This is a genomic window from Pollutimonas bauzanensis (assembly GCF_900129885.1).
GTDB lineage: Bacteria > Pseudomonadota > Gammaproteobacteria > Burkholderiales > Burkholderiaceae_B > Pollutimonas > Pollutimonas bauzanensis.
In genome coordinates this window covers 169156-394413 of the sequence record NZ_FQXE01000004.1, presented here as the reverse complement: position 1 = coordinate 394413, position 225258 = coordinate 169156, and the positions used below count along the sequence as shown (strand labels likewise).

The window sequence follows — 225258 nt, the reverse complement described above, 5'->3', positions numbered from 1 at the left end:
CGGCCCGACTTTCGAATGCAGGCGGAAAACCAGGTCGCGCGCAGGAAGCTCATGCCTCTTCTGCCGGAAGGCCTCGCGTATGACGCGCTTGATGGCATTGCGGGTGACGGACTTCGCGGCGTAGCGCTTGGCGATGACAAGGCCGAGCCTGGCGCGGGCCGGGTCCGGGCCCGCGGGGGCGTCGCGCGGCGTGGTCACAACGAACAACGCCCCTCTGGCAAGACGTTTGCCCTTGAGGGCAGACATATATTCCGAGGGGCGGTGCAGGCGGGCCGCAGCAGGAAATGTGGCGCGCATAAAGCTTGCGCCAGCCGTAGCTATCGGCTGGGCGCAAAAGCTTTTGGGCTTATACGGCCAGGCGCTTGCGGCCTTTGGCACGGCGCGCATTGATAACGGCACGGCCGCCACGCGTTTTCATGCGGACGCGAAAACCGTGGGTACGCTTGCGACGGGTGACGGAAGGTTGGAAAGTGCGTTTCATTGGAGATCCAAAATAAAAGAGCTACCAGAAACCCGTACAGAAATCCTCTGTAGTATCGGCCCCGGCGTTAGAAATTCTTGTAAAGCCCACCATTTCATCAAATTTTTATAGTTTAGTCAAACGGTTAGCATAAATACTAGGGATAGTTCTTGACCTGGCTTGTGGATAACTATCCCATCAACAGGGTAGAATCGAGGTTTACTGAAGTGGTGGACATGAAAGATTTCTGGCAGACTTGCATCCAGCGTTTGGAGCAGGACCTACCTCCGCAGCAAATAAGTGCCTGGATACGCCCATTGGTTCCCCTTGCGTTCGACGAGGCGCAGGCGGTGCTGCGGGTTTCCGCGCCTAATCGTTTCAAGCTGGATTGGGTGCGCAAGAATTTTTCGCACCAGATCGAAACGCTCGCGACTGAATGGTACGAACGCCCGGTGCAAGTTGCTTTCGAGTTGGCGGGTTCTGTGGCCTCGACACCTGCTGCGCGCAGCGGCCCGGCGGCGCGCCTGGGCGCGGGGCCCGACGCGTCCTCCTCCCCGCCTGCCGCGGCGGCGCCGGCTGCGCCCGCGCCGGCCAGTTCCACCGCCAACGCCGCGGCGGCCGAACTCGCGCACGACCGTTCGCGCCTGAACACCGATCTCACCTTCGACAACTTCGTCACCGGCAAGGCCAACCAGCTGGCGCGCGCCGCGGCCCTGCAAGTGGCCGAGAATCCCGGGGTATCCTACAACCCGCTGTTTTTGTACGGCGGCGTGGGCCTGGGCAAGACCCACCTGATCCACGCCATAGGCAATGCCCTGCTGGCCAACGGCAAGGGCACGCGCGTGCGCTATGTGCACGCCGACCAATACGTGTCCGATGTGGTCAAGGCGTATCAGCGCAAGGCCTTCGACGAATTCAAGCGCTACTACCATTCGCTCGATCTGTTGCTGATAGACGACATACAATTTTTCGCGGGCAAGAACCGCACCCAGGAAGAATTCTTCTACGCCTTCGAGGCCATGGTCGCGCAGCGCAAGCAAATCATCATCACGTCCGATACCTATCCCAAGGAATTGGCCAATATCGACAGCCGGCTCATATCCCGTTTCGATTCCGGCCTGACCGTCGCCATCGAGCCGCCCGAGCTCGAAATGCGCGTGGCCATTCTGTTGCGCAAGGCCGAAACCGAAGGCGTGACCATGCCCGAAGAAGTCGCTTTCTTCATCGCCAAGCATTTGCGCAGCAATGTGCGCGAACTGGAAGGCGCGCTGCGCAAAGTGTCCGCCTACGCGCGCTTCCATGGCCGCGAAGTCCTTACGGTCGATGTCTGCAAAGACGCCCTCAAGGATCTGCTGTCGGTCTCGAACGGCCAGATAACGGTCGAGAACATACAAAAGACGGTGGCCGACTTCTACAAGATCAAAGTGGCCGATATGTATTCCAAGCGCCGTCCCGCCAATATCGCCATGCCGCGGCAGGTGGCCATGTATCTTGCCAAAGAGCTTACCCAAAAGAGTCTGCCCGAGATTGGCGATTTATTCGGCGGGCGCGACCACACTACCGTGCTTCACGCGGTGCGAAAAATCGCCGACGCGAGGTCTAAGCAGACCGAGCTCAACCATGCTCTTCACGTACTAGAACAAACCTTAAAAGGATAACCATGCAACTCGTACAAGCGACTCGTGATGCATTGCTCAAACCGTTATCGACGGTAGCCGGAATTGTCGAACGAAGGAACACACTGCCTATCCTGGCAAACATTCTTCTACGCAAAGAAGGCAAGAGCGTCGCATTCATTGCCACTGACCTCGAGGTTCAAATCACCACGCATGCCGAGTTCGGTATCGGTGACGAAAACGAGTCGACTACGGTTGCAGCGCGCAAGCTGCTGGACATCCTGCGCGCTCTGCCCGATACCGGCGACGTCAAGCTGGGCCTGGCCAGCGCCAAGCTGTCGGTGCAAAGCGGCAAAAGCCGTTTCGCCCTGCAAACCATGGGCGCCAGCGAATATCCCACTTTGGCGCAGCCCGAGCAATGGGACATTTCTTTCTCGCTGCCGCAGAAAACCCTCAAGCATCTGTTCAACATGGTGCACTTCGCCATGGCGCAGCAGGACATCCGCTACTACCTGAATGGCCTGTTGTTCGTCTTCGAGCCCGGCTTCGTGCGCGCCGTGGCCACCGACGGCCATCGCCTGGCGCATAGCGGCACCGTGGTGGAAGGCATCTCCGCCAAGCATGACGTCATCGTGCCGCGCAAGACGGTGCTGGAAATGCAGCGCCTGCTGGGCGATACCGACGAGCCCGTGGCCATCGATGTGGCCACCGGCCAGATCCGCTTCCGCTTCGGCGATGTCGAACTCGTGTCCAAGCTGGTCGAGGGCAAGTTCCCCGACTTCACCCGTGTGATCCCCAACAATTACACGCGCCATTTTTCGATCAACCGCGAGATCCTGCAGGGCAGCCTGCAGCGCGCGGCTATCCTTACCACCGACAAATTGAAAGGCGTGCGCCTGCAGCTGTCGAACAACCAATTGAAGATTTCCTCCACCAACGCCGAGCAGGAAGAGGCGCAGGAAGAGCTCGATATCGACTACAGCCACGAACCGCTGGATGTGGGCTTCAACGTCAGCTATCTGCTGGACGTCCTGGCCAACGTCAAAACCGAAACCATTCAATGGTCGGTCCAGCCCGACGTCAATGCATCGGCGCTGATCACGTCACCCGACGACGATCAGTTCAAGTATGTCGTCATGCCCATGCGTATTTGAATTCCCTGGATTTGCGTCGCAGGAAGTGTTCCGGGCGAGCCGGCCCGGGGCATTTCAACAGCCGCAAGGCTTATATAAGGTTTTTATAAACTATGTCAGATCAAACCACGAATGCCGCCGTTGCCGGATACGGCGCCGACTCGATCAAAATGCTCAAGGGCCTGGAAGCAGTTCGCAAGCGCCCCGGCATGTATATTGGCGATACCTCCGACGGAACCGGGCTTCATCACATGGTTTTCGAGGTCGTCGATAACGCCATCGATGAAGCGCTGGCGGGCCATTGCGACGACATCGTCGTTACCATCCACGCCGACAACAGCATTTCGGTCAGCGACAACGGCCGCGGCATTCCCACCGACATCCACAAGGACGACGAATTCCACCGCAGCGCGGCCGAGATCGTCATGACCGAGCTGCATGCGGGCGGCAAATTCGACCATAATTCCTACAAGGTCTCGGGCGGCCTGCATGGCGTGGGCGTGTCCTGCGTCAATGCGCTGTCCGAATGGCTGCGCTTGAGCATTGCGCGCAACGGCGAACTGTTCGAAATGGAATTCCACCGCGGGGCGCGGGTCGAGCCGCTCAAGCTTACCGGCCCGACCGAGCTTCGGGGCACGCGGGTGCAGTTCCTGGCCGATTCGGAAATCTTCGAGAACATCGAATACCACTACGAGATTCTCGCCAAGCGCCTGCGCGAGCTGTCCTTCCTGAACAACGGCGTGAAGATACGCCTGATCGACGAACGCAATGGCAAAGAAGAGAATTTCGCGTTCCTGGGCGGCGTCAGGGGTTTTGTCGAGTACATCAACCGCAGCAAGACCGTGCTGCATGCCAATGTGTTCTCGGTAAGCACCGAGTCCACCATAGGCGAAACGACCGTGGGCGTCGACGTCGCCATGCAATGGAACGACAGCTACACGGAAACCGTCCTGTGCTTCACCAACAACATTCCCCAGCGCGATGGCGGCTCCCATCTGACGGGTCTGCGCGCAGCCATGACGCGGGTGCTGAACAAGTACATCGCGGACAACGAAATGGCCAAGAAGGCCAAGGTCGACACCACGGGTGACGACATGCGCGAAGGCCTGGCATGCGTGCTGTCGGTGAAGGTCCCCGAGCCCAAGTTCAGCAGCCAGACCAAGGACAAGCTGGTATCCAGCGAAGTGCGCCCCGCCGTGGAAGAGGCCGTGGCGCGCACGCTGGAAAGCTGGCTGCTGGAAAACCCGGCCGACGCCAAGGCCTTGTGCAACAAGATCATCGACGCGGCCCGGGCGCGCGATGCGGCCCGCAAGGCCCGCGAGATGACGCGCCGCAAAAGCGTGCTGGAAGGCGCCGGCCTGCCGGGCAAGCTGGCCGACTGCCAGGAAAAAGACCCCGCGCTGTGCGAAATCTACATCGTGGAGGGCGACTCCGCGGGCGGCTCGGCCAAGCAAGGGCGCGACCGCAAGTTCCAGGCCATTCTGCCTCTGCGCGGCAAAGTGCTCAACGTGGAAAAAGCCCGCTTCGACCGCCTGATCACCAGCGAGCAGATCACCACGCTGATCACCGCCCTGGGCACCAGCATCGGGCCCGATTTCAACATCGACAAGCTGCGCTACCACCGCATCATCATCATGACCGACGCCGACGTCGATGGCGCGCACATACGCACCCTGCTGCTGACCCTGCTGTACCGGCAGATGCCCGAGCTGGTCGACCGCGGCCACATCTATATCGCCCAGCCGCCGCTCTACAAGGTCAAGGTCGGCCGCGAAGAGCGCTACCTGAAGGACGACGCGGAAGAAGCGCAGTTCATGCTGCAGGTCGCCTTGAAAGACGCGGTGCTGATCCCCAGGGATGGCGCCACGCCCATTACCGGCGACGCGCTGGCCGAACTCGCGCGCCAATACATCATGGCCGATGGCGTCATCAACCGCCTGACGCGCCACATCGACATGCCGTCCTTGTCGGCCATGGCCGAAGGCGTGGAAATCAACCTGGACGATGCCGAACAGGCCGCGGCTTCCGCCCAGCGCCTGCAGCAAGCCATCGATGATCCATCCGTTCCCAATGGCGTCAAGGTTACCGTCGATGAGAACGAAGAAGGCGATTCCTGGCGCCTTATCGTGCATCGCATGCACCACGGCAATGTGCGCGTCAGCGTGTTCGATCGCACCTTCGTGCGCGGGGCCGATTACGCCACCTTGTCCAAGGCCGCCAAGACTTTCCTGGGGCTGATGGGCGTCGGCGCATTGGTGGCGCGCGGCGAAGGCGACAAGCGCCGCGAAAAGTATATTTCGGATTTCCGCGAAGCCATGCAGTGGCTGCGCGGCGAAGCCGACCGCAGCATCAGCAAGCAGCGCTACAAGGGCCTGGGCGAAATGAACCCCAGCCAGCTGTGGGAAACCACCATGGACCCCAAGGTGCGCCGCTTGCTGCGCGTGCAGGTCGAAGACGCCATCGCGGCCGATGAAGTCTTCACCACGCTGATGGGCGACAACGTCGAGCCGCGCCGGGCGTTCATCGAGGAGCATGCGCTGCAGGCTGCGAACATCGACGTTTGATGTTGCAGGATCCCATGGGAGCTTGAGTTTTTCCCATGTGATTTAGATGTTACGGAAGGGGCTGCCGCGAGGTGGCCTCTTTTTCTTGGCCGAGTGGATTGCCTCGACAAGTCCGCCGGCACGGCATCGTTGCCCGGGCTCATCTATCGCCGGATATCATTTGGTTTGTTGTTGTTGTTGTTGTTGTTGTTGTTGTTGTTGTTGCGACATTTTTGGACTGTCCACTGTCGCGTGGCCACGCCGATTTTCTGGCGTTAACGTCACCGGGGCCGCCAAGCGCTATTGAATGTAGATGGTGCTATAGCCTGACCTGAATAGTCAGATTTAGGGGCGCTCATGCATAGCTGGCAAATACAGGAAGCAAAGGCGCGGATGTCCGAAATCATCAAGCGTGCGCAGGAGCAGCCGCAAGACATTACTCTGCACGGCAAGTCTGTTGCTGTGGTTATTTCGCGCGCGGAATTCGATCGCCTCTCTCGGGCGGAAGGCTCTCTTGTGGATTTCATGCGTCGTTCGCCGCTGTACGATGTCGACGACATGGAGCTAGAGCGGGATAAGAGTCTCACTCGCGAGGTCGCGCTTTGAGCTATCTCGTCGACACCAATGTACTCTCGGAGCTGCGGCGCAAAATGCCGGACCCGGGCGTGCTTCAGCGGTTCGAAGATAGGCCTGCCTCAACGCTCTTTTTGAGCGTCTGGACGCTAGGCGAGATCCGCAAAGGGGCCGAAGCCATTTCGCAGGTGGATCGACGCCAGGTGCTGGTGGATTGGCTGGAGACTGAGCTCACCGCCTTTTTTACAGGACGCATCCTGGCTGTGGATGTCGCAGTGGCCGATCGATGGAGCCGCTTGGTGGCTGGGGCGGGCCGGCCATTGCCTGCAATACACAGCATGCTGGCGGCAACCGCTCTCGAACACGACCTGATCCTCGTCGCCCGCAATACCAAAGACTTCGAGAGCCTGGGCGTTTCGCCCATCAACCCCTGGAATACCGGCTTGGGCTGATTGGAAGCCTCCCGCGATATGCCAGGCGCGCCAGGTCGTTTCACCAATCCAGTTCCCTGGCGTTGCGCTTTTTCAGACTATTTTTCAGACTAGTGTTTTGTGCTGCGGTAAATTCAGTCCTTGCCATTAATGAATAAATGCTCAAAAATCAGCGAATCATTTTTATCAATTATTAGAATCGACAACGTCAAAGAAGGACCGCCAATGAGGAACATTTCCATCCTGCCGGCAGCCCTTGCCTTCGTTCTCGCGGGCTGCGCCTCGGTCCCATCGGGGGCCGGGCCGGCGCCAGCGCGCACGGAAGTCTGCAAGGCAAGCAATGAGCAGGAAATTTCAGCCTTGTTTGACCGGTGGAATCGCTCGCTGCAAACCGGCGACCCGCACAAAGTCGTCGCCAATTACGCCGAGCGCTCCATCCTTCTTCCCACGGTGTCGAACCAGCCCCGGCTGACCGCGGCCGAGAAGGAGGACTATTTCCACCACTTCCTGGAAGGCAGGCCGACAGGCAGGATAGACTCAAGAACAATAGAGATCGGCTGCAACACGGCGGTCGACTCCGGGCTCTATACATTCACTTTCGGCACTACCGGCGCTCAAGTCAAGGCGCGCTACACATACACCTACAAATGGGCCGGGACGCAGTGGCTGATCACAAGCCACCATTCTTCCGCAATGCCAGAGAAGAACTGAGGCGCCGAACGGCGCGCAGCGGCGACCTTTATGCGATGACGCCGATGAATCCCATGCGGGATGGCGCGTCGACAAAGAGGTCTTGAACGCTCGCACACGTCCGGACTACGAAACTGGCCGCCTCAGGGCTTCAGGACTTGATACGGCAGCCATGTCGCAATCGATGGCACCAGAATCACCAGCAGCAAGGCAAACAGCAGTACGCCCAGGAAAGGCCAGACTGCTCGCACTCCCTCCGAGAAAGGGATCTTTGCAATGCTGGAGGTAATGAACAAGAGGAGCGCGACGGGCGGGGTCAAGCCTCCGATCTGGGTGATCATCACCATGATGATGCCAAGCTGAAGCTGGTCAATATGAAAGGCCGTGCCGACATAGACGATGGTCGGCACCATGACGACCACGACGGCCAGGCCGTCGAGCATCATGGTAAGAAACAGCATGATCGCCGTGAGCAGAAGCAGCATGAGCAGGCGGCTTTCGGTAATGCCTTTCAGCGCGCCCAATACTTCGTCGTTGAAATTCAGGTAGCTGAGCAGCCAGCCCAGCACGCCGGCCATGGCCAGTACTCCCGCCACCATCGCGGTCGTTATCGCCGCATCCACGAGCACCCCGGGCAAGTCGCGCCATCGCAAGATGCGATACCAGATCATGCTGACCGCCAGGCTGTAGACGCAGGCGACGACGCCGGCCTCCGTGGCGGTAAAGACGCCGCCGAGAATCCCGCCCATGATGACCACGGGCGCAAGCAAGGCGGGCCATACCTTTATGGTGGCGTTGAGGATCTGCCTGAGGCTGGCCCGCGGCAGGGTATGCCGCAACTCGGGGTAGGCGGGCAGATAGGACATGCCGTAAATAAGCGCCATGAGCAGGACAGCGATCATGAGGCCCGGAAAAACGCCGGCCACGAACAGGCCGCCGATGGATACCCCGGTGATCGAACCGTAGATTATCATCGTCATGCTGGGCGGAATGATGGGGCCTATGGTCGAGGCCGCCGCAACGACCGCGGCGGCATAGCCCGGCCGGTATCCGTTTTCTTTCATCGGCGGAATGACTACCGAACCGACGGCGGCGGCCTCGGCTGAAGACGAACCCGATATATTGGCCATGGCCGTGCATGACAGCACAGCCGTGTGCCCGAGGCTGCCGCGGATATGGCCGACAATGGTTTGGGAAAACTGGATCAGGCCGGCGCTCAGGCCGCCGCGGGTCATGATGGCGCCCGCCAGAATGAAGTAGGGCAAGGCCAGCAGGCTGAACGAATCCAGCATGGCGAACGCTTTCTGCGGCATCAGCGCCGGGACCAGGCCGGGAATGACCATGACGCCCGTCAGGCTGACCGACGCAATTGCCAGCAGGATAGGCACGCCGAGAAAAACCAGCGCCAGCATCCCGGCGAAAATGATGATCAGAGTCATGAAGGCTCTCCGGATTTAATCCTGGACATCCAGCGCGCCACGACGCTCAGGACAAGATACGCGCCGCCCACCAGCATGCCGCAGTAAACCCATGACATGCTTATGCCCAGGCCGGGACTTTGCTGATACTGAGTCACCTGCATGATGCGCCAGGTCAGCAACACCAGGGCGATACCCAGCAGCACCCATAAAACGTCCGAGAACAATTCCAGGAAGCGCTGCAGCGGCGCCGGGAACAGCCCGACCAGCGAATCTACGCGAAGATGCGCCATCCGGTTGTAAGCCAGTGGAATGGCAATGAACACCAGCCAGATGAATGTGTATTTCTGAAGCTCTTCGCTCCAGCTCAGCGAGACGTTGAAGAAAAACCGGTTGAAAACCTGTAGCGACCCAACCAGGACCATGGCGGCAAAAAGCATCGTCACCAGGATCTGCGCAAGCCCATTGATATAACGCATGGGGCGTCCTTTACATATGAAGTAGGGTCAGAGATCCCGGATTTGCTTCAGCAGGTCTTGCGCGCCGCGATCGGCGGCGAATTTATCCTGCGATGCGACCGCCCGTTCACGGAACACCGATGTATCGATTTCGGTGATGTCCATTCCTTTGGCCCGCAGGAAATCAAAAGCCTCCTTTTCGCGCAGGGGGGCCAGCGAACGGTTGACATCGCTGGCGAGTCGGCCCGCTTCCAGCACGACGGCCTTTTCTTTATCGCTGAGCTTGTTCCACTCGCTCATGGAGCAGGCCAGCACCACGGGGCCGAGGAAGTGGCGCGTCAGCGCAATATGCTTGGCGACTTCATAGAATTTTTGCGTGACCACAATGGCCGAGCCATGCTCGAAGCCGTCGAGCACGCCGGTCTGCATGGAGGTATAGACTTCGCCGAACGACATTGGCGTGGCGTTCGCACCCATGGCGTTAAGGGCGTCGATATAGACCGGGCTTTGTATCGTCCGGATCTTCAAGCCCTTGAGGTCCTCCGGCGTCTTTATCGACTTGTTGGCGGTGACGACGTTGCGCGCGCCCCAGTTGGTCATCCACGCGACTGTCTTGAAGCCGACTTTTTCGAGATCGGCGGCCAGTTCCTGGCCGACCTTGCCGTCAAGGGCGGCGCTCATGTGATCGTAATCGCGCCACAAGAAGGGCAAATCGATAACGCCCACTCGTTTCGAGAAGTTGTTGAGGATGGCCGTGCCGGTAACGGCGCAGGAAGCGCCCGCGCCCAGCTGCATGGCCTCGTACACGGCGCGTTCTTCGCCCAACGCATTATTTGGATAGATGCGCACGGTAAGCGTGTCGGAATTCTCTTTGACGTAATTGCTGAATACCCAGGCGGCCATATGCAGTTCGGATGACATCACCCCTTGCGCCGAATGGGAAACCTTGATTTCACGTTTGGTTTGCGCTTGTACCGGGAGGGCCGTGGAAAAAACCGCGGCCGACATGAGCGCGGCCAGTAGCGTTTTTCTGTTCAGATGGATTTTCATGATAGTTGTCCCAGGTTATTGTTTATCGTTTTAGTAAATCGATTTATTCGTACCGTAGCATGGTTTTTTTGGCGGAACAATCTCTAATATATTAGTATTTACCCTGGCGTTCATTGTTGTGCCATGCAGTACGTGATACCGTTAAAATAACGGTATAGTAAATCGGTATACTAAAAACGGCGTATGCATGACAACGGCTAAACAAGGGTTTTTTCGATGACGACTATTCAAGATGTCGCAAGATTGGCCGGTGTTTCAGTAAGCTCGGTTTCGAACGTGCTGAACGGACGATCCGACCGAATGCGCCAAGACACGTTCGCCCGCATAGAAGGGGCCATACGCAAACTCGACTACCGGCCGAGCCAGGCGGCGCGCCAATTGAAAACGGGGCGCACCCCCATCCTGGGCCTGCTCGTCCCCACCGCCGCCAACCCCTCTTTCGGCCAGCTCGCGGTGGCCATGGAAAACTTCGCTCAAGAGCGCTATGGCTACCGGGTGCTGTTATGCAATACCTATCGCGACAAGCAGCTCGAATCGCGCATGCTGGATGACTTGATCGACTTCGGGGTGGGCGCCGTGGTCGTCGTGTCGTCGTTGAGCGACGAGCGCCATATTGAAGCGGCAATCGAACGCGGCCTGGCTGTCGTGAGCTTCGACCTCGGCGTCGAGCCGGATGCGCAAATCCGCAATGACCATGTGCTGGCCGACAATCGGCTGGCGGGCCGCCTGGCCGCCATGCATCTGATCGAACACGGCCACAAGCGCCTGGCCTTCCTCGTGCCGCGCGGGCAGACCATGAGCCGCCGCCACAAGGTGGAAGGGTTTCTGGCTGCCGCGGAGGAAGCCGGCTCCGGGGTATCGGCCGAAATAATAGAAAGCGACACCCTATCGAAATTCGGCGACACCGAACTATGCTCGCTGGGCTTTGAATCGGCGGAAAAAATCCTGCAAATGAAGCGCCGGCCCACCGGTGTCGCAACGGTCAACGACATGACCGCTATCGGCCTGATGGCGGGCATACGGCGCCATGGCCTGTCCGTGCCGGAGGATATTTCCGTCGTCGGGATGGACGACCTGGTCATGTCCGCATATGTCTGGCCGCCGCTTACCTCGGTCTCCATGCCTGTCACCGAGATGGCGCAGAAAATGGTCGATCGCGCCATTCAGCACATCAACACTCCGGGCCTGCGGCCCGAGCAGATCACTTTTGCGCCCCATCTGGTGAGCCGGCAGTCGGTCGGCGCTCCACCCGGCGCGCGCAAGCCGGCTCAACGCAATCACGCAAAACAAAGCTAATGGCCTCGATATTCCTTACGCATAGCCAACAATCCTGCGCGAATTATTATGGCGCAAGGGCGCTCGAGCGGCTCGAGGCGCTGGGGGACGTCATCCGCAACGAAAGCGCCGCGGAGTTGAGTGAACAGGAACTGATCGCGGCCGCCCGCGATTGCGACATCATCGTCAGCTTCCGCGTGCCCGCCATCACGGCGGCTGTCTTCGAGCAATTGCCCAGGCTCGCCGCGGTTTGCCGGGTGGCGGTCGACGTGCGCAATATCGATATTGACGCGGCGAGCCGCCACGGCGTTCTGGTCACCCGGGCGTCCGCCGGATTCGGCGCCTCGGTGGCCGAGTGGGTGATCGGCGCCATGATAGACCTGAGCCGCAACATCAGCGTCACCGCCGCCGCCTACTGGGCCGGAAGGCCCGCGCCGGTGCGCATGGGCGGGGAGCTGCGGGGCTCGACCCTGGGCGTCATCGGCTATGGGACCATCGGGCAGTACCTGTGCCGGCTGGGCCGGGCTTTCGGCATGACGATACAGGTCTGCGATCCCTATGCGGAAATACATGAAGGCGGCATTGTGCAAGTGTCGTTCGAAGACCTGCTCGCGACTTCCGATCATGTTGTCTGCCTGGCTCCGGCCACCCCGGAAACGGCAAAGCTGATAAACGGGCGGGCGTTAAAGAAAATGAAGCCTTCGGCGTTCTTTATCAACGCCTCGCGCGGCGAACTGGTCGATGAGGACGACTTATTGCGGGCGCTGGATGAAGAAACCATAGCCGGCTGCGCCCTCGATGTCGGCAGCGACGGCGATCAAAAGCCATCGCCCATGGTGGCCCGCCACCACCGGGTCATCGCCAGCCCCCATATCGCGGGGCTGACCCCGCAAGCCGTCGAGCATCAAGCGATGGATTCCGTCGCCCAGGTGCAGGCGATCCTGACGGGGCAAATGCCCGCCGGCGCCATTAATGCCCAGCATGCGCGGCGACTGGCTCTGCTATGGGCCGAAACCCGCAAGGCCGGGTCCCCCGCATCGAGGGCGCCATGACTCATGTGCTTCATTCCATGCCGGCCGATGCATGCGACTGCCACATCCATGTCTACGACCTCGAACGCTATCCGATTACGCAGGCTACGCCGGTTTCTCCGCCGTCGGCGCCATGGAGCAGCCACTTGCGGCAACGGCGGGCGCTGGGCATGGCGCGCAGCATCATCGTGCAGGCCATGGGCTACGGCTTCGACAATCGATGCGCGATGGAGGCCCTGGCCGCATCCGAAGGCTCGGCCAGGGCCGTCATTGCAATGCGCCCCGGCACCTCCGAGCGGGAACTTGCGCGGCTGGATGCCGCCGGCGTCGCCGGTGTGCGTTTCATGATGGTGCCCGGCAGCGGCAATATCATGACCTGGGACATGCTGGCCGCCATCGCCGGACGCATCGCTGGCTCGGGCTGGCATATCAACCTGCAGCTCGATGGGCGGGACCTGCCCGAATATGAATCTTTGTTGCTGGCGCAACCTTGCCCGATTGTCATCGACCATGTGGGCAAGTTCCTGGAGCCCGTGCCCGCGTCCCACCCCGGGTTCGAAAGCCTGTGCCGCCTGCTTGACACAGGGCGGTTCTGGGTCAAGCTTTCGGCGGTGTACGAAACATCGAAGGTCGGCGCGCCGCATTATGAGGATGTCGGCGCCTTGGCCACGGCTCTGGCTCATTCCTATCCCGAGCGGTGCCTGTGGGCCAGCAACTGGCCGCATCCGGGCCAGATGACGCGGCCGGACGACGCCGGCCTGCTCCATCTGCTGGATCGCTGGGCGCCCTCCACCGCGGTGCGGAACCGGATCCTGAGCGCCAATCCCGCCGCGCTTTACCGTTACCCTTAGGCGGCGCTGGAGCACCGCCCTCTGGCCATAGCAATTTACCGATTACCGGCCTATACTCGGCAAAAGTGCTGAATACCCGCAAGGTGATACTCGCGGTCCCTGATGTGGTGAATTTCCATCTTTCATTCCTTCTGGAGAGCCCCATGGTCAACATGAGCCGGCGTCAATTCTTCAAGGTGACAGGTGCAACGCTGGCGAGTTCCAGCCTGGCTTTGCTGGGAGCCTCGCCCGCTCCAGCCATGGCCGAAGTCAGGCAGTTCAAGCTGGCGCGCATGACTGAAACCCGCAATACCTGTCCTTACTGTTCCGTGGCCTGTGGCGTCCTGATGTACGGTCTGGGGGACGGCGCCAAGAACGCCAAAACCAGCATTGTGCATATCGAGGGCGATTCCGACCACCCCGTCAATCGCGGCACCTTGTGCCCCAAGGGGGCGGCGCTGATCGACTTCATCCACAGCCCCAGCCGCCTGAAATTCCCCGAGTACCGGGCGCCCGGCTCGGACAAATGGCAGCGAATTTCGTGGGACGATGCGCTGGGCCGCATCGCCAGGCTCATGAAGGATGACCGCGATGCCAATTTCGTGGAAAAGACGCCGGACGGCAAGGTGGTCAACCGCTGGCTGACGACCAGCATGCTGGCGGCGTCGGCAAGCAGCAATGAAGTCGGCTATGTGACCCATAAAGTCATCCGCAGCCTGGGGATTCTTGGTTTCGATAACCAGGCGCGTGTCTGACACGGCCCGACGGTGGCAGGTCTTGCCCCGACGTTCGGCCGTGGAGCGATGACGAACCATTGGGTCGACATCAAGAACGCGGACATCATACTGATCATGGGCGGCAACGCCGCCGAGGCCCACCCTTGCGGGTTCAAATGGGTAACGGAAGCCAAGGCGCACAACAAGGCCAAGCTTATCGTCGTGGACCCGCGCTTTACGCGTTCGGCTTCCGTGGCGGACTTCTATGCGCCCATACGCACGGGAACGGACATCATCTTCCTGGGCGGCGTGATCAGGTATCTGCTCGACAAGGACAAGATTCAGCACGAGTACGTGCGCAACTACACTGATTTTCCGTTCATCGTCCGCGAGGACTTCACCTTCGACTCCGGCCTGTATTCGGGCTACGACACGCCCAGCCGCAGCTACGACAAGGCATCGTGGGACTACGAGCGCGGCGACGACGGCTATGCCAGGATAGACCCCACGCTGCAGCATCCGCGCACGGTGTATCAGTTGCTCAAGAAGCATTATTCGCGCTATACGCCTGAAATGGTCGAGCGCGTCTGCGGCACGCCCCAGGCCGCGTTCCTGAAAGTGTGCGAGCTCCTGGCCTCGACATCGACCCCGGACCGCGCCGGAACCATTATGTATGCGCTAGGCTGGACGCAGCACTCGATTGGCTCGCAGATCATCCGCACCGGCGCCATGGTCCAGCTGCTGCTGGGCAATATCGGCGTCTCCGGCGGCGGCATGAACGCGCTGCGCGGGCATTCCAACATCCAGGGCCTGACCGATCTCGGCCTGATGTCCGATCTGTTGCCGGGCTACCTGACCCTGCCCCGCGAAGGGGAGCAGGATTTCAATCAGTACATTGAGTCCCGCGTCCAGAAGCCGCTGCGCCCGAATCAGCTCAGCTACTGGCAGAACTACAAGAAATTCCACGTCAGCCTGATGAAGGCGTGGTGGGGGGACGCGGCGCAGGCCGACAACAACTGGGCCTACGACTACCTGCCCAAGCTGGACAAGCTCTACGATATGCTGCAGGTATTCGAGCTGATGAGCCAGGGCAAGATGAATGGCTACATTGCCCAGGGCTTCAACCCCCTGGCGGCCGCGCCTTACAAAAGCAAGCTGCTCGACGGGTTCTCCAAGCTCAAGTTCCTGGTCATCATGGACCCGCTGGTTACCGAAACATCCGAGTTCTGGCGCAATGTCGGCGAGCACAACGACGTGGACGCCGCCCAGATCCAGACGGAAGTCTTCCGCCTGCCCACCTCGTGTTTCGCGGAAGAGGACGGCGCCCTGGTCAATTCGGGCCGCTGGCTGCAATGGCACTGGAAGGGGGCGGAGCCGCCGGGAGAAGCCAAGACCGACATCGAAATCATGGCGCTGCTGTTCACGCGCCTGCGCGCGCTGTACCGGGCGGAGGGCGGCAAGTTTGCCGACCCCGTCCTGAAGCTCTGGTGGCCGTACGCCAACCCCGAGAACCCGACGCCCGAAGAACTGGCCAAGGAATATTCCGGGCGCGCCCTGGCCGACCTGGCCGACCCCAAGGATGCGTCCAAGGTGACGCGCAAGGCGGGCGAGCAATTGGCGGGCTTTGCGGAACTGCGCGACGACGGCTCCACCATCAGCGGCTGCTGGATCTACGCCGGCGCGTGGTCGACGCAGGGCAATCTGATGGCGCGCCGCGACAACAGCGACCCCACCGGGGTGGGCCAGACCTTGAACTGGGCCTGGTCGTGGCCGGCGAATCGGCGGGTGCTGTACAACCGCGCATCCTGTGGCCTGGATGGCAAGCCGTTCAACCCGCGCCGCAGCCTGGTGTCCTGGAACGGCAAGGCGTGGGTCGGGGCCGATGTTCCGGATTACAAGCTGGACGAGAATCCGGCCGGCGGCATGGGGCCGTTCATCATGAATCCGGAGGGCGTGGCCCGTTTCTTCGCGCGCAAGAGCATGGCGGAAGGGCCATTCCCCGAGCACTACGAGCCATTCGAGACGCCGCTCGGATACAACCCCTTGCATCCCAAGGAATCGCGCGCCACCAGCAATCCCGCGGCCCGGGTGTTCGCAGGCGATCTGGCGGCCATGGGCAAGGCGGCCGATTTCCCGCATGTGGCCACGACTTACCGGCTGACCGAGCACTTCCATTATTGGACCAAGCATGTATTGCTCAATTCCATTCTGCAGCCCGAACAGTTCGTCGAAATCGGCGAAGACCTCGCCCGGGACCTGGGCATCGCCAATGGCTCCATGGTGAAGGTGTCGTCCAACCGCGGCTACATCAAGGCGGTGGCGCTGGTGACCAAGCGCCTGAAGGCGCTCGCCATCGAGGGCAAGCCCGTGCACCAGGTGGGCATTCCCATCCATTGGGGCTTTGTCGGCGTGGCCAAGCCGGGCTTCCTGACCAATACGCTGACGCCGTCCGTGGGCGATGGGAATACGCAGACACCGGAATTCAAATCCTTCCTGGTCCAGGTAGAAAAGGCATAGGAGCTAGCCATGGCACTGCAATCTCTGGATATCAAACGGCGCTCCGCCACCACGACTCCATCGCCCAGCGTGCGGGAGCCCTCGACCGGCGGCGTCGCGAAACTGATAGACACGACCATATGCATAGGCTGCAAGGCCTGCCAGGTGGCATGCATGGAATGGAACGACTTGCGCGACGAGGTCGGCGTCAATGTGGGGGTGTATGACAATCCGGCCGACCTGACGGAACACTCCTGGACGGTCATGCGGTTCGCCGAATATGAAAACCCGCAGGGCAATCTCGAATGGCTGATCCGCAAGGATGGCTGCATGCATTGCGAGGACCCGGGTTGCCTGAAGGCCTGTCCGGCGCCGGGCGCCATCGTCCAGTACACCAATGGCATCGTCGATTTTCACGAAGAAAACTGCATAGGCTGCGGCTATTGCATTACCGGCTGTCCCTTCGATGTGCCGCGCATTTCCAAGAAGGACCACAAGGTCTATAAATGCACGCTCTGTTCGGACCGGGTTGCGGTCGGGCTGGAGCCGGCCTGTGTCAAGACCTGTCCGACCGGCGCCATCGTCTTTGGCACCAAGGAGGACATGAAGCAGCATGCCGAGGACCGCATCGTGGACCTGAAATCGCGCGGGTTCGACCAGGCGGGCCTGTACGACCCGGCGGGGGTTGGCGGCACGCATGTCATGTATGTGCTGCATCATGCCGACCAGCCCGGGCTGTACAGCAATCTGCCCAAGGATCCCGTCATCAGCCCCATGGTTCATTTCTGGAAGGGCGTCGCCAAGCCGCTGGGGGTCGCGGCCATGGCCCTGGCCGCGCTGACGGGCTTCTTCCACTATATCCGTACCGGCCCCAATGAAACCACCGAGGAAGACGAGCGCCAGGCCGAGGAGGCTGATCATGAATAATTCATCGGATCGCAGGCTCATCCTGCGCTATACGGCGAGCCAGCGCATCAATCACTGGCTCATCGCCCTTACGTTCATACTATTGGCGCTGTCGGGGCTGGCCTTGTTCCACCCGGCTTTCTATTGGATGGCGCAGTTGTTCGGCGGCGGGACCTGGACGCGCATTCTGCATCCATTCGTGGGCGTGTTCATGGTCATTTGCTTTGCGGTGTTCGCGGCGCGCATGTGGCGCAACAATCTGCCGGCCAGGCAGGACGCGCAGTGGTTCAGGCAGATACGCGACGTCTTGAGCGGCCGCGATGAAAAACTGCCCGAAGTCGGCCGCTACAACGCCGGCCAGAAGGCGCTGTATTTCGCCATGATCCTGTGTCTCGCCGTTCTGCTGGTTAGCGGCGTGGTAATATGGCGCGCGTATTTCTCTTCCTATTTCTCCATCGGGACGATACGCCTGGCGTCCTTGCTGCATGCGCTCTTTGCATTTCTGATGATTTGCGCGATCATAGTGCACATCTATGCGGGAATCTGGGTCAAGGGTTCGGTGCGCGCCATGACGCGCGGCACGGTGACGCCAGGCTGGGCATGGAAGCATCATCGCGCCTGGTTCCGCCAGCTGCGCGGCAAGCGGGAGCCGATAGTCAAATAGTTTTTCCAGGAGAAGGCATTGCAGCGTATCCTTTCGCGCGGTGAGATCGAAACCTTGGACCACACCGCCATTCCGCGTTTCAGGATGCCTGAACGTGCCTCGGTATTCGCCGACAGGGCCGCCCGCTTGCGGCAGCTGGCTCAAGGCAGCGCCATTTCCGGCTATCTGTCGCTGATGGCGCAGCTGGCGGACGCGCAGCAGGTGGCGCTGGCGGGCTTTTCAGCGCCGCCGGCGCCCGAGGCGCGCATTTCGCTGGCGCAGTCCCACGGCCTGCCGCCCTTGCAGGCGGCAGGCTGGCAGCGCGACCCGTCCTGGCGCGGCGTCCTGCGCGGGCTGCTCGACCATATGGCCGCGGCCCCGGGCGCGCCGGCGCAGGCGGTCGAAGTCTGCGCCGCCTTGAAAGCGCGGCTGGAAGACCATCCCGCATCGCTGGAAACCATGGCGGACGCCTTGCTGGCCGGGCGCGATGACGAGGTCGACGGCGCCATGGCGCCCTTCGTCATGGCCGCCCTGCAGGTGTACTGGACGGATCTTTCCAGCCGTTTCGATGCCAGGCAATTGCCGGTGGTCGCCCCTTTCGGGGTGTGCCCGGTCTGTGGCAGCCTGCCGGTGGCCAGCGTCGTGCGCGTGGGCGGGCAGCAGGACGGCTGCCGCTACCTGTGCTGTCCGCTGTGCGCCACTGAATGGCATCTGGTGCGCGTGGTCTGTTCGCATTGCGAGCAGACCAAGGACATCGCCTACCATTCGATAGAAGGCGGTCCCGACGCCATCAAGGCGGAGTCTTGCGGCCACTGCCATGTCTATCGCAAGATCTTCTACCAGGAAAAGGACTTGTACGTGGAGCCGGTGGCCGATGACCTGGCCAGCCTCGCCCTGGATGTCCTGATGGGCGAGGAAGGCTATTCGCGGGCCAGCGGCAATCCCATGCTGTGGCAAGCTGCCGGGAACTGACTGATGGCGTCTTCCAGACAGCGGGGCGCGGCGCCGGCAACCGCGGCCGACATTCCGTCGCTGGACCGGGTGCTCAATGCGGCATCCTTTCAGCCTTTGCTGCGGGCCTATGGGCGCAGCCAGGTGACCGGCGCGTTGCGCGCGCATCTGGAGGGCCTGCGCGCGCAGGCGCTGGATGGCGCCCTGGCGCTCGAAGCCATAGGCTGCGACGTCCTGGCGCAGGCCCTGGAGGGGCAGATGGCCGCCGCGGCCAGGCCGCGCTTGCGTCCGGTCTATAACCTGACGGGCACGGTGCTGCACACCAACCTGGGCCGCGCCCTGCTGCCCGACGCGGCCGTGCAGGCCGTCGCGCAGGCGCTGACCTCCCCCGCCAACCTGGAATTCGACCTGCAGACCGGTGGCCGCGGCGATCGCGACGACCTTGTCGAGGGCCTGCTTTGCGAGCTCACGGGGGCCGAGGCGGCCACCGTGGTCAACAACAATGCGGCGGCCGTGCTGCTCATGCTCAACACGCTGGGCAATCGGCGCGAAGTGGTGGTGTCGCGCGGGGAACTGGTCGAGATCGGCGGCGCTTTCCGCATTCCGGACATCATGCAGCGCGCCGGAGCGCGCCTGGTCGAGGTGGGCACCACCAATCGCACGCACGCGGCCGACTACGAGAACGCGGTGGGCCCGCGCACCGCCATGCTGATGAAAGTGCATTGCAGCAATTATGCCGTGACGGGTTTTTCCAAAAGCGTGGAGATCGCCGACGTCGCGGCCATCGCCCGGCGCCATGGCCTGCCGGCGACGGTGGACCTGGGCAGCGGCACCTTGCTGGATCTGACGCGCTGGGGCCTGCCGCGGGAAGCGACCGTGCGGGATACGCTGCAGGGCGGCGCCGACGTGGTGACCTTCAGCGGCGACAAACTCCTGGGAGGCCCCCAGGCCGGCTTGCTGGTGGGGCGCGCCGATCTGATCCGGCAAATCAAGCGCAATCCGCTGAAGCGCGCGCTGCGCGTGGGCAAGCTGACGCTGGCGGCGCTGGAGCCGGTGCTGGCCTTGTACCGGGCCCCGGAATTCCTGGCGGACCGCCTGACCACCCTGCGCCTGCTGACCCGGGCGCAAGGCGCGATCCGATCGCAGGCGCTGCGTTTGCAGCCGGTGCTGCAGAGGGCGCTCGGGACAGCATGGCAGGTAAAAGATGCCCCCCTGTTCAGCCAGATCGGCAGCGGGGCCCTGCCCGTGGACCTCCTGCCCAGCCATGGCTTGGCCATGCGCTACGCCGGCAAGGGCCGGCCGGGGCGCCATCTGGCCGGCCTGGAGGCGCTCTTGCGCGGCTTGCCGCGCCCCGTCATCGGGCGTATCGCGGACGATACCCTGCTGCTGGACCTGCGCTGCCTGGAAGAGGGCGATGAGCCGGCATTCGCCGCCCAGCTGGCGGAGCCGCTCGCATGATCGTCGGCACCGCCGGCCATGTCGACCACGGCAAGACGACCCTGATCGGCGCCCTGACGGGTGTGGACACCGACAGGCTAAAGGAAGAAAAGGCGCGCGGCATTTCCATCGAGCTGGGCTATGCCTACACGCCCCTGGCGAACGGAGACATCCTGGGCTTCATCGATGTCCCGGGGCATGAGCGTCTTGTGCACACCATGGTGGCCGGCGCCAGCGGCATCGATTTCGGCCTGCTGATCGTCGCCGCCGATGACGGGGTGATGCCGCAAACGCGCGAGCACCTGGCCATTCTGGACTTGCTGGGCGTGCGCATGGGAGCGGTGGCTGTCACCAAGGCCGACCGGGCCGATGCGGCCAGGCTGCAGCAATTGCGGCACGATATCGCAGGGCTGGTGGGGGATTCCTTTTTGCGCGATGCGCCGGTATTCGCGGTGAATGCGGCCGCGGACGATGCGCCGGGGGTGGCGGCGCTGCGAACCTATCTGCATGATTGCGCGCAGGCCATGCCGGCGCGCCCGCCGGACGGCCTGTTCCGCCTGGCGGTGGACCGGGTGTTCACTTTGCAGGGCCATGGCACGGTGGTGACGGGGACCGTCCACGGGGGCCGGGTACGCGCCGATGACGATGCGGCCGGCCTGCGGCTCATGCCGGCGGGCAGGCCGGTGCGCGTGCGCAGCATTCATGCGCAGAACCGGCCCAGCGCCGCCGGCTGCGCGGGCCAGCGCTGCGCCCTGAACCTCGGCGGCGTGGACAAGGCGGCGGTGGCGCGCGGCGACTGGATCGCGGATGCGCGGTGTTTCGCGCCATCGCGCAATATCGATGCGCAACTGCGGCTTCTGGCTTCGGCCGACGCCCCGGTGCGCGCATGGTCGCCCCTGCATGTGCATCTGGGCGCCGCGCATTATCTGGCGCACGTGGTGCCGCTGGCGCCCGAGACCCTGGCGCCCGGACTATCGGGCAAGGTGCAGCTGGTATTCGATGAAGACATATGCGCCATGCCTGGCGACCGCTACATTGTCCGCAATGCCCAGGCCAGGTTGACGGTGGGCGGCGGCGTGGTGCTGGACCCGAATGCGCCGGATCGCAGGCGCCGCGCCCCGCGGCGCCTGGCCTGGCTGGATGCGGTTTTCGCCATGCTGGCCGGTTCGGGCGTCTCGACCCTGCTGGCGCAAGCGCCGCAAGGCCTGGACGAAGGCATGCTGATGCGTCTCATGGGCGTCGATACACGCGGGTTCGAGGCGCCGCCCGAGGCGCAGTGGATAGGCAGCCCTCATGCGCAGGCGCCTCGCACCCTGATTCTGCGCAGCGACTGGGCCGCGCTGGCCGACCGGGCCGAGCAGGCGCTGGAGGCGTTTCACCAGGCCGCGCCGGACGAGCCAGGCCTGGAATCGGCGCGCCTGCGGCGCAAGGCCGTTCCCGGAATGCCGGATGGGCTGTGGCAGGCTTTGCGCGACGATCTGCTTGAGCAGGGGCGCGTGTTGCGCAACGGCCCCTGGCTATATCGCCCCGGCCATACGACCATGCTGTCCGATGCCGACGAGCGGCTCGCCGCGCGCTTGCTGCCGCTGATAAACGACGGCGGGTTTGATCCGCCCTGGGCGCGCGACCTGGCGCGCACGCAGAACGAACCCGAAGACCTCACGCGGCAATTGTTGCGCAAACTCGTGCGCCGCGGCGAACTGTTCCAGATCGTGCGCGACCTTTTCTACCATCGCGAGCAGGTCGCGCGCATGGCGCGGCTGATCCACTCGAAAAGCCCGCAAGAGGGCGTCAGCGCCGCCGAGTTCCGGGATGCGACCAGCCTTGGCCGCAAGCGGGCCATCCAGATACTGGAATTTTTCGACCGTATCGGTTATACCCGACGTGTACGGGACCGGCACGTGCTGCGCGACGGAAACGCAATATTCACGGGTCCGCCGGGTTGATATGCCGGCAAGGTCTCCAATGGAAGGTATTCGTGCCCGGTGGCACGGCCGGGCTTCAAACCCGGTTGGGGGCGTCAGACGCTCCCAGGTAGGTTCGACTCCTGCTGCTTTCCGCCACATCATGCTCTTCGCGCAGTCCGGGCTTGTATATACTTTGTATCAGGCGCGCAGCAGGGCCAGCACGGGCTGCTCGATGGCCGGTTTGGTCCAGTCCAGGGCGCCCAGATGCCAATAGCGCAGCGCGCCCGCCTTGTCGACTAGATAATTGGCCGGCATGCCGGCCACGCTCCATGCTTGCACAGCGCTGCCGTTACGGTCGGACAGCACCGTGCCGTCCACGGACCAGCGCTGCAGGAAAGTATCGATCTTGCGGCGCGATTCGGCATTGTTGACGGCCAGCAGTTGCAAGCCTTCGCCGCGATGGCGATGCGCAAGCGCCGACATCGCCGGGATCTCTTCGCGGCAGGGCTCGCACCAGCTGGCCCAGAAATTCACGATCACCACCTGCCCATGGAATTCCCGCAGTGTGCGCACGCGCCCGGCAAGGTCGGGCAGGGCCAGCGCGGGCGTGGCGCCGCGCCAGTCCGCCCAGCCGGGCCCGGTGGCGGCTTTCAGCGACGCTGCGGCAGACGGCTGGCCGCCAGCCGGCCCGGCCCGGGCCGGCACGGCCGCCGCCAGGCCCGCCTGGAGCAGCAGGCGCCGGACGGAATTCATGCCGCCAGCTGGCGCGCCGTGAGGCGGTAGCGGAAAGAATCGGGGTCCAGGCTGTCCAGGCGGCCGTCGCTGGTTTCGCCATTGGGGTACATCAGGAAAGGCACGGGGCCGTGCTGCGCGCCCGGCAGCGCCACATCGTGCCCATGGTTGTAGGCCACCCAGTTCATTTCCCAGGCGCCGAACAGCATTACCCGCGCGGCGCGCACCTTGGGGTGGGTAATGGGCAGATCGCCGGGGCTTTCTTCCAGCATGACCTTGCGCACATCGGCCGGGTCCACCGGCACCCAGCCGTAGCCCGAGGCGTAGAACTCGGCGCGGCAGTGCTGCGCGCGCGTCACGTCGCCCGATTTGCCCAGGCTTTTGTAGCCCAATTGCGAGTCGGCCACGCGCAGGCCGTAGGCATCGCGCGCGGGGATGCCCGAGGCGCGCGCCAGCGCCACGAATAAGGAATTGATATCGGCGCATTTGCCGTTGAGGTCGTTGGCGGTGAGCATATAGCGCACGTCGCCGATGCCGCAGCCGCGCGTGGCGGCGGTCCTACAGGTGTTCACGACCACCCAGTCGTAGATGGCGCGGGCCTTGGCCAGGTCGCCTTGCTTGCCGCGGGTGATGAGGTCCGCGGTCTGCTTGACGATGCCGTCGGTAGGCAGCAGCGACGTGGGCTGAAGATAGCGCCGCAGCGATTCGCGGCTTTCTGTCTGGGCATCGGCGGAAGGCGGCCCCAGCAGGTCGACGCGCCGGTTGCGCGTCTGGAAGCGGCTGCTCACCGTGAGCGTGCGCGGCGATCGGGCGTCGGGCCATTGCGCGGCCAGCATCTGCACATCGTAGCCGGCGGCCTGCGTCAGCTGCGCGCTGCCATCGCCGCCCGTCTGCCAAGTGGTTTGCGCGGCGCGCTGGTAGGGCGTGTCCTGGGCATAGGGCACCGGCACCCAGATACGCGTATGGGCGCCCGGGTCGAGCACCTGGATTTCAGCGGTCAGTTCGAAGCTGCGCCAGCCGGAAGTGACTGGCGGTGCGGCCGCGCGGGCCGGCATGCCGGCAAAGCCCGAGGCGTACACGACCCCGGCGCTGGACGACAAACGGAGGAAGGTTCGGCGATCCATGGCAACTCCTACATACGGTAAAGCAGGTTGGAATGGCGGCCCAGAGCCAGGAGCCGCTGGTCTGGGCATCGTAGCACCAGACCGGTGCCGCCGCCATGCCTCTTTTTAGCGGTGCGCTATTCAAATTAACAAATAGATATATGTTCGTTTGAGTTGCGCCGCGGCGCTCATAGAATGATCGGCAGCTAATCATTTTGGAGTGAATATGAAACTGTATCGATTGCTCGCCGCCATTCTCGCCACGGCCACCGCATTGGCCGCGACGGCGGCTTGGGCTGACCGGCTCGACGACATCAAGAAAAGCGGCGTCCTGCGGGTTGCGGCCTTCGACGGCAATCCACCCTTCGGCTTTATCGATCCCGAAACGAAAAAGCAGACCGGGCACGATATCGACCTGGCCCGCGCCTACGCCAAACAACTGGGCGTGGAACTCAAGCTCATTCCGACGAATCCCGCCAACCGGATTCCGCTGTTGACCTCGGGGAAAGCCGACGTCGTGTTTGCCAGTTTCACGATCACCGACGAACGCGCCAAGGTCGTGGATTTCACCACTCCCTACTTCCTGGTCGGCCAGGTCTTCCTGGCCAAAAAGGGCGTCTTGTCCAGCCTCGACAAATTGAAGGGACTGCGCGTCGGCACTGAAAAAGGCACGACCATGGAAGCCAACCTGCGCAAGAACTATCCGGATGCCCGCGTGGTGCTCTACGATGATTCCCCGCTGGCCCTGGCCGCCCTGCGCAACGGCAATGTGCAAGCCATCACCAACGACGGCGTGAAACTGACGGCGCAGTGGAATACGCTGCCCGAGGCCGAGCGGGCCGACTACGAAATCCCGAATTTCACCGTTTCCAAGGAATACCTGGGGGCGGCCGTTCCCAAAGGCGAGAAAGCGCTCCTGGACTCCCTGAACTCCTGGTTGCTGGCCAGCGAAGCCGACGGCCTGGCGTTGAATACCTATAACAAATGGTTCGGGCCCGATTCGCGCGCTCCCCTGCCGCGCCTGCTGAAGATCGGCGATCCCGTCGTTCCCTGATAAATAAAACAGGTCCGGATTTTGCCCGCCCTCAGTGAAACGCTGCTGCAGCCCAAATACCTGGGCTGGCTGTTCGATGGCTGGATGATGACTCTTTGGGCGGCATTCCTGGTCGTCGCGCTCTCCACTGTCCTTGGCTTCCTGCTTGCGGCGATGCGCAGCAGCACGGCGGGTCCATGGAGGTCGGCAGGGTCGCTTTATGTCTCCATTTTCAGGAACATTCCCTTGCTGGTGCAATTGTTCTTCTGGTATTTCGGCGCGCCGCGCCTGCTGCCGGCCGAACTGCGCACATGGATATTCAACAATGCCGAAATCTCGATCGGCTGGCTCAGTATTCCATGGCCCAGCTTCGAATTTCTGTCGGCCATCACCGGCATGGTGTTCTATTCGACCGCTTATGTCGGCGAGGAAATCCGCGCCGGCATCCAGGGAGTGCCCAAAGGCCAGTACGCCGCGGCAGCCGCCCTGGGCTTTGCGCCCGCGGGGGCGATGCGCTGGGTGGTCCTGCCGCAGGCGCTGCGATTGGCGCTGCCGTCCCTGGTGGGACAATACATGAACATACTCAAGAATACTTCGCTGGCCATGGCGATAGGCATGACCGAGCTTTCTTACGCCGCCAGGCAGGTCGAGGCGGAAACATTCCGGACTTTCCAGGCTTTCGGCGTCGCCACGCTTTTGTATGTGCTATCCATTGCCGTATTGGAAGTGGCGGGCAAGCGGCTGCATAGGCGCTATATGCTTGCCTACGGGCAGCGCTAGGGGCGGCGGAATAATGGATTTCCACGTGGTGCTCGACAACCTGCCTTACCTGCTGTACGGCGCCTATCCTGACGGTCCCCTGGGCGGCGCAGCCTTGACCGCGCTGCTCAGCCTGGGCTCGGGCATCGCGTCGGCGGCGCTGGGGGTGGCGCTGGGCGTAGCCTTGGCCATGAGCCGGGGCCGCCTGCATGCGGCGCTGGCCATGGTCGTCGGCTTCTTCCGTTCGATCCCGGTGCTGATGCTGATCTTCTGGACTTATTTCCTGCTGCCCACGGCCCTGGGCATCGATGTCCCCGGGGTGCTTTCGGTCATGAGCGCCTTGTCGCTGATCGGAGGCGCCTATCTGGCGCATGGCGTCTACGCGGGCATCGCCGGCCTGGGCGCCGGCCAAATGGCCGCCGCCCTTTCCCTGGGATTGCGCCCCTGGCAGGCGCTGCGCCTGGTCGTCCTGCCGCAAGCCTTGCGCATCATGCTGCCGTCTTTTGTGAACCAGTGGGTCACCTTGATCAAGGACAGTTCACTGGCTTATATCGTCGGCGTCGCCGACCTGTCTTTCGTCGCGGCTCAAGTCAATGCCCGCGTCATCATTTACCCGGCGGAAATCTTTCTGTTCGTCGGCCTGATCTACTGGCTGCTGTGCATGTCGCTGCAAACCGCCGCGCAGTATTTCGCCAGGCGCGCCAGTGTCCACCTGGGCCGGCCGTCCACCCCACTTGCCATGGCTCCCGCCTGAGACCAAATAATGAATAAATCCGCAGCATTCGATTTCATCGTGGTGGGGGGAGGCATAGTCGGCACCTCCATCGCTTATCATCTGGCGCGGCACAAGTCCGCGACGGTGTTGCTGATCGAGCGCGACCAGATAGCCGCCGGCTGCACGGCGCGCTCCAGCGCCATCATCCGCAGCCATTATTCCATTCCAGCCAATTCGGCGCTGGCCTGGCGGACCATCGGCATCTTGTCCGGCTTTCAGGAATACCTGCAGGATGGCGAGGCCGAGTCCGGCTTCCAGGGCAAGGGCTATATCATTCTGGGGGGAGCGCGCGATGCGCAAGCCATGCGGCATAATGTTTCGATGCAGCAAGGTCTGGGGGTGGACACGCGCACTATCCCGCTCGACGAGGTCGCGCGCCTCCATCCTTATTTGCGCCTCGACGACGTGGAGGTGGCGGCTTACGAGCCGCGCTCCGGATGGGCGGATCCGTATTTGACGACACGCAGCTTTTATCGGGCGGGCAAGCGGCTGGGCATGGTCTCGCGCCTGAACAGCCCGGTGTCCCGCCTGCTGGCCCGCGGGCGGCGCATTGAGGGCGTCGAAGTCGACGGCGAGAAGATCTTCGCCGGGCATGTCGTCACCGCCTTGAATGTCTGGTCGAACGACATTCTGCGCTCCATCGATGTGCGCCTGCCCCTGGCTGCCGAAAAGCACAGGCTGGCCAGCTATCGCATCGAAGAGGACTATCCGTCCGACCTGCCGGTAGTGAAGGACTTGCTGTCCGACAACAAAATGTATTTCCGGCCCGCGACGGGGAACATCGTCCTGACGGGTGGCGGCGAAGCCGGGGATGTCGTCGCCGATCCGGACGCCTATGACGAGGGCGTCGGGCTGGACTATATCGCCGAGCAAGGCGGCCGGCTGGCGCACCGCCTGCCGCAATTCGCGCAAGCCATGCATGTGCACGACTGGAGCGGCCTTTACGACGTAAGCCCCGATTGGAACCCCATCATAGGCGCGGTCGAGGGCTATGCGGGCCTGACCGTCGCTTGCGGATTTTCCGGCCATGGCTTCAAGCTGGCGCCGGCGCTGGGCGAGGCGCTCGCCGCCGGACTCCTGGGCGAGCCCGCGGCCCGCGGCCTGGAGTGCTATGCGCCTTCGCGCTTTCAGGCAGGCCAATTGCTGCAGGGCGCTTACGGCGTGGGTTCCATCTCCTGAGGCCGCCTGCCGGCCATGGATCAAGCCGGCTTCAATGGGCGGTCGAGCGCATCCTGGACTTTGGGCGGCACTTTGCGTATGACTTCTTCCAGGTGCGCCCGCAGCGCTTCGGAGGCCCCCCGGATGTTCCCGTCCTCGAGCAGCTCGAGGATCAGCAAATGCTCCGCGGATTGCTCATAGAAACGCCGCCTGTCGACCATGGAGCGATAAATCAGTAAGCGCCTGAGCCGGTTGATGCGGCGCAGCGCATCCAGGAAAAACGGGTTGCCCGAAGCCTCGGCCAGGGACTCATGGAATGCCACGCCGCGTTCATAGAGCACATCCGCCGGCAAGGTATCCGCCGCGCCGGCCACGATATCTTCGTGCGCGATACGCAGCTTCCTGATGGTTTCGCCGCGAAGATGGAAGCCCGGTTCCAGCAATGCCGCCGGTTCGATAAGCAGCCGGAAGCGATAGCTTTGTTCCAGTGTCTGGGGTGTCCTCAGTATTTGGGAAAATGTCCATCCATAGCCGGCGCGGGGCTCGATCCAGCCTTCGGCGGCGATCCGGTTGAGCAGGCTGGATAAATCGGCCGCCGTCAGGTCGTAGCGCTGCTTCAGGAACGATTCGGTGACGGACTCCTCCAGCTTGCCGCTCAGCCGGTCCTCGGCGATCTTGAAGTAAATCGCGTTCAAGTCCCGTCCGGCGGGCGGGTCCCTGTCGACCGGGATATCGGCGATGCGCGCAGACAGGTAGTAGCCGCGATTCTCGGCGTGAACCACCACACCTCTCTGCGCCAGCTGCGACAGCACTTCGCTTGCGGTCCAGCGCGACACGGCAAACTGATCGGCCAATGCCTGCGCGGTGATATGGCTGCCAGGCGGCACCGCCCGCTCGAGCAGAGTGCGATGCACCCGCAGCACCAGTTCGGGCACGATGCCGCGCCGCGCGCGCCCATGAGGAATTTGAAAGTTCAAAGCATTAGATAGGCAAGGTTGGAAAGCTGTCCGTCGGAAGCATCGTAGCACGCTCAAAATCGGCTTTTTAGGCTATCCAGGTAAACACCGAGAGGAAATATATTGCAGAATTAGATTTAAATCTGCAATATAGGCGGGCCCACACTCTCAGACCAGCAAAATCATCAAATCAAATGAGGAGCCAACACATGAAGTCATTTTGCAGCCGGTTCGCCCTGGCGTTCATCGGCCTGACGCTTTCGGCCTGCGCTGTCGCGCAGTCCTACCCGACCCGCGCCATCCGGCTCATTGTTCCATTCGCTCCCGGCGGCGGTTCGGATGCCATTGCGCGCATGCTGGCCGACAAAATGGGGCCCGAGCTGGGCCAGTCGGTCGTCGTCGAAAACAAGCCGGGCGCTTCCAGCATAATCGGCGTCGATGCCACCGCCAAAGCCCCCGCCGACGGCTATACCCTTGTGATGGCCAACAGTTCCATCACAAGCAATCCGTGGCTCTATAAGCTTCCCTACGACCTTCAAGCCGACCTGGCCGCCGTCACCATGATCGCGAAGGCGCCGCAATTGCTGGTGGCCAACCCCAAGGCGCCGTTCAAGACGGTGGGGGAACTCGTCAGCTATGCGAAGGCCAACCCCGGCATGGCCACCATAGGCACAGCGGGAGCCGGGCAGATATCGCACCTCGCGGCGGAAGTGCTGCAGCATGCCGGCGGCATCGAGGCCCTGCTCATTCACTACAAGGGCACGGGAAATTCGCTCAATGACCTGCTTGGCGGACAGATCATGCTGTCCTTCGGGACCGCTCCAGGCCTGATTCCCCATGTCAAAAGCGGGAAGCTCGTCGCCCTCGGCAGCTCGGGGCCGGAGCGCCTCGCCTCCCTGCCGTCGGTTCCCACCGTGGCTGAAACCATCCCTGGCTTCGAGCTGATGAACTGGTTCGGCATTTTCGCGCCGGCGGGCACGCCGGCAGCCGTCGTGGAAAAGCTCCATGCGGTGGTTCGCCACGCCATTGCCGACCCCAAGGTCCAGGCGCGCCTGAGCGAAGAGGGCTTCACACCTGTCGGCAACAGTCCCGCCGAGTTCGACCAGATCGTCCGGCATGACCTGAACTACTGGAAGGACGTCATCCAGAAATACAACATCAAGATTGAATAAGGACAAACCATGCAGCATCCGTCCCACGATACAAAGACCGGGGCAACGCACATCAGCCCCGAACGACTGCGCCTGTTCGTCACCGCCGTGTACCAGCATGCGGGCGTGCCCGAGGAAGAAGCGATTTTTGCCGCCGATACGCTCGTGCAGGCCGACCTTTGGGGCCACCAGTCGCATGGCTGCCTGCGGCTGGCCTGGTATCTGGCCCGGCTGATGTCGGGCGCGGCAAAGCCGGCCAGCCAGCCCGCGACGATAATCGACGCCGGGGCCGTGGCCGTCATCGATGGCCAGGACGGCCTTGGCCCCACGGTTGCCAGGCATGCGACCGAGCAGGCCATCGCTCGCGCCAAACAGCATGGAGTCGGCGCGGTCGCCGTCCGCAATTCCAACCATTTCGGGACTTGCATGTACTACACCGGCATGGGCGCCCGGGAGGGCTGCGTAACGCTGCTGACCACCAATGGGGGACCCAATATGGCTCCCTGGGGCGGGCGCAAGAAAATGATAGGCACGAACCCCTGGTCGGTCGCGGCGCCGGCCGGCCGGCATGCGCCCATGATCATGGACGTCGCCAATTCCGGCGTCGCGCGCGGCAAGATTTTCCTGGCCCAGCAGCGCCATGAAGCCATACCCTCGAACTGGGCGCTGGACGCCCAGGGGCATCCGACGACAGACCCCAGGGCCGCGCTGGAAGGGCTTATCCTTCCCATGGCTGGCCATAAAGGCTATGCCATAGGGGTCATAGTGGACATGCTTTCCGGAGTCCTGACGGGTAGCGCGTTTCTCGACGACGTCCATGGCCCTTACGACCCGGTCAATCGCAGCGGCGCCGGCCATTTTTTCATCGCGCTGAACATCGAGGCCTTCCAGCCTCTGTCGCAATTCAACGCCAGGATGGAAGAATATATCCGGCGCTTGAAAGAGACGCCCCGGGCCGATGGCGTCGATGAAATCTTCTATCCTGGCGAAATCGAGGCGAGGAATGGCGAGCGTCACGCCGCGCAAGGCCTGCAGCTGCCCGGGGACACGCTCGCGGCGCTGCTGGCCATCGCGCGCCAGACCGGCCTGGAACATCTCTATCCGGGAAGTTTTTCCTGAACGGATGTCCGCATTGCGCTAGCATGTCATACCCGGTCATCAACAAGTCATTTCCATGAAATCGATAGAAATCACCAAGCAGGTCGTCTGCGCGAACCATCTCCCGTTCGTGCTGTTCGGCGGCATCAATGTTCTCGAATCCGAAGACCTGGCCATGCGGGCTTGCGCGGAATACAAGCGCGTCACCCAGGCGCTGGATATTCCCTACGTGTTCAAGGCGTCGTTCGACAAGGCGAACCGATCGTCGATCCACTCCTATCGCGGCCCGGGCCTGGACGAAGGTCTCAGGATCCTCCAGAAGGTCAAGGCGGCTTTCGATGTGCCGGTCATAACGGACGTCCACGAGCCCTGGCAGGCGGCGGCGGTGGCCGAAGTCGCCGATGTGCTGCAATTGCCGGCGTTCCTGGCGCGCCAAACGGACCTCGTCGTCGCCCTGGCGCGCACCAAGCGCGTCATCAATATCAAGAAGCCCCAATTCCTCAGTCCTGGCCAGATGCTCAATATCGTCGAAAAATTCGGCCAGGCGGACAATGAGCGGGTGTTGCTGTGCGAACGGGGCACGTGCTTCGGCTATGACAACCTGGTGGTCGATATGCTGGGATTCGATGTCATGAAGAAGGTGTGCGGCGACCGGCCGATAGTCTTCGATGTCACCCATGCCTTGCAGCAGCGCGATCCTCTGGGCCAGGCGTCGGGCGGGCGCAGGAGCCAGATCGTCGACCTCGCGCGAGCCGGCATGGCGGTCGGCCTGGGCGGCCTGTTCCTGGAAGCCCACCCCGATCCCGCCAACGCCAGATGCGACGGACCCAGCGCTTTGCCGCTGGACAAACTGGAACCGTTCCTGGCGCAGCTGAAGGCGCTGGACAGCCTGGTCAAGTCCTATGCGCCGCTGGATATATCCTGACCGGCATGCGCCGGCCGGGCGCCGTCACGGCAGGATCTGTTCGATGATCTGATAAATGCCAAGTATCGCCAGGCTGGTCAGGAAACAATACCGGAAGACGCGGGGCGAAAGCGCCCGCCGCAGCAGCTGGCCGGCATACATGCCGGCCAGGGCGGGCGCCAGCATGACGACCGAGGCGCCGGCCGTCGCGGCCGAATAGCTGTCGTTGATCCACAGCCCGGCGGCCAGCGCCACCGTGGAGACGGTGAACGAAATTCCCATGGCCTGGATCAGGTCGTCCCTGTCCAGGGCCAGCGCCTGCAAATAGGGCACCGCCGGCACCACGAACACGCCGGTGGCCGCCGTGACCATACCGGTCAGCGCTCCCGCCAGGGGACCCAGCCATTTTTCCTTGCCGGGCGCGAGCGCCGGCGGCGCGCCGAACAGCCCCCATGCGGCATAGGCGACCAGCGATGCGCCGAGCGACACTGTGGCCCATGCCCCGGCGGGCGCGCCCAGCGCCAGGGCGCCCGCCAGGGTGCCAGCGACGATGCCGGCCTGCATGCCGCCTATACGCCTGAGCAGGGGCGCCAGCCGGCGCAGCGGCCGCGCCTGCCACAGGTTGGTGATGAGCGAAGGAACCAGCAGCAGGGCGGCGGCTTGCGCCGGCGTCATGAGCAATGCCAGCAGCGCCATGGAAATGGTCGGCAGGCCCAGGCCCACGACACCCTTGACCAGGCCGGCGAGCGCGAAGACGGCGGCGACGAGGGCGAACAGGCCGGTCGCGATGTCGGCCGGCATGTCAGCGCAACCCCCTGGCGGGGCCAATCAGGCGGCGCCGCCGCGGTCCCGTTTCCTGGCGCGGCGCCGGCCTCTCTTCGCGCGGCGGATGATGGCGTATCTGCATATTCAGTTCTCCGGAAAAACCTGGTTTCGAGCCATGGAAAGCCTTATTCTGCGGCGCGGCGGCCGCCAGGGGAATCAGGATCTTTCTAAGCCTTCCTCAGGCTCAGCCTGAGGAAGGCCATGCTATGATTTTTCCCATGCGCTTCGACCTGACCGACCTACGCTTGTTCTTGAATGTCCAGGAAGCGGGCACGATCACCGCCGGCGCCCAGCGCTCGCACATGACGCTGGCATCGGCGAGCGAGCGCATCAAGGGCATGGAAGAAGCCCTGGGCGTCGCCCTGCTGGTCCGCGACCGGCGCGGGGTCCAGGCGACGCCGGCCGGCCGGACCCTGGCGCATCATGCGCGCGTGGTCCTGCAGCAGATGGACAGGATGCGCGGCGAGCTCGACGGCTACGGCAAGGGGCTCCAGGGCCATGTCCGGCTGCTTTGCAATACTTCCGCGATGAGCGAATACCTGCCGGAAATCCTCGGCGCATTTTTGACGCGCCATCCCCGGATATCGATAGATCTGGAAGAGCGGCTGAGCTATGAAATTGCCGACGCGCTGCGCGCCGGCATGGCCGACATAGGCGTGGTGGCCGACTCCGCCGACCTTCAGGGGCTGGAAACGTATGCCTTTCGCCGCGATCCCTTGGCCCTCATCGTCGCCAAGGGCCACGAGCTGGCGCAGCTATCGTCGGCAAGCCTGGCGCAGGTTGCCGATCACGATTTCGTGGGCCTGGTCGAAGGCAGCGCGCTGCAGGAACATGTGACTCACCATGCGCGCCGGGCGGGCAAGCAGCTCAGCTACCGGGTGCGCCTGCGCAGCATCGACGCGGTCTGCAGAATGGTCGGCCAGGGGATAGGCATAGGCGTCGTTCCGAAAACGGCGGCCGCGCGCTGCGCCCGGTCGGCCGGGATCAAGCGGCTTGCGCTGACCGATGCGTGGGCGTCCAGGAACCTGATGCTGTGCGTGCGCAGCGCCGACGAACTGCCGGTCTATGTGAAGCAGATGCTGCGGCATCTGCTGGAGCCCGCTTTGGATTCGGCCCTTTAGCTTGATTTGTCGCCGGGTTCGTGCCCTCGCTCGCCGAATGAGGTATTGCCGCAATGCGGGCATTTCGGGATTTTATGGCCGGCAGCAAGATGCGTGCCGAGCGCGCGCCTTACTGCCGCGGCATCGCGGCGGCGCAAACCCTGTCGCGGCCTGAACGCTTGGCCTGGTACAGCGCCGTGTCGGCCAGGTCCAGCAGGCTGTCCAGCGTAATGGCGTCGTCGGCCAATGTGACCACGCCGATCGACACGGTAAAGCTCACCTTCGCGCCCGATTTCAGCGTCACCGCGCCGGCGGCTATCGCCGCCCGCAAACGCTGCGCCACGCCAAGGGCCGTCTGCATCTCTGTTTCAGGCAGCATGATGGCGAATTCTTCGCCGCCCATGCGCCCGACAATATCGACGTCGCGCAGCATATCCAGAAGAATGGCGCTGAACGCCTGCAGCACGATATCGCCCGCCTGGTGTCCATGGGTATCGTTGATCTTCTTGAAGTGGTCGATGTCGAGCGCCAGCATGGACAGCGGCCGCTGGTAACGCTGGGCCCGGGCGAGTTCGGCAGTGCCCATGTCCATGAAATGTCGGCGGTTGGCCAGGCCCGTCAGATGGTCTTGCTGGGCCTGCTCTTCCAGCCTGGTCATCAGTTGCATGTGCTGGGTAACGTCGCGTCCGATGCTGATGATGCCGGCGATTTCGCCCCGGCTGTCGGCAAGCGCCTGCCCTGTCCAGTGCAGATAGCGTATGCCATCGACGGTATTCTCCCGCAGGCTGGCGGTGGCCGTGTAGGGCGCACTGAACAGTTGCTCGAAGAATTCGTGGGCCAGGTGCCGGTCCTGCGCCACGACATTGTGCCAATAATATTTTCCGCGCAGCCTGTCCAGGTCCACGCCGTAGAGCCTGGAAAAAGCGGGGTTGATATACGTATAGAGGCCATCGGCGTTCAGCTTGACGACCGCATCCTTGGTGTTCTCCACAATAAGCCGGTAGTTTTCTTCACTGATGCGCAATGCGGCATTGGTGACGGCTTCCTTGCGGTCGAATTCGCGCTTGCGGCGCTGGTAGGCATGCAAGCCAAGAAGGGTCGCCAGGGAAAGCAGCGCATAGAGTCCGCTTTGCAGCAGCGCGGCCCGCTTCCAGGAATGGAAAACCGCGTCCAGATGGCGGCCGACGGCGATGACCAGCGGCTTGTCCATCTTCAGGGCGGCGGGCTGTATGGTGTACTGGGCGACCATCTGGATGTCGGCGCCTGTCAGGTCTTTCCCTGTGAGCACGGTAATCGGCCTGCCGCTATCCCGATGGCGGCTGAAGAAGGACCCGGCCCGCGCCAGATCGATGCCGGCCAGCTCTTTGCGCTCCGGCACGCTCAGGAACATTCGTCCGTCGGCATGGGCGGCGGCGTCCCACATGTCGGGCGCGTAGAGCACCGATGCCATCAGGGTCCGGAAATAGTCGCTGTCCAGGGTGGCATAGACTACCCCCCGGAATTCGCCATCCGGCCCCAGGGCGGCCCGCGTCATGCTGATGGCATCCGGGCCCAGGGCGCTTTGATATGGCGCCGAGATGTATAGGGTCTGGCGGTCCGGGCGCTGCTTGCTTGCCTGGAAGTATTCGCGATGGCTGAAGTCGCCGCCCAGATTGCCCATGTGGTTCGATGCGAGCAGCGTTCCGTCGGCGTCGATGATGCCGATGGAGCGGATGCCCGGCATGGCGTTGGCGATGGCCCTTATGTACTTTATATGGGTTTGCCGGTCGTATGAGTCTTTCCAGACCGACAGGTCGCCAAGCAGGCCTTCGAGCGCGCGGTTGGCGGTGGCCAATTGCAGTTCCATGTTCTGCGCAATGATGCGCGCCTGCGTGGAAAGCCTGTCGCGCTCGCGCTCGGTCGTGCGGCCATGCTCCAGGTAGAGGTTGACGCCCATGGCGCCCCCGAGCGTGGCCAGCGCAAGACCGAGCGCGAACCATTGCGCCAGGGCACGGTTCGTTGCCCTTCTGCCAGCGCGAAGACCTAGGGGTGGGACGTCAATGACCATTTATCGCATGGTACCGCCAATGCCTGCGTTGCGCGGCGCTTGCCGCCGCGATCGGGCCGGCCCTGTCATTTCTTGACCTTTGTGGCTGCGGCGGCCCGCCGGCCAGCGGCCGGCGCCAAGGCCTCAGGCTTGCGCTTGCCTTTCCTTGGCCGCCAGCGCAGGGTATCGATGGCAATCGGTGGTGTGGTCCATGATGCAGCCTACCGCTTGCAGGTAGGAGTAGCAGATGGTCGGACCGACGAAATTGAAGCCGGCCTTTTTCAGCGCGCGGCTCATGAGCTCCGCTTCCGGCGCGACCGCCGGGACCTCGGTGTAATGCCGGTAGCGGTTGACCTTGGGCCGGCCGCCGACAAAGGACCAGATCAAGGCCGCCGGATCGTCCAGCCGCAGCCATGCCTGGGCATTCTGCCTGGCGGATTTCAGCTTCAGGCGGTTGCGGATGATGCCGCTGTCCTGCATGAGCGCGTCGATGTAGTCATCGCTCATGGCCGCGAGTTTTGCGGGATCGAAATTGAACAGGACTTCCCGGTAGCGCGGGCGCTTCTTGAGTACGGTGATCCACGACAAGCCGGCCTGAAAGCCCTCCAGGAGCAGCATTTCGAACAGATGCTGCGGATCGCGCGAGGGCACGCCCCATTCGGTATCGTGGTAGGCGATGTAGACCGGGTCGTCCGAGCACCAGCCGCAGCGCTTGACAGGGGCGCCCCGCACTTCAGCCGCCGCAACCGCCGCAGCAGTTTCCGTCTTCGCCATGAGCCGGCTTGGCCACGCTGTAGCCGGCATCCGTGATTGCCACATGCAGGCGCTGGGTGGACACCAGGTCTTCGTCATAAGAGACGGTCGCCTTGCTGTCGGCCAGCGATACGCTGGCGTCGTTGACGCCGTTGACCGCCTTGAGCGCCTGGGTCAATTTGCTGGCGCAGTGCTGGTCTTTCATGCCGGCGAGTTTGAGCATACCTATTTGCATCGCTTTTTCCTTGTGACTGGAGGCGGGCGAAAGCCTGGCGCCTTTCCATTAAAGATGCATATTAAATAGATCTTTAGCTTCGCGCAAGCGACCACCATTTTTCCACGCAGGGTCGGCCGGCTTGCCGCTCTACGTATTTCCGTATTTTCGGGGGCACCGGGTCGCCATTGGCGCATAGCCGGTTCAGCATTACCGAGAAATCGACGTCGGCGATCGACCAGGCGCCGAAAAGGTTGCTGCCCTGTTCGTCGATAAGAGCGTCGGCCGCGCGCAGAAGCTTGTCCGCCGCCTGCCGGGCCGGCTCCGACAAGGGCTTGGGGTTCCTGGCGCCGTAGATGACGACGGTGGACCGTTCTTCGCGCAGGATGCCCATGTCGCTGCGCACCCAGGCCTGGATCTGCCGGGCGCGCGCCCTTAGCCGCAGGTCGTTGGGGAAGACGGAGGCGAAATCGGGAGGGGGAAAGGCTTCTTCCAGATATTCGATGATCGCCGATGATTCCGACAGGGAAAAATCCCCGATGGTCAGGGTGGGAACGCGCGAGGTCAGCGATAGCCGGCTATAGGGCTGCGCCAGGTTTTCACCGGTGGCGAGGTCCACGGTCTTGAGTTCGAAGGGCAGGCCTTTTTCGTACAGTGTGGCGTAGACCGACAGGACATAAGGGCTGGAGTGCTGGCGGTTGGTGTACAGAATCAGGCTCTGGTTCATGGCTTTCCTGTGGGTAGGGGTAGGAGGGCATGCCCCGGCGGGGCGCCCTGGCCGAACCGATATAGTTTAGATATAAAAACGCCCTGGCGATAGTGGGCCGGCCCGGAATAGTCCGGAATAATCGCCGGAGCCCGCGGGCCGCGATGCGTCCGCCGCGACGCATCGCGCGGCCTAGCCGAACCGTTGCTGGGGATCGGCCTGCGCCGCGCTGCCGGGCAGGCTCAAGCTGTGCCCGACGACTTCGCCCAGGACGATCACGGCCGGGCTGCCCAGGCGATGGGCCTCGATATCGCGGGCCAGGTGCTGCAGGGTGGTGGCGATGTGCCGCTGCGAGGCGCAGGAAACATTCTGGACCACCGCTACCGGCAAGGCGGCGGGGAAGCCGGCGGCCATCAGCTCGGCGGCGAGCTTGTCGGCGCGGCTCATGCCCATGTAGCAGACTATCGTCAGGCCGCTGCGCGCCAGCGCGCGCCAATCGGGGCTGGCGCCATCGACCGTATGGGCCGTTACCAGGCTGACGCCGCGCGACACCCCGCGGTGCGTAAGGGGCAGGCCCAACGCGCCGCCGACGGCCAGGCCGGCGGTGATCCCGCTGACGCTTTCGACCTGGATGCCGCGGCTATTGAGCCAGGCCATTTCTTCCCCGCCGCGGCCGAAGATGAAGGGGTCGCCGCCTTTGAGCCGCGCGACGGTATGGCCGGCCCTCGCGTACCGGGCCATCAGCCGCAGGATGAATTCCTGCGGCGTGGAAGCGCAGCCGCCGCGCTTGCCGACTTTGACGATGCGGGTGCGCGCCGGGGCCATCTCCAGGATGCCCGGGCCGACCAGGTCGTCGACCAGCCATATGGTGCATTCCCCGAGCACTCGCGCCGCTTTGAGCGTCAAGAGTTCGGCATCGCCCGGTCCGGCGCCTATCAGCCATACCTTGCCCGCCGGCCGGGGCGCGCGTGTTGACGTGGCAGGATTCATGCTGGTAGCTCCATGGTGTTGCGGCGCTGGATCATGCGCTTGATTTGCGGCACGCAGGATCCGCAGGCGGTGCCGCATTTCAGCGTGGCCTTGAGCTGCTCCAACTGCTGGCCGGCGTCGATGGCGCTGTTGATGGCCAGGTCGCTGACGTTTTCGCATGCGCATATCACTTGCGCGCGGGCGGCTGCCTGGGCGCGCCCCATCAGCACCTGCGCGATGCTTGGGGGCGCCACCCCGCTGTCTATCCACTGCAGCAAGGCATCCTGGGCGCGCGTGTCGCCCGCCAGCAGGTAGGCGGCCACCTGTCCGTCGCGCCGCAGTATGCGCCGCAGGATGCCGCGCGCCGGGTCGTCAAAGGCCAGGTCGGCCTCGTCCAGCCGCAGGTCCCGCGCCAGTTCCGCCAGCACGGCGGCGCTGACTTTCCGGGGGCTGGCCAGGCGCAGGCGCAGCCCTTCCCCGCCGATGGCGGTTGGCATCAGCACCGCATACGGGAACAGGGCCAGCCACCTGGCCAGCCGCTGGCGCAGCACGGGAATGGAGCCGCGCACCCAGGCGCTCGCCTGCCATTCGTATTTCAGCACTTCGATGGCCGCCGCGCTGTGCTTGAGTTCGGGCTGGTGTGAAATCGGGTCGCGCGCGCTATTGGCCAGCGCGTTCACGCCGTCGCCGGCGATGAAGCCGCTGCCCCAGTGCATGGGCAGCCAGGCATGCCCGGGTTTCAGGCTGTCGTCGCCCATGGCCGGCAGCACGATCTGGCCTCGCCTGGTCTTGATCCGGACCAGCGCGCCGTCGCCGATCTTGTAGCGCTGGATGTCGCCCGGATGCAGATAGACGAAGGGCTCCTCGGCATGGCGGGTCAGGGCCGGGACCAGGCCGCTGCGGCTCATGGTGTGCCATTGGTCGCGCAGGCGCCCCGTGCTCAGCCGCAGGGGATAATGGGCGGAAACGGGCTCGGCGACAGGCACATAGCCGACGTCCAGAAACCGGGCGCGGCCGCTGGCCGTTGGAAAGACGCCATCCGCGTACAGCCGCAGCGGCTCGCGGGTGGATGCCTTGTAGGGCCATTGCTGCGGGCCGTCGGCCTCCAGCGTGGCATAGTCCAGCGCGCTGTAGTCCAGGTCGCGACCCGCCGTGCTGCGGGCGTGTTCGGCGAAGATTTCCGATACCCCGCGGTAGTCGAACAGGCCGGACTTTGCCGGGGCGATGCGCCGGGCCAGCCCGCGCGCGACGCGGCATGCCAGTTGCCAGTCCGGCAGGGCGTCGCCGGGCGGCCGGATGGCGGCGCGCACACGGCTGATGCGCCGTTCCGAATTGGTGACGGTGCCGTCCTTTTCCGGCCAGGTGGCCGCCGGCAGGACCAGGTCGGCGTAGGCCAGGGTTTCGGTATTGGCGTAGGCCTCTTGCACAATGACGAATTCCGCGGCCTCGAGGGCGGCGCGCACCCTGGCCTGGTCGGGCATGGATTGCGCCGGGTTGGTGGCGGCGATCCACAGCACCTTGATCTTGCCGGCGAGCACCGCGTCGAACATGTCGATGGCGGTATGGCCGGGCGTTTCGGGCAGGCTGTCCACCTTCCACAGGCTGGCGATTTCGGCCCTATGCCGCGCATTGCCCGGGTCGCGGTGGCCCGGCAGCAGCGTCGCCATCCCGCCCGCTTCGCGGCCGCCCATGGCGTTGGGCTGGCCGGTAAGGGAAAAGGGCCCCGCCCCCTTCTTGCCTATCTGGCCGGTGGCCAGGTGCAAGTGTATCAGCGCGGCGTTCTTGGCCGTGCCGCTGCTGGATTGGTTCAGGCCCATGGTATAGAGCGACAGCGCCGACCCGGCAGCGCCAAACCAGCGGGCGCACTGGATGATGTCCGCGGCCGGCACGCCGCAGATCTCCTGGACGGACTGGGGCGTGAATTCATGGATGCGTTCCTTGAGGGGGGCGTAGCCCTCGGTATGGCGGGCGATGTAATCGAGGTCGACCAGGCCGTCCCACACCATGACATTCAGCATGGCGTGGAACAGCGCCACGTCGCTGCCTGGCGCGATCGCCAGGTGCAGGTCGGCGATATCGCAGGTGTCCGTGCGGCGCGGATCGACCACGATGATCTTCATGCCGGGCTTGCGCGCCTTGGCGGCTTCGAGCCGGCGAAACAGCACGGGGTGCGCGTAAGCCATGTTGGAGCCGGCGATCAGGACGGTGTCGGCATGATCCAGGTCGTCGTAGCAGGCGGGGGGCGCATCGGCGCCCAGGGTGAGCTTATAGCCCGACACCGCGCTGGACATGCACAGGCGCGAGTTGGTGTCGATATTGTTGGTGCCCACCAGCGCGCGCGCAAGCTTGTTGAACACGGCATAGTCTTCGGTCAGCAACTGCCCGGACAGATAAAAGCCGATGGCGTCGGGGCCGTGCGCGGCGATGGCCTGCGCCAGCCTGGCTGCGGCGATGTCGCAGGCCTGGTCCATGGCAATATCGTGGCGCGGCTCGCCTCTGCCGCTGCGCCATTGCGCCGACAAGACCCGGCTGCTGTCGCCGCGCACCGTCGCGCCCAGGGCCAGGCCCTTGCTGCACAGCTTGCCCAGGCTGGAGGGGTGCTGCTCATCGCCGCTGACTTTCAGCACGCGATCGCCGTCCGTCTCGATTTTCACGCCGCAGCCGGTGCCGCAGTAGCAGCAAATCGAGGCCAGGACGCGCGGGCTTGCGGCGCGACCGGCGGTGGCTGGCGCAGGAGCGGCGGTGCTGTCCATGACGGCTTCAGCCTTGCGCGGACAGGTTCAGATACACCTGGCCGGCCTCGACCTTGACCGCCACCTTGTGGGCGCAGCCTTCATCGGGCGCCTGGGCCTGGCCGCTTTCCAGATTGATGTTCCAGCCATGCAGCGGGCAGGTCACCGCGTGGCCGTGCACCAGTCCGGCGGACAAGGGGCCGCCTTTGTGGGGGCAGCGGTCGACCACGGCAAAGATATGGTCGTCCGAGGCGCGGAACACGGCGATGTCGTCGGCGCCCGCCTGCCGCAGCACGCGCGAGCCCAGTTTCGGAATGTCTTCGACGCGGCAAATGGCGGTCCATTCCTGGATCACACTGTATGAGTTCATGGCAGTCTTCATGCGGTAAGGGTTTCAAATTCGCGGCGCGCGGGCGTGGGCTCGGTGCGTTCGGCCCACGGGTCTTTTTCGAACGACAGGGCGAACTTCAGGCGCGCATACAGCTCGGCGCGATTGGCGGGATCTTCGATCACGCGCGCCTTGGCGTGGTCCAGGCCGACACGGCTCAAGTAGTGGCAGGTGCGTTCCAGGTAAAAGGCCTCCTCGCGGTACAGCTGCAGGAAGGCGCCGGTGTACTCCAGGACTTCTTCGGGGGTCTGGACCTTGACGAAGAATTGGGCGACTTCCGTCTTGATGCCGCCATTGCCGCCCACGTACAATTCCCAGCCGGAATCCACGGCGATTATGCCTATGTCCTTGATGCCGGATTCGGCGCAGTTGCGCGGGCAGCCGGACACGGCCAGCTTGACTTTGTGCGGGCTCCACATGCCGACCAGGTCCTTCTCCAGGGCGATGCCCATGCCGGTCGAGTCCTGTGTGCCGTAGCGGCAGAACTCTTTGCCTACGCAGGTCTTGACGGTGCGCAGGCTTTTGCCGTAGGCATGGCCGGAAGGCATGTCCAGGTCCTTCCAGACGCCCGGCAGGTCTTCCTTTTTGATCCCCAGCAAATCGATGCGCTGCCCGCCGGTGACCTTGACCATGGGCACGTGGTATTTGTCGGCCACGTCGGCGATGCGGCGCAATTCGGACGGGTTGGTGACGCCGCCCCACATGCGCGGCACCACCGAATAGGTGCCGTCCTTCTGGATATTGGCGTGCGCGCGTTCATTGATCAGGCGCGACTGGCTGTCGTCCTTGGCTTCGCCCGGCCAGGTGGACATGAGGTAGTAGTTCAGGGCCGGGCGGCAGGTGGAGCAGCCGTCCGCCGTGCGCCATTCCAGGAAGCGCATGGCGCCAGGGATGGAAGTCAGGTGCTGGTCCTTGATGGCCTTGCGGATCTCGCCATGGGTGTAGTCGGTGCAGGGGCACAGCGGCTTTTCCGATTTGGGCTTGATGTCGGCCGCCCCGCCCACGCAGCTGATCAGGATCTGCTCGACCAGGCCGGTGCAGGACCCGCAGGAACTCGACGCCTTGGTGTGCTTCCTGACCTCGTCCACGGTGAACAGGCCTTTCTCGCGTATGGCCTTGACGATGGTGCCTTTGCACACTCCATTGCAGCCGCAGATCTCGGTGGAGTCCGGCATGCCGGCAATGCTGTTCTCGCCCGAGTGGCCGGTGTCGCCTATCGAGCCTTCGCCGAACATCAAGTGTTCGCGCAGCTCGGCGATGGACTTGCCTTCGCGGATCAGGCGGAAATACCAGGCGCCGTCCACCGTGTCGCCATACAGGCAGGCGCCTATCAGCTTGTCGTCCTTGATGACCAGTTTCTTGTACACGCCGCCCACCGGGTCGGCCAGCGTGATGGCTTCGGTGTCGGCATTGCCGGTGAAGTCGCCGGCCGAAAACACATCGATACCCGTGACTTTCAGCTTGGTGGAGATGGTGCTGCCGGAATATCTGCCTATGCCGTGGAACGCCAGGTGGTTGGCGGCGACCTTGGCCTGCTCGAACAAGGGCGCGACCAGCCCGTAAGCCATGCCGCGATGGCTGACGCATTCGCCCACCGCGTAAATGCTGGGATCATAGGTTTGCAGCGTATCGTTGACGATGATGCCGCGCTCGGTATAGATGCCGGCCCGCTCCGCCAGGTCCGTATTGGGCCGTATGCCCACGGCCATCACGACCAGGTCGGTGGCCAGTTCGGTGCCGTCCTTGAACCGTATGGCTTTGACTGCGCCTGCGTCGTCGCCGACGATGGCTTCGGTCTGGTGGTCCATCAGGAATTCCAGCCCGCGGCCTTCCAGGTTCTTCTGCAGCAGCCTGGCCGCGGCGCCGTCCAGCTGGCGGTCCAGCAGCGTCGAGCCCAGATGCACGACGCAAACCTTCATGCCGCGCACAGCCAGGCCGTTGGCCGCTTCCAGCCCCAGCAGGCCGCCGCCGATCACCACGGCATGCCTGAGCCTGGTGGAGGCGTCTATCATCAGGTTGACATCGCGGATGTCGCGAAACGTGATGACGCCTTTCAGGTCCTTGCCGGGCACTGGCAGGATGAAGGGATTCGAGCCCGTGGCCAGCAGCAGGCGGTCGTACTTGGCCACCGTGCCGTCGTCGGCGATGACTTCCTTGCGGGCGCGGTTGATTTGCGTGACAGTGCAATTCAAGCGCAGCGCGATGCCGTTTTCCTCGTACCAGCTGGTGTCGTTCAGGATGATGTCCTGGATGGTTTGTTCGCCCGTCAATACGGGCGACAGCAGGATGCGGTTGTAGTTGGGATACGGTTCGGAGCCGAACACGGTGATCTCGTACAGATCGGGATCCAGCTTGAGCAGCTCTTCCAGTGTCCGGATGCCGGCCATGCCGTTGCCGACGACGACGAGTTTGAGTTTTTTCATGATGTGGTGTCAACCAAGAGTTGTGCTTGTTCCGAGTCGGAGCGGGGGCTGCCGCCGGCGCCGCCAGCGGCGCCCGCTGGGCGATGGCGCTGGTGCAGAAAGCCCAGGACCGCCGCGCGGCACGAGGCGTATTCGGGGTCGTCGAGCAGATCCAGGCGATGGCGCGGGCGGGCGAGCTTTACCGGCAGGATTTCTCCTATGGTGGCGGCCGGGCCGTTGGTCAGCATCACGATGCGATCCGACAGCAGCACCGCCTCGTCGACATCGTGCGTCACCATGACGGCCGTGGTCGCGGTGCTGGCCACAATGCGCAGCAGTTCATCCTGCAGGTGCGCCCGCGTCAGGGAATCGAGCGCGCCGAAGGGTTCGTCCAGCAGCAATACCTTGGGTTCGATGGCCAGGGCGCGCGCGATGCCCACGCGCTGCTTCATGCCGCCCGAGATCTCCTTGGGGAATTTATGCTGTGCATGGCGCAAACCCACCAGATTCAGCGCGGCGGCCGTCCTGGCCTTGAGCTGCCCGGTGCTTTCGGTGGCCGAAAAGACGCGTTCCACGGCCAGGAACACGTTCTGGAAGCAGGTCAGCCACGGCAGCAGCGAATGGTTCTGGAAAACCACCGCGCGGTCGGGGCCGGGCCCCTTGATTTCCTTTTCGGCGCACAGCAGCACGCCTGTGGTCGGCGTGGTGATGCCGGCAATCAGGTTCAGCAGGGTGGACTTGCCGCAGCCCGAGTGCCCGATCAGGGAAACGAATTCACCTTTGCGTATGTCCAGGTTGATGTCGCGCAGGGCAATGAAATCGCCCTTCTTCGACGGGAAGGTTTGCCCGACGTATTCGATGCGTACGAATTTTTCCATGGTTTCAAGCCTCGGTATGGTCCAGGCGCCTGGCCAGGGCGAGCAGGATAAGGTCCAGCGCCAGCCCGACCACGCCTATGACCAGCACGGCGATCAGGATGTTCTGCACATTCAGGTTGTTCCATTCGTCCCATAGCCAGAAGCCCAGCCCGGTGCCGCCGGTCAGCATTTCGGCGGCCACGATGACCAGCCATGCGGTGCCTATGGACAGCCGCACGCCGGTCATCACGTAAGGCAAGACCGATGGCAGGAGGATGCGGGTGAAGACCTTCCACTCGGACAAGTCCAGCACGCGCGCGACGTTCAGGTAGTCTTGCGGCACGCGCCTGACGCCTTCGGCGGTGTTGATGATCATGGGCCATATCGAACAGATGAAAATGGCCCAGATGGCCGCCGGGTTGGCGGCCTTGAACAGCAGCAGGCCCAGCGGCAGCCAGGCCAGCGGCGAGACCGGCCGAAGCAGGCTGATGACCGGAGAGCATATGGCGTTGAGCGCCGGCACGCGGCCGATCAGGAAGCCGGTGGGGATGCCGATGGCGGCGGCCAGGGCGAAGCCCAGCGCCACGCGCCCCAGCGAGGCCAGGATATTCCAGCCTATGCCGACATCGTTCGGGCCGTTGTCGTAGAAAGGGTCCTTGAACAGCTCCACGGCGGCCAGCAGCGTGGGTTCGGGGCCGGGGATCTCGGCCACTTTCAGGGAAATGATTTTCCAGACCACCAGCAGCAGGGCAAAGCCTATGACCGGTCCGGCGCTGGCGCTGGCGATGCGCTCCATCCTGTCGCGCCAGCTTTCCCCGCGTACGAATGCCGTAAGACGTGCAGCCATCGTGCTCATATGCTTTCCTTTTATGGGGCTTTGATCTTGAAGCCGTCGGCGTACCCGGCCGGATCGCTGCCATCCCACACCACGCCGTCAAGCAGGGTGCTGGAGCGGGTTTCGCTGGCGGGAAGGGCCGTGCCCGCGGCCTGCGCTGCCTGCTTGTAGATATCGATGCGGTTGACCTGGCCGGCCACGGCGAGATAGTCGGGATGGGTCTTGCTCAGGCCCCAGCGCTTGTGCTGGGTCAGGAACCACATGCCATCGCTCAGGTAGGGAAAATTGGCCGCGCCGTCCCCGTAGAAGCGCATGGGGTGTTTGTCGGCCCACGACTTGCCCAGCCCGTTGTCGTACTGGCCCAGCATGCGGCCGACGATGGTGTCTACATCCGTATTGACATAGGATTTGGCGGCTATGGTTTGCGCCGTCTTGCGGATATTGGCGGGCGAGCTGTCTATCCATTGCCCGGCTTCCAGGATGGCCGCCGTCACGGCCCGCGCCGTGTTGGGATGCTGCTGCACGAATTCCAGCCGCGTGCCCAGCACCTTTTCGGGATGGTCGGTCCAGATGTCCTGGGATGTCGCCGCGGTAAAGCCCAGCTGGTCGATGATGGCGCGGGCGTTCCAGGGCTCGCCCACGCAGAATCCGTCGATGTTGCCGATGCGCATATTGGCCACCATTTGCGGCGGAGGCACCGTGACAGTGCGCATGGCGAGCGGGTCGATGCCGTGGCTGGCCAGCCAGTAGTACAGCCACATGGCATGGGTGCCGGTGGGAAATGTATGGGCGAAGGTGTACTGGCGCGGGTCGCCGGCCATTTTCTTTTGCAGCGATTCGCCATCGATGACGCCGGCTTCGCGCAACTGCCTGGACAGCGTAATGCCCTGGCCGTTCTGATTCAGGTTCATCAGGACCGCCATGTCTTGCCTGGCGCCCGCCAGGCCCAGCTGCATGCCGTATATCAGGCCGTAAAGGACATGCGCCAGGTCCAGGTCGCCATTAGACAGCTTTTCCCGCACGCCGGCCCACGACGCTTCTTTGGTGGGAATGATCTTTACGCCATGCTTCTTGTCGAAGCCCATGACCGATGCCATGACGACAGAAGCGCAGTCCGTCAGGGGGATGAAGCCGATTTTCACTTCCGCTTTCTCGGGCGCATCGGAACCCGCCGCCCACGCTCCCGCGCGTATCAGCGGATCGACCAGCGACATCAGGCCCAGGCCGGCGACCGCCTTGGCCGTGTTGCCCATCCAGACCCGCCGCTGCGCGCTGGCTGGCGGGGTCAAGCCGTCAGGCGCGGCAACGGCGGTGGCAGTGGCAAGGGTAGTCTTGTCGGCGGATTTCATGTGCGGTCCATATAAAGAAGCGTGGCTGGGAGGCCCCCGCCGCGGCAGCGCGCTGCGGCAATGAGGCGGGTGTCTACCACAGGACTACGCAAATACTGTGCCATCTTTTTTGACGGGCGGAGGACGGAGCGGGGCGGGCCGGCGCCGCGCTGCAAGCCGCTGGGGCAGCGCGCCTGCACCCCGAACGGGCAAGCCGATTGTGCAGTGCACTAAAGTTGTGCGGCGCGCTGCTTTATAATCCGCTGTGTATTTGTACAGCCTGCCCCGCCATGGACTCCGAGCCGCCCGCCGCCCCTACCGCTGAACGCCGCATCGCGCATCTTGATATGGATGCGTTCTATGCGTCGGTGGAGCTTTTGCGTTATCCCGAACTGCGCGGCCTGCCGGTGGTCATAGGCGGAGGCCGCAATACGCAGCCCCGGACGCTGGCCGATGGCACGCGCGTGTATTCCCGTTTGCGCGGCTATGCCGGGCGCGGCGTGGTCACCACCTCCACCTACGAGGCGCGCGCCTTGGGCGTGTTTTCGGCCATGGGCATGATGAAAGCCGCGCAGCTTGCGCCCGAGGCGGTCTTGCTGCCGGTCGATTTTGCGGCGTATCGCCAATACTCGCGCCTGTTCAAGGCGGCGGTGGCGGATGTCGCCCCCTGCATCGAAGACCGCGGCATCGATGAAATCTACATCGACCTTACCGATATCCCCGGGGGCGCGCGGGAATTGGCGCTGCGGCTCAAGTCCGCGGTGGCGCAAGCCACTGGCCTGTCATGTTCCATCGGCATTTCACCGAACAAGCTGTTGTCCAAGATAGCCTCGGAACTCGACAAGCCGGATGGCCTGACCATCATCGGCCCCGGCGACCTGCAGCGGCGCATCTGGCCCCTGCCGGTGGGCAAAGTCAATGGCATAGGGCCCAAGGCCAATGCCAAGCTGGCGGCCATAGGCATACTCACCATCGCCGACCTGGCGGCGGCGCCCGCCGATCTGCTGCAGAACCACTTCGGCCTGACCTATGCGCGCTGGCTGCTCGATGTGGCGCACGGCATCGATGGCCGCCGGGTCGTCACCCATTCGGAGCCCAAGTCCATCAGCCGCGAGACCACCTTTGAACGCGACCTGCATGTGCAGCGGGATCGCGCCGCCCTGTCCGAAGTGTTTGTGCGGCTGTGCGCCCAGCTCGAGGCGGACTTGCTGCGCAAGGCTTATGTCGGGCGCACCATAGGCATCAAGCTGCGTTTCGACAATTTCCGCACCGTGACGCGCGACCTGACCCTGCCCGTCCACACGGCCGACGCCGCCGCCATACATCGCGCCGCGGGCTTGTGCCTGAAACGGATCGCGCTGGATCACAAAATACGCTTGCTGGGGGTGCGCGTCAGCAGCCTGCTGCCGGCCGGGCAGGCTGCTGACGCGGAGCCGCAGGAACCTCGCCAGCTCAGCTTGTATTAGCGATTGGCGCGCCGCACTCTAATAACGTAATTGTTCTAATTTTATTTAACATATCACTTTTGGTAATGTATAAGTAATAATCCAGTAGTTATAAAACACAGGGAAGCTTGTTAGCATGGTGATCCGGGCAGAAGCAGGCGCCGGCTCCCTTTTGGGCGGCTCCCGCCTGCTTCCGCCGTCACTGATTCTAGGCAGATAAAAATGGAACTTTCTCGTTTTGTGCGCGGCTTGCTTGCCGCTGGTATTACGGCTTTTTCAACGCTGGCCGCCGGCGGCGCCCATGGCGCCGATCTGCTCGATACGGTAAAGGAGCGCGGCGTCTTGATCGTCGGCGTGGAAGGGACTTACCCGCCCTTCAACTTCGTCGATACCAAAACCAAGGAGCTCGATGGCTTCGATATCGACGTGGCCAAGCTCATCGCCGGCAAATTGGGCGTGAAGGTTCAATTCGTCAAGACCGAATGGAGCGGCATACTGGCCGGCCTGAGTTCCGGCAAATTCGATGTCATTCTCAACCAGGTGGGCATCACCGCCGAACGCGAGAAGACCTTCGATTTCTCGGTGCCCTACGTGGCCTCCAGCCCGCAATTGATACTGCGCAAGAACGATGGCAGCCAATACAAGAGCTTTGCCGATCTGAAAGGTAAAAAGCTGGGCGTCTCGCAAGGCAGCAATTACGAAGCGCTGGCCAAGGCCCAGGAAGGCGTCGAGGTAAAGAGCTATCCCGGCGCTCCGGAATACCTGTCCGACCTGGTCAGCAAGCGTGTCGACGCCGCCCTCAATGACCAATTGATGACGGCCTACCTGGTCAAGACATCCAATATTCCCATCCAGGGCGGCGCCATCGTGGGCGAGCCCAAGTTCAACGGCATACCCTTCAAGAAGGGCAACCCCGAGTTCAAGGCCGCGCTGGACAAGGCGCTGGAAGACTCCTTTGCCGATGGCGAGTTCGCCAGGATATCCGCCAAATGGTTCGGCATCGATGTCAGCAAGGTGCAGAAGCCGAAATAAACCATGGATTTCATCGAACTGATGGCCCTGGCTGCTCCCATTCTGCTGAAGGGAACAGGCTATACACTGGTCTTCGCCTTCGCCGCCATGTTCGGTGGATTGCTGGTGGGATTCGCGCTTGCCGTGGCGCGCATTGTGCCCAACCGCGGGTTCCGGGCGCCGGCCGCGCTATATGTCAGCATGATGCGCGGCACGCCCTTGCTGGTGCAGGTGTTTATCATCTATTACGGCCTGCCCAGCATAGGCATCTCTTTCGAGCCGCTGACGGCGGGGGTGCTGGCGCTGAGCCTGAACGCCGGCGCTTATATTTCCGAAAGCCTGCGCGGCGCCATCCTGGGTGTCGCGCAAGGGCAATGGTCGGCCGGCTACAGCCTGGGGCTGAACTACTGGCAGAACCTTTACTACGTCGTGATGCCGCAGGCCTTGCGCCTGGCCGTCCCGTCCATGAGCAACACCCTGATCAGCCTGATCAAGGACACGTCGCTGGTGTCGGTGATCACGGTCACCGAACTGCTGCTGGCCACCAAGGACGTCATTGCCACGACCTTCCAGCCGCTGCCCCTGTATTTGGCCGCCGCGGGCATTTACTGGATGCTCAGCCTGTGCCTGGAGCACGTGCAGCGCCGCCTCGAAAAGCACTTCGGGCGCAGCGCGCGCACTGTTTGAAGCTCGGCTTCCCAGCCCGCACCGGCAATAAGGACATAGCGTAAAAATATTAGGTTGTCCTTACAACTTAATATATTCTGCCTCTCATGGACCGGAGATAAATCGATCTCCGGCAGACATCCCGCTATCCAGGAGAGGCACATGGCAAACAAGGTAACGCTCACCAAACCGCAACACGCGAGTCCCGAAGTTCACGCGATTTTCGAAGATATACGCCAAACCAAAGGCGATAAATTCCTGACCCCGACTTGGGGCTTCTTCGCGCTCGACATCGACTTGCTGACGCATTGGTGGGGCCTGACCAAGCGCCTGCAGATGAAGCAAGGCGACCTTCCGCAAACCACGCTGAATTCGATCTCTCTGGTGTGCGCCGCGGAGGTCGACTGCCCGCGCTGCATCAACAATCACCAGACGCATTTGATCGAGCACTTCGGCCTGACGGCCGAGGATGTCCAGGAGATCCTCGATTTCGAGAATTCGCAGGTGCTGGATGAAAAGACCAAGTCCATCCTGCGCTTCGCCAGGAAAGTGGCCTTCAACGAAGGCACCGATGAGCAGGACTTCAACGCCTTGCGGCGGCATGGCGTGACAGACCTCGGCGTGGCCGAGATCGTGTCCATGGCGATGCTCGAGTCCGGCATGGCGCGCCACGCCGTAGGCGTGGCGCCTTTCGAAGATGGCGAGAACTGGCCGCGGGAATACGTGCCCTCGCCGTTCTACGGCGAAAACGTCAACAGGTAATAGAGTGAAAGATTCTTTCAGCATCGAGGGGACCGTGACGCGTCTTGGCGATTCGATATCCGGCGATACCATCCTGCCTTCGCGCCATTCGTTTCTTCCCGGGCCCGAAATGGCCGAACAGGTTTTATCGGAGCTGGGGGCGGAAGTGAACCGGCGCGTGCGTCAACGGCCGATACTATGCGCGGGTCCGGCGTTCGGCTACGGCACGGGGCGGGAATCCCCGGCCAGGGCCCTGGCGGCCGCCGGCGTCAAAGCATTGATAGGCGGACCCTTCGCGCGCATGTTCTACCGCAACGCGATCAACAACGGCATCCTGGTCGTCGAGGCGCCTGATGTCTATGCCGATGTCGAGGAAGGAAGCTATTTGCGCATACTCCTGGCCGATGGGCGCATCGAGGGCTTGGCGCGGAACTGGCGATTCGCGCCCATTCCCGACTTCGTCCTGGACGTGCTGCGGGCCGGCGGCCTGATAGGCTACGCGCGCCAGCGGCCCGAATTATTGCGCCAGGGTGGCTCATGAGCGGCGCAGGATCGACCATCGCCCAGAAAATCCTGGCCCGCAGCGGCGGCCTGCCCTCGGCCCGGGTGGGGCAGATCGTCCAGGCGCTGCCGGACTTCAGCTATTCGCACGATTATGCGCATTTTGCCATCGAGGCCCTTGAACAAATGGGGGCCGCCGGCGTCGCGCATCCGGACCGCATCGCCATATGCCTGGATCACGGCATTCCGCCCGACACGGCGAGCCAGGCCAACAAGCTCAAAAAAATCAGGGAATTCGCGCATGAGCAGAACCTGGCGGCCTTCTACGAAGTGGGCACCGGAATCGCGCACCAGGTGATGCTGGAGCGCGGCTGGGTTGTCCCGGGGTCGCTGGCGGTCGCCAATGATTCGCATGCCTGCTCCGCCGGCGCCGTTGGCGCGCTGGGTTTGGCGACGGGGGAAACCGAGATGGGTTTTCTCTGGGCGACGGGCAAGCTCTGGTTTCGCGTTCCGGAAACGATCAAGGTCATTCTTTCGGGGCGATTCAATCCTGGCGTATACGCCAAGGACCTGATGCTGGATATCGTGCGCCAGGTCGGGGTGTTGGGCGGGCTCTATCAGGTGCTGGAATACCACGGTCCGGCCGCCGCGCACTTGTCGATTTCGGAGCGCTTCACCTTATGCAATATGTCGGCGGAAATCGGCGCCAAGGCGGCGATTTTTCCGTTCGACGAGGTCACCGGGAATTTCCTGCGGGGCCGCGTCCGGGCGCCCTATGAACCGGTGTCCGCGGACGGCGATGCCGAATATGCGCGCACGCTGCGCTTCGACCTGGGCCAGATCGAACCCATGGTCGCCCTGCCGGGAATGGAAGACAGGGGTGTGCCGGTAAGCGCCGTGCAAGGGGAAAGAATCGACCAGATATTCATAGGCTCGTGCACCAATGCGCGGGCGGATGACCTCGCCATCGCGGCGCGCATCCTGGCGGGAAAAACCGTTCATCCGGGGATACGCCTGCTGGTCGTCCCGGCTTCGCGCGACGTCGCCACGCATATTACGCGCAGCGGCGACATGCAGATCCTGCTGGAAGCGGGCGCTACGCTTTTGCCCAGCGGCTGCGCGATCTGCGCGGGCAGCCACCAGGGGGCCCTCGCCGACGGCGAGCGCTGCCTTTCCACCTCGAACCGTAATGCGCCGGGGCGCATGGGGAACAAAAACGCCGAGATATTCCTTTGCAGCCCCGCTACCGCGGCCGCCAGCGCGCTGGAGGGGCGGATAGCCGATCCGCGCCCTTATTTGCAAGCCGGCGCGGCGCGGCGCCCTTCGAACCGGGAAAGGAGCAGCCATGCGTGACAGCAGCGCCGCCGCGGCCGAGCGGCCGCGGCAGGATCCCCTGATCGTGATCGAAGATTTGAGGATCTCTTTCGGAAAGAACGAAACCGAAGCGCCTGTGCTGGACGATTTGTCCCTGCATGTCGGCCGCGGCGAATTCGTGGCGCTGGTCGGCCCGAGCGGCTGCGGCAAAAGCACGGTGCTGAATGCGATCGCGGGGCTCATCGATGCGCGGGCGGGAGGGAAGCTGCGGGTCGGAGGGCGGCCGGTCGACGCCATTCTGCCGGGTATCGGCTATATGTTCCAGTCGCATGGCTTGCTGCCGTGGCGCACCGTGGTGCGCAATATAGAAATAGGGCTGGAACTCAAAGGGATGCCGCGCGCCTTGCGGCGCGGCAAGGCTCTGGATCTGCTGCGCAAGGTGGGGCTTGCCGGATATGAAAACCGCTATCCCGCCGAGCTGTCTGGCGGCATGCGCCAGCGGGCCGGGCTGGCCCGCACCCTGGCGACCGATCCCGAGGTGCTGTTGATGGACGAACCGTTCGGCGCGCTGGATGCGCAAACCAAGCTGCTGGTCCAGGACAGCTTCCTGGAGTTCTGGGAACAGGACCGGCGCACGGTCCTCCTGGTAACCCACGATCTGGACGAAGCCCTGTGCATGGCCGACAGGATACTGGTCATGTCGGGCCGGCCGGGGCGCATTGTGCGCGAATACGATGTGCCATTCGATCGTCCGCGGCACATCGTCGCGCTGCGCGCTTCGCCGCAGTACGGCCGCTTGTGGCGGCAGATATGGAACGACTTGCGGCCCGGATCGGATTCGCCGCGGGGAGCGGCCAAATGACGGCGCTGCGTTCCGTTGCCATCCTGCGCCTGGCCCTGGCCCTGGCTACCCTGGGCTTCTGGGAGGCCGCGGTCGCCCTGGGGTGGGCGAGCGAATTCTGGGTCAGCAGCCCCGGCCGCATCGCTGCGCGTATCGTCCAGCAAATAAGGGGCGGGGAGCTGTGGCTGCATTTGGCGGTGACGCTGGGCGAAGCTTTCACGGGATTGGCCGCGGGGGTGGTGGCCGGCGCGGCGCTGGGCCTGCTGCTGGGCGTGAGCCGGCGCGCCGGGCCGACGCTCGAGCCGTTCGTGATCGCCCTGAATAGCCTGCCGAGGGTCGCGCTGGGTCCCATCCTGGTGCTGTACGTGGGCATAGGCTTCGCATCCAAGTTCCTGCTGGCTTTTTCGCTGGTGGTCGTTCCGGTCATGCTCAATACCTACGAGGGCATCAGGTCGGTCGATCAGGTGCTGGTGCACGTCATGCGCATGCTGGGCGCGACGCGCTGGCAGCTGTTCCACAAGCTGCTGATGCCTAACGCGCTGCCCTGGATATTGTCGTCGGTGCGCGCGGCGGTGTCGCTGTCTATCATCGGCGCAATCGTGGGGGAGTTCATTTCGGCCCAGGCGGGCATCGGCTACATGCTGGACGTGGCCAGCGGAGCCTTCGACATTACCGGCATGTTCGCGCCCCTGGCGGTGCTGATGGCCTTTGCGTTCGCCGCCGACCGCTGCATTGTGGCGCTCAGCGCCCATCTGCTGCGCTGGCGGGCGGTCAATATCTGATTTTCCGGCTTTTTTCCTGTTTTCTTTTTAGGGTGTGTCATGTCGTTGAAGACTTTGAAAGTATTGATGATAGCCGCCGCCGTCGCGATCAGCGCGGCGCTGCCGGCCAGCGCCAGCGCCGATGCCGGCGCGAAAGTGCGCATAGGCAGTTCGGTGCGTTCGCTTTTTTCCCTGCCTTTGTATGTCGCCGACCAGAAAGGCTATTTCAAGGAAGAGGGGCTCGATGTGGAGATCTCCTTCTTTCGCGGCGGCCCGCCGGCCACGGCCGCGCTGCTGGGCGGATCGATAGACCTGGTGGCCGCGTCGTTCGAAAACCAGTTGAAGGTCAACAAGCGCGGCGTGGGGGTCAAGACCATCCTGAATCTGCAGTCGGACTTCAGCGGGGCGTTGGCGGTTCATGAGAGCTGGCTCGCCGGCCACCCGGGCAAGCCGGATGTGCGCAGCCTGAAAGGCGCGCGCATCGCCACCTTGTCGCGGGGCGGCTATGCGGACATGGCCCTGAGGTACATTCTGCAGGATGCGGGGCTGGATCCCGACAAGGACGCCACGCTGATTCCCGTCAGCGGCTACGATAAAGTCCTGGCCGCCGCCCAGGCCGGCGAGCTGGATGCCGCGCTGTTCGTGGAACCGTGGCAAACGATAGCGGTCGAGGGCAGCGGGCAATGGCAATACGTCGTCGACATCACCCGCGGGCAGGGACCGGATGTATTCAAGGATATGGCTTACGTGACGCTGCAGTCCAGCCCGGCCTATCTGGAAAGCCATCCGCAGGCCGCGGCCAAAGTGGTGAAGGCCATTGTCAAGGCGCAGGGCTTCATCCGCGATGCGCAGCATCTCGAAGAACTGGTGCAGATCGCCCAGCGGGTATTTCCCGATACGGACGCCGGCACCTTGCGCGCCAGCATTGCGAAACAGGAACATACTTTCCGGCCCGCGCTCAAGCCTGATATGATAGAAAAAAACATGAAGCTTCTGCTGGCCAACAAGGCCATCCAGGATCCCGCGCCACAGCCCTCCGACGTGTTTGAACTTCAATACCTCAAGGCGGCTGGCGTCAACTAGGCACTGGCCTTCCTCACTGCATATATCAATGGTGGATTCTTCAGTAACGCCAGGTGCGCGGCGCCGCGCCAAGCGCGCGCCGCGGGCGCGCGGCGCCGCGTCGGCGCTCGACTTGACGCTTTTGGGCGATCTCGACGAAGGCTTGCCGGTGCCGCTGTATGTGCAATTGGCGGAGAAATTCGCGGCATACATCCGCCAGGCGGGGGATCTCGCGGTCGGCACTTGCCTGCCCTCCGAAAATCAATGCCTGGAATTCTTCCGCGTCAGCCGTCCTACAGTCCGCCAGGCGATGGCGGAACTCAGCGCCCAGGGGTTGATACGCCGGGAAAGAGGGCGCGGCACCTTTGTCCAGAATGCGCGCATCGAGCACGACATCACCCATGTCTTTGAAGAAGATATGCGCGCCAAAGGCCGCACGGTAACGTTCCGGGTGCTGGAGAACATCCAGATGCCCGCGCCATCGCGCCTTGTCGGCGTCTTCGACGCCGCCGACCGCGCCGGGCTCAGGCGTATCCGCCGGGTGCGGTCGCTGTCGGGGCGGCCTATCAGCCTGGAAGACCGCTACATCCCCGCGCGCTATGCCGAAATGCTTGACGAGAAGCTGCTTACCGGCAGCAGCATTTTCCTGTTGTTGCGGCGCTGGGCGCAGGCCGGCACCATACGCTGCGTCAACGCGGTTCGCAGCGAGCTGGCCGGCGAGGAAATTATCGAGCTGCTGGGCGTCCCGCCCGGCACGCCGGTGCTCGTGCGCGAAACCTCTTATTATGGCGCCCACTCCACCCCGCTGATGTACAGCTCGGTCTCTTTCCTTGGCCCTTCGTACCAGTTCTGCTTTGAAACCGAGATGAAGATTGCCTGAGCCGTAAGGCCGGCGAATCGCTGCGATCAGATATCGAAATTGGCTACGGCCTGGTCGCCGACGCTCAGCACGGCGCCGGCGTGCGCGCCGGCGACGACCGCGTTCACGCCAAAGAGCACACCCTCGGCAAAGCGGCGGTGAGCGGCCAGGGTAAGGCCCGGCTCGGGGGCCGACACGGCGGTGGCCTGGTCGATATTCGGTATGGGGCAGCGGGCGCAGCGTTTGACGAAGGCGAATTCCATGGCGCCTATGCGCATGCTGGCAAGATAATCCTCCTCGTAGGCATCCAGGCCCTGCAGCACGATGTTGGGGCGAAAGCGGTTCATGGGAACGGCCGCCTGCCCTTTGGCCCGCAATTGCCGGTTCAGTTCGTCCAGCGAGTCCTGGCTGGCGACCAGGAAAGGAAAGCCGTCGGCAAAACCGAACTGGTGTTGCGCCGGAAATTCAGGCGCCCAGTCCTTATGCTTGCGGCGCCACGCATTGACATGGTCCCGGCTGGCCATGCGCTGCGCCCGAGGGTGCACGCGCAACAGGCGGCATGGCGCGCCCAGGAACTGGCTCAGCCATTGCGCCGCGGTGTCGCCTTCATCCAGGCCCAGCGTATCGCTGCCCCAGATGCGCACGGAAACCGGCGGCGGCTCGGGACTGTCGGCGGCCGGGACGAGGGCCAGGGCCGGCATGCCGGGGGCGTCCAGGGTCAGCGCGCCGCCGCCCACGCCCGGCTGTATGAGCGCCATCCTGGCATATTGGCGCTGCGTCATGAAAACGCCTTGCCGGTCCACGATCACCCATTGCCGGTCGAGCGAAACACCGGCTTCGCTCAGGCCGATCCGGCTGTGGTCGAGACCGGCGCAGGATTTGACTGGATAGCTGTGTAAACTCAGGATGGTGATAGTCATGGGCTGGCAGTGGCGATGGCTGGCCGGAATTGTGGCGCATATGGCACATAATAGCGCCTGCCTGATCCGGCCTGCAGCCATGGAAGCGGCTGCGGGGCGCCGGCTGGCCTACTGCGCTAAAATTTGCGTCTCGCAGCATTTGCTGCGGTCGCCTCTTCTTTTGAATACAGGATGCCAAAATGAAATTTGATCGGTCGGGTGTGAACGCGCTAATGGAAATCACTTCGCGTCCCGAGCTGGTATTTGTGCGCGGGCAAGGCTCGTGGCTGGAGGACCACACTGGCAAGCGCTATCTGGATTTCGTTCAGGGCTGGGCCGTGAACTGCCTGGGGCATTGCCCCCCGGAAGTCGTCAAGGCCATCAACGAGCAGTCCGCGCGCCTGATCAACCCCTCGCCGGCGTTCTACAACGAGCCGTCCATGGAGCTTGCCAAGCGCCTGACCGGAGCCTCGTGCTTCGACCGCATCTTTTTCGCCAATAGCGGCGCCGAAGCCAACGAAGGGGCCATCAAGCTGGCGCGCAAATGGGGCCGTCTGAACCGCAAGGGCGCCTTCAAGATCATTACCTTCGACCACAGTTTCCACGGCCGCACGATCGCCACCATGTCGGCATCGGGCAAGCCAGGCTGGGACACGCTGTTCGCGCCGCAAGTGGAAGGCTTCCCCAAGGCCGACCTGAACGACCTGGATTCGGTGCGCGCCCTGATCGACGACCAGACCGTGGCCATCATGCTCGAACCCATCCAGGGCGAGGCCGGCGTCATTCCGGCGACGCGCGAATTCATGCAGGGCCTGCGCAAGCTGGCCGACGACCATGGCTTGCTGCTGATCGTCGACGAAGTGCAGACCGGCATGGGCCGCACGGGCAAGCTGTTCGCCTATGAACTCTCCGGCATAACGCCCGACATCATGACGCTGGGCAAAGGCATAGGCGGCGGCGTGCCCTTGGCGGCCTTGTGCGCGCGCGAGGCCGTGTCGTGCTTCGAGCACGGCGACCAGGGCGGCACCTATAACGGCAATCCGCTGATGACGGCGGCTGGCGTCGCGGTGTTCGACACCCTGACGGCCCCCGGCTTCATGGACGAGGTCAATGCGCGCGCGCGCCAGTTGTCCGAAGGCCTGCTGGCCCTGTCGGCGCAATGGGGCATGCAGGGCGAGCGCGGCGAAGGCTTGCTGCGCGCCTTGATGCTGGATCGCAATGACGGCGCCGCCATCGTCGAGACGGCGCGCGACTGGATGCCCGAAGGCATGCTGCTCAATGCCCCGCGCCCCAATCTGCTGCGCTTCATGCCGGCCCTGAATGTCACGGCCGGGGAAATCGACCTGATGCTCCAGCGCCTGGACGAGGTCATAGGCAAGGTGCGCGCCGCCTAGAAGGCAGTGCCGGCGCGGCGCCGCGCCGGCTAGCCCTGCATGCCCCAGCGCCGCACGGTTTTCTTTTCTATCAGGCGGAAAACCAGGTTTTCCACGATAAGCCCGATGATGATGACGGTCAGCAGGCCGGCGAACACGGCGGGTATGTCGAGCAGGTTGCGGTTTTCGAAGATGAACCAGCCCAGGCCGCCCTGGCCGGAGGCCACCCCGAAGACCAGTTCGGCGGCGATCAGCGTGCGCCATGCGAAGGCCCAGCCTATCTTCAGCCCGGTAAGGATGGACGGAAAGGCGGCTGGAATCAGGATCTTGGCGACATACCTCAGGCCGGTCAGTTCATAGTTGCGGCCCACCATCCGCAAGGTATGCGAAACCGCCAGAAAGCCTGACTGCGTATTGAGCGCCACCACCCACACCACGGAGTGCAGCAGTACAAAGACAATGCTGGTCGTGCCCAGCCCGAACCAGATCAGCGCCAGCGGCAGCAGGGCAATGGCGGGCAGTGGGTTGAACATGGCCGTCATGACTTCAAGGAAGTCGGTGCCTATCTGGGTGCTGATGGCCAGTATGGTGATGACGGCGGCCAGTATGATGCCCAGGGCGTAGCCTATGAGGAGGACCTTGATCGACGTCCAGGCCCTGTCGACCAGGATGCCGTCGCCGATGCGGTCGATGAAGGCGGCGATGGTGTCCGACAGGGTGGGGAACAGCAGGGGATTGTCGAGCAGCCTGCCGTATATCTCCCAGGCGAGCGCCAGCAGCAGGATGATGACGGTCTTGCGGACAAAGGCGTCGCTCCACAGTTTCTGTATGAGCGGCAGCTCGCGGACAACGACGACATGCCGGGCGCTGTCGCCGTCGGCGCTGTCCTTCTTCAGAGTGATGGTTGCGCGCGTCATTCGGTGTGCGCTCCTTGCGGATCAAAGAGCAAGCCATGAATCTCCTGCTCGAGCTCGGCGGCCGCCGCGGCATCGTCCGCCACGGATTCCACGTCGCTGACTTCGGCCTTGACCTCGCCGGGGTGCGGCGACAACAGCAGGATGCGGTTGCCGATCCGGATCGCCTCGGCGATGGAATGGGTGACGAACATGACGGTGAACCGGGTGTCCTCCCACAGCTGCAGCAGCTCGTCCTGCATCTGGCGGCGTGTCAGGGCGTCGAGCGCGGCAAAGGGCTCGTCCATGAGCAGGATGTCCGGCTCCATGGACATGCCGCGCGCAATGGCGACGCGCTGTTTCATGCCGCCCGACAGGGTATGGGTATAGCTGTCGGCGAACTGGCCCAGGTGCACTTTTTCCACATAGGCGCGGGCGCGCTCCTGCGCTTCTTTCCTGGGCATTTTGCGCGCGGCCAGCAGCGGAAACATCACATTTTCCAGCACGGTCTTCCAGGGCAGGAGCTGGTCGAATTCCTGGAACACCATCATGCGGTCCGCCCCCGGCTTCCTGACTGCCTTGCCCTTGATGCGGATTTCGCCTTCCTCTGGCGCCAGATAGCCTCCGACCGCCTTGAGCAGCGTCGACTTGCCGCAACCCGACGGCCCCAGCAGCACAAACCGGTCGCCGCTATTGACGTTGAAGCTGACCTTGTTGGTCGCGGTAATGATGCTTTCCGGGGTTTTATACCTCAGGGTCACGGCATCGACTTCCAGCAGATATGCCATTCCGGTCTCCAGAGCCTCAACTGCCGTTCAGTCCCGCCGACTCGGGCATGAAGTAGTCGGTCCATTTGGCGGGCTTGGTCTTCAGGATGCCGACCTTGCTCATGTGTTCGGCAAACTTCATGGAGCCGGCCGGCGCCATCTGGAAGTCCATCATTCCCGGTTGCTTGAGCATGTCCAGCAATTCGGCGGCGCTGGTCTGGTCGCCGCTGATTTCACGGTAGATGTCCACGGCCTGATCCGGGTGGGCCTTGATGAAGGCGATGGCTTCTTCCGAGGCGGCAAGCACGGCCTTGATGATCTTGGGATTGGCCTCGGCGAATTTTGTGGTGGTGAACAGGGTGGATTGGGACAGGCCGCCGTCGATAATGTCATTCGACCTTAACAGCACATGCGCATTGGGAACCGTTTTGAGTTCCTTGTAGCTGAAGGGCGGAGCCGCGAAGTGGGTGGAAATCTCGCCGCTGGCGTTGGCCAGCATGGCTGCGGCGTCGGGATGTCCAAGCTGCACGGTATTGGCGTCCAGCTTGGACCAGTTGTCCTTGCCGAATTCTTTTTCGGCGGCCATCTGCAGCAGGATGGCCTGGGTCGATACGCGCACCGTCGGCACGGCGATTTTATCCCTGGGTCCGAAGTCCTTCAGCGTCTTGATTTTCGGGTCGCGGCTGACCAGCTCCAGGGGGAGGGCCGAATTGGTGGTGATGCCCTTGACCTTGCCCTTGGTGCGATCCCACAAAAGAAGCAGGTTGCCCAGCCCGCTGTTGACGATCTCGACGTTGTCCGACAGCAGGGCGTCGGTGGACGCGCCGCCGCTGCTGAACGAACGCCAATTCACCTTGAGGTTTTTCACGCCGTCCTGCGCCGCGCTTTTTTCTATGAGCCCCTGCTTCTGCATGACCAAGGCCGGCAGGTACAGAATGCTGGGCTGCTTGGTAATGGTAATCTCGGTTTTTTCCTGGGCATGGGCGCTTGCCGCCATGCCAGTGAACGCGGCCAGCAGGATGGCTGCCGCGTATTTGCTTGTGAGTCTCATGTTTGTCTCCGTTGAATTACTGTTATGCCCTGCAGGTACCGCAAATCAACTGGAAATATACTAACATATTAGTATATTCAATTTAAGTCTTAAGTTTTTTATCAACCAGACCGACTGATGGGTTTTAGCTATGAAGCCGCAAATAGAACTGGACCGGGGGCGCCACGCCGCGCCGCAGCTGTATGAATTGCTGCGCGCCCAGATCGTATCGCTGGATCTTTTGCCCGGCGAGCCGCTGTCGCGGGTGCAATTGTCGGCCGAGTTCAATGTGAGCCAGACGCCCGTGCGCGAGGCTTTGCTGAAGCTGACCGAGGAAAGGCTGGTCGATGTGTTTCCGCAGGCGGCCACCCGCGTGAGCCTGATCGATATCGGGTTTGCGCAGGAGACCCATTTTTTGCGCAAAGCGATAGAGCTGGAGATCGTGCGCGAATTGGCGCTGAGCCGGCCGCCGGAATTGATAGCCGACCTGAAGGCTTTGCTGCGTCGCCAGGAAATCCTGCGCGACACGCCAGACCTGGGCGGCTTCACCGAAACGGACCAGGCTTTTCATCGCCGCATGTACCGGGCGGCGGGCAAGGAGGCCTTATGGACGCTGGTACACAGCCGCAGCGGGCATATCGACCGCCTGCGCCGCTTGCATTTGCCGGCCAGCGGCAAGCTGGACCGGATTGTCAGCGACCACGGCCGGATACTCGCGGCCATAGAGGCGGGCGAGCCGGCCCAGGCTCAGGACAGCTTGCGGGCGCATTTGTCGGGCACGCTGGAGTACGTGGAAAAGATACGCCAGGCGCATCCGCAATACTTTACCCCTGCGCGCAGGCCTTGACCACGGGCAAAGCGCAGACCTCGCCGTTCACGGCGAGGTCGAGCGAGGCGGCTTTCATCCGGAACCGAAGGATCCCCCGAATGGTGGCGAAGAGGCTCAGGACCTTGGGCCGGAGTTCTTCACCACCTGGCGCCATTTGTGCAGCAGCGGCTCGGTGTAGCCATTGGGCTGTTCCAGGCCCTTGAACACCAGGTCGCAGGCGGCTTTGTAGGCGGCGGATGTGTCGAAGTTGCCGGCCATGGGCAGATAGGCGGGATCGCCCGCGTTCTGGCCGTCGACCACCGCGGCCATGCGCTGCATGGTTTCATTGACCTGCGCTTCGCTTACGATATCGTGGCGCAGCCAGTTCGCCATATGCTGGCTGGAAATCCGCAAGGTGGCGCGGTCTTCCATGAGGCCGACGTTGTGGATATCTGGCACTTTGGAGCAGCCTATGCCTTGATCTATCCAGCGCACGACATAGCCCAGGATGCCCTGGGCGTTGTTGTCGAGCTCTTCCTGGATTTCCCGGGCCGACCAATTGGTGTCCGCGGCGACGGGGACGGTCAGGATCTTGTCGAGCAGGGGTTCGGATTTGCCTTCCATGCCGCGCTGGATTTCCTGGACGTCCACCTGGTGGTAGTGCAAGGCATGCAGCGTGGCGGCGGTGGGCGATGGCACCCAGGCGGTGTTCCCGCCGGCCTTGAGATGGCCGATTTTCTGGGCGAGCATGTCGGCCATGAGGTCGGGCATGGCCCACATGCCCTTGCCGATCTGGGCCTGGCCGCGCAGGCCGCACTCCAGGCCGACCTGCACATTGTTGCGTTCATAGGCGTCGATCCAGACGCTGCGCTTCATGTCGCCCTTGCGCACCATGGGCCCGGCCTCCATGGACGTATGCATTTCGTCGCCGGTGCGGTCGAGAAAGCCGGTGTTGATGAAGGCGACGCGTTCATGGGCTTGCGCGATGCAGGCCTTCAGGTTGGTGCTGGTGCGCCGCTCCTCGTCCATGATGCCCATTTTGATGGTGTTGGGCGCCAGCCCCAGCAGGGCTTCCGTGCGGGCGAAGAGCTCGCTGGCGAAGGCGACTTCGGCCGGGCCGTGCATTTTGGGCTTGACGATGTAAATCGAGCCGCTGCGCGAGTTGCCGCCCTTTTGCAGATCGTGCATGGCGATCAGCGAGGTGAACACCGCGTCCAGGATGCCTTCGGGGACCTCCTGGCCCTGCTCGTCGAGCACCGCCGGATTGGTCATGAGGTGGCCGACGTTGCGTATGAACATGAGCGAGCGGCCGTGCAGCTTGCGGGTTTCGCCGTTGACGGCGGTGTAGCTGCGGTCGGGGTTCAAGCGGCGGGTGAAGGTCTTGCCGCCCTTGGAGACTTCTTCGGTCAGCGTGCCGTTCATCAGGCCCAGCCAGTTGCGGTAGGCGCAGACCTTGTCTTGCGCATCGACGGCGGCGATGGAGTCCTCGCAGTCCATGATGGTGGTCAGCGCCGATTCCAGGAGCACATCTTTTATGCCGGCCTGATCCTGCCTGCCTATGGGGTGGGCGGCGTCGATCTGCACTTCGAAATGCAGACCGTTGTGCCTGAACACCAGCGCCTCGGGCGCGGCAGCCTCGCCGCGATGGCCCAGGAACAGGCCGGCCTGGGCCAGCGTGGTTTGTTGTTCTTCGCCCAGCGCGACCCGCAATTGGCCGTTATCGACAGTGTAGGCCGTCGCATCGGCATGCGAGCCCTGGGCCAGCGGGATGCTGTCGTCCAGGAATTTGCGCGCGAAGGCGATGACCTTGGCGCCGCGCACCGGGTTGTAGCCGCCGGCTCGCGTCGCGCCGTCCGCTTCCGAAATGGCGTCGGTACCGTACAAGGCATCGTACAGGCTGCCCCAGCGCGCATTGGCGGCGTTCAGCGCATAGCGCGCGTTGGTGATGGGCACGACCAGCTGCGGGCCGGCCTGCTGGGTTATTTCAGTGTCGACCCTGTCGGTCTTGACCCGCACGCTGGCGGGCGCGTCCTGCAGGTAGCCGATCTGGCGCAGGAAGGCCTGGTAGGCGGCGGCATCGCGGATGGGGCCGGGATTCTGGCGGTACCAGTTGTCCAGTTCGGCTTGCAGGCGGTCGCGCTCGGCCAGCAGCTGCCGGTTCTTCGGCGCCAGATCATGGACCAGCTTATCGAAACCAGACCAGAAGGCATCGGCGGCGACGCCAGTGCCGGGCAAGGCTTCCTGCTCGACGAAGCGATGAAGTTCGGCGGCGACTTGCAGCCGTTTGCAGGAGGTTCTTTCGGTCATGGCGGGTCCTTCGGGGTTAGGGGAAATCGGGCTCGCACCCCCCTGGCCCCGGGGACTGGCGCCATGTCATGTATAGGCGTTGTAACCTGGAGCGAGTAGACTGTTGTCAGGGCGCACACCTATTATGGACTGTAGCGTACAAGGACTCAACATCACCCAAAGTCAAAGGACCTGATACCAAAAGTATCTTATCGGTCTGGAATGGCGCCCCATTTGGGTACTTTGAGTGCCTTGTGGCGTCAAGGGATATGCCCGCCCAGGGGATAATCGGCCGCCCTGAACAGTGTGTTTCCTTTTTGGCCTATCCACGACAAAGGACAGATCATGAAAAACCAATTGAAATTGATCGGCGCGCCATCAGCCTTGCTGCTGCTGGAAGGCTGGTCGGCAACGGAAGGGCGCGACGCCATCCATAAAACCTTTATTTTCAAGAATTTCAACGAGGCTTTCGGGTTCATGACTTGCGTTGCCATGCAGGCGGAAAAGCTGGATCATCACCCGGAATGGACGAATGTCTACAATCGGCTCAGCGTCACCCTGACCACCCATGACGCCAAGGGCGTCACCGAGCGTGACGTGGCCCTGGCTTTGTTCATGGACCAATTGGCCTAATTTTCGGGATATCGTATGCAGACTGAGTTGAATACCGTGATTCAAGACCTGGCGCCCACGGGCGCGTTGCGCGTGGCCATCAATTTCGGCAATCCGGTGCTGGCGCAGCCGCAGCCGCAAACGCAGGCGCCCATGGGCGTGTCGGCCGATCTGGCGCAGGAGCTGGCGCGGCGGCTGGGCGTGCCGCTGGAATTCATCACTTACGATGGGGCCGGCAAAGTCTTTGCGGCGGCCGACGCCGACGTCTGGGACATCGCTTTCATGGCGATCGATCCGCTGCGCGCCGAAAAAGTCATGTTCACCCGCCCTTATGTCATCATCGAGGGCAGCTATCTGGTGCCGGCCGGCTCTTCCCTGCGTTCCATAGGCGACGTCGACAGCCCGGGCGTGCGCATTGCGGTGGGCAGGGGCGCCGCCTACGACCTGTTCCTGAGCCGCAGCCTCCGGCATGCCGAAATCCTGCGGGCCGATACGTCCGCGGCGGCCATAGGCCTGTTCCTCGAGCAGTCGCTCGATGCGGCGGCGGGCGTGCGGCAGCCGCTGGCCGCTTTCGCGGCCACGCGCGACGATCTGCGGGTCATCGACGGCTGCTTTACCGTGATCGAGCAGGCCATGGCCACGCCCAAGGGCCGCGGGCCAGGCCTGGAATACCTGATGTCGTTCGTCGACGAGATGAAGGCCAGCGGCTTCGTGGCGCAAGCGCTGGAGCGCAGCGGCCAGCACGACGCCGGCGTGGCGCCCTGATCGGGCCGCCCGCCCGCCGGATCATGGCGTTTCGGGGCCGATCCGGCCTAGGGCATCGCCGGTATGCCCAGCCAGGCCACCAGCACTGATACCGTCGCCAGCGACAGCACCGTCGAGATCAATATCGCCCGCGATGTAACGGCCGGTTCGCGCTCGTAGAGCTTGGCCAGCATGAAAGGGCCGGTGCCTACCGGCAGCGCCGCCAGCAGCACGGCGGTGCTGGCCCATAGCGGCGGCATGTCGAAGACCCAGCGCACCAGCACGAACGTGATCAGCGGATGCAGGAACAGTTTGAGCAGCACAATGCGCCATACCGCGCCATGGTGCCCGGTGGGTTCACTTTGCGCCAGGAACAGGCCTATGGTGACCAGCGCGCAGGGGCTGGCCGCGGCGCCCAGCAGAGTGGTGAATTGCAGCACGGCGTAAGGCAGCGCCACCTGGGCCGCGGCCAGCGCCAGGCCGAGCACCGGGGCGGCCACCAGCGGATTGCGCAGCAACGATAGCGCGACCTTGCGCGTGGTGCCCAGCACGCTGCGCGACCCCTGCAGGTCGATTTCTATCAGCACGATGGAAAAAGCGAACAATGCGCAGGCGGTCAGCAGGGTGGCGATGATGACGGCGGGCAGGCTGCTGGGGCCGAATACCATCAGGCACAAGGGTATGCCCATGAAGCCGGCATTCGAGTACGAGGCGGCCAGGCCTTCTATGCTGGCATCGGCCAGCCGCCCGCGGCGACGGCGGTCCAGCCCGTACGAGGCGCCGAACACCGCGGCGATGGCCAGGCTGGAGGCCGCGACGTAGCCGGGCTGGTTGATCTGCTCCCAGGTGATTTGCGCCATGGACTGGAACAGCAGGGCGGGCAGGGCCATCCACACCACGAACTTGTTCAGGCTGTCTATCGCCCCGGCGCCGAGCAGCCGCTTGCGCCCGCTGATATAACCTATCAGTATCAGCGCAAAAAGGGGGAAGACGGCATTGATGATGACGCTCAAGGGAGGTCCTGGCTGGCGGGTTCGGGTGTGGCGTATTAAAGCAAATAATCATTGCCTGCGTTGGAGACCCCGCTTGCGGATGCCAGATCCGGCATTTAGTGTCATAGTGCGTTTCTATACTGTTATTTTGTTTGGTGGCAAGCCATGTTTGATACTTCGAATTCCAACTCTCCCACTCTTTTGCCGGCGGTGATTCCATTCATGGGCTTCATGGATGCGCGCGCGGCGGTCGAACGGCTCGTTGAAATCTATGCCAGGAACACGGCCTTCATCCGGGATGCCTTCGGCGAGTACGCGCAGGGGCGGTTCGTCCCCAAGCAGCGCGTGCGGGCCTACTATCCGGCCATACGCATCAAGGTCGACACCTACCAGGGGGTGGACAGCCGCCTGTCCTACGGCCATGTGGTCGAGCCCGGCACTTACATGACCACCATCACCCAGCCCGCGCTGTATTTCGACTATCTGCTGGAACAATTGGGTCTGCTGATCAAGAATCACGGCGTGCCGGTCGAAATCGGCGAATCCGACATGCCCATACCGCTGCATTTTTCGTTTACCGACGGCCAGTATGTGGAAGGGGTGTATTCGGACACGCTGGGCGATTCATTGCGCGACCATTTCGATGTGCCCGACCTGGCGGTGACCGATGACGCCATCGTGAACGGCACATGGCAAGGCAAGCCGGAGGAGCCCCTGCCGCTGGCGCCTTTTACCGCGCCCAGGGTGGATTATTCCCTGCACCGCCTGCAGCACTATACGGCTACGGCGCCGCAGCATTTCCAGAATTTCGTGCTGTTCACCAACTACCAGTTCTACATCGACGAATTTTGCCAGTGGGCCAAGGAAACACTGGCTTCGGGCGAGGGCGGCTACACCGCTCTGGTGGAGCCGGGCAATATCGTTACCGGCGCCGGGCCCGGCGCCGAGCGCATAGGCCTGCCGCTGAGCCGCATTCCGCAAATGCCGTCGTACCACCTGGTGCGCGACAAGCATATGGGCATCACCCTGATCAATATCGGGGTGGGGCCGTCGAACGCCAAGACCATTACCGACCACGTCGCCGTGCTGCGCCCCTCGGCCTGGCTGATGCTGGGCCATTGCGCCGGGCTGCGCACCACCCAGAGGCTGGGCGACTATGTGCTGGCCCATGGCTATGTGCGCCAGGACCACGTGCTGGACGACGACCTGCCCAGCTGGGTGCCCGTGCCGCCATTGGCTGAAATCCAGGTTGCGCTGGAAGAGGCCGTGGCCGAAGTGGCGGGCCTGTCCGGCTGGGAACTGAAAAAGATCATGCGCACGGGCACGGTGGCCACCATCGATAACCGCAACTGGGAATTGCGCGACCACCGCGAGCCGGTGCAGCGCTTGTCGCAATCCCGGGCGATCGCGCTGGACATGGAATCGGCCACCATCGCCGCCAATGGCTTCCGTTTCCGCGTACCGTATGGCACCCTGCTGTGCGTGTCCGACAAGCCCTTGCACGGCGAATTGAAGCTGCCCGGCATGGCCAGCGATTTTTATCGCACCCAGGTCAGCCAGCATTTGCACATAGGCATACGGGCGCTGGAGAACCTGCGCGAGATGCCGCGCGAGCGCCTGCATTCGCGCAAATTGCGCAGCTTTATCGAAACCGCCTTCAAGTAGGAGGACAGGCGTTGAAAAAGATATATTTGGCCGGCTTCGACGTGTTTCGCCCGGATGCCCTGCAATACGGCGAGCAGTTGAAGACGCTATGCCAGAAATACGGCTTTGAAGGCCTTTACCCTTTGGACAATGCCGCGCCCCGCAACCTGACCACCCTGGAGCTGGCGCGCTGGATATACCGCGCCAATATCGCCCTGCTGGAGCAGGCCGACATCGTCATGGCCAATCTCAATGCGTTTCGCGGCGCCGAACCGGATTCGGGAACCGTGTTCGAAGTCGGCTACGCCACGGCCTTGAACAAGCCGGTGTGGGTATATACAGACCAGGGCCGTTCCCTGGTCGAGCAGGTGGCGGTGCACAAGACCCCAGGCACCCGCAGCTATGTCGATACCCAGGGCTATAGCGTCGAGGACTTCGGCCTGAACCTGAATCTGATGATAGCCTGCAGCGCCCACGTGGTGGTGGGCGGCGCCGAAGACTGCCTGCAGCAAATACCGGCAGGCGCGATGCGCTGACCGGCACAGGCAAGGCGGCCTGGCCGCGGCGGGCTCCGGGCCGGGCCGCCGCGGCTTATTTCTTGCGGTTGGCGATGTCTTTCTGGGCTTGCGTAACCAGGTCCTCGCCTATGGTTTTTTTCCATTTCTCGAACACGGGCTTGGTCGCAGTGACGAAGGCGTCGTGCTGTTCGGGAGTCAGGCTGGTAACCGTGACGCCATGGCTTTCGATGTCCTTGAGCATGGATGGATCCTCGGGCGTGACGCCTTTGCGGGCAATGACGATTTCCTGCTTGCCTGCCTCGATGGCGGCCTCGCGCACGATTTTGCGGTCGGCTTCGGTCCACGATTCCCATACCTGCTTGTTGACCACGAAGACCAGCGGATCGGCCACGTAATTCCAGAGCGTCAGGTATTTTTGCCCGACGGTGTACAGCTTGGAGCCGGCGTAGATCGACAGCGGATTTTCCTGCCCGTCGACCGCGCCGCTGGCCAGCGCCGGCTGGGCGTCGGCCCAGCTCATTTGCGTTGGGTTGGCGCCCAGGGCGCTGTAGATGTCTATATACAAGGGCGAGCCGACGACGCGCAGCTTCAGGCCTTTGAGGTCTTCGGGAGCCTTGATGGCATGCTTGGAGTTGCTGAGCTGGCGATAGCCGTTCTCGCCCCAGGCCAGTGGCAGGACCCCGGCTTTTTCAATATCCTTGAACAGCGTCTTGCCGACTTCGCCGTGTATCAGCGCGTCGATGGCGGCGTAGTCGGGCATCAGGAAGGGCAGGGAAAACAGGTTCAGCTGCTTGACCTGCGGCGACCAATTGATGGTCGAGCCTATCGCCATGTCGATCAGGCCCTGGCGGATGGCGGTGAATTCGCGGGTCTGGTCGCCCTGCACCAGCGATGTGCCCGGATAGATCTTGATGTTGATGCGGCCATCGGTGCGCTCGCGCACCAGCCTGGACCAGATTTCGGCGCCCTGGCCCCAGGGAAACGTCGTGCCGACGACGATGGACAGCTTGTATTCGGATTTATAGTTGGCTGCGCAGGCCGTGGATGTAGCGGCAAGAGCGGCTACCGAGCATGCGAGGGCGCCAAACAGAGCACGGATCTTCATGGGTATTCCTTTTTTGCGGGTTGGGACAGCTTGGGACAGCGTAAGGTTGGTGAAGTGCCGGCGGCGGCCCGCCGCCGGCGTGTTTAGTAGCCCAGGTAGCGGGGCAGCCACAATGCCAGTTCCGGGAACACAATGACCAGGACCAGCACCAGAAACATCGACGCCAGCAGCCAGACCACCCAGCGCACCGTGCTCTCCATGGGCACTTTGGCGATGCGGCACGAGACCATCAGGTTGACCGCCAGCGGGGGCGTGAACTGCCCCAGCGCCACCTTGAGCGTCAGCAGGACGCCGAACCATACGGGATCCCAATGGTAGGCATTGGCGATGGGCATGAGCAGGGGCACGAAAATCAGGAAGATGGAAATGCCGTCCAGGAACATGCCCAGCGTCATCAGCAGCACGATCAGCAGCGACAGCACGCCGTATTCGCCCAGTCCCGAATTGACGATGGCGTTGGTGATGGGGTCGATGACGCTGAGCGTCGACAAGGCCCAGGCGAAGATGCCGGCGAGCGTGACGACCAGCATGATCACGGCGGAAAGCTCCGCGGCCTCGCGCAGGATCAGGAAGAGGTCGCGGAACTTGATGGTGCGATGCACGCACATGCCTATGAAAAGGCCATAGAAAACCGCGACGACCGCGGCTTCGGTCGGGGTGAAGAGGCCCATGCGCATCCCGCCCAGGATCAGGACCGGGGCGATCAGACCCCACGTCGCCTCCAGCAGGCTGCGCCAGAATGGCGGACGCGGCAGGCTGCTTTCCAGCAGGCCCATATTGTGGCGCCGCGACAGCCACACGGCAGGTATGATCAGCGCGATGCCGGCCAGTATGCCGGGAATCATGCCAGCGGCGAACAGGGCGGGAACCGAGGCTTGCGGCACGAGAATGGAATAGACGATGAACGCGATGGACGGCGGGATCAGGATGTCGGTCGAGGCGCCGGCCGCGACGATGCTGGCCGAAAACGATTTGGGGTAGCCGGCCTTGGTCATGGCCCCTATCATTACCGCGCCCACGGCGGCGGCGCAGGCCGGACCCGAGCCTGAAATGCCGCCCAGGAACATGGCCACGGCGATGGCGACCAGCGGCAGCATGCCCGGGCCGCGGCCGACGATGGCGATGGCGAAATTGACCAGGCGGCTGGCCACGCCGGAGCGGTCGAAGATAGACCCGACCAGCACGAACATGGGAATGGCCAGCAAGGGATATTTGGCCAGGCCGGCATAGAAATTCTGCGGCACGGCCAGCAGCCCGAACCACTGGGTATCCAGATTCGACATCACGATGGCGAGAGTGCCCGCCACGCCCAGGGACACGCCCACGGGCACGCCTATGACCATCAGCAGCAGGAAGGCCACGAACAGCAGGGCGACTATCATGCCTGGCCCCGCAGCAGGCGGCGCAGCATGCCGGCCATGCGCAAGGCAATGGCGGTGGCCAGTATGGGCATCCACACCGAATACCACCAGTTGGGGACCCCTATGGCCGGCGAGGTGTCGCCGTAGCTGTAATCGTCGTAGGCCATGCGCGCCGACAGCACGGCAAGCAATATGAAGAACAGCAGCACCACGGTGCTGGAGATCAGCGCCAGCCGGCGCTGGCGCTGCGGCGAGCCGCCGTCGGCAATGAGTTCTATGCGTATATGCTGGTTGCGCACGAAGGCCGTCGCGCCCGCCGTCATGGTCAGGACGATAAGCAGGAATACCGAAATTTCTTCCGTCCAGGCGAAGGAGCCGTCGGTCAGGTAGCGCACGATGACGTTGCCGAAGGTGATCAGCGCCAGGCAGGCCAGGATGAGCACGGAGACCCAGTCCTCTATCTTGAGCGGGACTCTGACGGGTGGTTCCGGGACCTCGGGAAGTATGGGCTCTATCGGTTCGTCGGGATGCGCTTCGGGTATTGCCATGAGTCTCCAACCGGTACGGCGTACTTTTTGTTTTGTGTAACTGTTTGTCGGTTTCGAATAATAGCCAACATGCTACCCCGTTGCGGCGGTTTTGGTAGTTCGGGGTTTCCCGCGCTTGGGCAGGGCCAGCATGGTGCCGCGGCAGGCCGGGGTGCCGCACAGGCACTGGTATTGCTGCCGCAATTTCTTGGTGATGCGCCCCTCCATGACCAGGCCGTAGTCGTAGAACAGTTCGGCGCCGGCGGGAATATCCTCGAGCGCCACAATGTAGACACGCTTGCCGCCAGCGCCTTCCTGGGCCTCGCAGTTCGGGCCGCAGGAATGGTTGATCCAGCGCGCATCGTTGCCTTTGTCGCCGCCGTCTATCACCTTGCCGCTGCTGAGCGAAAAAAAGAAAGTGTGGAAGGGATCGTCGGGATTGACGGGATGCCGCTCATCGGCCTGTTCGGGCGTGATGCGCCTGCCGCCGTATTCGATGATGCGGGTGCCGGCCGGAATGTCGCTTGCGGCGAATACGCCGGTGCCGTGCAGGGTGGATTGTTTAACGATATGCCAGGGTTTGGATGTCAATGTCATGGGCGCCTTGGGGCAGGGCAGAAAAGGGAATAAACTGCTGTAGTATCGATATCTTATGCAATAAATCCAGACTCCGTGAATACTTCTGCCGACCCTGCCAGCCGAAATGGCGCACAAGCCCTGCTCCAGACCCTGATCGCCCATGGCGTGGATACCATTTTCGGTTATCCGGGCGGAGCGGTCCTGCCTTTGTACGACGCCTTGTATTCCGAGCCGCGCATCCGCCACGTGCTGGTCAGGCACGAACAGGGGGCGATGCACGCCGCCGAAGGCTATGCGCGCTCCACCGGCAAGCCGGGCGTGGTGGTGGTGACCTCCGGCCCCGGCATGGCCAATACCACGTCCGGGCTGCTGGACGCCATGTGCGATTCGATACCGGTGCTGTGCATCAGCGGGCAGGTGGCCACCAGCGCCATAGGCACCGATGCCTTCCAGGAATGCGACGCCATCGGCATCTCGCGCCCGGTCACCAAATGGAATGCGCAGATCCGGCGGACCGAAGATATCGCGGCCATGGCCGCCAAGGCTTATCGCCTGACGACATCCGGGCGCCCCGGACCGGTCCTGCTGGATTTCCCCAAGGACATGCAGATCGGCCTGGTGCCGCCCGAACAGCCCGCCGCCGGCGATGCCGCCGAACTTGCCAGTGTCGAAACCAGCAGCCCGACGGCCGAGGCGGCGATCAAGCGCGCCGCGGCGCTGATCGCCAACGCCAAGCGCCCGGTGTTCTATGGCGGCGGGGGCCTGATCAATTCGGGCCTGGACGCCTGCCATGCCTTCGCCAGCCTGGTGCAGGACATGGCCGCGCCATGCACCCTGACCCTGATGGGCCTGGGCGCCTTTCCGGCCGACGACCCCCTGTTCCTGGGCATGCTGGGCATGCACGGGACGCTGGAAGCCAATCTGGCCATGCATCACGCCGACCTGATTGTTTGCGTGGGCGCGCGCTTCGACGACCGCATAACCGGCCGGCTGTCGGATTTCTGTCCGCATGCCAGCAAGATCCACCTGGACATCGACCCGGCCTCCATCAACAAGGTGGTGCGGGCCGATGTGGCCATGGTGGGGGATTGCTACCCGCTGTTGCGCGCCTTGCGCCGCGAATTGGCGCAGGTCGAACTGCCCCCCGCCAGGCTGGATGCCTGGTGGCAGCGCATAGGCGTGTGGCGCGCCAAGGACTGTCTGAAGGTGACGCCCTCCGCCCAGCATATCCTGCCCCAGCACCTGATGCAGCGCGTCGATCACGCGCTCACGGGGCTGGACGCCATTATCTCGACCGACGTCGGCCAGCACCAGATGTGGGCGGCGCAATACATCAAGTTCAATCGCCCCAACCGCTGGCTGACCTCGGGCGGCGCGGGGACCATGGGCTACGGCCTGCCGGCGGCCATAGGGGCGCAGATCGCCCATCCGGACAAGCCGGTGGTATGCGTCAGCGGCGATGCTTCGGTGCTGATGAACATCCAGGAACTGGCCACCGCCACGCAGCACCAGACGCCAGTCAAGCTGGTGTTGTGCAACAACGGCCATATGGGCATGGTGCGGCAATGGCAGGAACTGATCCATGACGGCCGCTACAGCCACAGCTATAACGCCTCCCTGCCTGATTTCGTGGCGCTGGCCAAGGCTTTCGGCTGGGGCGCCGCGCGGGTGGAAGACCCGGCGCAGCTGGACGCGGCCCTGGCGGAGTGCATGGCCTACGACGGCCCCTTCTTCCTGGACGTGGTGGTGCTCGCGCAGGAAAACTGCTTCCCCATGATGCCGGCCGGCTACGGCCACCAGCAGGTCATGCTGTCGGAAGACACCTGGTATGTCGAAGACTAAAGAAAACCCCAATACCCTTGAGCCGGCGGTTGATGTACAAAGCCCGTTGAGTTTCAAATTCATAACCCATAAGTGTCAGGGACAAAATGCGTACAACCTGGTTTTCCAAATGCATGCTTGCCGTTGCGACGGCAGGCATTTTTTCTTCCGCGCCGGTATTGGCCGAAACGACGCTGAAAATGGCGTACGCCTTATCGACCAATTCCCACTACGGCGCGGGAGCCGACGCGTTTTCCAAAGCCATACAAGACAGCGCCAAAGGCCAGTTCAAGGTCCAGCAATTCGCCAATAGCGCCCTGGGCGGCGAACGCGAAGTCATAGAAGGCCTGCAGCTGGGCACCATAGATCTCGCCATCGTATCTACGGGCGCCACCTTGAATTTCGTCCCCAAGACCGGCGTCTTCGACATCCCCTTCCTGTTCCGCGACCTGGCCCATGCGCGCAAAGTGCTCGATGGCGATATCGGCCAGGAGATGCTTGCCGAATTTCCCAAGCGCGGCCTGGTGGCCCTGGCCTGGGGCGAGCAGGGTTTCCGCCAGCTTACCAATAACGTGCGCCCGGTGGCCAAGCCTGAAGATGCCAAGGGCTTGAAAATTCGCACCACCGAAAACCCCATCCACCTTGCGGCCTTCCGCCACCTGGGCGTGCTGGCCACTCCCATGGCGTGGCCCGAAGTCGCCACCGCCCTGCAGCAGGGCACGATAGACGGGCAGGAAAACCCCCTGTCGGTGATCGTCTCGGCCAAGCTGCCGCAATTGCAGAAATACCTCTCGCTGACGTCGCATGTATACGGCCCCGCCCTGGTATTGATGTCGCCCAGTGTCTACGACGGCCTGTCCGATGCCGACAAGGCCAAGTTCAAGGCGGCGGGCCATGATGCGGCGATCGCCATGCGCGACTATGTCGACGCCGTCGAGAAAAGCGGCATCGATGACGTCAAGAAAGGAGGCATGCAGGTCAATACGGTCGACCATGCCGCCTTCGTCAAGGCGGTCGAGCCGGTCTATCCCCAGTATTACAAGCAATTCGGCAAAGAACTGGTTGAATCCATCCGCAATACCCAGTAATCCATAGCGCGGTTGGCAATGCCTCAAGGGCTGGCGCGGGCGTCAGCCCTTGTCCATTTCCCTTCCGGAGCCATCGCCGCCTCCACCGCCACAAACAGGACAAGTCGTGCCAATTATTCGCTTGATGGACCGCGCATTATTCCGGTTTATATCCCTGCTGACCCAGTTGTTGATGCTTTCGGCCGTAGCGGCCGGGTTTTATCAGGTCATTGCCCGCTTCATCCTCGAGTCGCCGGCCGACTGGAGCGAGGCCTGGACCCGCGCCGCCCTGATCTGGACGGTGATGCTGGGCGTCGCGCTGGCGTTCCGGCAGGGCGCCATGCTCAGCGTCGAAATGCTGCACAGCATGCTCGGCCCCCGCAACAAGCGCTGGCTCGAACACCTGATCCTGCTCATCTGCGTGGGCTTCCTGGGCTTCCTGGCCTGGGTGGGAGGGCAAATGGCCTGGCGCGTGCGCTTCCAGACCATGCCCAGCCTCGATGTGGCGATCAGCTGGGTATATATCGCCATTCCCATCGGAACCACCTTGGCGATACTGGCCGTTATCGCCCATTGGTCCGAAGGGCCGCGCCAGGCGGTGGTCGACGATACCGTCATCTGATCCATAGCGGGCCATAGCCAATAATCAACAATACAGGGACGGACCAAGTCCTCTCCAACACGCCGGGTGAATGAATGTCGCAGTTGATGGTTGTTTCAATGTTGGTGTTTTTTGCGCTGTCAGTGCCGGTGGCGGTGTCCATAGGCTTGGGCAGCATGCTGGGCGTGGGTTTCGACGGCCATCTGACCTGGCTGGTCGTGGCCCAGCAGATTTACGCATCGCTGGATAAATACCCCCTGGTCGCCGTGCCTTTTTTCATTCTGGCCGGCAATCTGATGGAAGCGGGCGGGATTTCCGAGCGCATGGTGGCTTTCGCCAAGAGCGTGGTGGGTGGCTTCCAGGGCGGGCTGGCCTGCACCTGCGTTCTGACCTGCATGATTTTCGCCGCCGTCGCCGGCTCCAGCGTGGCGACCACCTTTGCGGTGGGCGCCATTCTCATTCCGGCCATGGTCAAGCACGGCTATCCCAAACCCTTTGCCGCCTCGCTGCAGGCTTCGGCCGCGGAACTGGGCGTGATCATCCCGCCGTCCATCCCCATGATCCTGTTTGCCGTGGCGACCGATACCTCGGTGGGCGAATTGTTTATCGCCGGCATCGGTCCCGGCATCCTGATAGGCCTGGCCCTGATGCTCTATGTGTGGCTGTACGCGCGCAAGAATGGCTACGGCAAGCACGACGGCGACGGGCGGCTGGCGCTGTGGCCGGCCTTCAAGCAGGCCTGGCTGGCCTTGTTGATGCCGGGCATCATTCTTGGCGGCATATACGGGGGTATTTTCACGCCTACGGAGGCGTCGGCGGTGGCCGTGGTGTATGCGCTGGTCGTCGGCATATTCATCTATCGCCGGATTACTTTCGCCAATCTGTCGAAGACGCTGCACCGTTCGGTGGTGTCGACGGCGGTCATCATGTTCGTGATCGCCAACGCCGGCGTGTTCGGCTTTCTGCTCAACCGGGCCGGCATTCCCGCGGCCCTGGGCGAATGGCTGGGCCATATATTCAGCAATAAATACACTTTTCTGCTGGGAGTCAATGCGGCGCTGTTCGTCATAGGCATGTTCATCGAGACTTCGGCGTCGATCGTGGTGCTGGCTCCTTTGCTGCTGCCGGTGGCGGTGCATTTCGGAGTGGAGCCGGCGCATTTCGGCATCATCATGGTGGTGAATCTGGCGCTGGGCATGGTGACGCCGCCTTTCGGCGTGAACCTGTTCGCGGCATGCGCGGTGGCGAATTTGCCGATCGAGCGCCTGATCAGGCCGCTGTTGCCTTTTGTCGGGGTGGTGGTGGCGTGCCTGCTGCTGATCACTTACGTGCCGGAGATTTCGCTGTTCTTCAAGGTGCTGGTGTACGGGTAGGGGGTTGCACCGTGGGTTTCTAAACCCGTCGCCGTGGTCGTGTTTTCTTAACCCGTCGCCGTGGGCGGGTGTGGGTTGGGCTCAATATCGCTGCGGTCCCGGGCTTCGCCCGTGACTGCCCGCGCAGTCAACCTGTTTCCGGGCGCCCGCGAACTCGCGGAACGGACAGCCCCCGGCTGTCCGTAAGCGTCTCGCTCAGACAAGCGCGGGCTTGCCTCCCGGAAACAGGCCGCCTGCGCGGCTTGCTCAACATTTCGCCCAACCCACACCCGCCCACGGCGCCTGGACATCGGGTTGATGGGACGGCTGCTGGTATTTGATCTGGCAATCGGTTTATTGGACGGGCGCTGGTATCGGGCTTGGCGATCGGGTTTGTCGGACGGCGGCTCGTATCGGGCCTGGTATCGAGTATGGCGGCTGATATCGGGCCTGGCAATCGGCTTATTGGACGGGCGCTGGTATTAGGACTGGCAATCGGTTTATTGGACGGCCGCCGGTATCGAGCTCGGCATCCGGGCAGGCAGGTCGGGGGACTGTTGTCGATTCCTATTGCCAGATTGATGGGTTGATGTCGTCGCATACGACACCGTAGACTAGACAGCACCGTAGGCCAAACCAGCCTCAATGCCCAAGCGGGCCGGCTGGCGGCCCGCGCCGGGCGAGCGTCAGACCTCTTTCTTGCCAGCCAAAACCGCAGCAAGAATGCCAAGCACCCAACCCGTCCCAGCAGAGATACAAAACCTGGGATGCAGTCGCTGGCGCGGTGGTGGAAGGTAGCGGTCCGTCCGGGGCCGAGCAAGCCGGCCGCGAAGGCAGCGCGAAGGCGCGGACGAGCGAGGCGAGGCGGGGTCCGCCGCGCTGGGCGGCGGACCAGGCCACGCGGACCGCTACCTTCCACCACCGCGCCAGCGGCGTGTTAAGCATAAGCCAGCGGCGTGTTAAGCATAAGCCAGCGGCGTGTTAAGCATAAGCCAGCGCAGCGTGTTAAGCATAAAGCCAGCGGCATGTAAAGCATGAGACAGCGGCGTGTTAAAGACAATCGCCGATGCGCGACAGCACTATGTGGATCCGGCTGGCACTTGTTTTCTGTGCCAGCCCGACCTTTCAAGCATCGCAATCCCGCTTAAAACGGCGGATCGTCGTCATTGACGTCGACAGCAACCGCCGCTGTCTTGACGGCTTTCTTCACGGCAGTTTTGCTGGCGACCTTTTTGGCGGCGGCTTTCGTCGCCGTCTTGCCCGCGGCCTTCTTCACCGCCGATTTCGCCGCGGTCTTGGTGGCGGTTTTAGTAGCGGTCTTGGTAGCGGTTTTTGCGGCCGTCTTTGTAGCGGTTTTGGTCGCGGCTTTGACAGCGGTTTTGCCCGCCGTTTTGGTGGCTTTTTTCGCCGCCGTCTTGCTGCCTGGCTTCTCGGGCCGCGGCTCGAACTCGAAGCCTATCTTGCCGTTCTCCTGCTTGGCCAGATAAGCCTTGAACTTGCGATTGGTCCGGCTGGATACAAAACCCTCCAGCAGATCCGTCTTGCCCGTCGCCAGCAACTTCTGTATCTGCTCAGGAGCGACCTCCTGCTGCAGAATCATCTTGCCGCTGCGGAAATCGCAGGTCTTTTCCGGCCCTACCGATTTCTCGCATACATAATTCATCCCGTATTCATAGACCTTGCCGCCGCACTTCGGGCAGTCGCCCAGCGGCGTCTGGCCTGAAAAATCGACCGGCTCGGTATCGCTGTCGTCCTTCTGGCCGAAATCGAATTCCAGCTTGAATTCATCGGTGATCCGCAACAGCGCCGCGAACGGGCGCCCCATTTTGCTGATGAAACCAGGCAGCGGGCCCAGTTCGCGCTTGCTGAGCAATTCTTCGACCTCGGGGATCTCGAAAGTGCGCCCTCCCGGGTGCTTGCCTATCGAGAAATCACAACTCGTGCATGCATAGCGCCGATAATTTTCCTTGACCACCGCGCCGCATTTAGGGCAGGGCGTGCTCAGGGTCGCGTAGTCGCCCGGCACCGTGTCGCGCTCATATTCCTTGGCGCGCTTGACGATCACCTGGGTCATCTGCGCGATTTCCCGCATGAATTCATCACGGCCCAGCTCGCGCTGCTCGATTTGCTTCAGGCGGTGTTCCCATTCGCCGGTCAGCTCGGGGGACGTGAGCTCATTGACGCCCAGGCCCGACAGCAGCGTCATGAGCTGGCGCGCCTTGGCGCTGGGGATGAGGTCGCGGCCCTCGCGGCGCAGATAGCCTTCGTTGAGCAGACCTTCGATAATGGCCGCCCGCGTGGCCGGCGTTCCCAGGCCGCGCTCGGACATGGCTTCGCGCAGGGCCTCGTCGTCCACCAGCTTGCCTGCGCCTTCCATGGCCGACAGCAGCGTGCCTTCATTGAAGCGCGCCGGAGGCTTGGTGGCCAGCCCTTTGGCTTCGATGTTTTCAGTATTGACCTTTTCGCCTTCGGCTACCGCCACCAGATTGGTGTCGTCGCCCTGCGCTTCGCGGCCGTAGATGGCCAGCCAGCCGGGCGACACCAGGACCTTGCCCTCGGTCTTGAAGTGATGGCCGGATACTTCGGTGATGCGCGTCGTCAGGCGGAATTCGGCCGCGGGGAAAAACACAGCCAGGAAGCGCTTGGTGATCAGTTCGTAGATCTTGGTTTCGGCGTCGCTCAGCTCGCGCGGAATTTGCAGCGTCGGGATGATGGCAAAGTGATCCGATACCTTTTTGTTGTCGAAAATGCGGCGATTGGGCTTGACCCATTTCTGCTTGCACACGGTTTCGGCGAATGGGCGCACGCTGGCCGCGGCGGCCGAGCCGCCTTCCGAGAGGGCCTGCATGGTTTGCTGGACGGTCTGGATATAGTCTTCGGGCAGGTAGCGCGAATCGGTACGCGGATAGGTCAGCGCCTTGTGCCGTTCATATAGAGTCTGGGCCAGCCCCAGCGTGGTCTTGGCTGAAAAGCCGAAACGCGAGTTGGCTTCGCGCTGCAGCGATGTCAGGTCGAAGAGCGCCGGCGATATTTGTGTCGAGGGCTTGGATTCTTCGGTTACATGCCCGGATTTTTCGCGGCACGCGGTAACAATGGTTTGCGCGGCGCTTTGCGACCACAGGCGCGAATCGCGCCGTTCCGGGTCGCGCTCGTCCTTCAGGAACTTGGGGTCGAACCAGCGGCCTGTATAGAAACCGGCGGCGGCGACAAACGTGGCGTGCACTTCCCAGTAGTCGCGCGATACGAACTTGCGTATTCGTTCTTCGCGTTCGGCCACAATGGCCAGCGTCGGCGTCTGGACGCGCCCGACCGGGGTCTTGAAGAAGCCGCCGTCCTTGCTGTTGAAGGCCGTCATGGCCCGGGTCCCGTTGATGCCCACCAGCCAGTCGGCCTCGGCGCGCGAGCGGGCGGCCGCTTCCAGCGGCTTCATGGTGTCATCGTCGCGCAGGTTCTCAAAGGCTTCGCGGATGGCGGCCTGGGTCATGGACCGCAGCCAAAGCCGCGTGACCGGCTTCTTGATGCCTGAATATTGCACGATGTAGCGGAAGATCAGCTCGCCCTCGCGGCCCGCGTCGCAGGCATTGATCACCGCATCGACATCTTTGCGCTTGAGCAGCCTGACCAGCAGCTTGAGCCGCTCGGCCGAGCGCTTGTCGGTGGGGCCAAGCTCGAATTGCGGCGGAATGACCGGCAGATGCGCAAAACTCCATTTTCCCCGCACGGGATCGTTGGGCGCGACCAGGCTGAGCAAATGCCCAATGCTGGAAGCAAGCACATACCGCTCGCTTTCAAAGTAATCGCCTTCCCGGGTGAATCCTCCCAGGGCGCGGGAAATATCCAGAGCTACCGAGGGTTTCTCGGCAATAATCAGCGTTTTATTCATGAGTTTCCAGTGACTGCGTTTCAGCAGCAATAGCGCGGATCATACGAGGTGAGAATCGCACTACGCAAGTCGAGTGTAATAAAAACGACTCCTTGCCGGCGTCACAATACACTAAATCGGCGCGCCCATTGTCCCTGGGCAGCCCGCCAGAAGGCTTCGAGCCCGGTTTCGGGCAGCGCCTGGAAGCCCAGCGCCTGCCACGCCTTGTTGAGCGTGCGCACTGGATTCACAAGGTCCAGCGCCATGGCGTGATTCTGTTTGGAGAGTTTGCGCCCCGCTTCGTCCAGCAGCAGCGGGACGTGCATGACGCGCGGGTAGGATATATTCAGGCGGCGCGCCAGGATGCGCTGCCGGGCCGTCGAATCCAGCAGATCGGTGCCGCGCACGATATCCGTGATGCCCTGCTCGCCGTCGTCGACCACCACCACCATCTGGTAGGCCCAGAGGCCGTCGGCGCGCTTGACGATGAAGTCGCCCACTTCGGCGGCGACATCCTGCCGCTGCGGGCCCTGCCAGCGGTCATGGAAGTATTCCGTGCCGGGCGGCACCTTGAAGCGCCAGGAGCGCGCCTGGCGGCCTGGCAGCAGGCCGGCGCGGCAGGTGCCCGGGTAGGCGCCCCAGGAAAGCTCCTGGCGGGTACAGGCGCAGCCGTACACCAGGTTTTGCGCCGCCAGCGCGTCGAAGGCGGCCTGATACAGCTTCATGCGCTGCGATTGCCAGACAGGAGCGTCGTCCCATTGCATGCCCAGGGCCTGCAATTGCCCCATGATGACCCGATCGGCGCCCGGTATGACCCGCGGCGCGTCGATGTCTTCCATGCGCAGCAGCCACTGGCCCTCGTGCGCCCTGGCATCCAGGAAGCTGGCCATGGCGGCGAGCAGGGAACCGTCATGCAGGGGACCGCTGGGGCTGGGCGCAAAACGCCCCCTGTAGGGGCGCTTGCCGCCTTGTGCTTCCGACGCCATGCGGCAGTGCCTGCTTAATGCGATAACCGCGCCGGGTCGTCGGCCAGAAGCTCTTCGAATACGAGGTGGTCCACTTCGGCCTCTTGGCTCCAGAGCACCATGAGCGCAATGATCTTGATTTTTTCAAGGGAAATGGGCGACTCGGTGGTGGCTTGCGCGCGTTCGATGAGGATTTCGCGCAGCGCGGTGGGCAGCACGCCGGAGTTTTCGAGGAAGGTGATGAAACCTATGGCCTCGGTGCCCATCGTTTGGTATTCGTGGTCGGTAAAGACGCGCCGGCTGTCGCCTTGCGGGTTTTTCGCCAGTTGGCCGCATTCCTCGGTGGTTTGCGCCAGCCCGTGCAGCCAGCCCAGGGCGTCGTTGATGTCTTCGTGTTCGAAACCTACGGCGGCCAGCTTGTGCGCAAGGACATCAGCCTCGGGACATGCTTGCGGTGTATAGTAAGTCTCGAATAAGTAAACCAATATATCGAACATATGCGATTCCGGTTGCCGTTTGCGTAAGTCTTTGCGTTTGCGAAGTCAGTGAGTAGATAAAAGCTTAACCGGTAAAGTTAAGGACGACTTTACGCTGATTTGTCATCCTGGGCAAATCAGCCTGTTGTTGCAAACAGACGCCAGGCGAAGCAGGCCGGCCTGGCGCATGACCCGCGGCTCAATCCGACTTTGGGGGGATGTTCATGGAAGAGGTAATACAGGCGGAGCGCGCTATTGATCCGCCGCAGGCCCAGACAATAGCGATTCCGCCCGCGGCCCGCCCGGGCGATGCGCTCGACGCCATCGACACGCCCAGCCTGATCCTGGACCTGGATGCGTTCGAGGAAAACCTGCGCACCATGCAGGTCCTGGCCGAGCGCCACGGTGTGGCGCTGCGGCCCCACGCCAAGGCCCATAAATGCCCCGAAATCGCCTTGCGCCAGATCGCCCTGGGCGCGGCCGGCATTTGCTGCCAGAAGGTCTCGGAGGCGGTGCCTTTCGTTGCCGCGGGCGTGCGCGACATTCTCATCAGCAACGAGGTGCTCGGCGGGGCCAAGCTGGCTTTGCTGGCGCGGCTGGCGAAACAGGCCCACATGACGGTTTGCGCCGACAACCCTATAGCGGTCGAGGCGCTTTCGGCCATGATGGTCGAGCATGAGGCGTCGGTGGGCGTCCTGGTCGAACTGGACATCGGCCAGCAGCGCTGCGGGGTGCAGACGCCCGACGAGGCCCTGGCGCTGGCCCGCCTGATCCGGAAACTGCCCAATATCAATTTCGCCGGCGTGCAGGCCTATCAAGGGGGGGTACAGCACAAGCGCTCGCTGACCCAGCGCCAAAAAGCCTCCGACAAGGCCGCGCGCCTGATCCGCCAGTATCTGGATGCCTTTGCCAAGGCGGATATCGAATGCCCTGTCGTCAGCGGCGGGGGTACCGGCACGGCGGCCTTCGATGTAGCCAGCCAGGTCTATACCGAGATCCAGGCCGGCACCTACGCCTTCATGGATACCGACTACGCCGGCATCGACTGGGGCGAGGCCCTGTTTTTCCGGCACAGCCTGTTTTTGCTGGGCACGGTCATGAGCACGCCCACGTCGGACCGCGCGATCGTCGACCTCGGCCTGAAGTCGACCAGCGCCGAAAGCGGCGCGCCGCAACTGGTAGGCCGCGAGGGCCTGCGCTGCGTGGCCGTGCATGACGAGCATTGCATCCTCCTGGCCAGCAGCCGGCGCAACAGGCCCGACGTGGGCACGCAATTGCGCCTGATACCGGGGCATTGCGACCCGACCTTCAACCTGCACGACAGCGTGGTCGCCATGCGCGGCCAGCATGTCGAAGCCGTGTGGCCCATCAGCGCGCGCGGCTTGAGCCGCTGAGGCCTGGTTCCGGCAGGCCGGGTTCAGCGCCCCGGCGATGTCAGCTTGCGATGGCGATCAGCTCCGCGCCATCGCCGACCTGGTCGCCGACCGCAAAGAACAATTCCTCGACCGTTCCGTCGGCCGGCGCGTGTATGGTGTGCTCCATTTTCATGGCCTCCATCACCAGCAGGGCGTCGCCGCTTTTCACCTTGTCGCCCGCCCTGACCGAAATCGCGATGATCTTGCCGGGCATGGGCGCGGTCAGCCCGCCCTGGTGTCCGCTGGTGTCGTCCTGCGCGTGCGCGACGGCGTCGTGGACCTGCAGTTCCTGCACGCCGCCATGCGCGAATACATGGACATTTTCCTGCTGGAGCACCACGGTGGCCGAGGCATCGGCGTTGCCCAGCCGGACGTGCACCCGGTACTGGCGCGCCGCCAGCGTCTCGGTTTTCCATTCGAATGGCAGCGCCTGGCCATTGCGGGTGTAAGTCCAGCGCTCGCCCGCGCGGCTGATGTGAAGCTCGCGCAATTCGTCCTGTTCGAGCAGGCCGAAGACCTGCCGGTAGCGGCCATTGATGCGCCAGCCGTCCGCCTGGGCCCAGGGGTCGACGTGCACGGTGTTCTGCCGGACCGCCGACTGGGCCAGCCCCTGCCTGGCCAGCAAGGCCGCCACGGCCAGCGCCAGGGTGCTGTCGGGCGCCGGCGCGGCCGGCGGGAACAGGCTGTCGTGCTGCCGTTCTATCAGCCCGGTGTCCAGGTCGGCGGCGGCAAAGGCCGGGTCCAGCATCAGGCGGCGCAGGAAGGCGATATTGGTCTGCACGCCCACGGCCTGGATTTCGCCCAGCGCCTGGACCATGCGCGCCCGCGCCTGGTCGCGGTCGGCGCCGCGCACGATCAGCTTGGCGATCATGGGGTCGTAAAAGGGTGTAATCGTGTCGCCCGCCCGCACCCCTCCGTCCACGCGTATATCGCCGTTCTGGAAGGCGGCGTGAGGCGGGAAATTCAGGGTCGTCAGGGTGCCTATCGAGGGCAGGAAGCCTTTGTCCGGATTCTCGGCATAGATGCGCGCCTCGATGGCATGCCCGGTGATGGCCAGCTGTTCCTGCGCAAGGGGCAGGGCTTCGCCCGCGGCGACGCGCAACTGCCATTCCACCAGGTCGTGGCCGGTGATCATTTCCGTGACCGGATGCTCGACCTGCAGCCGCGTGTTCATTTCCATGAAATAGAAGCGGCCGTCGGGTTCGACAATGAATTCGACGGTGCCCGCCCCCACATAGCCCACGGCTCTTGCCGCGGCCACCGCCGCCTCGCCCATGGCGCGGCGGCGCTCTGGCGTCATTCCGGGCGCGGGCGCCTCTTCGATGACTTTCTGGTGGCGGCGCTGCACCGAGCAGTCGCGCTCGAACAGGTAGACGCAATTGCCATGCGTGTCGGCGAAGACCTGGATTTCTATATGGCGCGGCTTTTGCAGATAGCGTTCGATCAGGACTTTGTCGTCGCCGAAGCTGCTGGCGGCTTCGCGCTTGCACGAAGCCAGGGCCTCGGCGAAGGCCGGGCCGGATTCGACTATGCGCATGCCCTTGCCCCCGCCGCCGGCGCTGGCCTTGATGAGCACCGGATAGCCCATGGCATCGGCCTGGGATTGCAGGAATCCGGGGTCCTGATTGTCGCCATGGTAACCGGGCACCAGCGGCACGCCGGCCTTGTCCATCAAGGTCTTGGCGGCCGATTTGCTGCCCATGGCGGCGATGGCGCCGGCGGGCGGCCCCACGAAGACAATGCCGGCGTCGGCGCAGGCCTGGGCAAAGCCTTCGTTCTCGGACAGGAATCCGTAGCCCGGGTGTATGGCCTGCGCGCCGGTCTGGCGCGCGGCTTCGAGTATGGCCTCGCCGCGCAGATAGCTGGCGCGGGGTTCGGAACCACCGATGTGAACGGCGCTGTCGCAGGTGGCGACATGGCGCGAGCCGGCATCGGCGTCGGAATACACGGCAACCGTGCGCAGGCCCAGGCGATGGGCGCTGGCGGCCACGCGGCAGGCAATTTCGCCCCGGTTGGCAATCAGTAAGGTGGTGAACACATCGACTCCTTGGGATTACATGCGGAACACGCCGAAACGTGTGTCCTCGATAGGGGCGTTGAGCGCGGCGGACAGGCCCAGGGCCAGTACGCGGCGGGTATCGGCGGGCATGATGATGCCGTCGTCCCACAGGCGCGCCGTGGCGTAATAGGGATGGCCCTCTTTTTCGTATTGATCGCGGATGGGCGCCTTGAATTCCTCTTCCTCGGCGGCGCTCCAGGCGCCGCCCTTGGCTTCGATGCCATCGCGGCGCACCGTCGCCAGCACGCTGGCGGCCTGCTCGCCGCCCATGACCGAGATGCGCGCGTTGGGCCACAGGAACAGCAGCCGCGGGCCGAAGGCGCGGCCGCACATGCCATAGTTGCCGGCGCCGAAGGAGCCGCCGATCAGGATGGTGAACTTGGGCACGCTGGCCGTCGACACCGCGGTGACCATCTTGGCGCCATGGCGCGCAATGCCTTCGTTCTCGTATTTGCGGCCCACCATGAAGCCTGTGATGTTCTGCAGGAAAACCAGCGGAATCTTGCGCTGGCAGCACAGTTCGATGAAGTGCGTGCCTTTTTGCGCCGCTTCCGAAAACAGCACGCCATTATTGGCGATGATGCCTACGGGCATGCCGTGAATGTGGGCAAAGCCGGTAATCAGGGTGGTGCCGAAGCGGGCCTTGAATTCGTCGAACTCCGAGCCGTCCACGATGCGGGCGATGACCTCGCGCACGTCATAGGGCTTGCGCGTATCGCTGGGAATGATGCCGTTGAGTTCCTGCGGGTCGTAGAGCGGCTCGGCAAACGCCTTGCGCCGCAGTTGCACGGGCTTCTGATGATTGAGCCTGGCCACGGCGTTGCGCGCCAGGTAGAGCGCATGCAGGTCGTTGTTGGCCAGATGGTCGGCGACGCCGGACAGGCGGGTGTGCACATCGCCGCCGCCCAGGTCTTCGGCGCTGACCACCTCGCCGGTGGCCGCCTTGACCAGGGGAGGGCCGGCCAGGAAAATCGTGCCCTGGTCCTTGACGATGATGGATTCGTCGCTCATCGCCGGGACGTAGGCGCCGCCCGCCGTGCAGGAGCCCATGACGACGGCGATCTGGCCTATGCCCTGGGCCGACATGACGGCCTGGTTGTAGAAGATGCGGCCGAAATGGTCGCGATCGGGAAAGACTTCGTCCTGGTTGGGCAGGTTGGCGCCGCCCGAGTCGACCAGATAAACACAGGGCAGCTTGTTCTGTTGGGCGATTTCCTGGGCGCGCAGATGCTTTTTGACGGTCAGCGGGTAGTAGGTGCCGCCTTTTACCGTGGCGTCGTTGCAGACGACGACGCATTCCGTGCCGGCGATGCGGCCGATGCCGGTGATCAGGCCGGCGCCCGGCGCCGCATTGTTGTACACATTGTGGGCCGCCAGGGGGGACAGTTCCAGGAAAGGCGTGCCCGGATCGAGCAGCCGCTCGACCCGGTCGCGCGGCAGCAGTTTGCCGCGGGCCAGGTGTTTGGCGCGGGCCGCCTCACTGCCGCCCAGGGCGGTTTGCGTCAGTTGTTTCTGCAGGTCGTCGACCTGTTCCTGCATGGCGCGGGCGTTGTCGATGAACGCGAGCGAGCGCGGATTGATCCGGGATTCGATGACGGGCATGAATTGCTGTTCCTAAAAAAGCAAAAAGGGCGCCGCGAACCTGCCGCGGCGCCCTGTACAGGCTTAGACCATTTCGATAGCCAGGGCGACGGCTTCGCCGCCGCCTATGCACAGGGAAGCCACCCCGCGCTTGCCGCCGGTTTTGCGCAGCGCCCCCACCAGGGTGGTGAGCAGGCGCGCGCCCGAAGCGCCGATGGGATGCCCCAGGGCGGTGGCGCCGCCGTGGATATTGACTTTCGCGTGCGGCAGCTTCAGGTCGCTCATGGCCGCCATGGTGACGACCGCGAAGGCTTCATTGATTTCGTACAGGTCGACGTCCTCGGCATTCCAGCCGGTCTTGGCGAAGAGCTTTTGTATGGCGCCGACCGGGGCCGTCGTGAACCAGCCCGGTTCCTGCGAATGCTGGCTGTGGCCGACGATGCGGGCCAGCGGCGTGGCGCCGAGCTTCTTGGCGGTGGATTCGCGCATCAGCACCACGGCGGCGGCGCCGTCGGAAATGGACGATGAATTGGCGGCGGTGACCGTGCCGTCTTTCTTGAACGCCGGCTTGAGGGTGGGCACTTTTTCCGGCAAGGCCTTGGCGGGCCCTTCGTCGGTGTCGATCACGGTGTCGCCCTTGCGGCCGGCCACGGTGACGGGGGTGATTTCCCACTTGAAGCTGCCGTCCTCGGTGGCGGCGCGCGCGCGGCGCAGCGATTCCAGCGAGAACGCATCCTGCTGTTCACGGGTGAAGGTGTATTTGGCGGCGCAGTCTTCGGCGAACACGCCCATGGCGGTGCCGCGTTGATAGGCGTCTTCCAGGCCATCCAGCGCCATGTGGTCGTACACGGTGGAATGGCCGTAGCGGTAGCCCTGGCGCCCGCGCAGCAGCAGGTAGGGGGCGTTGCTCATGCTTTCCTGGCCGCCGGCCACCACGACCTCGGCGCTGCCGGCCGCAATGATGTCGTGCCCGTACATGGCGGCCTTGAGGCCCGAGCCGCAGACTTTATGTATGGTGGTGCAAGCCACGCCAATAGGCAGGCCCGCGCCCAGGGCGGCCTGGCGCGCCGGCGCCTGGCCCTGGCCGGCCTGCAGCACGTTGCCCATGATGACTTCATCGACGGCTTCGCCTTTGATGCCGGCGCGTTCGATGGCCGCCTTGATCACGATGGAACCGAGTTCGTGCGCGGCCAGGCCGGACAGGCTGCCCATCATACCGCCCATGGGGGTACGCGCAACCGAGACTAAAACGATGGGATCAGACATGATTTGCTCCTGAAGGGTAGGGAAAAGGAAGTGCGCTTGTAGAGCTTCTGGAATGACTTGCGTTCGAGACATGCAGGCGCCGGTCGCGGTCGTAAGGGAAGATGTCTTCGATACGGCCTTGGGCGGCGCGTTCGCGGCAGGCCTGCCACCAGCCGGCCTCGAGCAGGTCGGCATGGTGCTTGAGGAATGCCGCCCGCACGCGGGGATCGCCAAGCAGGAAAAACCGGAATTCTTCGGGAAACACATCGTTGGCGCCGACCGGATACCAAGGCTCGCTCGCGAGTTCGGCCTCTTCGTTGGGCGCCGGCGGGATGCGCCGGAAATTCATTTCCGTCATATGCTGGATTTCGTCGTAATCATAGAATACAACGCGCCCCAGGCGTGTAACGCCGAAATTCTTGAACAGCATATCGCCCGGGAAGATATTGGCCGCGGCCAGCTCGCGTATGGCTTCGCCATACCCCTTGACGGCGGTTTCCAGCGCGGCATCCGAGGCGCGCGCCAGATACAGGTTCAGCGGCGTCATGCGCCGCTCGATGTACACATGGCGCAGGACGATGGTGTCGCCGCTTTCTTCCAGCAGGCTGGGCACCTGGCTACGCAGTTCGGCCAGCAAGGTGTCCGAAAAGCGCGCCCGGGGCAGCGCCACTTGCGAATATTCCCAGGTATCGGCCATGCGGCCTACGCGGTCGTGCTTTTTCACCAATTGGTACTTGCGCCGCACGGTGGCGTGGTCCATGCCTTCCTTGGCGATGCGGTCGCGTATCAGCTTGAAGACGTAGGGATACGACGACAGGGTGAATACGGTCATGACCATGCCGTGTATCCCCGGCGCGATATCGAAAGCGTCGTGGGAATGCGCCAGATGATGCAGGAAGTCGCGGTAGAACAGGGTTTTCCCCTGCTTTTGCAAGCCTATGGTGGTGTAGATTTCGGCCTTGGGCTTGCGCGGCAGCAGCGCATTCAGGAAGCTTACGTAGGCGGCGGGGGTTTCCATGTCGACCAGGAAATACGCGCGCGTGAAGCTGAACAGCGTGCTCAGGTCGTCGGCCGTATGCAGCAGGGCGTCCAGCTGTATATGGCCCGAGGGCGTGCGCAGAAGGGCGATGGCAAAAGGATAGATGGTGCCCTGGTTCACCAGCCGGCCGACCGCGTAGGCGCCCTTGTTCCTGAAGAACAGCGAATTGAGCACATGGATCTGGCAATCCGGCGCCAGGCGCAGGCCGGCGCCGCCCGGAATGGCCAGCCGCAGCTGGTGTATGGCCAGGCGCGCCACCTTGCGCGCATCAGCCGGCAGGTCGGAGAAAGGCGCCGCCAGGCCGAAGTCGGCCAGCATATTGATCAGGGACTTTTCCAGGCCGAGACCGGCCGGATAGTAGACGCGGTAGGAAGGCAGCTTGCTGTCCAGGTATTCAGTGGCGATGGCCGGGCGCACGAACAGGAAATCGTTATGGAAATAATCGCGGTGCAAGATCCGGCACGATACTGAATTGAAGAAAGTCTCGGCGCACTCGGGCTGCCTGTGGCCCGCCAGCAGCGCCACGAATTCCGTCTTGACGGTCTGCCAGAAATCCATCTGCGCCGGGGTCAGGCTTTGCTGGGCGGAAGCGCCGCTGGGGCTGGCTTCGCTGCCCTTGAGCGCGGCCGTCAGCAGCGTGGTGCATTCATGCACGCGGGTGTCATAGTATTCGATGCGCTCGCTGGACAGCTGTTGAATGCCGCGCCAGTCGCCGGATTCGAACAAGGCCTTGGCGCGCTGCGCGCCGTAGCGGAACAAGGCGTAGTGGCGGTCGAAGCCGTCAAGCACGATACGCGCCACGGCCTGGGGCGGCAGCCCCGGGCGCGCGACCTGCTCGATGCGTTGATGGTCTCCGGTGAACACCATGTGCGTGGCGGCCTTACGCGGTTTCGTTGAACAGTTCGCGCCCGATCAGCATGCGGCGGATTTCACTGGTGCCGGCGCCTATTTCATAGAGCTTGGCGTCGCGCCACAGGCGGCCCGTGGGGTATTCGTTGATATAGCCATTGCCGCCCAGGATCTGTATGCCTTCGCCGGCCATCCAGGTGGCCTTCTCGGCGCAGTACAGGATGACGGCGGCGCAGTCCTTGCGTACCTCGCGCACATGGCCCGTGCCCAGCCTGTCGAGGTTCTTGCCCACGGCGTAGCAGAAGGCGCGGCTGGCTTGCAGCGTGGTGTAGAGGTCGGCGACCTTGCCCTGGATAAGCTGGAATTCGCCTATGGACTGGCCAAACTGCTTGCGTTCATGGATGTAGGGGACCACCACGTCCATGACGGCCTGCATGATGCCCAGGGGACCGCCGGCGAGCACGGCGCGTTCGTAGTCCAGGCCGCTCATCAGCACCTTGACGCCGCCATTGAGCTCGCCCAGGATGTTTTCCTCGGGCACTTCGCAATCCTGGAAGACCAGTTCGCCGGTATGGCTGCCGCGCATGCCCAGCTTGTCGAGCTTTTGCGCCACCGAAAAGCCCTTGTAGCCTTTTTCGATAATGAAGGCGGTGATGCCGCGCTGCCTGGCGGCGGGGTCGGTTTTGGCATAGACCACCAGCGTGTCGGCATCCGGCCCGTTGGTGATCCACATTTTGTTGCCGTTCAGCACATAGCGGTCGCCTTTCTTTTCGGCGCGCAGCTTCATGCTGACCACGTCGGAACCGGCGCCCGGCTCGCTCATGGCCAGGGCCCCCACGTGTTCGCCGGAGACCAGTTTTGGGAGGTATTGCTGTTTTTGCTGCGCCGTGCCATTGCGGTGCAACTGATTGACGCACAGATTGGAGTGCGCGCCATACGACAGGGCGACAGAGGCGCTGGCGCGCGACAGTTCTTCCATGGCGATCATGTGCGCCAGGTAACCCATATTGGAGCCGCCGTAGGCTTCGTCGACCGTCATGCCCAGCAAGCCCAGCTCGCCGAATTTGCGCCATAAATCCATGGGGAACTGGTCGCTGCGGTCCACTTGCGCCGCGCGGGGGGCGATTTCGGCTTGGGCAAAATCGTGGACCGCGTCGCGCAGCATGTCCAGGTCGGAGCCCAGATCGAAGTTTAGGCCGGGAAGATTCATGGTTGTCTCCAAGAGTGAATTCAGGGCGCCTCGTTGCCATTGGCGATAGGTCTGCTGTTTTTCCTACATTCTGCCCAGGCAATCGCTGCAGCGCAACATTCATTTTCATATCCTGCCGCAGGCGAGCATCATTGCGATTTTATATTACGTTTACGTAAACGTAAATTAGAAAATGATGGGAGCCTGAGCGCTATGCCGCGCTGCGCGCCGCCAGCAGCGCCCGGCAGGTCTTTTCCTGCCGCGAGATCTCCGCCAGGGTAAGGTCTATATCTTCGCGCTGGCGCTTCAATGCGTCCCTGTGCTGCTCCAGCACTTCGAGGTAATGCTGCAACTGCGCAACCGAGTCGCCCGGCCCATCGTACATATCGATCAGGCTGAGAATCTCGGATAGCTGCAGGCCGAGCCGCTTGCCGCGCAGCGCGAGTTTCAGGCGCGTGCGGTCGCGGGCATGGTAGATGCGGTTGCGCCCTTCGCGGCTGGGGCTGACTATGCCTTGATCCTCGTAGAAACGTATGGTGCGCGGCGTAATGGAAAATTCTTGCGCTAGCTCGGAGATGGTCCAGGTAGGATCGGTCATGGTCGGTGTTGGCAGTTTACGTTAACGTAAACTATGATGCCATAATACGTCGATCAGGCATACTGCGAGAAGGATGGAGACCCCGCATGAACCCGAATGAACAGAAACTGAGCTACCCCTGGGGCGATGAGCTGCCGCAACCGGGCTCGGCCGTCGCCGTCGCCGATGGCTTGCGCTGGATACGCATGCCGCTGCCCTTTGCCCTGGATCACATCAACCTGTGGCTGCTGCGCGACCAGATCGATGGGCGCGAAGGCTGGACGATAGTCGACTGCGGCGTATCGCGCGATGAGGTCAAGGCCCTGTGGGAGCAGGTGTTCGACAGCGTATTCGACGGCCTGCCGGTGCTGCGGGTGATCGTGACGCATATGCATCCGGACCATATCGGCCTGGCCTACTGGCTCTGCGACAAGTGGCAGGCCCCCTTGTGGATGACCATGACCGACTACGCCGTGGCGCGCCTGTGGTCGCGGCCTGCCGTGGGCGGCGTGACGGCGGGGGGCCCCAACGGGCAATCGGCGGTCGATCATTTCACCCGCCATGGCTTGAATGATCCGCAGGCCCAGGAACAGATCCGCCAGCGCTCCAACTATTATCCCGGCCTGGTGCCCGATGTTCCCGCGCGTTTTTGCCGCATCATGGATGGCGACCGCATATCGATAGGCGGGCGCGACTGGCGCGTCATCGTGGGCTACGGCCATGCTCCGGAACACGCCTCCCTGTATTGCGACACCCTCCAGGTGCTGATTTCCGGCGACATGGTCCTGCCGCGCATTTCGACCAATGTCAGCGTGTTCGATTACGAGCCCGACGGCAATCCTTTGCCGCTATATCTGAATTCGCTGCGCGCTTACGATGGCCTTCCCGAGGGCGCGCTGGTGCTGCCTTCCCATGGCCGGCCGTTCAGGGGGCTGCACGAGCGCATTGCGCAACAGCATGGCCATCATGCCGAGCGCCTGGCCGAAGTCATGGACGCTTGCGGCGCCCCCATGAGCGCCGCCGATATCGTGCCTGTGATGTTCAAGCGCAAACTGGACGTGCATCAGTTGACCTTCGCCATGGGCGAAGCGCTGGCGCATTTGCACGCCTTGTATTTCGAAGGCAAGCTGGAACGCGCCACCGGCGCGGACGGCGTGATCCGGTTCAAGCGGAAATAGCCGCCATCCCGCGCCCGTCTTTATAACGAAGGGCGACGCCCTCATGCCTGGATAATCATATGTAAGGTATGTATTTGTTTTCGCCCGCCGCCGCACTCAGAATGATTTCGAACTGATAGCTAACGATCAATCTGTCTGAGGGTAACGGCATCATGGAATCGAACACAATCAAGGCCGCCATCTTTGCGCCGGCCTCCGCCTCGCGCCGCCAACTGTTGCGCGGCGCGGCCGCCGCCGGCCTTGTCGCGCCGCTGGGCATGCTGGGCTCGCGCGTGCTGGCCGCCGGCGCGGCGCAGCCGGCCTTCAAGATCGCCTGGAGCCCGACCGCGGTCTGCCAGTCGCCGGTCTCGGTCGCGCTGGAGCGCGGTTTCTTCGAAAAGTACAACATCAAGGTCGAGCGCATCAATTTCAGCGGCTCCACCGACCAGCTCCTGGAGGCGATCGCCACTGGCCATGCCGACGGCGGCATAGGCATGGCGCTGCGCTGGTTCAAGCCCCTGGAGCAAGGCTTCGATGTCAAGCTGGCGGTGGGCACGCACGGCGGCTGCATGCGGCTGCTGGTGCCGCAGAACTCGCCCATCCAGTCGGTGAACGACCTCCAGGGCAAGAAAGTCGCCGTCACCGACCAGGCAAGCCCGGTCAAGAATTTCTTCGCCATACGCGTGGCCCAGCAAGGCATAGACCCCGAGCAGGTCGATTGGCGCCAGTTCCCGCAAGACCTCTTCGGCGAGGCGCTGCGCAAGGGGGAGGTCGACGCGATCGCCGGGGATGATCCCCTGCTGTATACGCTGCGCGAAGACAACAAGCTGCGCGAGATAGCCACCAACCTGGATGGCGACTACGCGAATCGCACTTGCTGCGTGCTGGGTCTTTCCGGGAAACTGGTGCGCAACGACCCGGATGGCGCGGCGGCGATCTCCCGGGCGGTCATCGACGCGCAGCGCTGGACTGCGTCCAACCCCGATGAATCCGCCCGCATATTCGCGCCTTTCATCCCTTCGAAAGTGCCTGTCGAAAGAGTGGCCGTGATCTTGCGCAGCCATACGCATGACCATGCTTCGACCGGCGCCACCTTGCGCAGCGAGGTCGTGGGCTATGCCCAGGACCTCAAGAAAATCAAGGTCCTGAGCCAGAATCTCAATATCGAGAAGTATGCGCAGCAGGTGGTTTCCGATGTCCTCGTCTGAAAGCTCCCTGCCCACGCCCGCCCGCCTGGGCGGCCGGGACGCCGCCTCCACGCCGTTCTGGCGCATCGGCGCGCTGGCGGCGCTGGCCTGGATACTGGGCGGGGCCATCACGCTCGAGTGGCCGAACAGGCAGATCGGTTTCGTCGAATGGGGCTTTACGCAAGAGCTGGGCCTCGGCTTCGTCGTGCTGGGCGGGGCGCTGGCGCTGGCGGCGCTGCCTTTGGGCATCGTTCTGCCGCTGCGGCGCCGCGTGCAGGCGGCGGGCCCGTGGCTGATCGCATTGGGCGTGGCCGTCACGCTCTGGGAACTGCTGACCGCGAAACTGGCAGTGCTGCCGGCGCCGTTTTTTGCGCCGCCGCAGTCGCTGATCGATGTCTACACCTCCGATTGGAGGCGGCTGGGCGACAGCCTGCTGAATTCCCTGTGGCTGCTGGTCAATGGCTTTGTGATCGGCGCCGTGTCCGGCTTTCTGACCGGCATAGCCATAGGCTGGTCGCAAGCCCTGGGCTATTGGGTCCATCCCGTCCTGCGCTTTCTCGGGCCGGTGCCTTCGACCGCGCTGCTGCCCATGGCCTTCTTCTTCTTTCCGTCCGGCTGGGCCGCCGCGGTGTTCCTGATTGCGCTGGCCACCTGGTTCCCGGTGACGGTGCTGACCTGGTCGGGCGTGGCCAGCGTCGATAAGGCGTTCTACGACGTGGCGCGGACCATGGGCGCCAGGCCCTGGTTCCTGATCATGCGCGTCGCCGTTCCCGCGGCGCTGCCGCATGTGTTCGTCGGCCTGTTCATGGGCCTGGGCGCTTCATTCTCGGTGCTGGTCGCCGCCGAAATGATGGGCGTGAAGTCGGGGCTGGGCTGGTACCTGTCATGGGCGCAGGGATGGGCGTCATACGCCAATATGTATGGGGCGCTGATCATCATGGCCCTGGTGTTTTCCGGGCTGATCACCTTGCTGTTCCGCGTGCGGGACCATTTCCTGGCCTGGCAGAAGGGAGTCGTGAAGTGGTAGCGGGCAGCGCCTCGGCGGTCCAGGCCCTGGGCATCGACGTCAAGAATGTCAGCCATCATTTCGAACTGGAGGGGGCCAGCCTGCCTGTGCTGGACCAGGTCGAACTGAATATCCGCCCGGGCGAGTTCGTGGCCCTGCTGGGGCCCAGCGGCTGCGGGAAATCGACGCTGCTCCGGCTGGTCGCCGGGCTGGATACCCCCCGGCACGGCGCGATCTATGCGGGCGAGCACCTTATCGAGGGGCCCGATCCTTCGCGCATCGTCGTATTCCAGGATCCTACGCTGTTTCCCTGGCGCACGGTCTACGACAATGTGGCGCTGGGCCTGCAGGCGCGCAAGCTCGTGAAGACCCATGCCCATCGCATCGGCCAGGCGCTGGAGCTGGTGGGCCTGGACGATTTCGGCTCGGCCTACCCGCATCAATTGTCGGGCGGCATGGCCCAGCGCGCGGCCCTGGCCCGCGCGCTGGTGAACGACCCCTCCGTGCTGATCCTCGATGAACCGCTGGGCAAGCTGGACTCCCTGACCCGGCTTACCATGCAGTCCGAGCTGGTGTCGCTATGGCAGCGCACCGGCTTCACGGCGCTGCTGGTGACGCACGACGTCGAAGAGGCGCTATTCATGGCCAACCGGATCATCGTGTTCTCGCCGCGGCCCGCGCGCATCCTGGACGAAATCGTCAATGACAGGCCTTACCCGCGCAAGCGCGGCGATCCCGCCTTGGCCGAACTGCGGCATCGCGCCCTTTCCCTGCTCGGCCTGGACGGGTCTTGGTAGCGCCGGATGCGATGGATGATGCCTTTCGATATGACCGTGTGGGGCGCCGTCGCGCTGGCCTTGCGTGTGGCGCATTGGCTGGCTTTGGGTTTGGCGCTCGCGGGCCTGTGCGTGGCTTTGCGCCGGGCGCTGCGCCGCGAGCCGTTCACCCCGGGCTTGCGGCTGATGGCGGCTGGCCTGCTGGCCGCGGCGGCTTGCGCGCTGCTGTGGCCGGCGGCCTATGCGGCCGCCGCCGCGCCGGCCGAGGTCGATGGTCCGGGACTGGCCAGCCTGGCCCTGGCTTCCGGCGGCGCCTGGTTCCCGCCCTGGGACAGCCTATGGACGCTGTCGCCCGACTGGCCCCTGCCATGGCGGCCGGATAGCGCCATTCCCGTCAGTTCTCATGCCGTAGGACAGCTCTGGCGGACGCTGATCATCGGCGCGCTGCTGGTTCTCGCAGGGGCGGCCGCGGCTTTCCTGAAAGGGGGGCGCCGTCTGGCTGCTGTCCTGGCCGGCGCGGCCTTGTTCGCCCTGCTGCCCCGGCCACATCCCGAATTGCTGCTCGCGCCCGCGACGCCGGCGACTTTCAGGCAGCCGCAAGCCGCCTTTTCTGCGGCAGGCATACTCGCCGGCCAGCATCTTTATGAACAGGCCTGCCTGCAATGCCATGGCAAAAAGGCCGATGGGCAGGGGCCGCTGGCCGCGCAGCTCGCCACCTGGCCCAGCGTGCTGGGGCCGGCCCTGTTCCGCAACAGGCATGCGGGCGATCTGTATTGGAGCATTCTCCAGGGCGGCGAAAAACCGCTGGCGCGGCATGCCTTTGGCCCGCAGCTGGCCCAGGATGAGGCATGGAAGATCCTGGATTACCTGCGGGCGAGCGCGGCGGGGCAGGAAATGCGGCAGTCGCGAGGATGGCGGCAGGCCGTGGCGGCCCCGCAAATGGCGCTGAGCTGCCGCAAACATGCTGTCCAGGAGCTGGAAGGCTTGCGCGGCAGCCTGGTCAGGATAGTGGCCTACTCGGCCGGCGGCATAGCGCCCCTGCCCGATCCCCGCGTATTGACGATAGCTCTGGCGCCGGGGCTGGCGGGCCCCCGGGCGCTGCCGGAAAGCATTGATTGCCTGGCCTCTTCGGCACAGGCCTGGCAGGCGTATGCGCTCGTCGCGGGCAGCGCGAGCCAGGATCTTGCGGGCGCGCAGTTCCTGGTAGACCGGCAGGGCTGGCTGCGCAGCCTTTGGCGGCCTGGCGACCCATCCGGGTGGACCTTGCCGGAAAGCATGTGCCTGCCGGCCAGCACAGCCGCGCCGCAAACCCATAGGGGCGCGCCGGACCTGCTCAGGCGGATCGATGCCACCGAGGTCGAAACGCCTCGCTTCCGGAGCCAGATTTGATTCCCGGCGGCCGGATCCATGGGCCGCGGCATACTGGGACTTTTTCCGCGGCGCCATCGGGCGCCGCCTAACACCAGCAAGGAAGCAACGATGAGTACTTTACGTGAATACCTGCATCAGAAGCGCGCCGCGCTACTGGAGCGCAATGCCCGCGACCCGGTAACGGTGGCGCCCAATGTATTGACGGCGCGCGCCAGCGCCGAAGGGCGCAGCGGCGTGCGCCGCATACGCATACGCCACCACCAGGTCATCAGCGACAGCCCGGCGGACTTCGCCGGCTACGACCTGGGCCCGGCTTCGCCGGAACTGCTGCTGGGTTCGCTTTCCAGCTGCCTGACGCATATTTTCCTGATCCAGGCGTCCGACCTGCAAATACCCCTGGACCGTCTGGAGGTGGAGGTGCAGGCCGACCAGGACACGCGCGGCGGCCGGCCGGGCTACGAAGAAATCCCCTTCTATCCGCACAATATCCGCTACGCCGTCCACATCGATTCGCCGGCCAGCAAAGAGCAGATCGATACGCTGCACGCCGCCGTGGAAAAATGGTGCCCCATCCTCAACTTGCTGCAGAATCCGCAAGCCTTGAATGGAACGATAGTGCACAACCAGACGCACTAAGCCGCTTATCTATCCTATCGACTGGACAGCGCCAGCTTCACGGCCAGGCCGATAAACACCGCGCCGGCCGTGCGGTTGAGCAGGCGCTGCGCCTTTTGCGAATGCTGCAGGCGCTCTCCCAGGGCGCCGGAAAAGCACGCGATGGCGCCGAATACCAGCAAAGTGGCCAGCATGAACAAGGCGCCCAGGCTCAGGATCTGCAGCGCCACCGGGCCTCGTTGCGGCGAGGCGAACTGCGGCAGGAAAGCCAGGAAAAACAGCGATACCTTGGGATTGGCCAGATTCATGACTATGCCCCGCCGATAAAGCTGCCCCTTGCCCTGTTTCAACGGCTTTGCGCCGCCGGCCGGACTGCCATGGGCATGGAAAGCGCCCCAGGCCAGATAGACCAGGTAGACGGCTCCCGCCAGCTTGAGCATGGTGAAGGCCGTCGCCGATGTGGCGAATATCGCGGCCAGGCCCACGGCCACCGCCACCGTATGCCCGACCAGCCCGGTGCACAATCCCAGCACCACCAGCATTCCGGAAACGCGGCCCCACAGGGCCGATTGCATCAGCACAAACAGATTGTCCGGCCCCGGCGCCAGGGCCAGCAGCACGGCAATGCCGAAAAAAGAAAGCGCCACATCGGATGTCAGCATAATGGTGGTGCCCTCTATCCATTATCATCAAGCTTGCGCAAATTCCAATTTTTAACACATACCATGGCCAATTCTGTTACCCCACACCTGGACACGCTCCTGCAACACACGGGCGTTGCCCAGTTCGATCCAGCCCACGGCGCCGCGCCGGTCGCCCTGCCCTCGATGCGCACCAGCACCGTGCGTTTCCAGAATCTCGACGCGCTGGACCGCGCCCAGGCGGGCAAGGCGAGAGGCGAACGCAGCGTGACCTACGGCCGCGTGGGCATGGAGACGCATGCCGCGCTCGAAGAGGTGTTTTGCCAGCTGGAAGGCGCCGAACGGGCCTTTCTGGCTTCATCGGGGCTGGCCGCCGTTACGCTGGCCTTCTTCAGCACGCTGAACAGCCATGACCACGTCCTGGTGGCCGATTGCTCGTATGGCCCCGTGCGCTACCTGGACAAGATCGTCCTGAGCCGCATGGACATCCAGGTTTCATATTGCCGGGCCACACCGGCGGCCCTCGAGGCGCAATTGCGCCCGAACACAAGGGTCTTATACGTCGAGTCGCCGGGTTCGCTCTTGTTCGAAATGCTGGATATCCCCGCGCTGGCCGCCTTCGCCCGCCAGCACAAGCTGATCCTCGCCGTCGACAATACCTGGGGCTCCGGCTACATCTACCGCCCGCTGGACCTGGGCGCCGATATTTCCGTCGTGGCGGGCACCAAATACGTGGGCGGCCACTCCGATCTCATGCTGGGCGCCGTCATGGCCAAGGACCCCGGCCTGATCAAGCGCATCAATGACACGCACTACGCCATGGGCTATTCAGTCAGCGCCGACGATGCCTGGCTGGCCATACGCGGCGCGCGCACCCTGCCCATACGCATGCGACAAAGCGCGCAGAGCGCCCTGGAAGTCTGCGTCTTCCTCGAGTCGCGCCCCGAAGTCGCCCGCCTCTATCACCCGGCCCTGCCCACCGACCCCGGCCACACCCTGTGGCAGCGCGACTGCACCGGGTCGAATGGCATGCTGGCCGTGGAATTGAAACTCGACAACGCGGCCGCCCGCCGCTTCGTCGACGGGCTGACGCTGTTTGGCATCGGGTTCTCGTGGGGCGGTTTCGAAAGCCTCGTACAGCTCGTCGACCATGGCGCGCTTCAAGTCCACGGCTACTGGTCGCGCAACGACAACGCCATCGTCAGGCTGCACATAGGGCTGGAATCGCCCGCCGACCTGATCGCCGACCTGGCGCAGGCCCTGGACCGGGCGGCTTGAATATAAAGGCGGGCTGGCTCAATAGAGCCGCCCGCCGGCCATGCTGTGTTACTTGTTCACCATCTCGACCAGCTTCTGCGCCTGCGCGATAGTGCCTTCATAGCTGTTCGTCATGGTCGGCGACGTCACGTACTTGCCGCCCACCGCGATGCTGGGCGTGCCCTCGATGTTGTAGGCCTTGGCCAGCTCATCGGCCCGCATGATCTTGGACTTCACGCCAAAGGAATTGAAAACGTCCTCGAAGGCCTTGCGGTCCACGCCCTTGGCGGCTACCCAGTCGGTAATCGCCTTGGCGTCGTAGATGCGTTTATGTTCGCCATGGATGGCCTTGAAGACTTCGCCGTGCAAATCCAGCCGGTTCAGGCTTTCAAGCGAGTAATAAAGCTTTTGCAGATCCGCCATGCTGGCATTGAAGGCCACCGGGACCGGCTTGAGCACCACGTTCGCCGGCAAGGTCTTGGCCCACGCTTCCACCATGGGCTCAATTGCGCTGCAATGCGGGCAAGTGTAGGCGAAAAACTCCAGCACCTCTATCTTGCCCGCCGTGTCGGATGGCTGCGCAGGCTCGACCGTGACATATTGCCCCTTGCTGGCCTGGGCTTGCGCGGCCGGGGCAAGCAAAACCCCCGATCCGATGGCGATGACGGCAAATGTACGTAGAAACAGTTTTTTTAGCGACATATTGGTTTCCAGAGCGATTCAAAGACAAATAAGACTGGCAAAGGCGGCGGAAGTTCAGGCCATCCCCGGCGGCATAATCGCGGCCCGGGCAGCCGCCCCTACTGGCGTATCACCGACGAGGCGATTTTTTCCTCGCCCAGCCGCGCCCGCGAGCGGTTCATTTCGTCTATGCCCTTGAAGGGACCGACTCGCACCCGGTTGATCGTGGCGCCATTGACCTGCGCCTTTTGCACCTGGGCGGACAAGCCCATCAACAATATCCTGGCCTTGACCGCCTCGGCATCGTTTTCCGAACGGAATGCGCCCGCTTGCAGATAATAGGTTGCCTGCGTGCCGGCCGCTGCCGCCGGCTTGGACGCCTGCGCGGGCAGCGCCTCGGTTCCCGGCGCCGGCCTGGCGGGCTGGCTTTCGGCGGGCTTGTCGGCTTTGCCCAGGCTGGCGATCAGGTCGCCGAGGTTATCGGGCGCCGCCGGCTTGCCGGCGCCCGGGGCATCCGCCAGCGGCGGCATGCCCGGCAAAGGCACGGGCGCCGTGTCCGTGGGACCGGTAGGGCCGACGCCCGCCGGGCCATTCTTGCCATACAGGCCTATATTGGGATCCGGCGCGTCGCGCAGCTCGGGCAGAAGCGTCTTGGCGGGATCGCGGCTGGCCTTGTCCACGAAAGGCATGGGCACTTTGGTGACGAACAACGCCACGGCCACGGCGGCCGCCAGGCCGAAGATCAGGCCTATCAGCACCCCGAATAGCGTGCTGCCGCCCGATTTGGAGCTTGAGGATTTGCGACTGTTGCGGGCCATAAGAAGGTGTTACATCCTTTCAGGGGCGGAGACCCCAAGTAGTTCGAGGCCGCCGGCAATGACTTGCCGGGTGGCGTGGGCGAGCCGCAGGCGGGCGAGCTTGAGTTCGCTATCGTCCACCAGCACGCGTTCCGCGTTGTACCAGGCATGGAAATCGGCGGCGCAGTCGCGCAGCCAGAAGGCGAGGTGGTGCGGCGCGAGCTCTTGCGCGGCCAGGGCCAGGGTATTGGGATACTCGGCCAGGCGCTGCATGAGGGCGAATTCCGTCGGGGCAACGAGCTTATCGACCGCGGCGGCGGAAAGCTGATCCGCCACCGCGGCCGACTGCGCAAGCATGGAACAAATCCGGGCGTGCGCGTATTGGATATAGTACACCGGGTTCTCTTCGCTTTTGGACAGCGCCAGGTCGATATCGAAGACGAATTCCGAGTCGGCGCGCCGCTGGCTGAGAAAGAAACGCACGGCATCCTGCCCGACCCAGTCGATGAGGTCGCGCATGGTGACGTAGCTGCCCGCCCGCTTGGATATTTTGACCTCGGCCCCGTCGCGCACCACTTTGACCATTTTGTGCAGGACATAGGCCGGGAAGTCCTTGGGGATGCCGATTTCCAGGCCCTGCAGGCCGGCCCGCACGCGGGCGATGGTGCCGTGGTGGTCGGTGCCCTGTATATTGATGGCGCGATGAAAGCCGCGTTCCCATTTGGTGACGTGATACGCCACGTCGGGCACGAAATAGGTATAGCCGCCCTCGGATTTGCGCATCACGCGGTCTTTGTCGTCGCCCGTGCCCAGTTCGGTCGTGCGCAGCCACAGCGCGCCATCGCTTTCATAGGTGTGGCCCGCGGCGATCAGGGCCTGCACGGTCTGCTCGACCCGCCCGCTGGTGTAGAGCGAGCTTTCGAGATAATAATTGTCGAACTTCAGGCCGAAAGCCTGGAGATCGAGATCCTGTTCGCGGCGCAGGTAAGCCACGGCAAAGAGCCGGATGTCGTCCAGGCTGTCGAGGTTTCCGGTGGCCGTGACCGGTGCGCCGTCCGACGCCTGCACCGCCGCGCCCGCCTGGAAGTCGCGCGCGATGTCCATAATATAGTCGCCCTTGTAGCCGTCCGCCGGGAAATCCGGGGAGTCGACGGCTATGCCTTTGGCGCGCGCCTGTACGCTGATGGCCAGGTTATCGATCTGGTTGCCGGCGTCGTTGTAATAGAACTCGCGGGTGACGTCGTAGCCTTGGGCGCTGAACAGGCGGCACATGGAGTCGCCCAGCGCCGCCTGGCGCGAATGGCCCACATGCAGCGGTCCGGTCGGGTTGGCCGAGACGAATTCCACTATCAGTTTTTCATGATTGGGCGGGCGGTGGCCGAAGCGCGGCCCTTCCTGCGCTATGGCATGCAGCACGGCCTGGCGCGCGGCTGTCGCCAGGCGGAAATTGATAAAGCCGGGGCCGGCGATTTCGGCCGAGCTGATCAGGGATGCCGTGGCGGCATCCGCCAGCAGCGCCTCCACGATGTGCTGCGCCAGCTCGCGCGGATTGCGTTTGGCCGGCTTGGCCAATTGCATGGCGATGTTGCAGGCGATATCGCCATGGGCGGCGACTTTGGGGCGCTCGAGCAGGATGCTGGGCGCCGCCTCGGGCAGGACCTTGCCGACGGCGGCCTGTATCAGGGAAATGAGTTGTTGTTGTTGCCCAGGAAGCATAAGACGAAGTAATAATCGAAAAGAGAGGTGCAAAGCCCGCAGCGGGCATAGTCGGACGCTATGATCAGCGCCAAAAGACGCAAACGCCGGGAAGGGGTAAATGATAGCGTGATTTCCCCGGGCATGGTGCCGGCGGCGTCAACCTGGCGGCCGGCGCGAGGGCGGCGGGTTCAGGCGGCGAGCGCCTGCCACCCCAGTTCGTCGCGCAGCCACTGCGCATAGCCGTCCATGTCGACGACGCCCACCTGCGCGCTGGCGCTGCTGCGCCAGTTTTCCTGGCGTGTGATCAGGCTCTCGGTTTGCGCCCGCCGGCTGCGCCCCAGTTTCGGATCATCATCCTGGTAGGCGTACAGAAGCGCGCCGGCGCCCGACTGGACGGCGCGATCGCCATCCTGCACGGAGCGCAGCAGGGGCGGGCGCTCGTCGTGCAGGACAGGGTCGGTGATTTCGCGATCGCTTTGCGCCAGGGTGTCGAAGCGCAGCGACGCCGCGCGCGCCTGCCAGAGCATCCAGTTCAGCGCCACGTCGGACAGGTCGCCGTGCGCGGCGGGCTGGCCGTCGCTGTCCAGCAAGGCCCCCCCGCCGATATCGGCATGCGCGCCGATGAAAGGCGCCTCGACGATGTTGGCGCCGCCCGCGTCGGCCGCGCTGGCCAGCGGCAGGAGCCAGCGCCTTTCATGGAGGGCGACGGCGTGCGCCACCCATTCCCAGGCGGGCGCGATGGTGAGGTCGTAGCTGGCATTCTGCCAACCCGCCACGCCGAACTGCGCCACCGTGTCGAACAGGCCCATGAAGCGCAGGTCCACGCAGGCGGTAAGCAGCCCGCGCTGGCTATCCGTGTACGAGAACAGGCCGTTCTCCACATATTGGCTGATCAGGTTGCCGAAATGCCGGGCAAGCGCCGCCCCGCGCGAGTAGCCAATGATATCTATGGGAAGAGGCTCATTCAGGCTGCCGGATTGCTGCAGCACATTCAGCAGCGAGCGCCACTGGTTTTCGATGATGCGGGAAGCTTGCCAGGCGATGATGGCATCCCAGTCCAGATACATCGGGTTGCCGGGGCCGGAATGGTAAAAGACCGGGCCGTCGCGATAGGCCTGGCTCATTTTCCAGACATTGCTCAGGGTTTCCGCATTGTTGCGCGTGCCGTCGAAGGCAAACAGCACCAGGCCCAGCGGGTCGGCATAGCGCCGCGGCTGCTGCCGGGCATAGCCCAGGGCCTGGCTATCCGGCAGCGGCCCCAAGGGATCGGGCTCGAGATACTGGCCCAGCTCGGGGGCATAGCTGCGCAATACATTGTCATGCCAGCCGGTGGCGGCATCGTAGACCTGGCCAGGCAGGCGCAGATCCAGCGTCAGGTCGCCGGCCAGGCGCGTGGCCGCCCCGGTCGGGCTGTAGCTGGCCAGCCAGCGTATGTTTTGGCTGGCGTCGGTGACCAGCCTTGGCGCGCCGACCAGGTCGGCGTGCACCGCATAGAGCCGGGGCGGGGCCGCCGCCGGGTAATCTATGAAGCCCACCGGAACATGCTGCGCGTAGATATAGCGGCGGCCGAGATTGAGCGCGCCGCCATCCTTGCCGTCCGCGGGCCGGGCTGCCTGCCGCGACTCGGCGACCAACCGGTTGTCCAGGTAGAAGTAATCGGTGTCGGCCTGTTCGCCGCGCCTGACGATGCGGTGTCCGTAGGCATTATGCAGGTAGTTCGCCACGGCCCCGCCTTGGCGGTGGACCGCCGCGAGACGGCGGTCGGCCCCATAGCTCAGCGTCGCGTCGCCGACGGCCAGGGGCAGGCCCGAGGCGTCGCGGCGTATCGATGGCTTGAAGGTGGCGCCGTTCTCGCGCTTCGCCGCCAGCGCGCCGTCGTCCGTCCACGCGTACCAGATGGCGCCCCCCGGGGCGGCGTCCGGGCCGGCTGAAACCGGGCCGCCTTGCGCGCCGATGAGCCGCGCCTGGTCGTCGTAGGCATAGCTCCAGCTTTCCTCGTGCCCTGCGGCGGGAACGGCGTGGTGTTCCTGTTGCAGGCGGCCGTGTTTGTCGTAATGCTGTTCCAGCGACCAGACCTCGTCCTGGCCGCTGGCGCTGGCGAGGGTCAATTGCCTGGCCTGCCCGTGTTCGCCGAGCACGGTTTTCAAACACAAGCCATTGCCGTAGCAATAGCCGGCTTGCCCGGGGGCGCTGTCCATGACGCTGTGTACCTGTCCCCCAGCATCGCGCCAGCTGATGCCCGCCAGCCGGTGATCGGCGCCCCAGCGGTAGCTCAGGGAGCCTCCTTCGGGCAAGTGGTGCCGCAGCATGCGGCCATGCCGGTCATATTCGAAGGATTCGGTGTAGCGCAGGCGCGCGTGGGAATGGGACGATGCCCGTTCGACGCTGCGCCGGCTCAGCTTGCCTTGCCGGTCGTATTGGCGCGATTCCGTTTCATTGGGATGGACTATGCGCACGAGCAGGCCGCCGCGCCATTGCAGCGTGGTTTCCTGCGTGGCGCCGGCGCCCTTTTCGACCAGGCGCAGCGGACGCCCTTGCGCATCGTATTGGTAAGCCGCGCTGTCGCCATTGGCCCAGACCCGCTGGGCAGGCAAGGATCGCGCCTCGTACAGCATGCGCTCGCTGCCTGTAAGGGCGGAGCTCCACGAGGCCCGCAAACCGTCAGGCCGGTAGCGCAAGACCAGCGCGGGCCAGCCCGGCGCGCCCGGCTCAAGCTGGCGGATTGCGCCGCTGGCATCGCGCTGCAGGCGGGCGCCGTTGATTTCCCGCAGCCGGCCTTGACCGTCATAGCTGGCCTGGCTGCCGGGGGCGGCGCAGCCCGCGCAGCCGGCCCCCGCGACCCGCGTCAATACATAGCGTCCGTCTTGCCTTGCGGTTTCGAATCGCGTTTGTCGCTGGCGGGCGTCCGTTACGATGGTAAGCCCTTGCGTCCGGGGCGCCGGCGGGCGCACATACTGCAGGGAAATCCGGCCGGCCTGGCTGTCGGGGCCGCCCCGTATGGACAGCACGGCGCGCCCTTGCAGGTCGTAGGCCCAGGTGCTGATGCGTTGCCTATGCTTCTGGTCGGCCGACAGGATTTCGATCCCCGTCAGGGCCATGGCGTTGCCGGCCTGCGAGCCGGCTTCGTACAGATAGCGCCGCTGCATGCCGTCGGGCCGCAGCATGGCGGCCAGGCGCAGCGCGCCGGGCGCGGCGGTGTCCCCCGCGGCCTCGTGCCGATACTGGTAGCGGCCCAGGGCCGAGTCGATGTGGCTCAGATAAGCGCGCCCCGCCGCAACGCGGTAGGCGAACGCCAGGCTGTGGCCCTGGCCGTCGGTGACCGCCGCTATCGTGCCCGCCAGCGGGCCGGCCTGGGAATTGCGCCGGATGTCCACCCGGATCCGCGGGCCGGCGAGAATGCGCACCAGGTAGCCGCCGGTGTCGAACCACAGCTGCCGGCCGGTGGGCCAGGTCCAGACCCAGTGCTCTCCCGCGGCCTTGAGCGCGCCATGGGAATTGGCCCTAGGTTCGCCCCGGGCGCCGGTAAAATCGATGCGGCTGCCGTCGGCCTGCGCGATCCGCCAGCCGCCGCCCTCGTGGAACAGGCGGGTGTCGTACGACAGGCTCCAGCCCGCCCCCACGGCCGATGCGCGCCTGTCGAGCGCATTGTAGTGGCGCACGATTTCGATGCCGGGCGCATGCGGGTTGGCGGGCAGGTCGATTTCCTTCTGGTATTTATTCCCCGTCACGATATGTATGGGGTTGCCGGCCCCCAGGTTGAGGCTGGGTTCGGCGCCTGGCGCAGTGGCCAGCCCGCCTTGCGAGCAGGGCTGGCCAAGTTGCGGCGGGCCGCAGGTGCCGGCTTGCTGGGCGGGCGCCGGCGCGGGGACGGCCCACAGGAAGAGTAGAAAACAGAACGCTCGCGACATGATGGCTCCCGCTAGTGACGGACCCTGTCATGTTGCCGCTTGGCAGCGTTCAGAAGATAGGGTAGTGTATGTATCTGTCCACTGAGGGAAACCGTATATGCTAGTTGTCTTTCACTCCAAAGCCGCCGCCGAAGTGCTGATGTTTTCCAAGCATGCGCTGCCTATACTCAAGGCCGCCGGCAAGCCATACACTGATACGCTGCCCGAACGCGGCGTGATTACCCGCGATCAGCTCGATGCTGCCATCAAGGGCATCGAGCAGGCGATCGCGTCCGACACCGAGTCCGAGTTCCCCGACGATCACAACGACAACAATGATTCCAAAGAGCATCCTATCGCTCAGCCGGTGAGCTTTCGCCGCCGCGCGTTTCCGCTGCTGGCGATGCTGCGCCTGTCGCGCGAGCATGATGCCGACGTGATCTGGGAACCCGCGCCGACATGGTAGCGGCCGGCTGAAGGCAGGCCGGCAATGTCATCTGGCCGACATTCAAATTTGTCGGCTTTGCGTACGCTTGTCTTTTACCGTCGTCTTGAAATCCCGCCACCATTGGAGCGTATATGCGCAGTGTAGTCACGGTCGTTTTCAACGCCCGGCAATCGATCGAATTGGCCGTCGATGTGGAGCCTGGCGGTCCGGCGTCCGCCGCGGCGCGCGCATGGTTTGAAACGACCTGGCTGCGGCTGGGTTGCGAGCCTTTGCGCGCGAGCGGCAAGGTATTGCTGCTGGACAAGATATTGGGCGTCGCGGATGCCTTGGGGTATCTGGAGCTGTCCGGCAATAAGGATCTGGCGCTGGAGTTCGCGACGCAGGCGGCCATGGCGCTGGAAAAGCCGCGGATCACGGTGGATTTGCCGGGCTTGACGGTGGGGTTCTGACAAGGGCCTTTGTGTCTCCGGCATCGTCTGCCTGCGCTGCGTAGTCAGCGTATCCCCGCCCGCATGAACGACTGCACGAACTGGCGCTGGAACAGCAGGAAGGCGACCAGCAAGGGCGCGGCGCTCAGCAGCGTGGCCGCCGTGATGATGGACCAGTCTATCCCCTGGTCGGTGGACGCGAACACCTGCAGGCCAACCGTAAGCGGGCGCGACTCCACGGAATTGGTAATGATCAGGGGCCACAGGAAATTGTTCCAGTGATAGCTCACCGATACCAGCCCGTACGCCACATAAATCGGCCTTGCCAGCGGCACATAGACCTTCATCAGGATCTGCCAGCGGTTTGCGCCTTCCACCCGGGCCGCCTCCTCGAGCTCGCGGGGCACGGTCTTGAAGGTCTGCCGCAAAAGGAATATGCCGAAAGCCGACGCGAAATAAGGCAGGCCGACCGCGAATATCGTATCGCGCACGCCCAGCCATGACATCAAGCGGTAATTTTCCACGATCAGCACGTCCGGCATGATCATCAACTGCAGCAGCACCAGCATGAAGACGAAATCCCGTCCGCGGAACTCGAAGCGCGCGAAGGCGTAGGCGGCCAGCGTCGACAGGATCAGTTGCGCCGCCAGCACCATCGTCACCAGGATGAAAGTATTCAGGAAATAGCGCGCAAAGGGCGCGGCGTTCCAGGCCGCCGCGAAGTTTTCCAGCGTCAGCGGCGCGGTCAGGTCGAAATGCGTGGAATAGGCCGCGGGATGGAAGGCGGCCCAGAGGGTATACGCCAGCGGCAAAAACCACAGTATGCCCAGCAGCCAGGCGCCGATGGTATCGAGTTTCTGAGTCATTGATAATGGGTCCGGCGGTCCAGCCAGCGGAATTTCAGGAAGGCCGTGAGGGACAGGATGAGCAGCAGGACTACGGATAGCGTCGCCGCATACGAGGTATCCCAATAGCTGAAGCCCACCTCATAGATATAGAACAGCAGCAGCGTGCTGGCGTTGTCCGGGCCGCCCTTGGTCATGACCAGCACATGGTCGACCAGGCGAAAGGCGTTGATGAGCGCATTGATCAGGACAAAGAGGCTGGTGGGCATGAGCAGCGGCAGCAGTATGCGCCAGAAATATTGCCAGCGCGAGGCGCCTTCCAGCAGGGCGGCCTCGCGCAGCGAAGGCGAAATCTGCTGTAGCGCGGCCAGGTAGAAGATCATGAAGAAACCCGCTTCTTTCCAGATCGTCACCAGCATCAGCGCGGGCAGGGCGGTGGATCGATTGCCCAGCCAGTTCAGGCCGGGCAGGTTGAACAATTGCGCGATCTGGTCGACCAGCCCGTATTGCGGGGTATAGAAGAACAGCCAGATGTTGGCCACGGCCACCATGGGCAAGATGGTGGGCGTGAAATAGGCCAGCCGCAAAAAACTGCGCCCCGCCAATTGGCGGTTGACCCACAAGGCCATGATCAGGGCGATCGCAACCGATGTGGGTATCGTGCCGAGGGCGAAGATCAGGTTGTTCCACAAGGCCTGCCAGAACACCGGGTCGTCGCGCATCGCCGCGTAGTTGTCCAGCCCCACGAACACCGCGGCGCGATTGGCTTTGGGCGTGGAAAAGAAACTGTGCCAAAGCGTGGCCAGCGCCGGGTAATGGGTGAAGGCGGCGAGCAGGATTATGGCTGGCAGCAGAAGCAGCCAGCCATACACCGCGTTGAGCGATGGCTTCATGTTTATTTATAGGAACGCAGCAGGCGATCGGCGTCGCGCTGCGCGTCTTTCATGGCTTGCCCGGCGGTCTTGGAATTGGTCAGGACCGCCTGGATGTTGTCGTTGAGCAGCTTGGTGACTCGCTGGTTGTCATGGGTCGAGAATTCGGCCACGCTGACTTCCAGCTGGTCGCGCGCAACGGCGGCCGCGGGAAGCTCCTTGACGTAGTTCTTCATCTGTTCGGTTTCCCAGGCCGCCGGGCTGACCGCGACATAACCGGTGTCTATGCTCCATGCCGCGGCGTTTTCGGGGCTGGTCATCCATTTCACGAAGGTATAGGCGGCCTTCTGCTGCTCGGGCGTGGCCGATTTGAACAGATAGAAATTGCCGCCGCCCGTGGGGCTGCCGCCGCGCTTGGCCTTGGGCATGGGAGCCACGCCGAAATCGAATTTGGCGTTCTTGCGCACATTGGTCAGGTTGCCGGTGGTGGTCCACATGATGGCGGTCTTGCCGACCAGGAAGTCCTTGGGCGTGGTGCCCCAGTCTATGGTGCCGGTCGGCATGACCTTGTGCTTGTAGGCCAGGTCGTGCCAGAACTGCAGGGACTCGACCACGGCCGGCTTGTCCAGGTACACCTCATTGCCCGCCTGGTTCATCAGCATGGCATCGTTGGGCGTGGTCAGCGCCTGGAACAGCCAGTAGGCGAAGCTGCCGCCCGAGGGTATTTCAAGGCCCCATTGCGTGACTTGGCCGGAGCCGTCCTTCTTGGTCAGCTTTTCCGCCTGGCTTACCAGATCGGTCCAGGTGGCGGGCGGGCTGTCGGGGTCCAGGCCGGCGGCCTTGAACAGGTCTTTGTTGTAGTACATCACGATAGTTGAACGCTGGAACGGTATGCCCCAGGTTTTTCCGCCGGTCTGGCTGTTGGCCATGAAGCCCTTGTAGAAGCCGTCCAGCCATTTTTTGTCGCTATCGGACTGCACCAGCGGATCGAAGGGGACGATGGCGCCTTCATCGATCAGGGTGAACATGTCGGTCGACAGCAGGACCGCCAGCTGCGGGGCATTGCCGCCCTTGTGCGCGGTCAGCGCCTTGGCAACCGAATCCTGGTAGGAGCCGGCGTAGACGGACTTGACCTTGATATCCGGGTGGTCTTTTTCAAATTTGTCGACCATGCCGTCGACGATCTTGGTGATGGGGCCGCCCACGGCCACCGGGTAATAGAATTCCAGCTCCACCGGCTTGGCCTGGGACCAGGCGGGGGCTGCGCAGAAGGCGCCTGCAAGGCTGAACGCGATGGCTTTCAACAGGGTACGTCGCATAATGTTTTCCTATCAAGAAATAGAGGGCGCGCGCGGCAGCGCTTTGCCCGAGGCGTCAAAGAAATGTTGTTGCAGCGGGTTCCAGCGCAGCCTGATGTCCGCGCCGGGATGGGCCCGCAGGTGGCCGGCCGCCCGCACGGCGACACCGGCGTTATGGCCCACCTTGCAGACGACGATGGAATCGGCGCCGAAATATTCAACGCTTTCGACCGTCGCGGCGATGCCGCCGCCGCCGTCGATGACAATGTGTTCGGGCCGCAGCCCCAGCTTCACGGCGCCGTCGGCGACTCCCGCCAGCGCATTGCCGTCGCGGCCGGAGATCCGGCGCGTGCGGGCGTCCAGGGCCAGCAGGTTCATGGGCGGAGTGCCGATGAACCTGGCGGAAAATTCCGTGGCGGGGCGGGCGTACAGCCTGTCGGGCGTGTCGTTCTGTTCTATTCGCCCGCCGTTCAAAAGCACCACGCGGTCGGCCATGCTCATGGCTTCGGTCTGGTCATGCGTCACATACACCATGGTGATGCCCAGGCTCTGTTGCAGCGCCCGGATTTCGCGCCGCATTTCATGCCGCAGCTGGGCGTCCAGATTGGACAAGGGCTCGTCCATCAGGCAGACAGGCGCCTGCGAAATCACCGCCCGCCCCAGAGCCACCCTTTGCTGCTGCCCGCCGGACAACTGCGAGGGTTTGCGCTCCAGCAGCTTTTCCAGGCCCAGCAGTTCGGCAACCTGGGTCAGGCGGCCGGCGTATTCGGCCTTCGGCTCCTTGCGCACTTTCAGGCCGAAAAGAATGTTTTCTTTTACCGACAGGTGCGGAAACAGGGCGTATGACTGGAACACCATGGAAATCTTGCGTTTCGATGGCGGCAGCCCGGTGACGTCCCGGCCGCCGATATGGATGCGCCCCGAAGTGGGCTCGTCGAGCCCGGCAATCATCCTGAGCGTGGTCGACTTGCCGCAGCCCGAAGGCCCGAGCAGGACGGTGAATGTTCCCGCCTCGACGGTAAAGCTGACGCCGTCGACGGCGGGAGGCGCTGCGCCATACTGCTTGCTGATGTTGTCCAGAGTGATAGAAGACATAATTAGAATGCGTAAGGCCCGGGAAAGTCGCCAATGACGGCGTGGTGCGTGACCAGCCCATGGGCGCCCTGGCTATGCAGTTGATAGCCGGGTGGTTCAAAATTGAAATACAGGTCGTCGGGCGCGCCCAGGTCCAGGGCTATCTGGTGCGCCGTGCCCGGACAGGTGGACGCCACCGTATTGCCCACGCGGCAGACTATCGTGCGGTGCAGATGGCCGCAAAGAATCCGTTCTATATTCCCATAGGGGGCGATGATGTCCGCAAAGGCCTCGCGCCCCTCGAGCAGGCCCAGCTCGTCCATCAGCCTGATGCCGGTTGCAAACGGCGGATGGTGCATCAGCACGACCGTGGGCCGTTCGGGCTGCTGCGCCAGGGTCCGGGCCAGCCAGGCTAGGCGCGCAGAGCAGAGTTCGCCATGGCTGCGCATGGGAACGGTCGTATCCAGCGCCACGATGCGCAGCGGCCAGGTGTCTATGGCGTACTGGATAAAGGGCGCATCGCCTTGCAGATAGGCGTGCTCGCGGAACGTCTCGCGCAGATTCTCCCGGCTGTCATGGTTGCCGGGTATCAGCAGAAACGGCATTTTCAGCTTCTGGAGCATGGGTTTGAGGATCAGGTATTCTTCTTTCCTGCCGCTCTCGGTGAGGTCGCCCGTGATGGCCAGCAAATCCGGGCGCGGACGCAGGCGGTTCAAGGTCTCTATGCAGCGCAGCAAGTGCGTTTCGGCCTGGATCAGCGCCGAATGCGCGCCTTCCCGCTGGATATGCAGGTCACTGATTTGCGCAAGCAGCATGGCTTTCCTTCCTGGACAGCGGGCTGACGGCGGCAACGCTCGCCCCTTCGATAAGCCGGTAGCGCAGCTGTTCGCTGCGCACGGCGCCTTGCTCGATCTGATCGAGCAGCAGATGGCAAGCCGCTTTGCCTATCTCGTAGCCGGGCGCCTCCACCGTCGTCAGGCTGGGCGACATGAAGGCGCCGTAGCGTATCCCGTCGAAGCCCGCCACTGAAATATCGCCCGGCACCGCGCCGCCCAGTTCCTTGACGATCGCAATCACCGAAGTGGCCAGCAAATCATTGGAGCAGAACAGGGCGCTGGGCCTGCTGGCCGCTTCCAGTATCCGCGCGATGGTCGCCGTATCGGAAGCGGTGTGGCTGAGCATCACATAATGCCTGACTCGTTCAAGCCTCAAGGCCCGCGCGCAATGCCTGCTTCCCGCCAGCCGCGACTTGGCCCGGTCGGACAGGTCCAGCGGCCCGCTCAGGAAGGCGATATGCCGGTGCCCGAGCCCGGCCAGATGGCTCACCATGTCCGACGCCGCGGCATAGTTGTCCACCGCGGCGCAGGGATGGATGACCGATTCGTTGTACGCCAGCACGTAATTCATGCCCCGCGCTTTCAGCGTCTTCAGGATCGAGCTTTTGCGCGCATCGGCCACCGTCAGGATGATGCCATCGAGCTGATGGTCGATAAGCCGGTGGACTGCGGCGGTCTCCAGGGTCGGATCGTAATGTGTCGCTGTCATCATGACGCTATAGCCCGACTGCCTGGCGCGCTGCTCGGCGCCTTCGAAGCAGTCCGCGAACACGGGGTTGGACAAGGTGGGGAGAACCAGGCCCAGGGTTCTGGTGCTGCCCAGGCGCAGGCTGCTGCCCAGGCGGTTCGGCCGGAAGCCATGGCTGCCGGCTATCGCCAGCACATGTTCGCGGGTCTGCGCCTGGACAATGTCGGGCCGATTGAATACGCGCGACACTGTCGCCGGCGATACGCCCGCCTGCCGCGCGATCTCCACAATCGAAACTTTGTCGGTACGCCGCTCTTCAGCCAAAGCATTCCCCCGCGTCTTGCCGCCGTGATGAAAACGTTTTCATATTAAACATCAACTATTGCAGGGTTATGACAGTGTTTTCCCGTATGCCGGGCGCGCCGGAAGACCTGCCCCGGCAGCGGACCGCCGGGTACAGGGCTTGCTTGCCGGCTGGCACAAGCAGTGCCATTCAAAACCGCCCGACACCGTGTAAAGGAGAGCGATCATGCCTACCCCGGATCCCAACGACAAGGCGCCCAGGCCGTCCCATATTTCTTCGGACGAAGAGCCGCGTCCCGATATGGACCATCCCCCGCCCGCGCCGTCCACCACTTATACCGTATTCGATCGGGGCACGGCCGCGGCCGACGACGAGGCGCGCAGCGGCACCCTGGCCGGCTCCGATGATTAGCTGGCGCCGCGGGGGCGCCTGTCTGGTTCCCCTGCCGGGCAGGGCGTGCCCGGCAGGCACCCTGTCCGCGAGGAAGATGCCGTGCTGAATGATCCTTTGGTCCTGATACTGATGTACTTCATCCTTCCGCTATGGCTGCTCGCGGGCTTCGCCGACTGGCTGTGCCATCGCGCGAGCCACATCGAAAGCACCTCCGGCCCCAAGGAGTCCATGCTTCATCTGCTGCAGTTCGGCGAAGTGGGCATCGCGCTGCTGGCGGCGCTATTCCTGGACATAAATGCCGGCATCATCGCCTTCATGATCGTGATGTTCTTGGTCCACGAGGCCACGGCCTTGTGGGACGTCAGCTATGCCGTCACGGCGCGCAGGGTGACGCCGGTCGAGCAGCACATACACAGCTTTCTTGAAATGATTCCCCTGATTGCCATCATCTGCGTCGTGGCCTTGCATTGGGGGCAATTCCAGGCGCTTTTCGGCTTCGGGGTGGAAAGCGCGGAATTCGGGCTGGCCTGGAAGACCGAGCCCTTGCCTGTGATTTATGTGCTTGCCCTGATGGCTTTCATCGTGGTATTGGCGGTCGTGCCCTATGTGGAAGAGCTTGTGCGCGGCCTGCGCGCGAATGGCGGCGCCAGCGCGCCGCCATTGGCCGGGTCTATTCCGCCAGGGCCTCCGCCGGCGCGTTCACCGCGTGGCGATTGACCGCGCCGAGTATCGCCAGGAAGGATGCGGTGACGATGTCGCCATGGATGCCCACGCCGAAACCGGTGGGCGAATCGCCCACGCGCAGTTCGACATAGCTGGCGGCCCGGGTGTCGGTGCCCGTGCCTATCGCATGCTCGTGATAGTCCATGATCTTGACCCCGGCGTCCAGGGCGTCCACGAAAGCCGAAATCGCGCCATCCCCGTGGCCCACCAAGTGGCGCACCTGGCCGTTTTCCTCGACTTCGACCTCGATCGAAAACTGCTGTCCGCTGCCGGCCTTGGGGTTGCCGGTAATGCGGTGCCGTATCAGTTTCCAGGGCTGGTCGCGGTCCAGGTATTCTTCGGTGAAAATGTCGAAAACCTTGGCCGCGGTGACTTCGGCGCCGGTTTCGTCCGTGACTCGCTGTATCGCCCGGCTGAATTCGATCTGCAGGCGGCGCGGCAGGACCAGGCCATGTTCCTGTTCCAGCAGGTAGGACACGCCGCCCTTGCCTGACTGGCTGTTCACGCGTATGACCGCATCATAGTTGCGGCCGAGGTCGGCCGGGTCGATAGGCAGATAAGGCACTTCCCACAAGGTATTCGGCTGCCTCTGGGCAAAGCCTTTCTTGATGGCATCCTGGTGCGAGCCTGAAAACGCCGTGAAGACCAGGTCGCCCGCATAGGGATGGCGCGGATGCACCGGCAGCTGATTGCAATACTCCACGCAGCGGCGCACTTCGTCGATGTCCGAGAAGTCCAGCCCCGGGTGTATGCCTTGCGTGTAGAGGTTGAGCGCCAGGGTTACCAGGTCCACGTTGCCGGTGCGCTCGCCGTTGCCGAACAGGCAGCCTTCGATGCGGTCGGCGCCTGCCATGACGGCGAACTCGGCGGCGGCCACGGCCGTGCCACGGTCGTTGTGCGGATGGACGCTGAGCACGATGCAGTCGCGCTGCTGCAGATTGTTGTGCATCCATTCGATCTGGTCCGCATACAGATTGGGCGTGGTCGCCTCTATCGTGGCGGGCAGGTTGAAAATGATCTTGGATTCGGGCGTGGGCTGCCATGCCGCGGTCACCGCGTTGCAGACATCCAGGGCGAATTCGGGCTCGGTCGTGCTGAACACTTCGGGCGAATATTCATAGCGCCAGGAGGTTTCCGGATGCTGGTTCGTGAATTCCTTGACCAGGCGCGTTCCGTCCAGGGCGATTTGCTTGACCTCGTCCTGGCTCATGTTGAAGACGATCTTGCGGAATGCCGGCGCGCAGGCGTTGTACAGGTGGACTATGGCCTTTTTGGCGCCCGCCGCGGATTCCACCGTGCGGCGTATCAGGTCTTCGCGCGACTGGGTGAGCACAATGATCGTGACATCGTCGGGAATGCGGTTTTCGTCCACCAGCTTGCGCACGAAATCGAAGTCGGTCTGCGATGCCGAGGGAAAACCCACTTCGATTTCCTTGAAGCCGATTTTTACCAGCTGCTCGAAAAAGCGCAGCTTGCGCTCCACGCTCATGGGCTCTATCAGCGATTGATTGCCATCGCGCAGGTCAGTGCTCATCCAGATAGGGGGATGGGATATGCGCTTGCTGGGCCAGGTGCGCTCGGAAAACTCGCGGGCGAACGGCACGAACGGACGATATTTGTCGGAAGGATTGGAAATCATGGGACACCTGTTTTTTGATTCGGATGTTATGCGACGAAATCACCGGAGCATCTTGCGCGCAGGCTCTTTAATGAAAATAACGGTGATTTGAATACATGTGGCTGGAACAGGCTGCCGAACTGCCACGAGACGCTAGGTCCGGCAACCGATCGGTAGTAGCAGGGATAGTGCCAGCGAGGAGAGCGACAGGCGCGGGGAACCGCGCTGAACACGCAACGCCAGGCCGGCAGCGTTGCTGCGGGCGCGGGCGTTATGGGAGGGGGCGTGCTCGGGTCTCATAGGCCATAGTCAAACATACTTTCGCCGGCTTGGCAACTTTTATTGCTCATCCACCGCGACGGCGGGGCCTTCAAGCAGGACCACATGGCGTCGGGCCAGCACGATCTTGGCCGCGCGTCCGCCGCGCAATTCGGACAGCGTGCGTTGCAAATCGCCCACGGTTATGGGGTCGCGGCGCTCGTGCCACACCCAGCGCAATACTTCCAGGGCCGGATCGGACAATTCGTGCGCCAGCATCGACACCGTTGCGTCGCTAACCTGCTTCAGGCGCGCGCGCCTTTGCGTGCCCTGCACAAAGCCGTACAGAAAATAGGCAATAATAAGCGTACATAGCGCCACTACCGCCCACCAGAAAAACGGGTTGTATTGTTTCAGCAGCGCAATGGCCTGAACACCTAGCGCATGCAAACCGCCATAATCAATGCCTCGGCCAAAGGCAATCAACCGGTTGAGCAGGTCGTACCAAACCAGGGCCACCACGGCGACCACTACGACACACAGGATTTTCTGCGTGGCCGTGAGCTTGAGCAAGGTATTGCGCAGCAGGGCGACGTCTTGGCGGGTAGGCTGTTGAGTATTTGCTTTCATATAACTTATTTTAACTATGCAATCGCGTCAGTCTTTAGAACTTCGTCAGCATCAGCAATTGGCGCTGACTCCCCAGCTGCAGCAATCAATACGATTCCTGCAGCTGTCGGCGCAAGAGCTGGAACTGGAAGTGGCCCAGGCCTTGCTTGAAAACCCCATGCTGGAGCATGAGGAAGAGTATGACATCGTTGCGGCGGATACGGTAGCCGAGGAAGCACAGGCGCGCGAAGATCGCTGGCCGCTGCTGGGGACGGCCAGCCGCGCCGGCAATAATAATGCCGATGACGAGCCGACGCGCCCCGAAACCGCAATGCCGGAGTCCCTGCAGGATCATCTGCTGCAGCAATTGCACCTGACGCGGGCCCAGCAGCGCGATTGCGCCCTGGTGACCCTGCTTATCGACGAGCTCGACCAGAACGGCTATCTGCCCACGCCGCTGGAGGATATCCTGCAATATCTGCCCCCCGAGCTGGCGGTGGACATCGATGAACTGCAGGCCGCCCTGCGCTTGCTGCAATCATTCGATCCGCCCGGCGTGGGGGCGACTTCGCTGGCCGATTGCCTGTGCCTGCAGCTGGAACATTCGCAAGCCCTGTCTGCAACGCCCGTGCCTGCCGATATCCTGGCATGCGCCACGCTCATTGCCCGCGACCACCTGGCCGTGCTGGCTTCCGGCAACCTGAACCGGCTGCGCGATGCGCTTTCCTGCGATCAGGAAACCCTGCGCGCGGCGCACGCCCTGCTGCTGCAGATGGAGCCCCGGCCGGCGCGCAACTGGGCCACCTCCACCGCCGACTATGTGACGCCGGATGTGCTGGTGCGCAAGGTCAAAGGCCGCTGGCGGGCCAGCCTGAACCCGGCGGTCGTGCCCAAGCTGCGCATCAATTCCGTATATGAAAGCCTGCTGGACCGGGCTCCCGCCGCTCCCGCGATGCAGGGTCAGCTCCAGCAGGCGCAGGGCCTGATCAAAAGCATGAATCAGCGCTTTGTCACCATTCTGCGGGTCACCCAGGCTATCGTCGACAGGCAGCAGGAATTCTTCGAGCAGGGCGTGGGCGCCATGCGGCCGTTGCTGCTGCGCGACATCTCGCAGGAACTGGAGCTGCATGAATCCACCGTGTCGCGCGCGACCAGGCAGAAGTATGCGCAGACGCCCTGGGGCGTCATCGAACTCAAGCGTTTCTTCGGCGCGGCATTGCAGACCGACGACGGCGCAACCACCTCCGCCACGGCGGTGCGGTCCCTGATCCTCAAGCTGGTGGGCGAGGAGTCCGCCAAGAAACCGCTGTCCGACAGCCAGATAGCCATACGCCTGGCTGAACAGGGCGTGGTCATCGCCCGCCGCACAGTGGCCAAGTACCGCGAGGCCGCCGGCATCGAGCCCGCGATATTACGCAAGGCGCGCGCCGCGCTGGAATCGCCCCGCTCCGACGGTTGAGCGGCGCTCCAGGGCCGGCCCGGAAGGGGCTGCGCGCGCCCGGGTAAAACTTTGTTAAATGAGATTGATTTTTATCCATTACTGGATGATAATTGTTCTCATGTTCATTTGTATCTGTAACGCCATCACCGAGCGCCAGGTCCAATCGGCCGTAGCCGAGGGCGCCGTCACCCTGTCAGACCTGCAAGGTCAGCTCGGGGTGGGGACTTGCTGCGGCTGCTGTTCAGAAACCGCCGGCGAGTACCTGCCGGGCGGGCGCTATGCCGGACAGGCCTCCATACGCCAGGAAGCTGGCACTCCGGTGGCGAACGCCGCCAACGATCCGGGCGTGAGCGCGCCCCTTCCCATGGTGGCCGTGGCGGTTCGCCGCGCCTGATACCTTTGGTAACCAATTAGGCGCCGCTATGGGCGCCGGTTGGCATGCGCGGCAATTGCCCGCGCCACGGACCCGTATTCCACCGGAATTCTCCGCCGCCATCGATGGCTGGTCCGCATGCGCTCTGCCTGTGCGGGCGGGCGCCGCGTAACAACAGCAATAAACCGATTCATTCCCATTCTCAAGCATGGTTCGCAAAGCCCCGGGCCGCCTGGTTCTCCGGCGGCCCGGAGAGCTGAAAATCCCCTATCGGCATGTTAGCCTTACAGGCACAACCAGCGGCGACCTGGCGCGCATACCCCGGCGTCCGCTATCGATGCTGTTATCGATCTTCACCTTTGCTCAGGAGTATGGCCATGAAAGGCGACAAAACCGTTATTCAGTATCTGAATGCGCAACTAAAAAACGAACTCACCGCGATCAACCAGTATTTTCTGCATGCCCGTATGCTGAACCATTGGGGTCTGAATAAATTGGGCAAGCATGAATACGACGAGTCCATCGGCGAAATGAAGCACGCCGACCGCTTGATCGAACGCATTTTCATGCTGGACGGGCTGCCTAACCTGCAGGATCTGCACAAACTGCTGATCGGCGAGAACGTGCCTGAACTGCTGTCCTGTGACCACAAGCTGGAAAGCGGCGCCCAGGAAACCGTCAAGGAAGCCATGGCCTATTGCGAAACGGTACGGGACTACGTATCGCGCGACCTGTTCCAGGACATCCTCAATGACACCGAAGCGCACATAGACTGGCTTGAAACCCAGATGGACCTGCTCGAAAAAGTGGGACTGCAGAACTACCTGCAATCCCAGATGGGCGAATTGAGCGACTGAGCGCCGCTGCCCTAGAAGCTCTTGGCCGGGCAGTCGCGCACGCGGCCCCAGGCATTGTTCGGTTCGCAGTATTTATTGCGCGCCGCCCAGGCGCAGCTGGGCCGGTCAAAGAAGCCTTGGGCGCTGCAGGCCTGCAAATCCTGGCGCAAGCTGGCTTGCCAGGCCTGGTTGCTCATGGCGGGCTCGCCGGATACTGGCGGCGGCGGTGGCGGCGGGGCGACCTCGACCGGCTGTAGCGGCTGATCCCCAGTGAACCCGCCGGCGCCCAGGCCCAGGTCGCCGACATCGGCAATCCCGTGAAATGCCTGGCCGCCGCCCGACGCGGCGATTTGCACCGCCTCGTCCATGGTGATGGTGGTGGTCGCCAGATCGATCGTCGAAGTGGACTTGGTTTCGTCCAGCGATTTCTCGGGTATTTCCCATGCGATCTGCTTGGGTGGCTCGGGCACCCCCTGCTGGCCGTTGACCAGCGGCTGCGGCGGCTGAGCGACATAAGGCAGGCCGTTGGCATCGAGCACCGGCACGGCCGAGAGTTCCGGAGGATCTATGATGGCCGGCGTGGCCGGCCCGTGCGCCACGAGCCAATCGCCCAACCGCAGGCCGCCCCAGGCTGAAGCGCCCGCGGCCACTACCAAAATTGCTAAGATGAAACGCCAGGACATTATTACCCTCTGTCTGGGAAAGAGAGCCCAGTATATAAGCTGGACCCTTGGGGAAAAAGCACGCGGCTGATCCGCCGCTTATGCATTTTGCCCAAAAACCTGGCCGCCGTGCTCGCGCATGGCATGGAACTCCACACCGGGATACAGTTCTTGCGCCACACGCAATTGTGCTGGCGAACTTGCCAGAAACGCCACGGCATCGACCACATCATAGGCGATGTTGGCGGCGTTGGCGTCCATGAATTTTCGCAAAACCTTGGGGTCCGCGGCTGTAATCCAACGTGCCATGTTGTAACGCGATGGCATCAGGCGGGCCTCCACGCCGTATTCATGTTTCAGCCGATGGGCCACGACTTCGAATTGCAGCTGGCCGACCGCGCCCAGCAGCAGCGCGCCGCCGGCCGCTTCAGGGCGAAAGACCTGGATGGCCCCTTCTTCTCCGAGCTGGGTCAGGCCGATGCGCAATTGCTTGATGCGCAGCGGGTCCTTGACTTCGACCGCCTGGAAGAGCTCGGGCGCAAAAAACGGCAGCCCGGTGAACTGCAGGTTCTCGCCTTCGGTCAGCACATCGCCCAGCTGGAGCACACCGTGGTTGGGTATGCCGATGACATCCCCGGCGTAGGCCTGGTCCAGCAGTTCGCGGCGCTGCGACAGGAAGGACACGACGTTGTTGGGGCGCATTTCCTTGCCGGTGCGCGAGACCTTGAGCCGCATGCCGCGGTCGAAGCGCCCCGAGCTCACTCGCACGAAGGCGACGCGGTCGCGGTGGGCCGGGTCCATATTGGCCTGCACTTTGAACACCACGCCGCTGAATTTGGGTTCGTCGGGCTGCACTTCGCGCTGCAAGGCCGTGCGCGAGCCAGGCTTGGGCGCGAGGTCGACCAGCGCATCCAGGACTTCCTGCACGCCGAAATTATTGATGGCCGAACCGAAGAACACGGGCGTCTGCCTGCCCGCCAGGAAGGCCGACTGGTCGAAGGCGGGCGCGGCGGCATTGATGAGTTCGATTTCTTCGTTGGCTTTGACGAAGGCATCGCCAAAGCGCGCGGCGATGGCGGGATTGCCCAGGCCCTGGATCAGGTCATCCTGGTTCCCGCGCCGTTCCTGGCCCGCGCGGAAAATGCGCATGCGGTCGCGGCGTATGTCGAACACGCCGCCGAACGAGCGGCCCATGCCTACCGGCCACGAAAAGGGCACGGCGTCCATGCCCAGGTGCGATTCGATTTCGGCCAGCAGGTTCAGGGGCTCCTGGACTTCGCGGTCCAGCTTGTTGATGAAGGTGATGATGGGCGTGTTGCGGGCCCGGCACACCTGCAGCAGGCGTATGGTCTGCGGTTCCACGCCATTGGCGGCGTCGATCACCATGAGGGCGGCGTCGACGGCGGTCAGCACCCGGTAGGTGTCCTCGGAGAAGTCCTGGTGGCCCGGCGTATCGAGCAGGTTGATGACGCAGTCGCGGTATTCCATCTGCATGACGGAAGAGGCCACCGAGATGCCGCGCTGCTTTTCGATTTCCATCCAGTCCGAGGATGCATGGCGGCTGGCTTTGCGGGCCTTGACGCTGCCGGCGATCTGGATCGCGCCTGCGAACAGCAGAAGCTTTTCGGTAAGTGTGGTTTTTCCTGCGTCAGGGTGCGAGATGATGGCAAATGTGCGTCGCCGCGCGACTTCTTGGGTAATGCTCATAGTCTGATTTTAGCGTGTGTTGCCGCCGGGGCCGCCAGGCGGCCGCCCTTTGCGGCACACAAGGTTATTTATGGTGGCTGAAAGAGGCCAGAACGGTGCCGGCCAGTATGAACAGCGCGCCAAAAGTACGGTTAAGCCAGCGGATGCGGCGTGGGCTGCGCAATAGTTTCAACATGCGGGAAGCCAGCGTGGTGTAACACCCCATGGCCACCAGGTCGGTAAAGCACAGGGTGGCGGCTATTACAACATACTGCAGCGCAAGCGGCCGCGATAAATCGAGGAACTGGGGAACCACGGCCAGCAGGAAGACCGTGCCTTTGGGATTGGTGACGTTGATCAGGCAGCCGCGCAGAATCAGCTCGCGTATCTTGAAGGGCGCGGGCGCGCCGGCTTCCACGGTCACCGGCGCGGCGTCGGTGTGAAACTGCTTCCAGCCCAGGTAGATCAGGTAGCCGACGCCCAGCCATTTGACGGCCCCGAAAGCCAGCTCGGAAGCCGCCAGCAGGGCGCCCAGCCCCACGGCCACGACCACGAACTGGATCAGGATCCCCATGATCAGGCCTACCGTCGTCCAGTAGCCGCGCCTGAAGCCGTATTTCAGGCCCGAGGCCATGGCCGAGATGGCGCCCGGCCCGGGCGAAAAAGAAATCGCCCAGGACGCGGCAAAGAAGGCAAGCCAGGTGGAAAAAGACATGAGGAGTCAGCCGTGGTGGACAACTGCGAAATAATACGCCTTATTTTCCCAGCAGGGCGGGGCGCTGGCCGCTCGTGTTGCGGGCGGGGCCGCTGCTGCGGCGCGCCTGCCCTGCCGCGGCGCCTGCCGGACGGCCTGCGCCAGCCGGGCGCGCAGCGCCGCCCTCGGGGCGGGCGCCTCCCGCCGGACGGCGCGCATCCCCGGAGCGCGCGCCTGGCCTTGCGCCGGCGCTGGCGCCGCCGCTTTTGCGCGGCGCGTTCGAGCGGCGCGGGGGGCGGTCGTCATCGGCGCGCACGTGCGCCGGCTCGGCCTTGACCATGTCTGGCGACCAGCCTTCGATCGTCGTGCGCTCGATCGGGCGCTTGATGACCTTCTCGATGGCGTTCAACAGCTTGATTTCGGTCTTGTCGACCAGCGACAGGGCCGAGCCTTCGCTGCCCGCGCGGCCGGTGCGGCCGATGCGGTGGACGTAATCCTCCGGGACATTGGGCAGTTCGAAGTTGACGACATGCGGCAGCTGGTCGATGTCGATCCCGCGCGCGGCGATGTCGGTGGCGACCAGCACGGCGACCTTGCCATCCTTGAAGCCGGCCAGGGCGCGGGTGCGCGCGGCCTGGCTCTTGTTGCCATGGATGGCGGCGGCCGCCAGGCCATCTTTCACGAGCTTTTCGGCCAGGCGATTGGCGCCGTGCTTGGTGCGGGTGAATACGAGCACCTGGTGCCAGCCGCTTTCACGGATGATGAAGCTGAGCAGGTCGCGTTTGTGCGACTGTTCGGTCATTACCATGCGCTGGGTGACCAGCTCGGAAGCCGTATTGCGGCGGGCTACCGAGATTTCGATCGGGTTGTTCAACACGCCCTTGGACAGTTCGCGGATTTCGTCGGAGAACGTAGCGGAAAACAGCAGGTTCTGGCGGGTCCGGGGCAGCAGCGCGATGATGCGGCGGATGTCGCGGATGAAACCCATGTCCAGCATGCGGTCGGCTTCGTCCAGCACCAGGATTTCCACGGCGGACAAGTCCACCGTCTTTTGCTGGGCATGATCGAGCAGGCGGCCGGGGGTGGCCACCAGGATATCCAGCGGCTTGCGCAGGGCGTTGATTTGCGGGTTGATATTGACGCCGCCGAACATCACCATCGAACGTATGGCCGTGTGCTGGCTATAGGTCCGCACGGACTCTTCGACCTGGGCCGTCAGTTCGCGGGTGGGGGTCAGAATCAATACCCGCGGCTGGCCGGGCTTGCGGCCCTGCGCGGGGGTCTGCATCAGGCGGTGCAGTATCGGCAGGGTAAAGCCCGCGGTCTTGCCGGTGCCGGTTTGCGCGGCGGCCAGCAAGTCGCCGCCCATCATCACTTGGGGAATGGCTTGCGCCTGGATGGGGGTGGGATGTATATAGCCGGTATCTGCAACGGCACGCAAAAGGGGTTCCGCCAGCCCTAGGGAGGCAAATGTAGTTTGGGTATTCAAGAAATAACTCCAGCGACAGCCTATCGCTCGAGTCGAGAGATACCAATCTAGGCAGACGATAAAAGAAGTTGAGAGCAAAAAGCTCAGGCAAGGCAAAGATAGCTTGCAAGACACGTGTCGAACTGGTGCAACACGTAATTCAGTATTGTAGCGTAAATGGCCTGGATCGGCGAGCGCCGATTTATATCAACATGAATGGCTTCGTTTCAGGCATATTGGCAAGGTCTGCGCAAACTGCTGTAATTCGCGTATTGCTTTTTTCGGGTCCGCCATGATGAAACGTATACTGCTACTCATACTCTTGCCTTGCCTGTCGGCGTTGCTGGCCGGTTGCGGCTACAACGATATCCAGCGCCTGGATGAGCAGGTGAAGACCACCTGGTCGCAAACGCTGAATCAGTACGAGCGCCGCGCCGAGCTGGTTCCCAAGCTGGTCAATTCGGTGAATGCCTATATGGTCAATGAGCGCGCGGTGCTGACCCAGGTAACCGAGGCTCGTTCCAGAGTGGGCAGCATCCAGATCAGCGCCAAGGACCTCGAAAACCCCGAACTCATGGCGCGCTTCAACGAGGCGCAGGGGCAGTTGTCGTCGGCCCTGTCGCGCCTGATTGCCGTGTCGGAAAATTACCCGCAGCTCAAAAGCGACGGCCTGTTCCGCGACCTGATGACGCAGCTGGAGGGCACCGAGAACCGCATCGCCACGGAGCGCGGGCGGTATGTCCAGGCCGTGCAGGACTACAACCTGATCGTGCGCCAGTTTCCGACGCTCATCACCGCCAAGATCTTCGGCTATCACACCATTGAAAACTATGGCGTGTCCAAGCAGGATCAGATCACCAAGGATCCCGAAGTCAAATTTACCCTGCCCGAGCCCGGCAAAGGATGAATATGAATAGCGCCATGGCCGGGTTTTTCCGAAACCTGGGCCTTGCCTTCCTGCTCTCGCTGGCGGCGGCGTCGATCGCGGGCGCGGCCCAGGCGCCCGTGCCCGAGCTCAAGAGCCGGGTCACCGACACGACCGGCACCCTGGATTCGAATACGCAAAGCCACTTGAGCCAGGTGCTGGCCGACCTGGAAAAGCGCAAGGGCGCGCAAATCGCCGTGCTGGTCGTAGCCACGACGGGCGAGGACACCATAGAAAGCTACGCAAGGCGGGCTTTCGATCAGTGGCGCCTGGGCCGTAAAAAGGTCGACGACGGCATTTTGTTCGTGGTGGCCAAGGACGACCGCCATTTGCGCATCGAAGTCGGCTATGGCCTGGAGGGCGCCGTGCCCGACTTGCTGGCCGGCCGGATCATCCGCGAACAGGTCACGCCCAGGTTCAAGCAAGGCGATTATGCCGGAGGCATCGCGGCCGGCGTGGAAAGCCTGGCCAAGCTGGTCGACGGCGAACCGCTGCCGCCGCCTGCTGCCGGCGGCCAGGCCAATACCGATGGCGATGCGCCGGGCATCATGCTTTTGCCTCTGGCGGTCATGACATTCTTCATGCCGGCGGCATTCGCCGCCTTTGCCGCGGGCATCTTCGTTTTCTTCATGTCCGGCAGTATCGGCTTCGGTATTCTGGCTGCGCTGGCGGCCTTCCTGCTGAGCAGCATAGGGCGCAAGTTTGGCGCTGGCGGCGCCCGCAGCGCGGCCCGCGCATCGCGCCGCGGCGGTGTCATCGGCGGACTGGGCGGTGGTTTGGGCGGCGGCTTCGGTGGAGGTTTCGGCGGCGGTGGCGGCTTCGGGGGCGGCGGTTTCGGCGGGGGCGGCGGTGGCAGTGGCGGCGGCGGCGCCTCGGGCAGCTGGTAGGAGGCCCGGTCGCGCCGCAACGATAGTTTTGCATACGCTCAAGGAGCAGACGTGCGTCAAGATGGCGGCAAATGGAAAGAATTGACCGGCTGGGCCAGCCTGGAAGGGCAATGGCTGCGCCGCAGGCACTTTACCCCCGAGGTACTGGCGCATATCGCCGATCGCATCAAAAAGAGCGAGCTGGATCATACGGGCGAGCTGATGGTCGCCATAGAAGCCGTAAGCCCGTCCCACGAACGCAACAGCCGCTACCGCGCCCTCGAGGTGTTCGGGCGCCTGCGGGTCTGGGATACGCCTTTGAATACCGGCGTGCTGCTGTACCTGGCGCTGGACAGGCATCGCATCGAAATCATCGCCGATCGCGCCGTCGCCGCGCCTGACGAACTATGGGCGCAGGTCTGCGGGCAACTGCAGGCCAGGCTGCAGCAACACGATTACGCCGCGGGCATACTCGCGGCCATCGATGGCATCGAGGCCATATTGCGCACGCGCTGCCCGCCCTTGCCGCCAGGCCAGGCCCACACCAACGACCTGGCCGACGAACCGGTGTTCTTGTAGGCGAGGCCGGGCTTGCGGCGGCCGTTCAGCCCGCTGCCCGGGCAAGCTTGTCCGAAAGCGCGCGTATGACCTGTTCGCGCCTGGCCGCGGGGGCGTGATTGGCGTCGAGGCTGGACCATTGCGGCTGGCTGCGCGCCTCCAGCAGTTCCTCGGGAAGTTTTTGGCTGCGCCAGGCTTCGATAGGGGCATGGCCCGCCGCGGCGTCGGCCCCGGCGGGCCCGGGCTCCAGCTGTATCGGGCCCAGCGCCGCATGGCCGCGCTGTTCCAGGGCCCGCAGCAAAGCCAGCTGGCGTATGGCGAGCAGGCGCAATACCGCATCGTCCACGCTCAGCTCTTGGTACCCTTTCAGGCGGCCCAGCAGCCGTTTTCCCAGCTTGTCGGCGCCTTGCCACAGCCCGCCGGCGGCCGCGCCCAGCAAGGTCGCCGCCCCCAGGCTGATGCCTGCCATGAATACATCGAGCGTGGCCCCGGCCATGGCGCCCGCCGCCGCGCCTTTGGTCACATGGATGCCCACGTCTTTCAGGGCCTGCGGATGAAACAGATCCATGCCCCAGCGTTCGCCCTCCAGCGCCGAGGCATGGGCCGGAAAGTCGCGGCTGTCGAAGTTATAGCGTTTTAGCAGGGCGCGCACGCAGAGATTCTCGCGAGCGCGCACCTTCTTGCGCAGCGTCTGCGTGGCGCTTTCCAGCGCCGGCGCGCCGGGCTCGCTGGCCAGGTGCCAGGCCGCCACGTCGACCAGCAGTTCGGCGATCAGGCGCATGGCGTCGAGGCGGCGGATGTCGCGCTGTTGCGCGACGTCGTGCTTGAGCACCTGCAGCAGCCCGGCATGCCGGTCCATCAGCAAGGCCAGCTTGTCGTACAGCTGCGCTTCGCCATCCAGAGCCGGCGCGATCGTGTCGAATTCGACGATGGCGTGCAAGCCGAGGCGCGCGAGCGCCGCACGCCATGCCGCCAGGCGCTGTTCGGGACTGTGCGTGAAGTTCAGCACCGGCACGATGGGGTGGCCGCAACTGGCGAGAATGGCGAGCTCATCCTTGTGCTTGCCCAGCACGGGATCGCGCACGTCCACCACATACAGTCCGGCATCGCAGTCCAGCAATTTCTTCAGCACCCGCGCCTCCTGCTCGAAGCGCCGCTTGCTTTCGGGGCTTTGCAGAAAACGGCGTATCCGCTCGGGGCCGTCGATGCGTTCGCCCGGCTGCGCCAACTGGTCGAAATAGTCCAGCAGGGCGATGCCGTCCTCCATGCCGGGCGTATCGTACAGCTCCACTACGACTGCGCCATCCACCAGCAAATGCGCGCCCTCCACATGGCGCGTGGTGCCCGGGCTGTCCTGCACCACGCCAAAGCCGGGATCGCGCGTGAGCGTGCGCAAGAGCGAGGTCTTGCCGGTATTGGTATGGCCCACGACGGCCAGGCGCAAGGGCTGCTCATGGCTGGACATGGGCGTCCTTCGCGATGGGCCTGGCTGGCTGACCGGCAGCCAGCCAGGCCAGCGCCGGGGCCAGGCCGGCATGCAACTGCCCGGGCAGGAACCCGGCCGCGGCCAGGCGTTCCTGCCACGCCGCGGCGCGCGCATCGGAAAAGCCGGCGCCGGCCTGGCCGTGCAAGGCAATGTGCGCCTGCCCGGCCAGGCCGGCCAGTTCGGCCAGCAGGGCGATGGTGCCGCGGTCCGGGGTCTGCTGCGCATCGCATACCATCAGCAACTGGCCGGGCGGCTGCCGCTGGAAGCGCTCCAGCAGATTCTTGCGCTCCAGGCGGCTGTCGATGATGCCGAGGTCGGCCACGCCGGCGGGCAGGCCGGCGGGCGGCCAGGGCGTATCCGGCGCAAGCTCTATGCCGGCCAGCAAGGGCTGTGTCTGGTCGTGAGGCGCCGGCGCGCGCGGGCGGAAATGCGCCTGGAATCCAGGCGTGTCGGGCCCATCTATTCCGGCTTTTTCGCTGGGCGGCGCAAGGCGGCCGCGCAATTCGGCATAGCCGGGCAGGTTTTCATCCAGGCCGATGGCCGCAAGGTTGCGCCTGGCCATGAGCAGGCTCAGGACCAGGCATAGCATGCGCGGCAATAGCCCGTATGTCGCCACGCAGCCTATCAGCCAGCTCGACCATAAGGCTTGCGCGGTTTCGGGCAATGCCTGCAGTCCGTTGCTGGCCCGCACGACGGCCTCGGGCGGAATGGCAAAGCCCAGCAGCGAAGGCAGCCAGCCCAGGAAGGCCGTCAGCGAGACAAAGGTATCGGCGGACAACAGCGTGGTTTCCCAGTTGAAGCCATAGCGGCGGGCCGAGAGCACCGCCAGCAGGCTGAGCAGCATGCTCAGCAGCGCGGCCGCCCAGAGCCCATGGCTGATGCCGCCCAGTATCCAGCGCAGGGCGTTGTTGCGGCTGAGCACCTCGACGAGCGCGCGCGGGGCGAGGGCGGCATCGGGCCCCCGCGCCAGCTTGCGCGTCAGCCACAACCACAACTCGCCCAGCCAGGTGCCGCTGCCGGCGCTCCTGACCGCGAAGCTCAATAGCCAGAACAGGAAGGCCAGCGCATTGAGCCCCAGCATGGCGGTCAATGCCAGCAGCACATTGACGGACCGGCTGCCGTCGCCCAGCGCGCCCACTGCCGTTGCGGCGCCTGCCAGAATGGCGGCGGCCAGCATGCCCAGCAGGGCCAGCCTCGCGCCCCGCGTCCATCGGGCGATCAGCAAATCGAGCTTTTCGCGCTGCCCGAGGAATTGGGCGCGCAGCAGCACTTTCTGGCCGAACCCCTGCCCTTGGGCGCGGGCGCGCCGCACTTCGCCGCTGTCTTCCAGGGGGCCCCACAGCGCCTCGCGCAGGCGCAGCGTTTCCGCCAGCCAGTAGTGCGCGAGGGTCGGCGCGCAAGGCATGCCCGGCTTGCGTCCGTCAGGCATCCGTGCAGACGTTCGCGGCAGGCTTGCCGAACCATTCGTCCAGCTTGCGCTGCGCCTGTTCCTTGACTTCGGGAGTGATGTAAAAGGCGACCGTGGCCAGCGCGGCCGCCATGACGCTAAGGTCGTCGGTGTAGCCTATCAGCGGCGCCAGGTCGGGAATGGCGTCCAGCGGAAAAATGAAATAGCCCAAAGCCCCGTAGATGACTCGCTTGGCCCATTTGGGGGTATTGGCGTTCTGCACGGCGTAATACAAATAGAGCGCCTTTTCCAGCGTGGACCGGCCGGTCGACTGCGCGAGCGGCGTCAGCTTGCGCCAAAACCGGCGCTGTGTGTATTCGTTCTGGTATCGGGAATTGTCCATAAGGCCTCCAGGAAGCTGGAACAAGCGTACAGCGTATTGTATCGATCGCAGCGGCGTTCATCGCATAAAAATCGCCCACGCGCGCGTCCGCCTCGCGGCCAGCATGCCGCCCCGGATTCGCCAGGCGATAAAAAAGCACCCCGTACCGGGGTGCCCCTTGCCGCTCTGCCGCCCGGCCGCCCGGCCGCGTGGCGGGGCCGGGTGGATCTTAGCGCTTCCTGACGATCAGGCCGTAGATGAACAGCACGATAATGGCGCCGATAATGGACCCTATCCAGCCCGCGCCTTCCCCTGGCTGGTAATAGCCGAGAGAGGCGCCCAGGTAGCCGGCCACGACGGAACCGATGATGCCCAGGATGATGGTCAAGATGATGCCGAACTTCTGCTCGCCGGGCATGATGGCCCGTGCAATCAGACCGATGATGAAGCCGACTACGATCATGCTGATGATGCCCATGGCGATTCCTATCCTTGAAGAAGATGAGGCTTCATCATAGGGACGCGCCGGCCTGGCGTCCAGCGAACGGCCGGCATTTTGGTGTCAAAAAGTTAAACAATGGTAAAGAAGCCCCGGCGCCCCTTACACCGCCTCGACCTCCAGCCCCTCGCGCGAAAGGAAGTCCAGGCTGGGCATCAGCGACAGCAAATGCCGGCTGTACTCATGTTGCGGATCGGAGAACAGCGTCTCGGTTTCGGCCACTTCCAGCAGCTCGCCATGGCGCATCACCCCGACCCGGTCGCACATCTGCCGGATGACGGGCAGGTCGTGGCTGATGAACAGCATCGTCAGGCCCAGCGTTTCCTGCAGGTCCTTGAGCAGATTCAGGATCTGCGCCTGTATGGACACATCCAGCGCGGAGGTCGGCTCATCGCAGATCAGGAAGCGCGGCCGCGTCGCCAGCGCCCGGGCGATGCAGATGCGCTGCCGCTGTCCGCCCGAAAATTCATGCGGAAAGCGCAGCAAGGCCTGGTCGCCCAGCCCCACATAATCGAGCAGCCCGCTGACGATCTGGCGGGTGATCTTTTCCGTCGTCGCGAGCTTGTGAAAGCGTATCGGTTCGGCCACGATGTCCAGAATGCGCATGCGCGGGTTCAACGATGAAAACGGGTCCTGGAACACCATCTGGATCTGGCGCCGGAAGGCATTCATCATTTTCTGATCGGCAAGCTGGGTGACATTGACGTCGTTGAAGATCACCGAGCCCTGGCTGGCCTGGTACAGGCCGGCAATAAGGCGGGCGATCGTCGATTTGCCCGAGCCCGATTCGCCCACCAGCCCGAACACCTCCCCTTCCCTGATCGAAAAGCTGACATTCTTCACCGCGTCGAGCATGACGCGGTTCTGTTTCAAGAAGGCATTCTTGAGCACAAAGCGCATGCCCAGGTCCTGGACCTGCAGCAGCGGCTTGCCGGAATGCTCGCCGTAGTGGCGCTGCTGGCCCAGCCAGCGCTTGGCGATGTCCAGGTTGTCCTTCTTGGGCGCCTCGTGCACGTCTTCGATATAGGTCACCATCGGAAAGCGCCGCAGCTTGATGTCCGAACGGGGCACGGCCGATATCAGGCTTTTGGTATAGAGATGCTGCGGACGGCTCAGCAGCGCTTTCGTGGGGCCTTCTTCGACCAGCTTGCCGCGGTAGAGCACGGCAACGCGGTCGGTGACCTCGGCAATGACGCCCATGTCGTGGGTGATGAGTATCATGCCGACCTGCTTGTCTTTGCATAGCTTGCGCAGCAGGCTCAGGATCTGCGCCTGTATCGAGACATCGAGCGCGGTGGTGGGTTCGTCGGCGATGATGACTTCAGGCTCGCAGCACAGGGCCAGGGCGATCACCACGCGCTGGCGCATGCCGCCCGAGAACTGATGCGGGTATTGCCGCAGCCGCATCCGGGCTTCGGGTATGCCTACGCTCTCCAGCAGCTCGATGGCGCGCTCGTGGGCCTGTTGCGGCGTTACGCGCAGATGTACCTGCATGGTCTCGACCAACTGGCTTTCTATGGTCTGCAGCGGGTCCAGCGAGGTCAGCGGATCCTGGAATATCATCCCTATGCGGCGGCCTCGCACCTTGCGGAACGCGCCGGGGGCGAGCTGGTCGATACGCTCGCCGTTCAGCAGCACGGCGCCGCGGGTCATTTTCCCCGGCGGTTCCAGCAGGCCGATGACGGCATTGCCTATGGTGGATTTTCCGGCCCCGGACTCGCCGACCACGCCGAGTATCTCGCCCTTTTCCAGGGACAGGCTGACGTCCTGGATAGCCACTACATTGCCGCGCCGGCTGGAAAATTCGATGCGCAGGTTTTCGATGTCCAACAACGCCATATGCATGCCTTAGCGTAGCCTGGGATTGAGCGCGTCGCGCAGCCAATCGCCCAGAAGGTTGACCGACAAGGCCAGCAAGACCAGCGCAATACCCGGGAAAATGGAAATCCACCAATCGCCCGAAAACAGATAGCTGTTGCCGATACGGATCAGCGTGCCCAGCGACGGCGTGGTGGGCGGAATGCCGACCCCCAGGAAGGACAGGGTCGCCTCGGTGATGATGGCGACCGCCAAGTGTATGGTGGCGATCACCAGCACCGGCCCCAGGACATTGGGCAGGATGTGGCGGCGCAGCACGGTGAAAGGGCGCATGCCTATCAGGCGGGCCGCCTGCACGTATTCCTTGTTGCGTTCGACCATGGTGGCGCCGCGCACCGTGCGGGCGTATTGCACCCAGCCCGAAATGCCGATGGCGAAAATCAGCACGTACAGCGACAGGCTGTCCTGCGCATCGCGCGGCAGCAGGCCGCGCGCTATGCCGTCTATCAGCAGGGCGATAAGAATCGCGGGAAACGACAGCTGCACGTCGGCGACGCGCATGATGACGCTGTCGACGCGCCCGCCCACATAGCCGCTGATCAGGCCCAGCGTCACGCCTATCACCAGCGAGAACAGCACCGACGCGAAACCCACCAGCAGCGAGATGCGCGAGCCATACAGAATGGCCGAGAGGATATCGCGGCCCTGGTCGTCGGTGCCCAGCAGGAAGCGCGGATCGCCGCTGGCCGACCACGCGGGCGGGATATTGGCGTCCAGCAGGTCCAGGGTCGCCAGGTCGAAGGGGTTGTGCGGCGCAATCAGTGGCGCGCACAGGGCCCCGGCGATAATGGCCAGGGCCACGATGGCGGATATGATGGCGGTGGGCGAGCGGCTGAAGCTGTAGAGAATATCGCTGTGGTAGGCGCGGGCGAAGGCGTTCTGGGACATTTTCGGGGCCTTCTAGCTTTTTTGCACGCGCAGTCGCGGGTCGACGGCGAAATACAATAAATCGACGATGAGATTAATGATCACAAAAAAGAAGGCGATCAATAACAAGTAGGCGGCCATCACCGGAATGTCCACCGAGCCTATCGACTGGATGAACAGCAGGCCCATGCCCGGCCACTGGAAAACCGTTTCGGTGATGATGGAAAAGGCAATGATGGAGCCCAGCTGCAGGCCGGTGATGGTGATGACCGGCACCAGGGTGTTCTTGAGCGCATGGCGGAAATTGATCATGCGCTCGGGCAGGCCGCGGGCCCGGGCGAACTTGATGAAATCGGTCTGCAGGACTTCCAGCATCTCGGCGCGCACCAGGCGCATGATGAGCGTCATTTGAAACAGGGCCAGGGTGAAGGCCGGCATGATCAGCGATTGCCAGCCGCTTTTCGTCAGGAAGCCGGTCGACCACCAGCCCAGCTGCACCACATCGCCGCGCCCGAAGCTGGGAAGCCAGCGCAGCATGACGCCGAAGAACAGAATCATCAGTATGCCGATGAGGAAGGTCGGCAGTGATATCCCGATCAGCGAGAGCGCCATGAAGCTGCGCGACAGCACGCCATTGCGTTTCAGCGCGGTATAGATCCCCATGGGGATGCCCAGGAACAGGGCCATCAGCGCCGACACCAGCGACAGCTCCAGCGTAGCCGGCATGCGGCTTTCTATGAGGTCGCTGACGGGCCGGCGCTGACGGTAGGACACGCCGAAATCGCCTTGCGCCACCTTGCCGATGAAGCGCGCATATTGCAGCAGGAAAGGATCGTCCAGGCCCAATTGCTTGCGTATCTCGGCGCGCTGTTCCAGGGTCGTGTCCTGACCCACCATATTGTTGATCGGGTCGCCCACGTAGCGGAACATGGCAAAGGCAATGAACCCTACGGCGAGCATCACGAAAATCGACTGGAAAATCCGCCGCGCAATGAAATTGAGCATGTCGCTGCCGCGTCCTAGGGCATGACGACGTTGCGTATGTCCAGCACGTCATCGGCGCGCTGCGCAACCTTGATGCCTTTCCTGATGCCCCACGACATGGGCTGCTGATGCAAAGGCAGGTAGCCGTAATCGTTGTGCAGCATGGTAAAGGCTTCCTTGATCATGGCGTTGCGCTTGGCCTGGTCGGTTTCAACGTCGACCTTGGCGGTCAGGGCGTCGATTTCCTTGTTGCAGTAGCCGCCCAGGTTGAACTGGCCGGCCGCCGTTTTCGAGTCGCGGCAAGCCACCAGGTTGGTCAGGGAATTGGCCGCGTCGATGGAGCTCGGCGTCCAGCCCAGCATATACATGCTGGTATTGTTGCCGGCCTGCAGCAGGATCTTGGCGAAATACTTGGACTTGGTCTGCGCCAGCAAGTCGATCTTGATGCCTACGCGCGCAAGCATGCTGGCCACGGCCTGGCACACTTTTTCGTCATTGACGTAGCGGTCGTTGGGGCAGTCCATCTGCACGCTGAACCCGTCGGGGTAGCCGGCTTCCACCAGCAGCTTCTTGGCTTTCTCGACGTCGGCCTTGTAGGGAGCGCCAAAGGACTCGTCGTAGCCGTTGATCTTGTCGGCGATCAGGGTGCCCAGCGGCTTGGCGGCGCCGCGCATGATTTTCTGGTTGATCACGCTGGTATCGACGGCAAGGTCGACGGCCTGGCGGACACGCTTGTCCTTGAAGGGATTCTTGCCTTTGATGTTGGAAAACAGCAGCTCGTCGCGGTGCTGGTCCATGCCGATAAAGACGGCGCGCGCCTCGGGTTCGTTCATCACCTGCACATTCGGTTCTTGTTCCAGGCGCGGCCAGTCCTGTACCGGCACCGGTATGACGATGTCCATTTCGCCTGAAATCAGCGCCGCGACGCGGGTTGATTCCTGTGAAATCGGCTGGAAGACGATGTCGGTGACGTTGGTGGGGACGTCTTTGTTCCAGTAGCCGTCGAAGCGCTTGAGCGTGGTCTTGACATCGGGCTGGCGGTCCACGATTACGAAGGGGCCCGTGCCATTTTCGTGCAGATTGGCGTAATTGCTTTCGCCGCCCTTGACGTTGGTGGCTTCGGCGGTTTTGTTCTTTTCCCCCCATGACTTGCTCATGATGTACAGGAAGGTCCAGTCGCGCGGCAGAATGGGGTTGGGCGTGGGCGTGGTGATTTCAATGGTGTGATCGTCGATCTTCTTGATGTCGCTGGCCTTGGCGCCGTAGCCTTTCATGTCCGACCCCGGAGTCAGGCTGCGCTTCCAGGAAAAGATCACATCGTCGGCGGTAAAGGGGCTGCCGTCATGGAACTTGACCCCCTTGCGCAGGTGGAATACCCATTTGGCGGGCTCCGGATTTTCCCATTTCTCGGCCAGCATCGGAACCAGTTTGAGGTCTTTGTCGTAAGCGGTAAGGGTTTCGTAGAACCAGCTTTGGAAGCCCAGCGTGAAGGTCTCGTTCAGCGCCATGGGATCCAGCGACGCCATGTCGCCCTGATAGGCCCAGCGCAGTGTCTTGGCGTCGACGGACTGGGACAAGCCCACGCTGAGCGCGAGGGTTGCGGCAATGGCTGTGTGTTTGATGAGTTGCTTGAATTGCATTGTTGACTCCTGCCTCGATATTGTGTCGGCCGCCCGGTAGGGCGACTGTTGCGGCATGTCCGGTAGGGCGCGACGTGTGCGCCTGCCCGGGGTGGTTGCGTGAATGCGGTGTGGCTCCTTTGGTTCTTGCGGCTAAGCGGCGGTTGGCTGAATTATCTGGCGAGCTGATCCGTGACGTCTTCCAGGAATTTCTCGCAGGCGCTCACCTGTGATACGTCGATATATTCGTTCGGCTGATGCGCCTGGTCAATGGAGCCGGGTCCGCAAAGCACGACGGAAAAGCCGCGCTCCTGGAACTGCCCCGCTTCGGCCGCGTACGCCACCACGTCGCCATGCGCATGGCCGCAAAGGCCGAAGACCAGTTCTTGCGCGGCGCCGCCGCGGTCCTGCAACGGCGGCGCGTCGGCCATGATTTCGGTCGTGATGGAGGCTGCCGGCGCAATGGCCCGCATGGCCGGCAGCAGCGTGTTCGCATAGTCCTGGAAGCGGTCCAGGTAGCGGCGCCAATCGTCGCCGGGCAGCGCGCGTATGTCCCAGATGAACGAGCATTCGCGTGAAATGATGTTGATCGCCGTGCCCCCGTGCACCACGCCCACGTGCAAGGTCGTATAGGGCGGCTCGAAGCGGCATTGCGGATCGGCCCCGGCCTGGTTCGCGGCCATCATGTCGTCGATGAAGCTGATCAGCCTGGCCGCCGTGGTCACCGCGCTGACGCCGCGATGCACCTGGCTGGAGTGCGCCTCGTGGCCGATGATGGTGGTGCGCAGCGCGGCAATGCCTTTATGCGCCACGATGGGCCGCATGCTGGTGGGTTCGCCCACGATCACGGCGCTGGGCTTGGCGATGTCGGTAACCAGCCGGTCTATCATGGACGGCGCGCCGAAACAGCCGATCTCTTCGTCGTAGCTGAGCGCAAAATGGATAGGCCGCTTCAGGCCTTTTTCCAGCATGTCGGGCACCATGGCCAGCGCCACCGCCGAAAACGATTTCATGTCGCAGGTGCCGCGGCCGTACAGCCGGCCGTCTTTCTGCGCGAGGCTGAAGGGGTCGGTGTCCCATGGCTGGCCGTCGACCGGCACCACATCGGTATGCCCCGATAGCACAATGCCGCCTTCCACGGCCGGCCCGACAGTGGCGAAAAGATTGGCCTTGGTCCCTTCAGGGCTGGCGACCAGATGGCTTTGCACGCCATGGCCCGCCAGATAGTCGCGGATGTAGTGGATGAGTTGCAGATTCGAGTTGCGCGAGACGGTGTCGAAACCGACGAGCTTGGCGATCATGTCCAGGGACTGGGGTTTCACTGCGTGTATCTCCGTTGATGCTGCGGGAAGAATCATGGCAAGGCGGATAGCCCGCGCCACACAACGCGCATGGGTAGTGTGGCCGATGTTAGCGAAGTAGCGCTTTGAACGTCAATGAGTTGGCGTTGGGGTATGCCCGGGTGGGAGGCGGACGTTATGTAACCATTGAATCATTTTATTTCATTTTGAATTGATTGTGGCGGAGTTCTTCACACCCTTCCTTTCCCGATGCTAAGCTGCTATGGCTGAACTTATCTGCGGCGGGAGCAGGCGATGCTCGCGCGCCCATACAAGGAAGACCGATGCCTGACCTTTTCGACCCTATCGAGCTGCGCGGCCTCAAGCTGCCCAACCGCATCATCATTTCCCCCATGTGCCAATACTCGGCCGTGGACGGCAACGCCACCAGCTGGCACACGGCGCACCTTTCCAGCCAGGCCTTGGGCGGAGCCGGCCTGCTGTGCCTGGAGGCAACGGCGGTAACGGCCGAAGGCCGCATCACGCCCGGCTGCCTGGGGCTATGGAATGAGGCCAACGCAGCGGCCCTGGCGGAGGTGGTCAACGTCCTGCGCGCCTCATCGCCCATCAAGCTGGCGATACAACTGGCGCATGCCGGGCGCAAGGCGTCCAGCGCGGCGCCCTGGGATGGCGGCCAGCTCATCGCGCCGGAAAACGGCGGCTGGCTGCCGCGGGCCCCTTCGGCGCTGCCGCACAAGGATGGCGAACCGCCGCCACTGGCCATGAGCGCCGATGATCTGGCGCGCACGGCGCGCGCCTTTGTCGAAGCCGCCCGGCGCGCCGTGCGCCTGGGGTTCGATGCCATCGAGCTGCACGCGGCGCACGGTTATCTATTGCATCAGTTCCTGTCGCCGATCTCCAATCATCGCGCCGATGAATATGGCGGCAGCCTGGAGAACCGCATGCGTTTTCCGCTGGAGGTATTCCAGGCGGTGCGCGCCGCCCTTCCCGAGCGGATGCCGCTGGGCGTGCGCGTGTCGGCCACCGACTGGGTCGACGATGAACCCAGCTGGACGCCCGAGCAGACGGTCGCATTTGGCTTGCGGCTCAAGGAACTGGGGGCGGACTGGATAGATGTATCGAGCGGCGGCGTATCGCCCAAGCAGCAGATCCCGGTGGGCCCCGGTTACCAGGTTCCTCTGGCCGAGCTGCTCAAGCGCGAGGTCGGCCTGCCCACGATAGCCGTCGGCCTGATCACGGCGGCGCAGCAGGCGCAGCAAATCGTGGCCGAGGGCAAGGCTGATATGGTCGCGCTGGCGCGCGCCGCGCTTTACGACCCGCGCTGGGCATGGCATGCGGCCGCCGAACTCGACAGGCAGGTCGACGGCCCGCCGCAATATTGGCGGTCATTGCCTTCCGGCAAGAACCGCGTGTTCGGCGACACAAGCTTCGGCATGCGCTAGCTGAAGCCGGGCGGATACCGCATCCGCCGCCGTTCAATAGAATTCCCGGGGAAAGCCGCCGTATCGCATCCGCGATACGGCGGCTTTTTGCGTGCCCATTGATTTTCGTCAAGGGATAGCACTGAATATATGTAAATGAGGTTAACAATCATTCTCATTATGCTAGTATTCCCTGCGTTTTATAGCCCCACGACCCGGAGCCATGATGGCTTCCCCTCAAGAAAACCCTCAATCATTGGAGCGCTCTCTATGAACTCCCCGCGTTGCCTGTCTGACCGGGCCCTGGCCCCGACATCTGGCGCTGTCCTGAAGCAGTTGCCGCTGGCCATGGCCATGCTGGCGTGCCCGTGCATGGCCATGGCGCAGGCCGACGCCGCCGGCCCGCGCAACGCGCAGGAGCTGTCGACGATTACCGTCACGGCCACGATGTCCGAGCATGACACGCGCACGGCGCCCGCGTCGGTGACGGTGATTTCGAAGGAAGAACTGGAAATCCGCAATCCGGCCGACTTGCTGGAGGCGGTGCGCGGCGAACCCGGCATAACCCTGGCGCCGCGCCAGGTAGGGGGGCGCAAGACGATTTCATTGCGCGGACTGGAGGGGCGGCACGTGCTGACGCTGATCGACGGCCGGCGGATTTCCGCGACCGACGATGTGGTGGGCCACTCCGACTATCAATACAGCTGGCTGCCTATGTCGGCGGTTGAACGCATCGAGGTCATACGCGGACCCATGTCGACGCTTTATGGCTCGGAAGCCCTGGGAGGCGTCATCAACCTGATCACGCGCAAGCCCACCGACCACTGGGAAGGTTCGGTTTCCCTGAATGGCTCGGCGCTGACGGACGGCGACTCCGGCGACCATGGCGGCTCGGCCGCGGTATACGCGGCGGGGCCGGCGGGCGACAGGCTGATATTGCGGGTGAACGCCGAAACCGCGCGGCGCCCGAAGATAGCCGAAAAGGAAGACCCCCGATATACCGAACTCGAAGGCAGCAAATCGAATACCGGCGGCCTGGGCGCCATCCTGAAGCTGACCGACCAGCAGACACTGGACCTGAGCTACTCGAAGGGCGAGGAAAGGCGCTACTACGATACGGATTCCAGCGGGGTCTTCTACGAGAATCGCTACAACATCGACCGCTCGCTGGCCGATGTCACCTGGCGCGGCGACTTCGATTCCTGGAAGGGTCAGTTGCGCGCCTATCGCAGCGAGATCGACATCACCAATTCACGCAGCAACGGCATCGCGTCGACGCGCCCCCAGAACATGAAGGAGGAAGTGGCCGACGGTTTCGCCACCACCACCTGGGGCAGCCACAAATTGACCGCGGGCGGCGAATTGCGCAGCGAAGCGCTGAAAAATGCCGGATTGGTTGGCGGCAAGGACGACGCGCTGCATAAGGCGCTGTTCCTGCAGGATGAGTTTTCACTGACGCGGCAGCTCACGCTGACCGCCGGGCTGCGCTACGACCATCACGAAATCTTCGGCAATGAAATCAGTCCGCGCGCTTATCTCGTCTGGGAAGCCAGCCCCGACCTGGTGATCAAGGGCGGCTACGGCCACGCCTTCAAGGCGCCTACGCTCAAGCAGATTTCGCCGAACTACGTGGGCGCCGAAGGCCCCCATACCTTCCTGGGCAACGCCGACATCCAGCCCGAAAAGCTGGATTCCTACGAGCTGTCGGCGGATTGGCAGATAGGCGACCTGGGCCTGCGCGCGACCGTATTCCGCAGCGAGGTGCGCGACTTGATCACCACCCGCCTGATCCGCAAAGTGGGCCCGCGCGGGACCTACCAGTACGACAACGTCGACAAGGCCCGCATCACGGGCCTGGAAACCGGCTTTACCTGGGACATCAATTCCGCATGGTCGTGGAGCGCCGACGCCACGCTGCTCAGGACCAAGGACAGGACCACGGGCGACGACCTGGAGTACCGCCCGCGGTCCATGGTCGGCACGCATATCGACTGGCGCGGGGCCGACGGCTGGTCGGCGCGCGTGGGCGCCGAGCGCACGGGCACCCAGCATTCGGCGGAGGGCGGCTTGCCGGCCTATACCTTGTGGAATGCGAGCGTGGGCAAGAAATTCGGCAAGCGCTACAGCGTCCGCGCGGGCTTCGAGAATATCGGCGATCTGAGGCTGGCGGAGAAGTCGCCCCTGTTCGGCTACGCCGAGCAGGGCCGGACGGTGTTCGTGAGCTTGCGCGCCGACTTTTGAGCGGGCGCGAGCCCAATGCAATGTATGACGAGAACAGGATAGACAACGATGTGGCCATTAATCAAGCGCGGATTCGCCGCCTTCGCCCTGGCGCTGGGCCTGTGCGCGCCGGGATCCGCCGCGCAGCCGGCATCGGTGCTGTTCATCGCGACCAGCAATGTGCCGGCCGGCAAATTCAAGGTGCTGGCCGACATCGCCCGGCCGCATGGGCTGAGCGTCGAGGTGCGCTACGTCAACGATCTGCCGGCGGATGTGGACGAGGGGCTGTTTCGCGGCCGCGATATTGTCTTTATCGACAGCTATCAGCAGGACGCGGTGCGCGCCAGGCTGGCCAAGGCCTTGCCGGGCCTGCGGGCGCCCCTGGCCTGGGTTTACGACAAGGCGCCAGAGGGGATGAACATGCCGCAGGCCATGGCGCGGCGCCTGGCGCTCTATTACTCCAACGGCGGGCGCGATAATTTCGACGCCTTCTTCGCCACGACGGCGGCATTGCTGGCGGGCGCGCCCACCCAGGGCATCGCCGAGCCCATCGTGTTCCCCGACGTCGCCGTCTATCATCCCAAGGCGCCCGGTCTTTTCTTCGACCATCCCCTGGACTACCTGAAATGGAAAGGCGTGGACCTGAACAACCGGCCGCCGGTCATAGGGATCGCCTTTCACCAGCAGTATGTGTCCGCCATGCAGACCCGTTTGATCGACGATGTGATTGCGCGGGTCGAAGCCGCCGGCGCGGTGCCGCTGGCCTACTACAGCCCGACAACGGATCCCACGGCCAACCTGCGCATGCTGGCGCCGGATGGGCAGCGGCTGGCCGACGTCCTGATCAATACGCGCATCATGCTGACTTCCGACGCGCCCCGGCGCGAATTCGAAAAGCTCGGCATCCCCGTGGTGCAGGCTACGCCATACCGGCGCGGCGACGCCGCCGCCTGGGAAGCCGACCCGCAAGGCCTGCAACTGAGCGATGTGCCGTTCTACATGTCGCAGGCCGAGTACACAGGCATCATCGATGTGCAGGTCGCCTCGGCGCTCGACGCGCAAGACCAGCAATTGACGCCCATCCCGGCGCAGCTGGATGCCGTGGTGGGCAAGGCCCTGCGGCTGATATCGCTGCAGCGCAAGGCCAACGCCGACAAGGCGGTGACGGTATTCTTCTGGAATTATCCTCCGGGGGAGAAGAATCTCTCGGCTTCCTTCCTGAATGTGCCGCGCAGCATGGTGGCGGCCTTGGGCGCCATGCAGAAGGCCGGCTACGACACGGCGGCGCCCGATGAAACCCGGCTGGTCGAACAGCTGCAGCGCCTGCTGGCGCCGCTGTACCGGGATGCCAGGCTGGCCGACCTGTTGAACGACGGCCTGGCGGCGCGGCTGCCCGTTTCCGAGTACAGGCAGTGGCTGGACACGCTGCCCGCCAAGGTGCGCCAGGACCTGCTGGAGCGCTGGGGCGACCCGGCGGATTCGTCCATGGTGCTGCGCGAAGGCGGCGAGGCCTTCTTCGTCGTGCCCCGCCTGCTGCTGGGCAAGGTGGCCATCATGCCGCAACCGCCGCGCAGCGAGAAATCCGAAGACAAGGAAAAGGCGCTGTATCACTCGACGACCGCGCTGCCGACTCATTTCTACCTGGCGGCCTATTTATGGGCGCGCCAGCAACATCATTCCGATGCCTTCATCCATTTCGGCACGCATGGCTCGCAGGAATGGCTGCCCGGCAAGGAGCGCGGGCTGTCGGTGTACGACTACCCCATGTTGGCCGTGGGCGATGTGCCCGTGGTCTATCCCTACATTGCCGACAATATCGGCGAAGCGCAGCAAGCGCGCCGGCGCGGCCGGGCGGTTATCGTCAGCCACCAGACGCCGCCGTTCCAGCCTGCCGGCATGCACGATGCGCTGACCGAAATCCATGACTTGCTGCACCAGTGGCTGGCGCAGGGCGACGGCGCGGTGCGCGACCGCATCAAGGCCGACATCCTGTCCAGGACGGCCGGTGAACACATAGGCCTGGACATGGGCTGGCCGCCCGAGCGCGCGGCGGCCGACTTCCCGGCCTTCATCGACAATCTGCACGCCCACCTGCACGAGCTGGCGCGCATGGCCCAGCCCCTGGGCCTGCATACGCTGGGGCAGGCGCCGCAAGCCGACCACCGGCTGGCGACCGTGCTGCTGATGCTGGGCTCGCCCTTCTGGGACGCGGCCGCCCTGCAGGCCGGCGTGGCCCCCGACCAGCTCGACGAGGCGCTGGTGAGCGATTACAGCGAGCTGAGCGCCACCGCGCCTTATGCCCTGCTCAAGCGCGTGCTGCTGGACGGGCAGGATGCCGGCGCCGTTCCCGCCGAATTGCAGGCCATGCTCGACCAGGCGCGCCGCTGGTATGCCGACATCGGCGCCCAGCAGGAGCTGCCGGCGGTCCTGGACGCCCTGGCCGGGCGCTACATTGCCACCTCGTATGGCGGCGACCCGATCAAGAACCCCGAGGCCTATCCTACCGGCCGCAACCTGTACGGCTTCGATCCTTCCAGGGTGCCGACGCGGCAGGCCTGGGAAGCGGGCAAGGAGGCGGCCGAGCAGTTATTGGCGGCCCACCGCGAGAAGACCGGGCAGACGCCGCGCAAGATCACCTTTTCCCTGTGGTCGGTGGAAACCATGCGCCACCAGGGCCTGCTCGAAGCCCAGGCGCTGTGGCTGCTGGGCGTGGAGCCGGTATGGGACAAAGGCGGGCGCGTGGTGGGCGTGCGCCTGGTCGAGCGCAAAGCCTTGGGCCGCCCCCGCGTGGACGTGGTCCTGTCGGCCACCGGCCTGTACCGCGATCATTTCCCCAATGCCCTCAAGCAACTGGCCCATGCGGCGCAGCTGGCCGCGCTGGCCCGGGAAGACGACAATCCCGTGGCGGCCAACGCCCAGGCGATCGCCGCCAGCCTGGCCGCCCAGGGGGTGGCCCAGCCCGACGCCGTGCTGGCGGGCCAGACGCGCATCTTCTCTTCGGCTTCGGGCCAGTATGGCACCGGCCTGGACGACGCCACCCTGGCGACGGACAGCTGGAACGGCAAGGAAGAGGGCGACAAGAAACTTGCCGCTTTGTATTTGTCGAAGATGCAGTTCGCCTACGGGCCGGACGAGGCCAAATGGGGCGCGGCGGGCGTCTCCGGCGGCGGCGCGACCAACCTGTATGCCGAACACTTGCGCGGCACCGAAGGGGCGGTGCTGTCGCGCACTTCGAATACCTATGGCATGCTTACCACCGACGACCCCTTCCAGTACCTGGGCGGCATAGGGCTGGCGGTGCGCAGCCTGGATGGCAAGCCGCCCGAGTTGTATATCTCCAATCTTCGCGGCGGCGGGTCCGGCAAGGTCGAGGGCGCGGCCGGCTTCCTGGCCAAGGAGCTGGCCACGCGCCAATTCCACCCGGGCTATATCAAGGCCCTGATGGCCGAAGGCTATTCCGGCACCCTTAGCGTCCTGGATGCCACGAACAACTTGTGGGGCTGGACGGCTGTCGCCCGCGAGGTCGTGCGCGATGACCAATGGGAAGAAATGGCCGAAGTCTATGTGCGCGACAAGTACGGATTGGGCCTGAAGGAATGGTTCGAAAAGGAGAACCCGCATGCATTGGCCCAGACCATGGAGCGCATGCTGGAAGCCGCGCGCCAGGAATACTGGCACGCCGACCCGGCCACCGTGGACGAGCTGAAGGCCCGCTACCAGGACCTGGCCGCGCGCTTCGACGTGCATAGCGATAACGCGCGGTTCCTGGAGTATGTCGCCACGGGAGTCCCGGCCGCCCCCGCGGCGGCGCCCCCGCCCGCGCATGAGCAGGCATCTTCCGAACCGGCGGGCGCGCCGCCGGCGGCGCCGGAGCGGCCGCAAGCGGACCAGCCCACCGAGCAGGTCAGCGGCATGCGCCTGGAGAAGGCCTCTGACGGCGCCGCCGCCGACGACCATGCCCTGTTCGCGGCGCTGGCCTTGCTGCTGCTTGCATTCGGCAGTGGCGCGCTGCGGCAAGCCTGGCCGCCGTCCAGGCGCGGCCGCCGCGCCACCGTCAACAGAACACAATAATTGCAACAGATCAATCCGCTAGTCAGCAAAAGGAAAAAAGCATGAGCCAGACCCTGGAACAATTGATGTATCAAGTGGGACAGGTATTCCTGATTCCCACGCTTGTGGCGATCTCCGTCCTGTTCCTGTATTCCCTGTATGCGCTGGGCGCCTTCGCCGTGGCTTATTTCCAGCGGCGCGGCCATGTCATCGGCGCGGGCTCGCGCCGTTTGCGCAGCTTCGAACTGCTGCGCTGGGCGCACGCCCACCCCGCGGCCTCGGGCGACGACCTCGACGTGGCGGCCCATCGCCTGCTGGAAGTGCCCCGCATCACCACGCGCGTGACGCCCATGCTGGGCCTGGTGGCGACCATGATACCCATGGGCCCGGCCTTGAAGGGCTTGTCCAACGGCAATCTGGCGTCGGTGTCCGACAACCTCGCCATCGCCTTTTCGGCGGTCATCCTGGCCCTGATCGCGGCCGCCATCACCTACTGGATCGTGTCCGTCAAGCGGCGCTGGCTGGCCGAGGAGCTGGTCTGGCTGCAGGCCGCGCAACAGGCCGCCTGCGATAAAAGCGCCGGCAGGAAAGCGGCATGAAATTCCTGGATGAAACGGAATCCGACGACCCCATTCTTTCCGTCGTCAACCTGATCGATATTTTCTTGGTCATCATTGCCGCGCTGCTGATCACCATTGCCCAGAATCCCCTGCTCGATCCCTTCACCAAGAAGGACGTCACCATCATTACCGATCCTGGCAAGGACAATATGGAAATGATCATCAAGAAAGGCGAAAAGATCGAGCGCTTCAAGGCCAGCGGAAAAACGGGACAGGGCGAAGGCTCCAAGGCCGGGGTGGCCTACCGCATGAAGGATGGCACGGTGGTGTATGTGCCGGAGCCGGGCGCGGCGGATTGATCCATCGCCGGCGCGGGAAGATGGCCAAGCGGCTTGTGGATATTCGATTGCGCGCGTATAAACGGGTTTTTGCCGCCGCGCGGCGGCAAGCGTGGAGCTTTTGCGGTACAACGCCGTTGTGGCGTATAGAATCGTCTGGACATTTCGGGGCATTTTATTTTTCATGAACGGCCTGGATACCCGCAATTCGGCACTTGAAGATCCGGCGGCCATCGAGGGGCCGCAGCGCCTCTTTTTTGCGCTGTGGCCATCCGCCGAAACCGCCGCCGAGATCTCGGCCTGGGCGCACGCGGCGCACGCCTTGTGCGGCGGTCGCGTGCTGCGGCCCGAAACCCTGCACATGACCCTGGCCTTTCTGGGCAACACGCCGGCGGCGCGAGCCCGGGAGCTGATCCATGCGGCGCCGGCCTGGACCCTTCCCACGGGCAGGCTTGAACTGCGGCATTTCGGCCGCTTTGCCGGTCCGCGCATTGTATGGGCCGGCCCCTCGGCGCATGACGGCGATCGCATACCGTGGCTCGACGAGGCTTACGGCCGGCTATGGTCATATCTGTCCGCCCTGGGATGGCAGCGGCCGCCGTCCGTGTTCCGGCCGCATGTGTCCCTGCTGCGCAAGGCCGGCGACGCCGACCTCGGCGCCCTGCGCCCGCCCCCTATCGCGTGGACGCCTGCGCGATGCGTCCTGGCCGCATCGAGGCCATCCGAAGAGGGGTCGTATTACCAAGTCCTGGCTGCGGTTTCCTTGGAAAACTCCTCGCTTCGGCCGTAGCGGCAAACATGGCGCGGGCGATCGCCCGGACCGCATGCGGCGAGGCGCCCCCGGCCCCGGCCTGACCGCCGCTCGCGTGGGCGGGCATCCCGCTTGCTGGCCGTTTCCTGCGGCTTCGCCGCCCTTGAACCCAAACAGGAGCCGTCTATGCCCGCGCATGCCAACACACCTGGAAAAAAAAGCCCCCCGACCGCGGACGACGGCAAGAAGGCGCCGCAAGCGCCCGTCGACGATCAACCGCAACGCGAGGATGAGTACCTGAGCAAGTTCTTGCGCACCACCAATCCTGAAAGCGATGAGGGAAAGAAAGACGGGCGCAAGGACAAGGACAAGAAATAATCGTTAAAAGGATTTTTTATGCAACTCGAAGGCTCATGCCACTGCGGCGCCGTGGAATTTTCGGTTTCCAGCGCCACGCCCTATCCCTATCAGCGTTGCTATTGCTCCATCTGCCGCAAGACGCAGGGCGGGGGTGGTTATGCCATCAACCTGGCCGGCGACGCCGAGACCATGAAGGTCACCGGCAGCGCCAGCATTTCGGTCTATCACGCGCTGCTACAGGAACCGGGCGAGAAAACCGCCCATCCCAGCACCGCCGAGCGCCATTTCTGCAAGCGTTGCGGGAGCGCTTTGTGGCTGTTCAGCCCCGAATGGCCGGAACTGATACACCCCTTCGCCTCCGCCATCGACACGCCGCTGCCCGTTCCGCCGGAGCATACCCACTTGCTGCTGGATTCCAAGGCGCCATGGGTGGAAGTGGACGCCAGGCCAGGCGATAAATTATTCGACGGCTATCCGGAAGAATCCATAGCCGAATGGCATAAGCGCCTGGGGCTGACCCAGGCCTGACCGGGCGGCGCTCTTCAGGCGTGTCCGGGTGATAGACTTCAAGCACGATCATCTCGACCAGGATTTATCATGGCGGTCTTTCTTCCCGTGCTGAAAGTGGCGCTTCCCTACATAACGCAAATCGTCACCGCGGCCGTGCCGATGTTCACGTCCAAGCCCGCCGAAGGGAAGGCGGACGAAGTCATTCCCAGGCAGATACGCGAGCTGCAGTCCGCGGTGACCCAGAATGCGGAGTCCGTCAAGGGACTGGCGCTGCAGTTGAAGGAAACGATCGAAGGCCTGGATGCCGCCGCGGCCAGGCTGCAGCGGGAAATCGTCTTCCTGAGGCGCCTCGCCATATTTGCGGCGGTGGTCGCCGCGGCGGCGGCGGGCGTGGCCATCTGGGCGGTGGGCAAATAGCCCGCGCCAGGCCTGGCGCCGCGCGCCGCGCGCTGCCCATCACGCTCGAACGCGGCGCCTGATCGCAGCGTCTCGCGAGAACACCTCCCCCCAAGCTTTCCCGCCAGCGCGGCAGCGCAAGCCCGGCGCTGGCCGGCCGCATGCCGAATGGGTTTGACAATTCCTGTCAGTCAATAATAGAATAGAACATATGTTCTGTCTAAAAGAACAATTGACACAAAAAACGATCGAGGCGAACTTGGGGCCGCGGCGGGGAGATATGCAAGCATGACGATAGACGACGATTTGCCCGTAACACATTGCATGGCCGGCTTTGCAATAGATACGTCCTGGGACGGGCTGTCCGAAAGGCTGCGGGCCGAATCGGTACGCGCGCTGATGAACTGGGTGGCCTGCGCGGTCGGGGGCGCCGGCACGCCTTCGATGGACGCGGCCGTAAAGGGAATCATGGCCATGGATGGCGAAGGCGCCACCCCCGTGCTGGGGCGCCGGGAACGCACCGGGATGTCGAATGCCGCCCTGCTGGGCTGCCTGAGTTCATCCGCCCACACGTTTGACGATACCCACCTGGCCACGATCACCCATCCGACCGGGCCGGTTGCGGCGGCCGCGCTCGCCGCGGCGCACACCCTGTCGCGGGCCGGCAATCCGGTGCCGGGCACTGGGCTGCTGAACGCGCTGTCGATAGGCATCGAACTGGAATGCCGGGTCAGCAACGCCATAGCGGCGGGCGGCGGTTCCAGCATCGGCTGGTACATGACGGGGCTGTCGGGAGGCATAGGGGCCGCGGCGGCGGTCGGGCGCCTGCTCGGCCTAGCGCATGAGCAGATGATCCATGCCCTCGGCCTGGCGGCGACCCAGGCCTGCGGCCTGCGCGCCACCCATGGCAGCATGGCGATCACCTATGTCCCGGCCGTCGCCGCGAGAAACGGCCTGGTCTCGGCCTATATGGCGCAGGCCGGTTTCACATGCAGCGAGATTTCCATCGACGGGCGCAATGGCCTGTTGCAGGTGTTGTCGGCCACGGCCGACCCGCGGAAAATCCGCGAGGGGCTGGGCCGCGATTTCGAGCTATTGAACAATACCTACAAGCCATACCCTTGCGGCATCGTCATTCACCCATCGATAGACGCCTGCCTGGAATTGGCGCGCAGCGGCGCGATTTCCCCCGGCGACATCGAGCGCGTCGACCTGCGCGTCCATGCGGATGCCTTGAACCTGACCTGGCGCAAGCTGCCGCGCAGCGCGCTGGACGCCCAAGTCAGCCTGTACCACTGGGTGGCGGCCGCCCTGGTCCGCAAGGCCGCGGGCGTGGAGCAGGGCGAGCTCGAATGCGTCCTGGATCCCGAAGTGCGGGCGCTCCAGGAAAAGCTGCATGTCGAAGTGGCGCCCGGCCTGGCGGACAATCAGGCGGCGGTCGCCGTCCGGCTCAAGGATGGCCGCGTTTTCGAGGCCAGGACCGAGAACGCGACCGGCAGCGTCACCAACCCCATGAGCAACGACCAGCTGATTGAAAAATTCCGCAAGCTGGCCAGCCTTGCGCTGGACTCGCGGCGCTGCGGCGACCTTCTAGACTTTTGCCTGGACATGCCCGCCGCAAGCGACGCTGCCGGGATTTTCAGTATCGGCGCCGGCTAAGCAAGCGCCAGGACAGGCATTCGATTTCTACTCAGGAGACAACAAAATGAAGAACCTCAATCGCTTGCGCCTTGGCGCCGCGGCGTGCGCCGCAGTCACGGCTCTGGGCGCGGCTTGCCTGCTTGCGCCGGTAAAGGCGCAAACAGCCGGCTTCCCGTCCAAGCCGATTACCCTGGTGGTCGGCTTCTCTCCCGGCGGCTCGAACGATATCGTCGCGCGGGCAATCGCCCAGCCCCTGGCCGAAGACCTCGGGGTTTCGGTGGTCGTGGAGAACCGGGTGGGCGCCGCGGGCATGATAGGCACCAACCACGTGGCGCAGGCCAGCCCCGACGGCTATACATTGATGGTCAGCAGCGCCAGCCCGCTGGTCGTCACTCCCCACACCCATGGCAAGGTGCCGTATGACGCGCGCCAGGATTTCGCGGCGATCAGCCTGGTCGGCATCACGCCCGAGACCCTGGCCGTCAATCCCAAGGTGCCGGCGCACAATCTCAAGGAACTGATAGCCCTGGCCGGCAAACAGCAAGTGACGCTGGCTTCGTCCGGCAGCGGCGGCCTGCCCCACCTGGCCATCGAGCTGTTCAAAAGCGCCGCCGGCGGCAATATCGTGCATGTGCCGTACAAGGGCGCCACGCCCGCGGTGACCGATACCCAGGCCGGCCACGTGGATGGCGTAGTCGTCGATTTGCCGGCCGTCTACCAGCAGATCAAGGACGGCCGCCTGCGCGGGATCGTGATGGCCAACGACAAGCGATCCGAATTTCTGCCCGACCTGCCGGCTTCCGGCGAGGAGGGACTGCCGTCTTTTGTCGCGGTCAACTGGATAGGGCTCATCGCACCGCAAAAAACGCCGCAGCCGGTCATAGACAGATTGCACCAGGCGCTGATGCGCGCCATGAAGAAGCCCGAGGTCAAGCAGCAACTGGCGCAGGCGGCGGTGGAGATCTCCACCAGCGCGACGCCTGCCGAATTCCGCGCTTTCATCCTGGCCGAGTACGACAAGTGGGGGAAAATAGTGCGGGATGCCAAGATATCGGCCTCGGACTGAGGCCGGGCATTGCGCCTTTATTCCACCTTGATGCCGGCGGCGTCGACGACCTTGCGCCAGCTGGCCACCTGTTCATGCACCCAGGCGCCGAATTCCTCGGGGCTGTTGGTCAGGGGTTCCGCGCCCAGGGTGGCCAGCTTTTCCTGAATTTCGGGCATCTCGACAATCCTGGCCATCTCGGCGCTGAGCTTGTCTATGATGGGCTTGGGTGTCCCGGCCGGAGCCATCACGCCCTGCCAGCTGCCTGTGAGGAAGCCGGGTATCATTTCGCTCACGGTGGGCACATCGGGCAGCTGGGCCAGCCTTTTGCTGCTGGTGACGGCCAGGAGCCGGATCTTGCCGCTCTTGACATGCGGATAGGTGGCGACCATGCCGTTGGTCGTGACATCGACCTGCCCGCCGACCAAGTCGGTAAGGGCCTGGGCCCCGCCTTTATAGGGTATATAGCCCCAGTCGATGCCGCTTTTCTGGGCAAACAGCACGCCGGCCATATGCGGGGCGCTGCCGATGCCGGCCGCCGCGGCGAAGTTGAGCTGGCCTTTTTTCGACTTGGCATAGGCGACCAGCTCTTCCTGGGTCTTGACGGGCAATGCCTTGGTCGTGACCAGCAGATGCGGGGAATAGGCCAGCATGGTGACGGGCGCCAGGTCTTTCGCCGGATTGAAGGGCATATTGGGGTAGATGCTGGGGCTGATGGTGAGGTTGCCCATGTCGATCAGCAGCAGCGTATAGCCGTCGGCGGGCGACCTGACCACGTAATCCGCCCCGATATTGCCGTTCGCCCCGCTGCGGTTGTCGACGACCACCGACTGGCCCCAGGCTTCGCTGAGCTTCTGGCCGACCAGGCGCGCGAGCACGTCCGAGGTTCCTCCCGCGGGGAAGGGGACGACGATCTTGATGGTCTTGTTCGGATAGCCCGCGGCGCCGTCCTGCGCGAATGCGGCGGGGGCCGCCATGCAGACGCAGCAAGCGGCTGCCGCCAACCCTGATAATTTCTTCATATTGTCTTCTCCTTGCGCTGCGGGCGCACTGTCTGTTTTATGAGTGCCGAAGCACTTTCCTGACTGGTTTTTCAATTATCATACTTACTTGTCAGTTGTCGTACAAGTAAAAAATCAAGAGACCGCCTGGCGGCCGTCCGGCATGCGCCGGCAAGCCGCGGGCAGCGCGCCCCGTCCCGGGCGGCCCGCTGCCCTTAGGGGCGCGCTATACGCTGTAGCGCTTGTCCAGATCGTCGAAAAGGCCTTTTTGCACCAGTTGCTGGCGCTGCGCGAAGCTGGCCACCAGGCCGCTGTCTTCGTCCAGGCGGCCGGTATCGCGCAGGCGCTCCAGCGCCACCGTCATGCCATGCACGGCGCTTTGCAGCGCGGCGTTGGCGTACAGCACCAGCCCAAAGCCCATGGTGGCAAATTCGGCGGCGGGCAGCGTCGGCGTCTTGCCGCCGATCACCACATTGACCACTTGCGGCACCCGCAGCGCCTGGGGGATGCGGCGCAGTTCGTCCAGGCTTTCGGGCGCCTCGACGAAGGTGATGTCGGCGCCATTCTCCGCGAACAGCGCCGCGCGCTCGAGCGCGGCTTCGAAACCCTCGACCGCGCGCGCGTCGGTGCGCGCGATGATGAGGAAGTCTTCATTCGCGCGCGCGTCGACCGCGGCCTTGATCTTGGATGCGGCTTCGGCGGCGGGAATCACAGCCTTGCCGCTGAAGTGGCCGCATTTCTTCGGCATGACCTGGTCTTCCAGCTGGATCGCGTTGGCGCCCGCGCGCTCCAGGGTGCGCACCGTATGCCGCACATTGAGCGCATTGCCGAAGCCGGTGTCGGCGTCGACGATGATGGGCAGGTCGACGGCGTCGCGCGTCGCCGCCGTGTGCTGGGCCAGGTCCGCCAGGCTGATGAAGCCCAGGTCGGGAACGCCGTAGAAGGTATTGGTGATGCCGGCCCCCGTGAGGTAGACGGCTTCGAAGCCAAGTTGCTGGATGAGGCGGGCGGTCAAGGCGTTGGACGCCCCGGCCACCATCAGGCCGCGGCGGGCCTGGACTTTCTGTTGCAGGATGGTGCCTGGTCGGGTGCTGGCCATTTATTCCTCCTTCATGCCGGCGGCCTTGACGACCTCGCCGAGGCGGGCGCGTTCCGCATTCACGAACTCAATGAATTCGGCCCGCGTTCCGCCCACGGGTTCAATGCCAAGAGGGGTGAGGCGATCGACGACTTCCGGCGACTTCATGGCCGCATCCACCGCGGCGGCCATCTTGTCCAGGATGTCGGCGGGAACGCCGGCTGGCGCATGAAGCCCGGCCCAGTGTGCGATCTGCAGCTTGGGGAAGCCCTGTTCCGTGGCCGTGGACAATTGCGGATAGGCTGCGATGCGCCGCACCCAGGTAGTGGCGAGCGCCTTGAATTTGCCGCCCGGCTCGATGTGGGGCAGCGCGATGATGCTGGCCTCGGAAGTGCCGGAGACCTGCCCGCTCATGACGGCGACCACGCCTTCGGAGCCGCTCTTGTAGGGCACGGGCTCGATCTTGGCGCCGTACTGGGTGTTGAGCAGTTCGGCGACGAAATGCGGCGTGCTGCCGGTTCCCGCGGTGGCGAAGTACAGGCCCTCGCCGGTCTTGGAGGCGTCGACGAAATCCTTCAGGTTATTGAATTTGGAATCCGCGGGAACGACGATGACCGAAGGCGCCAGGCCTATCATCACGACGGGCTCCAGATCGCTGTCCTTGAACGGCATGGATTTCTTGATCATGCTGTTGGAGATAACCCCCGCTGCGCTGATCAGGAAGGTATAGCCGTCCGGCGCGCTCCTGGCCACATAGTAGGAACCTATCGTGCCGCCGGCCCCGCCCTTGTTCTCGATGATGATGGGCTGGCCCAGTTGCTTGGAGGCGCCTTCGGCCGCGGCCCGGGCCATTAGGTCGTTGGCGCCGCCGGCCGAGAACGGCACGACGAATGTGATGGGCTTGTTCGGCCATGTCTGGGCGGCGGCGCCGCCGGCCAGCGCCATGCCGGCCACCAGGGCGATGAGTGTGCGGGAAAAGGGTATCTGCATGTGGGTCTCTTGGATAGGCGTTAATGGGAATGGAAGCTGGAAGGACTGGGCGGCCGCGCATGCAGCCGCATATGCGCAGAATAACGCAGTCCCGGCCGCCGCGACAGCCGGATTCGCGCCGGCGGCCGCCGCGGCCGGCTCGTGGATGCCGCCGCTCAGTCGGCGGCGAAGCTGCGTATCAAGGGCGACCACTCGTCCACCGTGTTCTTGATGTAGGCGGTGAATTCCTCGGCGTTCTTGTAGTCGGTCTTGAGGCCGAACTGATCGGCGCAATTGCGGAACTGTTCGGTATCGATGGCGCGCTTGAAAGCCAGGTCTATCTTCTTCACGACCTTGGGATCCATGCCCTTGGGGCCTATCACGCCCAGGATGCTGGGCGCGACCAGGGTGTAGCCCGCCTCGACCAGCGTGGGGGCGTCGGGAAAGGCGGCGATCCTTTTCTCGGTGAATACCGACAGCAGGCGCAGGCGATTGTCGCGCACATAAGGCACCCATTCAGCCGTCTGCGCCATCACGTCGACGTCGCCGCGCAGCAGGGCGGTTATGGCTTCGGGCCCGCTTTTGTACGGAGCATGCACCCAATCGGCGGACACGGCCTCGCCCAGCCTGACCATGGTCAGGTGCTGCGGCGTGCCGACGCCCGCGGTGCTGTAGGCGACCGACTTGGGCTTGGCCTTGGCGGCCCTGATGACGTCTTCCAGCGATTTCCAGGGCGCATCCTGGCGCACCAGCAGCCCGACCTGGTACTGGGCGACCATGGCGATGGGCTGGATATCCTTCTGTACATCGTAAGTGATGGATTTATTCAGGAACTGATTGAGCACGGCGCCGGTGGACAGGGCGGCAATGGAATAGCCGTCTGGCGCCTGCCGCGTCAGGTAGGCCACCGAGAGCGACGAACCGGCCCCCGGCTTGTTTTCCACCACCATGCTCTGGCCGAGCTCTTTGCTGGCGGTCATGGCCAAGGCGCGGAAGCACATGTCCGTGCCGCCGCCCGCGCCGTAGCCGACCACCAGTTGCACGGGCTGCCTGGGGTAGTCGTCGCCCGCGCCGGCATGGGCAAGGGCGCCCAGGGCGAGGGCGGCGCAGGCGCCTATCGTCTTGAGCAGGATGTGGCCAGGGAATTTCATTGAAGTGTCTCCTCGTGTGATGCGCCGCGGGATGGACGCGTTGTCGTTTTTCTAATAGTCTATAAATGCGGATCTTAATACTTTAAGCGCCGATGATACAAGCCCCGGGGTCGACTTATGATGGAAGACAGGCCGCTGGCCGCGCCGCGCTTGCTTGTGGCAATGCCCGATAAAAAGAGTTAAAGTCTAGTTTTATGATCTATGAGAGAAAAAATCATGGGTGAACAGCGCAAGGTTCTCGTAACAGGGGCCAGCCGCGGCATCGGCCGGGCCATCTGCAACCGTCTGCACGCCGACGGCTACGCCGTCGTGGGCATCGCGCGCACGCGGCCGGCCGACCTTCCCGAAGGGATGGATTTTCACTGCGCCGATCTTTCTTCCGCCGAGGATTTGCGCGGCCTCTTGAAGAAGCTCGCCGCGCAAGGCCCCTATCATGGGCTGGTCAACAACGTCGGTCTCGTGCAATCGGACCCGCTTGCGGATGTGCTGCTGGAAGACCTGCATCGCGCGGTCGCCTTGAACCTGGAGGCGGCAATCCTGTGCGCCCAGGCCCTGATCGGCGGCATGCGCGAGGCCGGCTTCGGGCGCATCGTGAATATTTCGTCGCGGGCGGCGCTGGGCAAGCAATCCCGGACGATCTACAGCGCCACCAAGGCCGGGGTGATAGGCATGACGCGCACCTGGGCGCTTGAATTCGCCGCGCAAGGCGTTACCGTGAACGCGGTGGCCCCGGGCCCCATCGCCACCGAATTCTTCTGGGACGCGAACCCGGACCGCGATGCGACCACGGCGAAGCTGCTCGCCGCCATCCCCGTGGGGCGCATAGGAGAGCCGGACGATGTCGCCAATGCCGTGGCCTACCTGCTCGACCGGCGCACCGGCTTCGTTACCGGACAAACACATTTCGTTTGCGGCGGCATGACTGTCGGCGCCGCCTGAACCCGCGAACAACCAGCCAAGGAAGACAAGCATGCAACGATGGACTGTGCGCCCGGAAGGGTCGAATTGGGGCGACTTCGGCGCCGATGACGAATTGGGCCGCGTCAACCTGCTGGGCAGCGAGCAGGTGCTCAAAGGCGTCCGGGAAGTGCGGGAAGGCAAGGTGTTCTGCCTGTCGCTGCCGCTGGACCTGCCCGGCGGCATGGTCTTGAACCCGCGCCGCAAGCCGCCGCGGCTGGCCGCCACCGAACGCGACGGCGTGCCCTACATGAATTTCGCGATGGAAACGCTGGATGCAAGCGCCATCGACGTCCTGAGCGACGACCAGGTTACGCTATCGCTGCAATATTCCACGCAATGGGACAGCCTGGCCCATGTCGGCGCGCTCTTCGATCCGCTGGGCGACGGCGTCGCGGCCAAGCTTTACTACAACGGCTACCGGGCGGGCGAAGATGTGCTAGGGCCCGACCACGCCGAAGACGGCCACGATTGCGGCTCGCACGGCACGGGCGCCAGGAAGCTGGGCATAGAAAACTTCGCTGTCAAGGGCATGCAGGGGCGCGGGGTGCTGGTCGACCTGGCAAGGCGCTACGGCCGCGACAGAAAGCTGGTCGGCCATGCCGAGCTCATGGCTGTCATGGAAGCCGACAAGGTCGTCGTGGAACCGGGCGACATGCTGGTGCTGCGCACCGGGTTCGCCGAAGTCGTGATGGAAATGGCGGGGAATCCCGACGCCGACGTATTGCATCATAGCTGCGCGGTGCTGGACGGCGCCGACGAGAAATTGCTGGCCTGGATCACCGACAGCAAGATTGCGGCCATCTGCGCCGACAACTACGCGGTGGAGGCCTATCCGGCCCGTGAACGGGAAGGCAGGAAATCATTGCTTCCCCTGCATCATCACTGCCTGTTCAAGCTGGGCCTTCCGCTGGCCGAGCTCTGGTATCTGCGCGATCTCGCCGAGTGGCTGGCGCAACACCAGCGCAACCGCTTCCTGCTGACCGCGCCGCCCTTGCGCCTGCCAGGCGCGGTGGGCTCTCCCGTCACCCCTATCGCGACCGTCTGAATCCCTGCGCCCAACGACTTGCCGACCATGAACTTCGATACTTTGCTCAACGCACACCTGGCCCGCCGGCCCGATCGCATCGCCTTTTACGATGGGACGTCGGCCGTGTCGTACCGGGAGCTGGATGCCGAGGCGGGCCGCTTGGCCCTGCGCCTGCATGATCGCGGCGCCAGGGCCGGCGACCGCCTGGCGCTATGGCTGCCCAACTGCGCGGCGTGGATCGTGGTCTTCCTGGCTTGCGCCAGGCTGGGCGTCACGGTCATTGCCCTGAACACGCGCTTTCGCGGCCATGAAGTGGGCGATATCCTGCAGCGCGGCAAATGCCGGTGGCTGGCGATGTGGCCGGATTTCAAGGGCATAGCCTTCCAGGGCATACTGGAATCCGTCGATGCGCAATGCCTGCGGCGTCTCGAAGGAATACTGGTGTGCGGCGGCACAGCAGCGGCCGGCGGCACGCTGGCCGGGGTCCCCGCTTTCACCTTCGAAGGCGCCCCGCGGCCGGCGGGCCAGCCACCGAAGGCCGCGGCCGATGACCAGGCCGATGCGCTGGTGTATACCACCTCGGGCACCACGGCCGTGTCCAAGCTCGTCGTGCATAGCCAGGGCGGCCTGATCCGGCACGGCTGCGATGTTGCCGCCGCCTTCGGCATCCAGGACAGCAGCGCCGTGCTGCTGGGGGCGCCATTGTGCGGCGCTTTCGGTTTTTCCACGGCGGTGGCGGCATTGTCGGCTGGCGCCGCGCTGGTGTCCGCGCCTGTCTTCGATCCGGTCGAAACCGCGGCGCAGATCCATGACTGCAAGGTGACGCACACCTTCGCCAACAATGAATTGATCGATCGATTGCTGGCGGCGGCCGCCGGCGCCGTGCCCGCTTTCCCATCCATGCGCGTGGCCGGATTCGCCAGCTTCGCGCCATCGCTGGATACGCTGCCCGAAAGGGCGCAAGCGGCGCAATTGACGCTGGTCGGCCTGTACGGGTCCAGCGAGCTGCAGGCCCTGGTGGCCGGGCAGGATCCGGCCAGCCCGCTCGCCATCCGCCGCAAGGCGGGCGGCAGGCTCGTTTCGCCCGAAGGCAGGGTGCGGGCCCGCGATCCGGAGACCGGAAGCATTCTGGCGCACGGCGAAATCGGCGAAATCGAGATCCGCGCGCCCAGCCTGATGAAAATGTATCTCGATGACCCGCAAGCCACGGCCAGGGCGGTCGATCCCGAGGGCTATTTCCGCACGGGCGACCTTGGCGCCACGCTGAGCGACCGCGCATTCGAATTCTCCGCGCGCCAGGGGGATTACATGCGCTTGAGCGGCTTCCTGGTCAACCCGGTGGAAATCGAACAGTTCATCGAAGCCCTGGACGGCGTGCTGGCGTGCCAGGTGGTTGGCGCCGACGACGGCCGCGGCAGCCAGGCGCCGGTGGCTTTCGTGCGGCGCCAGCCCGGCCGCGATATCGCGCAAGAGGCCGTCATCGATCACTGCCAGCGCCATATGGCCAAGTTCAAGGTGCCGCGCAAAGTCCTGTTCGTCGATCAGTTTCCCGTGGTCGAAAGCGCAAACTCCAATAAAATACAGCGCTCCAAACTGCAGGAAATGGCCAAAGCCGCGCTCGTTCCCGGGCCGGAGCGCCTTTCTTGAAAAGGCCATCCGGTATGTCCGACGCAAAAACAAGTTCCTCCATATTGGCAAGAAGCCGCCAGCCCCTGTACTTGCAGCTGGCGGCGGAATTCCGCCGCAGCATCGACAGCGGCGCCTGGCCCGTCGGGCACCAGGTTCCGACCTTGCAAGACCTGATGCAGACATACAAGGTGTCGCGCATGACCCTGCGCAACGCGCTGGGAGAGCTCGAGTCCGACAAGCTGATACGCCGCGGGCGCGGCAAAGGCACTTTCGTCGAGCGGCGCCCGGCCGGCGTAACGGAGCTAGAGCTGCCGACGACCTGGGAAGAGGCCGTCGCCTTGAGCGATGTGCTGGGCACGCAGGCCATCGTCGAGTCCGAGCAGGTGATAAGCAGCCTGCCCGACATGGGCATGCGCTGCAGGGGGGCGGCGGCGCCGACGTATCAGTATCTGTGCCGGCTGCACAGCAAAGACGATGTGCCGTATTGCTACAGCGAGGTCTATATCGCCAGCGACTTGTTCCGCAAGCACAAGAAGCAGTTCAAGAAGTCGGCGGCGGCATCGGTGATTGCGCGGATTCCAGGCCTGGTGGTGTCCGAATCGCGCCAGAAGCTGACCATCATCAATGCGGGTTTCCAGTCGGCCCGCGCCTTGCAATTGCAGGTCGGCGAAAGCGTTGCGGAAGTGCGCCGGTTCGCCTGCGCCGACGGGGTGCTCATCCATTATGCGCGGCTCGAATTTCCTACCAAGTTCGTGAAGTTCGAACTGGATATGCTGCGTCCATCGCGCGCCAGGCAGCGCGCGCGGGGGTAGGCGTGGCATAGTCATCGGCCTGGTCGGGCAGGCCGGAAAAACCAAGGGGCAGTACATGTTCAAGCAGACATTGAAGTGGCCATTTTTCGATGAGAAACACCGCGAGCTCGAGGCGCTGGAGGGTTTTGCCCGGGACGGGCTCGGGGATTTGATCCGCCGGGAGCACGCAGGCGACGATGTCTATGCGCTCTGCCCGCAATTGGTGAGCGCTTTGGGCGCCGGCGGCTGGCTCGGATACGGGGCGTCCCTGGATGGCCGCCTGGACTCGCGCAGCCTTTGCCTGGCCCGCGATATCCTGGCGCGCCAGTCGGGCCTGGCCGAGTTTGCCTTCGCCATGCAGGGCCTGGGAAGCGCGGCGATCACGCTGTTCGGCAGCGGCAGCCAGCGGCAGTCCTGGCTGCCCGGGGTAATAGCGGGCGAACGCATCGCCGCCTTCGCCTTGTCGGAAGAGGGGGCGGGCTCCAATCCGGCCGAAATGACGACTTCGGCGCGCAGGGTTGCGGGCGGCTGGGTGATCGATGGCGAGAAAACCTGGATCTCCAACGCGGGGCTGGCCCATCAATATGTGGTGTTCGCCAGGACGCGCGAGGCGGCGGGCTCGCAAGGCTTGTCATGCTTTGTCGTCGAGGCGGATGCGCCCGGGTTTTGCGTTGCCGATCGCATCGACGTGATCGCGCCGCATCCGCTGGGCGCCTTGCGCTTCGAAGACTGCCGTGTGCCGGAGCATGCGCTGATCGGGCAGGAGGGCGAGGGCTTCAAGATAGCCATGAGCGTGCTTGACGTATTCCGTTCCAGCGTGGGCGCATCGGCGGTGGGCATGGCGCGCCGCGCGCTCGACCACGCCCTCCTGCGGGTCAGCGCGCGGCAGATCTCCGGCGCCAGCCTGGCCAGCTATCAAATGACGCAGGACAAGCTTGCGGACATGGCAACGGCCATCGACGCGGCGGCGCTGCTGGTGTATCGCGCGGCCTGGGTGAAAGATGTCATCGGCGGGCGCAGCTCGCGGGAAGCCGCGATGGCCAAGCTGTTCGCCACCGAAGAAGCGCAGCGGGTCATCGACAAGGCGGTGCAGTTGTTCGGCGGCCTGGGCGTGGTGGCGGGCAATCCCGCCGAAAGGCTATACCGCGAGATCCGCGCCTTGCGGATCTACGAAGGAACCAGCGAAATCCAGAAGCTCATCATTGCCGGCCAATTGCTGCGGACGCAGGCTTGAGATGCTCTTTCTCTTTCATTGAAGAACCTTCCCTGGGTTCATCAAGCCTTGAGGATCAAGCGCGGCCTTGATGCGGTGCATGATATCCAGTTCCATCGCCGTCTTGTAATGAGCCAGTTCATGCCGCTTGAGCTGACCAATGCCGTGCTCGGCGCTGATGCTGCCGCGTCGGGCGCTGACAATATCGTAGATGGCTTTATTGACTTCACCAGTGCGCAATTGCCAGTGTCCTGGATCCACGTCGGCCGCTGCGGCAATATTGAAATGCAGATTGCCATCGCCCAGGTGGCCATAGACAATTGGCCGCGCTCCAGGGAAGGCATTATCCAGCATGAGAAGCGCATTGTCGACGAATGCCGGAATGGCGGAAATCGGAAGCGAAATATCGTGCTTGATGTTCCCGCCATCCATCTTTTGGGCGTGAGTGATGTTTTCGCGCAGCATCCACAGCGCATTGCCTTGCGCCAGGTTGCTCGCCAATAGCACATCTTCCAGGGCGCCGTTTTCCAGGCAGGACATCAACGCGTCCTGCATCGCCTCCCGCAAGGCTTCGTCGCTGCCGCCGTCCGCGGCTTCCATCAGCACATACCAAGGCCAGTTTGCCTCAAGCAGGGCTGGCGTGTCCGGGAAGTAGCAATGTACAAGGTCTACGGCAGGGGCGGAGAGCAGCTCGAACGCGGTGAATCGTTCGCCGAGTTGGTGACGCATGGCTGCCAGCAGGCATACAGCCTGGGCAATGGATTTCATGCCTGCAAACGCGACCACTTTGGAGCGGGGGGCCGGGTACAGTTTGACCGTGGCTGCGGTAATGATGCCCAGTGTGCCTTCCGAGCCGATGAACAATTGCTTCAAGTCGTAGCCGGTGTTGTCCTTGCGCAAGCCGCGCAGCACGTCCAGTAGCTCGCCGTTGGGCAGCACCACCTCCAGGCCAAGCACCAGATCACGGGTATTGCCATAGCGCAAGACCTGCACGCCGCCGGCATTGGTGGCGATATTGCCGCCGATCTGGCAAGAGCCTTCGGCCCCAAGCGACAAGGGGAACAAGCGATCCACCGATGCCGCCTGTTCCTGGACTGCCTGCAAAATGCATCCGGCTTCCACGGTGGCGGTGTTGTTCTCGGTGTCGATCTCCCGGACCCGGTTCAGCCTGCCCAATTGAAGCACGACCTGCCGGCTGCCGTCGTCCGGGGTGGAGCCGCCGCAGAGTCCTGTATTGCCGCCTTGTGGCACCAGCGCTACCTTGGTGCGCGCGGCCAGCTTCACAATGGCCTGGACCTCGGTGGTGTTGCCCGGGCGCACGACGGCCAGGGCCCGCCCCTGGAACTTTCCGCCCCAGTCTTGCGTGTAGGAGGTCAGGTCATCGCCGTGTTCCTCGGCCAGAACGTGGGCATCACCGATCAATGCGCCGGCTTCAGCCAGCCATGCCTTAGAGTCGAAAGTCATGCCGTCCTCCTCAGTAGGCGCTTAAGATTGCCGGCGCCTCTGGCGACGCTTCCCTGCCAAAGCGCCGTGCCGCGCCATCGAGACTGTTGCGCAATAAGACGGTGTCCAGTGCTATAGCCACAAACTGCGCGCCGGCAGCAAGGCATTCCCGTGCGCGGGGCTCGTCCACCATCAGAATGCCCGCCGCCTTGCCGCAGGCACGTATGCGCCTGATTGCATCGTCAATGGCTTGCTTTACGATGGAGTGGGATGCCTGGCCAGGATAGCCGAGGCTGGCCGACAAATCGGCAGGCCCTATGAAAATGCCGTCGACCCCGTCCACCGCGGCAATGGCCTCTATCTGTTCCAGCGCTTCAGCGGTTTCTACCTGAACCAGCAGGCATAGTTCTTCTGCCGCGCGGGCCACATAATCGGCGGTACGACCGAAATTGGCGGCGCGCGTGGAGCCGCCCATGCCGCGGATGCCGTGAGGCGCATAACGCATGGCGCGGACTGCGCTGCGCGCCTCGTCGGCGTTCTGGACAAAGGGCAGCAGCAATGTCTGCGCACCGATGTCGAGATAGCGCTTGATCAGCACTGTGTCGTTCCATGCGGGGCGCACCACGGGATGCGTTGGCAACATGCCGGGCGCAGCCACCGCGGCAGCCACCGCCCGCAGTTGACCCAGCATCAGTGGAACGTCGGTGGGCGTATGCTCGGTATCGAGCAAGACCCAGTCATAACCGGCGCCCCCGATCAACTCCGATACATAAGGCGAAGGAATTGTGGACCAGATGCCGATCTGGGCCTGGCCATCGCGCAGGGCGCGTTTGAAATGGTTGATCGGAAGCATGATTAATTGACTTTGATATTGCCCACTTTCACGACTTCGGTCCAGCGTTCGACTTCGCTCGCAATGAAACTGGCAGCCTCTTCAGGCGTGCCTGGCGTCACTTCATTGCTCATGGCCGCCAGCCGTTCTATTACTTCTGGCTGGGCAAGAATGGCCTGAGCCGCTTCATTCAGTTTGCTCACGATATCCGCCGGCAAACCAGCAGGACCGGCCAGGCTGGTCCACGAGTAGGTAACTACGCGCGGCTGACCGGCTTCCGCCATGGTCGGCACGTCTGGCAGGGACGCCAGGCGTTTTGCGCCGGCAACAGCCAGCGCCTTCAGCTTGCCATCCCGCACGTAAGGTATGGCAGAGGTCGAGGGAACAAACAGCAGATCTACCTGGCCTCCCATCAGGTCAGTCATTGCCGGCACATCGCCCTTGTACGGTATGTTGCTCAAGGAAATGCCGCCAGCAGACTGTTTGAACAGCTCTGTTGTCATATGCCCCGAAGATCCTATGCCGGTCAACGCGACATTCAGCGAGCCTGGATCGGTTTTGGCAATGCGAACGACGTCTTCCACAGAAGTGGCTTTCGATGTAGGCGAGGCCAGCATAATCACCGGTACACGGCTAAGCATGGCAATGTGGGTGAAGTCTGTGCGGGTATCGTATTTGACGTTGGGGTTGACGAGCTGGTTGATCGCATGCGTGCCTGGACCGCCGATTACCAAGGTATAACCATCTGGTTTGGCGCGGGCAACCATGGCGGAGGCCAGAGAGCCATTCACTCCCGGCTTATTTTCCACAACGACCGGCTGCCCCAGGCGTCGGGAGAGCTGGTCTCCAATCAATCGGCCCAATACATCTGTTTGCCCGCCAGGAGGGAAGGGAATCACCAAAGTCACCGGCTTTGTGGGGTAGCTTGCGTGAGCGAACGCCGACAGCGAAGCTAATGCCCCAGCGAGCAGAAAGGTTAAAACGGTACGCCTGTTTAGTATGGTTTTATACATGTTTGTCTCCATAAAATGGTTGCGCAATCATATCATAGGCATTGCTGGATTCGTATTTGATATTTGACTGATAATCATGGTGTTATACTTGATACACGTCATTTGTATCATATCAAAGCAATCATGGATGACAACGCAATCATGTCGAATCATGCAAATTCGTAGCACGCTTCCCACACTGAAGGACGTGGCCCGCCTGGCAGGCGTTTCACCCATTACGGCTTCGCGTGCCATTCACAGGCCAGAGCTGGTTGCAGAAGCCACACGCATGCGCGTGAAGCAGGCGGTGGAGCAATCAGGCTATGTACCGAACTCGCTGGCAGGTGGCCTGACATCCAGGCAGACCCGGCTGGTCGCTGCCATCGTGCCGTCCGTGGCGCATTCGCTGTTCTCGGACATGCTCAATGCACTCATATCGAGATTAGCGGCAGACAGCTATGAAACGACGCTTGGGATTTCGAACTATGAGCCAGAGCATGAAGAAACGTGGCTGACCGCCATGCTGAGCCGCAGGCCGGACGGTGTTGTGTTGACCGGTACGGAACATACGACACGCACTCGGCGGCTGCTGCTCAACGCCAACATCCCCGTTGTAGAGTTGTGGGACTATTCGCCTCATCCCATGGATGTAGCCATCGGTTTTTCGCAAGAGGACGCTGGCAGGGCAGTATTCCGTTACCTTGCGGCTTGCGGCTATCAGAGACCTGCAATCCTGCGGTCTGAGGACAGCCGCGCGCATCGACGCGCTCAAGGCTTTGCGCGCGCCGCGGCGGAGGCAAATGCACCGGAGCCCGTCCAGATCGTCTTCCCCGAGAGCAGCCCCCAGGCGGGCCGAGGGCGGGAAGCCCTGGGCGCGCTGCTTGTCAAGGCGCCTGACGCCGATGCGGTATTCTGCAGTTCGGATGCATTGGCGCAGGGCGTTCTGGCCTATGCGCATGAGCTCGGGCTCAACGTGCCGCAGTTTGGAGTATTCGGGTTTGGCGATCAGGCGCTGGCTGTCAATTCGATTCCAGCGCTTTCGACAGTCCGGATCGATGGAGCATGCATTGGCCGCCTTGGGGCGGAGGCCTTGATCACGCGCATGCGCGGGGCGCCAGCAACCCCCGCGCAAGATGTCGGCTTCGAGATCATCGCCCGGGGCAGCACGCGGCCTGCAGAGCCCTTGCGCCGACAATAGATCGAAAAACAAAAGAGCCACCATTTCTGGTGACCCTTCCCTGCGGAAACCCGCATGAATCCTGGTGCCGGTTAAAGGAGTTGAACCCTCGACCTTCGCATTACAAGTGCGCTGCTCTACCAACTGAGCTAAACCGGCGAAGGCGTCATTCTACAAGGTTTTTGCCATTATGTATTGTTACGCGGCCGGGGCCGGCCTGCGCCATGGCTTTTCGCCCTTCAGGCCTGGGGCGTCGCGGCCGAGACGGCTTCGTGGTGGCGGCCGATCAGGACAGCCTGTTCGCGCATCAGGGCCAGCACATGCGGCAGGCGTTCGAGGCTCAGGCGTTCCGCCATCGCCGTAATGGTCACGGCGGCCAAGGGTGCGCCGTCGGCCGCCGTGACGGGGACGGCGACCGCGCTGGTGCCGGGCCTGACGCCGGAAGGAACATAGGCATAGCCGCAGTGGCGCGCGGCGCTGACGCGTTCGAACAGATCGTCGCGGCTCAGCTGATGCAGCTCCAGGCGCCTGGCGTTGGCGTCGATCACGGCCTCGACTTCCTGTGGCGCGAGCTGCGACAACAGGGCCACGCCCGACACGCCAACGCCTAAAGGACGCCGGGCGCCTACGTCGATGGACAGCACCTGTATGGGGTGGTGGCCGGTCTGGCGGCCGATGCAGATCGAATCGTGGCCGTGGCGTATGCTGAGAAAAACCGTGTCGCCCACACGCTGGGCCAGCTGCGCAAGATAGCTGGCCGCCGACGACATGATGGGGAAGCGCCGTGTCCGCGCGATGCCCAGCAGGGCCATTTCGGGTCCGATCAGGTAGCGGCGGCTGTGGGGGTCCTGCTCTATCGCCTTTTCATCGATCAGGGTTTTGAGCAGCCGGTGCACGGTGGGGCGGTTGAGCCCCGACATGTGCACGATATCGGCCAGCCTCACGCCAGCCTCCTGGCCGCAGGCCACCAGCCGCAGTATATCCATGGCACGCCTGACAGTCTGGCTGCCCGGCAGGGCTTCGATGCTTTCAGGGTTTTTCGTCATGCGGCTTCGGGCGCGCCTCCGATGATGGTTTTGGCTGTCTGGGCCAGGGTAGCCATGGTTACGATGTCGCCCAGCGTCGCGTAATTGGGCCCGCCCAGCCGGCAGATGGGGCGCAGCTGCGCGGTGTCTATCTTGCCGTTGTGCAGCAGGCCCTCGCGGATATGGAAAACCATGATCTCGCCGACGAAGAACTCGGCGCCGGTCTCGCCAAAGGGCGTGATGGAATGCAGCCGGCATTCCAGGCTGATGGGGGCGGCGCCGATGCGCGGCACCGCCACGCTGCGGCCGGGCAGCACGTCCAGGCCCAGAAGCTCGGCTTCGCTGACGTCGGCGGGATGCTCGACGGCGCTCAAGTGCACGGATTCCAGCAGGTCTTCGTCGCCGATATTGACCACGAATTCCCCGTTGTTCTTGATGTTGACGGCCGTGTCCTTGCGCACGCCCGCCTTGCGGCCGATATTCACCCCGACCATCGGCGGCTTGTTGGACACGATGGTATAGCAGCTGAAGGGCGCCAGGTTCACCGTGCCGGCGCCGGATACGCTGCTGATCCAGGCGATGGGCCGGGGCACGACCACGCCCGTCATGAGCTTGTAGGTTTCTTCGGGGTTCAGGTCGGCGGCGTTCAGATGCATCGGGGTGTCCTGTTCTGGGGTGTGTCCACGGGTCTTGGGTGAGGCTGCCGTGGCGGGATTGTACGTCCACATATTGACGTAATTTTATCCGTAATTCTACGTGCAGGGCACTAATTTCCAATTAATACCTTGCGGCGGCGAATTGCTATTCGCAAAATAAGTCCGTTTATTGGACTTTTTTATTGATTTTTCCTTGTCCCATGGAGTGCGCGTTGATATCGTGCTGTTCATCTTGATGAACTTTCGGAGTAGACAAATGAAAATCAAAAAAGCCCCCACGCTGCGCCTTCGGCTTGCTGCCCCCGCGGGGGCGCTTTTTGCCTTGGGGCGGCCCGGCGGCAAAAAAATATTGGCCGCGGCGGCCGCCCTGCTATGCGCCGCAACAGTCCAGGCTCAAGGCTGGCCGAGCCAGCCGGTGCGCATCGTCGTCCCTTACCCGCCCGGCGGCAATGTGGATGTGGCCGCGCGCATCATTGCCCCGGGCCTGGAAAAGGCCTTCGGCCAGCCTTTCGTGGTGGAAAACAAACCCGGGGCCGGCGGCATGATCGCGGGCGAGTTTGTCGCCCGCTCCAAGCCGGACGGCAACGTCCTTTTCATGGCCGCCAACGGACCCCTGCTTTTCAGCCCGCTTATTTTCAAGCGCCAGGCCTATGAATGGAACAAGGATTTCGAACCCATCAGCAGTGTGTCGCTGACGCCCATGGTTTTGCAGGTCAACCCCAAGCTGCCCGCCAAGACCCTCCAGGATCTGATCGCGCTGGCCAAGAAATCCCCCGGGGATCTGAATATGGCGTCGCCGGGTGCCGGCACCTCCAACCATCTGATGAGCGAACTGCTGCAGGAACTTGCCGGCGCGCGCTGGACGACCATCCATTACAAGGGCAATGCGCCAGCCACGACCGATCTGCTGGGCGGCCAGGTGGATTTCAACTTCGACCAGGTATCGGTCGCCCTGCCATTCATCCAGCAAGGCAAGCTGCGCGCGCTTGCGGTCACCTCTGAAAAGCGGGTTCCTTCCCTGCCCGACGTGCCGACCTTCCAGGAGGCGGGCGTCAAGGATATGGTGGCTTACACCTTCACCGGCCTGCTGGCGCCCAAAGGCACGCCCCAGGACGTCATCGACCGCCTGAGCGCCGCGCTGCAAGGCATCCTGAGCCAGCCCGGCGTCATCAAGAAGTTCGAAACCCTGGGCGCCGAAGCGCGCGGCATGGCGCCGGCCGCGTTTACCCAATACATCAGCCGCGAAGACCAGCGCTGGACTCCCATCATCAAGAAAGCAGGCATCACGGCCCAATGATTCCCCAGCGAGCGACAGAGCATACGCCATGAAACGAACCAGCATTTATACCGATGGCTTCAGCCACAAGAACCCTATTCCCGCCGGATGCCGCATCGGCAGCATGCTTTATTCGGGAAGCATCCAGGGCACGGACCCGGCGACGGGAGCCTATGGCGATACGCTGCAGGCACAGTGCGAGCTTATGTTCGGCCATGTGAAGCGCATCGTCGAGCAGGCGGGCGGCACGACCGGCCAGATCATCAAGATGACGGTATGGATGAATGACCGCTCGCAGCGGGCCGCCCTCAACGGCGTGTGGCTGAAGATGTTCCCCGACGCCCAGTCCCGCCCCGCCCGCCATACGATGCAGGCCAGCCTGGACGGCGGCAAGCTGATTGAATGCGACTTCGTCGCGGTGATTGACTAAGAGACCCCATGCCAGACTATTTGCCTTTTGATTCCCATCCCAGGCCGCCCAGGCCGCTGCCGCCGGCATCGAGCTGCGACAGCCAGTTTCATGTATTCGGGCCGCGCGAGCGGTATCCGGTGCGCCCCGGGGCGGCGTATGAAATGCCCGCGGCCACCATTGAAACCGCGCTGCGGCTGCACAGGACGCTGGGCATAGAGCGCGGTGTGATCGTGCAGGCGACGACCTATGGCGCCGACCACCAGGTCGTGCTCGACGGCCTGGCGGCGGCCGGCCCCAACTATCGCGGCTGCGCCAATGCGCTGGCGCTGCTCGAGTGCGACGACGCCTATATCGCCAGGCTGGACGCGGCGGGCATACGCGGCGCCCGTTTCAACCGCCAGGGCCTGGGCATCAGCATGTCGCAAAGCGATTTCGCGCGCTCCATCGCCCGCATCAAGGAACTGGGCTGGTACGCCAAGTTCCAGCCCGAGGCGAAGGGCATCGTGGACCAGCTGGCTTTGTTCGAGAAGCTGGACATTCCAGTGATGATAGACCATATGGGCCGGCCGGATCCGCGAGAGGGGGCGGCGAGCGCCAGCCTGCGCGCCTTGCTGGAACTGCTCAAGCGCGGCAACTTCTGGGTCATGCTGTCGCTGACGGAAAAGGTCTCGCATGACGGATTTCCCTGGGATGACGTGCTGCCTGTCGCCCACGCCTGCATCGAGGCGGCGCCCGACCGCATCGTGTGGGGCAGCGACTGGCCGCATCCGGTTTCCGTCAAGCAGCCGCCCAACGAGGGCGACCTGGTCGAGCAGCTGTATCGCTACGCCGGCAGCGCGGAAATGATAAAAAAAATCCTCGTCGACAACCCGGCCGCCTTCTTTGGATTCCAGCCATGAAAATCGTTTCCTTCGAGGTGGGTGGGCAGGCGCGCTTCGGCGTCGCGCAAGGGACCGGCATCGTCGACCTGACCGGCAGGCTGGGCGCCGGCATCCACAGCCTGCGCGATGCGCTGGCCCAGGGCGCGCTGGAGGGCATCGGAGCATCGGTCCTTGGGGCCGGTCCCGATTTTTCCCTGGACGAGGTCAAGCTCCTGCCGCCCGTTCCCTTCCCGGAAAAAATCATCTGCGTGGGCGTGAACTACGGCCATCGCAATGAAGAATACAAGGACGGATCGGCCGCGCCCAGGTTTCCCAGCGTGTTTCCGCGTTTCCCCGGTTCTTTCGTGGGCCATGGCAGCCCATTGCTGCGCCCGCGCGAATCGGAACAGCTGGACTACGAAGGCGAAATCGCCATCGTCATAGGCAAGCGCGGCCGGCGCATTGCGCAGGACGATGCCGAGAGCCATATCGCCGGCCTGACCTGCCTGAACGAGGGGACCGTGAGGGATTGGGTCAGGCATGGCAAGTTCAACGTCACGCAAGGCAAGAATTTCGACGCAAGCGGTTCCATGGGTCCATGGATGGCCACCGCCGATGAATTCGACGGCTATGACCGGCTGGAAATCATCACGCGCGTCAATGGCCAGGAGCGCCAGCGCGATACGACGGCCAATCTGATCTTTTCCTTCCGCTATCTGATCCACTATATTTCCACATGGACGACGCTGCAGCCGGGCGATGTGATATCCACCGGAACCCCCATCGGCGCCGGCGTGCGCTTCGATCCTCCGCGCTTCCTGAAGGCGGGCGATGTGGTCGAGGTCGAAGTGCCGGGCATCGGCATCCTGTGCAATAAAGTCGCAAACGAGTAGAAACCTATGCTGAATACTGAAGAGCGCAAAGAAGCAGCCCGGCTGCTTTTGCAGGCCGAGCGCGACGTGGCGCCGGTCACGCAGCTGGACCTGACCTTTCCCGCCATCGAGATTGCCGATTCCTACGCCATACAGAAGGAAATCATCGGGATCAAGATGGCCGCCGGCGCGAAACTGCGCGGGCACAAGATCGGGCTTACCTCCAAAGCCATGCAGGCGACGGTCGGCATCGACGAGCCCGACTACGGCCATCTGCTGGACGACATGTTCCACAACGACGGCGATACGCTGGCGGCCGGCCGCTACATCGCGCCGCGCGTCGAAGTCGAGCTGGCCTTTGTGCTGGGCAAGCCGCTGAAAGGGCCGGGGGTGACGCTGTTCGATGTCCTGAGCGCCACCGAGTATGTGCAGCCCGCGCTCGAGCTGATAGACGGCCGCAGCAAATACCCGCGCCGCATCGTCGACAACATCGCCGATAACGCGGCGTCCGCCGGCGTCATTCTTGGCGGCCGCGTCGTGCACCCGCTGGACATCGATCTGCGCTGGGTCGGCGCCCTGCTATACAAGAACGGCGTGATCGAGGAATCCGGCGTATCGGCCGCCGTGCTGGGGCACCCCGCCATGGGCATAGTCTGGCTGGCCAACAAGCTTGCCGCATTTGACACGGGGCTGGAAGCAGGTCACATTCTGCTTGCGGGGTCGTTTACGCGCACGGTGCCCGTCGGCAAGGGCGACACCATCCACGCCGACTACGGCCCGCTGGGCAGCATCTCCGTCCATTTCGCATAATTTCTTCTAAGGCTGTGTGCATGCAGATTCCTGTCAATCATTTTAAACGCGCTATTGCGTCCGGCCAGCATCAGCTGGGTTTATGGGTTTCGCTGGCCAATGCCTACAGCGCCGAAATCGTCGCGCGGGCCGGCTTCGATTGGCTGGTGCTGGATACCGAGCATTCGCCCAACGACGTCGGCTCGGTGCTGGGCCAATTGCAGGCCGCGGCCCCGTTCGCGGTGTCGCCCGTAGTGCGGCCAAGCTGGAATGATCCCGTGCAGCAGAAGCGCTACCTGGATATCGGCGCGCAAACGCTCTTGATTCCGTACGTGCAAAACGAAGAGGAAGCCGCCCAGGCTGTGGCCGGCATGCGTTATCCGCCGCGCGGCATGCGCGGCGTCGGCGGCACGATGCGCGCCAGCGCTTTCGGGCGCCACAGCGATTACGCGCATACCTGCGAAGAAGAACTCTGCCTGCTGGTGCAGATCGAGACCCAGGAAGGCCTGGACAACCTGGAAAAGATCGCTTCGGTGGACGGGGTCGACGGCGTATTCATCGGTCCGGCCGATTTATCGGCCAGCCTGGGGCATCTTGGCGACATGAAGCACCCCGAGGTGCAAAACGCGATCGAGGACGCCATACGGCGCATCCGCGCCTGCGGCAAGGCGCCCGGCATCCTGACTTTCGACGAAGTGCTGGCGCGGCGCTATATCGAACTGGGCAGCCTGTTCACGGCCGTGGGCATGGACGTGGCCATCCTCGCGCGCGAAACCGAGAAGCTGGCGGCGCGCTTCCGGTAAACGAAATGCCCCTGCCCGGGGGCTACTTGACGATCTTGAGCCGCGGCGGCTTGGGCGGAGCGCCATCGCCCGGAGCAGGCTTGCCGCCAGCGGGCGTCGCCGCGGCATCGACGACGGCCTTGGGGCCGCTGCCGGCGCCGTCGCCGGAATCGCCGCCAGGGTAGGGCTGCGATTCCGCCACCTCGAAGCCCATGCCGGCGCCGGTTTCCCGCGCGTAGATGGCCGATACGGCCGCGACAGGCACGAATATCTGTTCGGTGATGCCGCCAAAGCGAGTCTGGAACTCGATGTAGTCGTTGCCCAGCGTCAGGCGGTTGGTGGCCAGCGTGCCGATATTCAGCGTGATCTGGCCATCATGGATGTGCGCGGGCGGAACGATGGTGTTGGCGTCAACCGTGACAACGATATGAGGGGTGTAGCCGTTGTCGGTACACCACTCGTGCAGGGCGCGAATCAGGTAGGGCTTGGTCGATGATTCTTGCATGGCTTCTAGCGACGCATGACCTTTTCGGATGGCGTCAGCGCTTCGATGTAGGCCGGGCGCGAGAAAATGCGCTCGGCGTATTTCTGGATAGGGGCGGCATTCTTGGGCAGTTCAATGCCGTAGTGGTCCAGGCGCCACAGCAAGGGGGCGACGGCCACATCCAGCATCGAGAATTCTTCACCCAGCATGTACTTGTTTTTTAACAGCATGGGGGCCAGTTGCGCAAGCCGGTCGCGGATATTCTGGCGCGCGAAGTCTTGCGCCTTGGTATCGGTGGAGCTGCGGTTTTCGAGCACCGACACATGCACGAACAGTTCTTTCTCGAAGTTGTACAAGAACAGGCGCGTGCGCGCGCGCATGACCGGATCGGCCGGCATCAGCTGGGGATGCGGAAAGCGTTCGTCAATGTATTCGTTGATGATATTCGATTCGTACAGGACCAGATCGCGCTCGACCAGAATGGGAACCTGGCCATAGGGGTTCATGACGGATATGTCTTCGGGCTTGTTGTACAGATCGATATCGCGGATTTCAAAATCCATGCCTTTTTCAAACAACACAAAGCGGCAGCGTTGGGAGAACGGGCAAGTCGTTCCAGAATAGAGCACCATCATGTCGCGGATTCCAATCGTAGAAATGAAAACAAGAGCCCGCAGGAACTGCGGCTCCAAAAAGTGAAATAGGCGTATCAACCTACGCCTATTTCTTGACCGGTAGCTTAAACCCTGCGCCTGGGGGGCGCTACCGGCGCGGACTGCATTACTACTTGACGTCTTTCCAGAAGACTGCGTTCAGGCGCCATGCGACAAGCAGGAAGAAGGCCAGGAACAGCAATACCCAGACGCCCAGCTGTTTGCGCTGCAGCTGCATGGGTTCCGCCATCCAGCCCAGGAAGTTGCTGATGTCGGCGACATTGTTGTCGAACGCGGCGGCATTCGTCGCGTCCACCGGTGTCAGTATAGCTTTGTCCACCGGGGAACCTTCGTAGTCGGCCAGCTCTTCGGTCTTGATGACCGAAAAGCCCTGGGCGTCGTAGTTGGCGGCACTGCGTTCCCATGACTTGCTGCCGTCGGCGTGCTCGGCTTCATGGACGATGACATGCTCCAGCGTGCGCGGGCCCTGAAGCTGCCACAGCACGTTGGGCATGCCCACGCTTGGGAATACCAGGTTGTTCCAGCCGGTGACTTTGGAAGTATCGCGGTAGAAAGTGCGCAGGAAAGTGTAGACGTAATCGACGCCCGACGGACCCATGGTGGCCGACTTGGCGCGCGCAATGACGGACAGGTCGGGAGGCGCCGCGCCGAACCATTTCTTGGCGTCTTCCGGCGTCATGGCGATGTGCATCAATTCGCCCACCTTGTCGGCCGTGAAGAGCAGATTCTTCTTGATCTGGTCCTCGGTCAGGCCGATTTCGGTGAGCTTGTTGTAGCGCATCGAATTGGCGCTATGACAGCCCATGCAGTAGTTGACGAAAAGCTTGGCTCCGTTCTGCAATGAAGCCATGTCGGTGATGCGGTCGGGTGCGCGGTCCAGCTTGTAACCACCGCCCGCGGCGAACGACACCGCGCAGGTCAGTGATAAAGCAATGGTACCTATCAGCTTTTTAATCATGATCATTCCGTAACGTGTTGGTAGCCTTAATGAGGGTGGAAAGTGATGCGGTCGGGTACGGGTTTGAATGTACCCAGCCGGCTCCAGAGGGGCATCAGGAAGAAGAAGCCCAGGTAGATCACGGTCCCGATTTGGCTCATCAGGTTGAAAGTCGCATTGGGTGCCTGAGTACCCAAATAGCCCAACACCAGGAAGTTGACGATGAAGATGGCATAGAAGTACTTGTGCCAGGTCGGACGGTAGCGGATCGACTTGACTGGAGAGTGGTCCAGCCACGGCAGGAAAAACAGGATCACGACAGCGCCGCCCATGGCCACCACGCCCCAGAACTTGGCGTCGATGACGCGCAGCAATATGGCTACGACCAGCAGGATGACAGGCAAGGCAAGGCGCCAGACGCCTTTCTGGCTGCTCTTGATGAGCGTGCCGATGGCGGCGAGGACGGCGGCACCGGTGAGCACCCAGGTGAAGTCGGCGGTGGTCGCGCGCAGCATGGAGTAGAACGGCGTGAAATACCAGACCGGGGCGATATGGGGCGGAGTCTTCAGGGAATCGGCGGGAATGAAGTTGTTGTACTCGAGAAAGTAGCCGCCCATTTCCGGACCGAAGAAGACGATGGCGGCGAATACAATCAGGAAACCCGCGACGCCGACGATGTCGTGCACCGAATAGTAGGGGTGGAAAGGAATGCCGTCCACGGGGTGGCCGTTGCGGTCCTTGGGGCCCTGCTTGATCTCGACGCCGTCCGGGTTGTTGGAACCCACTTCGTGCAGGGCGATGATATGCGCAACCACCAGGCCTATGAGCACCAGGGGGATGGCAATGACGTGGAAAGCGAAGAAGCGGTTGAGCGTCGCATCGGAAACCACGTAGTCGCCGCGTATCCAGACCGACAGCTCAGGGCCGATGAATGGAATTGCCGAGAACAGGTTCACAATGACCTGCGCGCCCCAATAGGACATCTGGCCCCAGGGCAGGAGGTAGCCGAAGAAGGCTTCGCCCATCAGACAGAGGAAAATCGCGACGCCGAAGATCCAGACCAGTTCGCGCGGCTTGCGGTACGAGCCGTAGAACAGGCCGCGCAGCATGTGCAGGTACACCACCACGAAGAACATGGAGGCGCCGGTGGAGTGCATGTAGCGGATCAGCCATCCCCATGGCACTTCGCGCATGATGTATTCGACCGAATCAAACGCGAGCTTGGCATCGGGCTTGTAATTCATGACCAGGAAAATGCCGGTCACGATCTGGAGGACCAGCACTAATAGCGCCAGCGAGCCAAAGAAGTACCAAAAATTGAAATTCTTTGGTGCATAGTATTCGGACATGTGCTCTTTGAACAGGCTGGTAAGCGGAAAGCGCCTATCTATCCAGCCCAAGAGTCCTGTCGTTTCGACGGTTTTTTCGCCAGCCATGAAAACGGCTCCTTTTTCTATCTTTACGAGGCGTGTAACGGGTTCGGTGCCTGGGGGCGGTCAGCCCTTATTGTCTTCGTCAACACCAATGGTGATGCGAGTACCGTCGGCTGAAAACGTGTAGGGCGGGACTTCGAGGTTATCGGGCGCGGGCTTGTTGCTGTAGACCCGTCCGGATAGATCGAAGGTGGAACCGTGGCACGGGCAAAAGAAGCCGCCTGCCCAGTCGGACGGCAGGCCTGGCTGCGCGCCCGTGGCGAATACCGGGGACGGCGAACAGCCAAGGTGAGTGCAGATTCCGACGGCGACGAACAATTCGGGTGTGCGCGAGCGATATTCGTTCTTGGCGTATTCCGGCGTGTAGCCGGGGCGGTCGGAATTGGGATCGGCAAGTTCGGCATCGTGTTTTTTGCTGACCAGGCCTTCGAGCTGGGCCTTGGTGCGGTGCATGATCCAGACGGGCTTGCCGCGCCATTCGACGGTGCGCATCTCGCCCGGTCCAATGCTGGCGACTTCGACCTCGACCGGCGCTCCGGCCGCGCGCGCCTTGTCGGAAGGCGCAAAGGAACTCACAAAAGGGACTGCCGTCGCGACGCCCGCCACACCGCCGACGGCACAGGCTGAAGCTACCCAGAAACGGCGCGATGGGTCCGGAGGAAGGTTGGGGTCAACCGCGCCGGAATCATCGAGCTGTGTCGTAATCTGACTCATTCTAGTATCCTTATTCATGCCCCGCCGGGGCATACCATTCACTGTTTTTAGCTGTGTACTGTCCTATTAGCCGGGTATTATAGCGTTAGCCCGCGACCGGGTGAAATTTTCAAAGGAAGACGACATGAGCAAAGCACGAAGTTTCCTCCAGGAATTCCAAGAGTTCGCCGTCAAGGGCAATATGATAGACCTCGCCGTGGGTGTCATCATCGGCGCCGCGTTCGGGAAAATCATCGATTCGCTGGTGAAGGATGTCATCATGCCTGTGGTCGCGTTCATCGTCGGCGGGCAGGTCGATTTCACCAATCAGTTCTGGATATTGCGCGCCCCTGAAAACTACACCGGGCCGCGCACCTACGACGCCTTGAGCAAGGCCGGCGCGGTCGTGCTGTCGTGGGGCAATTTCCTGACCATCCTCATCAACTTCATCCTGCTGGCCTTTGTGGTGTTCTGCCTGGTCAAGGCGGTCAATTCCGCGCGCAACCGCGTCGTCAGGCAGAAGGAAGCCGAGCCGGAAGCGCCGCCCGAAGAAGTCGTCCTGCTGCGTGAAATCAGGGACGCGCTCAAGCGTTAGTCAAATCGGGTTGTCTACATCGATGAAATCCACCCGTATGCCGAATTCGCGGGCGATGGCCGCCCCCAGCGCCTGCACGCCATATCTTTCGGTTGCGTGGTGGCCGGCGGCAATGAAGCTGGTGCCGGTTTCCCGCGCCAGATGATAGGCCGGCTCCGAGGCTTCGCCCGTCAGGTAGGCATCCGCGCCCGCCGCCACCGCCGCCTGCATCATGCTTTGGGCGCCGCCCGTGCACCAGGCGATGCGCTCTATTTTTTGTTGTGTATTCCCCACAAGCAAGGGGCGACGTTGTAAAGCATTGCAAATACTGTGTCCAAGTTCTTCCAGGGTTTGGGGGGGATTGCAACGGCCCAGCCATACCAGTCCGTCGGGCCCGCAGACCATGGGGTTGCCGTCCCCGTCGCGTTCGGGCTCGAAGCCCAGCACCCGCGCCAACTGCGCGTTATTGCCTAGTACGGGGTGCGCATCCAGCGGCAGGTGGTAGGCGAATACGTTAAGCCCGTGGCGCAGCGCAAGGGCCAGCCGTTTGCGCTTGGGGCCGCGTATGCAAGGGTCTTCATTCTTCCAGAACCAGCCGTGATGCACCAGCACCGCGTCGGCGTTTTGCTCGACCGCCGCTTCGAGCAGCGCCTGCGACGCGGTAACTCCGGCGATAATGTGGCTGATCGAAGCTTTGCCTTCCACCTGCAGCCCGTTGGGGCAATAGTCCTTGAAGCGCTGGGCCTGTAAAGTGGCATCGAGCCAGCTGGCCAGTTGTTGTGCGGAAACCTGATTCATTGATTGCCTTTTTCCTTTAAGCCTTATGCGTCGATTGTGGTTGCTGTTCACCCAAACCGTAACGGTATGCCTGGGTATTTTATTCATCGTGGCAACCTTGCGCCCGGACTGGCTGCATTCGTCGCCGCAAGCCCCGTCGCCGGCGCCTTTGGCGCCATCGTCCCCGGGCACCCCGGGCAGGGCCGAGGTGTCGTACGCCAGGGCCGTGGCATTGGCCACGCCGTCGGTGGTAAACGTCTACACCAGCAAGCATATCAATGTGCCTATGGTGCCGCTACCCAACGACCCCGAGCTCAACCGGCTGTTTCGCGATATTCCCGGCTTCAGCCGGCGCAAGGAATCCACCAACCTCGGTTCCGGCGTGATCGTGCGCGGCGACGGCTATATCCTGACGAATTACCATGTCATCGAAGCGGCCGACGCCATCGAGGTGGCCTTGAGCGACGGGCGCCAGGCGCCGGCGGAACTGGTCGGCGCGGACCCCGAAAGCGATCTGGCGGTACTGAAGATCGGGCTGCCCGATTTATCCGCCATTACCTTCAATGGCGAGCACCAGGTGCGCATAGGCGACGTGGTCCTGGCCATAGGCAACCCCTTCGGCGTGGGCCAGACCACCACCATGGGCATTGTATCGGCCCTGGGACGCAATCGTTTAGGCATCAATATCTACGAGAACTTCATCCAGACGGACGCCGCGATCAATCCGGGCAATTCCGGCGGGGCGCTCATCGACACCACCGGCCGCCTGGTGGGCATCAACACGGCGATTTATTCGGAAACGGGCGGTTCGCTGGGCATAGGCTTTGCCATTCCGGCGCAGGCGGCGCACACCATCCTGGACCAGATCATCAAGACCGGCACCGTGACGCGCGGCTGGCTGGGCATAGAGCCCCAGGACATCACGCCCGACCTGGCCAGGGCATTCGGCCTCAAGCAGGAGGACGGCGTGATCATTGCCAGCGTTCTCAAGAACGGCCCTGCCTGGCGCGCGGGCATCAGGGTGGGGGATATCGTCCTGCAGCTCAATGGCCAGGCTGTCTACGATTCAATCGGCTTCCTGAACCAGATTGCGCCCCTGTCTCCGCGCGAAGAGGTGACCCTGCTGATCATGCGCGATGGCAAGAAGCGGGACGTCACGGTGCAGGTGGGCACGCGCCCCCGCATCCGCAAGCCTTGAGCGCCGGTTTGCGCCGGCGATGATCGGCGCGCGGGCGCAAGCCCCGCGCCGCCCTCAATCGTTGCGGGTAGCCACTTCGTCGGCCCCGTCGGCTTCATCCGGCTGCAATTCGCGCTTCTTGAGGGCGCTGGCCACCAGCACCCCCACTTCGAACAGCAGGCACAGGGGCAGGGCCAGCATGAACTGGCTGAGCACATCGGGCGGCGTCACGACAGCGGCGATGATGAAAGCGCCTACGATGACATAGCCGCGCACCGACCTGAGCTTTTGAACCGTGACCAGGCCGCTTTTTACCAGCAGGATGACGGCGATAGGCACTTCGAAGGTGACGCCGAAGGCCACGAACATCGTCATGACGAAGCTGAGATAGGCTTCGATGTCAGGGGCGGGCGTGATCGATTGCGGCGCGAAATTGGCGATGAAGTGGAAAACCGTGCGGAACACCACGAAATAGCAGAACGCCATGCCGAGCAGGAAAAGCAGGGTGCTGGAGGCGATCAGGGGCAGGGCCAGCCGCTGTTCGTGCTTGTACAGCCCCGGCGCCACGAAAGCCCAGGCCTGGTACAGGACGACGGGCAGCGCCAGCACGAACGCCGCCATCATGGTGACCTTGATAGGCACCATGAAGGGCGTGATGACGCCGGTGGCGATCATGCGCGTGCCTTCGGGCAGCGAGGCCAGCATGGGCTGCGCCAGCATATCGTAGATGACCGAAGGGCCGGGATAGATGAACAGCACCACGAAGACCACCAGCACCGCCATTACGGCGCGCAGCAGGCGGGTGCGCAGCTCGACCAGGTGCGAGATGAAGGTATCTTGCGAGGAGGCGTCTTGCGTCATGTGGGCGTCTCCGTGTCGGATTTTTCAACCGGCACGGGTTCGCGCTGGGCGAACCCCGGCAGCGGCAGAGTGGAGGTATCGACGGTGTCGGCCGGCGGCTCGGCGGATTCGGCCGCGCCGCCGGGCGCCGCGGGGGGGGGCTCCGCCGGCTGCCCGGGCTCCGCCGGCCTGACATCGAGGCTGGCCTGCGCCTTGGTGTCTTTCACCAGCGTGTCCACCGATGCGGACGCGTCCTTGAGCGCCTGCTGGGCTTCGTCCAGCGGCTTGCGCAAGCTGGCGCTGGCATCCTGCATGGACGACTTGACCGACTTGGCGGCGTCTTCCATCTGGCCTTTGAGGTCGGTGAGCTCGTCCAGGTCCATCTCGCGCTGGATATCGGTCTTGACATCGCTGACGTAGCGCTGGGCGCGGCCGATCAAATGCCCGAGCGTGCGGGCTACCTTGGGCAGCCGCTCGGGCCCGATCACGATCAGCGCAATCACGCCGATCAGCAGCAATTCGCTAAAGCTGACGTCAAACATGTTTATACGTCAGTTTTTTCTTTGGCTTGCACGTCTATGGTTTCGTCGCTTTGCACGCGCTGCTGCGTGACGGCGTCAGGGGTTTTGTCTTCCTTGGCGTCGTTCATGCCTTTCTTGAAGCCCTTGACGGCGCCGCCGAGGTCTTCGCCCATATTGCGGATTTTCTTGGTGCCGAAAATAAGGGCCACGATGACTAGAACGATAAGCCAGTGCCAGATGCTGAAGCTACCCATAATACGATCTCCGTTAAGCGGCTGGAGCCGCGCGTTTGTCCCAGGGGCGCGGGCCCCCGATAATATGAAAATGCAGGTGGGCGATTTCTTGCCCGCCATCCGTTCCGTTGTTGGCGACCACCCTGAAACCGCCTTGCGGCCCCGGCCGGCAGCCGTTTTCCTCGGCCAGCCGCGGCGCCAGCGCCATCATTCTACCCAGCCATGGCGCGTCGTCTTGCTGGATGTCCTGTAAAGAAACAATATGGCGTTTCGGTATAAGTAGCAAGTGTACGGGAGCCGCGGGATTTATGTCGTGAAAAGCAAAGAATTCTTCGTCCTCGTAGGCTTTTTTCGATGGAATCACGCCATTGGCAATTTTACAAAATAGACAGTTCTCGCTCATTGAGGTTCTCGCGCAAGTTGATTACTGTTCGGGCCGGCTGGCTTTTTCGGCCAGCCCCGATGTGCCTTCGCGCCGCGCCAGTTCGGCCAGCACCTGTTCAGGGCGCAAGCCGTAGTGGGCCAGGGCGACCATGCAATGGAACCATAGATCCGCGGTTTCGCTGACAATGCGCTCGGGGGTATTGTCCTTGGCGGCCATGACCAGCTCGGTCGCTTCCTCGCCTATCTTCTTGAGGAAGGCGTCGGGGCCGCGGGCCAGCAGCTTGGCGGTGTATGAGCTGGCAGGGTCGCCGCCATTGCGGGGCAGGCGCGACTCCAGGGTATCGGCCAGGCGGGCCAGGATGGTATTGCAGTCTGGTTGAGTCATTTGTAAATCAGTTCGGGGTCCTTCAGGACCGGGTCGGTAATTGTCCAGACCGCATTGCCGGCGTCGCCATCCAGGCGGCGGAAAAAGCAGCTTTCGCGCCCAGTATGGCAGGCAATGCCGCCTTCCTGCTTGACCTTGAGCAAAAGCACATCGCCATCGCAGTCCAGGCGCAGCTCATGCACGGTCTGCACATGGCCGGATTCCTCGCCCTTGCGCCACAGCCGGAGGCGCGAACGCGACCAATATACCGCGCGCCCGGTGGCGAAGGTTTCGGCGAGCGATTCGGCATTCATCCAGGCGACCATCAGTATGGTCCCGGTGTCGGCGTCTTGCGCGATGGCCGGGATCAGGCCATTGCCGTCGAAGGTAATGGCGTCTAGCCATATGGGATCTTGTGTCATGGGACTATCGTACCTTGATACCCTGCGCGGCCATGTATTCCTTGGCTTGCTGCACAGTGTATTCGCCATAGTGGAAAATGCTGGCGGCCAGCACGGCGCTGGCGCGCCCCACGGTGACGCCGTCGGCCAGATGCTGCAGATTGCCCACCCCGCCCGAGGCGATGACCGGCACCGGCACCGCGTCGGACACTGCGCGGGTGAGCTCCAGGTCGAAGCCCGACTTGGTGCCATCGCGGTCCATGCTGGTCAGCAGCAATTCGCCCGCGCCGTACTCGGCCATTTTTCGCGCCCATTCCAGCACATCGATGCCGGTGGCCTTGCGCCCGCCGTGGGTGAAAAGCGCCCATTTCGCCGGTTCGCCAGGGCCGGACACGCGGCGCGCGTCGATGGCCACGACTATGCACTGCGAGCCGTGGTAGTCGGCGGCGGCGCGCACGAGTTCAGGGTCGGCCACGGCCGCGCTGTTGATCGATACCTTGTCGGCGCCGGCATTGAGCAGGCGCTGGATGTCGGCCACCTGCCGCACGCCGCCGCCCACCGTCAGGGGAATGAACACTTGGCTGGCGACCGCTTCGATGATGGGCAGGATCAGGTCGCGCGCATCGCTGGTGGCGGTGATGTCGAGGAAGGTCAGTTCGTCGGCGCCTTGCTCGTTGTAGCGCTGGGCGATCTCGACCGGGTCGCCGGCGTCGACCAGATCGACGAAATTGACGCCCTTGACCACGCGCCCCGCGGTGACGTCAAGGCAGGGAATGATGCGGCGCGTAAGCGCCGTGTCGGCCAGTGCCGCGGCGGATGGAGTCATGTCGTTCCGAGCTCGTCGGCCATTTCCTGGGCGGCGGCGAAGTCCAGGGTGCCTTCGTACAGGCTGCGGCCCAGGATGGCGCCTTCTATGCCCTCTTCTTCGACGGCGCAGAGGGCCTGGATGTCGCGCAGGTCGGTGACGCCGCCCGAGGCGATGATGGGAATGCGCACATGCTGCGCCAGCTTGACGGTGGCTTCGATATTGACGCCCGACAGCATGCCGTCGCGGCCGATGTCGGTGTAGATGATCGCTTCGCAGCCGTAGTCCTCGAATTTGCGCGCGAGGTCCAGCACGTCGTGGCGGGTCAGTTTGCTCCAGCCGTCGGTGGCCACCTTGCCGTCGCGCGCATCGAGGCCGACGATGATGTTGCCGGGGAAGGCGCTGCAGGCGTCGTGCAGGAAGCCGGGATCCTTGACCGCCGCGGTGCCGATGATGACATAGGAAATACCCGAGTCCAGGTAGCGTTCGATGGTGTCGAGGTCGCGGATGCCGCCGCCGATCTGCACCGGTATATCGCCGCCCACGGCCGCGATGATGGCCTTGATGGCGGCTTCATTCTTGGGCTTGCCGGCCACGGCGCCGTTCAGGTCGACCAGATGCAGGCGCCGTGCTCCCTGGTCTATCCATTGCGTGGCGATAGCGGAAGGGTCATCAGAGAAAATGGTTGCGTCGTCCAGGTCACCTTGGCGAAGGCGCACACAACGCCCGTCTTGTAGGTCGATGGCGGGGATGAGTAGCATGATCGATAGCCGATAAAAACAATGAATGGGAACAAATGGATGTGGTATTGCCGACAGTACCTGATATTGCGCTTGCCTGCTGCGTTGTGGACAGTTTACGGGTTCCAGTCGACAAAATTGCGGTACAGGCGCAGACCGTGATCGGCGCTTTTTTCCGGATGGAACTGCACGGCAAAAATGTTAGCCGCTGCGACCGCGCAGGTAAAGCTCACGCCGTAGTGACTAACCCCTACGGTCAGGTCGGGATCATCGGGCTCCACGTAATAGCTATGAACGAAATAGAAATGGCTGTTGTCGGGGATGCCCGCCCACAGGGGGTGGTCGCGCAACTGCTGCACGCGGTTCCAGCCCATATGGGGAACTTTCAGCAATTCCTGGTCCCGGGCAGGATGCGCGCGGCTGGCGTATTGCGGGCCGGCGAAGCGTTTTACCCGGCCGGGAAAGACGTCCAGGCAGGATACCGGGCCTTCCTCGCTTTGGGTGAACAGCATCTGCTCGCCCACGCATACGCCCAGCAGGGGCTTGTTGCGCGCCGCCCGGATAACGGCGTCGCGCAGGCCCGATTCGGTCAGGGTGCGCATGCAGTCGGGCATCGCGCCCTGGCCGGGAAAGACCACGCGCGAGGCCTGGTCGATGTCCCGGGCGTTGTTGCAGATTTTGATGTCGGCATCGGGCGCGGCGGCCGCGAGGGCGCGCGCGACCGAATGGAAATTGCCCATGCCGTAGTCAACGATGGCGATAGTATTCACGGGAAGCAGCCGTTCAACGGTTTAAAGGACGCCCTTGGTCGACGGCACGACGCCGGCATTGCGGGGGTCGAGTTCGGTGGCCATGCGCAGCGCGCGGCCGAAGGCCTTGAACACGGTTTCGCATTGATGATGCGAGTTTTCGCCGCGCAGATTGTCGATATGCATGGTCACCAGCGCATGGTTGACAAAGCCCTGGAAGAACTCGCGCGCCAGGTCGACGTCGAACCGGCCGATATGCGAGCGCGTGAAAGGAATGTGATAGTACAGGCCCGGGCGACCGGAAAAATCGATCACCACGCGCGACAGGGCTTCGTCCAGCGGCACGTAGGAATGGCCGTAGCGGCGCAGGCCGGCCTTGTCGCCGACGGCGGCGGCAAAGGCCTGGCCCAGGGTGATGCCCACGTCTTCCACCGTGTGGTGATCGTCGATATGGGTGTCGCCATCGCACTGGATGTCCAGGTCGATGAGGCCGTGGCGCGCGATCTGGTCCAGCATGTGGTCCAGGAAAGGCACGCCTGTATTGATGGTCTGACGGCCGGTGCCATCGAGATTGATGGAAACGCGCACGCGCGTTTCGTTGGTGTTTCGGGTGATGTCGGCAGTGCGCATGTTCAGGACTTCAGGTCAGGTTTGTCGAGGCGGTATTCGGCGCTGGCGGCATGGGCCTGCAGCCCTTCGCCATAGGCCAGCGTGGCCGCTACGCGCCCCAGTGTTTGAGCGCCCGCTTGCGATACCTGGATAAGGCTGGAGCGCTTCTGGAAATCATACACGCCCAGCGGTGAAGAAAACCGGGCAGTGCGCGAGGTGGGTAATACGTGGTTGGGGCCGGCGCAATAATCGCCCAGCGCTTCCGAGCTGTAGCGGCCCAGGAAAATGGCGCCGGCATGGCGGATTTCATCGGCCCACCGCTGGGGATCCGCGGTGGAAATTTCCAGGTGCTCGGGCGCGATATTGTTGGCGATGGCGCAGGCTTCGGCCAGGTCACGCACGAGTATCAGCGCGCCGCGCTGCGCCAGGCTGCTGCGTATGATATCGGCGCGGGGCATGGATGGCAGCAGGCGGCCGATGGCGGCTTCGACCTCGTCCAGGTAGCCGGCGCTGGGGCACAGCAGGATGGCCTGGGCCATTTCGTCGTGCTCGGCCTGCGAAAACAGGTCCATGGCGATCCAGTCGGCGGGCGTCGTGCCGTCGGCGATGATCAGGATCTCGCTCGGGCCGGCGATCATGTCTATGCCCACGGTGCCGAAGACGCGGCGCTTGGCGGCGGCCACATAGGCATTGCCCGGGCCCACGATTTTGTCCACGGCCGCCAGGGTTTGCGTGCCATAGGCCAGGGCGGCGACGGCTTGCGCGCCGCCTATGCCCCAGACGCGGTCCACGCCGCCTATGGCGGCCGCGGCCAGCACCATGGGGTTGCGCACGCCGTCGGGCGTGGGCGTCACCATGATGACTTCTTCCACGCCCGCCACCTTGGCGGGAACGGCGTTCATCAGCACCGAGGACGGGTAGGCGGCCTTGCCGCCGGGCACGTACAGCCCGACGCGGTCCAGGGGCGTGATTTTCTGGCCCAGCACCGTGCCATCGGCTTCGGTATAGGTCCAGGTCTGGGCGCGCTGGTGGTCATGGTAGACGCGCACGCGCTCGGCGGCGGTTTCCAGCGCCCGGCGCTGCTCTCCGGGCAGGGCGATCAGCGCCGCCAGCCATTCGCCGCGTTCGATTTCCAGCGCGGCAATGCCGGGCGCCGCCACGCGGTCGAAGCGCCGGGTGTAATCCAGCACCGCCTCGTCGCCGCGCGCCTGCACGTCGCGCAGGATATCCGCCGTGGCGCGTTCAATGGACTCGTCTTGCGAGGCATCGAAGGCCAGCAATGCGCGCAGGGTGCGCTCGAATGAATCGGACTGGGTGGTCAGGCGTGTAATGAGTGACATGATGTTGTGTAACAGGCAAATGCATATACAGGGAGTGTATACCGTATTGCGGCCGAATTTCCCGTATGGCCCCGGGCTTGAAGACCCGCTTCAGCCCAGGGCCGCCGAGGCCCGCGCGAACGAATCGATGAGCGGCTGCAGCTTGGCCGCGCGGGTCTTGAGCGATGCCTGGTTGACGATCAGGCGCGACGAGATCTCGGCGACGTCTTCGACGGCCACCAGATTGTTGGCCTTGAGGGTGCCGCCGGTGGAAACCAGGTCAACGATGGCATCGGCCAGGCCTACCAGCGGGGCAAGCTCCATCGAGCCGTAAAGCTTGATCAGATCGACATATACGCCCTTGCGCGCAAAGTGCTCGCGGGCGGCCTGCACATACTTGGTGGCTACGCGCAGCCGCGAGCCCTGGCGCACGGCCGCTTCGTAATCGAAGCCGCGGCGCACCGCCACGCAAAGGCGGCAGCGGGCGATATTCAGGTCTACAGGCTGGTACAGGCCGCCGGGATGCTGGGCGGCGTGTTCGTACAGCACATCCTTGCCGGCAATGCCGAAATCGGCCGCGCCGTATTGCACATAGGTGGGCACGTCGGACGCGCGGACGATGATCAGCTGCAGATCGGGGCTGCTGGTGGGCAGTATCAGCTTGCGCGAGGTTTCGGGGTTCTCGGCCACCCGCACGCCGGCCGCTTCGAGCAGAGGCATGGTCTCGTCGAAGATGCGCCCTTTGGACAAGGCTAGCGTAAGGGGTCTTTCTAGGCTGGCAGGGCTCATGCGGCTTCCCGGGTTAGGCGTTGAATGTCGGCTCCGACCGAGCGCAGCTTTTCTTCCATGCGCTCATAACCGCGGTCCAGATGGTAAATCCGTTCGACCACCGTGTCGCCGCAGGCGGCCAGGCCGGCGATGACCAGGCTGGCCGAGGCGCGCAGGTCGGTGGCCATGACGGTGGCGCCCGATAGTTGCGCAACCCCGGTCACCACCGCGGTGTGGCCGTCGATATCGATGCGGGCGCCCATGCGGCCGAGCTCCTGCACGTGCATATAGCGGTTCTCGAAGATATTCTCGACAATGACCGCCGTGCCGTCGGCGATGGTGTTGAGCGCCATCAGCTGGGCCTGCATATCGGTGGGAAAGCCGGGATATTCGCGTGTGCGAAAGCCGGTCGCGCGCGGCCGCTGGCTCATCGCGCAATGGATCCAGTCGTCGCCGCAGGCGATGGTCAGGCCCGCTTCCTGCAGCTTGTCGATAATCGCGCCCATGGTTTGCGGCGCGGCCTGGCGCAGCATGATCTCGCCGCCGGTGGCGCCCACCGCGCACAAAAAGGTGCCGGCTTCGATGCGGTCGGCCACCACCCGGTGGCTGGCGCCATGCAGGCGGTCCACGCCGTCGATGACGATGCGGTCGCCGCCGTGGCCCTGTATGCGCGCGCCCATCTTGTTGAGCAGTTCGGCCAGGTCGATGATTTCAGGCTCGCGCGCGGCGTTCTCCAGCGTGGTCCGCCCTTCGGCCAGGACCGCCGCCATCATCAGGTTTTCGGTGCCGGTGACGGTGACCATGTCGGTGCGTATGGACGCGCCCTTGAGCCGCTTGGCCTTGGCCACGACAAAGCCGTGTTCGATCCGGATATCGGCGCCCATGGCCTCCAGGCCCTTGATGTGCTGGTCGACCGGGCGCTGGCCAATGGCGCAGCCGCCGGGCAGGCTGACGCGCGCTTCGCCGAAGCGCGTCAAGAGCGGCCCCAGCACCAGGATGGAGGCGCGCATGGTCTTGACCATTTCGTAGGGCGCTTCCAGGCTGTCCACCAGGGAGGCGTTCAACTGCAGGATGCCGTCGCCGCCGCGTTCGGACTGCACGCCCATCTGCCCCAGCAATCGCAGCGTGGTGCCGATGTCTTTCAGGTCGGGCACGTTTTCCAGCGCGATGGTGTCGGCCGTCAACAGGCTGGCGCACAGAATGGGCAGCGCCGCGTTCTTGGCGCCCGATACCGTGATTTCGCCCTTGAGGCGGTTGCCGCCGGTAATCAGCAGTTTATCCATTCGGATTCGCCTTGTATTCGGCGGGAGTCAGGGTGCGCATGGACAAGGCATGGATCTCGGCCTTCATGCGTTCGCCGAGGGCGGAATACACCAATTGATGGCGGGCGATCAGGCGCTTGCCGTCGAAGGCCGGGCTGACGATGAGCGCCTCGAAGTGCGAGCCGTCGCCCTGCACTTCAAGATGGTCACAGGGCAGATTGTCGGCGATGTACTGGCGTACTTGTTCTGGAGTAGGCAACATAGCAATTAGTTCCGTAGTTTATAGCCGCTGGCCAACAGGCGCATGGCAAAGAAACAGAGCACGATAAACACGGCGGAGACCGCCGCCAGGCTGTGCCAGGGAGATACGTCCGACACCGCGAAAAAGCCGTAGCGAAAGCCGTCTATCGTATAAAAAATCGGGTTCCAGCGCGAGACGGCCTGCCAGAACGGCGGCAGGCTGTGTATGGAATAGAACACCCCTGACAGGAAGGTGGCCGGCATGATCAGGAAATTCTGGAAGGCCGCCAGATGATCGAATTTCTCCGACCATAGCCCCGCTATCAGGCCCAGGGTGCCCATGATGCCGCAGGACAGCACGCCGAACACCAGCACCCAAAGTATATGGGCGACCGGCAGGATGACGAAGAACAGGGCCACCAGCCAGACACAGGCGCCCACGCACAGGCCGCGCGCGATAGCCGCCAGTATATAGGCGCTGAAGATTTCGCGATGCGACAGGGGCGGCAGCAGGATGAACACCAGGTTGCCCGTGATGCGGCTTTGCATCAGCGACGATGACGGGTTGGCGAATGAATTCTGCAGCATGCTCATCATCATCAGGCCGGGGATCAGGAACGCGGTGTAAGGCACGGTCCCATACACCTGCACCCGGCCCTCCAGCACGTGGGCGAAGACCAGCAGATACAGCAGCGCGGTCAGCACCGGCGCGGCAATCGTCTGGAAGGCCACCTTCCAGAAGCGTGAAAGCTCCTTGCGCAGCAGCGTGGGAAAGCCCGACCCCATGTCGGTGCGCGGCTTGATCAGGGGCAAGGAGCTCATGCCGTGACTCCCAGGAAGTCGTCGTCATGCATGATGCGCACGAAAGCATCTTCGAGGTCGTTTCCGCCGACCCGCGCCAGCAGGGCCTGGGTGGTGTCCAGCGCGACGACGCGCCCGCCCTTGAGCATGGCGATGCGGCCGCACAGCGCTTCGGCTTCCTCCAGGTAGTGCGTGGTCAGCAATATGGTGTGGCCTTCCTTGTTCAGGCGCGCAATGAATTCCCACAGCGTGCGGCGCAGGTCGACGTCGACGCCGGCGGTGGGCTCGTCGAGAATGATGACGGGCGGGCGATGCACCAGGGCCTGCGCCACCAGCACACGCCGCTTCATGCCGCCAGACAGCGCGCGCATATTGGCGTCGGCCTTGTCGGCCAGGCCCAGATTGCTCAGCACCTCGTCTATCCAGTCGTCGTTGTCGCGCAAGCCGAAGTAGCCGGATTGCAGCCGCAAGGTTTCACGCACGGTAAAGAAAGGGTCGTAGACGATTTCCTGGGGCACTACGCCCAGCGAGCGGCGCGATTGCTTGAAATCGCCGACGACATCGTAGCCGCAGATGCGCGCGGTGCCCGAGGTGGCCCTGGCCAGGCCGGCCAGAATGGAGATAAGCGTGGTCTTGCCCGCGCCGTTAGGGCCCAGCAGTCCGAAGAACTCGCCATATTCGACGGTCAGGCTGACATCGTCAAGGGCCTGGAAGCCTTTCGCCTTGGGCGCTGAAGACAGCCATTCCGTCATGCTGCGGGGGCGCGGGGCGTATATCTTGGAGATATGTTCTAGAGTAAGGGCAGACATGGCAATAAAAAAAGCCTGGCTCGAAATTAAGCCAAGCTGTGCATTATAGCCGCGCTCCCTGAGCGGGATTACTGATTGCGCTGGTTCAACGCCGCGATCAGGCCGTCGATGCCGTTCTGCGAAATCTGCTGGGAGAACTGGTTGCGGTAATTCTGGATCAGCCAGATGCCTTCCACATTCAGATCGTAGATTTTCCAGCCCTGGGCGGTTTTTTCCAGGCGGTAGTCTATGCCCACCGCCGGCCCGTTGTCTTGCGACAGTGTCGAACGCACTACCAGGTCGGCCGCATTGGCGTCCCCGCGGAAGGGCAGCATGGAAAACGCGGACTTCTGGTTCACCCGGGTGAATGCGCCGCTATAGGTGCGGATGAGCGTGCCTTTGAATGCCTGCACCAGGGCATTTTGCTGTTCAGGCGTCGCCTGGCGCCAATAGCGCCCGGCGGCCAGGCGCGTGGTCTTTTCCAGGTTCACGTAGGGCAGCACGTATTCATTGACGACCCGGTTGATGCGGCCAAGGTCGCCCGACTTGACGCCTTGATCCTTCTTGATGGCGTTCAAGGCATTGTTGGCGACGGTTTGCACGAAATCGCTGGGCGAATGGGTGGCGTCGACGGGATCCTGGGCTTGCGCGGCCCCTGTGGCCAGCCCGGCCAGGCCCAGCAGGCCGGCGCCGAGCAGGCGCCGGGCGCGGGCCAGTGACAAGATGGAACTGAAAGCTTTAAACATAAAAAAAATCCTGGTTACTGCGGGGTTGTTGCGGCGGGCGCCGGCGGCGGCGTAGCGGGAGCCTCATCGTCCGAGTAGTCGGGCAGGTTGTCTTCGCCGTAGTCCGGCAGCCCTGCGTCGGCCCGGCGGCTGTCTACCTGCGCTTTGCGCCGCTGCATGTAAGCATCCCGGATAAAGCTGTAGCGGTCAAGCGCCACCTCGTTGACAAGTTTGTCCGCGTCCAGCAGGCTGGCGCGCGTGTCGACGACGTACAGGCCGATAATGGAATTGCGCAGCGGAACATTGTCGATTTCAAACACCGGCGTGATGGGCGAAACCCCGGCCGCGAAGGTGCCCAGGGTGCCCGTGCCGTCGCGCACCGAACTGGAGCCGAGGAAGGGCAGCACGACATAAGGGCCGGACTTCACGCCCCAGACGCCCAGCGTCACGCCGAAATCGTTCTGGATGCGCCGCGAGCCGTTCATGGAAGCCACGTCGATACAGCCGCCCAGGCCCATGGTGGAGTTGAACAGCACGCGCCCCAGGGTATTGACGAAATCGTGGCCGCGGCCCTGCAGGAAGCTGTTGGCCGCGGACCATACATCGGCCACATTGTTGAAAATATTATGGATGCAGGTTTGCACCGGCTGCGGCGTGAGCGCGTCGTAGCCGCTGGCTATGGGCTTGAGCAAGGCGCGGTCGACCGTATCGTTGAACGTGTACATGCCGCGGTTATAGCTTTCCCAGGGGTCGTCCGGATTGGGGTGGTTGACCGTGGCGCAGCCGGCCGCGAGCGTCGTGGCTCCCAGCATTGCGGCCATCCGGATCATCCGCCCGCCGGACTTGGGCACCGGAGTAGAAAATTGATTCATGTCTTTTTCAGTTTTTATGAACAACTAGGATTGTAAACGCCAGTTCCCAATTCAGGGTCTGGGCGGGACGCCGCCGGCCGATTCCGCGCCGCCCGGGGCATTTGCCGCGGCGCCGTCGTGCTGGCCGGGCGCCGCCGGGGCGGCTGGAGCCGCTTGCGGCGCGGACGTTCCTTCCTTGTCGGCGGAGCTATACAGGAATTTGCTGATCAGCTCTTCCAGCACGACGGCGCTTTGCGTGTACTGGATTTCGCTGTCCTGTTCGAGCATTTTATCGTCGCCGCCGGGAGTTATGCCTATATATTGCTCGCCCAGCAGGCCCGACGTCAGGATGGACGCCGACGAATCGCTGGGAAATTCATAGCGCTGCTCCAGGTCGAGCGTCGCGACGGCCTGGTAGCGCTCATTGTCGAAGCTGATGCCGGCTACCCGGCCGACCACCACGCCGCTGCTCTTGACGGGGGCCCGCACCTTCAGCCCGCCGAGGTTGTCGAAATGAGCCTGCACCTGATAGGTGGGGGCCAGCGAAAACGAATTCATATTGCCGGCCTGGAGAGCCAGGAACACCAAGGCGATGGCGCCCACCAGCACGAACAGGCCTACCCAGAAATCGGTTTTTTCACGCGTCATGATTAATCCATCTATATCGTTAATTGCTGAACATCAGCGCGGTCAGCACAAAGTCCAGCCCGAGCACAACCAGCGAGCCGGCGACCACGGTGCGCGTCGTGGCGCGCGAAACGCCTTCGGGCGTGGGCTTGGCGGTCCAGCCCGCATGCAAGGCGATCAGCGTTACCGCAATGCCGAACACTACGCTCTTGAATACCCCGTTCAGCACATCCTTGAAGATATCCACGCCGCCCTGCATCTGCGACCAGAAGACGCCCGGATCTATGCCGATCAGCAGCACGCCCACGACCCAGCCGCCCAGGATGCCGACCATGGAAAACACCGCGGCCAGGATGGGCATGGCGATCACGCCGCCCCAAAAGCGCGGCACCAGGACCCGGCGTATGGGGTCCACCGCCATGACTTCCATGGCCGCCAATTGCTCGCCGGCCTTCATCAGGCCGATTTCGGCGGTCAGCGAAGTGCCGGCGCGGCCGGCGAAAAGCAGGGCCGTGACGACGGGGCCCAGTTCGCGGGTGAGCGACAGCGCGACCAGCAGGCCCAGGGCCTCTTCGGAGCCATAGCGGCTGAGTGTGTAATAGCCTTGCAAGCCCAGCACGAAGCCCACGAACAGCCCGGACACGGCAATGATCAGCAAGGAATAGTTGCCGATGAAATGGACTTGCTGGGAAACCAGGCCGGGGCGCTTGAGCGCGCTGCCGCTGCGCACCAGGATGGCGCCGGCCAGGCGCATGAAGGCGCCGAGCCCGACGACGCCATGGCGCACTCGGCCGCCCAGCGTGGCAATGGATTTTACAGGGGATGTCATGAGCGGCCCGTGTGTTGTTGCAGCCACTTCGTGAAAGCGGGCGAAGTGGGGTAATGAAAAGCAATCGGCCCATCCGGCTCGCCGTTCAGGAATTGGTGCACATAGGGGTCCTGGGACGCCGACAAATCCTTGGGAGCGCCCTGGGCGATCAGCCTGCCCTGCCCGACCATATACACATGGTCGGCAATCATGAAAGACTCGGCGACGTCGTGCGTAATCAGCACCGACGCGCAATTCAGCCGGTTGGTAAGGCTGCGGATCAGCTGGGCCGTGATCCCCATGGAGATCGGGTCCAGTCCGGCAAAGGGTTCATCGTACAGGATCAGTTCGGGTTCAAGCACTATGGCCCGCGCCAGCGCGATGCGCCGCGCCATGCCGCCCGACACTTCCGAAATCCCCAGGTGGGCCGCGGCGCGCAAGCCCACGGCGTCGAGCTTTTCCAGGACACGCTCGGTGATCTGGCTCTCGGACACCTGCGTGTGTTCACGCAAGGGAAACGCCACATTCTCGAAGACGTTCAGGTCGGTGAACAAGGCGCCTTGCTGGAACAGCACGCCCATGCGCTGGCGCAGTTCGCGCAGGCCTTCGCCGGATACGGCCGCGATATCGCTGCCAAATACGCTGATCGTGCCCTTCTGGGCGGTGATCTGCCCGGTCGCGGCGCGCAGCAGGGTGGTTTTGCCCGAGCCCGATCCGCCCATCATCGCCACCACCTGCCCGCGCCGGACTTCGATGTCTATGCCTTGCAGGACCGTGAGGTCGCCGTAGCCCAGGGCGACATTGGTGAATTTTACGATAGGGTCAGCGGAGGTCGGCGAATTCATGAGGTCCAAGCCTGACGATAAGCCTTGCATTGTATCCTGTTGTGGCGCCGGCTTGGGTTGCCAGGGGTTGACGCTGTATTACCGCGGTTAAATCACGTTGCAGGTTGTATCAGCACGAACAGCAGGCCGCCCAGCGCAAGCAGCAGGATGGGGCTGATGCGCGTCCAGAACAGCGCGGCGGTGGCGGCCGCGGCCACCCCCCACGCCCAGGCGCCGCCTTCGGCGGCGCGCAGGATGGTGCCGGTGGCGGCCAGGATCATGCCGGCGGCGACCGGCACCATGCCGCGTTCGACCGCCTTTATTATGAGGCTGTCTTCATAGCGCGCCCAGAGCTTGGCCAGGTAGTACACCAGCACCGCGGAGGGTACGAAAATGGCGAACGAGGCCACCAGGGCCCCCGCCAGGCCCGCCGTCTGCCAGCCGACCAGGGTGACCAGCAGGCTCTTGGGGCCGGGAGTAAGCCGCGACAGGGCGAACAAGTCCAGGAACTGGGCGTTGGTGATCCAGTGGTGGGCTTCCACCGATTGATGGTGAATGGCGGGAATGATGCTTTGCCCGCCGCCTATGGTCAGAAAGGAAAGGGGCGCGAATACGCGCAGCAGCTGGATCAGGATTTCTATCATGCCGCGCGTATCCAGGCGGCCGCGATGGAGCAGGGGGCCGCCACCAGGACGACGCCGACCAGATTCAGCTGGAAAACGAAGATGGCGATAAAGGTGCCGGCCATGATCAGGAAAGGCACCGGGCTGCGCAGCGTATAGCGGGCCGCGCGCAGCCCCATTTCCAGCGACAGGCCGATGGCGGCGGCGGCGATGCCGGCAAGCGCCAGGTGAGCCGTTTTCGAATGGCTCACTTGCGCGAAGGCGACGGCCATGACGATGGCCACGCACATGGACGGCAGGACCATGCCCAGCGCGGCGGCCAGGGCCCCGTTGCGGCCGCGCAGGCGGTAGCCTATCCAGATCGACAAATTGACCACATTGATGCCCGGAAAGGCCTGCGACAGCGCCAGGCCGCTAAGAAACTCCTCTTCGGAGATCCAGCGCCGCTGCCGCACGAACTCGCGCATGAGCCAGCCGCTCAGCCCTCCGCCGAAGCTGGTGATGCCTATGCGCGAAAAAGCCAGGAACATGGTGAGCAAAGAGGGCGGGGCGGAAGTCTGGGCGGGCGTGTTCATTAGCATCGTATTCGAATGGCCAGGCGCGGCAGCCACGAGTCGCATTCTTGTTCATCGTAAGGAAACAGCGATAATACCGCCAGCCGGCGCCGCGCGGCCGGCTCGGGCGCCCAATTTTGCATTTCCGGCGCTTGCTCAGCGCGGCAGCGTGGTGGTTCCCATCAGGAATTCATCCACCGATCTTGCGCATTGGCGGCCTTCGCGTATCGCCCATACCACCAGGGACTGGCCGCGCCGCATGTCGCCGGCGGCGAACACCTTGCCGGCGCTGGTGATGTAGTCATCCGTGTTGGCGCGCGCGTTGCCGCGGGCGTCCAGGTCCACGCCAAACGCATCCAGCACGTTCTTGACGGGCGATACGAAGCCCATCGCCAACAGCACCAGGTCGGCGGGCAGCTCGAATTGCGAGCCTTCCACTTCGCGCATTTTCATCTGGCCCGTGGCCTTGTCCTTGAACCATTCGACGCGCACGGCTATCAGTTTTTCCACCTTGCCGTTCTTGCCTTCGAACGATTTGGTCGCCACCGCCCAGTCGCGTTCGCAGCCTTCGGCGTGCGATGAGGACGAACGCAGCTTGGCCGGCCAGTAGGGCCAGGTCAGGGCCTTGTCTTCCGTTTCAGGCAGCTTGGACATCAACTCGAACTGCATGACCGACGCCGCGCCCTGGCGATTGCTGGTGCCCACGCAATCCGAGCCCGTGTCGCCCCCGCCGATCACGATGACGTGCTTGTCCTTGGCGCTGATCTGCTTGCTTACCCGGTCGCCATTGTTGGCTTTGTTCTGCTGGCGCAGGAAGTCCATGGCGTAGTGTATGCCGCGCAATTCGCGGCCCGGCACCGGCAGGTCGCGCGGGTTCTCGGCCCCGCCCGTCAGCACGACGGCGTCGAATTCTTCTTGCAGCGATTCGGGGGTGCGCGTGTTCAGGCCTTCCTCGGCATGCTCGGCGGCGCCCACATAGGTGGATGGGCAAAACTCCACGCCTTCGGCCTCCATCTGCGCCAGGCGGCGGTCGATGTGGGATTTTTCCAGCTTGAAATCGGGAATGCCGTAGCGCAGCAGGCCGCCGATGCGATTGCTTTTTTCGAATACCGTCACCGAGTGTCCGGCGCGGCCCAGTTGCTGGGCGCATGCCAGCCCGGCCGGGCCCGACCCGACCACGGCCACTTTCCTGCCGGTCTTGCGGGCGGGAGGCTGCGGCAGCACCCAGCCTTGCTGCCAGCCCTTGTCGATGATGGCGTGCTCGATGGACTTGATGCCCACCGCGTCATTATTGATGTTCAGGGTACAGGCGGCCTCGCAGGGGGCGGGGCAGATGCGCCCGGTGAATTCCGGGAAATTATTGGTGGAATGCAGGACGTCCAGCGCGCTGCGCCAGTCTTGCCGGTAGACCAGGTCATTCCAGTCGGGAATGATGTTGTTGACCGGGCAGCCGCTGCTGCAGAACGGGATGCCGCAATCCATGCAGCGCGCGCCCTGCTGCCTGGCTTCGTCGTCGCTCAGGGTGTGGACGAATTCGTTCCAGTGCTTGAGGCGCTTGAGCGGCGCTTCATAGGTTTCTTTGACGCGTTGGAATTCAAGAAAGCCGGTAATCTTGCCCATGTCTTTTCCTCAGGCAGCAATTTGTTGTGGGTTGACCGCGCGCCAGAGCTCGCCGAGGGCGCGCCGGTATTCAGTGGGCATGACCTTGACGAAGGAAAGGCGGGCGCGGTTCCAGTCATCGAGCACGTCGCGCGAGCGGAAGCTGCCGGTATAGCGGTAGTGGTCCTCGATCAGCCGCCGCACTATTGTTTCGTCGGTTTCGCGCTCGCCGCCGCGAATGGCGCTGTGCCAGGTTTCCGGCTGGCCCAGCTCGTTTTGCTCGGCGTGCGACATGAGCCGTTCCAGTTCCACCATGGACAGGTTGCAGCGCTGGCGGAAGGTGTTGTCCGGGTCCCAGACATAGGCCACGCCGCCCGACATGCCGGCGGCAAAGTTGCGGCCGGTGGCGCCCAGCACCACCACGGTGCCGCCCGTCATGTATTCGCAGCCATGGTCTCCCGTGCCTTCCACCACGGTGGCCGCCCCCGAATTGCGCACGGCGTAGCGTTCGCCGGCCACGCCGTTGAAGTAGGCCTCGCCCGACAAGGCGCCGTACAGCACGGTATTGCCGGCGATGATATGGTCGGGCCCGAAGCCGCGGAAGTCGTTGGGCGAGCGCACGATGATGCGGCCGCCCGACAGGCCTTTGCCCACGTAGTCGTTGGCTTCGCCGACCAGGTCCAGCGTGATGCCGTGCGCCAGGAAGGCGCCGAAGCTCTGGCCGGCCGCGCCATTGCACTGAATGTGTATGGTGTCGTCGGGCAGGCCCTCATGGCCGTAGCGCGACGCCACGACTCCGGACAGCATCGCGCCTATGGTGCGGTTGCGGTTGCGCACCGGCGTGATGAACGAGACCTTTTCCCCGCGCTCGATGGCGGCCTTGCTGCGCTCTATCAATTGGTGGTCCAGGGCGTGGTCCAGGGCGTGGTCTTGCGACTGGGTCTGATACAGTGGCGTAGTCGTCGGCACCGCGTGGAAGACGCGGCTGAAATCCAGCCCTTGCGCCTTCCAGTGCTCGATGCCCGGGCGCATGTCCAGCAGGTCCACCCGCCCGACCAGCTCGTCGAACGTGCGTATGCCCAATTGCGCCATGATTTCACGCACTTCCTCGGCCACAAAGAAGAAGTAGTTCACCACATGTTCCGGCTTGCCCTGGAATTTCTTGCGCAGTATCGGATCTTGCGTGGCCACGCCCACCGGGCAGGTGTTCAGATGGCATTTGCGCATCATGATGCAGCCTTCCACGACCAGCGGCGCGGTGGCGAAGCCGAATTCATCGGCGCCCAGCAGCGCGCCTATGGCCACGTCGCGGCCGGTTTTCATCTGGCCGTCGGCCTGGACGCGGATGCGGTTGCGCAGATTGTTCAAGAGCAGCGTCTGCTGGGTTTCCGCCAGGCCCAGCTCCCACGGGGTGCCGGCATGCTTGATGGAAGATACGGGCGAAGCGCCCGTGCCGCCGTCATGGCCGGCGATCACCACGTGGTCGGCCTTGGCCTTGGCCACGCCGGTAGCCACCGTGCCCACGCCCACTTCCGATACCAGCTTGACCGAAATCGAGGCCCTGGGGTTCACGTTCTTGAGATCGTGGATCAGCTGGGCGAGATCTTCGATGGAATAGATATCGTGGTGCGGCGGGGGCGAAATCAGCCCTACGCCGGGCACCGAATAACGCAGCTTGGCGATGTATTCCGATACCTTGTGGCCGGGCAGCTGGCCGCCTTCGCCGGGCTTGGCGCCTTGCGCCATCTTGATCTGGATCTGGTCGGCGCTGGACAGGTATTCGGCGGATACGCCGAAACGGCCCGAAGCCACCTGCTTGATGCGCGAGCGCAGGGAATCGCCCGCCGTCAGCGGCACATCGGCTTCGATGCGGTCCGAGCCCAGGAAGGAGGCCAGCGTGTCGCCCTTCTTGACGGTGCTCTTGCCGGCGCGCATTTCCGCGCGGTAGCGCAGCTCGTCTTCGCCGCCCTCGCCGGTGTTGGACTTGCCGCCGATGCGGTTCATGGCGACGGCCAGCACGGTATGCGCTTCGGTCGAGATCGAGCCCAGCGACATGGCGCCGGTGGCGAAACGCTTGACGATGTCCTTGGCGGATTCGACTTCGCTCAGGGGTATGGCGCGCGCGGGGTCGACCTTGAATTCGAACAGGCCGCGCAGCGTCATGTGGCGCCGCGACTGGTCGTTGATCAACTGGGCGTATTCCTTGTAGGTGCTGTAGTTGTTGGCGCGCGTGGCGTGCTGCAGCTTGGCGATGGAATCGGGCGACCACATGTGCTCTTCGCCGCGCACCCGCCAGGCGTACTCGCCGCCGGCGTCCAGCGCATTGTTGAGCACGGGGTCGCCGCTGAAGGCCGCCCGGTGCACCCGCAGCGCTTCCTCGGCGACTTCGAAAATGCCTATGCCCTGGATATTGCTGGCGGTGCCGGTGAAGTATTTGCCGATAAGGCTGGAGTTCAGGCCGACGGCTTCGAAAATCTGCGCGCCGGTGTATGACATATAGGTCGAAATGCCCATTTTGGACATGACTTTGTTCAAGCCCTTGTCGATCGCCTTGATATAGTTCTTGATGGCCTTCTCGGGGTGTTCCATTGCCGCCAGCGATTCCAGCGCCAGGTAGGGGTGGATGGCTTCCGCGCCATATCCGCCCAGCAGGGCGAAATGGTGGACTTCGCGGGCCGATCCGGTTTCCACCACCAGGCCGGTCCTGGTGCGCAGGCCGGCGCGTATCAGATGCAGGTGGATGGCCGACGTCGCCAGCAGCGCCGGAATGGCGACGCGCTCGCTGTCGATGTTGCGGTCGCTGATCAGCAGGATGTTGTAGCCGCTGAGCACGGCGTCGGAAGCGTTGGAGCAGAGCGAGGCAATACAGGCCTCGATGCCGTCCGGGCCCCAGGCGGTGGGGTAGGTGATGTCCAGCTCATAGCTGCGGAATTTGTGCGCAGTGATTTTTTCGATGTTGCGGATTTGCGCCATGGCGGCGACGTCCAGCACCGGCTGCGTCACTTCCAGGCGCAGCGGCGGGTTGACGTTGTTGATGTCCAGCAGGTTGGGCTTGGGGCCGATGAACGATACCAGCGACATCACCAGTTGCTCGCGTATCGGGTCGATGGGCGGATTGGTCACCTGCGCGAACAACTGCCGGAAATAGTTGTAGAAGGGCTTGGAGCGGCTGGACAACACGGCCAGCGGCGCATCGTTGCCCATGGAGCCCATGGCTTCTTCGCCCGTGGCGGCCATGGGTTGCAGGATGAATTTGTAGTCTTCCTGGGTCCAGCCGAAAGCCTGCTGGCGGTCCAGCAGCGACACGGCCTTGGGGTTCGCGTCGTCGAGCTTCTGGGCGGGCAGCGATTCGAGCTTCAGGCGCAGGCGCTCGATCCATTGGCGGTAGGGGCGGGTGTTGGCCAGTTGCGACTTGATTTCCGCGTCGTCGATGATGCGGCCCTGCTGCAGATCGATCAGGAACATTTTGCCCGGCTGCAGGCGCCATTTCTTGATGATGCGGTGCTCCGGGATAGGCAGGGTGCCGGCTTCCGACGCCATGATCACCATGTCGTCGTCGGTGATGAGGTAGCGCGCCGGGCGCAGGCCATTGCGATCCAGCGTGGCGCCTATCTGGCGGCCGTCGGTGAAGGCGACTGCGGCGGGGCCGTCCCATGGCTCCATCATGGCCGCATGGTATTCATAGAACGCCCGGCGGTTTTCGTCCATGTCGGCGTGTTGTTCCCAGGCCTCGGGAATCATCATCATCATGGCATGCGCGAGGGAATAGCCGGACATCACCAGCAATTCCAGGCAGTTGTCGAAAGTGGCCGTGTCCGACTGGCCTTCGTAGACTATCGGGTAGAGCTTGGGCAGGTCGTCGCCCAGCACCGCCGATTGCATCGCGCCTTCGCGGGCGCGCAGCCAGTTGAAGTTGCCCTTTACCGTATTGATTTCGCCATTGTGGGCGATCATGCGGTAGGGGTGGGCCAAAGGCCAGGCGGGGAAGGTGTTGGTTGAAAAACGCTGGTGCACCATGGCCAGCGCCGACACCGCGCGGGTATCGGCCAGGTCGCGGTAATAACAGCCCACCTGGTTGGCCAGCAGCAGCCCCTTGTACACCACCGTGCGCACCGAGATCGACGGCACGAAGTATTCCCGGCCATGCGCCAGCTGCATGTGCTGGATGGCATGGCTGGCGGTCTTGCGGATGACGTACAGTTTGCGCTCCAGCGCATCGGGCACCATGATGTCGTTGCCGCGGCCGATGAACAATTGGCGTATCACCGGTTCACAGGCGCGCACGGTGGGCGACATCGGCATATCGCGGTCTATGGGCACGTCGCGCCAGCCCAGCACGACCTGGCCTTCGTCGCGCACGGCGCGCTCGAGTTCCTGCTGACAGGCCAGGCGGGAAGCCATTTCCTTGGGCAGAAACACCATGGCCACGCCGTATTCGTCGGGCGGCGGAAGCTCGACGCCCTGGGCCGCCATTTCCTCGCGGTACAAGGCATCGGGAATCTGGATCAGTATGCCCGCGCCGTCGCCCATGAGTTCATCGGCGCCCACCGCGCCGCGATGGTCCAGGTTTTCAAGAATCTTCAGCCCTTGCTGGATGATGGCATGGCTTTTGCGCCCCTTGATATGCGCCACGAACCCCACGCCACAGGCGTCGTGTTCGTGATTAGGGCTGTACAGGCCCTGGGCGGACGGCGCCAGGCTCGAGGCCCGCGCGAAAGCCGGCGCGGCGGCGACCACTGTGGGCTTGCGCCCGGCGGGCAGGCCGGCGCCTGGCGCGCGGGCAGGAGTGGACGTAGCGGTTAGAGACTTGGACATAGGAGGACTCGCAGGTCGATTGGCACCGTATAGACAAGCGTACGGCCCGGAATTCAGAGATACGGGCCGTCGCGGCTAAGGCTTGGTGCAGTGCAGTAGGGGAAAGATAACGCCGCCGCGACTCTTTTACAAGAGGAATAAAAGGGGTGCGACCCTTTTAATTGACGCCATCATCTATGGATGACATAATTGGGGACGTATTTAAATCATTGATTATAAAAGGAGAAAAAAATGATTTTTAGAAAAATGCTTGCCTTGGCGCTGCCGGGATGCACCAAAATCGGGCAAAAAAAAGCGCTGCCCGCGAGCAAAAAGACCGCAGGTTTGCAACGCGCCGGCCGCAACGGCGGGCATAGACCGGCCGGCGGCATGGGCGTCGTATTCTTCGGATCGCAAGTCTGCAGGTAATCCGCGTCCCGCCGCGGGGCCGCGTCGCGGCCCTTCCGACAAGCCGCGCCGGGTCAGCCGGCGGCTTTGCGGGGCCTGCCGCGCGGGGTGGGCGCCACGCGGCGCGACGCGCGGGCTTCGATCCGGGCGAGAAACGCCGGTTCGCCCAGCGCCCACTGGCCGAAAAGAGCCTGTTCGATGCGCCGGTTCTGCGTGGCCGACAAGCCATGGGCCATGCGCTCCCTGTACCTGGCCTGGCGCGCGAACGGCGTATTGCCGTCCTGCCAATAATCGATGTGGTCGGTGACCAGCGCGTCACTGCGCGTGTCCACCCCGGCGTGTCCGGCCGCCGACGACCACGGCCAGTTCTCCGGCTTGTCGACGTAGTGCATTTGCACCGGCAAGGATTCCAGCCAGATGAGCGCCGGCAGCATCCAATGGCCGGGTTCGACCAGGGCGCTTCGATAGCGGCCCGCAAAAACCCGCCCGCGCCGCATCTGCGCGGCCATGCGCCGGCCCAGGGCCTGTATCAATTTCGACAGGCTTTGCGCATCGGGCGGCGTGGCCAGCAATATGATGCGGTCGTTCAGCAGCAGCCAGCCATGCAGCGCCACTTTGTGCCCGCGGGCGTCCTGCTGCAGCCATGCCAGCAACTGGTCCAGCTCGGCCTGCGGCGTGGGATCGGAGACGGCAGCCAGCGGGCGGGCGAATTCCGCCAGCACGAGCTGGGGAATCTGCGGGGCGTAGAGGCGGGGCAGTCGGGCCATGGGAGGCGGATGTTTCCAGTGGGTCTGTGGGCGCTATTCTATAATGAACTGCTCTGGCTGCAGCCGCCGCGGTTGATGCACGTCGTGGTAAAAATTCGCGCCATGGATTATTGTCGGTCCGGTGTGTTCTTCTAACCGCGAGCCGGAATCGCCGCGGCTCGCCTGTCCAATTTGGGGGTATGTCCATGCAGTCTGGTCAATCCGGTCAACAAGCGGCGGCGGATGCCGCCCGATTCCACATACGCAAGGTGGCGGTGTGCGGCGCCGGCGTCATGGGCGCGCAGATTGCCGCGCATTGCGTGAATGCGGGCGTGCCGGTGGTGCTGTTCGATTTGCCGGCCCAGGAGGGCGACAGGAACGGCATTGCCCGGCGGGCGGTTGCGCAGCTTGCCAAGCTGAATCCGGCGCCGCTGGGCAGCCCCGAGCTTGCGGCCCTGATCAGCGTCGCCAACTACGAAGACGATCTGCCCCGCCTGGCCGAATGCGACCTGGTCATCGAAGCCATCGCCGAGCGCCTGGACTGGAAGCGCGACCTCTATCACAAGCTGGCCCCCGCCATCAAGCACGACGCCATCATCGCCAGCAATACCTCGGGACTGTCGATTACCGATCTCGCGGCGGCGCTGCCTGAATCGCTGCGCGCGCGTTTTTGCGGCGTGCATTTTTTCAATCCGCCGCGTTACATGACTCTGGTGGAACTGATACCGACCGCCGATACCTCGCCCCTTTTGCTGGATCTGCTGGAAACCTTTCTGGTGTCGCAGCTGGGCAAGGGCGTGGTCCGGGCCAAAGACACGCCCAATTTCATCGGCAACCGCATAGGCGTCTTCGGCATCCTGTCGGTGTTCGCCCAGGCCGAGAAATTCGGCCTGCCCTACGACCTGGTCGATGAGCTCACCGGCACCCGGCTGGGGCGCGCCAAGTCCGGCACATTCCGCACGGCGGACGTCGTGGGGCTGGACACGCTGGCGCATGTCATACGCACCATGCAGGACCAGTTGCCGCAAGATCCTTTTCACCCGCATTTCGGCGTGCCGCCGGTGCTGGCCGCCCTGATCGCGAAAGGCGCGCTGGGCCAGAAAACCGGCGCGGGCTTCTATCGCAAGCAAGGCAAGGCCATATCGCGCCTGGATCCGGCCCGGCAAGAGTACGTGCCGGCCGGCGCCACCATAGCCGAGCCGGTCGCGGCTATCCTCGCCGAGCGGGATCCGGCCAGAAAGCTCAAGGCCTTGCACGATTCCGATCACCCGCAGGCGCAATTCCTGTGGGCGGTGTTGCGCGACGGCTTTCATTACAGCGCCGTCCACCTGGCCGATATCGCCGACACCGCGCGGCAGGTCGACCTGGCCATGAAATGGGGCTTCGGCCATGCCCAGGGGCCGTTCGAAATCTGGCAGGCGGCGGGCTGGCGCGATGTGGCCGGCTGGATTGCCGCGGACATCGCCGCCGGCAAGACCCTGTCCAGCGCGCCGCTGCCCGAGTGGGCGACCCGCGGGCCGGTCTGGGAGGCCCGCGGCGTGCATACGCCCGCCGGCTCCTGGAACCCGCGCGACAAGCGCTTCGAGGGGCGCAGCGGCCTGCCTGTGTACCAGCGGCAGATCGGCGCGCCCCTGCTCGTGGGCGAAACCGCCAGCCTGGAGCCGGCGGTGGTGTACGAAAACGAAGCGGTCCGTTGCTGGACGCTGCCCGCGCCGCATCCGGGCGACGTATTGCTGGTGTCGTTCAAGACCAAGATGCATACCCTCAGCCCCGGCGTGGTGCGCGGCATCGCGCACGCCGTCGATCTGGCCGAGGCCTCATTCAAGGCGCTGGTCATCGGCCAGACGGACGACCCCTTTTCGGCCGGCGCCGATCTCAAGGCCATGCTGCCCGCTTTCGAGCAGGGCGGCGCCGCGGCCGTGGAGCCGATAGAGCGCGAAATGCAGGACATGGTCTTGCGCCTGCGCTACGCTCAAGTCCCGGTGGTCGCGGCCCTGGCCGGCCTGGCGCTGGGCGGCGGCTGCGAACTGGCGGTGCACTGCGCGCGGCGCGTGGCGCATTTCGAGACCTATATCGGCCTGGTCGAGGCCGGCATAGGCCTGGTGCCGGGCGCCGGCGGGCTGTCGTTCTGCGCCCGCCGGGCGGCCGAGCTGCAGGCCGAGGCGGCGCCCGACGCGCCCTTGCTGGCCTTCCTGAAAAAGTTCGCCCTGGCGGTCGCCAGCGCCCAGGTGTCGAAGTCCGCCCTGGATGCGCGCAATATGGGTTATTTGCGGCCGTCGGATCCCATCGTCATGAATCGCCATGAACTGCTGTACGTGGCCGTGCGCGAAGCGCGCAACCTGGCCGAGGCGGGCTGGCGCGCGCCGCTGCCGCGGCGCTTCCCGGTGGCCGGCCGCGACGGCATCGCCACGCTGAAAGCGCAATTGCTCAACATGAAAGTCGGCGGCTACATCTCCGACCATGATTTCACGGTGGCCGAAAAAATCGCCTATGTCATGTGCGGAGGCGACGTGGATCCAGGCTCCCTGGTGGACGAAGCCTGGATGCTCAAGCGCGAGCGCGAGGCCTTCCTGAACCTGCTGGTCCAGGAAAAAACCCAGGAACGCATCGCCGGCATTCTGAAAACCGGCAAGCCTGTCCGCAATTGACGGGGCGCCCATGCAAACAGCAAAAGAGGAACAGGCATGACCACATTGCAACAAGCCTATATCGTCGCGGCAACCCGCAGCCCCATCGGCAAGGCGCCGCGCGGGATGTTTTCGCACACCCGGCCCGATGACCTGCTGGCCACCGTCATAAAGGGTCTGCTGGCGCAGGCTCCCGGCCTGGACCCAGCCGCCATTGAAGACGCCATCGTGGGCTGCGCCATACCGGAAGGCCCGCAAGGCCTGAATGTGGCGCGCATAGGCGCCTTGCTGGCCGGCCTGCCTGCCTCGGTGGCCGGCGTGACCGTCAACCGCTTTTGCGCCTCCGGCCTTACCGCCATCGCCATGGCGGCCGACCGGATCCGGGTGGGGGAAGCCGATGTCATCATCGCGGCGGGCACGGAATCCATGAGCCTGGTGCCCACCATGGGCGTCGGCACCTCGTTCAGCCCGGGCATCTTCGAGCGCGATGAAAACCTCGGCATCGCCTACGGCATGGGCCTTACCGCCGAGCAAGTCGCGGCGCGCTGGAAAGTCTCCCGCGAGGATCAGGACGCATTCGCCCTGCAATCGAACCAGCGCGCCATTGCCGGCCAGCGGGCCGGCGAATTCGCCGACGAGATCCTGCCCATAGAAGTGCTGCGCCGCAGTCCCGACCTCGACAGCGGGGAAGTGGCCCTCGCCAGCGCCACGGTCGCGCTCGATGAAGGCCCGCGCGCCGACACCAGCCTGGAAGCCCTGGCGAAACTGCGCCCCGTGTTCGCGGCCAGAGGCAGCGTCACGGCGGGCAATAGTTCACAGATTTCCGACGGCGCCGGCGCCCTGCTGGTGGTGTCCGAGCGCGCCCTGAAAACCCACGGGCTGACCCCACTGGCGCGTTTCGTGTCCTTCGCCGTAAAGGGTGTGCCCCCGGAAATCATGGGCATAGGGCCCAAGGAAGCCATTCCGCACGCGCTCAGGCTGGCCGGCCTGACGCTGGACCAGATCGGCTGGATAGAACTGAATGAGGCTTTTGCCGCGCAATCGCTGGCTGTCATTCGCGATCTCGGCCTGGATCCGGCTATCGTCAATCCGCTGGGCGGGGCGATCGCCCTGGGCCATCCCCTGGGCGCCACCGGCGCCATCCGCGCCGCGACGGTCATTCACGGCCTGCGCCGGCGCAATCTGGAGTACGGCATGCTGACCATGTGCGTCGGCACCGGCATGGGGGCGGCCGGCATTTTCCAGCGTGTCTAAGGCCGGCCGCCGTCGCGGCGTCACAATTATTGATATATGTCATTACTCGAAATAAAAATTAACAATACCCTGGTAGCGGTTGCGCAGCATCAGGATCCAATGACACTGGCGAACGAGTCAAAAGAAGGGAACCGAAGGCCTGTAGCTTGAGACCAAACCGCGCGGGGCGGCAGAACCGTTCCTTCCTCTCGATACCTGTTTTCAGCGCCGTTGACCATACCATCGCTGGCGCGGACCATGCCATCACTGGGTGACGGCATTTTATTATCTAGAGGAAGGCCCAATGAAAACCCGCAACCATGTTCAACGTTCATTCAAATTTGCACTTGCTTCCGCTCTTGCGCTGGGCGGCCTGGTCATCGGCGCCGACAGCCAGGCGGCGCAGGCCACTGGCACCTTCGCTGTCGGGGGGACGGTCGCCGCCGCGTGCACTATTGAAGGCACGCCACTTGCTTTTGGCGAAACCATCAACGCGCTCGGCGGGAATGTCGACGCCACCAGCGTGCTTACCGCGACCTGCACCAATGGCAGCCCCTATACCATAGGCCTGAACGCCGGCGCCACGCCCGGCGCAACGGTGACCACTCGCCAGATGACGCATAGCAACGGGACGGCGCGCCTGAATTACACCTTGTCGACCATTGCTTCCGGAGGCGTCAACTGGGACGATATCGGCGGAACCACCGTCGCGGGAGACACCGGCAATGGAGCGGGGCAGCTCTTCACCGTTTACGGCCGCATCCCGTCCGGCCAAACGAGCGCGATCGCTGGCGTTTATAGCGACACCATCACCGCCACGATCGATTTTTAATGGCCGCCGCGGCAGCCCGGACGCGTTTCTTCTTTTTTGGCAGTATTTTATTCCTGGTCAGCATGCTCGCTTGCGGCTGGGCGCGAGCGGGCTCCCTCTCCGTCAACCCGGTCCGGGTGATGCTGTCCGACAAGCGGCCGGTGGCCGCCCTCACCTTGCAAAACAGTGGCGGCGCGCCGGCTCTTGTCCAGTTGGAAGTATTCAGCTGGTCCCAGCGCGAAGGCAAGGACGTCTACACGCCCACCCGGGAAATTCTTGCTACCCCGCCCATTTTCACGGTGCCGGCGGGTGGGTCGCAGCTGCTGCGGGTCGGCCTGCGCCGTCCGATCGATCCGCAGCGGGAACTCAGCTACCGTTTATATCTGCAGGAAGTGCCCCCGCCCCCGGCGCCCGGCTTCCGCGGTCTGCAGGTGGCATTACGGATAGGCGTGCCCGTTTTCGTATTGCCATTGGTCCAGGCCTCGCCCATGTTGCAATGGAAAGCGGCCACGATGGCTCCTGGGAAAATCAAGATAACAGCGGCCAATTCCGGCAATGTGCATGTCCAGGTCGCCAATTTCAGCGTTTCGCAGGCAAATAGCGCCTTGCCGCCGGTGACTCGCCAGGTTGCCGCGTACCTTATGCCGGGCCAAAGCCTGGATTGGATCGTCAAAGCTAACCTGGCGCCGGGGGCGACACTGCGCCTTGCTGCGCAGACGGACGCTGGCAATGTCGAAACCGATCTGGTATTGGAAAAACAGTAGCGCAGGTCGATTTTCCCCACATTGGCCGGTCCTTGCGCTGATTGCGTTTTTGCTGTCGGCAATTTCCGGGGCGGCGCTACCGGCGAGCGGGAATATGGCCGATGAAGAAATGTGGCTTGCATTTCAAGTGAACCGCCAGGAATCGGCGGAAATCGTTCTGGTGCTGAGGCACGAGGGGCGTCTGATGGCGCGCGGCGAAGACCTGAAACGCTGGAGGCTGCGAGTGCCGGACGTCACGCCTCTATCTCATGGCGGCGATGAGTGGTATCCGCTGGATGCGCTGCCGGGCGCGGCATTTACCGTCGATGAGGCGCGTCAGGCCCTGGAATTGAATGTCCCGGCCGCGCTTTTTCATGGCACCACCATAGCGGGCCTGCCAGAGGAGTATCTTGTCCCGACACCCTCGTCCCCGGGGGGATTCTTCAACTACGACATTGCGGCAAACCAAGATTCAGGCCGGACCGATGCCAGCGGCTTGTTCGAACTGGGCGCGTTCAGCGGGTCCGGGTCGGGTACAGGAACTTTCCTGGCGAAGGACCTCGGATCGAATACGCAATTTGTCCGGCTCGATACGACCTGGACCCAAGACCGGCCGCAGGACCGCGTCAGCCTGCGGCTGGGCGACTCGATCACCAACGCCAGCGCCTGGGCGCGTTCGCTGCGCTTTGCCGGAGTTCAATGGGCGACGAACTTTGCCACCCAGCCGGGCTTGATCACTTTCCCGCAGCCGGGCATGTCGGGGGTGGCGGTATTGCCGTCGACCGTCGATCTTTATATAAACGATGCGCTGCGCTTGCGCCGCGACGTGCCGGCGGGTCCGTTCAGCATACAGGATCTGCCTGTCGTGACAGGCCAGGGCGAGGCCAGGCTGGTGTTGCGCGATCTGCTGGGGCGCGAAAGCGTGATCAGCGCGCCCTACTACGCCAGCCCCCGCTTATTGCGCTCCGGCTTGCACGATTACTCGTACGAGATGGGATTCGTGCGCAATGATTACGGCCTTGCCAGCAACCACTATGGCCCGTTCGCGGCGGTCGGCACACACCGCCTCGGATTCACCGACAGGTTTACGGCGGAGGCGCATGGCGAATTGCTGCGCGATCAGCAGACGGCAGGGCTCGGAGGCGCGATTTTATGGCCTGCGGTTGGCGTGTTCAATATGTCTCTGGCGGGCAGCCGCAGCAAAGCGGGCGCAGGGACGCTGAAAGCCTTGGGCTTCGAGCGCCAGCAGCGGTCTTCGAGTTTCGGCGGCAATGTCCAGTTCACAAGCGAGGGTTTCAGGCAGCTCGGCGTTACGCCCGTCGCCGGGCAATTCGAGCTGGAAGGCGGACGCGGGTCTCCCTGGATGACGAGCCAAGTATTCGCCAGCCTTGCTACCCGCGGTTACGGTTCCTTCGGACTAAGCTATGTCCAGCAGAAGTATCGCGGCAGCGACGAGATCAGGCTGATAAGCGCAAGCTACAGTATCTCGCTGGGACAGCTGGGCTTTCTGAGCTTGTCCGCCTTGCGCACGCTGGGGCCCGGGCCCCAGACGGCGGTCAGCCTGCTCTTTACCCGGCCGCTGGGGCACAGCGCCAGCCTCAGTGCGGGTGTAAATCGTCAGGGCAAGGATCAGCAAGCCGTCGTGCAAGTGCAGCGCAGCCTGCCGCCAGGAAATGGATACGGTTATCGCCTGCTGGCGGGAGCGGGAGAGCCCGAGCGCCGCGAGGCCGGTTTGAGCCTGCAGAATGAGATGGGCAGGTACACCCTGGAAGCCGCGCAACTGGAACGCAAGACCGCAATTCGCGCGAGCGCCGCGGGCGGGATCGCAATATTGGGAGGTTCGGCGTTCTTGAGCCGGCGCATTGACGAGAGCTTTGCCGTCGTGAAGGTGCCGGACTATCCGAACGTGCGCGTCTACGCGGACAATCAGGTGGTCGCGCATACGGATGCCAATGGCGGGGCGCTTTTGCCGCGCCTGCGTCCGTATCAGAAAAATTCAATCCGTATCGAGCAAGCGGATTTGCCGATGGATGCGCAAGTCGACGCGGTGCTGCTCGATGCCGTGCCCTTTGGCCGCAGCGGCCTTCTGCTGCAGTTTCCGGTGAGGCGATCTCGCGGCGCGGTGCTTGCGATCGTGCTTGAAAATGGCCAGCCATTGCCGTCGGGAGCCACAGTGCGGATTGCCGGGCAGCCGGAAGTATTCCCGGTCGGCTTGCGGGGGGAAGTTTTTATAACTGGGCTGGCGGCGCAAAACAGCTTGCGTGCGACGTGGCGCGGGCAAAGTTGCGACATCGAGGTGCCGTATCCCGCCATGTCCGAGATCCAGCCGCAGCTGGGACCTTTTATCTGCACAGGAGTAGCGCCATGAGAATTTTTGCCGCAATCATGCTGGCCATGATGGCGCAGCAGGCATGGGCTCAGTGCAATGTCACGGCGCAATCGATCAACTTCGGCAATTACACGCAGTTCAGCCCCGCGCACACGGACAGCGCGGGCAACATTGGCGTCACATGCGATGCGGCCGCTTCTTTCTCGATTGCGCTCAGCACGGGAGCGGGAACCTATGCGGCGCGCATCATGACAAACAGCGAAGGGCACGTGCTCAGGTACAACCTTTATCTGGATGCCGGACGCAACGTTGTGTGGGGAGACGGCGTAGGGGGGGCCTCCTCCATCGCAAGCGGCAACGGTACATCGGCGAATTACACTGTGTATGGACGCATCCCCGCCGGGCAAAATGCCTACGCGGGAAACTACGGCGACAGTATTATCGTGACGCTGAACTTCTGACGGACGCGCTTTGCGCGTCCCGCCCTCGTCTCGGCGACCCGCAGCCCCATCGGCAAGGCGCCGCGCATAGGCGCCATGCCGGCCCGCCAGGCCCGGCGCGCGCTTCAGTCCTTTATATAGGTGTTCAGGCGCTTGGCGGCGTTGCGTAAGTGGGTCTCGGCGGCAAGCGCCGCCGCCGCGGGGTCGCGCGCCTCTATGGCCTGGACGATAGCCTGGTGTTCCTGCTGCACGAATTGAACGAGGTTGTGGTGATAGGTCGCGGTATTGCTGCGCGCCCGCCTGATCAGGCGGCGGACGTGCTGTTCCAGGTATTCGTTCAAGGTAATGAAATGCGGATTCTTGGTGGCGTCGACAATGGCCTGATGAAAGGCGAAATCTTCTTCGTCGCCCAACTGGTCCTTGGCGATGGCGTATTCCATGCCTATCAGCGCGCGCTTGATGCGCTTGAGGTCTTCCGGCGTATGCCGCAGGGCCGCATAACGCGCCGCGCCGGCTTCAATGGTGACCAGCAGCTCTATGACCTGGGCAATGCTTTGCGTATCATCCAGCGATGTGGCCTGCAGCTTGAACGATTGCCGGGCGCCGCGCTCGTTGACGAAAACGCCCCGGCCCTGCTGCGCGCTGACGAGCCCTTCGGATTTAAGCTGCGATACCGCTTCGCGCACCACCGAGCGGCTCACCGAAAACTGTTCGCATAATTGCTTTTCGCTGGGAAGCTTGTCGCCAGGCAGCAGCCGGTTCTGCTCGATTTCCCGGCTTATCCATTGCGCGACCGCGTGGGTCAGCGATTCGCTGCGCGGCATGGTGTGTGGAGCGTTCATTATCTGCGTCGTATTTTGATGAAGTGGCTTCCGGCTTTCGGCGGCTTGGTTCGCGGGCGGTGAGTCCAATATAGCCGATCAGACAAATCAGACAATATAGAGCCCGCCGTTCACGTGGATGGTTGCGCCGCTGATGAAGCCCGCCAGGTCCGAACATAAAAAGACAATCGCGCCGGCAACGTCGTCCGCCGTGCCGAAGCGCTTGAGCGGCGTGCTGTCCAGCAGCGCCTGGCCTTTTTGCCGCAGCAGGTCCGAGGTCATGGCGGTTTCAATGATGCCCGGGGCGACGATGTTGACGCGCGTATTGGGCGCGAGCTCCAGCGCGAGGCTTTTGCTGAAGCTCGACACCGCTCCCTTGGACGCCGAATAGTGCGCATGCGAATGGCTGCCGCGGTGCCCCGCCATCGAGGCCAGGTTGACGATGGAACTGTTGGGTCCCAGGTGGGGAATGACGGCGCGGCAGATATGGAAAGTGCCGTCGAGGTTGATGCGCATGAGCTGCTGCCAGTCGGCGTCCGTCATGTCCGCCACCGTGGCTTGCGGATAGATTCCGGCCGAATGCACCAGATGATCGATTTTGCCGAAATGCCTGCCGGCCTCCTGCGCCGTCTGGGCGCAGGAGGCCGAATCGGAGACATCGGTCCGGTGGCAGGTGATATCGGCCCCGCTGGCGGCCAGCTCGCCGCGCAGCTTTTCCAGGGCCTGCATATCGATGTCGCTGAGCGCGAGATTGGCGCCGCTGTTCGCGAGCCTGATGGCGGTGGCGCGGCCGATGCCGCCGGCCGCCCCGGTAATGAGAACCGTCTTTTTAGCCATGGAAATCATTGTCCTGCTCCTCCCTGGGGTTTATACCTATGTCGCGCAATTGACTGATTCTAAAGCAATACATCCCGATTTTTTCCGGCTGCGCGGCCTTTTGCCGCGGTCCTGTTGACACTGGTTTTTTGCTTCAGTAGAATTTCCGCCAACTTGTCTGATAAGTTGTAAATGTTATCAGACAAGTTATAAAAACAGAAGGTCCATGCGCCATAGCCGGGCGTGGGCCGGGTGGAAGTTTCCCACAATGAACCAGGAGATAATGGAATGAACAAGACAAGGCTTGCCTTAATGTTGTCGGCATGCGGATTCATGGCGGCGGCATCCGCCCAGGCCGCCCCGCTCAAAGTGGCGCTGGTCGAAACCTTATCGGGCCCGCAGGCATCGACGGGCTTGATGTACCGCGCTGCGGTCAAGTATCAATTCGGCGTTCTCAATGAAAAGGGCGGCTGGAACGGGGAAGCCATCGAGGTGGCCGACTACGACAACCAGGGCGGGCCGGCCGGGGCATCCGACAAGGTCAAGGCGGCTATCGCGGATGGCGCGCGCATCATCATCCAGGGGTCTTCTTCAGCGGTGTCGGGGCAGATCACCGAGGACGTGCGCAAATACAATCTACGCAATCCCGGCAAGGAAGTGCTGTTCCTCAACATGGGCGGCGAAGCCCTGGAGCTGACCGGCGACAAATGCCACTTCTATCATTTCCGCTTCACCACCAATGCGCCCATCCGGGTCAAGACCCTGGTGATGGCCATGAAAGAGGCCAACGAGCTGGGCACCAAAGTCTATTCCATGAACCAGAACTATTCCTGGGGCGCGGACATGCAGAAGTCCATCCAGGCCTATGCGCCCCAGGGCGGATACCAGGTGGTGGAAAGCACCCTGCACGATGTCAACAAGATCCAGGACTTTTCGCCTTACGTCAGCAAAATCAAGGCGAGCGGAGCGCAAACGGTATTGACCGGAAACTGGTCCAACGACCTGCTGCTGTTGATGAAGGCGAGCCGCGCCGCCGGACTGAAGGTGCGCTTCGGGACGGTGTTCCTGGATCAGGTGGGCAACCTGGCCAACGCCGGCGACACCGCTCTGGGGCACTATATTTCGCATGCCTTCAATGTCCAGGCGAATGCCGACACCGAGCGCTTTGCGGAGGACTACAAGGCCAAGACCGGGCACTACCCGACCTTCATCGAGCCCCAGACGGTATTCGGCCTGCAGATGCTGGGCGAGGCCCTGAAGGCGACGAAGCCCGAGGACGGCAAGATCAATGTGACGGCGCTTGCCCTGAACCTGGAAAAAGTGCAGATCAACACTCCCATGGGCGAGACCCATATCCGCGCCGAAGACCACCAGGTGGTGCTGCCCATTATCGTGTCCAAGGTGACGAAGAGCGCCAAATACAAAGTGGATGGCACGGACATGGGCTTCGAGATCGTCAAGCGCTTTACTGGTGAAGAGGCCGTGAATCCGGTCGAAGCCACCTGCAAGATGAAGCGTCCCGCCTGACAGGCATAGTACGGCGGCCCGGCCCGATGGCCGGGGCCGCCTTATCGCGCCGGCCATCGGGCGCGCTGGCTTTGCGCAAGGCGCAACCGCCGCAAGCGCGCGTCTTCATGGTCCGGCCGGCGCCAGGCTGGAAAGGTGTATTCATGGAATTTTTCACAGTATCTCTGCTGAACGGCACGATCTACGGTTTGCTGCTGTTCATGGTCTCGGCCGGCCTGACGCTGATCTTCGGGATGATGGGCGTGCTCAACTTCGCCCATACCTCTTTCTACATGGTCGGGGCCTATCTCGCATACAGCCTGCAGAAAGTGGTCGGCTTCTGGCCCGCCATCATCATTTCGCCTTTGATCGTGGGCGTCCTGGGCGCGCTGATCGAGCGCTTTCTTCTGCGCCGCGTCCACCGCCATGGCCATGGCCACCAGCTGCTGCTTACGTTCGGCCTGTCTTTCATCATCGCCGAAGTGATCAAGCTTTTCTATGGCAATTATCCGGTGGACTACCGCATTCCCGAATCCTTGAGCTTTTCGGCATTTCCCCTGTTCGGCGCGAGCTATCCGTTCTACCGCTTGCTGATCGGCGCCACGTCGATATTGATGTTCGTGCTGATCTACCTGTTGCTGACCAAGACGCGCGTAGGCATCGTGGTGCGCTCGGCGATCTACCGGCCGCGCATGGTCGAGGCCCTGGGGCACAACGTTCCCATGGTATTCATGGGGGTGTTCGGCGTGGGGGCCGCCCTCGCCGGGCTGGCCGGCGCGGTGGCCGGCGCCTTCTACACCACCAATCCCAACATGGCGATGGAGCTCGGCGTACTGGTGTTCGTCGTCGTGGTCGTCGGCGGGCTGGGTTCGCTGGGCGGCGCCATGGCCGCTTCGCTGCTTATCGGGCTGATATCGTCGTTCGCAGTCGGCATCGACTACAGCCTCGCCGATTTATTGGGATGGTTCGGCGCCCGCGCATGGGCCGAGGGGCTCGGCGGATTGCTGACCTTGAAGGTATCGTCGCTGGCGGCCACGATTCCGTTTGTGCTGATGTTGCTGGTGCTGCTGTTCCGGCCTTCCGGCTTGATGGGAACCAGGGAGTAGAACCAATGAAATCATCACATATATTGGCGCTTTTGCTGCTCGTGGCATTTCTGCTGGCGTTGCCGGCCTTCATGTCGACATCGCTGGTCAACGCCGCCATCCAGATGCTGATCGCCGCCTTGTTCGCCAGCGCCTTCAATGTGCTGGCCGGGCAGGGCGGCATGTTGTCTTTCGGCCACGCCGCCTATTTCGGCATAGGCACCTTCGCCACCATACACGCCATGAATGCGCTGGATGGAACAGGCCTGCTGCCGGCGCCCTTGCTGCCGCTGGTGGGGGCCGCGGCGGGCTGCCTGCTCGGCCTGGTGGCCGGCTGGTTTTCCACCCAGCGCAGCGGCGTGTATTTTTCGATGATAACGCTGGCGCTGGCCGAGCTGCTGCACTCCCTGGCCCCCCACCTGAAAGACGTTTTCGGCGGCGAAGGCGGCGTGTCGGCCATGCGCATGCCGGCATGGGGCCTGACCTTCGGCAGCGCCATCGAGGTCTATTATCTGACGCTGGCATGGGTGCTGCTGTCCCTGGCGCTGTTGTATTTCCTGACCCTCACCCCCTTGGGGCGCCTATGCCAGGGCTTGCGTGAAAACAGCCAGCGCCTGCGCTTCATGGGCTACAACGTCCATGCCCTGCGTCTCATGGTGTTCACGATATCGGCGACATTTTCGGGGATCGCGGGCGCGCTGCTGGCCCTCAACAATGAAGCCGCCAATTACGTGATCTTCGATATGAGCCTGTCGTCCCAGGTGGTGCTCAATTCCTATATCGGCGGGATAGGCGCATTCTTCGGCCCGGCCCTGGGCGCGGCGGTCATGACCTTCTTCGGCTATGCCGTATCCGACCTGACCCGCACTTGGCTGCTGTACCAGGGCGTCATTTTCGTGCTGGTCATGATGTTCATGCCGGCGGGCCTGTTCAGCGTCTCCGGCTGGTGGAGCGGCAATCGCGGCAAGCACGCCCCGGCGACCCTGCTGCGCATTCTCGCCTTGCGGATGGCCGGCTGCGCGCTCGGGGCTTGCGGCTTCGTCTTCATCGTCGAACTGCTGGCCCGCATCCTGGCGCAGGACTATCAATCTTTGCTGGTCGAGGGCGCCGCCTGGCCCGCCGTCGCGCTGTTCGGCCTGCAATGGCTGCCCGGCGCGGCGGCGACCTGGCTGCTTCCCGCGGCCCTGCTGGCCGCCGGTATTGCGCTGGTGATCGGCGCCAACCGGAAATGGCAGTTTCTGCGTGAGGAACAAACAGCATGAGCGATACGATAGCCACCTCCGGCGCCAGGGCGGCGCTGACCCTGCGCGGCGTACACAAGTCTTTCGGCGATGCGCACATCATCCGCGGGGTGAACCTCGAATTGCGCGAAGGCGAGCGCCACGCGGTCATAGGCCCCAACGGCGCGGGCAAGTCCACCCTGTTCCATCTGATTTCCGGCCAGTTCCAGCCTTCCTCGGGCCAGATCACTCTGGGGGACCGGCCCATACAGGGCATGGATGCGCGCGCCATCAATCGCCTGGGGATGGCGCGCTCCTTCCAGATCACCAATATTTTTCCCGGCCTGAGCGTATTCGAGAATTTGCGTTTTGGCGTCATGCGCCGCCACGGTCTGCAGTACACCTTCTGGAAGCGGATATCGCGATCCGCGGGGGTGACGCATGAAACCGAGCAGTTGATCGAACAACTGCGCCTTGGCAGGCATCGCGACACCCTGGGCGGGGAATTGTCGTATTCGGAGCAGCGCTCCCTGGAAATCGGCATGGCGCTGGCCTCGGACCCCGCGGTCCTGCTGCTGGATGAGCCCATGGCCGGCATGTCGCGCGAGGAAACGGAATATACCGTCGGCCTGATCCGGGACTTGACGGCCGGGCGTTCCCTGATGATCGTTGAGCACGACATGGAAGTCGTCTTTTCCTTGAGCGACCGGATCAGCGTGCTGGTTTACGGCGAAATTATCGCCACCGGCACGCCAGATGAAATCCGGGCGAATGTCCAGGTGCAGGAAGCTTATCTCGGTACGGAGGTGACGGCATGAGCGATGCATCCGCAACGCCGCTGCTGTCGGTGCGCGACCTGCACGCGCATTACGGCAAGAGCCATATCCTCCAGGGGGTGAGCTTCGAGGTGGGCGGCGGCGAGGTCATGAGCCTGCTGGGTCGCAACGGCTCGGGGCGCTCCACCACCATCAAGGCCATCATGGGCCTGGTGCCTCCCACGTCGGGCCGGATTCTCCTGGACGGGCAGGACATCGCGGGGGCGCCGTCCTACGCCATCGCCCGCGCCGGCATCGCCTATGTGCCGGAAGAGCGCGAGGTGTTCGGCAACCTGAGCGTCGACGAAAACCTGATGATGGGCATGCAGGCCAGGCGCGGCGACGCTCCGCTGTGGACCGTCGACCAGATGTTCGATTATTTCCCCCGCTTGAAAGAACGGCGCAACACCCAGGCCGGCAATCTGTCGGGCGGCGAACAGCAAATGCTGACGATCTGCCGCTCGCTGCTGGGCAATCCCAAGATTATCCTGATCGACGAGCCCACCGAAGGCCTGGCCCCGAAGATCGTGACCATAGTCGGCGAAGCCATCCAGGACATCCATCGCCGCGGCGTGTCGGTCGTCCTGGTCGAGCAGAAGCTCACGATCGCGCTGAAGATTTCCACCCACGTGTGTTTGCTGGGGCACGGCCGCATCGTCTTCCGCGGCGCGCCCGGCGAGCTCGCGGGGAACTCACAATTACTGAAGGATTGGCTGGCTCTATGACGAACACCATGTCTGCAGAGGTCCTTGCGCGCCTGGCGCAAGGCAAGTCTTTCCTGGATCTCGCGCATAAGGCGGTATTCATCACCGGCGCAGGCAGCGGCATCGGACGCGCCATGGCCCTGGCCTTCGCCGCCAACGGCGCCCGCCTGGCCCTGCTGGATATCAATCCGCTGAGCCTGGAGCAGGCCCGCGGCGAGCTGCTGGCATTATTTCCCGGGATCGCGGTGCAGACCTATGCCGCGCCCGTCAATGACGAGCAGGCGGTCCAGGATGCCGTAGCCGGCGCCGCGGCGGCTTTCGGGGGCATCGACATACTGCTTAACAATGCCGGGATTTCCATGAACCAGCCCACACTGGAGCTGACGGGCGCCGACTGGCGCAGGGCCATGGACATCAACGTGAATGGCGTTTTCTATTGCGCCCAGGCGGTGGCGCGGCACATGGTCGGGCAGGCCCATGGCGTCATCCTGAACATTTCTTCCATGTACGGCGTCGTGGCCGCTCCCGAGCGCGCCGCCTATTGCACCAGCAAAGCGGCGGTGGCCATGCTGACCAAGGTCATGGCGATCGAATGGGGCAGGCTGGGCCTGAGGGTCAATGCCATCGCGCCAGGGTATGTCAAGACCGACCTGGTCGACGAACTGGTCAAGGCGGGACGCATGAATGTCGAGGCGCTGGCGCGCCGGACGCCGCTGGGCCGGCTTGGCGAGCCGCAGGAAATCGCGGCCCTGGCCCTGTTCCTGGCGTCCGAGCACGCCTCCTTCATCAACGGCCATGTCGTCGTGGCCGATGGCGGATGGTCCGCCTACAGCTACATCTGAATATCCGCAACTACCCGTCTGGAGATCAATTTCATGTCAGAAACCATTGCGCTGTCCCCCGCTTCCAAGTGGGTAGCGTTGCGCAGCACCGAAGCGGATTGGAAAAAGGCCGACCCCAAACTGCTGGGCACGCTGCTGTCCCACTTGCATTTGATACGCGCATTCGAAGAAACCGTGGTGGACCTCGCCATGGCCGGCCTGGTGCACGGGCCGGCGCATTCCAGCATAGGCCAGGAAGGCGGCGCGGCCGGCTCCATCGTGGCGCTGACCGCCGCCGACCAGATCAATGGCTCGCACCGCGGGCATCATCAGTTTCTGAGCAAGGCGCTGGCGTATGTCACGCCCGGCGGCATAGACCCCCGTGCCGGCCTCAGCGCCGAGGTCGATGTCTTGCTGCAGCGCACGCTGGCCGAAATCCTCGGCCTGGCGCAGGGCTTCTGCCGCGGCCGCGGCGGCTCCATGCACTTGCGCTGGGAGGAGGCCGGCGTGCTCGGCACCAACGCCATCGTTGGCGGCGGCGTGCCGCTGGCGGCCGGCGCCGCATGGGCGCACAAGCATGCCGGCACCGATGCGGTCGCCGTGACATACTTCGGCGATGGCGCCATCAATATCGGGTCCGTGCTGGAAACCATGAACCTTGCGGCGGCCTGGAAGCTGCCTTTATGTTTCTTCATCGAAAACAATCGCTATGCCGTATCGACCAGCGTGGAGGAAGCCACGGCCGAACCGCGCCTGTCGGCGCGCGGACTGGCCTTCAACATTCCCAGCTGGAAAGTGGATGGCATGGATCCCCTGGCGGTGCATCTGGCCATGGAGCAGGCGCTCGGGCACATGCGGGCGGGCAGGGGCCCAACCATCATCGAGGCCGATGTGTATCGCTTCTTCCATCAGAATGGCGGCTTTCCGGGCAGCGCCTTCGGCTATCGCAGCAAGGAGGAAGAGCAGGCCTGGCGCGAACGCGATCCCCTGGACATGCTGGGCCGCCAGATGCAGAAGCGGGGACTCATAGGCGAGCAGGACATCACGGACCTGCGCGCGCGCATGCGGGAATCCATGCGGCGGGCGGTGGGCGCCCTGACTGAGACCGATCCGGCCGGCAAGGCGGGGGCACTCCGCATACGCCCGGACCTCTGGCCGGAACCGGGCTTTCGCGATATCGGCCTGCGCGGCGACTTGAGCGAATTGGCGGGGGCTCGCACCGAAGAGCAGGATACCTTCAAGGGCAAGCTGGAAAACCGCAAGTTCATCGATCTGGTGGCCGACGTGATGGAGCGCCGCATGGAAAGCGATCCCAGCGTCGTCGTCATGGGCGAGGACGTGCATCGCCTCAAGGGCGGCACGAATGGCGCGACCCGTGGCCTCAAGGACAAGTTCCCAGAACGCGTCCTGGGCACGCCCATCAGCGAGAACGCCTTTGTCGGCCTGGGCGGCGGGATGGCGATGGACGGGCGCTTCAAGCCGGTTGTCGAGTTCATGTATCCCGACTTCATGTGGGTGGCCGCCGACCAGGTATTCAATCAGATAGGCAAGGCGCGCCATATGTTTGGCGGCGGCATCGATGTGCCGCTGGTGCTGCGCACCAAGGTGGCGATGGGCACCGGCTACGGTTCGCAGCACTCGATGGACCCGGCGGGCATTTTCGCCACCAGTCCGGGATGGCGCATCGTGGCGGCGTCGACGCCTTTCGATTATGTGGGCCTGATGAATGCCGCCCTGGCCCTGGAAGATCCGGTGCTGGTCATCGAGCATGTGGACTTGTATGCCTCCAGCGGCCCGGCGCCTGTCGACGACTTCGACTACCAGACGCCGTTCGGCAAGGCGGCCGTGCGCCGCGGCGGCAAGGACGTCACCGTCCTGACCTATCTGTCGATGGTGGCGCATTCGCTGGAGGCCGCCGAACAAGCCGGCGTCGACGCCGAGGTGATAGACCTGCGCTGGCTGGACCGCGCAAGCATAGACTGGGAAACGATCGGGAAGAGCATACGGAAGACCAATAATGTCCTGATCGTCGAGCAAGGCGCGCAAGGCGTCTCATATGGCGCCTGGCTGTCCGATGAAATCCAGAGGCGCTTTTTCGATTGGCTGGATCAGCCGGTCCAGCGGGTCGCGGGCGGCGAAGCGTCGCCCAGCATTTCCAAGGTACTGGAGCGCGCCGCTTGCGCCCGTACCGAGGAGGTGGTCGAGGGATTGAAGCAAGTCATGCGCGATCAGGGCGCGGATATTCAGAAAGCTTGAGGAGAACTCCATGAAATTCGAAATGACCGCGCCGCTGGAAGTGGGCATCGCCTGCCGCGACTTGCCGCGCTTGCGGCGATTCTACGAAGAGGCGCTCGGCTTCGCCTTTGTCAGCGAGTTCGCCGTGCCGGCTGAAAAGTCGGCCGCGTCGGCGCTGTCCGCCGGCGGCTATACCGTCGTTCGCCTGCAGACTTCATATGGCGAGCGCATCAAGCTGCTCGCTCCGAATGCGCCCGCGGCCGGACATGAGCCGGCGGCATACATACTGGACCGGTCCAATGCGACCTATCTGACCTTCATCGTCGCGGATATCGAAGCCGCCATCCGGCGCCTGCTGGACGAAGGCATCGAATTCATGACGGGCGGCCGGCATATCGAAGTGCGCCCTGGCGTATACCTCGCCTTCTGCCGCGACCCCGAAGGCAATGTGCTGGAACTGGTGCAGTATGAAGACATAACGAGCTATCGCCCGGACCTGGCGAAGGGGAGGAGCTGAAATGGCAACACTCATCCGCATGCCGGGAGTCGCGGCGAATGCCACATCGGCGACCATTGCGTCCTGGGCCAAGAAAGAAGGCCAGGCCGTCGCCGTCGGCGACTGCCTGGCCGAGATCGAAACCGAGAAAGCCGTCATTGAATTCACCGCCGATGAGGCTGGCGTGCTGGGCAAGATCCTCGTCGACGCCGGGCGGGATGCCGACGTCGGGGCAGCCATCGCCGTCCTGTACGCCGCGGGCGAGAAAGATGTCGATATCGATGCGCTGCTGGCCGGCCAGGGCGTGGCCGCGGCGCCCGCCGGCGAGCGTCCGCGGCAGGACGCCGCAGCCCTGGCCCCGGCCCCGGCACCGGCACCGGCACCGGCGCCCCGCGCGGGCGGCGAGGCGAATGCGGCGCCGGCGCGTGTACGGGTTTTTGCCAGTCCGCTGGCGCGGCGCCTGGCTCGCGACGGCGGCATAGACTTGCTGGCGCTGACCGGCAGCGGCCCGCGCGGCCGCATCATCAAGCGCGATGTGCAGGCAGCCGCCTTTGCCGCTCCGGTGGCGAAAACGCCGCCCGCGGCCGCGCCGGAAGCTCCGGCTTCCGCTTCCGCAGGGGCGTCCCAGGCCTATCTCGACGTCCCGCACTCCAGCATGCGGCGCACGATTGCGCGGCGCCTGTCGGAAAGCAAATCCACGATCCCGCATTTCTATCTGCGCGCCGACTGCCGCATGGACAGCCTGCTTGCCTTGCGCAAGCAGATAAATGCCGGCGCCGCGCGGCGGATTTCCGTCAATGACATCATCGTCAAGGCTGTCGGCGCCGCCTTGCGCGAACTGCCGGCGATGAATGTCAGCTGGACGGATGCCGCCCTGCGCCGCTATGAAAAAGTGGATGTGGCGGTGGCGGTGTCCACCGGCGCCGGACTGATCACACCGGTCGTGCTGAATGTCGACGCCAAGCCGCTATCCCTGGTCAGCGCCGAGATCGCCGAACTGGCGCGGCGCGCCCGCCAGGGCAAGCTTGCCGCGCACGAATACCAGGGCGGCAGCTTTACCGTCAGCAATCTGGGCATGTTCGGCGTGCAGGAATTCGCCGCCATCATCAATCCGCCGCAGGCCGCCATCCTGGCCGTCGGGGCCGTTGAGCAGCGGCCTGTCGTCAGCGATGGGGCGCTGGTGGCGGCGGCGGTGATGTCGGTGACCCTGTCGGTCGACCATCGCGCCATCGACGGCGCGCTGGCCGCGAAATGGCTGGCGGTATTCAAGCGCCTGGTCGAAAATCCCTTGGCAGCCTTGGTGTGAGCGCGCGATGCAACATTCAGAATTCGATGTGGTAGTGGTGGGTGGCGGGCCCGGCGGGTATGTGGCCGCCATCCGGTCCGCCCAATTGGGCATGCGCACGGCCCTGGTGGAACAAGACCAGCTGGGCGGCGTTTGCCTGAACTGGGGGTGTATTCCCACCAAGGCATTGCTGCGTTGCGCCGACGTATTGCGCCTGGTGCGCGACGCGGCGCAGTTCGGCGTGAAGGCCGCAGAGCCGGCCGTCGATTTGTCCGCCATGGTCGCCCGTTCGCGGGCCGTGGCGGGGCAGCTGCAGCGCGGCGTGGCGCACTTGATGAAAAAAAACCGGATCACGGTGATCAAGGGCCGCGCCCGGCTGGCGGGCGGCGGCCGCTTGCAGGTCGGCAGCGGCGGCGATTCCCTGGTGGCGGCCAGGCATATCGTCCTGGCTACCGGCGCCCGCGCCCGCCGCCTTCCCGGGTTCGAGGCCGATGGCGAAAGCGTGTGGTATTACCGCGAGGCCTTGACGCCGGCCTTTCTGCCCGAGCGCCTGCTGGTGATAGGCGGGGGGGCGATAGGCATAGAGTTCGCCAGCTTCTACCATGCGCTGGGATCCGGGGTGCATGTCGTGGAAGTGGCCGACCGGATACTGCCTGGCGAGGACGAAGAAATCTCGGCCTACATGGGCGACGCTTTGGGCGCGCAGGGCATCAGGCTTCACGTGGGAAGCCGGGTCGCGGCGGCCCGGCGCCAGGGCAAGGCATGGGAGGTCCGGCTGGACGGCCCCCATCCCGCCACGATAACGGTGGATGTCGTGCTGGTCGCGGCGGGCATCGTCGGCAATGTCGAAGACCTCGGGCTGGAAGGCAGCGCCGTCAGGCTGGAAAAATCCCATATCCTGACCGATGCTTTCGGCGCGACGCACGAGCCCGGCGTCTATGCCATAGGGGACGTGGCCGGGGCGCCATGGCTGGCGCACAAGGCCTCGCACGAAGCCATTCTTTGCATCGAGAAAATCGCTGGCCTGGATCCGCAGCCCATGCATGTCGACCGCGTGCCGGCGTGCACTTACAGCCATCCGCAGGTGGCCCATGTGGGCCTCACGGAAAGGCAGGCGCGGGAGCGCGGACACTCCGTGAGGGTGGGGAAATTCCCGTTCTCGGCCAACGGCAAGGCCATAGCGCTGGGCGCGACGGGAGGCTTCGTCAAAGTGCTGATGGATGCCGATTCGGGTGAATTGCTGGGCGCCCACATGGTTGGCGACGAGGTAACGGAGATGATCCAGGGCTATGTGGTCGCCACCGAGCTGGAAACCACCGAGGCCGAATTGATGCGCGCCATTTTTCCGCATCCCACCCAGTCCGAGGCGATGCACGAAGCGGTCTTGTCGGCATACGATAGGGCCTTGCACATATGAAATTGGCGCCCGGGCGCATCGGCATGCCGATGCCGGCCCAGGCGCGCGCAAGGGGCTGCGCCGCCGCCAAACAGCCGCGGCCGGCACAAGGAGCGCCATAGCTGATATGCTTATGGCAAACCCGGATATTCCTCAAGCCCTCAATGAATCCTGTCAGAACGCAGTTGCTGTTGATCGGCACCATGGCTATTTGGGGCTTGAATATTTCAGCCATCAAGGTACTGACAGCCTACCTGGACCCCCTGCTGATCGCCTGCATACGCATGGTGCTCGCGGCGCTCGTCATCAACCTGACGCTGGCATGGTCCCGGCGCCCGGCAGGCCTGCTCGGCATCTCCCCGGGGCAGTGGCTGCGCTTCATGCTTTGCTCGGTATTGATGGTCTACGGCAACCAGATCCTGTTCACCCGCGGCATGCAGACGGCCAGCGCCACCAATTCATCGCTGATCATGGCCTTGAGCCCCCTGGTGGCGTCCGTCCTGGCGGCGATCGTCTTTCGCGAATCGCTGACCGGCCTGCGGCTGCTTGGCATTGCCCTGGGCTTTGGCGGCGTATTCGCGGTCGTCTTGAGCGGGCCGCAGGCGGCCCTGTCGGAAGCCGGCTGGGGCGATGCGCAGGTATCCGCAGCCATGTTCAGCTTCGTGGCGGGCGGCATGCTGATCCAGGCCCTGGCGCGGCAATTCAACGCGCTGGTCATCAGCAGCATCATCTACACCCTGGGGGCCGCGCTGCTGTGCCTGCACTTGTTCCTGAGCGATGCCGTCGCCCTGAACCTCCGGATACTGCTTGCGCCCGGCTTGTGGCCATGGGTCCTGATCCTGTTTTCGGGCATCGTGGCGACAGCCATGTGCAATATGCTGTGGAACCGGGCCATCGCCGAACTGGGCGTCGCGCGTACTTCCCTGTTCCAGTACTGGATTCCGGTTTTCGGCGTGGGCTTCGCCCTGCTTCTGCTGGGCGAGCCCTTCACCGCGTGGCATCTGCTCGGGCTGCTGGGCATCCTGCTTGGCACCTACCTGGGCACGCGCCGGCCCCGGCGCTAGGGGCCGCGGCCGTTCATGGCGCCGCCAGCCGGTTTCCGATTTCGCCGGCATCCGCCAGCGTGTCGGCGCGCCAGCATAGCGCCAGCGCTTCTTCCATCTGGCCGGCCGGCCAGATGTCCCGGGCGAGATCCTTGAATTTTCCGCTCAGGTCGCTATCGCTCATGGGCCGCTCCAGGCTGCCCAGCGCATGTTCGACGTGATGCGCTATTGTCTGGCCGTTTTTCAGCCTGATGGTTATGCGGGCCTCGTCCTCGCGCATGCCCGCCTG

At 63.5% G+C, this 225258-nt stretch carries 213 protein-coding genes and 2 tRNA genes (2 of these 215 cut by a window edge); 104 read left to right on the top strand and 111 right to left on the bottom strand.

Annotated elements, in window-relative coordinates; all coding sequences use genetic code 11:
• Both rnpA and rpmH read right to left on the bottom strand, forming a co-directional pair.
• Positions 1-297, bottom strand: the 5' portion of a protein-coding gene (gene rnpA / locus BUB23_RS10415; RefSeq protein ID WP_073103028.1) for a ribonuclease P protein component. The gene continues 72 nt to the left of window position 1, outside the view; only the first 297 of its 369 coding nucleotides appear in the window; the start codon lies at positions 295-297; its stop codon lies off the left edge, out of view.
• 49 nt (positions 298-346) lie between these two features.
• On the bottom strand, positions 347-481 hold the full coding sequence (rpmH, locus tag BUB23_RS10410) for a 50S ribosomal protein L34 (protein WP_023951589.1): 135 nt from the start codon (positions 479-481) through the stop codon (positions 347-349).
• 215 nt (positions 482-696) lie between these two features.
• Between rpmH and dnaA the strand changes: the two genes are divergently transcribed.
• The 6 genes from dnaA (at position 697) to BUB23_RS10380 (ending at position 7467) form a co-directional block, all read left to right on the top strand.
• Complete coding sequence (gene dnaA / locus BUB23_RS10405) at positions 697-2118, top strand: chromosomal replication initiator protein DnaA (RefSeq protein ID WP_073103027.1); 1422 nt, start codon at positions 697-699, stop codon at positions 2116-2118.
• Between the two features lie 2 nt (positions 2119-2120).
• The gene (gene dnaN / locus BUB23_RS10400) at positions 2121-3230 is read left to right on the top strand and encodes a DNA polymerase III subunit beta (RefSeq protein WP_073103026.1); all 1110 of its coding nucleotides are present in this window, start codon (positions 2121-2123) and stop codon (positions 3228-3230) included.
• A 92-nt stretch (positions 3231-3322) separates the two neighbouring features.
• Entirely contained in the window at positions 3323-5773 is a 2451-nt protein-coding gene (gene gyrB, locus BUB23_RS10395; RefSeq protein WP_073103025.1) for a DNA topoisomerase (ATP-hydrolyzing) subunit B, read from the top strand.
• Between the two features lie 336 nt (positions 5774-6109).
• Positions 6110-6358 (top strand): type II toxin-antitoxin system Phd/YefM family antitoxin, encoded by a 249-nt coding sequence (locus BUB23_RS10390; RefSeq protein ID WP_073103024.1) that lies wholly within the window; start codon positions 6110-6112, stop codon positions 6356-6358.
• A complete protein-coding gene (locus BUB23_RS10385) occupies positions 6355-6777 on the top strand; it encodes a type II toxin-antitoxin system VapC family toxin (RefSeq protein ID WP_073103023.1) in 423 nt (140 codons plus the stop codon). The genes BUB23_RS10390 and BUB23_RS10385 overlap by 4 nt, the downstream gene beginning before the upstream one ends.
• A 204-nt stretch (positions 6778-6981) precedes the next feature.
• Positions 6982-7467, top strand: coding sequence for an SgcJ/EcaC family oxidoreductase (locus tag BUB23_RS10380; RefSeq protein WP_084135940.1), 486 nt, complete (start codon positions 6982-6984; stop codon positions 7465-7467).
• 122 nt (positions 7468-7589) lie between these two features.
• Here the strand turns inward: BUB23_RS10380 and BUB23_RS10375 are convergent, their stop codons facing one another.
• Genes BUB23_RS10375 through BUB23_RS10365 form a run of 3 tightly spaced genes read right to left on the bottom strand, consistent with a single transcriptional unit; the run spans position 7590 to position 10372 of the window.
• A complete protein-coding gene (locus BUB23_RS10375; protein WP_073103022.1) occupies positions 7590-8885 on the bottom strand; it encodes a TRAP transporter large permease in 1296 nt (431 codons plus the stop codon).
• Complete coding sequence (locus BUB23_RS10370; RefSeq protein ID WP_073103021.1) at positions 8882-9343, bottom strand: TRAP transporter small permease; 462 nt, start codon at positions 9341-9343, stop codon at positions 8882-8884. Before BUB23_RS10370 ends, BUB23_RS10375 begins: the two co-directional genes overlap by 4 nt.
• Before the next feature lie 27 nt (positions 9344-9370).
• Positions 9371-10372 carry a TRAP transporter substrate-binding protein gene (locus BUB23_RS10365; protein WP_073103020.1) on the bottom strand — a complete coding sequence of 334 codons (1002 nt, stop codon included), beginning with the start codon at positions 10370-10372 and terminating at the stop codon, positions 9371-9373.
• Positions 10373-10588: 216 nt separating this feature from the next.
• On the opposite strand from BUB23_RS10365, the gene BUB23_RS10360 reads away from it, so the two are divergent.
• From BUB23_RS10360 to BUB23_RS10310, 10 genes are all read left to right on the top strand, one after another.
• Complete coding sequence (locus BUB23_RS10360) at positions 10589-11668, top strand: LacI family DNA-binding transcriptional regulator (RefSeq protein WP_073103019.1); 1080 nt, start codon at positions 10589-10591, stop codon at positions 11666-11668.
• Positions 11668-12699, top strand: a complete 1032-nt coding sequence (locus BUB23_RS10355; protein ID WP_073103018.1) for a hydroxyacid dehydrogenase — start codon at positions 11668-11670, stop codon at positions 12697-12699. The genes BUB23_RS10360 and BUB23_RS10355 overlap by 1 nt, the downstream gene beginning before the upstream one ends.
• Complete coding sequence (locus BUB23_RS10350; RefSeq protein ID WP_073103117.1) at positions 12696-13529, top strand: amidohydrolase family protein; 834 nt, start codon at positions 12696-12698, stop codon at positions 13527-13529. The genes BUB23_RS10355 and BUB23_RS10350 overlap by 4 nt, the downstream gene beginning before the upstream one ends.
• 143 nt (positions 13530-13672) lie before the next feature.
• Positions 13673-16741 carry a formate dehydrogenase-N subunit alpha gene (gene fdnG, locus BUB23_RS10340; protein WP_143160940.1) on the top strand — a complete coding sequence of 1023 codons (3069 nt, stop codon included), beginning with the start codon at positions 13673-13675 and terminating at the stop codon, positions 16739-16741.
• 9 nt (positions 16742-16750) lie between these two features.
• On the top strand, positions 16751-17647 hold the full coding sequence (gene fdxH, locus BUB23_RS10335; protein ID WP_073103016.1) for a formate dehydrogenase subunit beta: 897 nt from the start codon (positions 16751-16753) through the stop codon (positions 17645-17647).
• On the top strand, positions 17640-18290 hold the full coding sequence (locus BUB23_RS10330) for a formate dehydrogenase subunit gamma (RefSeq protein WP_073103015.1): 651 nt from the start codon (positions 17640-17642) through the stop codon (positions 18288-18290). Before fdxH ends, BUB23_RS10330 begins: the two co-directional genes overlap by 8 nt.
• A gap of 18 nt (positions 18291-18308) precedes the next feature.
• Positions 18309-19241, top strand: coding sequence for a formate dehydrogenase accessory protein FdhE (fdhE, locus tag BUB23_RS10325; RefSeq protein ID WP_073103014.1), 933 nt, complete (start codon positions 18309-18311; stop codon positions 19239-19241).
• Positions 19242-19244: 3 nt separating this feature from the next.
• On the top strand, positions 19245-20678 hold the full coding sequence (gene selA / locus BUB23_RS10320) for an L-seryl-tRNA(Sec) selenium transferase (RefSeq protein ID WP_073103013.1): 1434 nt from the start codon (positions 19245-19247) through the stop codon (positions 20676-20678).
• Positions 20675-22603: a selenocysteine-specific translation elongation factor gene (selB, locus tag BUB23_RS10315; RefSeq protein ID WP_073103012.1), complete on the top strand. Its 1929-nt coding sequence runs from the start codon at positions 20675-20677 to the stop codon at positions 22601-22603. The genes selA and selB overlap by 4 nt, the downstream gene beginning before the upstream one ends.
• Before the next feature lie 21 nt (positions 22604-22624).
• A tRNA-Sec gene (locus BUB23_RS10310) sits at positions 22625-22720 on the top strand.
• A 42-nt stretch (positions 22721-22762) separates the two neighbouring features.
• Here BUB23_RS10310 and BUB23_RS10305 read toward each other — a convergent pair.
• Both BUB23_RS10305 and BUB23_RS10300 read right to left on the bottom strand, forming a co-directional pair.
• Positions 22763-23317 carry a TlpA disulfide reductase family protein gene (locus tag BUB23_RS10305; RefSeq protein WP_073103011.1) on the bottom strand — a complete coding sequence of 185 codons (555 nt, stop codon included), beginning with the start codon at positions 23315-23317 and terminating at the stop codon, positions 22763-22765.
• Positions 23314-24420: a transglutaminase-like domain-containing protein gene (locus BUB23_RS10300; RefSeq protein ID WP_073103010.1), complete on the bottom strand. Its 1107-nt coding sequence runs from the start codon at positions 24418-24420 to the stop codon at positions 23314-23316. Before BUB23_RS10300 ends, BUB23_RS10305 begins: the two co-directional genes overlap by 4 nt.
• Positions 24421-24625: 205 nt before the next feature.
• On the opposite strand from BUB23_RS10300, the gene BUB23_RS10295 reads away from it, so the two are divergent.
• The 4 genes from BUB23_RS10295 to BUB23_RS10280 are packed head-to-tail and all read left to right on the top strand — an operon-like array spanning position 24626 to position 28145.
• Positions 24626-25453, top strand: a complete 828-nt coding sequence (locus BUB23_RS10295) for a transporter substrate-binding domain-containing protein (protein ID WP_073103009.1) — start codon at positions 24626-24628, stop codon at positions 25451-25453.
• 21 nt (positions 25454-25474) lie between these two features.
• The gene (locus BUB23_RS10290; protein ID WP_218598928.1) at positions 25475-26212 is read left to right on the top strand and encodes an amino acid ABC transporter permease; all 738 of its coding nucleotides are present in this window, start codon (positions 25475-25477) and stop codon (positions 26210-26212) included.
• A 13-nt stretch (positions 26213-26225) separates the two neighbouring features.
• A complete protein-coding gene (locus BUB23_RS10285) occupies positions 26226-26945 on the top strand; it encodes an amino acid ABC transporter permease (RefSeq protein WP_073103007.1) in 720 nt (239 codons plus the stop codon).
• 9 nt (positions 26946-26954) lie between these two features.
• Positions 26955-28145 (top strand): NAD(P)/FAD-dependent oxidoreductase, encoded by a 1191-nt coding sequence (locus tag BUB23_RS10280; RefSeq protein WP_073103006.1) that lies wholly within the window; start codon positions 26955-26957, stop codon positions 28143-28145.
• Positions 28146-28165: 20 nt separating this feature from the next.
• Here BUB23_RS10280 and BUB23_RS10275 read toward each other — a convergent pair whose 3' ends face one another.
• Positions 28166-29101 carry an FCD domain-containing protein gene (locus BUB23_RS10275; protein ID WP_245801227.1) on the bottom strand — a complete coding sequence of 312 codons (936 nt, stop codon included), beginning with the start codon at positions 29099-29101 and terminating at the stop codon, positions 28166-28168.
• 188 nt (positions 29102-29289) lie between these two features.
• On the opposite strand from BUB23_RS10275, the gene BUB23_RS10270 reads away from it, so the two are divergent.
• The 3 genes from BUB23_RS10270 to kdsA are packed head-to-tail and all read left to right on the top strand — an operon-like array spanning position 29290 to position 32254.
• A complete protein-coding gene (locus BUB23_RS10270; RefSeq protein WP_073103005.1) occupies positions 29290-30252 on the top strand; it encodes a Bug family tripartite tricarboxylate transporter substrate binding protein in 963 nt (320 codons plus the stop codon).
• A 9-nt stretch (positions 30253-30261) separates the two neighbouring features.
• Positions 30262-31350: an Ldh family oxidoreductase gene (locus BUB23_RS10265; RefSeq protein ID WP_073103004.1), complete on the top strand. Its 1089-nt coding sequence runs from the start codon at positions 30262-30264 to the stop codon at positions 31348-31350.
• Between the two features lie 55 nt (positions 31351-31405).
• Entirely contained in the window at positions 31406-32254 is an 849-nt protein-coding gene (kdsA, locus tag BUB23_RS10260) for a 3-deoxy-8-phosphooctulonate synthase (protein WP_178372295.1), read from the top strand.
• Positions 32255-32278: 24 nt separating this feature from the next.
• Here the strand turns inward: kdsA and BUB23_RS10255 are convergent, their stop codons facing one another.
• Positions 32279-33034, bottom strand: a complete 756-nt coding sequence (locus tag BUB23_RS10255; protein ID WP_073103002.1) for a sulfite exporter TauE/SafE family protein — start codon at positions 33032-33034, stop codon at positions 32279-32281.
• Between the two features lie 242 nt (positions 33035-33276).
• Here BUB23_RS10255 and BUB23_RS10250 point away from each other — a divergent pair, with 242 nt between their 5' ends.
• Positions 33277-34179 (top strand): LysR family transcriptional regulator, encoded by a 903-nt coding sequence (locus BUB23_RS10250; protein ID WP_073103114.1) that lies wholly within the window; start codon positions 33277-33279, stop codon positions 34177-34179.
• 109 nt (positions 34180-34288) lie between these two features.
• On the opposite strand, the gene BUB23_RS10245 is transcribed toward BUB23_RS10250, so the two are convergent.
• The 11 genes from BUB23_RS10245 to BUB23_RS10195 all read right to left on the bottom strand — a co-directional run bounded on the left by BUB23_RS10245 (position 34289) and on the right by BUB23_RS10195 (position 47389).
• Positions 34289-36205 (bottom strand): diguanylate cyclase, encoded by a 1917-nt coding sequence (locus tag BUB23_RS10245; protein WP_084135937.1) that lies wholly within the window; start codon positions 36203-36205, stop codon positions 34289-34291.
• Positions 36206-36328: 123 nt separating this feature from the next.
• On the bottom strand, positions 36329-36958 hold the full coding sequence (locus BUB23_RS10240; protein WP_073103000.1) for a DNA-3-methyladenine glycosylase I: 630 nt from the start codon (positions 36956-36958) through the stop codon (positions 36329-36331).
• The gene (locus tag BUB23_RS10235; protein ID WP_073102999.1) at positions 36918-37172 is read right to left on the bottom strand and encodes a heavy-metal-associated domain-containing protein; all 255 of its coding nucleotides are present in this window, start codon (positions 37170-37172) and stop codon (positions 36918-36920) included. The genes BUB23_RS10240 and BUB23_RS10235 overlap by 41 nt, the downstream gene beginning before the upstream one ends.
• Positions 37173-37245: 73 nt before the next feature.
• Positions 37246-37878, bottom strand: a complete 633-nt coding sequence (gene yfcF / locus BUB23_RS10230) for a glutathione transferase (RefSeq protein WP_073102998.1) — start codon at positions 37876-37878, stop codon at positions 37246-37248.
• 171 nt (positions 37879-38049) lie between these two features.
• Entirely contained in the window at positions 38050-38847 is a 798-nt protein-coding gene (gene cobA / locus BUB23_RS10225) for a uroporphyrinogen-III C-methyltransferase (protein WP_073102997.1), read from the bottom strand.
• Positions 38844-41579 carry a nitrate reductase gene (locus BUB23_RS10220; RefSeq protein WP_073102996.1) on the bottom strand — a complete coding sequence of 912 codons (2736 nt, stop codon included), beginning with the start codon at positions 41577-41579 and terminating at the stop codon, positions 38844-38846. The genes cobA and BUB23_RS10220 overlap by 4 nt, the downstream gene beginning before the upstream one ends.
• A gap of 7 nt (positions 41580-41586) precedes the next feature.
• Entirely contained in the window at positions 41587-41928 is a 342-nt protein-coding gene (gene nirD / locus BUB23_RS10215; protein WP_073103113.1) for a nitrite reductase small subunit NirD, read from the bottom strand.
• An 8-nt stretch (positions 41929-41936) separates the two neighbouring features.
• On the bottom strand, positions 41937-44369 hold the full coding sequence (gene nirB, locus BUB23_RS10210) for a nitrite reductase large subunit NirB (protein WP_073102995.1): 2433 nt from the start codon (positions 44367-44369) through the stop codon (positions 41937-41939).
• Entirely contained in the window at positions 44366-45226 is an 861-nt protein-coding gene (locus tag BUB23_RS10205; protein WP_084135936.1) for an ABC transporter ATP-binding protein, read from the bottom strand. Before BUB23_RS10205 ends, nirB begins: the two co-directional genes overlap by 4 nt.
• 4 nt (positions 45227-45230) lie before the next feature.
• Positions 45231-46052, bottom strand: coding sequence for a nitrate ABC transporter permease (gene ntrB / locus BUB23_RS10200; RefSeq protein ID WP_425439537.1), 822 nt, complete (start codon positions 46050-46052; stop codon positions 45231-45233).
• Between the two features lie 20 nt (positions 46053-46072).
• Complete coding sequence (locus BUB23_RS10195) at positions 46073-47389, bottom strand: CmpA/NrtA family ABC transporter substrate-binding protein (protein WP_073102993.1); 1317 nt, start codon at positions 47387-47389, stop codon at positions 46073-46075.
• Between the two features lie 269 nt (positions 47390-47658).
• On the opposite strand from BUB23_RS10195, the gene dinB reads away from it, so the two are divergent.
• From dinB to BUB23_RS10145, 10 genes are all read left to right on the top strand, one after another.
• Positions 47659-48834: a DNA polymerase IV gene (gene dinB / locus BUB23_RS10190; RefSeq protein WP_073102992.1), complete on the top strand. Its 1176-nt coding sequence runs from the start codon at positions 47659-47661 to the stop codon at positions 48832-48834.
• 201 nt (positions 48835-49035) lie between these two features.
• On the top strand, positions 49036-49845 hold the full coding sequence (locus tag BUB23_RS10185) for a transporter substrate-binding domain-containing protein (RefSeq protein WP_073102991.1): 810 nt from the start codon (positions 49036-49038) through the stop codon (positions 49843-49845).
• 3 nt (positions 49846-49848) lie between these two features.
• Complete coding sequence (locus BUB23_RS10180) at positions 49849-50511, top strand: amino acid ABC transporter permease (RefSeq protein WP_073102990.1); 663 nt, start codon at positions 49849-49851, stop codon at positions 50509-50511.
• A gap of 141 nt (positions 50512-50652) precedes the next feature.
• Positions 50653-51252, top strand: a complete 600-nt coding sequence (locus BUB23_RS10175) for a carboxymuconolactone decarboxylase family protein (protein ID WP_073102989.1) — start codon at positions 50653-50655, stop codon at positions 51250-51252.
• 4 nt (positions 51253-51256) lie between these two features.
• Positions 51257-51772 carry a LeuD/DmdB family oxidoreductase small subunit gene (locus BUB23_RS10170; RefSeq protein ID WP_073102988.1) on the top strand — a complete coding sequence of 172 codons (516 nt, stop codon included), beginning with the start codon at positions 51257-51259 and terminating at the stop codon, positions 51770-51772.
• Complete coding sequence (locus BUB23_RS10165) at positions 51769-53085, top strand: 3-isopropylmalate dehydratase large subunit (RefSeq protein ID WP_073102987.1); 1317 nt, start codon at positions 51769-51771, stop codon at positions 53083-53085. The genes BUB23_RS10170 and BUB23_RS10165 overlap by 4 nt, the downstream gene beginning before the upstream one ends.
• Positions 53078-53908: an ABC transporter ATP-binding protein gene (locus BUB23_RS10160; protein ID WP_073102986.1), complete on the top strand. Its 831-nt coding sequence runs from the start codon at positions 53078-53080 to the stop codon at positions 53906-53908. Before BUB23_RS10165 ends, BUB23_RS10160 begins: the two co-directional genes overlap by 8 nt.
• Positions 53905-54669 carry an ABC transporter permease gene (locus BUB23_RS10155; protein WP_073102985.1) on the top strand — a complete coding sequence of 255 codons (765 nt, stop codon included), beginning with the start codon at positions 53905-53907 and terminating at the stop codon, positions 54667-54669. Before BUB23_RS10160 ends, BUB23_RS10155 begins: the two co-directional genes overlap by 4 nt.
• A gap of 39 nt (positions 54670-54708) precedes the next feature.
• Positions 54709-55731: an ABC transporter substrate-binding protein gene (locus tag BUB23_RS10150; RefSeq protein WP_084135934.1), complete on the top strand. Its 1023-nt coding sequence runs from the start codon at positions 54709-54711 to the stop codon at positions 55729-55731.
• A 28-nt stretch (positions 55732-55759) separates the two neighbouring features.
• Positions 55760-56590, top strand: coding sequence for a GntR family transcriptional regulator (locus tag BUB23_RS10145; protein ID WP_073102983.1), 831 nt, complete (start codon positions 55760-55762; stop codon positions 56588-56590).
• 26 nt (positions 56591-56616) lie between these two features.
• Here the strand turns inward: BUB23_RS10145 and BUB23_RS10140 are convergent, their stop codons facing one another.
• Positions 56617-57489, bottom strand: a complete 873-nt coding sequence (locus BUB23_RS10140) for an MOSC domain-containing protein (RefSeq protein WP_073102982.1) — start codon at positions 57487-57489, stop codon at positions 56617-56619.
• Positions 57490-57668: 179 nt separating this feature from the next.
• Between BUB23_RS10140 and BUB23_RS10135 the strand changes: the two genes are divergently transcribed.
• Positions 57669-58862 carry an acetylornithine transaminase gene (locus BUB23_RS10135; RefSeq protein WP_073102981.1) on the top strand — a complete coding sequence of 398 codons (1194 nt, stop codon included), beginning with the start codon at positions 57669-57671 and terminating at the stop codon, positions 58860-58862.
• Between the two features lie 29 nt (positions 58863-58891).
• On the opposite strand, the gene BUB23_RS10130 is transcribed toward BUB23_RS10135, so the two are convergent.
• The 3 genes from BUB23_RS10130 to BUB23_RS10120 are packed head-to-tail and all read right to left on the bottom strand — an operon-like array spanning position 58892 to position 61552.
• A complete protein-coding gene (locus tag BUB23_RS10130; protein WP_073102980.1) occupies positions 58892-59758 on the bottom strand; it encodes an ABC transporter permease in 867 nt (288 codons plus the stop codon).
• Positions 59755-60522, bottom strand: a complete 768-nt coding sequence (locus BUB23_RS10125; protein WP_073102979.1) for an ABC transporter ATP-binding protein — start codon at positions 60520-60522, stop codon at positions 59755-59757. Before BUB23_RS10125 ends, BUB23_RS10130 begins: the two co-directional genes overlap by 4 nt.
• Positions 60523-60538: 16 nt before the next feature.
• Positions 60539-61552 (bottom strand): ABC transporter substrate-binding protein, encoded by a 1014-nt coding sequence (locus BUB23_RS10120; protein WP_073102978.1) that lies wholly within the window; start codon positions 61550-61552, stop codon positions 60539-60541.
• 130 nt (positions 61553-61682) lie between these two features.
• Here BUB23_RS10120 and BUB23_RS10115 point away from each other — a divergent pair, with 130 nt between their 5' ends.
• Positions 61683-62378 (top strand): GntR family transcriptional regulator, encoded by a 696-nt coding sequence (locus BUB23_RS10115; protein WP_073102977.1) that lies wholly within the window; start codon positions 61683-61685, stop codon positions 62376-62378.
• Between the two features lie 96 nt (positions 62379-62474).
• Here BUB23_RS10115 and BUB23_RS10110 read toward each other — a convergent pair whose 3' ends face one another.
• Complete coding sequence (locus BUB23_RS10110; RefSeq protein WP_073102976.1) at positions 62475-64646, bottom strand: malate synthase G; 2172 nt, start codon at positions 64644-64646, stop codon at positions 62475-62477.
• A gap of 324 nt (positions 64647-64970) precedes the next feature.
• Here BUB23_RS10110 and BUB23_RS10105 point away from each other — a divergent pair, with 324 nt between their 5' ends.
• Positions 64971-65258 (top strand): 4a-hydroxytetrahydrobiopterin dehydratase, encoded by a 288-nt coding sequence (locus tag BUB23_RS10105; RefSeq protein ID WP_073102975.1) that lies wholly within the window; start codon positions 64971-64973, stop codon positions 65256-65258.
• Between the two features lie 15 nt (positions 65259-65273).
• Positions 65274-66002 carry an ABC transporter substrate-binding protein gene (locus BUB23_RS10100; protein ID WP_073102974.1) on the top strand — a complete coding sequence of 243 codons (729 nt, stop codon included), beginning with the start codon at positions 65274-65276 and terminating at the stop codon, positions 66000-66002.
• A 47-nt stretch (positions 66003-66049) separates the two neighbouring features.
• Here the strand turns inward: BUB23_RS10100 and BUB23_RS10095 are convergent, their stop codons facing one another.
• Positions 66050-66994 (bottom strand): AEC family transporter, encoded by a 945-nt coding sequence (locus BUB23_RS10095; protein WP_073102973.1) that lies wholly within the window; start codon positions 66992-66994, stop codon positions 66050-66052.
• 144 nt (positions 66995-67138) lie between these two features.
• Between BUB23_RS10095 and BUB23_RS10090 the strand changes: the two genes are divergently transcribed.
• Positions 67139-68638, top strand: coding sequence for an AMP nucleosidase (locus BUB23_RS10090; protein WP_073102972.1), 1500 nt, complete (start codon positions 67139-67141; stop codon positions 68636-68638).
• 11 nt (positions 68639-68649) lie between these two features.
• Positions 68650-69153, top strand: coding sequence for a nucleoside 2-deoxyribosyltransferase (locus BUB23_RS10085; protein ID WP_073102971.1), 504 nt, complete (start codon positions 68650-68652; stop codon positions 69151-69153).
• 55 nt (positions 69154-69208) lie between these two features.
• Here BUB23_RS10085 and BUB23_RS10080 read toward each other — a convergent pair whose 3' ends face one another.
• From BUB23_RS10080 to BUB23_RS10065, 4 genes are all read right to left on the bottom strand, one after another.
• Positions 69209-70240 carry a DctP family TRAP transporter solute-binding subunit gene (locus tag BUB23_RS10080; RefSeq protein ID WP_073102970.1) on the bottom strand — a complete coding sequence of 344 codons (1032 nt, stop codon included), beginning with the start codon at positions 70238-70240 and terminating at the stop codon, positions 69209-69211.
• Between the two features lie 83 nt (positions 70241-70323).
• Positions 70324-71622, bottom strand: coding sequence for a TRAP transporter large permease (locus BUB23_RS10075; RefSeq protein ID WP_073102969.1), 1299 nt, complete (start codon positions 71620-71622; stop codon positions 70324-70326).
• The gene (locus BUB23_RS10070) at positions 71619-72149 is read right to left on the bottom strand and encodes a TRAP transporter small permease (RefSeq protein ID WP_073102968.1); all 531 of its coding nucleotides are present in this window, start codon (positions 72147-72149) and stop codon (positions 71619-71621) included. Before BUB23_RS10070 ends, BUB23_RS10075 begins: the two co-directional genes overlap by 4 nt.
• Before the next feature lie 72 nt (positions 72150-72221).
• Complete coding sequence (locus BUB23_RS10065) at positions 72222-72725, bottom strand: SET domain-containing protein (RefSeq protein ID WP_073102967.1); 504 nt, start codon at positions 72723-72725, stop codon at positions 72222-72224.
• A 75-nt stretch (positions 72726-72800) separates the two neighbouring features.
• Here BUB23_RS10065 and ilvB point away from each other — a divergent pair, with 75 nt between their 5' ends.
• From ilvB to BUB23_RS10045, 4 genes are all read left to right on the top strand, one after another.
• A complete protein-coding gene (ilvB, locus tag BUB23_RS10060; protein ID WP_143160938.1) occupies positions 72801-74549 on the top strand; it encodes a biosynthetic-type acetolactate synthase large subunit in 1749 nt (582 codons plus the stop codon).
• 86 nt (positions 74550-74635) lie between these two features.
• Complete coding sequence (locus BUB23_RS10055) at positions 74636-75616, top strand: TRAP transporter substrate-binding protein (RefSeq protein WP_073102965.1); 981 nt, start codon at positions 74636-74638, stop codon at positions 75614-75616.
• 115 nt (positions 75617-75731) lie between these two features.
• Entirely contained in the window at positions 75732-76217 is a 486-nt protein-coding gene (locus tag BUB23_RS10050; protein ID WP_218598937.1) for a TRAP transporter small permease, read from the top strand.
• A gap of 74 nt (positions 76218-76291) precedes the next feature.
• Positions 76292-77569: a TRAP transporter large permease gene (locus BUB23_RS10045; RefSeq protein WP_073102963.1), complete on the top strand. Its 1278-nt coding sequence runs from the start codon at positions 76292-76294 to the stop codon at positions 77567-77569.
• A 1123-nt stretch (positions 77570-78692) separates the two neighbouring features.
• Here BUB23_RS10045 and BUB23_RS10040 read toward each other — a convergent pair.
• From BUB23_RS10040 to BUB23_RS10030, 3 genes are all read right to left on the bottom strand, one after another.
• Positions 78693-81431, bottom strand: coding sequence for a DNA topoisomerase III (locus BUB23_RS10040; protein ID WP_073102962.1), 2739 nt, complete (start codon positions 81429-81431; stop codon positions 78693-78695).
• A 101-nt stretch (positions 81432-81532) separates the two neighbouring features.
• Complete coding sequence (gluQRS, locus tag BUB23_RS10035) at positions 81533-82396, bottom strand: tRNA glutamyl-Q(34) synthetase GluQRS (protein ID WP_073102961.1); 864 nt, start codon at positions 82394-82396, stop codon at positions 81533-81535.
• A 14-nt stretch (positions 82397-82410) separates the two neighbouring features.
• Entirely contained in the window at positions 82411-82872 is a 462-nt protein-coding gene (locus BUB23_RS10030) for a Smg family protein (RefSeq protein WP_073102960.1), read from the bottom strand.
• A gap of 203 nt (positions 82873-83075) precedes the next feature.
• Here BUB23_RS10030 and BUB23_RS10025 point away from each other — a divergent pair, with 203 nt between their 5' ends.
• Positions 83076-84245, top strand: coding sequence for a DSD1 family PLP-dependent enzyme (locus BUB23_RS10025; protein WP_073103112.1), 1170 nt, complete (start codon positions 83076-83078; stop codon positions 84243-84245).
• Between the two features lie 40 nt (positions 84246-84285).
• Here BUB23_RS10025 and BUB23_RS10020 read toward each other — a convergent pair whose 3' ends face one another.
• The 6 genes from BUB23_RS10020 to BUB23_RS09995 form a co-directional block, all read right to left on the bottom strand.
• Entirely contained in the window at positions 84286-86304 is a 2019-nt protein-coding gene (locus tag BUB23_RS10020; RefSeq protein ID WP_073102959.1) for an acetyl/propionyl/methylcrotonyl-CoA carboxylase subunit alpha, read from the bottom strand.
• A 15-nt stretch (positions 86305-86319) separates the two neighbouring features.
• Entirely contained in the window at positions 86320-87927 is a 1608-nt protein-coding gene (locus BUB23_RS10015) for a carboxyl transferase domain-containing protein (RefSeq protein ID WP_073102958.1), read from the bottom strand.
• 63 nt (positions 87928-87990) lie between these two features.
• Positions 87991-89172: an acetyl-CoA C-acyltransferase gene (locus tag BUB23_RS10010; RefSeq protein ID WP_073102957.1), complete on the bottom strand. Its 1182-nt coding sequence runs from the start codon at positions 89170-89172 to the stop codon at positions 87991-87993.
• Positions 89165-91057 carry a bifunctional isocitrate dehydrogenase kinase/phosphatase gene (gene aceK / locus BUB23_RS10005; RefSeq protein WP_073102956.1) on the bottom strand — a complete coding sequence of 631 codons (1893 nt, stop codon included), beginning with the start codon at positions 91055-91057 and terminating at the stop codon, positions 89165-89167. The genes BUB23_RS10010 and aceK overlap by 8 nt, the downstream gene beginning before the upstream one ends.
• A 13-nt stretch (positions 91058-91070) precedes the next feature.
• Entirely contained in the window at positions 91071-92249 is a 1179-nt protein-coding gene (locus tag BUB23_RS10000; RefSeq protein ID WP_073102955.1) for an isovaleryl-CoA dehydrogenase, read from the bottom strand.
• A 190-nt stretch (positions 92250-92439) separates the two neighbouring features.
• On the bottom strand, positions 92440-92826 hold the full coding sequence (locus BUB23_RS09995; RefSeq protein ID WP_073102954.1) for a MerR family transcriptional regulator: 387 nt from the start codon (positions 92824-92826) through the stop codon (positions 92440-92442).
• A gap of 86 nt (positions 92827-92912) precedes the next feature.
• Between BUB23_RS09995 and BUB23_RS09990 the strand changes: the two genes are divergently transcribed.
• The 6 genes from BUB23_RS09990 to BUB23_RS09965 all read left to right on the top strand — a co-directional run bounded on the left by BUB23_RS09990 (position 92913) and on the right by BUB23_RS09965 (position 98938).
• Positions 92913-93983, top strand: a complete 1071-nt coding sequence (locus tag BUB23_RS09990; protein WP_073102953.1) for an MBL fold metallo-hydrolase — start codon at positions 92913-92915, stop codon at positions 93981-93983.
• 152 nt (positions 93984-94135) lie between these two features.
• Entirely contained in the window at positions 94136-95170 is a 1035-nt protein-coding gene (locus BUB23_RS09985) for an ABC transporter substrate-binding protein (RefSeq protein WP_073102952.1), read from the top strand.
• Entirely contained in the window at positions 95157-96176 is a 1020-nt protein-coding gene (locus BUB23_RS27330; RefSeq protein ID WP_073102951.1) for an ABC transporter permease, read from the top strand. The genes BUB23_RS09985 and BUB23_RS27330 overlap by 14 nt, the downstream gene beginning before the upstream one ends.
• Positions 96170-96952, top strand: a complete 783-nt coding sequence (locus tag BUB23_RS09975) for an ABC transporter ATP-binding protein (RefSeq protein ID WP_073102950.1) — start codon at positions 96170-96172, stop codon at positions 96950-96952. Before BUB23_RS27330 ends, BUB23_RS09975 begins: the two co-directional genes overlap by 7 nt.
• Positions 96953-96967: 15 nt before the next feature.
• A complete protein-coding gene (locus tag BUB23_RS09970; RefSeq protein WP_073102949.1) occupies positions 96968-98320 on the top strand; it encodes a c-type cytochrome in 1353 nt (450 codons plus the stop codon).
• A gap of 90 nt (positions 98321-98410) precedes the next feature.
• Entirely contained in the window at positions 98411-98938 is a 528-nt protein-coding gene (locus tag BUB23_RS09965; RefSeq protein WP_073102948.1) for an OsmC family protein, read from the top strand.
• A gap of 14 nt (positions 98939-98952) precedes the next feature.
• Here the strand turns inward: BUB23_RS09965 and BUB23_RS09960 are convergent, their stop codons facing one another.
• Positions 98953-99579: a LysE family translocator gene (locus BUB23_RS09960; protein ID WP_073102947.1), complete on the bottom strand. Its 627-nt coding sequence runs from the start codon at positions 99577-99579 to the stop codon at positions 98953-98955.
• Between the two features lie 63 nt (positions 99580-99642).
• On the opposite strand from BUB23_RS09960, the gene BUB23_RS09955 reads away from it, so the two are divergent.
• Entirely contained in the window at positions 99643-100836 is a 1194-nt protein-coding gene (locus BUB23_RS09955) for a trans-sulfuration enzyme family protein (RefSeq protein WP_073102946.1), read from the top strand.
• Between the two features lie 48 nt (positions 100837-100884).
• On the opposite strand, the gene BUB23_RS09950 is transcribed toward BUB23_RS09955, so the two are convergent.
• The 4 genes from BUB23_RS09950 to BUB23_RS09935 all read right to left on the bottom strand — a co-directional run bounded on the left by BUB23_RS09950 (position 100885) and on the right by BUB23_RS09935 (position 107899).
• On the bottom strand, positions 100885-101517 hold the full coding sequence (locus tag BUB23_RS09950) for a thiol:disulfide interchange protein DsbA/DsbL (protein ID WP_073102945.1): 633 nt from the start codon (positions 101515-101517) through the stop codon (positions 100885-100887).
• A gap of 98 nt (positions 101518-101615) precedes the next feature.
• Positions 101616-102314, bottom strand: coding sequence for an SPOR domain-containing protein (locus BUB23_RS09945; RefSeq protein ID WP_073102944.1), 699 nt, complete (start codon positions 102312-102314; stop codon positions 101616-101618).
• Positions 102315-102323: 9 nt separating this feature from the next.
• Entirely contained in the window at positions 102324-104009 is a 1686-nt protein-coding gene (argS, locus tag BUB23_RS09940; RefSeq protein ID WP_073102943.1) for an arginine--tRNA ligase, read from the bottom strand.
• Between the two features lie 170 nt (positions 104010-104179).
• Entirely contained in the window at positions 104180-107899 is a 3720-nt protein-coding gene (locus BUB23_RS09935) for a phospholipase effector Tle1 domain-containing protein (RefSeq protein WP_073102942.1), read from the bottom strand.
• Positions 107900-107996: 97 nt separating this feature from the next.
• Between BUB23_RS09935 and BUB23_RS09930 the strand changes: the two genes are divergently transcribed.
• Positions 107997-108344 carry a DUF1840 domain-containing protein gene (locus BUB23_RS09930; RefSeq protein WP_073102941.1) on the top strand — a complete coding sequence of 116 codons (348 nt, stop codon included), beginning with the start codon at positions 107997-107999 and terminating at the stop codon, positions 108342-108344.
• 113 nt (positions 108345-108457) lie between these two features.
• Entirely contained in the window at positions 108458-108775 is a 318-nt protein-coding gene (locus tag BUB23_RS09925) for a hypothetical protein (RefSeq protein ID WP_073102940.1), read from the top strand.
• 44 nt (positions 108776-108819) lie between these two features.
• Here the strand turns inward: BUB23_RS09925 and BUB23_RS09920 are convergent, their stop codons facing one another.
• From BUB23_RS09920 to BUB23_RS09895, 6 genes are read right to left on the bottom strand one after another with little or no spacing between them, the layout of a single operon-like run.
• Positions 108820-109620: a carbohydrate ABC transporter permease gene (locus tag BUB23_RS09920; RefSeq protein WP_073102939.1), complete on the bottom strand. Its 801-nt coding sequence runs from the start codon at positions 109618-109620 to the stop codon at positions 108820-108822.
• Positions 109617-110492: a carbohydrate ABC transporter permease gene (locus BUB23_RS09915; RefSeq protein WP_073102938.1), complete on the bottom strand. Its 876-nt coding sequence runs from the start codon at positions 110490-110492 to the stop codon at positions 109617-109619. The genes BUB23_RS09920 and BUB23_RS09915 overlap by 4 nt, the downstream gene beginning before the upstream one ends.
• Positions 110493-110494: 2 nt before the next feature.
• The gene (locus BUB23_RS09910; protein ID WP_073102937.1) at positions 110495-111790 is read right to left on the bottom strand and encodes an ABC transporter substrate-binding protein; all 1296 of its coding nucleotides are present in this window, start codon (positions 111788-111790) and stop codon (positions 110495-110497) included.
• Positions 111791-111802: 12 nt separating this feature from the next.
• Positions 111803-112864 carry an ABC transporter ATP-binding protein gene (locus BUB23_RS09905; RefSeq protein ID WP_073102936.1) on the bottom strand — a complete coding sequence of 354 codons (1062 nt, stop codon included), beginning with the start codon at positions 112862-112864 and terminating at the stop codon, positions 111803-111805.
• 2 nt (positions 112865-112866) lie between these two features.
• On the bottom strand, positions 112867-113658 hold the full coding sequence (locus tag BUB23_RS09900) for a phosphodiesterase (protein WP_073102935.1): 792 nt from the start codon (positions 113656-113658) through the stop codon (positions 112867-112869).
• The gene (locus BUB23_RS09895; RefSeq protein ID WP_073102934.1) at positions 113636-114691 is read right to left on the bottom strand and encodes a LacI family DNA-binding transcriptional regulator; all 1056 of its coding nucleotides are present in this window, start codon (positions 114689-114691) and stop codon (positions 113636-113638) included. Before BUB23_RS09895 ends, BUB23_RS09900 begins: the two co-directional genes overlap by 23 nt.
• A gap of 205 nt (positions 114692-114896) precedes the next feature.
• Between BUB23_RS09895 and BUB23_RS09890 the strand changes: the two genes are divergently transcribed.
• A complete protein-coding gene (locus BUB23_RS09890) occupies positions 114897-115082 on the top strand; it encodes a hypothetical protein (RefSeq protein ID WP_073102933.1) in 186 nt (61 codons plus the stop codon).
• A gap of 81 nt (positions 115083-115163) precedes the next feature.
• Positions 115164-115781 (top strand): diguanylate cyclase, encoded by a 618-nt coding sequence (locus BUB23_RS09885; RefSeq protein ID WP_073102932.1) that lies wholly within the window; start codon positions 115164-115166, stop codon positions 115779-115781.
• Here BUB23_RS09885 and leuA read toward each other — a convergent pair.
• Positions 115735-117426, bottom strand: coding sequence for a 2-isopropylmalate synthase (gene leuA, locus BUB23_RS09880; RefSeq protein WP_073102931.1), 1692 nt, complete (start codon positions 117424-117426; stop codon positions 115735-115737). The two genes, BUB23_RS09885 and leuA, sit on opposite strands and share 47 nt — an antisense overlap.
• A 318-nt stretch (positions 117427-117744) precedes the next feature.
• On the bottom strand, positions 117745-118293 hold the full coding sequence (locus BUB23_RS09875) for a hypothetical protein (RefSeq protein WP_073102930.1): 549 nt from the start codon (positions 118291-118293) through the stop codon (positions 117745-117747).
• Between the two features lie 16 nt (positions 118294-118309).
• Between BUB23_RS09875 and rpoN the strand changes: the two genes are divergently transcribed.
• The 3 genes from rpoN (at position 118310) to bfr (ending at position 120943) form a co-directional block, all read left to right on the top strand.
• Positions 118310-119731, top strand: a complete 1422-nt coding sequence (gene rpoN, locus BUB23_RS09870; RefSeq protein WP_073102929.1) for an RNA polymerase factor sigma-54 — start codon at positions 118310-118312, stop codon at positions 119729-119731.
• 100 nt (positions 119732-119831) lie between these two features.
• Positions 119832-120107: a (2Fe-2S)-binding protein gene (locus BUB23_RS09865; protein ID WP_073103111.1), complete on the top strand. Its 276-nt coding sequence runs from the start codon at positions 119832-119834 to the stop codon at positions 120105-120107.
• Between the two features lie 356 nt (positions 120108-120463).
• Positions 120464-120943 (top strand): bacterioferritin, encoded by a 480-nt coding sequence (gene bfr, locus BUB23_RS09860; protein WP_073102928.1) that lies wholly within the window; start codon positions 120464-120466, stop codon positions 120941-120943.
• A gap of 11 nt (positions 120944-120954) precedes the next feature.
• Here bfr and BUB23_RS09855 read toward each other — a convergent pair whose 3' ends face one another.
• From BUB23_RS09855 to BUB23_RS09840, 4 genes are all read right to left on the bottom strand, one after another.
• Entirely contained in the window at positions 120955-121605 is a 651-nt protein-coding gene (locus BUB23_RS09855) for a hypothetical protein (RefSeq protein WP_073102927.1), read from the bottom strand.
• Positions 121606-121683: 78 nt separating this feature from the next.
• Positions 121684-123291, bottom strand: coding sequence for a peptide chain release factor 3 (locus tag BUB23_RS09850; protein ID WP_073102926.1), 1608 nt, complete (start codon positions 123289-123291; stop codon positions 121684-121686).
• Between the two features lie 64 nt (positions 123292-123355).
• Positions 123356-123985 carry a LysE family transporter gene (locus BUB23_RS09845; protein WP_073102925.1) on the bottom strand — a complete coding sequence of 210 codons (630 nt, stop codon included), beginning with the start codon at positions 123983-123985 and terminating at the stop codon, positions 123356-123358.
• 40 nt (positions 123986-124025) lie between these two features.
• A complete protein-coding gene (locus BUB23_RS09840; protein WP_073102924.1) occupies positions 124026-125453 on the bottom strand; it encodes a DEAD/DEAH box helicase in 1428 nt (475 codons plus the stop codon).
• A 274-nt stretch (positions 125454-125727) separates the two neighbouring features.
• Between BUB23_RS09840 and BUB23_RS09835 the strand changes: the two genes are divergently transcribed.
• Genes BUB23_RS09835 through BUB23_RS09825 form a run of 3 tightly spaced genes read left to right on the top strand, consistent with a single transcriptional unit; the run spans position 125728 to position 127802 of the window.
• On the top strand, positions 125728-126339 hold the full coding sequence (locus BUB23_RS09835) for a LemA family protein (protein WP_073103110.1): 612 nt from the start codon (positions 125728-125730) through the stop codon (positions 126337-126339).
• A 2-nt stretch (positions 126340-126341) separates the two neighbouring features.
• The gene (locus tag BUB23_RS09830; protein ID WP_245801226.1) at positions 126342-127244 is read left to right on the top strand and encodes a TPM domain-containing protein; all 903 of its coding nucleotides are present in this window, start codon (positions 126342-126344) and stop codon (positions 127242-127244) included.
• Between the two features lie 51 nt (positions 127245-127295).
• On the top strand, positions 127296-127802 hold the full coding sequence (locus BUB23_RS09825) for a TPM domain-containing protein (protein WP_073102923.1): 507 nt from the start codon (positions 127296-127298) through the stop codon (positions 127800-127802).
• Positions 127803-127827: 25 nt separating this feature from the next.
• Here BUB23_RS09825 and BUB23_RS09820 read toward each other — a convergent pair whose 3' ends face one another.
• The 9 genes from BUB23_RS09820 to argE form a co-directional block, all read right to left on the bottom strand.
• A complete protein-coding gene (locus BUB23_RS09820) occupies positions 127828-129246 on the bottom strand; it encodes a GTPase/DUF3482 domain-containing protein (RefSeq protein ID WP_073102922.1) in 1419 nt (472 codons plus the stop codon).
• Positions 129233-130696, bottom strand: coding sequence for a DUF2868 domain-containing protein (locus tag BUB23_RS09815; protein ID WP_245801225.1), 1464 nt, complete (start codon positions 130694-130696; stop codon positions 129233-129235). The genes BUB23_RS09820 and BUB23_RS09815 overlap by 14 nt, the downstream gene beginning before the upstream one ends.
• On the bottom strand, positions 130689-131057 hold the full coding sequence (locus tag BUB23_RS09810) for a YkvA family protein (RefSeq protein WP_073102921.1): 369 nt from the start codon (positions 131055-131057) through the stop codon (positions 130689-130691). The genes BUB23_RS09815 and BUB23_RS09810 overlap by 8 nt, the downstream gene beginning before the upstream one ends.
• A 208-nt stretch (positions 131058-131265) precedes the next feature.
• Entirely contained in the window at positions 131266-131514 is a 249-nt protein-coding gene (locus BUB23_RS09805; protein WP_073102920.1) for a GlsB/YeaQ/YmgE family stress response membrane protein, read from the bottom strand.
• A gap of 123 nt (positions 131515-131637) precedes the next feature.
• Complete coding sequence (locus tag BUB23_RS09800) at positions 131638-133374, bottom strand: dipeptide ABC transporter ATP-binding protein (RefSeq protein WP_073102919.1); 1737 nt, start codon at positions 133372-133374, stop codon at positions 131638-131640.
• A gap of 9 nt (positions 133375-133383) precedes the next feature.
• Entirely contained in the window at positions 133384-134301 is a 918-nt protein-coding gene (locus tag BUB23_RS09795; protein WP_073102918.1) for an ABC transporter permease, read from the bottom strand.
• A gap of 12 nt (positions 134302-134313) precedes the next feature.
• Positions 134314-135285, bottom strand: a complete 972-nt coding sequence (locus tag BUB23_RS09790; protein WP_073102917.1) for an ABC transporter permease — start codon at positions 135283-135285, stop codon at positions 134314-134316.
• Positions 135286-135299: 14 nt separating this feature from the next.
• Positions 135300-136904, bottom strand: coding sequence for an ABC transporter substrate-binding protein (locus BUB23_RS09785; protein ID WP_073102916.1), 1605 nt, complete (start codon positions 136902-136904; stop codon positions 135300-135302).
• Positions 136905-137056: 152 nt separating this feature from the next.
• Positions 137057-138205 (bottom strand): acetylornithine deacetylase, encoded by a 1149-nt coding sequence (gene argE, locus BUB23_RS09780; RefSeq protein WP_245801224.1) that lies wholly within the window; start codon positions 138203-138205, stop codon positions 137057-137059.
• 302 nt (positions 138206-138507) lie between these two features.
• Between argE and BUB23_RS09775 the strand changes: the two genes are divergently transcribed.
• From BUB23_RS09775 to BUB23_RS09725, 11 genes are all read left to right on the top strand, one after another.
• Positions 138508-139626, top strand: a complete 1119-nt coding sequence (locus BUB23_RS09775) for an NADH:flavin oxidoreductase/NADH oxidase (RefSeq protein WP_073102914.1) — start codon at positions 138508-138510, stop codon at positions 139624-139626.
• Between the two features lie 249 nt (positions 139627-139875).
• Positions 139876-141846, top strand: a complete 1971-nt coding sequence (locus BUB23_RS09770; protein WP_073102913.1) for a TonB-dependent receptor plug domain-containing protein — start codon at positions 139876-139878, stop codon at positions 141844-141846.
• Positions 141847-141894: 48 nt separating this feature from the next.
• Entirely contained in the window at positions 141895-145896 is a 4002-nt protein-coding gene (gene cobN / locus BUB23_RS09765; protein ID WP_084135929.1) for a cobaltochelatase subunit CobN, read from the top strand.
• A 41-nt stretch (positions 145897-145937) separates the two neighbouring features.
• The gene (locus tag BUB23_RS09760) at positions 145938-146474 is read left to right on the top strand and encodes a MotA/TolQ/ExbB proton channel family protein (RefSeq protein ID WP_073102912.1); all 537 of its coding nucleotides are present in this window, start codon (positions 145938-145940) and stop codon (positions 146472-146474) included.
• Positions 146471-146794: a DUF2149 domain-containing protein gene (locus BUB23_RS09755; protein WP_073102911.1), complete on the top strand. Its 324-nt coding sequence runs from the start codon at positions 146471-146473 to the stop codon at positions 146792-146794. Before BUB23_RS09760 ends, BUB23_RS09755 begins: the two co-directional genes overlap by 4 nt.
• A 163-nt stretch (positions 146795-146957) precedes the next feature.
• Positions 146958-147563 (top strand): RNA 2',3'-cyclic phosphodiesterase, encoded by a 606-nt coding sequence (thpR, locus tag BUB23_RS09750; protein WP_143160937.1) that lies wholly within the window; start codon positions 146958-146960, stop codon positions 147561-147563.
• 93 nt (positions 147564-147656) lie between these two features.
• Positions 147657-147902, top strand: a complete 246-nt coding sequence (locus BUB23_RS09745) for a hypothetical protein (protein ID WP_143160936.1) — start codon at positions 147657-147659, stop codon at positions 147900-147902.
• Positions 147903-147920: 18 nt separating this feature from the next.
• Positions 147921-148412, top strand: coding sequence for a GFA family protein (locus BUB23_RS09740; protein WP_073102909.1), 492 nt, complete (start codon positions 147921-147923; stop codon positions 148410-148412).
• 69 nt (positions 148413-148481) lie between these two features.
• Positions 148482-148811 carry a hypothetical protein gene (locus BUB23_RS09735; protein ID WP_073102908.1) on the top strand — a complete coding sequence of 110 codons (330 nt, stop codon included), beginning with the start codon at positions 148482-148484 and terminating at the stop codon, positions 148809-148811.
• Positions 148812-149078: 267 nt separating this feature from the next.
• Positions 149079-150449, top strand: a complete 1371-nt coding sequence (locus tag BUB23_RS09730) for an MmgE/PrpD family protein (protein WP_073102907.1) — start codon at positions 149079-149081, stop codon at positions 150447-150449.
• Positions 150450-150495: 46 nt separating this feature from the next.
• A complete protein-coding gene (locus tag BUB23_RS09725; protein WP_073102906.1) occupies positions 150496-151497 on the top strand; it encodes a Bug family tripartite tricarboxylate transporter substrate binding protein in 1002 nt (333 codons plus the stop codon).
• Between the two features lie 17 nt (positions 151498-151514).
• Here the strand turns inward: BUB23_RS09725 and BUB23_RS09720 are convergent, their stop codons facing one another.
• The 4 genes from BUB23_RS09720 to BUB23_RS09705 form a co-directional block, all read right to left on the bottom strand.
• Positions 151515-152498, bottom strand: coding sequence for a Bug family tripartite tricarboxylate transporter substrate binding protein (locus BUB23_RS09720; protein WP_073102905.1), 984 nt, complete (start codon positions 152496-152498; stop codon positions 151515-151517).
• 205 nt (positions 152499-152703) lie between these two features.
• Positions 152704-153576, bottom strand: a complete 873-nt coding sequence (locus tag BUB23_RS09715; protein WP_073102904.1) for an isocitrate lyase/PEP mutase family protein — start codon at positions 153574-153576, stop codon at positions 152704-152706.
• The gene (locus BUB23_RS09710) at positions 153577-154545 is read right to left on the bottom strand and encodes a tripartite tricarboxylate transporter substrate binding protein (RefSeq protein WP_073103105.1); all 969 of its coding nucleotides are present in this window, start codon (positions 154543-154545) and stop codon (positions 153577-153579) included.
• Positions 154546-154700: 155 nt separating this feature from the next.
• Positions 154701-155675: a tripartite tricarboxylate transporter substrate binding protein gene (locus tag BUB23_RS09705; protein ID WP_073102903.1), complete on the bottom strand. Its 975-nt coding sequence runs from the start codon at positions 155673-155675 to the stop codon at positions 154701-154703.
• A 216-nt stretch (positions 155676-155891) separates the two neighbouring features.
• Here BUB23_RS09705 and BUB23_RS09700 point away from each other — a divergent pair, with 216 nt between their 5' ends.
• Genes BUB23_RS09700 through BUB23_RS09680 form a run of 5 tightly spaced genes read left to right on the top strand, consistent with a single transcriptional unit; the run spans position 155892 to position 161316 of the window.
• Positions 155892-156614 carry an SDR family NAD(P)-dependent oxidoreductase gene (locus tag BUB23_RS09700; protein ID WP_073102902.1) on the top strand — a complete coding sequence of 241 codons (723 nt, stop codon included), beginning with the start codon at positions 155892-155894 and terminating at the stop codon, positions 156612-156614.
• A gap of 31 nt (positions 156615-156645) precedes the next feature.
• Complete coding sequence (locus tag BUB23_RS09695; protein WP_073102901.1) at positions 156646-157680, top strand: cyclase family protein; 1035 nt, start codon at positions 156646-156648, stop codon at positions 157678-157680.
• A gap of 27 nt (positions 157681-157707) precedes the next feature.
• Entirely contained in the window at positions 157708-159309 is a 1602-nt protein-coding gene (locus tag BUB23_RS09690; RefSeq protein ID WP_073102900.1) for an AMP-binding protein, read from the top strand.
• 14 nt (positions 159310-159323) lie between these two features.
• Positions 159324-160103: a GntR family transcriptional regulator gene (locus tag BUB23_RS09685; RefSeq protein ID WP_073102899.1), complete on the top strand. Its 780-nt coding sequence runs from the start codon at positions 159324-159326 to the stop codon at positions 160101-160103.
• Positions 160104-160158: 55 nt separating this feature from the next.
• Positions 160159-161316, top strand: coding sequence for an acyl-CoA dehydrogenase family protein (locus BUB23_RS09680; protein ID WP_073102898.1), 1158 nt, complete (start codon positions 160159-160161; stop codon positions 161314-161316).
• A gap of 15 nt (positions 161317-161331) precedes the next feature.
• Here the strand turns inward: BUB23_RS09680 and BUB23_RS09675 are convergent, their stop codons facing one another.
• From BUB23_RS09675 to BUB23_RS09665, 3 genes are read right to left on the bottom strand one after another with little or no spacing between them, the layout of a single operon-like run.
• Positions 161332-162759, bottom strand: a complete 1428-nt coding sequence (locus BUB23_RS09675; RefSeq protein WP_073102897.1) for an FAD-binding oxidoreductase — start codon at positions 162757-162759, stop codon at positions 161332-161334.
• A gap of 10 nt (positions 162760-162769) precedes the next feature.
• Positions 162770-163591, bottom strand: a complete 822-nt coding sequence (locus BUB23_RS09670) for an HpcH/HpaI aldolase family protein (RefSeq protein ID WP_073102896.1) — start codon at positions 163589-163591, stop codon at positions 162770-162772.
• A gap of 2 nt (positions 163592-163593) precedes the next feature.
• Complete coding sequence (locus BUB23_RS09665) at positions 163594-164583, bottom strand: Bug family tripartite tricarboxylate transporter substrate binding protein (RefSeq protein ID WP_073102895.1); 990 nt, start codon at positions 164581-164583, stop codon at positions 163594-163596.
• 127 nt (positions 164584-164710) lie between these two features.
• Between BUB23_RS09665 and BUB23_RS09660 the strand changes: the two genes are divergently transcribed.
• On the top strand, positions 164711-165760 hold the full coding sequence (locus BUB23_RS09660) for a LacI family DNA-binding transcriptional regulator (protein ID WP_073103104.1): 1050 nt from the start codon (positions 164711-164713) through the stop codon (positions 165758-165760).
• A gap of 62 nt (positions 165761-165822) precedes the next feature.
• On the opposite strand, the gene BUB23_RS09655 is transcribed toward BUB23_RS09660, so the two are convergent.
• The 3 genes from BUB23_RS09655 to BUB23_RS09645 form a co-directional block, all read right to left on the bottom strand.
• A tRNA-Thr gene (locus BUB23_RS09655) sits at positions 165823-165898 on the bottom strand.
• Between the two features lie 80 nt (positions 165899-165978).
• The gene (locus BUB23_RS09650; protein WP_073102894.1) at positions 165979-166785 is read right to left on the bottom strand and encodes an IclR family transcriptional regulator; all 807 of its coding nucleotides are present in this window, start codon (positions 166783-166785) and stop codon (positions 165979-165981) included.
• A complete protein-coding gene (locus tag BUB23_RS09645; protein ID WP_073102893.1) occupies positions 166782-167420 on the bottom strand; it encodes a flavin reductase family protein in 639 nt (212 codons plus the stop codon). The genes BUB23_RS09650 and BUB23_RS09645 overlap by 4 nt, the downstream gene beginning before the upstream one ends.
• Positions 167421-167676: 256 nt before the next feature.
• On the opposite strand from BUB23_RS09645, the gene BUB23_RS09640 reads away from it, so the two are divergent.
• The 6 genes from BUB23_RS09640 to hpaI are packed head-to-tail and all read left to right on the top strand — an operon-like array spanning position 167677 to position 172432.
• A complete protein-coding gene (locus BUB23_RS09640; RefSeq protein ID WP_084135927.1) occupies positions 167677-168717 on the top strand; it encodes a Bug family tripartite tricarboxylate transporter substrate binding protein in 1041 nt (346 codons plus the stop codon).
• 28 nt (positions 168718-168745) lie between these two features.
• Positions 168746-169126 carry a RidA family protein gene (locus BUB23_RS09635; RefSeq protein ID WP_073102892.1) on the top strand — a complete coding sequence of 127 codons (381 nt, stop codon included), beginning with the start codon at positions 168746-168748 and terminating at the stop codon, positions 169124-169126.
• A gap of 8 nt (positions 169127-169134) precedes the next feature.
• Entirely contained in the window at positions 169135-170007 is an 873-nt protein-coding gene (locus tag BUB23_RS09630; RefSeq protein ID WP_073102891.1) for an amidohydrolase family protein, read from the top strand.
• Positions 170004-170861 carry a fumarylacetoacetate hydrolase family protein gene (locus BUB23_RS09625; RefSeq protein ID WP_073102890.1) on the top strand — a complete coding sequence of 286 codons (858 nt, stop codon included), beginning with the start codon at positions 170004-170006 and terminating at the stop codon, positions 170859-170861. Before BUB23_RS09630 ends, BUB23_RS09625 begins: the two co-directional genes overlap by 4 nt.
• A gap of 6 nt (positions 170862-170867) precedes the next feature.
• Entirely contained in the window at positions 170868-171650 is a 783-nt protein-coding gene (gene hpaH, locus BUB23_RS09620; protein ID WP_073102889.1) for a 2-oxo-hept-4-ene-1,7-dioate hydratase, read from the top strand.
• Between the two features lie 20 nt (positions 171651-171670).
• Positions 171671-172432, top strand: coding sequence for a 4-hydroxy-2-oxoheptanedioate aldolase (gene hpaI, locus BUB23_RS09615; protein WP_073102888.1), 762 nt, complete (start codon positions 171671-171673; stop codon positions 172430-172432).
• A 22-nt stretch (positions 172433-172454) separates the two neighbouring features.
• On the opposite strand, the gene BUB23_RS09610 is transcribed toward hpaI, so the two are convergent.
• From BUB23_RS09610 to petA, 5 genes are all read right to left on the bottom strand, one after another.
• On the bottom strand, positions 172455-172916 hold the full coding sequence (locus BUB23_RS09610) for a ClpXP protease specificity-enhancing factor (RefSeq protein ID WP_073102887.1): 462 nt from the start codon (positions 172914-172916) through the stop codon (positions 172455-172457).
• A gap of 5 nt (positions 172917-172921) precedes the next feature.
• Positions 172922-173530, bottom strand: a complete 609-nt coding sequence (locus tag BUB23_RS09605) for a glutathione S-transferase N-terminal domain-containing protein (protein WP_073102886.1) — start codon at positions 173528-173530, stop codon at positions 172922-172924.
• 148 nt (positions 173531-173678) lie between these two features.
• A complete protein-coding gene (locus BUB23_RS09600) occupies positions 173679-174533 on the bottom strand; it encodes a cytochrome c1 (protein WP_084135926.1) in 855 nt (284 codons plus the stop codon).
• Between the two features lie 20 nt (positions 174534-174553).
• Complete coding sequence (locus BUB23_RS09595) at positions 174554-175942, bottom strand: cytochrome b (protein WP_073102885.1); 1389 nt, start codon at positions 175940-175942, stop codon at positions 174554-174556.
• A gap of 60 nt (positions 175943-176002) precedes the next feature.
• Positions 176003-176653 carry a ubiquinol-cytochrome c reductase iron-sulfur subunit gene (gene petA / locus BUB23_RS09590; RefSeq protein WP_073102884.1) on the bottom strand — a complete coding sequence of 217 codons (651 nt, stop codon included), beginning with the start codon at positions 176651-176653 and terminating at the stop codon, positions 176003-176005.
• A gap of 124 nt (positions 176654-176777) precedes the next feature.
• Between petA and mscL the strand changes: the two genes are divergently transcribed.
• On the top strand, positions 176778-177227 hold the full coding sequence (gene mscL, locus BUB23_RS09585) for a large conductance mechanosensitive channel protein MscL (protein WP_073102883.1): 450 nt from the start codon (positions 176778-176780) through the stop codon (positions 177225-177227).
• On the opposite strand, the gene BUB23_RS09580 is transcribed toward mscL, so the two are convergent.
• Positions 177228-178004, bottom strand: a complete 777-nt coding sequence (locus tag BUB23_RS09580; protein ID WP_073102882.1) for a Nif3-like dinuclear metal center hexameric protein — start codon at positions 178002-178004, stop codon at positions 177228-177230.
• 25 nt (positions 178005-178029) lie between these two features.
• Between BUB23_RS09580 and BUB23_RS09575 the strand changes: the two genes are divergently transcribed.
• Positions 178030-179181 (top strand): S1C family serine protease, encoded by a 1152-nt coding sequence (locus tag BUB23_RS09575; RefSeq protein ID WP_073102881.1) that lies wholly within the window; start codon positions 178030-178032, stop codon positions 179179-179181.
• A gap of 54 nt (positions 179182-179235) precedes the next feature.
• Here the strand turns inward: BUB23_RS09575 and tatC are convergent, their stop codons facing one another.
• The 27 genes from tatC to BUB23_RS09445 all read right to left on the bottom strand — a co-directional run bounded on the left by tatC (position 179236) and on the right by BUB23_RS09445 (position 202564).
• Positions 179236-180021, bottom strand: a complete 786-nt coding sequence (tatC, locus tag BUB23_RS09570; protein ID WP_073102880.1) for a twin-arginine translocase subunit TatC — start codon at positions 180019-180021, stop codon at positions 179236-179238.
• Positions 180018-180542, bottom strand: a complete 525-nt coding sequence (tatB, locus tag BUB23_RS09565) for a Sec-independent protein translocase protein TatB (RefSeq protein WP_073102879.1) — start codon at positions 180540-180542, stop codon at positions 180018-180020. Before tatB ends, tatC begins: the two co-directional genes overlap by 4 nt.
• Positions 180543-180544: 2 nt before the next feature.
• On the bottom strand, positions 180545-180775 hold the full coding sequence (gene tatA / locus BUB23_RS09560; protein ID WP_073102878.1) for a Sec-independent protein translocase subunit TatA: 231 nt from the start codon (positions 180773-180775) through the stop codon (positions 180545-180547).
• Positions 180776-180788: 13 nt separating this feature from the next.
• A complete protein-coding gene (locus BUB23_RS09555) occupies positions 180789-181157 on the bottom strand; it encodes a histidine triad nucleotide-binding protein (protein ID WP_073102877.1) in 369 nt (122 codons plus the stop codon).
• Between the two features lie 21 nt (positions 181158-181178).
• The gene (locus BUB23_RS09550; protein ID WP_073102876.1) at positions 181179-181523 is read right to left on the bottom strand and encodes a phosphoribosyl-ATP diphosphatase; all 345 of its coding nucleotides are present in this window, start codon (positions 181521-181523) and stop codon (positions 181179-181181) included.
• A complete protein-coding gene (gene hisI / locus BUB23_RS09545; protein WP_073102875.1) occupies positions 181520-181924 on the bottom strand; it encodes a phosphoribosyl-AMP cyclohydrolase in 405 nt (134 codons plus the stop codon). Before hisI ends, BUB23_RS09550 begins: the two co-directional genes overlap by 4 nt.
• A 4-nt stretch (positions 181925-181928) precedes the next feature.
• Positions 181929-182729 carry an imidazole glycerol phosphate synthase subunit HisF gene (gene hisF / locus BUB23_RS09540; RefSeq protein ID WP_073102874.1) on the bottom strand — a complete coding sequence of 267 codons (801 nt, stop codon included), beginning with the start codon at positions 182727-182729 and terminating at the stop codon, positions 181929-181931.
• Positions 182726-183469, bottom strand: coding sequence for a 1-(5-phosphoribosyl)-5-[(5-phosphoribosylamino)methylideneamino]imidazole-4-carboxamide isomerase (hisA, locus tag BUB23_RS09535; RefSeq protein WP_073102873.1), 744 nt, complete (start codon positions 183467-183469; stop codon positions 182726-182728). Before hisA ends, hisF begins: the two co-directional genes overlap by 4 nt.
• Before the next feature lie 95 nt (positions 183470-183564).
• Positions 183565-184218, bottom strand: coding sequence for an imidazole glycerol phosphate synthase subunit HisH (gene hisH / locus BUB23_RS09530; protein WP_073102872.1), 654 nt, complete (start codon positions 184216-184218; stop codon positions 183565-183567).
• Between the two features lie 21 nt (positions 184219-184239).
• Positions 184240-184827 carry an imidazoleglycerol-phosphate dehydratase HisB gene (gene hisB, locus BUB23_RS09525; RefSeq protein WP_073102871.1) on the bottom strand — a complete coding sequence of 196 codons (588 nt, stop codon included), beginning with the start codon at positions 184825-184827 and terminating at the stop codon, positions 184240-184242.
• Positions 184828-184829: 2 nt separating this feature from the next.
• Complete coding sequence (gene hisD, locus BUB23_RS09520; RefSeq protein ID WP_073102870.1) at positions 184830-186146, bottom strand: histidinol dehydrogenase; 1317 nt, start codon at positions 186144-186146, stop codon at positions 184830-184832.
• A gap of 90 nt (positions 186147-186236) precedes the next feature.
• Entirely contained in the window at positions 186237-186914 is a 678-nt protein-coding gene (gene hisG / locus BUB23_RS09515) for an ATP phosphoribosyltransferase (RefSeq protein WP_073102869.1), read from the bottom strand.
• A complete protein-coding gene (murA, locus tag BUB23_RS09510) occupies positions 186911-188176 on the bottom strand; it encodes a UDP-N-acetylglucosamine 1-carboxyvinyltransferase (RefSeq protein ID WP_073102868.1) in 1266 nt (421 codons plus the stop codon). Before murA ends, hisG begins: the two co-directional genes overlap by 4 nt.
• Positions 188169-188417: a BolA family protein gene (locus tag BUB23_RS09505; protein ID WP_073102867.1), complete on the bottom strand. Its 249-nt coding sequence runs from the start codon at positions 188415-188417 to the stop codon at positions 188169-188171. The genes murA and BUB23_RS09505 overlap by 8 nt, the downstream gene beginning before the upstream one ends.
• A gap of 5 nt (positions 188418-188422) precedes the next feature.
• A complete protein-coding gene (locus tag BUB23_RS09500; RefSeq protein ID WP_073102866.1) occupies positions 188423-189217 on the bottom strand; it encodes an ABC transporter permease in 795 nt (264 codons plus the stop codon).
• On the bottom strand, positions 189214-190005 hold the full coding sequence (locus BUB23_RS09495) for an ABC transporter ATP-binding protein (protein WP_073102865.1): 792 nt from the start codon (positions 190003-190005) through the stop codon (positions 189214-189216). The genes BUB23_RS09500 and BUB23_RS09495 overlap by 4 nt, the downstream gene beginning before the upstream one ends.
• Before the next feature lie 68 nt (positions 190006-190073).
• Positions 190074-190730: an MlaC/ttg2D family ABC transporter substrate-binding protein gene (locus BUB23_RS09490; RefSeq protein WP_073102864.1), complete on the bottom strand. Its 657-nt coding sequence runs from the start codon at positions 190728-190730 to the stop codon at positions 190074-190076.
• A 14-nt stretch (positions 190731-190744) separates the two neighbouring features.
• Positions 190745-191581: an MlaA family lipoprotein gene (locus BUB23_RS09485; protein WP_073102863.1), complete on the bottom strand. Its 837-nt coding sequence runs from the start codon at positions 191579-191581 to the stop codon at positions 190745-190747.
• A 51-nt stretch (positions 191582-191632) separates the two neighbouring features.
• Positions 191633-192208 carry an outer membrane lipid asymmetry maintenance protein MlaD gene (mlaD, locus tag BUB23_RS09480; RefSeq protein ID WP_084135925.1) on the bottom strand — a complete coding sequence of 192 codons (576 nt, stop codon included), beginning with the start codon at positions 192206-192208 and terminating at the stop codon, positions 191633-191635.
• A 19-nt stretch (positions 192209-192227) separates the two neighbouring features.
• A complete protein-coding gene (gene mlaE, locus BUB23_RS09475; RefSeq protein WP_073102862.1) occupies positions 192228-193016 on the bottom strand; it encodes a lipid asymmetry maintenance ABC transporter permease subunit MlaE in 789 nt (262 codons plus the stop codon).
• Complete coding sequence (locus BUB23_RS09470; RefSeq protein ID WP_073102861.1) at positions 193013-193840, bottom strand: ABC transporter ATP-binding protein; 828 nt, start codon at positions 193838-193840, stop codon at positions 193013-193015. Before BUB23_RS09470 ends, mlaE begins: the two co-directional genes overlap by 4 nt.
• 92 nt (positions 193841-193932) lie before the next feature.
• Positions 193933-194463 (bottom strand): chromate transporter, encoded by a 531-nt coding sequence (locus tag BUB23_RS09465; protein ID WP_073102860.1) that lies wholly within the window; start codon positions 194461-194463, stop codon positions 193933-193935.
• Complete coding sequence (locus BUB23_RS09460; protein WP_143160933.1) at positions 194460-195017, bottom strand: chromate transporter; 558 nt, start codon at positions 195015-195017, stop codon at positions 194460-194462. The genes BUB23_RS09465 and BUB23_RS09460 overlap by 4 nt, the downstream gene beginning before the upstream one ends.
• A 135-nt stretch (positions 195018-195152) precedes the next feature.
• Positions 195153-196616 (bottom strand): glutamate synthase subunit beta, encoded by a 1464-nt coding sequence (locus BUB23_RS09455; protein ID WP_073102858.1) that lies wholly within the window; start codon positions 196614-196616, stop codon positions 195153-195155.
• Positions 196617-196625: 9 nt separating this feature from the next.
• A complete protein-coding gene (locus tag BUB23_RS09450) occupies positions 196626-201410 on the bottom strand; it encodes a glutamate synthase-related protein (protein ID WP_245801223.1) in 4785 nt (1594 codons plus the stop codon).
• 213 nt (positions 201411-201623) lie between these two features.
• Positions 201624-201806: a hypothetical protein gene (locus BUB23_RS26675; protein ID WP_143160932.1), complete on the bottom strand. Its 183-nt coding sequence runs from the start codon at positions 201804-201806 to the stop codon at positions 201624-201626.
• A gap of 65 nt (positions 201807-201871) precedes the next feature.
• A complete protein-coding gene (locus BUB23_RS09445; protein ID WP_073102856.1) occupies positions 201872-202564 on the bottom strand; it encodes a hypothetical protein in 693 nt (230 codons plus the stop codon).
• Positions 202565-202749: 185 nt separating this feature from the next.
• Here BUB23_RS09445 and BUB23_RS09440 point away from each other — a divergent pair, with 185 nt between their 5' ends.
• From BUB23_RS09440 to BUB23_RS09415, 6 genes are all read left to right on the top strand, one after another.
• Entirely contained in the window at positions 202750-205191 is a 2442-nt protein-coding gene (locus tag BUB23_RS09440) for a 3-hydroxyacyl-CoA dehydrogenase/enoyl-CoA hydratase family protein (RefSeq protein WP_073103101.1), read from the top strand.
• Between the two features lie 36 nt (positions 205192-205227).
• Positions 205228-206424: an acetyl-CoA C-acyltransferase gene (locus BUB23_RS09435; RefSeq protein ID WP_073102855.1), complete on the top strand. Its 1197-nt coding sequence runs from the start codon at positions 205228-205230 to the stop codon at positions 206422-206424.
• A gap of 283 nt (positions 206425-206707) precedes the next feature.
• Positions 206708-207235, top strand: coding sequence for a Csu type fimbrial protein (locus BUB23_RS09430; protein ID WP_073102854.1), 528 nt, complete (start codon positions 206708-206710; stop codon positions 207233-207235).
• A complete protein-coding gene (locus BUB23_RS09425) occupies positions 207235-207978 on the top strand; it encodes a fimbrial biogenesis chaperone (RefSeq protein ID WP_084135924.1) in 744 nt (247 codons plus the stop codon). Before BUB23_RS09430 ends, BUB23_RS09425 begins: the two co-directional genes overlap by 1 nt.
• 94 nt (positions 207979-208072) lie before the next feature.
• The gene (locus BUB23_RS09420) at positions 208073-210325 is read left to right on the top strand and encodes a fimbria/pilus outer membrane usher protein (RefSeq protein ID WP_178372294.1); all 2253 of its coding nucleotides are present in this window, start codon (positions 208073-208075) and stop codon (positions 210323-210325) included.
• Entirely contained in the window at positions 210322-210747 is a 426-nt protein-coding gene (locus tag BUB23_RS09415) for a Csu type fimbrial protein (RefSeq protein ID WP_073102853.1), read from the top strand. The genes BUB23_RS09420 and BUB23_RS09415 overlap by 4 nt, the downstream gene beginning before the upstream one ends.
• Positions 210748-210851: 104 nt before the next feature.
• Here BUB23_RS09415 and BUB23_RS09410 read toward each other — a convergent pair whose 3' ends face one another.
• Together BUB23_RS09410 and BUB23_RS09405 are read right to left on the bottom strand one after the other, a co-directional pair.
• A complete protein-coding gene (locus BUB23_RS09410) occupies positions 210852-211568 on the bottom strand; it encodes a FadR/GntR family transcriptional regulator (RefSeq protein WP_073102852.1) in 717 nt (238 codons plus the stop codon).
• 87 nt (positions 211569-211655) lie between these two features.
• Entirely contained in the window at positions 211656-212384 is a 729-nt protein-coding gene (locus BUB23_RS09405; protein WP_245801222.1) for an SDR family NAD(P)-dependent oxidoreductase, read from the bottom strand.
• Positions 212385-212651: 267 nt separating this feature from the next.
• On the opposite strand from BUB23_RS09405, the gene BUB23_RS09400 reads away from it, so the two are divergent.
• From BUB23_RS09400 to BUB23_RS09350, 11 genes are all read left to right on the top strand, one after another.
• Positions 212652-213890, top strand: a complete 1239-nt coding sequence (locus BUB23_RS09400; protein WP_073102850.1) for a branched-chain amino acid ABC transporter substrate-binding protein — start codon at positions 212652-212654, stop codon at positions 213888-213890.
• Positions 213891-214033: 143 nt separating this feature from the next.
• Positions 214034-214975, top strand: coding sequence for a branched-chain amino acid ABC transporter permease (locus BUB23_RS09395; protein WP_073103098.1), 942 nt, complete (start codon positions 214034-214036; stop codon positions 214973-214975).
• A gap of 5 nt (positions 214976-214980) precedes the next feature.
• Complete coding sequence (locus BUB23_RS09390; RefSeq protein WP_073102849.1) at positions 214981-216216, top strand: branched-chain amino acid ABC transporter permease; 1236 nt, start codon at positions 214981-214983, stop codon at positions 216214-216216.
• Positions 216213-216992 carry an ABC transporter ATP-binding protein gene (locus tag BUB23_RS09385; protein ID WP_073102848.1) on the top strand — a complete coding sequence of 260 codons (780 nt, stop codon included), beginning with the start codon at positions 216213-216215 and terminating at the stop codon, positions 216990-216992. Before BUB23_RS09390 ends, BUB23_RS09385 begins: the two co-directional genes overlap by 4 nt.
• Positions 216989-217714 (top strand): ABC transporter ATP-binding protein, encoded by a 726-nt coding sequence (locus BUB23_RS09380; RefSeq protein WP_073102847.1) that lies wholly within the window; start codon positions 216989-216991, stop codon positions 217712-217714. Before BUB23_RS09385 ends, BUB23_RS09380 begins: the two co-directional genes overlap by 4 nt.
• The gene (locus tag BUB23_RS09375; protein WP_073102846.1) at positions 217711-218535 is read left to right on the top strand and encodes an SDR family NAD(P)-dependent oxidoreductase; all 825 of its coding nucleotides are present in this window, start codon (positions 217711-217713) and stop codon (positions 218533-218535) included. Before BUB23_RS09380 ends, BUB23_RS09375 begins: the two co-directional genes overlap by 4 nt.
• Positions 218536-218568: 33 nt before the next feature.
• Entirely contained in the window at positions 218569-220770 is a 2202-nt protein-coding gene (locus tag BUB23_RS09370) for an alpha-ketoacid dehydrogenase subunit alpha/beta (RefSeq protein ID WP_073102845.1), read from the top strand.
• Between the two features lie 10 nt (positions 220771-220780).
• The gene (locus BUB23_RS09365) at positions 220781-221266 is read left to right on the top strand and encodes a VOC family protein (RefSeq protein WP_073102844.1); all 486 of its coding nucleotides are present in this window, start codon (positions 220781-220783) and stop codon (positions 221264-221266) included.
• Position 221267: 1 nt separating this feature from the next.
• Positions 221268-222551, top strand: a complete 1284-nt coding sequence (locus tag BUB23_RS09360; RefSeq protein ID WP_073102843.1) for a pyruvate dehydrogenase complex dihydrolipoamide acetyltransferase — start codon at positions 221268-221270, stop codon at positions 222549-222551.
• Between the two features lie 7 nt (positions 222552-222558).
• Positions 222559-223947, top strand: coding sequence for a dihydrolipoyl dehydrogenase (gene lpdA / locus BUB23_RS09355; protein ID WP_073102842.1), 1389 nt, complete (start codon positions 222559-222561; stop codon positions 223945-223947).
• 143 nt (positions 223948-224090) lie between these two features.
• Positions 224091-224990: a DMT family transporter gene (locus tag BUB23_RS09350; RefSeq protein WP_073102841.1), complete on the top strand. Its 900-nt coding sequence runs from the start codon at positions 224091-224093 to the stop codon at positions 224988-224990.
• Positions 224991-225003: 13 nt separating this feature from the next.
• Here BUB23_RS09350 and BUB23_RS09345 read toward each other — a convergent pair whose 3' ends face one another.
• A protein-coding gene (locus BUB23_RS09345) for an MmgE/PrpD family protein (protein ID WP_073102840.1) crosses the window boundary here: on the bottom strand, positions 225004-225258 show its 3' portion. 1083 nt of this gene lie beyond the right edge of the window; the window shows 255 of its 1338 coding nt (coding positions 1084-1338); its start codon lies beyond the right edge, outside the window — the gene reads right to left on this strand; it ends in the stop codon at positions 225004-225006.

What these genes read in the sequence shown, in the direction of transcription:
- rpmH (WP_023951589.1), bottom strand. Translation starts at nt 481, where the DNA reads ATGAAACGCACTTTCCAACCTTCCGTCACCCGTCGCAAGCGTACCCAC.
- dnaA (WP_073103027.1), top strand. Translation starts at nt 697, where the DNA reads ATGAAAGATTTCTGGCAGACTTGCATCCAGCGTTTGGAGCAGGACCTA.
- dnaN (WP_073103026.1), top strand. Translation starts at nt 2,121, where the DNA reads ATGCAACTCGTACAAGCGACTCGTGATGCATTGCTCAAACCGTTATCG.
- gyrB (WP_073103025.1), top strand. Translation starts at nt 3,323, where the DNA reads ATGTCAGATCAAACCACGAATGCCGCCGTTGCCGGATACGGCGCCGAC.
- BUB23_RS10390 (WP_073103024.1), top strand. Translation starts at nt 6,110, where the DNA reads ATGCATAGCTGGCAAATACAGGAAGCAAAGGCGCGGATGTCCGAAATC.
- BUB23_RS10380 (WP_084135940.1), top strand. Translation starts at nt 6,982, where the DNA reads ATGAGGAACATTTCCATCCTGCCGGCAGCCCTTGCCTTCGTTCTCGCG.
- BUB23_RS10375 (WP_073103022.1), bottom strand. Translation starts at nt 8,885, where the DNA reads ATGACTCTGATCATCATTTTCGCCGGGATGCTGGCGCTGGTTTTTCTC.
- BUB23_RS10370 (WP_073103021.1), bottom strand. Translation starts at nt 9,343, where the DNA reads ATGCGTTATATCAATGGGCTTGCGCAGATCCTGGTGACGATGCTTTTT.
- BUB23_RS10365 (WP_073103020.1), bottom strand. Translation starts at nt 10,372, where the DNA reads ATGAAAATCCATCTGAACAGAAAAACGCTACTGGCCGCGCTCATGTCG.
- BUB23_RS10360 (WP_073103019.1), top strand. Translation starts at nt 10,589, where the DNA reads ATGACGACTATTCAAGATGTCGCAAGATTGGCCGGTGTTTCAGTAAGC.
- BUB23_RS10355 (WP_073103018.1), top strand. Translation starts at nt 11,668, where the DNA reads ATGGCCTCGATATTCCTTACGCATAGCCAACAATCCTGCGCGAATTAT.
- BUB23_RS10350 (WP_073103117.1), top strand. Translation starts at nt 12,696, where the DNA reads ATGACTCATGTGCTTCATTCCATGCCGGCCGATGCATGCGACTGCCAC.
- fdxH (WP_073103016.1), top strand. Translation starts at nt 16,751, where the DNA reads ATGGCACTGCAATCTCTGGATATCAAACGGCGCTCCGCCACCACGACT.
- BUB23_RS10330 (WP_073103015.1), top strand. Translation starts at nt 17,640, where the DNA reads ATGAATAATTCATCGGATCGCAGGCTCATCCTGCGCTATACGGCGAGC.
- selA (WP_073103013.1), top strand. Translation starts at nt 19,245, where the DNA reads ATGGCGTCTTCCAGACAGCGGGGCGCGGCGCCGGCAACCGCGGCCGAC.
- selB (WP_073103012.1), top strand. Translation starts at nt 20,675, where the DNA reads ATGATCGTCGGCACCGCCGGCCATGTCGACCACGGCAAGACGACCCTG.
- BUB23_RS10305 (WP_073103011.1), bottom strand. Translation starts at nt 23,317, where the DNA reads ATGAATTCCGTCCGGCGCCTGCTGCTCCAGGCGGGCCTGGCGGCGGCC.
- BUB23_RS10300 (WP_073103010.1), bottom strand. Translation starts at nt 24,420, where the DNA reads ATGGATCGCCGAACCTTCCTCCGTTTGTCGTCCAGCGCCGGGGTCGTG.
- BUB23_RS10295 (WP_073103009.1), top strand. Translation starts at nt 24,626, where the DNA reads ATGAAACTGTATCGATTGCTCGCCGCCATTCTCGCCACGGCCACCGCA.
- BUB23_RS10285 (WP_073103007.1), top strand. Translation starts at nt 26,226, where the DNA reads ATGGATTTCCACGTGGTGCTCGACAACCTGCCTTACCTGCTGTACGGC.
- BUB23_RS10280 (WP_073103006.1), top strand. Translation starts at nt 26,955, where the DNA reads ATGAATAAATCCGCAGCATTCGATTTCATCGTGGTGGGGGGAGGCATA.
- BUB23_RS10270 (WP_073103005.1), top strand. Translation starts at nt 29,290, where the DNA reads ATGAAGTCATTTTGCAGCCGGTTCGCCCTGGCGTTCATCGGCCTGACG.
- BUB23_RS10265 (WP_073103004.1), top strand. Translation starts at nt 30,262, where the DNA reads ATGCAGCATCCGTCCCACGATACAAAGACCGGGGCAACGCACATCAGC.
- kdsA (WP_178372295.1), top strand. Translation starts at nt 31,406, where the DNA reads ATGAAATCGATAGAAATCACCAAGCAGGTCGTCTGCGCGAACCATCTC.
- BUB23_RS10255 (WP_073103002.1), bottom strand. Translation starts at nt 33,034, where the DNA reads ATGCCGGCCGACATCGCGACCGGCCTGTTCGCCCTCGTCGCCGCCGTC.
- BUB23_RS10250 (WP_073103114.1), top strand. Translation starts at nt 33,277, where the DNA reads ATGCGCTTCGACCTGACCGACCTACGCTTGTTCTTGAATGTCCAGGAA.
- BUB23_RS10245 (WP_084135937.1), bottom strand. Translation starts at nt 36,205, where the DNA reads ATGGTCATTGACGTCCCACCCCTAGGTCTTCGCGCTGGCAGAAGGGCA.
- BUB23_RS10240 (WP_073103000.1), bottom strand. Translation starts at nt 36,958, where the DNA reads ATGGCGAAGACGGAAACTGCTGCGGCGGTTGCGGCGGCTGAAGTGCGG.
- BUB23_RS10235 (WP_073102999.1), bottom strand. Translation starts at nt 37,172, where the DNA reads ATGCAAATAGGTATGCTCAAACTCGCCGGCATGAAAGACCAGCACTGC.
- yfcF (WP_073102998.1), bottom strand. Translation starts at nt 37,878, where the DNA reads ATGAACCAGAGCCTGATTCTGTACACCAACCGCCAGCACTCCAGCCCT.
- cobA (WP_073102997.1), bottom strand. Translation starts at nt 38,847, where the DNA reads ATGAATCCTGCCACGTCAACACGCGCGCCCCGGCCGGCGGGCAAGGTA.
- BUB23_RS10220 (WP_073102996.1), bottom strand. Translation starts at nt 41,579, where the DNA reads ATGGACAGCACCGCCGCTCCTGCGCCAGCCACCGCCGGTCGCGCCGCA.
- nirD (WP_073103113.1), bottom strand. Translation starts at nt 41,928, where the DNA reads ATGAACTCATACAGTGTGATCCAGGAATGGACCGCCATTTGCCGCGTC.
- nirB (WP_073102995.1), bottom strand. Translation starts at nt 44,369, where the DNA reads ATGAAAAAACTCAAACTCGTCGTCGTCGGCAACGGCATGGCCGGCATC.
- BUB23_RS10205 (WP_084135936.1), bottom strand. Translation starts at nt 45,226, where the DNA reads ATGGAAAAATTCGTACGCATCGAATACGTCGGGCAAACCTTCCCGTCG.
- ntrB (WP_425439537.1), bottom strand. Translation starts at nt 46,052, where the DNA reads ATGGCTGCACGTCTTACGGCATTCGTACGCGGGGAAAGCTGGCGCGAC.
- BUB23_RS10195 (WP_073102993.1), bottom strand. Translation starts at nt 47,389, where the DNA reads ATGAAATCCGCCGACAAGACTACCCTTGCCACTGCCACCGCCGTTGCC.
- dinB (WP_073102992.1), top strand. Translation starts at nt 47,659, where the DNA reads ATGGACTCCGAGCCGCCCGCCGCCCCTACCGCTGAACGCCGCATCGCG.
- BUB23_RS10185 (WP_073102991.1), top strand. Translation starts at nt 49,036, where the DNA reads ATGGAACTTTCTCGTTTTGTGCGCGGCTTGCTTGCCGCTGGTATTACG.
- BUB23_RS10180 (WP_073102990.1), top strand. Translation starts at nt 49,849, where the DNA reads ATGGATTTCATCGAACTGATGGCCCTGGCTGCTCCCATTCTGCTGAAG.
- BUB23_RS10175 (WP_073102989.1), top strand. Translation starts at nt 50,653, where the DNA reads ATGGCAAACAAGGTAACGCTCACCAAACCGCAACACGCGAGTCCCGAA.
- BUB23_RS10165 (WP_073102987.1), top strand. Translation starts at nt 51,769, where the DNA reads ATGAGCGGCGCAGGATCGACCATCGCCCAGAAAATCCTGGCCCGCAGC.
- BUB23_RS10160 (WP_073102986.1), top strand. Translation starts at nt 53,078, where the DNA reads ATGCGTGACAGCAGCGCCGCCGCGGCCGAGCGGCCGCGGCAGGATCCC.
- BUB23_RS10155 (WP_073102985.1), top strand. Translation starts at nt 53,905, where the DNA reads ATGACGGCGCTGCGTTCCGTTGCCATCCTGCGCCTGGCCCTGGCCCTG.
- BUB23_RS10150 (WP_084135934.1), top strand. Translation starts at nt 54,709, where the DNA reads ATGTCGTTGAAGACTTTGAAAGTATTGATGATAGCCGCCGCCGTCGCG.
- BUB23_RS10145 (WP_073102983.1), top strand. Translation starts at nt 55,760, where the DNA reads ATGGTGGATTCTTCAGTAACGCCAGGTGCGCGGCGCCGCGCCAAGCGC.
- BUB23_RS10140 (WP_073102982.1), bottom strand. Translation starts at nt 57,489, where the DNA reads ATGACTATCACCATCCTGAGTTTACACAGCTATCCAGTCAAATCCTGC.
- BUB23_RS10135 (WP_073102981.1), top strand. Translation starts at nt 57,669, where the DNA reads ATGAAATTTGATCGGTCGGGTGTGAACGCGCTAATGGAAATCACTTCG.
- BUB23_RS10130 (WP_073102980.1), bottom strand. Translation starts at nt 59,758, where the DNA reads ATGACGCGCGCAACCATCACTCTGAAGAAGGACAGCGCCGACGGCGAC.
- BUB23_RS10125 (WP_073102979.1), bottom strand. Translation starts at nt 60,522, where the DNA reads ATGGCATATCTGCTGGAAGTCGATGCCGTGACCCTGAGGTATAAAACC.
- BUB23_RS10120 (WP_073102978.1), bottom strand. Translation starts at nt 61,552, where the DNA reads ATGAGACTCACAAGCAAATACGCGGCAGCCATCCTGCTGGCCGCGTTC.
- BUB23_RS10115 (WP_073102977.1), top strand. Translation starts at nt 61,683, where the DNA reads ATGAAGCCGCAAATAGAACTGGACCGGGGGCGCCACGCCGCGCCGCAG.
- BUB23_RS10110 (WP_073102976.1), bottom strand. Translation starts at nt 64,646, where the DNA reads ATGACCGAAAGAACCTCCTGCAAACGGCTGCAAGTCGCCGCCGAACTT.
- BUB23_RS10105 (WP_073102975.1), top strand. Translation starts at nt 64,971, where the DNA reads ATGAAAAACCAATTGAAATTGATCGGCGCGCCATCAGCCTTGCTGCTG.
- BUB23_RS10100 (WP_073102974.1), top strand. Translation starts at nt 65,274, where the DNA reads ATGCAGACTGAGTTGAATACCGTGATTCAAGACCTGGCGCCCACGGGC.
- BUB23_RS10090 (WP_073102972.1), top strand. Translation starts at nt 67,139, where the DNA reads ATGTTTGATACTTCGAATTCCAACTCTCCCACTCTTTTGCCGGCGGTG.
- BUB23_RS10080 (WP_073102970.1), bottom strand. Translation starts at nt 70,240, where the DNA reads ATGAAGATCCGTGCTCTGTTTGGCGCCCTCGCATGCTCGGTAGCCGCT.
- BUB23_RS10075 (WP_073102969.1), bottom strand. Translation starts at nt 71,622, where the DNA reads ATGATAGTCGCCCTGCTGTTCGTGGCCTTCCTGCTGCTGATGGTCATA.
- BUB23_RS10070 (WP_073102968.1), bottom strand. Translation starts at nt 72,149, where the DNA reads ATGGCAATACCCGAAGCGCATCCCGACGAACCGATAGAGCCCATACTT.
- BUB23_RS10065 (WP_073102967.1), bottom strand. Translation starts at nt 72,725, where the DNA reads ATGACATTGACATCCAAACCCTGGCATATCGTTAAACAATCCACCCTG.
- BUB23_RS10055 (WP_073102965.1), top strand. Translation starts at nt 74,636, where the DNA reads ATGCGTACAACCTGGTTTTCCAAATGCATGCTTGCCGTTGCGACGGCA.
- BUB23_RS10045 (WP_073102963.1), top strand. Translation starts at nt 76,292, where the DNA reads ATGTCGCAGTTGATGGTTGTTTCAATGTTGGTGTTTTTTGCGCTGTCA.
- BUB23_RS10040 (WP_073102962.1), bottom strand. Translation starts at nt 81,431, where the DNA reads ATGAATAAAACGCTGATTATTGCCGAGAAACCCTCGGTAGCTCTGGAT.
- gluQRS (WP_073102961.1), bottom strand. Translation starts at nt 82,396, where the DNA reads ATGGCGTCGGAAGCACAAGGCGGCAAGCGCCCCTACAGGGGGCGTTTT.
- BUB23_RS10030 (WP_073102960.1), bottom strand. Translation starts at nt 82,872, where the DNA reads ATGTTCGATATATTGGTTTACTTATTCGAGACTTACTATACACCGCAA.
- BUB23_RS10025 (WP_073103112.1), top strand. Translation starts at nt 83,076, where the DNA reads ATGGAAGAGGTAATACAGGCGGAGCGCGCTATTGATCCGCCGCAGGCC.
- BUB23_RS10015 (WP_073102958.1), bottom strand. Translation starts at nt 87,927, where the DNA reads ATGCCCGTCATCGAATCCCGGATCAATCCGCGCTCGCTCGCGTTCATC.
- BUB23_RS10010 (WP_073102957.1), bottom strand. Translation starts at nt 89,172, where the DNA reads ATGTCTGATCCCATCGTTTTAGTCTCGGTTGCGCGTACCCCCATGGGC.
- aceK (WP_073102956.1), bottom strand. Translation starts at nt 91,057, where the DNA reads ATGGTGTTCACCGGAGACCATCAACGCATCGAGCAGGTCGCGCGCCCG.
- BUB23_RS10000 (WP_073102955.1), bottom strand. Translation starts at nt 92,249, where the DNA reads ATGAATCTTCCCGGCCTAAACTTCGATCTGGGCTCCGACCTGGACATG.
- BUB23_RS09995 (WP_073102954.1), bottom strand. Translation starts at nt 92,826, where the DNA reads ATGACCGATCCTACCTGGACCATCTCCGAGCTAGCGCAAGAATTTTCC.
- BUB23_RS09990 (WP_073102953.1), top strand. Translation starts at nt 92,913, where the DNA reads ATGAACCCGAATGAACAGAAACTGAGCTACCCCTGGGGCGATGAGCTG.
- BUB23_RS09985 (WP_073102952.1), top strand. Translation starts at nt 94,136, where the DNA reads ATGGAATCGAACACAATCAAGGCCGCCATCTTTGCGCCGGCCTCCGCC.
- BUB23_RS27330 (WP_073102951.1), top strand. Translation starts at nt 95,157, where the DNA reads ATGTCCTCGTCTGAAAGCTCCCTGCCCACGCCCGCCCGCCTGGGCGGC.
- BUB23_RS09970 (WP_073102949.1), top strand. Translation starts at nt 96,968, where the DNA reads ATGATGCCTTTCGATATGACCGTGTGGGGCGCCGTCGCGCTGGCCTTG.
- BUB23_RS09965 (WP_073102948.1), top strand. Translation starts at nt 98,411, where the DNA reads ATGAGTACTTTACGTGAATACCTGCATCAGAAGCGCGCCGCGCTACTG.
- BUB23_RS09960 (WP_073102947.1), bottom strand. Translation starts at nt 99,579, where the DNA reads ATGCTGACATCCGATGTGGCGCTTTCTTTTTTCGGCATTGCCGTGCTG.
- BUB23_RS09955 (WP_073102946.1), top strand. Translation starts at nt 99,643, where the DNA reads ATGGCCAATTCTGTTACCCCACACCTGGACACGCTCCTGCAACACACG.
- BUB23_RS09950 (WP_073102945.1), bottom strand. Translation starts at nt 101,517, where the DNA reads ATGTCGCTAAAAAAACTGTTTCTACGTACATTTGCCGTCATCGCCATC.
- BUB23_RS09945 (WP_073102944.1), bottom strand. Translation starts at nt 102,314, where the DNA reads ATGGCCCGCAACAGTCGCAAATCCTCAAGCTCCAAATCGGGCGGCAGC.
- argS (WP_073102943.1), bottom strand. Translation starts at nt 104,009, where the DNA reads ATGCTTCCTGGGCAACAACAACAACTCATTTCCCTGATACAGGCCGCC.
- BUB23_RS09935 (WP_073102942.1), bottom strand. Translation starts at nt 107,899, where the DNA reads ATGTCGCGAGCGTTCTGTTTTCTACTCTTCCTGTGGGCCGTCCCCGCG.
- BUB23_RS09930 (WP_073102941.1), top strand. Translation starts at nt 107,997, where the DNA reads ATGCTAGTTGTCTTTCACTCCAAAGCCGCCGCCGAAGTGCTGATGTTT.
- BUB23_RS09925 (WP_073102940.1), top strand. Translation starts at nt 108,458, where the DNA reads ATGCGCAGTGTAGTCACGGTCGTTTTCAACGCCCGGCAATCGATCGAA.
- BUB23_RS09920 (WP_073102939.1), bottom strand. Translation starts at nt 109,620, where the DNA reads ATGACTCAGAAACTCGATACCATCGGCGCCTGGCTGCTGGGCATACTG.
- BUB23_RS09915 (WP_073102938.1), bottom strand. Translation starts at nt 110,492, where the DNA reads ATGAAGCCATCGCTCAACGCGGTGTATGGCTGGCTGCTTCTGCTGCCA.
- BUB23_RS09910 (WP_073102937.1), bottom strand. Translation starts at nt 111,790, where the DNA reads ATGCGACGTACCCTGTTGAAAGCCATCGCGTTCAGCCTTGCAGGCGCC.
- BUB23_RS09905 (WP_073102936.1), bottom strand. Translation starts at nt 112,864, where the DNA reads ATGTCTTCTATCACTCTGGACAACATCAGCAAGCAGTATGGCGCAGCG.
- BUB23_RS09900 (WP_073102935.1), bottom strand. Translation starts at nt 113,658, where the DNA reads ATGCTGCTTGCGCAAATCAGTGACCTGCATATCCAGCGGGAAGGCGCG.
- BUB23_RS09890 (WP_073102933.1), top strand. Translation starts at nt 114,897, where the DNA reads ATGCCTACCCCGGATCCCAACGACAAGGCGCCCAGGCCGTCCCATATT.
- leuA (WP_073102931.1), bottom strand. Translation starts at nt 117,426, where the DNA reads ATGATTTCCAATCCTTCCGACAAATATCGTCCGTTCGTGCCGTTCGCC.
- BUB23_RS09875 (WP_073102930.1), bottom strand. Translation starts at nt 118,293, where the DNA reads ATGAAAGCAAATACTCAACAGCCTACCCGCCAAGACGTCGCCCTGCTG.
- rpoN (WP_073102929.1), top strand. Translation starts at nt 118,310, where the DNA reads ATGCAATCGCGTCAGTCTTTAGAACTTCGTCAGCATCAGCAATTGGCG.
- BUB23_RS09865 (WP_073103111.1), top strand. Translation starts at nt 119,832, where the DNA reads ATGTTCATTTGTATCTGTAACGCCATCACCGAGCGCCAGGTCCAATCG.
- bfr (WP_073102928.1), top strand. Translation starts at nt 120,464, where the DNA reads ATGAAAGGCGACAAAACCGTTATTCAGTATCTGAATGCGCAACTAAAA.
- BUB23_RS09855 (WP_073102927.1), bottom strand. Translation starts at nt 121,605, where the DNA reads ATGTCCTGGCGTTTCATCTTAGCAATTTTGGTAGTGGCCGCGGGCGCT.
- BUB23_RS09850 (WP_073102926.1), bottom strand. Translation starts at nt 123,291, where the DNA reads ATGAGCATTACCCAAGAAGTCGCGCGGCGACGCACATTTGCCATCATC.
- BUB23_RS09845 (WP_073102925.1), bottom strand. Translation starts at nt 123,985, where the DNA reads ATGTCTTTTTCCACCTGGCTTGCCTTCTTTGCCGCGTCCTGGGCGATT.
- BUB23_RS09835 (WP_073103110.1), top strand. Translation starts at nt 125,728, where the DNA reads ATGAAACGTATACTGCTACTCATACTCTTGCCTTGCCTGTCGGCGTTG.
- BUB23_RS09830 (WP_245801226.1), top strand. Translation starts at nt 126,342, where the DNA reads ATGAATAGCGCCATGGCCGGGTTTTTCCGAAACCTGGGCCTTGCCTTC.
- BUB23_RS09820 (WP_073102922.1), bottom strand. Translation starts at nt 129,246, where the DNA reads ATGTCCAGCCATGAGCAGCCCTTGCGCCTGGCCGTCGTGGGCCATACC.
- BUB23_RS09815 (WP_245801225.1), bottom strand. Translation starts at nt 130,696, where the DNA reads ATGCCTGACGGACGCAAGCCGGGCATGCCTTGCGCGCCGACCCTCGCG.
- BUB23_RS09810 (WP_073102921.1), bottom strand. Translation starts at nt 131,057, where the DNA reads ATGGACAATTCCCGATACCAGAACGAATACACACAGCGCCGGTTTTGG.
- BUB23_RS09805 (WP_073102920.1), bottom strand. Translation starts at nt 131,514, where the DNA reads ATGGGCATCATCAGCATGATCGTAGTCGGCTTCATCATCGGTCTGATT.
- BUB23_RS09800 (WP_073102919.1), bottom strand. Translation starts at nt 133,374, where the DNA reads ATGGCGTTGTTGGACATCGAAAACCTGCGCATCGAATTTTCCAGCCGG.
- BUB23_RS09795 (WP_073102918.1), bottom strand. Translation starts at nt 134,301, where the DNA reads ATGTCCCAGAACGCCTTCGCCCGCGCCTACCACAGCGATATTCTCTAC.
- BUB23_RS09790 (WP_073102917.1), bottom strand. Translation starts at nt 135,285, where the DNA reads ATGCTCAATTTCATTGCGCGGCGGATTTTCCAGTCGATTTTCGTGATG.
- BUB23_RS09785 (WP_073102916.1), bottom strand. Translation starts at nt 136,904, where the DNA reads ATGCAATTCAAGCAACTCATCAAACACACAGCCATTGCCGCAACCCTC.
- BUB23_RS09775 (WP_073102914.1), top strand. Translation starts at nt 138,508, where the DNA reads ATGCCTGACCTTTTCGACCCTATCGAGCTGCGCGGCCTCAAGCTGCCC.
- BUB23_RS09770 (WP_073102913.1), top strand. Translation starts at nt 139,876, where the DNA reads ATGAACTCCCCGCGTTGCCTGTCTGACCGGGCCCTGGCCCCGACATCT.
- cobN (WP_084135929.1), top strand. Translation starts at nt 141,895, where the DNA reads ATGTGGCCATTAATCAAGCGCGGATTCGCCGCCTTCGCCCTGGCGCTG.
- BUB23_RS09760 (WP_073102912.1), top strand. Translation starts at nt 145,938, where the DNA reads ATGAGCCAGACCCTGGAACAATTGATGTATCAAGTGGGACAGGTATTC.
- BUB23_RS09755 (WP_073102911.1), top strand. Translation starts at nt 146,471, where the DNA reads ATGAAATTCCTGGATGAAACGGAATCCGACGACCCCATTCTTTCCGTC.
- thpR (WP_143160937.1), top strand. Translation starts at nt 146,958, where the DNA reads ATGAACGGCCTGGATACCCGCAATTCGGCACTTGAAGATCCGGCGGCC.
- BUB23_RS09740 (WP_073102909.1), top strand. Translation starts at nt 147,921, where the DNA reads ATGCAACTCGAAGGCTCATGCCACTGCGGCGCCGTGGAATTTTCGGTT.
- BUB23_RS09735 (WP_073102908.1), top strand. Translation starts at nt 148,482, where the DNA reads ATGGCGGTCTTTCTTCCCGTGCTGAAAGTGGCGCTTCCCTACATAACG.
- BUB23_RS09730 (WP_073102907.1), top strand. Translation starts at nt 149,079, where the DNA reads ATGACGATAGACGACGATTTGCCCGTAACACATTGCATGGCCGGCTTT.
- BUB23_RS09725 (WP_073102906.1), top strand. Translation starts at nt 150,496, where the DNA reads ATGAAGAACCTCAATCGCTTGCGCCTTGGCGCCGCGGCGTGCGCCGCA.
- BUB23_RS09720 (WP_073102905.1), bottom strand. Translation starts at nt 152,498, where the DNA reads ATGAAGAAATTATCAGGGTTGGCGGCAGCCGCTTGCTGCGTCTGCATG.
- BUB23_RS09715 (WP_073102904.1), bottom strand. Translation starts at nt 153,576, where the DNA reads ATGGCCAGCACCCGACCAGGCACCATCCTGCAACAGAAAGTCCAGGCC.
- BUB23_RS09710 (WP_073103105.1), bottom strand. Translation starts at nt 154,545, where the DNA reads ATGCAGATACCCTTTTCCCGCACACTCATCGCCCTGGTGGCCGGCATG.
- BUB23_RS09705 (WP_073102903.1), bottom strand. Translation starts at nt 155,675, where the DNA reads ATGAAATTCCCTGGCCACATCCTGCTCAAGACGATAGGCGCCTGCGCC.
- BUB23_RS09700 (WP_073102902.1), top strand. Translation starts at nt 155,892, where the DNA reads ATGGGTGAACAGCGCAAGGTTCTCGTAACAGGGGCCAGCCGCGGCATC.
- BUB23_RS09695 (WP_073102901.1), top strand. Translation starts at nt 156,646, where the DNA reads ATGCAACGATGGACTGTGCGCCCGGAAGGGTCGAATTGGGGCGACTTC.
- BUB23_RS09690 (WP_073102900.1), top strand. Translation starts at nt 157,708, where the DNA reads ATGAACTTCGATACTTTGCTCAACGCACACCTGGCCCGCCGGCCCGAT.
- BUB23_RS09685 (WP_073102899.1), top strand. Translation starts at nt 159,324, where the DNA reads ATGTCCGACGCAAAAACAAGTTCCTCCATATTGGCAAGAAGCCGCCAG.
- BUB23_RS09680 (WP_073102898.1), top strand. Translation starts at nt 160,159, where the DNA reads ATGTTCAAGCAGACATTGAAGTGGCCATTTTTCGATGAGAAACACCGC.
- BUB23_RS09675 (WP_073102897.1), bottom strand. Translation starts at nt 162,759, where the DNA reads ATGACTTTCGACTCTAAGGCATGGCTGGCTGAAGCCGGCGCATTGATC.
- BUB23_RS09670 (WP_073102896.1), bottom strand. Translation starts at nt 163,591, where the DNA reads ATGCTTCCGATCAACCATTTCAAACGCGCCCTGCGCGATGGCCAGGCC.
- BUB23_RS09665 (WP_073102895.1), bottom strand. Translation starts at nt 164,583, where the DNA reads ATGTATAAAACCATACTAAACAGGCGTACCGTTTTAACCTTTCTGCTC.
- BUB23_RS09660 (WP_073103104.1), top strand. Translation starts at nt 164,711, where the DNA reads ATGACAACGCAATCATGTCGAATCATGCAAATTCGTAGCACGCTTCCC.
- BUB23_RS09650 (WP_073102894.1), bottom strand. Translation starts at nt 166,785, where the DNA reads ATGACGAAAAACCCTGAAAGCATCGAAGCCCTGCCGGGCAGCCAGACT.
- BUB23_RS09645 (WP_073102893.1), bottom strand. Translation starts at nt 167,420, where the DNA reads ATGCATCTGAACGCCGCCGACCTGAACCCCGAAGAAACCTACAAGCTC.
- BUB23_RS09640 (WP_084135927.1), top strand. Translation starts at nt 167,677, where the DNA reads ATGAAAATCAAAAAAGCCCCCACGCTGCGCCTTCGGCTTGCTGCCCCC.
- BUB23_RS09635 (WP_073102892.1), top strand. Translation starts at nt 168,746, where the DNA reads ATGAAACGAACCAGCATTTATACCGATGGCTTCAGCCACAAGAACCCT.
- BUB23_RS09630 (WP_073102891.1), top strand. Translation starts at nt 169,135, where the DNA reads ATGCCAGACTATTTGCCTTTTGATTCCCATCCCAGGCCGCCCAGGCCG.
- BUB23_RS09625 (WP_073102890.1), top strand. Translation starts at nt 170,004, where the DNA reads ATGAAAATCGTTTCCTTCGAGGTGGGTGGGCAGGCGCGCTTCGGCGTC.
- hpaH (WP_073102889.1), top strand. Translation starts at nt 170,868, where the DNA reads ATGCTGAATACTGAAGAGCGCAAAGAAGCAGCCCGGCTGCTTTTGCAG.
- hpaI (WP_073102888.1), top strand. Translation starts at nt 171,671, where the DNA reads ATGCAGATTCCTGTCAATCATTTTAAACGCGCTATTGCGTCCGGCCAG.
- BUB23_RS09610 (WP_073102887.1), bottom strand. Translation starts at nt 172,916, where the DNA reads ATGCAAGAATCATCGACCAAGCCCTACCTGATTCGCGCCCTGCACGAG.
- BUB23_RS09605 (WP_073102886.1), bottom strand. Translation starts at nt 173,530, where the DNA reads ATGATGGTGCTCTATTCTGGAACGACTTGCCCGTTCTCCCAACGCTGC.
- BUB23_RS09600 (WP_084135926.1), bottom strand. Translation starts at nt 174,533, where the DNA reads ATGATCATGATTAAAAAGCTGATAGGTACCATTGCTTTATCACTGACC.
- BUB23_RS09595 (WP_073102885.1), bottom strand. Translation starts at nt 175,942, where the DNA reads ATGGCTGGCGAAAAAACCGTCGAAACGACAGGACTCTTGGGCTGGATA.
- petA (WP_073102884.1), bottom strand. Translation starts at nt 176,653, where the DNA reads ATGAGTCAGATTACGACACAGCTCGATGATTCCGGCGCGGTTGACCCC.
- mscL (WP_073102883.1), top strand. Translation starts at nt 176,778, where the DNA reads ATGAGCAAAGCACGAAGTTTCCTCCAGGAATTCCAAGAGTTCGCCGTC.
- BUB23_RS09580 (WP_073102882.1), bottom strand. Translation starts at nt 178,004, where the DNA reads ATGAATCAGGTTTCCGCACAACAACTGGCCAGCTGGCTCGATGCCACT.
- BUB23_RS09575 (WP_073102881.1), top strand. Translation starts at nt 178,030, where the DNA reads ATGCGTCGATTGTGGTTGCTGTTCACCCAAACCGTAACGGTATGCCTG.
- tatC (WP_073102880.1), bottom strand. Translation starts at nt 180,021, where the DNA reads ATGACGCAAGACGCCTCCTCGCAAGATACCTTCATCTCGCACCTGGTC.
- tatB (WP_073102879.1), bottom strand. Translation starts at nt 180,542, where the DNA reads ATGTTTGACGTCAGCTTTAGCGAATTGCTGCTGATCGGCGTGATTGCG.
- tatA (WP_073102878.1), bottom strand. Translation starts at nt 180,775, where the DNA reads ATGGGTAGCTTCAGCATCTGGCACTGGCTTATCGTTCTAGTCATCGTG.
- BUB23_RS09555 (WP_073102877.1), bottom strand. Translation starts at nt 181,157, where the DNA reads ATGAGCGAGAACTGTCTATTTTGTAAAATTGCCAATGGCGTGATTCCA.
- BUB23_RS09550 (WP_073102876.1), bottom strand. Translation starts at nt 181,523, where the DNA reads ATGACTCAACCAGACTGCAATACCATCCTGGCCCGCCTGGCCGATACC.
- hisI (WP_073102875.1), bottom strand. Translation starts at nt 181,924, where the DNA reads ATGACACAAGATCCCATATGGCTAGACGCCATTACCTTCGACGGCAAT.
- hisF (WP_073102874.1), bottom strand. Translation starts at nt 182,729, where the DNA reads ATGACTCCATCCGCCGCGGCACTGGCCGACACGGCGCTTACGCGCCGC.
- hisA (WP_073102873.1), bottom strand. Translation starts at nt 183,469, where the DNA reads ATGCTACTCATCCCCGCCATCGACCTACAAGACGGGCGTTGTGTGCGC.
- hisB (WP_073102871.1), bottom strand. Translation starts at nt 184,827, where the DNA reads ATGCGCACTGCCGACATCACCCGAAACACCAACGAAACGCGCGTGCGC.
- hisD (WP_073102870.1), bottom strand. Translation starts at nt 186,146, where the DNA reads ATGTCACTCATTACACGCCTGACCACCCAGTCCGATTCATTCGAGCGC.
- hisG (WP_073102869.1), bottom strand. Translation starts at nt 186,914, where the DNA reads ATGAGCCCTGCCAGCCTAGAAAGACCCCTTACGCTAGCCTTGTCCAAA.
- murA (WP_073102868.1), bottom strand. Translation starts at nt 188,176, where the DNA reads ATGGATAAACTGCTGATTACCGGCGGCAACCGCCTCAAGGGCGAAATC.
- BUB23_RS09505 (WP_073102867.1), bottom strand. Translation starts at nt 188,417, where the DNA reads ATGTTGCCTACTCCAGAACAAGTACGCCAGTACATCGCCGACAATCTG.
- BUB23_RS09500 (WP_073102866.1), bottom strand. Translation starts at nt 189,217, where the DNA reads ATGAGCTCCTTGCCCCTGATCAAGCCGCGCACCGACATGGGGTCGGGC.
- BUB23_RS09495 (WP_073102865.1), bottom strand. Translation starts at nt 190,005, where the DNA reads ATGTCTGCCCTTACTCTAGAACATATCTCCAAGATATACGCCCCGCGC.
- BUB23_RS09490 (WP_073102864.1), bottom strand. Translation starts at nt 190,730, where the DNA reads ATGTTTAAAGCTTTCAGTTCCATCTTGTCACTGGCCCGCGCCCGGCGC.
- BUB23_RS09485 (WP_073102863.1), bottom strand. Translation starts at nt 191,581, where the DNA reads ATGAATCAATTTTCTACTCCGGTGCCCAAGTCCGGCGGGCGGATGATC.
- mlaD (WP_084135925.1), bottom strand. Translation starts at nt 192,208, where the DNA reads ATGACGCGTGAAAAAACCGATTTCTGGGTAGGCCTGTTCGTGCTGGTG.
- mlaE (WP_073102862.1), bottom strand. Translation starts at nt 193,016, where the DNA reads ATGACATCCCCTGTAAAATCCATTGCCACGCTGGGCGGCCGAGTGCGC.
- BUB23_RS09470 (WP_073102861.1), bottom strand. Translation starts at nt 193,840, where the DNA reads ATGAATTCGCCGACCTCCGCTGACCCTATCGTAAAATTCACCAATGTC.
- BUB23_RS09465 (WP_073102860.1), bottom strand. Translation starts at nt 194,463, where the DNA reads ATGATAGAAATCCTGATCCAGCTGCTGCGCGTATTCGCGCCCCTTTCC.
- BUB23_RS09460 (WP_143160933.1), bottom strand. Translation starts at nt 195,017, where the DNA reads ATGAACACGCCCGCCCAGACTTCCGCCCCGCCCTCTTTGCTCACCATG.
- BUB23_RS09455 (WP_073102858.1), bottom strand. Translation starts at nt 196,616, where the DNA reads ATGGGCAAGATTACCGGCTTTCTTGAATTCCAACGCGTCAAAGAAACC.
- BUB23_RS09450 (WP_245801223.1), bottom strand. Translation starts at nt 201,410, where the DNA reads ATGTCCAAGTCTCTAACCGCTACGTCCACTCCTGCCCGCGCGCCAGGC.
- BUB23_RS09445 (WP_073102856.1), bottom strand. Translation starts at nt 202,564, where the DNA reads ATGGCCCGACTGCCCCGCCTCTACGCCCCGCAGATTCCCCAGCTCGTG.
- BUB23_RS09440 (WP_073103101.1), top strand. Translation starts at nt 202,750, where the DNA reads ATGCAGTCTGGTCAATCCGGTCAACAAGCGGCGGCGGATGCCGCCCGA.
- BUB23_RS09435 (WP_073102855.1), top strand. Translation starts at nt 205,228, where the DNA reads ATGACCACATTGCAACAAGCCTATATCGTCGCGGCAACCCGCAGCCCC.
- BUB23_RS09430 (WP_073102854.1), top strand. Translation starts at nt 206,708, where the DNA reads ATGAAAACCCGCAACCATGTTCAACGTTCATTCAAATTTGCACTTGCT.
- BUB23_RS09425 (WP_084135924.1), top strand. Translation starts at nt 207,235, where the DNA reads ATGGCCGCCGCGGCAGCCCGGACGCGTTTCTTCTTTTTTGGCAGTATT.
- BUB23_RS09420 (WP_178372294.1), top strand. Translation starts at nt 208,073, where the DNA reads ATGGCCGATGAAGAAATGTGGCTTGCATTTCAAGTGAACCGCCAGGAA.
- BUB23_RS09415 (WP_073102853.1), top strand. Translation starts at nt 210,322, where the DNA reads ATGAGAATTTTTGCCGCAATCATGCTGGCCATGATGGCGCAGCAGGCA.
- BUB23_RS09410 (WP_073102852.1), bottom strand. Translation starts at nt 211,568, where the DNA reads ATGAACGCTCCACACACCATGCCGCGCAGCGAATCGCTGACCCACGCG.
- BUB23_RS09405 (WP_245801222.1), bottom strand. Translation starts at nt 212,384, where the DNA reads ATGGCTAAAAAGACGGTTCTCATTACCGGGGCGGCCGGCGGCATCGGC.
- BUB23_RS09400 (WP_073102850.1), top strand. Translation starts at nt 212,652, where the DNA reads ATGAACAAGACAAGGCTTGCCTTAATGTTGTCGGCATGCGGATTCATG.
- BUB23_RS09395 (WP_073103098.1), top strand. Translation starts at nt 214,034, where the DNA reads ATGGAATTTTTCACAGTATCTCTGCTGAACGGCACGATCTACGGTTTG.
- BUB23_RS09390 (WP_073102849.1), top strand. Translation starts at nt 214,981, where the DNA reads ATGAAATCATCACATATATTGGCGCTTTTGCTGCTCGTGGCATTTCTG.
- BUB23_RS09385 (WP_073102848.1), top strand. Translation starts at nt 216,213, where the DNA reads ATGAGCGATACGATAGCCACCTCCGGCGCCAGGGCGGCGCTGACCCTG.
- BUB23_RS09380 (WP_073102847.1), top strand. Translation starts at nt 216,989, where the DNA reads ATGAGCGATGCATCCGCAACGCCGCTGCTGTCGGTGCGCGACCTGCAC.
- BUB23_RS09375 (WP_073102846.1), top strand. Translation starts at nt 217,711, where the DNA reads ATGACGAACACCATGTCTGCAGAGGTCCTTGCGCGCCTGGCGCAAGGC.
- BUB23_RS09370 (WP_073102845.1), top strand. Translation starts at nt 218,569, where the DNA reads ATGTCAGAAACCATTGCGCTGTCCCCCGCTTCCAAGTGGGTAGCGTTG.
- BUB23_RS09365 (WP_073102844.1), top strand. Translation starts at nt 220,781, where the DNA reads ATGAAATTCGAAATGACCGCGCCGCTGGAAGTGGGCATCGCCTGCCGC.
- BUB23_RS09360 (WP_073102843.1), top strand. Translation starts at nt 221,268, where the DNA reads ATGGCAACACTCATCCGCATGCCGGGAGTCGCGGCGAATGCCACATCG.
- lpdA (WP_073102842.1), top strand. Translation starts at nt 222,559, where the DNA reads ATGCAACATTCAGAATTCGATGTGGTAGTGGTGGGTGGCGGGCCCGGC.
- BUB23_RS09350 (WP_073102841.1), top strand. Translation starts at nt 224,091, where the DNA reads ATGAATCCTGTCAGAACGCAGTTGCTGTTGATCGGCACCATGGCTATT.